Source organism: Mesorhizobium sp. 113-3-3 (assembly GCF_016756495.1).
Taxonomy (GTDB): domain Bacteria; phylum Pseudomonadota; class Alphaproteobacteria; order Rhizobiales; family Rhizobiaceae; genus Mesorhizobium.
Genome location: NZ_AP023243.1, coordinates 801,239 through 1,026,967 on the forward strand (window position 1 = coordinate 801,239; position 225,729 = coordinate 1,026,967).

Annotated in this window: 208 protein-coding genes, 2 tRNA genes and 4 pseudogenes (2 of these 214 only partly in view); 112 read left to right on the forward strand and 102 right to left on the reverse strand. The window is 64.5% G+C overall.

From position 1 onward, the window contains the following. A protein-coding gene (locus tag JG746_RS03700) for a hypothetical protein (RefSeq protein ID WP_202356942.1) crosses the window boundary here: on the reverse strand, positions 1 to 1,325 show its 5' portion. 913 nt of this gene lie to the left of the window's left edge; 1,325 of the gene's 2,238 nt are visible here — the first part of the coding sequence; it begins with the start codon at positions 1,323 to 1,325; the stop codon falls past the left edge of the window. Between the two features lie 212 nt (positions 1,326 to 1,537). Here JG746_RS03700 and dnaK point away from each other — a divergent pair, with 212 nt between their 5' ends. From dnaK to JG746_RS03730, 6 genes are all read left to right on the forward strand, one after another. Continuing rightward, a complete protein-coding gene (dnaK, locus tag JG746_RS03705; protein WP_202356943.1) occupies positions 1,538 to 3,454 on the forward strand; it encodes a molecular chaperone DnaK in 1,917 nt (638 codons plus the stop codon). 223 nt (positions 3,455 to 3,677) lie between these two features. Next, positions 3,678 to 4,808 carry a molecular chaperone DnaJ gene (gene dnaJ / locus JG746_RS03710; RefSeq protein WP_202356944.1) on the forward strand — a complete coding sequence of 377 codons (1,131 nt, stop codon included), beginning with the start codon at positions 3,678 to 3,680 and terminating at the stop codon, positions 4,806 to 4,808. Positions 4,809 to 4,957: 149 nt separating this feature from the next. Continuing rightward, complete coding sequence (pmtA, locus tag JG746_RS03715; RefSeq protein ID WP_202356945.1) at positions 4,958 to 5,560, forward strand: phospholipid N-methyltransferase PmtA; 603 nt, start codon at positions 4,958 to 4,960, stop codon at positions 5,558 to 5,560. A 111-nt stretch (positions 5,561 to 5,671) separates the two neighbouring features. Further along, positions 5,672 to 6,268 (forward strand): NADPH-dependent FMN reductase, encoded by a 597-nt coding sequence (locus JG746_RS03720; RefSeq protein ID WP_202356946.1) that lies wholly within the window; start codon positions 5,672 to 5,674, stop codon positions 6,266 to 6,268. An 11-nt stretch (positions 6,269 to 6,279) separates the two neighbouring features. Beyond that, the gene (gene pyrF / locus JG746_RS03725; RefSeq protein ID WP_202359252.1) at positions 6,280 to 6,993 is read left to right on the forward strand and encodes an orotidine-5'-phosphate decarboxylase; all 714 of its coding nucleotides are present in this window, start codon (positions 6,280 to 6,282) and stop codon (positions 6,991 to 6,993) included. A gap of 17 nt (positions 6,994 to 7,010) precedes the next feature. Further along, complete coding sequence (locus JG746_RS03730; RefSeq protein ID WP_019862362.1) at positions 7,011 to 7,298, forward strand: DUF1330 domain-containing protein; 288 nt, start codon at positions 7,011 to 7,013, stop codon at positions 7,296 to 7,298. 85 nt (positions 7,299 to 7,383) lie between these two features. Here JG746_RS03730 and JG746_RS03735 read toward each other — a convergent pair whose 3' ends face one another. Next, positions 7,384 to 8,130, reverse strand: a complete 747-nt coding sequence (locus JG746_RS03735; RefSeq protein ID WP_202356947.1) for a GntR family transcriptional regulator — start codon at positions 8,128 to 8,130, stop codon at positions 7,384 to 7,386. Between the two features lie 78 nt (positions 8,131 to 8,208). Here JG746_RS03735 and JG746_RS03740 point away from each other — a divergent pair, with 78 nt between their 5' ends. Further along, positions 8,209 to 8,745 (forward strand): autotransporter, encoded by a 537-nt coding sequence (locus JG746_RS03740; protein ID WP_202356948.1) that lies wholly within the window; start codon positions 8,209 to 8,211, stop codon positions 8,743 to 8,745. Between the two features lie 7 nt (positions 8,746 to 8,752). On the opposite strand, the gene JG746_RS03745 is transcribed toward JG746_RS03740, so the two are convergent. The 7 genes from JG746_RS03745 to JG746_RS03775 all read right to left on the reverse strand — a co-directional run bounded on the left by JG746_RS03745 (position 8,753) and on the right by JG746_RS03775 (position 16,747). After that, the gene (locus JG746_RS03745; RefSeq protein WP_202356949.1) at positions 8,753 to 9,826 is read right to left on the reverse strand and encodes a D-alanine:D-lactate ligase-like protein; all 1,074 of its coding nucleotides are present in this window, start codon (positions 9,824 to 9,826) and stop codon (positions 8,753 to 8,755) included. Between the two features lie 160 nt (positions 9,827 to 9,986). Beyond that, positions 9,987 to 10,859: an SMP-30/gluconolactonase/LRE family protein gene (locus JG746_RS03750; protein ID WP_446721160.1), complete on the reverse strand. Its 873-nt coding sequence runs from the start codon at positions 10,857 to 10,859 to the stop codon at positions 9,987 to 9,989. Next, entirely contained in the window at positions 10,859 to 11,497 is a 639-nt protein-coding gene (locus tag JG746_RS03755; RefSeq protein ID WP_202356951.1) for a 2-dehydro-3-deoxy-6-phosphogalactonate aldolase, read from the reverse strand. The genes JG746_RS03750 and JG746_RS03755 overlap by 1 nt, the downstream gene beginning before the upstream one ends. Further along, positions 11,494 to 12,453, reverse strand: a complete 960-nt coding sequence (locus JG746_RS03760; RefSeq protein WP_202356952.1) for a 2-dehydro-3-deoxygalactonokinase — start codon at positions 12,451 to 12,453, stop codon at positions 11,494 to 11,496. The genes JG746_RS03755 and JG746_RS03760 overlap by 4 nt, the downstream gene beginning before the upstream one ends. Then, complete coding sequence (locus tag JG746_RS03765; RefSeq protein WP_202356953.1) at positions 12,450 to 13,217, reverse strand: SDR family NAD(P)-dependent oxidoreductase; 768 nt, start codon at positions 13,215 to 13,217, stop codon at positions 12,450 to 12,452. The genes JG746_RS03760 and JG746_RS03765 overlap by 4 nt, the downstream gene beginning before the upstream one ends. Before the next feature lie 155 nt (positions 13,218 to 13,372). Next, complete coding sequence (locus JG746_RS03770; RefSeq protein WP_095202923.1) at positions 13,373 to 14,722, reverse strand: putative bifunctional diguanylate cyclase/phosphodiesterase; 1,350 nt, start codon at positions 14,720 to 14,722, stop codon at positions 13,373 to 13,375. A gap of 207 nt (positions 14,723 to 14,929) precedes the next feature. Then, on the reverse strand, positions 14,930 to 16,747 hold the full coding sequence (locus tag JG746_RS03775; protein ID WP_202356954.1) for a GtrA family protein: 1,818 nt from the start codon (positions 16,745 to 16,747) through the stop codon (positions 14,930 to 14,932). 170 nt (positions 16,748 to 16,917) lie between these two features. Between JG746_RS03775 and JG746_RS03780 the strand changes: the two genes are divergently transcribed. Next, positions 16,918 to 17,535, forward strand: a complete 618-nt coding sequence (locus JG746_RS03780) for a class I SAM-dependent methyltransferase (protein WP_202356955.1) — start codon at positions 16,918 to 16,920, stop codon at positions 17,533 to 17,535. A gap of 25 nt (positions 17,536 to 17,560) precedes the next feature. Here JG746_RS03780 and JG746_RS03785 read toward each other — a convergent pair whose 3' ends face one another. Together JG746_RS03785 and JG746_RS03790 are read right to left on the reverse strand one after the other, a co-directional pair. Further along, entirely contained in the window at positions 17,561 to 17,968 is a 408-nt protein-coding gene (locus tag JG746_RS03785; protein ID WP_202356956.1) for a GtrA family protein, read from the reverse strand. Beyond that, positions 17,965 to 19,209, reverse strand: coding sequence for a glycosyltransferase family 2 protein (locus JG746_RS03790; RefSeq protein ID WP_202356957.1), 1,245 nt, complete (start codon positions 19,207 to 19,209; stop codon positions 17,965 to 17,967). The genes JG746_RS03785 and JG746_RS03790 overlap by 4 nt, the downstream gene beginning before the upstream one ends. A gap of 223 nt (positions 19,210 to 19,432) precedes the next feature. On the opposite strand from JG746_RS03790, the gene gshB reads away from it, so the two are divergent. From gshB to JG746_RS03820, 6 genes are all read left to right on the forward strand, one after another. Then, on the forward strand, positions 19,433 to 20,374 hold the full coding sequence (gene gshB / locus JG746_RS03795) for a glutathione synthase (protein ID WP_202356958.1): 942 nt from the start codon (positions 19,433 to 19,435) through the stop codon (positions 20,372 to 20,374). A 397-nt stretch (positions 20,375 to 20,771) separates the two neighbouring features. Beyond that, a complete protein-coding gene (locus JG746_RS03800; protein ID WP_202356959.1) occupies positions 20,772 to 21,038 on the forward strand; it encodes a hypothetical protein in 267 nt (88 codons plus the stop codon). Between the two features lie 72 nt (positions 21,039 to 21,110). Next, positions 21,111 to 22,583 (forward strand): DUF6895 family protein, encoded by a 1,473-nt coding sequence (locus JG746_RS03805; protein WP_202356960.1) that lies wholly within the window; start codon positions 21,111 to 21,113, stop codon positions 22,581 to 22,583. A 31-nt stretch (positions 22,584 to 22,614) separates the two neighbouring features. After that, positions 22,615 to 24,636, forward strand: coding sequence for a RiPP maturation radical SAM C-methyltransferase (locus JG746_RS03810; RefSeq protein WP_202356961.1), 2,022 nt, complete (start codon positions 22,615 to 22,617; stop codon positions 24,634 to 24,636). Continuing rightward, the gene (locus tag JG746_RS03815; RefSeq protein ID WP_202356962.1) at positions 24,629 to 25,882 is read left to right on the forward strand and encodes a cupin domain-containing protein; all 1,254 of its coding nucleotides are present in this window, start codon (positions 24,629 to 24,631) and stop codon (positions 25,880 to 25,882) included. The genes JG746_RS03810 and JG746_RS03815 overlap by 8 nt, the downstream gene beginning before the upstream one ends. 222 nt (positions 25,883 to 26,104) lie before the next feature. Then, positions 26,105 to 27,637 (forward strand): YifB family Mg chelatase-like AAA ATPase, encoded by a 1,533-nt coding sequence (locus tag JG746_RS03820; protein WP_202356963.1) that lies wholly within the window; start codon positions 26,105 to 26,107, stop codon positions 27,635 to 27,637. Positions 27,638 to 27,699: 62 nt separating this feature from the next. On the opposite strand, the gene JG746_RS03825 is transcribed toward JG746_RS03820, so the two are convergent. From JG746_RS03825 to JG746_RS03860, 8 genes and pseudogenes are all read right to left on the reverse strand, one after another. After that, positions 27,700 to 28,287, reverse strand: a complete 588-nt coding sequence (locus tag JG746_RS03825; protein ID WP_202356964.1) for a TetR/AcrR family transcriptional regulator — start codon at positions 28,285 to 28,287, stop codon at positions 27,700 to 27,702. 138 nt (positions 28,288 to 28,425) lie between these two features. After that, a complete protein-coding gene (locus tag JG746_RS03830) occupies positions 28,426 to 29,016 on the reverse strand; it encodes a DUF308 domain-containing protein (RefSeq protein ID WP_202356965.1) in 591 nt (196 codons plus the stop codon). A gap of 441 nt (positions 29,017 to 29,457) precedes the next feature. After that, positions 29,458 to 31,626: a malate synthase G gene (locus JG746_RS03835; protein ID WP_202356966.1), complete on the reverse strand. Its 2,169-nt coding sequence runs from the start codon at positions 31,624 to 31,626 to the stop codon at positions 29,458 to 29,460. Positions 31,627 to 31,894: 268 nt separating this feature from the next. Then, on the reverse strand, positions 31,895 to 33,931 hold the full coding sequence (locus tag JG746_RS03840) for a hydantoinase/oxoprolinase family protein (protein ID WP_202356967.1): 2,037 nt from the start codon (positions 33,929 to 33,931) through the stop codon (positions 31,895 to 31,897). Between the two features lie 163 nt (positions 33,932 to 34,094). Continuing rightward, positions 34,095 to 34,229 (reverse strand): annotated as a pseudogene (locus JG746_RS03845) (DUF559 domain-containing protein); the annotation flags it as partial. Between the two features lie 93 nt (positions 34,230 to 34,322). Next, on the reverse strand, positions 34,323 to 34,949 hold the full coding sequence (locus JG746_RS03850; protein ID WP_202356968.1) for a CDGSH iron-sulfur domain-containing protein: 627 nt from the start codon (positions 34,947 to 34,949) through the stop codon (positions 34,323 to 34,325). A 109-nt stretch (positions 34,950 to 35,058) separates the two neighbouring features. Further along, on the reverse strand, positions 35,059 to 35,430 hold the full coding sequence (locus JG746_RS03855; RefSeq protein ID WP_202356969.1) for a hypothetical protein: 372 nt from the start codon (positions 35,428 to 35,430) through the stop codon (positions 35,059 to 35,061). Between the two features lie 142 nt (positions 35,431 to 35,572). Further along, positions 35,573 to 35,821, reverse strand: coding sequence for a DUF1127 domain-containing protein (locus JG746_RS03860; RefSeq protein WP_244730660.1), 249 nt, complete (start codon positions 35,819 to 35,821; stop codon positions 35,573 to 35,575). A gap of 235 nt (positions 35,822 to 36,056) precedes the next feature. On the opposite strand from JG746_RS03860, the gene JG746_RS03865 reads away from it, so the two are divergent. Then, entirely contained in the window at positions 36,057 to 37,565 is a 1,509-nt protein-coding gene (locus JG746_RS03865) for a winged helix-turn-helix domain-containing tetratricopeptide repeat protein (protein WP_202356971.1), read from the forward strand. Between the two features lie 28 nt (positions 37,566 to 37,593). On the opposite strand, the gene JG746_RS03870 is transcribed toward JG746_RS03865, so the two are convergent. The 3 genes from JG746_RS03870 to JG746_RS03880 form a co-directional block, all read right to left on the reverse strand. Next, positions 37,594 to 37,950, reverse strand: a complete 357-nt coding sequence (locus JG746_RS03870; RefSeq protein WP_202356972.1) for a hypothetical protein — start codon at positions 37,948 to 37,950, stop codon at positions 37,594 to 37,596. Positions 37,951 to 38,017: 67 nt separating this feature from the next. Beyond that, positions 38,018 to 39,505, reverse strand: a complete 1,488-nt coding sequence (locus tag JG746_RS03875; RefSeq protein WP_202356973.1) for a pyridoxal phosphate-dependent decarboxylase family protein — start codon at positions 39,503 to 39,505, stop codon at positions 38,018 to 38,020. Positions 39,506 to 39,518: 13 nt separating this feature from the next. Beyond that, positions 39,519 to 40,607 (reverse strand): PLP-dependent cysteine synthase family protein, encoded by a 1,089-nt coding sequence (locus JG746_RS03880; protein WP_202356974.1) that lies wholly within the window; start codon positions 40,605 to 40,607, stop codon positions 39,519 to 39,521. Between the two features lie 218 nt (positions 40,608 to 40,825). Between JG746_RS03880 and JG746_RS03885 the strand changes: the two genes are divergently transcribed. From JG746_RS03885 to JG746_RS03905, 5 genes are all read left to right on the forward strand, one after another. Further along, on the forward strand, positions 40,826 to 42,844 hold the full coding sequence (locus JG746_RS03885; protein ID WP_202356975.1) for a transcriptional regulator: 2,019 nt from the start codon (positions 40,826 to 40,828) through the stop codon (positions 42,842 to 42,844). A gap of 98 nt (positions 42,845 to 42,942) precedes the next feature. After that, complete coding sequence (locus tag JG746_RS03890) at positions 42,943 to 43,119, forward strand: hypothetical protein (protein ID WP_167334885.1); 177 nt, start codon at positions 42,943 to 42,945, stop codon at positions 43,117 to 43,119. Positions 43,120 to 43,251: 132 nt separating this feature from the next. Beyond that, positions 43,252 to 43,632 carry a YkvA family protein gene (locus JG746_RS03895; protein WP_202356976.1) on the forward strand — a complete coding sequence of 127 codons (381 nt, stop codon included), beginning with the start codon at positions 43,252 to 43,254 and terminating at the stop codon, positions 43,630 to 43,632. A gap of 223 nt (positions 43,633 to 43,855) precedes the next feature. Then, a complete protein-coding gene (locus JG746_RS03900) occupies positions 43,856 to 44,338 on the forward strand; it encodes a DUF2127 domain-containing protein (protein WP_202356977.1) in 483 nt (160 codons plus the stop codon). A 70-nt stretch (positions 44,339 to 44,408) separates the two neighbouring features. Beyond that, entirely contained in the window at positions 44,409 to 44,582 is a 174-nt protein-coding gene (locus JG746_RS03905; RefSeq protein WP_202356978.1) for a hypothetical protein, read from the forward strand. 6 nt (positions 44,583 to 44,588) lie between these two features. On the opposite strand, the gene JG746_RS03910 is transcribed toward JG746_RS03905, so the two are convergent. The 12 genes from JG746_RS03910 to JG746_RS03965 form a co-directional block, all read right to left on the reverse strand. Continuing rightward, on the reverse strand, positions 44,589 to 45,128 hold the full coding sequence (locus JG746_RS03910; RefSeq protein ID WP_202356979.1) for a cytochrome b: 540 nt from the start codon (positions 45,126 to 45,128) through the stop codon (positions 44,589 to 44,591). A gap of 162 nt (positions 45,129 to 45,290) precedes the next feature. Continuing rightward, on the reverse strand, positions 45,291 to 45,599 hold the full coding sequence (locus JG746_RS03915) for a UBP-type zinc finger domain-containing protein (RefSeq protein WP_015314705.1): 309 nt from the start codon (positions 45,597 to 45,599) through the stop codon (positions 45,291 to 45,293). A gap of 9 nt (positions 45,600 to 45,608) precedes the next feature. Further along, entirely contained in the window at positions 45,609 to 47,351 is a 1,743-nt protein-coding gene (locus tag JG746_RS03920) for an FAD-dependent oxidoreductase (RefSeq protein ID WP_244730661.1), read from the reverse strand. Positions 47,352 to 47,547: 196 nt separating this feature from the next. Further along, positions 47,548 to 47,632, reverse strand: a tRNA-Leu gene (locus tag JG746_RS03925). A 284-nt stretch (positions 47,633 to 47,916) separates the two neighbouring features. Further along, the gene (locus tag JG746_RS03930; RefSeq protein WP_027055589.1) at positions 47,917 to 48,537 is read right to left on the reverse strand and encodes a 2,3-bisphosphoglycerate-dependent phosphoglycerate mutase; all 621 of its coding nucleotides are present in this window, start codon (positions 48,535 to 48,537) and stop codon (positions 47,917 to 47,919) included. Between the two features lie 41 nt (positions 48,538 to 48,578). Further along, a complete protein-coding gene (gene dapB, locus JG746_RS03935; RefSeq protein ID WP_202356980.1) occupies positions 48,579 to 49,424 on the reverse strand; it encodes a 4-hydroxy-tetrahydrodipicolinate reductase in 846 nt (281 codons plus the stop codon). Then, complete coding sequence (locus JG746_RS03940; protein WP_202356981.1) at positions 49,421 to 51,280, reverse strand: ABC transporter ATP-binding protein; 1,860 nt, start codon at positions 51,278 to 51,280, stop codon at positions 49,421 to 49,423. The genes dapB and JG746_RS03940 overlap by 4 nt, the downstream gene beginning before the upstream one ends. Before the next feature lie 135 nt (positions 51,281 to 51,415). After that, a complete protein-coding gene (locus JG746_RS03945) occupies positions 51,416 to 52,435 on the reverse strand; it encodes a glucokinase (protein WP_202356982.1) in 1,020 nt (339 codons plus the stop codon). Positions 52,436 to 52,696: 261 nt separating this feature from the next. Next, a complete protein-coding gene (mepA, locus tag JG746_RS03950) occupies positions 52,697 to 53,776 on the reverse strand; it encodes a penicillin-insensitive murein endopeptidase (RefSeq protein WP_202356983.1) in 1,080 nt (359 codons plus the stop codon). 83 nt (positions 53,777 to 53,859) lie between these two features. Beyond that, a complete protein-coding gene (locus JG746_RS03955; protein WP_202356984.1) occupies positions 53,860 to 54,759 on the reverse strand; it encodes an SDR family oxidoreductase in 900 nt (299 codons plus the stop codon). Then, positions 54,756 to 55,910 carry a tRNA epoxyqueuosine(34) reductase QueG gene (queG, locus tag JG746_RS03960; protein WP_202356985.1) on the reverse strand — a complete coding sequence of 385 codons (1,155 nt, stop codon included), beginning with the start codon at positions 55,908 to 55,910 and terminating at the stop codon, positions 54,756 to 54,758. Before queG ends, JG746_RS03955 begins: the two co-directional genes overlap by 4 nt. Then, the gene (locus tag JG746_RS03965; protein ID WP_202356986.1) at positions 55,891 to 56,583 is read right to left on the reverse strand and encodes a glutathione S-transferase family protein; all 693 of its coding nucleotides are present in this window, start codon (positions 56,581 to 56,583) and stop codon (positions 55,891 to 55,893) included. Before JG746_RS03965 ends, queG begins: the two co-directional genes overlap by 20 nt. 160 nt (positions 56,584 to 56,743) lie before the next feature. Here JG746_RS03965 and JG746_RS03970 point away from each other — a divergent pair, with 160 nt between their 5' ends. Beyond that, a complete protein-coding gene (locus JG746_RS03970) occupies positions 56,744 to 57,550 on the forward strand; it encodes an undecaprenyl-diphosphate phosphatase (protein WP_202356987.1) in 807 nt (268 codons plus the stop codon). A gap of 191 nt (positions 57,551 to 57,741) precedes the next feature. On the opposite strand, the gene JG746_RS03975 is transcribed toward JG746_RS03970, so the two are convergent. Both JG746_RS03975 and rsmI read right to left on the reverse strand, forming a co-directional pair. Continuing rightward, on the reverse strand, positions 57,742 to 58,119 hold the full coding sequence (locus tag JG746_RS03975) for a YraN family protein (RefSeq protein ID WP_202356988.1): 378 nt from the start codon (positions 58,117 to 58,119) through the stop codon (positions 57,742 to 57,744). Continuing rightward, on the reverse strand, positions 58,112 to 59,023 hold the full coding sequence (gene rsmI / locus JG746_RS03980) for a 16S rRNA (cytidine(1402)-2'-O)-methyltransferase (RefSeq protein WP_202356989.1): 912 nt from the start codon (positions 59,021 to 59,023) through the stop codon (positions 58,112 to 58,114). Before rsmI ends, JG746_RS03975 begins: the two co-directional genes overlap by 8 nt. Positions 59,024 to 59,213: 190 nt before the next feature. Here rsmI and JG746_RS03985 point away from each other — a divergent pair, with 190 nt between their 5' ends. Both JG746_RS03985 and JG746_RS03990 read left to right on the forward strand, forming a co-directional pair. Continuing rightward, complete coding sequence (locus JG746_RS03985) at positions 59,214 to 59,399, forward strand: hypothetical protein (RefSeq protein ID WP_202356990.1); 186 nt, start codon at positions 59,214 to 59,216, stop codon at positions 59,397 to 59,399. 7 nt (positions 59,400 to 59,406) lie between these two features. Further along, complete coding sequence (locus JG746_RS03990; protein ID WP_202356991.1) at positions 59,407 to 59,595, forward strand: hypothetical protein; 189 nt, start codon at positions 59,407 to 59,409, stop codon at positions 59,593 to 59,595. A gap of 84 nt (positions 59,596 to 59,679) precedes the next feature. Here the strand turns inward: JG746_RS03990 and JG746_RS03995 are convergent, their stop codons facing one another. The 5 genes from JG746_RS03995 to rph form a co-directional block, all read right to left on the reverse strand. Beyond that, entirely contained in the window at positions 59,680 to 60,003 is a 324-nt protein-coding gene (locus tag JG746_RS03995) for a low molecular weight protein tyrosine phosphatase family protein (protein WP_202356992.1), read from the reverse strand. Positions 60,004 to 60,007: 4 nt separating this feature from the next. Further along, the gene (gene hemW / locus JG746_RS04000; protein ID WP_244730662.1) at positions 60,008 to 61,171 is read right to left on the reverse strand and encodes a radical SAM family heme chaperone HemW; all 1,164 of its coding nucleotides are present in this window, start codon (positions 61,169 to 61,171) and stop codon (positions 60,008 to 60,010) included. Positions 61,172 to 61,182: 11 nt separating this feature from the next. Then, positions 61,183 to 61,845, reverse strand: coding sequence for an RdgB/HAM1 family non-canonical purine NTP pyrophosphatase (gene rdgB / locus JG746_RS04005; RefSeq protein ID WP_202356994.1), 663 nt, complete (start codon positions 61,843 to 61,845; stop codon positions 61,183 to 61,185). Continuing rightward, positions 61,845 to 62,255 (reverse strand): VOC family protein, encoded by a 411-nt coding sequence (locus JG746_RS04010; protein ID WP_202356995.1) that lies wholly within the window; start codon positions 62,253 to 62,255, stop codon positions 61,845 to 61,847. Before JG746_RS04010 ends, rdgB begins: the two co-directional genes overlap by 1 nt. A 183-nt stretch (positions 62,256 to 62,438) precedes the next feature. Next, on the reverse strand, positions 62,439 to 63,155 hold the full coding sequence (gene rph, locus JG746_RS04015) for a ribonuclease PH (protein ID WP_032932415.1): 717 nt from the start codon (positions 63,153 to 63,155) through the stop codon (positions 62,439 to 62,441). A gap of 158 nt (positions 63,156 to 63,313) precedes the next feature. On the opposite strand from rph, the gene hrcA reads away from it, so the two are divergent. The 6 genes from hrcA to JG746_RS04045 all read left to right on the forward strand — a co-directional run bounded on the left by hrcA (position 63,314) and on the right by JG746_RS04045 (position 68,912). Then, on the forward strand, positions 63,314 to 64,396 hold the full coding sequence (gene hrcA, locus JG746_RS04020; RefSeq protein WP_041164512.1) for a heat-inducible transcriptional repressor HrcA: 1,083 nt from the start codon (positions 63,314 to 63,316) through the stop codon (positions 64,394 to 64,396). Positions 64,397 to 64,436: 40 nt separating this feature from the next. Continuing rightward, a complete protein-coding gene (locus JG746_RS04025; RefSeq protein ID WP_095202875.1) occupies positions 64,437 to 64,634 on the forward strand; it encodes a hypothetical protein in 198 nt (65 codons plus the stop codon). Between the two features lie 93 nt (positions 64,635 to 64,727). After that, positions 64,728 to 66,098: a PQQ-dependent sugar dehydrogenase gene (locus tag JG746_RS04030; RefSeq protein ID WP_244730663.1), complete on the forward strand. Its 1,371-nt coding sequence runs from the start codon at positions 64,728 to 64,730 to the stop codon at positions 66,096 to 66,098. Between the two features lie 272 nt (positions 66,099 to 66,370). Beyond that, positions 66,371 to 66,988, forward strand: a complete 618-nt coding sequence (locus tag JG746_RS04035) for a LysE family translocator (protein ID WP_202356997.1) — start codon at positions 66,371 to 66,373, stop codon at positions 66,986 to 66,988. A gap of 180 nt (positions 66,989 to 67,168) precedes the next feature. Continuing rightward, positions 67,169 to 68,149 (forward strand): cysteine synthase A, encoded by a 981-nt coding sequence (gene cysK, locus JG746_RS04040; RefSeq protein ID WP_202356998.1) that lies wholly within the window; start codon positions 67,169 to 67,171, stop codon positions 68,147 to 68,149. A gap of 136 nt (positions 68,150 to 68,285) precedes the next feature. Then, a complete protein-coding gene (locus JG746_RS04045; RefSeq protein ID WP_202356999.1) occupies positions 68,286 to 68,912 on the forward strand; it encodes a glutathione S-transferase family protein in 627 nt (208 codons plus the stop codon). 3 nt (positions 68,913 to 68,915) lie between these two features. Here the strand turns inward: JG746_RS04045 and JG746_RS04050 are convergent, their stop codons facing one another. From JG746_RS04050 to JG746_RS04065, 4 genes are all read right to left on the reverse strand, one after another. After that, positions 68,916 to 70,160, reverse strand: a complete 1,245-nt coding sequence (locus tag JG746_RS04050; protein ID WP_202357000.1) for an RNA polymerase sigma factor — start codon at positions 70,158 to 70,160, stop codon at positions 68,916 to 68,918. Between the two features lie 25 nt (positions 70,161 to 70,185). Beyond that, positions 70,186 to 70,554, reverse strand: a complete 369-nt coding sequence (locus JG746_RS04055; RefSeq protein ID WP_202357001.1) for a YciI family protein — start codon at positions 70,552 to 70,554, stop codon at positions 70,186 to 70,188. A 278-nt stretch (positions 70,555 to 70,832) separates the two neighbouring features. Next, positions 70,833 to 71,288, reverse strand: coding sequence for a DCC1-like thiol-disulfide oxidoreductase family protein (locus tag JG746_RS04060; protein WP_202359254.1), 456 nt, complete (start codon positions 71,286 to 71,288; stop codon positions 70,833 to 70,835). A 215-nt stretch (positions 71,289 to 71,503) separates the two neighbouring features. Continuing rightward, complete coding sequence (locus JG746_RS04065) at positions 71,504 to 71,644, reverse strand: hypothetical protein (protein WP_202357002.1); 141 nt, start codon at positions 71,642 to 71,644, stop codon at positions 71,504 to 71,506. Between the two features lie 378 nt (positions 71,645 to 72,022). Between JG746_RS04065 and ku the strand changes: the two genes are divergently transcribed. Both ku and ligD read left to right on the forward strand, forming a co-directional pair. Continuing rightward, positions 72,023 to 72,904 (forward strand): non-homologous end joining protein Ku, encoded by an 882-nt coding sequence (gene ku / locus JG746_RS04070; protein ID WP_202357003.1) that lies wholly within the window; start codon positions 72,023 to 72,025, stop codon positions 72,902 to 72,904. Between the two features lie 12 nt (positions 72,905 to 72,916). Next, positions 72,917 to 75,418, forward strand: coding sequence for a DNA ligase D (ligD, locus tag JG746_RS04075; RefSeq protein ID WP_202357004.1), 2,502 nt, complete (start codon positions 72,917 to 72,919; stop codon positions 75,416 to 75,418). Between the two features lie 10 nt (positions 75,419 to 75,428). Here ligD and JG746_RS04080 read toward each other — a convergent pair whose 3' ends face one another. Then, positions 75,429 to 76,103 (reverse strand): ArsR/SmtB family transcription factor, encoded by a 675-nt coding sequence (locus JG746_RS04080; RefSeq protein ID WP_202357005.1) that lies wholly within the window; start codon positions 76,101 to 76,103, stop codon positions 75,429 to 75,431. 173 nt (positions 76,104 to 76,276) lie between these two features. On the opposite strand from JG746_RS04080, the gene JG746_RS04085 reads away from it, so the two are divergent. After that, positions 76,277 to 76,609, forward strand: coding sequence for an NIPSNAP family protein (locus JG746_RS04085; RefSeq protein WP_202357006.1), 333 nt, complete (start codon positions 76,277 to 76,279; stop codon positions 76,607 to 76,609). Beyond that, a complete protein-coding gene (locus JG746_RS04090) occupies positions 76,606 to 76,950 on the forward strand; it encodes an antibiotic biosynthesis monooxygenase family protein (protein WP_202357007.1) in 345 nt (114 codons plus the stop codon). Before JG746_RS04085 ends, JG746_RS04090 begins: the two co-directional genes overlap by 4 nt. A 147-nt stretch (positions 76,951 to 77,097) precedes the next feature. On the opposite strand, the gene mbfA is transcribed toward JG746_RS04090, so the two are convergent. Next, entirely contained in the window at positions 77,098 to 78,081 is a 984-nt protein-coding gene (gene mbfA, locus JG746_RS04095; protein WP_202357008.1) for an iron exporter MbfA, read from the reverse strand. Between the two features lie 175 nt (positions 78,082 to 78,256). Here mbfA and JG746_RS04100 point away from each other — a divergent pair, with 175 nt between their 5' ends. Next, positions 78,257 to 78,577: a hypothetical protein gene (locus JG746_RS04100; RefSeq protein WP_202357009.1), complete on the forward strand. Its 321-nt coding sequence runs from the start codon at positions 78,257 to 78,259 to the stop codon at positions 78,575 to 78,577. A gap of 339 nt (positions 78,578 to 78,916) precedes the next feature. Further along, entirely contained in the window at positions 78,917 to 79,900 is a 984-nt protein-coding gene (locus JG746_RS04105; RefSeq protein WP_202357010.1) for a threonine/serine dehydratase, read from the forward strand. Between the two features lie 62 nt (positions 79,901 to 79,962). Here JG746_RS04105 and JG746_RS04110 read toward each other — a convergent pair whose 3' ends face one another. From JG746_RS04110 to JG746_RS04125, 4 genes are read right to left on the reverse strand one after another with little or no spacing between them, the layout of a single operon-like run. Next, positions 79,963 to 81,099 carry an ABC transporter permease gene (locus JG746_RS04110; protein WP_202357011.1) on the reverse strand — a complete coding sequence of 379 codons (1,137 nt, stop codon included), beginning with the start codon at positions 81,097 to 81,099 and terminating at the stop codon, positions 79,963 to 79,965. Next, complete coding sequence (locus JG746_RS04115; protein ID WP_202357012.1) at positions 81,096 to 82,016, reverse strand: ABC transporter ATP-binding protein; 921 nt, start codon at positions 82,014 to 82,016, stop codon at positions 81,096 to 81,098. Before JG746_RS04115 ends, JG746_RS04110 begins: the two co-directional genes overlap by 4 nt. Then, entirely contained in the window at positions 82,013 to 82,966 is a 954-nt protein-coding gene (locus tag JG746_RS04120) for an HlyD family secretion protein (RefSeq protein WP_202357013.1), read from the reverse strand. The genes JG746_RS04115 and JG746_RS04120 overlap by 4 nt, the downstream gene beginning before the upstream one ends. After that, positions 82,963 to 83,688: a DUF1956 domain-containing protein gene (locus tag JG746_RS04125; protein WP_202357014.1), complete on the reverse strand. Its 726-nt coding sequence runs from the start codon at positions 83,686 to 83,688 to the stop codon at positions 82,963 to 82,965. The genes JG746_RS04120 and JG746_RS04125 overlap by 4 nt, the downstream gene beginning before the upstream one ends. A gap of 90 nt (positions 83,689 to 83,778) precedes the next feature. Between JG746_RS04125 and JG746_RS04130 the strand changes: the two genes are divergently transcribed. The 4 genes and pseudogenes from JG746_RS04130 to JG746_RS04145 all read left to right on the forward strand — a co-directional run bounded on the left by JG746_RS04130 (position 83,779) and on the right by JG746_RS04145 (position 86,756). Next, complete coding sequence (locus tag JG746_RS04130) at positions 83,779 to 84,252, forward strand: CYTH domain-containing protein (RefSeq protein ID WP_202357015.1); 474 nt, start codon at positions 83,779 to 83,781, stop codon at positions 84,250 to 84,252. Then, positions 84,249 to 85,186, forward strand: a pseudogene (locus JG746_RS04135) (CHAD domain-containing protein). The gene JG746_RS04130 and the pseudogene JG746_RS04135 overlap by 4 nt, the downstream one beginning before the upstream one ends. Positions 85,187 to 85,298: 112 nt before the next feature. Next, the gene (locus tag JG746_RS04140; RefSeq protein WP_202357016.1) at positions 85,299 to 86,099 is read left to right on the forward strand and encodes a lipo-like protein; all 801 of its coding nucleotides are present in this window, start codon (positions 85,299 to 85,301) and stop codon (positions 86,097 to 86,099) included. Positions 86,100 to 86,360: 261 nt separating this feature from the next. Further along, a complete protein-coding gene (locus JG746_RS04145; RefSeq protein WP_244730664.1) occupies positions 86,361 to 86,756 on the forward strand; it encodes a peptidase inhibitor family I36 protein in 396 nt (131 codons plus the stop codon). Positions 86,757 to 86,763: 7 nt separating this feature from the next. Here JG746_RS04145 and JG746_RS04150 read toward each other — a convergent pair whose 3' ends face one another. Continuing rightward, complete coding sequence (locus JG746_RS04150; RefSeq protein WP_202357017.1) at positions 86,764 to 87,567, reverse strand: helix-turn-helix domain-containing protein; 804 nt, start codon at positions 87,565 to 87,567, stop codon at positions 86,764 to 86,766. Positions 87,568 to 87,681: 114 nt separating this feature from the next. Between JG746_RS04150 and JG746_RS04155 the strand changes: the two genes are divergently transcribed. The 3 genes from JG746_RS04155 to JG746_RS04165 all read left to right on the forward strand — a co-directional run bounded on the left by JG746_RS04155 (position 87,682) and on the right by JG746_RS04165 (position 89,623). After that, the gene (locus JG746_RS04155; RefSeq protein ID WP_202357018.1) at positions 87,682 to 88,542 is read left to right on the forward strand and encodes an SMP-30/gluconolactonase/LRE family protein; all 861 of its coding nucleotides are present in this window, start codon (positions 87,682 to 87,684) and stop codon (positions 88,540 to 88,542) included. A gap of 95 nt (positions 88,543 to 88,637) precedes the next feature. Then, positions 88,638 to 89,018 carry a nuclear transport factor 2 family protein gene (locus tag JG746_RS04160; RefSeq protein ID WP_202357019.1) on the forward strand — a complete coding sequence of 127 codons (381 nt, stop codon included), beginning with the start codon at positions 88,638 to 88,640 and terminating at the stop codon, positions 89,016 to 89,018. Continuing rightward, complete coding sequence (locus tag JG746_RS04165) at positions 88,997 to 89,623, forward strand: DNA-3-methyladenine glycosylase (RefSeq protein ID WP_202357020.1); 627 nt, start codon at positions 88,997 to 88,999, stop codon at positions 89,621 to 89,623. The genes JG746_RS04160 and JG746_RS04165 overlap by 22 nt, the downstream gene beginning before the upstream one ends. Before the next feature lie 30 nt (positions 89,624 to 89,653). Here JG746_RS04165 and JG746_RS04170 read toward each other — a convergent pair whose 3' ends face one another. Continuing rightward, positions 89,654 to 90,544: a LysR family transcriptional regulator gene (locus JG746_RS04170; RefSeq protein ID WP_202357021.1), complete on the reverse strand. Its 891-nt coding sequence runs from the start codon at positions 90,542 to 90,544 to the stop codon at positions 89,654 to 89,656. Positions 90,545 to 90,748: 204 nt separating this feature from the next. Between JG746_RS04170 and JG746_RS04175 the strand changes: the two genes are divergently transcribed. Next, a complete protein-coding gene (locus JG746_RS04175) occupies positions 90,749 to 91,669 on the forward strand; it encodes a DMT family transporter (RefSeq protein WP_202357022.1) in 921 nt (306 codons plus the stop codon). 82 nt (positions 91,670 to 91,751) lie between these two features. Further along, positions 91,752 to 92,477, forward strand: coding sequence for a haloacid dehalogenase type II (locus JG746_RS04180; protein WP_202357023.1), 726 nt, complete (start codon positions 91,752 to 91,754; stop codon positions 92,475 to 92,477). Positions 92,478 to 92,497: 20 nt separating this feature from the next. Here JG746_RS04180 and JG746_RS04185 read toward each other — a convergent pair whose 3' ends face one another. The 4 genes from JG746_RS04185 to JG746_RS04200 all read right to left on the reverse strand — a co-directional run bounded on the left by JG746_RS04185 (position 92,498) and on the right by JG746_RS04200 (position 95,983). After that, on the reverse strand, positions 92,498 to 94,267 hold the full coding sequence (locus JG746_RS04185) for a SulP family inorganic anion transporter (protein WP_202357024.1): 1,770 nt from the start codon (positions 94,265 to 94,267) through the stop codon (positions 92,498 to 92,500). Between the two features lie 66 nt (positions 94,268 to 94,333). After that, positions 94,334 to 94,612: a helix-turn-helix domain-containing protein gene (locus JG746_RS04190; RefSeq protein ID WP_010912541.1), complete on the reverse strand. Its 279-nt coding sequence runs from the start codon at positions 94,610 to 94,612 to the stop codon at positions 94,334 to 94,336. 293 nt (positions 94,613 to 94,905) lie between these two features. Continuing rightward, on the reverse strand, positions 94,906 to 95,616 hold the full coding sequence (locus tag JG746_RS04195) for a phosphatase PAP2 family protein (RefSeq protein ID WP_202357025.1): 711 nt from the start codon (positions 95,614 to 95,616) through the stop codon (positions 94,906 to 94,908). A 28-nt stretch (positions 95,617 to 95,644) separates the two neighbouring features. Beyond that, a complete protein-coding gene (locus JG746_RS04200; protein WP_019862242.1) occupies positions 95,645 to 95,983 on the reverse strand; it encodes a hypothetical protein in 339 nt (112 codons plus the stop codon). Between the two features lie 170 nt (positions 95,984 to 96,153). Here JG746_RS04200 and JG746_RS04205 point away from each other — a divergent pair, with 170 nt between their 5' ends. After that, the gene (locus JG746_RS04205) at positions 96,154 to 97,545 is read left to right on the forward strand and encodes a sensor histidine kinase (protein WP_202357026.1); all 1,392 of its coding nucleotides are present in this window, start codon (positions 96,154 to 96,156) and stop codon (positions 97,543 to 97,545) included. Further along, positions 97,542 to 98,204: a response regulator gene (locus tag JG746_RS04210; protein WP_202357027.1), complete on the forward strand. Its 663-nt coding sequence runs from the start codon at positions 97,542 to 97,544 to the stop codon at positions 98,202 to 98,204. The genes JG746_RS04205 and JG746_RS04210 overlap by 4 nt, the downstream gene beginning before the upstream one ends. A gap of 178 nt (positions 98,205 to 98,382) precedes the next feature. Here JG746_RS04210 and JG746_RS04215 read toward each other — a convergent pair whose 3' ends face one another. Next, positions 98,383 to 99,003 (reverse strand): hypothetical protein, encoded by a 621-nt coding sequence (locus JG746_RS04215; RefSeq protein WP_202357028.1) that lies wholly within the window; start codon positions 99,001 to 99,003, stop codon positions 98,383 to 98,385. Between the two features lie 273 nt (positions 99,004 to 99,276). On the opposite strand from JG746_RS04215, the gene JG746_RS04220 reads away from it, so the two are divergent. Next, entirely contained in the window at positions 99,277 to 101,280 is a 2,004-nt protein-coding gene (locus JG746_RS04220) for a PhoX family protein (protein ID WP_202357029.1), read from the forward strand. A gap of 125 nt (positions 101,281 to 101,405) precedes the next feature. Next, positions 101,406 to 101,630, forward strand: coding sequence for a hypothetical protein (locus JG746_RS04225; protein ID WP_202357030.1), 225 nt, complete (start codon positions 101,406 to 101,408; stop codon positions 101,628 to 101,630). A gap of 44 nt (positions 101,631 to 101,674) precedes the next feature. On the opposite strand, the gene JG746_RS04230 is transcribed toward JG746_RS04225, so the two are convergent. Beyond that, positions 101,675 to 102,865 (reverse strand): flavin-containing monooxygenase, encoded by a 1,191-nt coding sequence (locus JG746_RS04230; protein WP_202357031.1) that lies wholly within the window; start codon positions 102,863 to 102,865, stop codon positions 101,675 to 101,677. Positions 102,866 to 103,031: 166 nt separating this feature from the next. After that, positions 103,032 to 103,304, reverse strand: coding sequence for a hypothetical protein (locus JG746_RS04235; protein WP_202357032.1), 273 nt, complete (start codon positions 103,302 to 103,304; stop codon positions 103,032 to 103,034). Between JG746_RS04235 and JG746_RS04240 the strand changes: the two genes are divergently transcribed. The 5 genes from JG746_RS04240 (at position 103,303) to JG746_RS04260 (ending at position 108,350) form a co-directional block, all read left to right on the forward strand. Further along, positions 103,303 to 104,340, forward strand: coding sequence for a phosphatidylglycerol lysyltransferase domain-containing protein (locus JG746_RS04240; RefSeq protein ID WP_202357033.1), 1,038 nt, complete (start codon positions 103,303 to 103,305; stop codon positions 104,338 to 104,340). The two genes, JG746_RS04235 and JG746_RS04240, sit on opposite strands and share 2 nt — an antisense overlap. 236 nt (positions 104,341 to 104,576) lie before the next feature. Continuing rightward, positions 104,577 to 105,530, forward strand: coding sequence for a sulfonate ABC transporter substrate-binding protein (locus JG746_RS04245; protein WP_202357034.1), 954 nt, complete (start codon positions 104,577 to 104,579; stop codon positions 105,528 to 105,530). A gap of 84 nt (positions 105,531 to 105,614) precedes the next feature. Continuing rightward, positions 105,615 to 106,772 (forward strand): FMNH2-dependent alkanesulfonate monooxygenase, encoded by a 1,158-nt coding sequence (gene ssuD / locus JG746_RS04250; RefSeq protein WP_202359256.1) that lies wholly within the window; start codon positions 105,615 to 105,617, stop codon positions 106,770 to 106,772. After that, the gene (locus tag JG746_RS04255; RefSeq protein ID WP_202357035.1) at positions 106,769 to 107,545 is read left to right on the forward strand and encodes an ABC transporter permease subunit; all 777 of its coding nucleotides are present in this window, start codon (positions 106,769 to 106,771) and stop codon (positions 107,543 to 107,545) included. The genes ssuD and JG746_RS04255 overlap by 4 nt, the downstream gene beginning before the upstream one ends. A gap of 7 nt (positions 107,546 to 107,552) precedes the next feature. Next, the gene (locus JG746_RS04260; protein ID WP_202357036.1) at positions 107,553 to 108,350 is read left to right on the forward strand and encodes an ATP-binding cassette domain-containing protein; all 798 of its coding nucleotides are present in this window, start codon (positions 107,553 to 107,555) and stop codon (positions 108,348 to 108,350) included. 284 nt (positions 108,351 to 108,634) lie between these two features. On the opposite strand, the gene JG746_RS04265 is transcribed toward JG746_RS04260, so the two are convergent. Then, positions 108,635 to 108,811: a hypothetical protein gene (locus JG746_RS04265; protein WP_202357037.1), complete on the reverse strand. Its 177-nt coding sequence runs from the start codon at positions 108,809 to 108,811 to the stop codon at positions 108,635 to 108,637. Positions 108,812 to 109,120: 309 nt separating this feature from the next. Between JG746_RS04265 and JG746_RS04270 the strand changes: the two genes are divergently transcribed. The 4 genes from JG746_RS04270 to JG746_RS04285 all read left to right on the forward strand — a co-directional run bounded on the left by JG746_RS04270 (position 109,121) and on the right by JG746_RS04285 (position 112,470). Further along, entirely contained in the window at positions 109,121 to 109,489 is a 369-nt protein-coding gene (locus JG746_RS04270) for a septal ring lytic transglycosylase RlpA family protein (RefSeq protein WP_202357038.1), read from the forward strand. 306 nt (positions 109,490 to 109,795) lie between these two features. Continuing rightward, positions 109,796 to 111,073: a polyhydroxyalkanoate depolymerase gene (locus JG746_RS04275; RefSeq protein ID WP_202357039.1), complete on the forward strand. Its 1,278-nt coding sequence runs from the start codon at positions 109,796 to 109,798 to the stop codon at positions 111,071 to 111,073. A gap of 167 nt (positions 111,074 to 111,240) precedes the next feature. Beyond that, complete coding sequence (locus tag JG746_RS04280) at positions 111,241 to 111,855, forward strand: transglutaminase-like cysteine peptidase (protein WP_202357040.1); 615 nt, start codon at positions 111,241 to 111,243, stop codon at positions 111,853 to 111,855. 372 nt (positions 111,856 to 112,227) lie between these two features. After that, entirely contained in the window at positions 112,228 to 112,470 is a 243-nt protein-coding gene (locus JG746_RS04285; protein ID WP_202357041.1) for a hypothetical protein, read from the forward strand. An 86-nt stretch (positions 112,471 to 112,556) separates the two neighbouring features. Here the strand turns inward: JG746_RS04285 and JG746_RS04290 are convergent, their stop codons facing one another. From JG746_RS04290 to JG746_RS04305, 4 genes are read right to left on the reverse strand one after another with little or no spacing between them, the layout of a single operon-like run. Beyond that, entirely contained in the window at positions 112,557 to 112,925 is a 369-nt protein-coding gene (locus JG746_RS04290) for a helix-turn-helix domain-containing protein (protein WP_202357042.1), read from the reverse strand. Positions 112,926 to 112,950: 25 nt separating this feature from the next. Further along, complete coding sequence (locus tag JG746_RS04295) at positions 112,951 to 113,481, reverse strand: Smr/MutS family protein (protein WP_202357043.1); 531 nt, start codon at positions 113,479 to 113,481, stop codon at positions 112,951 to 112,953. Continuing rightward, positions 113,478 to 114,578, reverse strand: coding sequence for a murein transglycosylase A (gene mltA / locus JG746_RS04300; protein WP_202357044.1), 1,101 nt, complete (start codon positions 114,576 to 114,578; stop codon positions 113,478 to 113,480). The genes JG746_RS04295 and mltA overlap by 4 nt, the downstream gene beginning before the upstream one ends. Before the next feature lie 25 nt (positions 114,579 to 114,603). Further along, entirely contained in the window at positions 114,604 to 115,311 is a 708-nt protein-coding gene (locus JG746_RS04305; protein ID WP_202359257.1) for a Tim44/TimA family putative adaptor protein, read from the reverse strand. A gap of 211 nt (positions 115,312 to 115,522) precedes the next feature. Between JG746_RS04305 and JG746_RS04310 the strand changes: the two genes are divergently transcribed. From JG746_RS04310 to JG746_RS04320, 3 genes are all read left to right on the forward strand, one after another. Further along, entirely contained in the window at positions 115,523 to 116,020 is a 498-nt protein-coding gene (locus tag JG746_RS04310; RefSeq protein WP_032932371.1) for an FxsA family protein, read from the forward strand. Positions 116,021 to 116,570: 550 nt separating this feature from the next. Beyond that, positions 116,571 to 117,071, forward strand: coding sequence for a protein-export chaperone SecB (secB, locus tag JG746_RS04315; protein ID WP_019862223.1), 501 nt, complete (start codon positions 116,571 to 116,573; stop codon positions 117,069 to 117,071). A gap of 576 nt (positions 117,072 to 117,647) precedes the next feature. Beyond that, the gene (locus JG746_RS04320) at positions 117,648 to 119,288 is read left to right on the forward strand and encodes an ABC transporter substrate-binding protein (RefSeq protein ID WP_202357045.1); all 1,641 of its coding nucleotides are present in this window, start codon (positions 117,648 to 117,650) and stop codon (positions 119,286 to 119,288) included. Between the two features lie 516 nt (positions 119,289 to 119,804). On the opposite strand, the gene JG746_RS04325 is transcribed toward JG746_RS04320, so the two are convergent. After that, on the reverse strand, positions 119,805 to 120,317 hold the full coding sequence (locus tag JG746_RS04325) for a hypothetical protein (protein WP_202357046.1): 513 nt from the start codon (positions 120,315 to 120,317) through the stop codon (positions 119,805 to 119,807). 211 nt (positions 120,318 to 120,528) lie between these two features. Between JG746_RS04325 and JG746_RS04330 the strand changes: the two genes are divergently transcribed. Both JG746_RS04330 and JG746_RS04335 read left to right on the forward strand, forming a co-directional pair. Further along, positions 120,529 to 121,044 carry a phosphotransferase-like protein gene (locus JG746_RS04330; RefSeq protein WP_202357047.1) on the forward strand — a complete coding sequence of 172 codons (516 nt, stop codon included), beginning with the start codon at positions 120,529 to 120,531 and terminating at the stop codon, positions 121,042 to 121,044. A gap of 146 nt (positions 121,045 to 121,190) precedes the next feature. After that, complete coding sequence (locus JG746_RS04335; RefSeq protein WP_202357049.1) at positions 121,191 to 122,804, forward strand: GmrSD restriction endonuclease domain-containing protein; 1,614 nt, start codon at positions 121,191 to 121,193, stop codon at positions 122,802 to 122,804. A gap of 53 nt (positions 122,805 to 122,857) precedes the next feature. Here JG746_RS04335 and lepA read toward each other — a convergent pair whose 3' ends face one another. After that, on the reverse strand, positions 122,858 to 124,663 hold the full coding sequence (gene lepA / locus JG746_RS04340) for a translation elongation factor 4 (RefSeq protein ID WP_202357050.1): 1,806 nt from the start codon (positions 124,661 to 124,663) through the stop codon (positions 122,858 to 122,860). 197 nt (positions 124,664 to 124,860) lie between these two features. Here lepA and JG746_RS04345 point away from each other — a divergent pair, with 197 nt between their 5' ends. The 5 genes from JG746_RS04345 (at position 124,861) to msrA (ending at position 128,604) form a co-directional block, all read left to right on the forward strand. After that, complete coding sequence (locus tag JG746_RS04345) at positions 124,861 to 125,922, forward strand: TadE/TadG family type IV pilus assembly protein (RefSeq protein WP_202357051.1); 1,062 nt, start codon at positions 124,861 to 124,863, stop codon at positions 125,920 to 125,922. Between the two features lie 207 nt (positions 125,923 to 126,129). Next, a complete protein-coding gene (locus JG746_RS04350; protein ID WP_202357052.1) occupies positions 126,130 to 126,456 on the forward strand; it encodes a hypothetical protein in 327 nt (108 codons plus the stop codon). Positions 126,457 to 126,558: 102 nt separating this feature from the next. Then, entirely contained in the window at positions 126,559 to 127,263 is a 705-nt protein-coding gene (locus JG746_RS04355; protein ID WP_202357053.1) for a DUF1223 domain-containing protein, read from the forward strand. Between the two features lie 87 nt (positions 127,264 to 127,350). Continuing rightward, the gene (locus JG746_RS04360; protein ID WP_202357054.1) at positions 127,351 to 127,626 is read left to right on the forward strand and encodes a hypothetical protein; all 276 of its coding nucleotides are present in this window, start codon (positions 127,351 to 127,353) and stop codon (positions 127,624 to 127,626) included. Between the two features lie 249 nt (positions 127,627 to 127,875). Then, positions 127,876 to 128,604 carry a peptide-methionine (S)-S-oxide reductase MsrA gene (gene msrA, locus JG746_RS04365; RefSeq protein WP_202357055.1) on the forward strand — a complete coding sequence of 243 codons (729 nt, stop codon included), beginning with the start codon at positions 127,876 to 127,878 and terminating at the stop codon, positions 128,602 to 128,604. A 176-nt stretch (positions 128,605 to 128,780) separates the two neighbouring features. Here msrA and JG746_RS04370 read toward each other — a convergent pair whose 3' ends face one another. The 3 genes from JG746_RS04370 to JG746_RS04380 all read right to left on the reverse strand — a co-directional run bounded on the left by JG746_RS04370 (position 128,781) and on the right by JG746_RS04380 (position 131,759). Further along, entirely contained in the window at positions 128,781 to 129,785 is a 1,005-nt protein-coding gene (locus JG746_RS04370) for a cytochrome d ubiquinol oxidase subunit II (protein ID WP_202357056.1), read from the reverse strand. A gap of 5 nt (positions 129,786 to 129,790) precedes the next feature. Further along, positions 129,791 to 131,152: a cytochrome ubiquinol oxidase subunit I gene (locus tag JG746_RS04375; RefSeq protein ID WP_202357057.1), complete on the reverse strand. Its 1,362-nt coding sequence runs from the start codon at positions 131,150 to 131,152 to the stop codon at positions 129,791 to 129,793. Between the two features lie 118 nt (positions 131,153 to 131,270). After that, positions 131,271 to 131,759 carry a MarR family winged helix-turn-helix transcriptional regulator gene (locus tag JG746_RS04380; protein ID WP_202357058.1) on the reverse strand — a complete coding sequence of 163 codons (489 nt, stop codon included), beginning with the start codon at positions 131,757 to 131,759 and terminating at the stop codon, positions 131,271 to 131,273. A gap of 60 nt (positions 131,760 to 131,819) precedes the next feature. Between JG746_RS04380 and JG746_RS04385 the strand changes: the two genes are divergently transcribed. The 3 genes from JG746_RS04385 (at position 131,820) to JG746_RS04395 (ending at position 134,580) form a co-directional block, all read left to right on the forward strand. After that, complete coding sequence (locus JG746_RS04385; protein ID WP_202357059.1) at positions 131,820 to 132,776, forward strand: quinone oxidoreductase family protein; 957 nt, start codon at positions 131,820 to 131,822, stop codon at positions 132,774 to 132,776. Positions 132,777 to 132,895: 119 nt separating this feature from the next. Then, a complete protein-coding gene (locus JG746_RS04390) occupies positions 132,896 to 133,822 on the forward strand; it encodes an ABC transporter ATP-binding protein (RefSeq protein ID WP_202357060.1) in 927 nt (308 codons plus the stop codon). Next, a complete protein-coding gene (locus JG746_RS04395; RefSeq protein WP_202357061.1) occupies positions 133,819 to 134,580 on the forward strand; it encodes an ABC transporter permease in 762 nt (253 codons plus the stop codon). Before JG746_RS04390 ends, JG746_RS04395 begins: the two co-directional genes overlap by 4 nt. Positions 134,581 to 134,582: 2 nt before the next feature. Here the strand turns inward: JG746_RS04395 and JG746_RS04400 are convergent, their stop codons facing one another. The 4 genes and pseudogenes from JG746_RS04400 to tauA form a co-directional block, all read right to left on the reverse strand. Then, a complete protein-coding gene (locus JG746_RS04400) occupies positions 134,583 to 134,768 on the reverse strand; it encodes a hypothetical protein (protein WP_446721164.1) in 186 nt (61 codons plus the stop codon). A 27-nt stretch (positions 134,769 to 134,795) separates the two neighbouring features. Continuing rightward, positions 134,796 to 135,655 (reverse strand): annotated as a pseudogene (locus JG746_RS04405) (ABC transporter permease subunit). Beyond that, complete coding sequence (locus JG746_RS04410) at positions 135,652 to 136,425, reverse strand: taurine ABC transporter ATP-binding protein (protein WP_202359258.1); 774 nt, start codon at positions 136,423 to 136,425, stop codon at positions 135,652 to 135,654. The pseudogene JG746_RS04405 and the gene JG746_RS04410 overlap by 4 nt, the downstream one beginning before the upstream one ends. Before the next feature lie 126 nt (positions 136,426 to 136,551). Further along, positions 136,552 to 137,565 (reverse strand): taurine ABC transporter substrate-binding protein, encoded by a 1,014-nt coding sequence (gene tauA, locus JG746_RS04415; RefSeq protein ID WP_202357063.1) that lies wholly within the window; start codon positions 137,563 to 137,565, stop codon positions 136,552 to 136,554. Positions 137,566 to 138,302: 737 nt separating this feature from the next. Between tauA and JG746_RS04420 the strand changes: the two genes are divergently transcribed. The 8 genes from JG746_RS04420 to JG746_RS04455 all read left to right on the forward strand — a co-directional run bounded on the left by JG746_RS04420 (position 138,303) and on the right by JG746_RS04455 (position 147,509). Continuing rightward, entirely contained in the window at positions 138,303 to 138,752 is a 450-nt protein-coding gene (locus JG746_RS04420) for an RrF2 family transcriptional regulator (protein ID WP_096451968.1), read from the forward strand. A 25-nt stretch (positions 138,753 to 138,777) separates the two neighbouring features. Continuing rightward, positions 138,778 to 140,121 carry an FAD/NAD(P)-binding protein gene (locus JG746_RS04425; RefSeq protein ID WP_202357064.1) on the forward strand — a complete coding sequence of 448 codons (1,344 nt, stop codon included), beginning with the start codon at positions 138,778 to 138,780 and terminating at the stop codon, positions 140,119 to 140,121. A gap of 331 nt (positions 140,122 to 140,452) precedes the next feature. After that, positions 140,453 to 141,886 carry a pyridoxal-phosphate dependent enzyme gene (locus JG746_RS04430; RefSeq protein WP_202357065.1) on the forward strand — a complete coding sequence of 478 codons (1,434 nt, stop codon included), beginning with the start codon at positions 140,453 to 140,455 and terminating at the stop codon, positions 141,884 to 141,886. Next, complete coding sequence (locus JG746_RS04435; protein WP_202357066.1) at positions 141,883 to 143,064, forward strand: trans-sulfuration enzyme family protein; 1,182 nt, start codon at positions 141,883 to 141,885, stop codon at positions 143,062 to 143,064. Before JG746_RS04430 ends, JG746_RS04435 begins: the two co-directional genes overlap by 4 nt. Before the next feature lie 272 nt (positions 143,065 to 143,336). Continuing rightward, positions 143,337 to 144,305 carry a GlxA family transcriptional regulator gene (locus tag JG746_RS04440; protein ID WP_202357067.1) on the forward strand — a complete coding sequence of 323 codons (969 nt, stop codon included), beginning with the start codon at positions 143,337 to 143,339 and terminating at the stop codon, positions 144,303 to 144,305. Between the two features lie 265 nt (positions 144,306 to 144,570). Next, complete coding sequence (locus JG746_RS04445; RefSeq protein ID WP_202357068.1) at positions 144,571 to 145,866, forward strand: M24 family metallopeptidase; 1,296 nt, start codon at positions 144,571 to 144,573, stop codon at positions 145,864 to 145,866. Continuing rightward, complete coding sequence (locus JG746_RS04450; RefSeq protein ID WP_202357069.1) at positions 145,863 to 146,543, forward strand: isochorismatase family protein; 681 nt, start codon at positions 145,863 to 145,865, stop codon at positions 146,541 to 146,543. The genes JG746_RS04445 and JG746_RS04450 overlap by 4 nt, the downstream gene beginning before the upstream one ends. Before the next feature lie 12 nt (positions 146,544 to 146,555). Then, positions 146,556 to 147,509, forward strand: a complete 954-nt coding sequence (locus JG746_RS04455) for an alpha/beta hydrolase (RefSeq protein WP_202357070.1) — start codon at positions 146,556 to 146,558, stop codon at positions 147,507 to 147,509. Here JG746_RS04455 and dnaQ read toward each other — a convergent pair. The 5 genes from dnaQ to JG746_RS04480 form a co-directional block, all read right to left on the reverse strand. Beyond that, a complete protein-coding gene (dnaQ, locus tag JG746_RS04460; RefSeq protein WP_202357071.1) occupies positions 147,504 to 148,229 on the reverse strand; it encodes a DNA polymerase III subunit epsilon in 726 nt (241 codons plus the stop codon). The two genes, JG746_RS04455 and dnaQ, sit on opposite strands and share 6 nt — an antisense overlap. A 145-nt stretch (positions 148,230 to 148,374) precedes the next feature. Further along, positions 148,375 to 148,956, reverse strand: coding sequence for a dephospho-CoA kinase (gene coaE, locus JG746_RS04465; protein WP_202357072.1), 582 nt, complete (start codon positions 148,954 to 148,956; stop codon positions 148,375 to 148,377). Next, on the reverse strand, positions 148,953 to 149,795 hold the full coding sequence (locus JG746_RS04470) for a shikimate dehydrogenase (RefSeq protein WP_202357073.1): 843 nt from the start codon (positions 149,793 to 149,795) through the stop codon (positions 148,953 to 148,955). Before JG746_RS04470 ends, coaE begins: the two co-directional genes overlap by 4 nt. Further along, positions 149,788 to 150,387, reverse strand: coding sequence for a Maf-like protein (locus JG746_RS04475; RefSeq protein ID WP_202357074.1), 600 nt, complete (start codon positions 150,385 to 150,387; stop codon positions 149,788 to 149,790). The genes JG746_RS04470 and JG746_RS04475 overlap by 8 nt, the downstream gene beginning before the upstream one ends. Positions 150,388 to 150,666: 279 nt before the next feature. After that, positions 150,667 to 151,488 (reverse strand): pyruvate, water dikinase regulatory protein, encoded by an 822-nt coding sequence (locus tag JG746_RS04480; RefSeq protein WP_202357075.1) that lies wholly within the window; start codon positions 151,486 to 151,488, stop codon positions 150,667 to 150,669. Positions 151,489 to 151,893: 405 nt separating this feature from the next. Here JG746_RS04480 and hemE point away from each other — a divergent pair, with 405 nt between their 5' ends. The 3 genes from hemE to rho all read left to right on the forward strand — a co-directional run bounded on the left by hemE (position 151,894) and on the right by rho (position 154,908). Next, the gene (gene hemE / locus JG746_RS04485) at positions 151,894 to 152,925 is read left to right on the forward strand and encodes a uroporphyrinogen decarboxylase (RefSeq protein WP_202357076.1); all 1,032 of its coding nucleotides are present in this window, start codon (positions 151,894 to 151,896) and stop codon (positions 152,923 to 152,925) included. Then, on the forward strand, positions 152,925 to 153,479 hold the full coding sequence (hemJ, locus tag JG746_RS04490; RefSeq protein ID WP_202357077.1) for a protoporphyrinogen oxidase HemJ: 555 nt from the start codon (positions 152,925 to 152,927) through the stop codon (positions 153,477 to 153,479). Before hemE ends, hemJ begins: the two co-directional genes overlap by 1 nt. A gap of 163 nt (positions 153,480 to 153,642) precedes the next feature. Beyond that, a complete protein-coding gene (gene rho / locus JG746_RS04495) occupies positions 153,643 to 154,908 on the forward strand; it encodes a transcription termination factor Rho (protein WP_019862177.1) in 1,266 nt (421 codons plus the stop codon). A gap of 337 nt (positions 154,909 to 155,245) precedes the next feature. Here the strand turns inward: rho and JG746_RS04500 are convergent, their stop codons facing one another. Then, positions 155,246 to 157,264 (reverse strand): thioredoxin domain-containing protein, encoded by a 2,019-nt coding sequence (locus JG746_RS04500; protein ID WP_202357078.1) that lies wholly within the window; start codon positions 157,262 to 157,264, stop codon positions 155,246 to 155,248. 58 nt (positions 157,265 to 157,322) lie between these two features. Here JG746_RS04500 and mnmE point away from each other — a divergent pair, with 58 nt between their 5' ends. The 6 genes from mnmE to JG746_RS04530 all read left to right on the forward strand — a co-directional run bounded on the left by mnmE (position 157,323) and on the right by JG746_RS04530 (position 164,168). Beyond that, positions 157,323 to 158,654, forward strand: a complete 1,332-nt coding sequence (gene mnmE / locus JG746_RS04505; protein WP_202357079.1) for a tRNA uridine-5-carboxymethylaminomethyl(34) synthesis GTPase MnmE — start codon at positions 157,323 to 157,325, stop codon at positions 158,652 to 158,654. A 307-nt stretch (positions 158,655 to 158,961) separates the two neighbouring features. Beyond that, complete coding sequence (gene mnmG, locus JG746_RS04510) at positions 158,962 to 160,851, forward strand: tRNA uridine-5-carboxymethylaminomethyl(34) synthesis enzyme MnmG (RefSeq protein WP_202357080.1); 1,890 nt, start codon at positions 158,962 to 158,964, stop codon at positions 160,849 to 160,851. Then, positions 160,848 to 161,480 (forward strand): 16S rRNA (guanine(527)-N(7))-methyltransferase RsmG, encoded by a 633-nt coding sequence (gene rsmG, locus JG746_RS04515; protein WP_202357081.1) that lies wholly within the window; start codon positions 160,848 to 160,850, stop codon positions 161,478 to 161,480. The genes mnmG and rsmG overlap by 4 nt, the downstream gene beginning before the upstream one ends. 54 nt (positions 161,481 to 161,534) lie before the next feature. Next, positions 161,535 to 162,335 carry a ParA family protein gene (locus JG746_RS04520; RefSeq protein WP_202357082.1) on the forward strand — a complete coding sequence of 267 codons (801 nt, stop codon included), beginning with the start codon at positions 161,535 to 161,537 and terminating at the stop codon, positions 162,333 to 162,335. A gap of 81 nt (positions 162,336 to 162,416) precedes the next feature. Continuing rightward, complete coding sequence (locus JG746_RS04525) at positions 162,417 to 163,304, forward strand: ParB/RepB/Spo0J family partition protein (RefSeq protein ID WP_069090575.1); 888 nt, start codon at positions 162,417 to 162,419, stop codon at positions 163,302 to 163,304. A gap of 240 nt (positions 163,305 to 163,544) precedes the next feature. Then, a complete protein-coding gene (locus JG746_RS04530) occupies positions 163,545 to 164,168 on the forward strand; it encodes a DUF1326 domain-containing protein (RefSeq protein ID WP_202357083.1) in 624 nt (207 codons plus the stop codon). Between the two features lie 28 nt (positions 164,169 to 164,196). On the opposite strand, the gene holA is transcribed toward JG746_RS04530, so the two are convergent. Continuing rightward, positions 164,197 to 165,240 carry a DNA polymerase III subunit delta gene (gene holA, locus JG746_RS04535; RefSeq protein ID WP_202357084.1) on the reverse strand — a complete coding sequence of 348 codons (1,044 nt, stop codon included), beginning with the start codon at positions 165,238 to 165,240 and terminating at the stop codon, positions 164,197 to 164,199. A 326-nt stretch (positions 165,241 to 165,566) separates the two neighbouring features. Here holA and JG746_RS04540 point away from each other — a divergent pair, with 326 nt between their 5' ends. From JG746_RS04540 to lpdA, 4 genes are all read left to right on the forward strand, one after another. Continuing rightward, a complete protein-coding gene (locus JG746_RS04540) occupies positions 165,567 to 166,799 on the forward strand; it encodes a 3-methyl-2-oxobutanoate dehydrogenase (2-methylpropanoyl-transferring) subunit alpha (protein WP_202357085.1) in 1,233 nt (410 codons plus the stop codon). Between the two features lie 3 nt (positions 166,800 to 166,802). Further along, entirely contained in the window at positions 166,803 to 167,816 is a 1,014-nt protein-coding gene (locus JG746_RS04545) for an alpha-ketoacid dehydrogenase subunit beta (protein ID WP_202357086.1), read from the forward strand. Position 167,817: 1 nt separating this feature from the next. Then, positions 167,818 to 169,128, forward strand: a complete 1,311-nt coding sequence (locus JG746_RS04550; protein ID WP_202357087.1) for a dihydrolipoamide acetyltransferase family protein — start codon at positions 167,818 to 167,820, stop codon at positions 169,126 to 169,128. Positions 169,129 to 169,325: 197 nt separating this feature from the next. Next, positions 169,326 to 170,720 (forward strand): dihydrolipoyl dehydrogenase, encoded by a 1,395-nt coding sequence (lpdA, locus tag JG746_RS04555; RefSeq protein WP_202357088.1) that lies wholly within the window; start codon positions 169,326 to 169,328, stop codon positions 170,718 to 170,720. A gap of 157 nt (positions 170,721 to 170,877) precedes the next feature. On the opposite strand, the gene JG746_RS04560 is transcribed toward lpdA, so the two are convergent. Next, positions 170,878 to 171,981, reverse strand: a complete 1,104-nt coding sequence (locus tag JG746_RS04560) for a saccharopine dehydrogenase family protein (RefSeq protein ID WP_202357089.1) — start codon at positions 171,979 to 171,981, stop codon at positions 170,878 to 170,880. Positions 171,982 to 172,161: 180 nt separating this feature from the next. On the opposite strand from JG746_RS04560, the gene JG746_RS04565 reads away from it, so the two are divergent. Next, complete coding sequence (locus JG746_RS04565; RefSeq protein WP_202357090.1) at positions 172,162 to 172,590, forward strand: Lrp/AsnC family transcriptional regulator; 429 nt, start codon at positions 172,162 to 172,164, stop codon at positions 172,588 to 172,590. A 62-nt stretch (positions 172,591 to 172,652) separates the two neighbouring features. Here JG746_RS04565 and JG746_RS04570 read toward each other — a convergent pair whose 3' ends face one another. The 10 genes and pseudogenes from JG746_RS04570 to JG746_RS37745 form a co-directional block, all read right to left on the reverse strand. Then, the gene (locus tag JG746_RS04570; RefSeq protein ID WP_202357091.1) at positions 172,653 to 172,907 is read right to left on the reverse strand and encodes a DUF1344 domain-containing protein; all 255 of its coding nucleotides are present in this window, start codon (positions 172,905 to 172,907) and stop codon (positions 172,653 to 172,655) included. A 191-nt stretch (positions 172,908 to 173,098) separates the two neighbouring features. Then, a complete protein-coding gene (locus JG746_RS04575; protein ID WP_202357092.1) occupies positions 173,099 to 175,750 on the reverse strand; it encodes an ABC transporter permease in 2,652 nt (883 codons plus the stop codon). Next, positions 175,747 to 175,968, reverse strand: coding sequence for a hypothetical protein (locus tag JG746_RS37075; protein ID WP_244730969.1), 222 nt, complete (start codon positions 175,966 to 175,968; stop codon positions 175,747 to 175,749). The genes JG746_RS04575 and JG746_RS37075 overlap by 4 nt, the downstream gene beginning before the upstream one ends. Before the next feature lie 80 nt (positions 175,969 to 176,048). After that, positions 176,049 to 176,429 (reverse strand): annotated as a pseudogene (locus JG746_RS37080) (ATP-binding cassette domain-containing protein); the annotation flags it as partial. Then, positions 176,422 to 177,084 carry an ABC transporter ATP-binding protein gene (locus tag JG746_RS04585; RefSeq protein ID WP_202357093.1) on the reverse strand — a complete coding sequence of 221 codons (663 nt, stop codon included), beginning with the start codon at positions 177,082 to 177,084 and terminating at the stop codon, positions 176,422 to 176,424. The pseudogene JG746_RS37080 and the gene JG746_RS04585, both read right to left, overlap by 8 nt. A 1-nt stretch (position 177,085) precedes the next feature. Then, positions 177,086 to 177,691 carry a hypothetical protein gene (locus tag JG746_RS04590; protein ID WP_202357094.1) on the reverse strand — a complete coding sequence of 202 codons (606 nt, stop codon included), beginning with the start codon at positions 177,689 to 177,691 and terminating at the stop codon, positions 177,086 to 177,088. Between the two features lie 131 nt (positions 177,692 to 177,822). Continuing rightward, positions 177,823 to 179,202 (reverse strand): sensor histidine kinase, encoded by a 1,380-nt coding sequence (locus tag JG746_RS04595; RefSeq protein WP_202357095.1) that lies wholly within the window; start codon positions 179,200 to 179,202, stop codon positions 177,823 to 177,825. Next, positions 179,199 to 179,882: a winged helix-turn-helix domain-containing protein gene (locus tag JG746_RS04600; RefSeq protein ID WP_202357096.1), complete on the reverse strand. Its 684-nt coding sequence runs from the start codon at positions 179,880 to 179,882 to the stop codon at positions 179,199 to 179,201. The genes JG746_RS04595 and JG746_RS04600 overlap by 4 nt, the downstream gene beginning before the upstream one ends. A 90-nt stretch (positions 179,883 to 179,972) precedes the next feature. Next, the gene (locus tag JG746_RS04605) at positions 179,973 to 180,767 is read right to left on the reverse strand and encodes a COG4705 family protein (protein WP_202357097.1); all 795 of its coding nucleotides are present in this window, start codon (positions 180,765 to 180,767) and stop codon (positions 179,973 to 179,975) included. Positions 180,768 to 180,885: 118 nt separating this feature from the next. Beyond that, the gene (locus JG746_RS37745; protein WP_342216531.1) at positions 180,886 to 181,047 is read right to left on the reverse strand and encodes a hypothetical protein; all 162 of its coding nucleotides are present in this window, start codon (positions 181,045 to 181,047) and stop codon (positions 180,886 to 180,888) included. 357 nt (positions 181,048 to 181,404) lie between these two features. Between JG746_RS37745 and JG746_RS04615 the strand changes: the two genes are divergently transcribed. Both JG746_RS04615 and JG746_RS04620 read left to right on the forward strand, forming a co-directional pair. Then, positions 181,405 to 182,040: a methyltransferase family protein gene (locus JG746_RS04615; protein ID WP_202357099.1), complete on the forward strand. Its 636-nt coding sequence runs from the start codon at positions 181,405 to 181,407 to the stop codon at positions 182,038 to 182,040. A gap of 80 nt (positions 182,041 to 182,120) precedes the next feature. Next, positions 182,121 to 183,131, forward strand: coding sequence for a peptidase C39 family protein (locus JG746_RS04620; RefSeq protein ID WP_244730666.1), 1,011 nt, complete (start codon positions 182,121 to 182,123; stop codon positions 183,129 to 183,131). Between the two features lie 304 nt (positions 183,132 to 183,435). Here JG746_RS04620 and JG746_RS04625 read toward each other — a convergent pair whose 3' ends face one another. After that, positions 183,436 to 183,921, reverse strand: a complete 486-nt coding sequence (locus JG746_RS04625; RefSeq protein ID WP_202357101.1) for a hypothetical protein — start codon at positions 183,919 to 183,921, stop codon at positions 183,436 to 183,438. A gap of 220 nt (positions 183,922 to 184,141) precedes the next feature. Here JG746_RS04625 and JG746_RS04630 point away from each other — a divergent pair, with 220 nt between their 5' ends. Together JG746_RS04630 and JG746_RS04635 are read left to right on the forward strand one after the other, a co-directional pair. Then, the gene (locus tag JG746_RS04630) at positions 184,142 to 184,507 is read left to right on the forward strand and encodes a RidA family protein (RefSeq protein ID WP_202357102.1); all 366 of its coding nucleotides are present in this window, start codon (positions 184,142 to 184,144) and stop codon (positions 184,505 to 184,507) included. Between the two features lie 28 nt (positions 184,508 to 184,535). Then, the gene (locus JG746_RS04635) at positions 184,536 to 185,771 is read left to right on the forward strand and encodes an amidohydrolase/deacetylase family metallohydrolase (RefSeq protein WP_202357103.1); all 1,236 of its coding nucleotides are present in this window, start codon (positions 184,536 to 184,538) and stop codon (positions 185,769 to 185,771) included. Between the two features lie 230 nt (positions 185,772 to 186,001). Here JG746_RS04635 and JG746_RS04640 read toward each other — a convergent pair whose 3' ends face one another. Next, positions 186,002 to 187,789, reverse strand: coding sequence for an NAD(P)/FAD-dependent oxidoreductase (locus JG746_RS04640; protein WP_202357104.1), 1,788 nt, complete (start codon positions 187,787 to 187,789; stop codon positions 186,002 to 186,004). A gap of 24 nt (positions 187,790 to 187,813) precedes the next feature. Continuing rightward, entirely contained in the window at positions 187,814 to 188,755 is a 942-nt protein-coding gene (locus tag JG746_RS04645; protein WP_202357105.1) for a MurR/RpiR family transcriptional regulator, read from the reverse strand. A 307-nt stretch (positions 188,756 to 189,062) separates the two neighbouring features. Between JG746_RS04645 and JG746_RS04650 the strand changes: the two genes are divergently transcribed. The 5 genes from JG746_RS04650 to JG746_RS04670 all read left to right on the forward strand — a co-directional run bounded on the left by JG746_RS04650 (position 189,063) and on the right by JG746_RS04670 (position 194,992). Continuing rightward, complete coding sequence (locus JG746_RS04650) at positions 189,063 to 189,896, forward strand: ABC transporter ATP-binding protein (protein ID WP_202357106.1); 834 nt, start codon at positions 189,063 to 189,065, stop codon at positions 189,894 to 189,896. After that, a complete protein-coding gene (locus JG746_RS04655) occupies positions 189,893 to 190,735 on the forward strand; it encodes an ABC transporter permease (RefSeq protein ID WP_038650727.1) in 843 nt (280 codons plus the stop codon). The genes JG746_RS04650 and JG746_RS04655 overlap by 4 nt, the downstream gene beginning before the upstream one ends. Before the next feature lie 70 nt (positions 190,736 to 190,805). After that, positions 190,806 to 191,969 (forward strand): ABC transporter substrate-binding protein, encoded by a 1,164-nt coding sequence (locus JG746_RS04660; RefSeq protein ID WP_202357107.1) that lies wholly within the window; start codon positions 190,806 to 190,808, stop codon positions 191,967 to 191,969. Positions 191,970 to 192,257: 288 nt separating this feature from the next. Continuing rightward, positions 192,258 to 193,346 carry a Gfo/Idh/MocA family protein gene (locus JG746_RS04665; RefSeq protein ID WP_202357108.1) on the forward strand — a complete coding sequence of 363 codons (1,089 nt, stop codon included), beginning with the start codon at positions 192,258 to 192,260 and terminating at the stop codon, positions 193,344 to 193,346. A gap of 203 nt (positions 193,347 to 193,549) precedes the next feature. Further along, a complete protein-coding gene (locus JG746_RS04670; RefSeq protein ID WP_202357109.1) occupies positions 193,550 to 194,992 on the forward strand; it encodes an amidase in 1,443 nt (480 codons plus the stop codon). A 317-nt stretch (positions 194,993 to 195,309) separates the two neighbouring features. Here JG746_RS04670 and JG746_RS04675 read toward each other — a convergent pair whose 3' ends face one another. Together JG746_RS04675 and JG746_RS04680 are read right to left on the reverse strand one after the other, a co-directional pair. Further along, on the reverse strand, positions 195,310 to 196,551 hold the full coding sequence (locus JG746_RS04675; protein ID WP_202357110.1) for a M24 family metallopeptidase: 1,242 nt from the start codon (positions 196,549 to 196,551) through the stop codon (positions 195,310 to 195,312). A 262-nt stretch (positions 196,552 to 196,813) separates the two neighbouring features. Then, positions 196,814 to 197,500, reverse strand: coding sequence for an invasion associated locus B family protein (locus tag JG746_RS04680; RefSeq protein WP_244730667.1), 687 nt, complete (start codon positions 197,498 to 197,500; stop codon positions 196,814 to 196,816). A gap of 183 nt (positions 197,501 to 197,683) precedes the next feature. On the opposite strand from JG746_RS04680, the gene JG746_RS04685 reads away from it, so the two are divergent. From JG746_RS04685 to JG746_RS04710, 6 genes are all read left to right on the forward strand, one after another. Beyond that, entirely contained in the window at positions 197,684 to 212,278 is a 14,595-nt protein-coding gene (locus tag JG746_RS04685) for a beta strand repeat-containing protein (protein ID WP_244730668.1), read from the forward strand. Between the two features lie 194 nt (positions 212,279 to 212,472). Then, the gene (locus JG746_RS04690; RefSeq protein WP_202357111.1) at positions 212,473 to 212,985 is read left to right on the forward strand and encodes a phage tail protein; all 513 of its coding nucleotides are present in this window, start codon (positions 212,473 to 212,475) and stop codon (positions 212,983 to 212,985) included. Positions 212,986 to 212,997: 12 nt separating this feature from the next. Further along, entirely contained in the window at positions 212,998 to 213,501 is a 504-nt protein-coding gene (locus JG746_RS04695) for a phage tail protein (RefSeq protein ID WP_202357112.1), read from the forward strand. Positions 213,502 to 213,513: 12 nt separating this feature from the next. Next, the gene (locus JG746_RS04700; protein WP_202357113.1) at positions 213,514 to 214,041 is read left to right on the forward strand and encodes a phage tail protein; all 528 of its coding nucleotides are present in this window, start codon (positions 213,514 to 213,516) and stop codon (positions 214,039 to 214,041) included. A gap of 30 nt (positions 214,042 to 214,071) precedes the next feature. Beyond that, positions 214,072 to 215,403, forward strand: coding sequence for a hypothetical protein (locus JG746_RS04705; RefSeq protein ID WP_202357114.1), 1,332 nt, complete (start codon positions 214,072 to 214,074; stop codon positions 215,401 to 215,403). A 12-nt stretch (positions 215,404 to 215,415) separates the two neighbouring features. After that, entirely contained in the window at positions 215,416 to 215,946 is a 531-nt protein-coding gene (locus tag JG746_RS04710; RefSeq protein WP_202357115.1) for a GNAT family N-acetyltransferase, read from the forward strand. Positions 215,947 to 216,166: 220 nt separating this feature from the next. Here the strand turns inward: JG746_RS04710 and JG746_RS04715 are convergent, their stop codons facing one another. Beyond that, complete coding sequence (locus JG746_RS04715) at positions 216,167 to 216,436, reverse strand: DUF6916 family protein (protein WP_202357116.1); 270 nt, start codon at positions 216,434 to 216,436, stop codon at positions 216,167 to 216,169. A 286-nt stretch (positions 216,437 to 216,722) separates the two neighbouring features. On the opposite strand from JG746_RS04715, the gene JG746_RS04720 reads away from it, so the two are divergent. Beyond that, a complete protein-coding gene (locus tag JG746_RS04720; RefSeq protein WP_202357117.1) occupies positions 216,723 to 217,508 on the forward strand; it encodes a SapC family protein in 786 nt (261 codons plus the stop codon). Between the two features lie 83 nt (positions 217,509 to 217,591). Here the strand turns inward: JG746_RS04720 and JG746_RS04725 are convergent, their stop codons facing one another. Further along, entirely contained in the window at positions 217,592 to 218,401 is an 810-nt protein-coding gene (locus JG746_RS04725; protein WP_202357118.1) for an NYN domain-containing protein, read from the reverse strand. A gap of 361 nt (positions 218,402 to 218,762) precedes the next feature. Further along, positions 218,763 to 218,837, reverse strand: a tRNA-Gly gene (locus JG746_RS04730). A 212-nt stretch (positions 218,838 to 219,049) separates the two neighbouring features. On the opposite strand from JG746_RS04730, the gene JG746_RS04735 reads away from it, so the two are divergent. The 4 genes from JG746_RS04735 (at position 219,050) to JG746_RS04750 (ending at position 221,676) form a co-directional block, all read left to right on the forward strand. Continuing rightward, a complete protein-coding gene (locus tag JG746_RS04735) occupies positions 219,050 to 219,547 on the forward strand; it encodes a prolyl-tRNA synthetase associated domain-containing protein (protein ID WP_202357119.1) in 498 nt (165 codons plus the stop codon). Between the two features lie 82 nt (positions 219,548 to 219,629). Further along, the gene (trxA, locus tag JG746_RS04740) at positions 219,630 to 220,634 is read left to right on the forward strand and encodes a thioredoxin (RefSeq protein ID WP_202357120.1); all 1,005 of its coding nucleotides are present in this window, start codon (positions 219,630 to 219,632) and stop codon (positions 220,632 to 220,634) included. A 121-nt stretch (positions 220,635 to 220,755) separates the two neighbouring features. Beyond that, on the forward strand, positions 220,756 to 221,427 hold the full coding sequence (locus tag JG746_RS04745) for an LON peptidase substrate-binding domain-containing protein (RefSeq protein ID WP_027047556.1): 672 nt from the start codon (positions 220,756 to 220,758) through the stop codon (positions 221,425 to 221,427). Positions 221,428 to 221,436: 9 nt separating this feature from the next. After that, on the forward strand, positions 221,437 to 221,676 hold the full coding sequence (locus tag JG746_RS04750; protein WP_202357121.1) for a Trm112 family protein: 240 nt from the start codon (positions 221,437 to 221,439) through the stop codon (positions 221,674 to 221,676). Between the two features lie 201 nt (positions 221,677 to 221,877). Here the strand turns inward: JG746_RS04750 and JG746_RS04755 are convergent, their stop codons facing one another. Both JG746_RS04755 and JG746_RS04760 read right to left on the reverse strand, forming a co-directional pair. Continuing rightward, complete coding sequence (locus JG746_RS04755) at positions 221,878 to 225,234, reverse strand: error-prone DNA polymerase (RefSeq protein ID WP_202357122.1); 3,357 nt, start codon at positions 225,232 to 225,234, stop codon at positions 221,878 to 221,880. After that, positions 225,231 to 225,729, reverse strand: the end of a protein-coding gene (locus JG746_RS04760; RefSeq protein ID WP_244730669.1) for a DUF6504 family protein. Its footprint extends 977 nt past the window's final position; the window shows 499 of its 1,476 coding nt (coding positions 978-1,476); the start codon falls outside the window, past its right edge; it ends in the stop codon at positions 225,231 to 225,233. The genes JG746_RS04755 and JG746_RS04760 overlap by 4 nt, the downstream gene beginning before the upstream one ends.

Consider the following 225,729-nt stretch of genomic DNA (forward strand, 5'->3'; position numbering starts at 1 on the left):
TCGGTGACGGCGTAATCCTTGTCGGCCTTGACGGTCAGTTCCCAGCGCGGGTCGCCGGCAAAGCTGCCGTCACGGGCAATGCCCACCGACCAGATTTCCGACTTTTCGCCGACCGAATAATAGAGCCGGCCGCCATGATAGGAGACGGCCCAGACGCGGCGCTCATCCTGGGTGTAACCCCAGGTCTCGGGGTCTTCCGTGTCGAAGGCGGCGCCCTGTATGTCCATCACCGCGCCATCGTCGGCGACCGGAGCCAGACTGTGCGCCGGGCGCCCGGCGACGCCATGATCGAACGTGTCGATCAGCCCACCGTTGGCGTCGATGCGATGGATCAGGCCGGTGTCGAGGTCCGAGGCGAAGAACTGGCGGTGATTGGGATCGAAGGTGAGGTTGCCGATGCCGGGACCGCTGTTGGTATCGATATCGGCGAATTTGGCGACCTGGCCGGTGATGCCGTCGATCTTCCAGATGGTGCCCGGCCCGCCACCGTTTTCGGTGCCGAACTGGCCATCCATGAAGGTGGCGCCCGCCGTGCCGCGGCGCTGCCGCTCCGGCCTGCCGTCGCTGTCGGTATCGGGCGTGACGATGCGGATGCCGTGCAGCGAGGTGGCGGCGGCGTAGAGGTTGGGAATGCCCGACGGAACGCCGTCGCGCACGCCGTCATCATAGGTGACGCCGAAAACCTGGCCGATCTGGCCCGCCGTCACCTCGAAAGGCGGCGGCGTGAAGACGAGCTGGCCCGAAGCCGGCCCGCCGAGATGCGAAACGTCGAAAACGCGCAAGGTGGCGCGCGTGGTGTCGATGAAGGTTTCGTCGACCGGATCGACACCGGGCGGCAGCCCTTCATCGAAATTCGGGATGACGGTGCCGGAAAATCCGGTGACCGCCATCGAACCGGGGTAGATGATCTGGGTGTCCTGCGCCCTGGCGATGCCGCCAAACCAAAGGCCGGCGGTCAGGGCAAATGCAAGAAGTCCGCCGGTTGCCTTGATCAGGCGGTGTAAACGGCTGGTGTGAGAAGACACGAACAGGCCGTGATCGCAAGACATGGAACTCCCCCCGAAGTCTACGGGAGGAACTTCCGGTTGGGCCGCGCGAACCAGGGCAAGGCGCGGCGGTCCGGCTCGTTCTTCCCTGCTCGAATTGTCTGCTTTCCTCATTGTCACGATACGCCTGCTCTTACGCAGGGTCAACGGAATCAGCGGGAAGCCCAGCGCATCGACCCCGTCCCGAAGGCGGTGGTCGCGCCGAGCTCCTGTTGTTCCCGGAGACCCAGGAGTCTCTGGGTTGCTGGTCATGGGGGCTTCCTTTCCGGGCCGCACCATGCGGCACCTGGACCTCAGTCGCGGCCGGAGGTGGAAAGGTTCACGGAAGCCTTGCGCAGAATGCTTGCGCCCGATGCCGCCTGTTCTTATATACGCGCCAAGCCGTGCGGCGCCGGAACTCCGGTTGCCGGACGGGATTTCTTGTGAACAGGGGCTTTCGTCGGAACGCCTTCACGGGTCCTGAAAGCCTGCTTAGCGGAGAGACTAGAAAAATGGCAAAAGTAATCGGTATCGATCTCGGCACCACGAATTCCTGCATCGCCATCATGGATGGCAAGGAGCCCAAGGTAATCGAGAATGCGGAAGGCGCGCGCACGACGCCTTCCATCGTCGCCATCTCTGGCGACGGCGAACGTCTGGTCGGCCAGCCGGCCAAGCGCCAGGCGGTCACCAATCCAGAAAACACCATCTTCGCGGTCAAGCGCCTGATCGGCCGCCGCTATGACGATCCGGTGACGGAAAAGGACAAGAAGCTTGTCCCCTACAAGATCGTCAAGGGCGACAATGGCGATGCCTGGGTCGAGGCTGGCGGCAAGAAGCAGTCGCCCAGCCAGATCTCGGCCATGATCCTGCAGAAGATGAAGGAAACGGCGGAAGCCTATCTCGGCGAGAAGGTCGAGAAGGCGGTCATCACCGTTCCGGCCTATTTCAACGACGCCCAGCGCCAGGCCACCAAGGACGCCGGCAAGATCGCCGGCCTCGAAGTGCTGCGCATCATCAACGAGCCGACGGCCGCGGCACTTGCCTACGGCCTCGACAAGAAGGATGGCAAGACCATTGCCGTCTATGACCTTGGCGGCGGCACGTTCGACATTTCGGTGCTCGAAATCGGCGACGGCGTGTTCGAGGTGAAGTCGACCAATGGCGACACCTTCCTCGGCGGCGAGGATTTCGACATGCGCCTGGTCGAATATCTGGCGGCCGAGTTCAAGAAGGAACAGGGCATCGACCTGAAGAACGACAAGCTCGCCCTGCAGCGCCTCAAGGAGGCGGCTGAAAAGGCCAAGATCGAGCTGTCGTCGACCACGCAGACCGAAATCAACCTGCCCTTCATCACAGCCGACGCGACCGGCCCGAAGCACCTGACGCTGAAGCTGACGCGCGCCAAGTTCGAAAGCCTGGTCGAAGACCTCGTCCAGCGCACCATCGACCCCTGCAAGGCGGCGCTCAAGGATGCCGGCCTGAAGGCTGGCGAGATCGACGAAGTGGTCCTGGTCGGCGGCATGACCCGCATGCCCAAGATCCAGGAGATCGTGAAGCAGTTCTTCGGCAAGGAGCCGCACAAGGGCGTCAACCCGGATGAGGTCGTCGCTTTGGGCGCCGCTATCCAGGCCGGCGTGCTGCAGGGCGACGTCAAGGACGTGCTGCTGCTCGACGTGACGCCGCTGTCGCTCGGCATCGAGACGCTGGGCGGCGTGTTCACCCGGCTGATCGAGCGCAACACGACGATCCCGACCAAGAAGAGCCAGGTGTTCTCGACCGCCGAGGACAGCCAGTCGGCCGTGACCATCCGTGTCTTCCAGGGCGAGCGTGAAATGGCCGCCGACAACAAGGCGCTCGGTCAGTTCGACCTGGTCGGCATCCCGCCGGCGCCGCGCGGCGTGCCGCAGATCGAGGTCACCTTCGACATCGACGCCAACGGCATCGTCAACGTTTCGGCCAAGGACAAGGGCACCGGCAAGGAGCACCAGATCCGCATCCAGGCTTCGGGTGGTCTTTCGGACGCCGACATCGAGAAGATGGTGAAGGACGCCGAAGCCAATGCCGAGACCGACAAGAAGCGGCGCGCCGTGGTCGAGGCTCGCAACCAGGCCGAGGCGCTGGTGCATTCGTCCGAGAAGTCGCTGAAGGAATATGGCGACAAGGTCTCGGAAGCCGAGCGCACGGCAATTTCCGATGCCATCGCAGCGCTGAAGACCGCCGCCGAGGGCGACGACGCGGCCGACATCGAGGCCAAGAGCCAGGTGCTTGCCGAAGCTTCGATGAAGCTTGGCCAGGCCATGTACGAGGCCTCGCAGAAGGAAGCGGCGGAAGCCGACGCCAAGGCGGATGCCGCCAAGGATTCCGACGTGGTCGATGCCGATTTCGAGGAAATCGACGAGGACGACGACAAGAAGAAGTCGGCCTGATTCGCCTGACGGCAAGATAAAGCGAAAAGCCCGGCGTAAAGCCGGGCTTTTTTGCAACCATCTTTGAAAAAGTGCGCGGCCTCACCAAAAAAATGACAGAAAAACCCGGACAGGCGCTTACCAGCACTGGCATCCGGGCGGCACCGATCCTAAATCGAGGCGACGTGCCGGCAAACGACGCAACAATGCATCAAGACGTTGGGCATCCGGACAGCGGGAAAAAATGAAAGCTGATTTCTACGAAACGCTGGGCGTGCAAAAGGGCGCCGACGAGAAGGAGCTCAAGAGCGCTTTCCGCAAGCTCGCCATGCAGTTCCATCCCGACCGCAATCCCGGCGATCACTCCTGCGAGCACAAGTTCAAGGAAATCAACGAAGCCTATGAGACGCTAAAGGATCCGCAGAAGCGCGCGGCCTATGACCGTTTCGGCCACGCCGCCTTCGAACAGGGCGGCATGAATGGCGGGGCGCAAGGCTTTGGCGCCGGCGGCTTCGCCGACATCTTCGAGGATATTTTCGGCGACATGATGGGCGGGCGCCAGCGCCGCTCGTCTGGCGGCCGCGAACGCGGCGCCGACCTGCGCTACAACATGGAAATCTCGCTGGAAGAGGCGTTTGCCGGAAAGACCGCGCAGATCCGCGTGCCGGCCTCGATCTCCTGCACGGAATGCTCTGGCAGCGGCGCCAAGCCCGGCACCCAGCCGGTGACCTGCTCGATGTGCCATGGCCATGGCAAGGTGCGCGCCACGCAAGGCTTCTTCTCGATCGAGCGCACCTGCCCGCAATGCCAGGGCCGCGGCCAGACGATCAAGGATCCGTGCCCGAAATGCGCCGGGCAGGGCCGCGTCACCGAGGAGCGTTCGCTGTCGGTCAACATTCCGGCCGGCATCGAGGACGGCACCCGCATCCGCCTTGCCAATGAGGGCGAGGCCGGCCTGCGCGGCGGGCCTTCGGGCGACCTCTATATTTTCCTGGCGGTGAAGCCGCATGAATTCTTCCAGCGCGATGGCGCCGACCTCTATTGCAAGGTGCCGATCTCGATGACGACGGCGGCCCTCGGCGGCTCCTTCGAGGTGACGACGCTGGACGGCACCCAGACCAAGGTGAAGGTGCCCGAAGGCACGCAGAACGGTCGCCAGTTCCGCCTCAAGGGCAAGGGCATGCCGGTGCTGCGCCAGCCCAATGTCGGCGACCTCTACATCCAGACCGCTGTCGAGACGCCGCAGAACCTGACGCGCCGCCAGCGCGAGCTGCTGGAGGAGTTCGAACAGCTCTCCTCGCAGGACAATTCGCCCCAATCGAGCGGCTTTTTCGCCCGCATGAAGGATTTCTTCGAGTCCTTCGGCGAACGCTGATAGACGAGAACGGCGCGGGGTCAGGTGAAACGCACCATGTCTTGAGACGCGACGAAATCTATCTTATCCACGACATGCGTCTCGCAACGCCTTGCCTTGCGTCAACCAGGTGTTAAGTAGCTTTGCGGGGAGCCTTGAGGAGAGCTTGCATGACACGTGGTCACGGACTGCGGAAGGCGCTTGCCGAGAAGTTCGACGACGAACTCAAATTCTTCAAGGGCTGGATCGACAAGCCGAAGACGGTCGGTTCGATCGTTCCGACCAGCTCAATCACCGCGCGCAAGATGGCCTCGATCGTCAATCCCAGGTCCGGCCTGCCGGTGCTTGAGGTAGGTCCAGGCACCGGTGTCATCACCCGCGCCATCCTCGCCCAGGGCGTACGGCCCGAAAACCTCTATGCCGTCGAATACAACACGGATTTCGTGCGCCATCTGCGCCAGCTCTATCCCGGCGTCAACGTCATCGAGGGTGACGCCTTCAACCTCAACGCCACGCTTGGCGAGAGAAGCGGGATGATCTTCGATTCCGTCGTGTCCGGCGTGCCGCTGCTCAATTTCCCGGTCGCCCAGCGCATCGCCTACATAGAGAGCCTGCTCGACCGCATCCCGGCGGGCCGCCCGATCGTGCAGCTGACCTATGGCCCGATGTCGCCGATCCCGGCCGGCCGCGGCGACTATACGGTCAAGCATTTCGATTTCATCTTCCGCAACATCCCGCCGACGCAGCTGTGGATCTACCGGCGTGAAACATAGGGGAATAGGGGAGTAAGGCAGTATGGGAGTAGGGAAGCCGTCGGAAACCGAACCGTTCATGCCCTACTGCCGTACTCCCTTACTCCCCTACTCCCTTACCTTTCGTGGCCAATGGCAGTGATCCCGAAAATCCTCGTCTTCGCCGGCTCGGTGCGCAGCGGCGCCTATAGCGGCAGGACCGCCGATGTGGCGCAGAAGGAACTTGCGGTGCAAGGCGCCGAGGTGACCCGCATTTCGCTCGCCGATTATGCCTTGCCGATCCTCGACGAGGACCTGGAGAAGGAAAAAGGTGTCCCCGAAAACGCCGTCAAACTCGGCCGTCTGATCATTGCCCATGACGGGCTGCTGATCGCCACGCCCGAATATAACGGCTCGATCCCGCCGCTGCTCAAGAACACGATCGACTGGGTGAGCCGGGTGCGCCGGGATGGCGGCCGATCGGTCAGGCCGCTCGCCGGCAAGGTTGCCGGGCTCTGCTCGTCCTCCAACGGCCATTTTGCCGGCATACGCTGCATAAATCATCTGCGCGCCGTGCTGGTGCGCTGCCAGATGGAGGTGGTGACGCCGGAATGCTCGGTCCCGGACGGCGGCGACGCCTTCGACGAAGGCGGCAATTTCCGTGACGAAAGACTGTACAAATCGATGGAGCATTTATGCCGCACGCTGATCGAAACCTCGCGCATGCTGTCGACCCGGATCGAGGCGTGATCGCCGCAACCATGCAGACCCAATCCATGCAGGCCAAATCCATGCAGGAAAGACTGATCGTCGGCCTCGACGTGCCGACCGTGCGGGAAGCCGAGCAGGCGGTGCGAGAACTCGACGGCGTCGTCTCCTTCTACAAGATCGGCTACCAGCTGGCCTTTGCGGGCGGGCTCGACTTCGCCAGGGAACTGGCCAGCGGCGGGACCAAGGTCTTCCTCGACATGAAGCTGCTCGACATCGACCACACGGTGGCCAAGGGCGTCGAGAACATCGTCAAGATGGGCATGACCATGCTGACCATCCACGCCTACCCCAAGGCGATGCGGGCGGCGGTGGAGGCGGCCAGGGGCAGCGAACTTTGCCTGCTCGCCGTCAGCGTGCTGACCTCGATGGACGAGCAGGACATGATCGATGTCGGCTATGAATACGATCCGCACACGCTGGTGCTGAGGCGCTCGGAACAGGCCCTGCATGCCGGCATGGGCGGCATCGTCTGCTCGGCCGCCGAGGCCGAAGCGGTGCGCCGCATCGTCGGACCCGACATGGCCGTGGTGACGCCAGGCATCCGACCGGTGGGCAGCGACCATGGCGACCAGAAGCGCGTGGTGACGCCGGCGCAAGCGATCCGCAACGGCGCCAGCCATCTGGTTGTCGGCCGCCCCATCGTCGCGGCAAGCGACCGCCGTGCGGCTGCGCAAGCGATCCTCGACGAAATGCGCTCTGCATAGAATTAAGGGAGAGAAGAATGCCCAAGGGATATTGGATCGCCCGCGTCGATGTGCGCGATGCCGAAGGCTACAAAGAGTATATCGCCGCTTCGAAACTCGCCTTCGACCGTTTTGGCGCGAAATTCCTGGCACGCGGCGGGGCGCATGAGCTGGCCGAGGGGCCTGGCCGCGCCCGCAACGTGATCATCGAATTCGAATCGCTGGCGATCGCGCATGACTGCTACCACTCGCCGGAATATCAGCGCGCCGTCGCCATCCGCCAGAAAGTCGCCGACGGCGAGATCGTGCTGGTCGAAGGAGCGTGAAGCCTATCCCGGTCCAGCAGGGTTAGCTTCCTTGTTTTTGAAGCAATTCCCGAGGAAAGCGCCACACAGTTTTCCTGGAATTGCTTCAGACCAAGTCCTGCAGGTTCACGTCGCGCAGCTTGGCCCCGCCAAGCAGCGCGCCGACCAGCTGATGCTTGAGGGCAAGGCACTGCGCGCGGGCAAGTTTCACGATGCCGGGAACGTCGCTCTTCTCGCATGCCTGAAGCAGCTGCTTCTGCTGTTCGACGATCAGCGGCATGAAATCACGCGACTTGAAGCCGAGATGGAGCGCCCGTTCCGACTGGTCGAGGATCTGGCTGAGAAGCTGTGCCAGCCGCAAATTCTCGGAAAGCTCGGCAATCGCCAGGCGAAAGGCACGGTCTGCCGCAAGGAACGCGACAGGGCTGCGCAGCGTCTCAGGCTTCAGCACCTTTCTCGCCGCCAGCCTGATCTCCTCCAGTCCACGCTCGGTGATGCCTGACGTGGCGACCCGGAACACTTCCGGCTCGATCAGGCCGCGCACGTCGAAGATCTCGTTGACGTCGCGCAAGGTCAACGTCGTGATGACATAGCCGCGGCGCGGCTCGCTCCTGACCAGGCCTTCCTGCATGAGGCGGGCAAGAGCGGAACGGATGGTCGCCTTCTTGATGCCGTAGCGCGCCTCGATCTGCTTTTCGGTCAAGGCTTCACCGGGCGACAGGACGCAAGCGACGATATCGCTCTTCAGCTGTTCGTAGGCCTGTTCGCTGCGCAGCAGATCCGCCGTCGACAGCGCCGGCGTCCCGCCTTCGGACGCGGCCGATTTCGATGGCGTGGCTTTTGTCGGCTTCATGCTTCTCTCGCTTTGCATCGGCCTTGACATTGGCCATCTTAGCCATGCTAACTGAGCATCTCAGTCAGGAGCTGTGGCATGCCTCTACCCGCCGACTCCCCTCTCTACCGCGCGATCAAGGATATCGTCAACGCGGCGGCAGGCGCCAATCCCTTCGATCAGGTCAAGGCCGTCTTGAGCGACTATACCAACCGCTTCCATGCGCTCGGCGGGCTTGTCCATGAGGAGGATGAGGATGAGCTGTTGCTGCATGCCAGCCCGCAGCTGACGATCTACCACATCACGCTTTCGCCAGGGGTGCAGTACCCGCCGCACAATCATCTGATGGACGCGCTGATCGGCATCTATTGCGGCGGCGAGACCAATTTCATCTACCCGCTCGCCGGCGAAAAGGTCGACGAGCCGGAGCGGCAGGATTTTTCGGCGCCCGCGCTGGTGCACATGTCTGCCAGCACCATCCACTCGGTCGCCAATACCGGCAGCGCCCGCTCCGGCGCCCTGCATGTCTATCTCGGCGACTTGCCAGGCACCGACCGCCAGCTGTGGAGCCTGACCGACAACCAGCCGGAACCCTTCGACAACAACAGGTACATGGCCGGCGCGCGGCCGATATAGGCTGAGCCTAGCCGTAGCGCCGCTGGCTGGTCAGCCGGCTCGCCGCCGTCGCGGCCATGGCGTCCGCCAGCTCGAGGCCCCATTGCTTTCGGCAATAGTCGCGGAAGTCGAAGCAGGGCAGGCCTGGGCAGACCTCGAACTCGATCATGTGGACGGTGTCGTCGGCCTCGACGCGCAGGTCCACGGAAAACACGTCACGCAGGCCGAGCCCGCCGATCAGCCGCCCGGCGATCGCCCTGATCCTGGCGTCGGCGAGGGGCTGGACATCGGCGACGGCAACGAGCTGCGGTTCGGCATAAAGTCCCGCCGCCTTCGCCTCCTCGCCGGTTTCGCCGTAGAGCGCCATGCTGTCCGCCATGGTCTGGAAATCCGCGCCTGAATCGACAAAGGCGACGCCGAGCGCTTCGGTGCCGGTTTGCGGCGTCAGCCCGAGGAAGCTGGCGCGCACGTTGCGGCCGGCGACATAGGGCTGGACGACGACATCGTCGCGATAGGCGGCGAAGACCCGCCGGCTAAGCTGCAGCGCGTGGCCGAGATCACCCACACGCGAATCCGGCCAGATGCCGATCTTGGCGCCAAGCCGGTTGGGCTTGACGAACCAGCCGGCGGCGGAGGCCGGCGGCTCGACCAGCCATTTGCCGTCGCGGGCGAGACCGGCCTGCGGTACCGGCAAGCCGAGCGCGCCGAGCACGGCGCCGGAGCGGAACTTGTCCTGGCAGAGCGCGAACAGCGAATCATCGGCGCCGATCGTCCGCAATCCTTTGAGCCGGGCGAGCGCCGGCGCGGCGCCGCCACGGAAATAGGCAATGCCGTCGGAGAGCGTCCAGACCAGCGTGTTCTCAGCATCCGCGCGTTCCAGCGCCTCGCCGGCATCGTCGAGTGCTACCGGCGCAAAGGCGAGACCGCGCGCCGAGCAGGCGGCGGCAAGTGCCGCGAAGTCGGCGGCGATATCCGTCGACTGCGCCAGATAGGACGAGATCTCGGTGGCGCGCTGCGGCGGGAAGCCGTCAGCGAGCAGCCGGTCGAAGCAGGCCTTTTCCGGCTCGTAGACAAGGATCAGCTTCGGCTTGTGCTTTGACATGATGGAGCGGGATTCCAGCAGGGGCGATGACTTGGAGCGCGTCGCGTCGAAACGACATGCATTACCATCGCACGGCGGCTGCCATCGGCTTTCGCGAAACCGACCGTGCCGGGCGGTTGCGTGACAACGCCCGGCGAAAACAATCAGCCGCCGCTCCTGCTCAGGCGATCAGCACGCGCGGTTCGAACCGGCCGTTGACGGGGATGTCGATGAGGAAGGTCATGCCCGCCTGCGGGTCGAGCTTGCGCTGCTTGTCGTCCTTGCCCTTCCAGGCCGAGGTCACCGCCAGCCGGTCGGCCTTGGCGCCGACAAAGGCCGGGCAGGACGCCTGCGTCGCCGGCATGGCAATTTCGCGCAACAATGTGCCATCGGGCGAATAGGCCTTCACCGCCTTGCCGCCCCAGACGGCGTTCCACAGCACGCCGTCGCGGTCGACGACGGAACCGTCGATGTAGCCCTTCGACGAGCGGTGGTCGACGAACACTCTGGATTCGCCAACCGGCAGGCCAGTCAACGGATCGCAGGCGATGCGCATCAACAGGCCGGTCGACGTGTCGGTGTAGTAGGCGATCGTCCCGTCCTGCGAAAAACAGATCGAGTTCGACACGGTGATGTCCGAAAACAGGCGGCGCAGTTCGCCCCTGAAGAACCAGTAGATCGAGCCCGCGCCCTTGCTCTCGTCCTTGGCCATCGTGCCGACCCAGAAGGCGCCGCAGGGATGGACGCGGGAATCGTTGGATCGCGTGAGCGGATTGTCGGCCTCGATGGGCGTGTGCAGCGTCATCGCGCCGGTCGCGACGTCGCGGACAAAAAGCCCGGTCTCGGTGGCGATCAGCTGGCGCTGCTCGTCGATGATGGCGATGGCGCTGGCCATCTGGCCAAGCTCATGGATTTTCAGCGCGCCGGTGAGCGGCTTTTCCAGAAGCTTGCCGTTGACGATGTCGAACCAGAACAGCGCATCGGTGGCCGGATCGTAGCTCGGGCCTTCGCCGAGCTGGCAGATGTAATCGGAAAAAACCGAAACCGCGTTCATCATGCGTCTCCGAACACCGCATCCCAGGCCGCAACGGCGGCGTGCGCACGGGCGGCGACGTCGTCGACGCTCATGCCAGGCTTGAACAGGCTGGAGCCCAGCCCGAAGACCGTGACGCCCACCGCCTTGTAGCCGGCAAAGTCCTTCTCCGAAACGCCGCCGACAGCACCGACAAGGGTCTGCGCCGGCAGCACCGCCCGGATCGCGGAAATGCCCGATGCGCCGAGTGCGCTGGCCGGAAAGAATTTCAAGGCCGAGGCGCCCAGCCGGATCGCCTGAAAAGCTTCGGTCGGCGTGAACACGCCGGGCATGGTCACCATGCCATAGTGCATGGCGCGCGCCATCACTTCGGCGTCGATATTAGGGCTGACCAGGAGCCGTCCGCCGGCCTGGTGCAGGCCATCGACATCGGCCGCCGTCAGCACCGTGCCGGCGCCGATCAGGGCCGACTTCGGCAGCACCTGGACAATCCTGGCGATCGACGAGAAGGGCTGGGGCGAGTTGAGCGGCACTTCGATCGCCTCGATGCCGGCGTCGAACAACGCCTGGCCCATGGCAATCGCCTCGGTGGGTTTAAGGCCGCGCAGGATGGCGACCAGCCCGCGCTTGAGTTTCGGGAAGGCTGCGGTCTCGGTCATGCCAAGGCTCCGGTTCTGGCGATCATGCCGTTTTCGCGCGCGGCTTCGATGAGGCCGGCGCGCACCGCTTCATCCGCGTCGACGGTGCGGACGGCAAGCCCTGCAAGGTCGAGCGCAGCCTGGTAGAGCACGGCGAGCGCACCCGAGGCAATCAGCACGACCGGCGCATCGCCGGCGCCATAGCGGCGCTTCGCCGAGGCGATCTCGCCGCCGATCAGAAGCCCGGACAGGCAGGCCGCCGCATCCTCCGATTTCAGGTCCTGCAGCAGCCCGGCGGCGCGGATGGCAAACAGTTTCGAGGTGACGTCGCCGCCCTCGCCAAGCGCCCGTTCGCACCATTGCCGGAAGAACGGGCTGTCCGCCGTGACGGGTGCCGGATGCTCGCCCAGCGAATGTTTGAGGATGGAATGCGCGGCCAGTACCGAAAACAACTCGCCGGTCGGCCACGTGCCGAAGCCGGCAACAGCGCCGTCCTCGACCACCACCCATTTCGAATGGGTGCCGGGCATGCAGGCGAGATGCCGCCCCTTTGCCGGCAAACCGGCGCCGGCCAATTGCGTTTCCTCGCCACGCATGACATCGGGCGCATCAGCCAGGCGCTGGGCGAGGCCGGGAACGATGCGGATGTCGCGGCGCTCGCCCTCGATACGGGCCGCGCCGCGCAGGATGGCGCCGATCGGCGCCGGCACGGTCACATAGGGCGCCTCGATCCAGCCCTGGCGAGAGCCGGCCATGCCGCAGATGATGACAGGCAATGTATCCAGTGCGCCCAGGGCGGCCAGATGGCCTTCCAGAACGTTCGAAAAGCCTTTTTCGCGTGCGGTGATTAGGCCGTCATCGCCACGGCGCTCGGCAAGCACCTTGCCGCCGCCGTCGATGAGCCATGCGCGAAGCCGGGTCGTGCCCCAATCGAGCGCGGCGACCGCCGGAGTGTTGCTGGCGATCCCCTGGCTCACAGAAAACCTCCGTCGACGATCAGCATCTGCGCGGTCAGCATGCGCGAGGCATCCGAGGCCAGGAACAGCACCGTGCCGACCATGTCGTCCGGGCGCATGACCTCCTTGATGCACTGCTTGGCGACATGGGCGGCAAGCGCCCCTTCGGTCACCCAGCGTTCCTGCTGCCGTTCGGTGATCACCCAGCCGGGCGCGACGGCGTTGACGCGGATGCGGTCCGGCCCGAGCTTGCCGGCCAGCCCCTTGGTGAGGCCGAGAATGCCCGCCTTGGCGGCGGTGTAGGCCGGCATGTCGGGATGGTTGATGAGATAGGATGTCGAGGTGAAGTTGATGATCGAGCCGCCGCCGGCCCGCTTCATGCCCGGCGCCACCGCTTGCGCGGTGAAGAAATGTGGCCTGAGGTTAATCGCCTGGTTGTTGTCCCAGAACTCCACCGTCACGTCCTCGACGGCGTGTCGTTCGTCCCAGGCGGCGTTGTTGATCAGCACGGTGACATCGCCATGCGCCTCCGCCGCCCTGGCCATCGAGGCGCGTAGCGCCTCGATGTCGCGCAGGTCGGTCTTGAGGTAGAGCGGCCGGCGGCCGAATTCCTTCTCGATGCGGTCGGCAAGCAGCGTGCTCGGACCCTCGGCGATGTCGATGAAGGCGACATTGGCGCCCTGGCGCACAAACCCCTCGGTCAGCGCCGCGCCGATCCCGGAACCGCCGCCGGTGATCAGCACCGAGGCGCCCTTGAGGTCGGCAAAATCCGCCGATGGCATCATGTCTTTTCTCTCCGAGCATGGACGGCGCGCATCCTAGCCACGCAAGTCGCGCGGGCAAGGGCGAAAAGCCGGATTTGCTGGCTTATGTCAGACAAAACGACAATGCGCCGCACTCGCCGCAAGGCCGCGATGGCCGACAGCGAGAAAATCGCCGATCAGATCGCCTTGGCGCGTAGCGCGCCGCGGAAGGAATCGCGGAGATAGCCGAGCGTGGCGTCGGCATCGACCGGCTTGCCGAAGAGATAGCCCTGCCCGCCGGCGCAGCCGAACTGGACCAGGCGATCGGCCTGCGCTTCCTCTTCGATGCCTTCGGCGACCACATCCATGCCCAACCCTTCGCACATGGCGAGAATGGCGCGGATGATGTGTTCCGACGGGCGGTCGTCGAGAATGGAGGAGACGAAGGCCCGGTCGATCTTGAGCTTGTCGAAATGGAATTCGCGCAGGCGGCCGAGAGAGGACTGGCCGGTGCCGAAATCGTCGAGCGAGACGCGGATGCCGACGCGCCGCAGGTCCTCGACGATCTGCGCGGCCGAGGCCGGATCGTTCATCAGGCCGGTTTCGGTGATCTCGATCTCCAGGCGGCGCGGATCGAAGCCGGTGCGGTCGAGAATCGCCAATATGTGCAGGCCGGTGTTCTGGTCGACGAGCTGCGAGGGCGACAGGTTGAAGGACAGGAACAGGTCGCTCGGCCAGCTTCGGGCCGCCTCGGTCGCCTTGCGCAGCACGAGCTGCGACAGCGGGCCGATGATGCCGCGTTCCTCGGCGATGGGGATGAAGACCGTCGGCGGCACCGCGCCGAGATCACGATCGGTCCAGCGCGCCAGCGTCTCGAAGCCGATGGTGCGGCGCGTGGTGAGGTCGACGATCGGCTGGAAATGCGGCTCCACTTCGCCGGCGGAAACGGCGCGGCGCAGCGCCTGCTCGATGCGGGTGACGCGCTTGGCCGCCTCTTCCATCTCGCGTGTGTAGACGACGACCCGGCCACGGCCGGAGCGCTTGGCGTGGTAGAGCGCCGTCTCGGCCTTGTTGATGAGGATCTCGGTGGTCTCGTCGCCGGAATAGAACAGCGAGCAGCCGACCGAGGCCGACAGCCTGGCGGTGCGCTCGCCGACATCGTAGGGCGCCGACAGGATTTCGATCAGCATGCGGGACTTTTCCGCCGCCGCTTCCTCGGAGAACACCAGCGGATAGAGAAAGGCGAATTCGTCGGCGCCGATGCGGCAGACCGTGGAATGGCCGTCCATCGAGGCGCGCAGCCGCATGGCGACCTGGATCAGGATGTCGTCGCCGGCCTTGTGGCCGAACAGATCGTTGATCGGCTTGAAGCCGTCGAGGTCGAGAATGCCGACGGTGAAGGGCGCGGGATCGTCGGCACGGTCGCTGATCAGGCGATCGACCTTGTCGAAGAAGCGGCGATGGTTGCCAAGCCCGGTCAACGGATCTGTGAAGGCCAGATCCGTGCTCTCCCTGTTTGCCTGACCGGTGCCAAACGAAGTTTGCATCGGTGTCCCTGTTTTTGACATCGGAATTTATGCGCGAGACTGGCAGCAAACCCTTTAGGAAACGTATCTCGAAAATCGATTTTTCGCGGCCGGGGCATGATCGGGAAGACGGAGCCCGGTTTTCACCGGCGATCTTGCCGCGGCAGAGAGCCGGACCTTCGGGAAGCCGGCTAAACCACGCGTCAAGCCTCTGTTTTCGTGCTGATTTCAGCCACTGACCTTGACGCGATAGAGCTCGAGCGGCGCGCCACGGGTCTCGGCCACCGGCTCCAGCCAGTCCGGCACGTCGCCGCGCATCAGCCCGCCCAGAAAGCCGTCCGGCGCCCTGGCCGCGAAGAGCCGGCTTTCGGGATTGCCGCGGCAGAGCGCGACAAGGCCGACATGGTGGCTTTCGAGGATCGTTTTCGCGTCCGTGGCGGAACCCAGCAGCGCGTCCAACGCGAGCAGGTTCCCGGCGACGTTGCGATGGTAGAGCCCGGCCAGCGCGCGATGGCTGGTAAAGGCAAGGATTGGCGAGCCAAGATTGGAGATGCTGAGAACCGTGGTCGCCGGCAAATGGCCGAGCGCGGCGAAGGACGGCTTGGCGTGGCAGAGCGCATCGGTGTCGGGCTCCTTGCCCGCCGCGCCGGTTTCGAAGGCGCCTGACGCCGCGCCGGCCGCGCCCGCCCAGATCGCGTTGACCGAGATCAGCCACGCCGCCGCCATCCGGAGCACGGCGCTCCGCGATGGGCTGGCCTCCGCCCGCTGCCGCCACTTGGCGATCCAGGCGCAAAGCGGGATCACCGCCAGGGCAATCGAGAAGGTCGAGCCGCGCACTTCCCAGGCGCTGACCAGGAATGCCACAACCAGCAGCGCGCCGACGAGGCTGTCCTGCCGCCGCCAGCCGCCACGGCCGAGGCGAAGCGCCATCAGCATAATCGCCACCGCCGGCGTGGCGAAACGCGCCACCACCATGCCCGGATCGCTCGAGGCAAGCTGGATGATCGACTGCGCCTCCTGGATATGGCCGAGCCATATCTGCCCGAGGCGCGGATCGAGCTCGGCATAGGGCGCGGCCAGGCATTGCGGGAACAGCAGCACCATGACGGCCGCAAGCGCGAGCGCAAGCAGGCCGAGCGCCGTCAGGCGCCGGCCCATCGTGGCGTTGGCCACGCCGAGCGAAGCCACGGCGGCGAGGCCGCATCCGGCGAACGCGGCCACCACGAACTGCACTGTCGAGAAGGCATCGCATTGCGGCTGGCCCCAGGCCGACGGGGCGACGGTGGTGACAAAGACCAGCCCTGAAACGCCGGCAAAGCCAAGGCCGAAATCCCTGGCGATCCGTCGCTCACCGCCGGGGTCGGCGACAAACAGCAAGGCGACGCAGGCGCCGATGGTGGCGACATAGGGCGCCGTTTCCATGCCGACGGCCAGCGTCAGCGCCGCGCACAGGCCGGCAAGCAGCGCTGCCCATCGCCGCACGGTTGCTTCGAGCAGCAGGCTCAGGCAGGCCACGGTCAGCGTCAGCTGGACATTGTGATGATCGAGCGAGCCAGGCGAAAAGATGCCGATGAAATGCAACGCAGCGGCGCCGATGACGACGGACGGCAGCACGGCGGCGGCGCCGGCGAAACTGCGCGCCGCGCGGATGATGAAGAGCAAGGCGAGACAGAAGAGCAACGCCGGCCAGAGCACCTCGGCGATGGTCTCGGCCATGGCCACGCTGCCGGTCAGCGCCGAGGCCATGAAAACGATGGCGGCGAGCGGCGCATCGACCAGCCGCGACCAGTGCATGACGAAGCCGCCTTCAACGCCCATCCGGTACTGATGCAGGTCGAACCAGCCCTGGCCGGCCAGCATGTCGCGAACCTCGACCAGACGCAGCAGACTGTCATTGTCGCCGCCGGCGTCGGTCAAGTCGCGGAATCCGCCGAGAGCGCTGACGGCAACCATCACCAGCGTGGCGACGAACGCGAACGCAAGGTCGTTGCCCCGTGACGCAGGTGGCGTGGCCTCGACGGAGATCATGGTATCGGCAGGAGTCACGGCACGGCCTCTGGGCGCTTTCTTGATGAGGAAAGCTATCGCGAACTCACTGCGCAAACCTTAAATCGGCCTTGCGCCAAGCAATCCCATGCCGCGAAACGCTTTGTTTGCCATTCACCGATATGGTCCGGATCAGACGATGAACAGCCGTTCGATCGGGGGGCCTTGGCATGAGCGTTGTGGCGATCGAAAAAAAGTTACTGAATGCGGCCCATGGCCGGGCCGTGTTCCAACGCCGCATCCGTGTCCTCTCCGAACATGTCGGCGCCATGCTGGGCGCCGAAGGCACCGTTCTTGACCTCGGCTGCGGCGATGGTTCGCTCGCCAAGGCGGTGATGGACAGGAAACCGGGGCTGTCGTTTCGCGGCATCGATGTCTTCGTGCGGCCGCGTACGGCCATTCCCGTAGAGGTTTTCGACGGCGTCACGATCCCGGCGGCTTCCGGATCGTTCGACTGGGTGACCATCGTCGACGTTCTCCACCACACGGACAATCCCGGCCATCTTGTCGCCGAGGCCGCAAGGGTCGCCCGCAAGGGCGTTGTCATCAAGGATCACTTGCGCGACGGGCTCTTCGCCTACAGCACGCTTCGGTTCATGGACTGGGTGGGAAACAAGGGTCACGATGTCAGGCTGCCCTACAACTATCTGTCCAGGCAGGAATGGGACACGATTTTCGGCCAGATTGGTCTTAAAGCCCAAAGCTGGCGCGAAGACCTGGCGCTCTATCCCTTTCCGGCGAACCTGCTGTTCGACAGAGGCCTGCACTTCGTCGCATTGCTTCGGTAGCCGCCGGCCGCGATCGAACCGCTCTTCACGCGGCTCTTTGATCGTCGCGAAACACCCAGGCCGATGACAGCGCATAACTCGCCGCGCCCGCGGCGAGCGTGATGATGGCCGACATGACCAGCGGCGAGGCGGAAAATACCGACACCGCGACATGGGCGGACAGGCCTGCAAACACCGCGCAGACCAGTTGCGTGACGAGATAGCGCGGCAGCGTACGGCGATGGTCGTGCTGTCCCTCGAACGTCCAGCCACGCTGTGCCGAATACGCCACGACAAAGGCCAGCATGTAGGCGATCACGCTTCCGGCAAATGGCGGCAGGCCGGCCGACACCAGGGCCCATGACAGCACGAAGAACAGCAGCGCCGCGCCGATGCCGACGACCGCGAAGCGGACGAGCCGTACCGCGGTGAACTTTTCCAGAAGCCGGCTCATTTTTCGGCGGCCGCGGCGGGTTCGGCTGACCCGCTGGCCTGGCCGGCTTTCAGCCGCTTGACCGGGATCTCCAGGACGCCGAGCAGGAATGCCGAAAAGAAGGCCTGGAACGAAATGACGACCAGGCTCAGGCCGAGCACCACGATGCGCGGGATTTCCGAATCGTTCAGCGGGCCGAAGCCAAGACGCGCCCAGCGCATTACCGCATAGCCGCAGAACAAGATGCCGCCGGCAAAGCAGATGCCGGCATTGGCGGCAAGACGGTCGGTGCTGATGGTCCTGGTCAGCCAGTCGGACCCGCGGCTGCGCGGCAGGATGCCGGTGATCTCGGCATAGTATCGCGATATGGCGCCGAAGGTGATGAGCTGGATGCCGGTGATGATCATGAAGCAGGCGGCGACGAACGTGTTGAGGTCGAGCGAAAGATTGTCGATCACCCGCAGCGGCCCAAACACCAGCAGGGCCGCGAACAGCGTGCCCAGGCCGCACAGCACCGCGCCCGGAATGAAGAACATCCAGCGCGGATTGTAGACGAGCAGGAATTTCAGATGCCGCCAGCCGTCACGCCAGGTCCTGAGATGCGGCGGCCGGCTGCGGCCGTCGGGCTTGAGCGTGGTCGGCACTTCCTCGATGCGCAGGCCGGCAAGCGCGCTGCGCACCACCATTTCGCTGGCGAATTCCATGCCGGTCGTCTGCAAGTCGAGCTTGCGGATGCTTTCGGCGTTGAAGCCGCGCAGGCCGCAGTGGAAGTCCCCGGTCTTGATGCGGAAAAACAGGCGACCGACGAAGCTCAGCACCGGATTGCCGAGATAGCGATGCAGCGGCGGCATGGCGCCGCTCTCGATGCCGCCCTGGAAGCGATTGCCCATGACCAGGTCGGCGCCGTCGCGCAGGCGCGCCATGAAAGCATCCAGCGCGCCGAAATCGTAGCTGTCGTCGGCATCGCCCATGATGATGAAACGCCCCCTGGCGGCGGCGATGCCGCCCAGAAGTGCCGCGCCATAGCCCTTCTGCGCCACCGGCACGACACGGGCGCCGCCCTCTGCCGCGATCTCCTGCGAGCCATCGGTGCTGCCATTGTCTGCGATCAGCACCTCACCCAGGATTCCGGCCTTGTCGAGGAAGGCCCTGGCCTTGCCGATGCAGACGGCCAGCGTCTCGGCCTCGTTGAGGCACGGCATCAGGATGGTGAGTTCAAGCTGTTTGGTCGCGGCGGCGCGAATGGCGGTGAGCGCGTTCATGGTCGTTGTTCCATCGAGGATCCCCATCCGGCGCCTGCCGTTGGGGCATTCGAGGCCCATTCTTGTACGGCAAGGCTTAAGAAAACGATGACGCGGCCCCTTGCCTTGTCACGATCAGGCCGGCGGGGGTTGCGTCCTGCTGCTGCCGATCTTCAGATGTCGCGATTGGCAGAAGGCCCGGCGACCCTTATATCGCTCTCGTCGACTGCGCTGGGGACCCGCCATGAAGCTGAAAATCGCCGTCCAGATGGACCATATCTCCACCGTGTCGATCGCCGGTGACACCTCGTTCGCGCTGTCGCTGGAAGCGCAGCGGCGCGGCCATCAATTGTTCCACTACACGCCCGACCGGCTGTCGCTGCGCGACGGCAAGGTGTTTGCCCGCATCGAGGCGATGCAGGTGCGCGACGAGAAGGGCAGCCATTATTCGCTGGGCGAGAAGGTGCGCACGGACCTGTCGGAGATGGACGTGGTGCTGCTGCGCCAGGATCCGCCCTTCGACATGAACTACATCACCACCACGCACATCCTCGAGCGCATCCATCCGAAGACACTGGTGGTCAACGACCCGGCCTGGGTGCGCAACAGCCCGGAAAAGATCTTCGTCACCGAGTTTGCCGATTTGATGCCGGACACGCTGATCACCAAGGATCCGCTGGAAGTCGCCGCCTTCCGCAAGGAGTTCGGCGACATCATCGTCAAGCCGCTCTACGGCAATGGCGGCGCTGGCATCTTCCATCTGCTGGAAGCCGACCGCAACCTCGCCTCCCTGCTCGAAATGTTCGGCCAGCTGTTCCGCGAACCCTATATCGTGCAGCGCTACCTCAAGGACGTGCGCAAGGGCGACAAGCGCATCATCCTGATCGACGGCGAGCCGGTCGGCGCCATCAACCGCGTGCCGGCCGAGCATGATTCCCGCTCCAACATGCATGTCGGTGGCCGCGCCGAAAAAACCGAACTGACCGAGCGCGAGCGTGAGATCTGCGCCCGCATCGGGCCGGCGCTGAAGGCACGCGGCTTCATCCTGGTCGGCATCGACGTCATCGGCGACTACATGACCGAGATCAATGTGACGTCACCGACCGGCGTGCGCGAGGTGCAGCGTTTCGGCGGCGCCGACATCGCCAGCCTGTTCTGGGACGCGGTCGAGAGCAAGCGGCGGTAATCCTTCGGCTTCAAAACCGTATCGGCCGATGCCCAACAATAGATGAGCTCTGACGCCTATCGCGTCGTGCAGCGCGCTTTCCGCTGATTGTCCGAGACCAGAGACGATCTCCCGTTCGCCAGATCGCGATTTCCGCTCTCGCCAGGGAAGCATAAAAATATAGCTAAATTTTCCGTGCATACAAACAAATATCACGTGAATTTGTCTCTATCTTGGTAGTTTTTGTGCAACCTTCATTAGAGATTACTCAAATATCTATAGTGCTCCTAATAAATATGGATAATGATTTAATGACCGTGCGCCGATAGATGGCATTCGACTCCACTCGACTGAAGAATTGTGAATACCCTTGCCACCTCGGAGCGCGGGTAAACAGCCAGTCACCAGGAGGAAAGTCATGCCAAAAGCGAGAGACGTTGCAAACCTTCTGAATGAACTTCACGACCGAAAGATCGTGAATCTCGACACCTCTCTGAAGTCCGTCCTCCAGCCCTCCGCGCTGGACGAGCTCGACCCAGGCGGCAAGGTCGCGACCTCGGTCGTTGCCTGGGACGGATATGGCCTCGTGATCAAGGGCAATGTCGCATCCATCGGCGAAGTGTCGGCTCTTGGCCAAGGCATCCGCCAGCAGCTCGGCTCGAGTGCCCAGAAGACGAGTGAGTAGCCCTGCCGCCGGCTTGCGCCGCAGAAGCGACGCCTGGTCGAGCGAATGGGACGACTACGGGGTTTCGGCGAGATGGTTCCGACAATTGATCCAGAGCTGCTTGGCAACCGTCTCGCCGACGTCCTCGAGTTTTCGCTCAGGCATCTGCCGAGTCTCGACCGATATTCGAGGCTGTGGCCGGATGATCCCAATGAGGACGCCGTTCAGATGCGGGACAAGGTCCTGGCCGAAACGGCGATCCTTGTCCTCTTGGCATCACGCGTCGAGCAAACGGGGCGAATTGCTGGTCTGATCGAGCAGTTGGTCGACGTCCTGGAAGGATGCAGCACCGACAACCGGACCAAGGAATTGCTGCTGCGTTGTCCACACATGGCCGCGCCCCTCGGCCTGACACAGATCGTGCTCGCGCAACGCGGACGCGGCGACGCCGAGACGCAAACCATTCTGCGAAACATTTTCAGGGACGGACTGGCCGACACGCTCGAGCGCATACCCTATCGCGCCATGGAGGTCGAATGGGTGGAATCCCTGCTCAATCTCGGGTTCCGGCCGGATTTCGAGGCTGCCTTCCCAAGCAACGTTCTGATGAAGGACGTCCACCCGATCAGCATGAGCCGTTCGACAGGCTACGGCGTGACCCACGGTCTTATGTATGCGACCGATTTCGGGTCCCGTCCGCCGCCATGCTGCGTCGACGTCTCCCTGGCGCGCGGACGCATCGACGCCGCGGTCGCCTGGGTCCTCGTCAATGACGATCTCGATCTGCTGATAGAGTTCATCATTGCGACGACGCTGTTGCGGCAGCCGTGGTCTCCGTATGTCTGGCTGGCTTGGCATCTTTATAACGGGGTCGTTGAAGAACTCGGATTCCTGCCAAGCCCGAGTTTCGATCCGGCCCAGTTCGCCGCTCTGCAAGGTGACGAGGCGGCCGCTTACGCCTTCCGCCATGTCTACCACACCGTCTATGTGGCGGGACTGCTCAGTGCGATCCTGTTGACCCCGGAGGCAACGGGCGTCTCCGGCGATTGGACGGCACCACGAGCGTCGATGAACGGGGCCGCCGCGGCGTGCGCCGATGCCGCGCAGCGGGGACGGACGTTCGCCCGCGTGCCGGTCGAGGGCCAGGACGCCGAGGCGATAGCCGGGCGCACGATAGACCCCGCGACGGCGCTCACGCGTGTCTCGGACCTGCTTGACAATATGCTGCAGGAGCATCGCCAGTGGCGCAAAGTTCTTGAGGCGCATTCGTTCGAACCCGCCCTCCTGGCGCAGGTCCTGGGCGATGCCGCGATTATCCATGCCGCCCGCCGCTATGACCTGCCGAAGCTGATCATCGCGATCGAAACCATGCTGGCGATGCCGCTGCCGCCATCCCCGACCCTGATCGAGGGCGCGTTGTTCCTCGCACGCCAGCAACTTCAGGACGGCTGTATCGGCGTCCAGTTCCTCAGCCCGGAGCTGCGTGAACTGGCCGTCGCCGCACAGACCACGGAGGTGGCTTCGAGTTGTCTTGAAGCATGCGCCCGACGTTTTGCCATGGCGTGACAAGCCTTCGGCTTACCCGAAAGGAAGGTCCATGTTCCGCGTCCTGCTTGTTCAAATGCCGTTTGCCGACATCAACCGTCCGTCAATCGGCATCAGCCTTCTGAAGGCGGGGCTGGCTCGTGTCGGCATCGCCTGCGACATCGCCTATCTCAACCTGGATTTCGCCAGGCATATCGGCGTCGAAAACTACGGCCACATCGACCGGTTCAATGGCGCCCCGCAACTTGGCGAATGGCTTTTCGCCGAGGCTCTGTGCGGTCCCGGCTTGCCCGACGTCGCGACCTACTACAATGAGGTTTTGCGACCGGCGATGGCCGAGCCCTTCGGCCGGAGCGCAGCGTTCATGGCCGATCAGGCCGAGGACCTGGAAATGGTCGCCGGCCTGACACGCCTTCGCCGACAGGCCGCCGATTTCCTGGACGAATGCCTGAACGCCTTCGATTGGGGGCGGTACGACATCGTCGGCTTCACATCGACCTTCCAACAGAACACGCCGTCGCTCAGCCTCGCCCGGCTGGTCAAGAGCCGACACCCCGGCGTGCTCATCGCGCTCGGCGGCGCGAACTGCGAAGGCAAGATGGGTGTGGCCATGCACCGTCTGTTTCCCTTCATCGACATCGTCTGCTCGGGCGAAGGCGACAAGAGCTTCGTAACGTTCGCGGCCAGCCTTGCGGCCGGCGAAGTACCCCCCACCATCAACGGCATCATCCGCCGCGTGGACGGTGAAACGCTGGTTCCGCCGGCGCTTGCCAATCCGGTTCAGGACATGGACTGGCTGCCCGTCCCAGACTACCGCGATTTCTTCGACACGCGTCTCAAGCTGGCCGGCGCGGCAGATGATTTGACCGTTCCAATCGAGTCCTCCCGCGGATGCTGGTGGGGCGAGACCGCGCACTGCACTTTCTGTGGCCTCAACGGCGGCACCATGGCCTTCAGGACGAAGTCCGCGGATCGGTTTCTCGGGGAACTGACGGATCTGGTTGGCCACTACGGGATTCGCAATTTCGCATCCGTCGATAACATCATCGACATGCGATATTTCCAGTCCGTGCTGCCGAGGCTGGCGAAAAGCGATCTCGGCGTGACGCTGTTCTACGAGACCAAGGCCAACCTCAACCGGTCGCACGTTCGCTTGCTGAGGCAATCCGGCGTGACACAGATCCAGCCCGGCATCGAGAGCCTGAGCACCGCCACCCTCAATCTCATGCGCAAGGGCGTGCACGCCTACCAGAACATCCGGCTCCTGCGCCTGTGCGCGGAGTATCTCGTGCATCCCAGCTGGAACATCCTTGGCGGGTTTCCCGGCGAAGATCCGGACGAATACCGTCGTCAGGCCGACCTGACGGAACTCATCGTCCATCTGACGCCGCCGATCTATGTGGGCTGCGTTCGGCTCGACCGCTTCAGCCCGCTCTTCGAGCACGCGACGGAAATGGGCGTCGGCAGTGTCCGCCCGATGGCGGCCTACCGCTACATCTATCCGTTCGCACAGAACGAGCTCACCAATCTGGTCTACTTTTTCGACTTCGACTATCGCGATGGCGAGATGCCCGAAATCTACCTAAGCGATTTGCGAGACGCGGTCGGTCGCTGGAAGGCGTTGAATGCCCATGAAGCGCTGGTCTATCTCGACGACGGCGAGAAGATCATCATCGCCGACCGTCGGCCCGTGTCGGTCGAGAAGCGGATCGTGCTGGCCGGCCTCGATCGCGAGGTCTATCATCTTTGCGAGGATGGTGCGTCGCTCGCCGCGATCGTCCGCTCGCTGACCGCGGCCGGTCGAGCTGCATCCGAAGCTTCCCTGCACCGTATTGTCGAGAGGCTCGTCGGCCTGCGCCTCGTGATCTATCTCGATGATCGATATCTGGCGCTCGCTGTCGACGGAAGCCCGCGCATCGAAATGCTGGCGGATTGCCTCGCCGCGGGTGACGAACCGCCTTCCGATGTCGCAAAGTCGGTGCGCAAGCTGTTCGATGAACTCCCCGATGTGTTCGGACGCCGCCTGATTCACCATCTGGAGCGGAACGCCTCGAAGGAACCTGTCCATGCGTAACGGCTCCTGGGACCTGCCGCGGCTGCTTGCCCCGTTTCGCACGCAATCCTTCTACGACGGTCACTGGGAAACCGATGCGTTGCGCGTCGCGGGCCGGGATGGAAACTATTACGCGTCGCTGTTTGGGATGTCCGACATCGAGGCGCTTCTCGCCTTCACGGCCGGAGGCAATGCGCGTCTCGTCCAGTGGCGCGATGGACGCGTCATTTCGAAGGCACTGCCGCTAACGGGTGATGGCGTGCCGAACATGTACATGATCTATCGGTCCTACCATGGCGAGGGCTATTCGCTGAGCGTCGACCGTCTCGATCTGCGCTGGAAGCAGGTCTCGGCCCTCTGCAAGGAACTGGAGAGCAAGCTGCACTACCCGGTGGCAGCCAATCTCTACATGACGCCACCCGGGGCACAGGCATTTCCGGTGCATTTCGATACGCACGATGTCTTCGTGCTGCAGCTGGCTGGCTCCAAGAGATGGCGGATCTACGGTACGCCGGTTGTTCTTCCCCTCGCCGATACTCCTTCGGCCCTCTCGCCAGGCGAAGCAGGAGAACCACGCGACCCCATCGATCTTGTCGCGGGCGATCTGCTCTACCTGCCCCGCGGCTTGGCGCACGAGGCGCAGACGCTCGGCGAAGCCTCGCTGCACCTGACGATCGGTGTCCATGTCTTTCGTTGGGCGGATGTGCTTTCGGAAGCGCTGACGATGGCGACGCGGAAAGACAGCCGCTTCCGGCAGGCGCTGCCACCGCGATTCCTGGATCGTGATGCGAAGGATTTTCGCGAACCGTTCAAGGCCCTTCTGTCGGTTTTTGCGGACATGGCCGATTGCGAGACCTCGATCTGGCGGGTGGGTCAGCGGCTCCTGACCAATGGTCAGCCTCAACCGGACGGTCATTTCACCACACTGGAGCAACTGCCGCAGCTGAACCCGGGCAGCCTTGTCGCCCAGCGCGCGGGGATGATGTGCAAGGTGACCTCGAGCGGAGGCTCCGCAGCCATCCACTACCCCGGCAACGTGGTCTCGGGGCCTGCAGCCATAGAGCCCGCACTTCGGTTCATCGCCGAGACCCCGAAATTCGCAGTCCGTGACCTGCCGGATTGTCTGGCGGATACCGACAAGGTGGTGCTCGCCGCACGCCTCGTTCGCGAGGGACTGCTGACGATCGTTCGTCTTGGAGCGGCAGAGGCGGCGAACGAAAGGGTGACGCCCTCCCGGCGGAGCCGCCAGGCCGCCAATCGTGCGTGACACGCGCCACTTCGCGGCGCCGACAGAGACGGTGGAGCGAGCCGTTTTCACTTCGTATTAACCATGTTCCGTTTTTGCAACCGGGCTCAATCCCGCCGCAACCCTTGCGTTTGCCTGTTCCTGTAATGTTCTTGATTTGACCGGCAATCTGTGATTGTCTTCCGCGAGGGCCCACGTTCCGGGCCAATCGCAGGGGTTGCGGCCCTTATTTGGGGTGGGGAAATGGTGGCGCGGGTTCGCACGGTCGCTTTCCAGGGCATCGAGGCCGTGCCGGTCGACGTGCAGGTGATGATCGCGCCGGGCAAGGTCGGCATGCAGATCGTCGGCCTGCCCGACAAGGCGGTGGCCGAAAGCCGCGAGCGGGTGCAGGCGGCGCTGCATGCGTCGGGCCTGTCGATGCCGTCGAAGAAGGTGACGGTCAATCTGGCGCCAGCCGACCTGCCCAAGGAAGGCAGCCATTACGATCTGCCGATCGCGCTTGGCCTGATGGCAGCGCTTGGCGCCATTCCGGGCGACATGCTGGCCGGCTATGTCGTGCTGGGCGAGCTCTCGCTCGACGGCACGATTGCCGCCGTCGCCGGCGCCCTGCCGGCGGCGATCGGCGCCAATGCCGAGGGCAAGGGCCTGATCTGTCCGTTCGCCTGCGGGCCTGAGGCCGCCTGGGCCGGCAAGGACTTCGACATTCTGGCGCCGCGCAGCCTGATCGCCATCGCCAATCATTTCCGTGGCACGCAGGTGTTGTCGCGCCCCGAAGCCGGCATCCATGCCGCGGCGCGCGACCTGCCCGACCTCGCCGACATCAAGGGCCAGGAGACCGCCAAGCGGGCGCTGGAGGTGGCGGCGGCCGGCGGCCACAATCTCTTGATGGTCGGCCCGCCCGGCTCGGGAAAATCGATGCTGGCGCAGCGGCTGCCGTCGATCCTGCCGCCGCTGGCGCCGAAGGAATTGCTCGAGGTCTCGATGATCGCCTCGGTGGCGGGCGAACTCGGCGAAGGCAAGCTGACCGACCGGCGGCCGTTCCGCGCCCCGCACCATTCGGCCTCGATGGCGGCGATGGTCGGCGGCGGGTTGCGCGCGCGGCCGGGCGAGGTGTCGCTGGCGCATCACGGCGTGCTGTTCCTCGACGAATTCCCCGAATTCACGCCGCAGACGCTCGATGCGCTGCGCCAGCCGCTGGAGACCGGCGACTGCATGATCGCGCGCGCCAACCACCGCGTCACCTATCCGGCGCGCATCCAGCTGGTGGCGGCGATGAACCCGTGCCGCTGCGGCATGGCCGGCGAACCGGGCTATCGCTGCCTGCGCGGCGAACGCTGCCGCACCGATTATCAAGCGCGTATTTCCGGTCCGCTGCTCGACCGCATTGACCTGCGGATCGAAGTGCCGGCGGTCTCGGCCAGCGACCTGATAAGGCCGGACCGGGCGGAGAAGAGTGCTGATGTGGCGCTGCGCGTGGCACGTGCCCGCACCTTGCAGCGCGAGCGTTTCGAGCGGCTCGGCGTGACCAGCGCCACCACCAACGCCCATTGCGCGCCTTCCGTGATCGAAGACATCGCCATGCCCGATACCGCTGGCCTGTCGCTGCTCAAGGATGCCAGCGAGAAGCTCGCCTTCTCGGCGCGGGCCTACCACCGCGTGCTGAAAGTGGCGCGCACGCTGGCCGACCTCGACGCCAGCGAAACCGTCGGCCGCATCCATCTGGCCGAGGCGATTTCCTATCGCATGAGTTCGGAGCGCGTTGCGCAGGCGGCGTAGTCGAAGGCATTTGCCAGCTTCGCCAGGTCCGTTTTCTCCGGACCGATCCGCTTTTGCCCGGATCAAACGGTCGCCGGAATCAACTTCTGAAGCGTCGGCGTCAGGATCATGCCGAAGGTCAAGACATCGCCATAAGCGCGCGCGGAAAGCATTGCGCCATGCACGGTTGCCATGAAGGCCTCGGCCTCGACGCGAGGCGAAGCGGAAATTGTCAGCGTGCCTTTTTCGGCGCCGCGTTCGATGACGCCGGTCAGCCATCCCGAGAGGAACTGAAAATACGCCCGCACTTCCACGGCAACCTCCGGCGGAAGGGCCGGCAGTTCGCTGGCAAGCAGCGCGCAGACGCAGAACGGCACGCTCGCATCCTCGATGCATCGGGCCCAAATGCCGGCATAGGCCCGAAGCAACGCCGGCGGCACGGGGACATCGCGCTCTAGCCCTCCCATGCCCGTGACGGCCTCCTCGAGGTAACGCTTGAGCAAGGTCTGCACGAGGTCGACCTTGCTGGGGAAATGGTGATGAATGCTGGCTTTGCGGATGCCGATCACTTCGGCGATATCGGCGTAGCTGAAGCCATTGTATCCGCCGGCGATGATGAAGGTTCGCGCGGCGGCCAGGATCTCGTCGGCAGTGTTCGAAGGCTTGCTCATAATCTGCTCCGCGGAGGCTCCTCCATACTTAGCGGGTCGCCGTTTTCACGCAAACGATGACCCGCTCTTTACGTCTTTGGTTTTGAATCCCGGACCGAGGCTACGGTGAAAGTTGCCGAGCCACGTCCTGGAATTGCCCTAGCTTGCGACGCGCGGCGACTTGCGAAGCACGTCGCTGACCGACAGCCACAAGGCGGACACGAGGAAATAGAAGGCGCCGAATGCCGCATAGGGCGCAACATTGGCGATGCCAATGATCTCCGTGCCGCCGGCCATCTTGACGAAGAAGACACCCGCCAGCGCCGATTGGGCGCCGCTCAGGATCATCGGCCATTGCGCACCGTTGGTTTTCCAGCGCCGCGCCGCCGTGAGGAGCTGAAGCACGCCGGAGACAGCGGCCCAGACGCCGTAGACCGAAAGCACCGCGTTCATGCTGTGGCCGAGCGCGATGGCGACCGCAATCGCAGTGACGATGCTGACGGCGAAGTTCAACAATTGCGACTTGTTGCGGCCGAGCCCGCCGGTACGCCGGGCGTCGATGTAATTCGCGAGCGCGTCCCATGCGGGATAGGCAACCAGCATGACGGCGGCGAGCGCCGGGCTGCTTTTCGCGACGGTGAATGCCGCCGCAACCCAGGCCGCCGATACGGCAAACCGCAGATAATAATAGCTTTTGAGCCAGCCGTTTGATGACGCGGCGCGGCTCTGGTCATTCATTTGTCCAGGCATGATGGGATCTCTCGTTTCGATTGTCTACCAACTAGTAGGTAGACATCTGATCGTCAAGGCGCCAAGAACCGGTTCGCCAGTCAATCGACATCGCATTTATGTGATCGGTGGCTTGATCTCGTGACGCCGGTTCGCTGTCCAACCAATCGCAGCGCCGCCCCTCATCCGCCTGCCGGCACCTTCTCCCTGTATAGTGACGGGGAGAAGGGAGCTACTGCGCCCTCGGCGCTCTTCCTGCGACGTGGGTGATTGGCGAAATCGGCGATAGCAGCGTCTTTCTCCCCGTCACTATACGGGGAGTTGAGAGGCGGTCCGCGAAGCGGACGAAAGTCAATTGCTTGGCTTTTCGAGCGACGAACGCCCGGCGGGGTAATGAGGGGCAGCGCGGATCGACGATACCCAATCGACCCGCTGCATCAGGTCATTTCAACGCAAATCCGCTTAGCCCTGCTGCGCCTTCAGCTCCAACCTCCGCGCGTGCAGCACCGGCTCCGTATAGCCGTTGGGCTGGCTGGTTCCCTTGAACACCAGGTCACAGGCGGCCTGGAAGGCGATTGAAGTGTCGAAGTCCGGCGCCATCGGCCGGTAGAGCGGATCGCCGACATTCTGGCGGTCGACGATGGCCGCCATGCGCTGCAGCGAATCGCGCACCTGAATCTCAGAGCACACTTTGTGGCGCAGCCAGTTGGCGATGTGCTGCGAGGAGATGCGCAGCGTGGCGCGGTCTTCCATCAGGCCGACATCGTTGATGTCGGGCACTTTGGAACAGCCGACGCCCTGGTCGATCCAGCGCACGACATAGCCGAGTATCCCTTGCGCATTGTTGTCGAGTTCGCGCTGGATCTCGTCCGGCGTCCAGTTCGGCCGCACGGCCACCGGTACCGACAAGATGTCGTCCAGCTTGGCCTTCGGCCGGCTCTTCAGCGCCGCCTGCACGGCATGCACGTCGACCTTGTGATAGTGCGTCGCATGCAGCGTCGCCGCCGTCGGCGACGGCACCCAGGCGGTGTTGGCGCCGGCCTTGGGGTGGGCGATCTTCTGTTCCAGCATAGCCGCCATCAAATCCGGCATCGCCCACATGCCCTTGCCGATCTGGGCGTGGCCGGCCAGCCCGCATTCGAGCCCGGTGTCGACATTCCACGCCTCGTAGGCGGAAATCCAGGCGGCCTGCTTCATGTCGCCCTTGCGGATCATCGGGCCGGCTTCCATCGAGGTGTGGATCTCGTCGCCGGTGCGGTCGAGGAAGCCGGTGTTGATGAACACCACGCGCTCCCGCGCGGCGCGGATCGCTTCCTTGAGGTTGACGGTGGTGCGCCGCTCCTCGTCCATGATGCCCATCTTGATGGTGTTTTTGGCCATGCCGAGCAGGGCCTCGACGCGGTCGAAAATCTCGACGGCGAAGGCAACTTCCTCCGGCCCGTGCATCTTGGGCTTCACCACATACATCGAGCCGGCGCGGGAATTGGCGCGACGGCCCTTCGCTCCGACATCGTGCAGCGCAATCAGCGCCGTCAGCGCGGCGTCCATGATGCCTTCCGGCACCTCGTTGCCGTCGCGGTCCAGGATCGCCGGATTGGTCATCAGGTGGCCGACATTCCTGACCAGCATCAGCGAGCGGCCGGGCAAGGTGAGCGTGCCGCCGGCGGGCGCGGTGTAGACGCGGTCGGGATTGAGCTTGCGGACGAAGCTCTTGCCGCCCTTGACGATCTCTTCGGCCAGATCGCCCTTCATCAGGCCGAGCCAGTTGCGGTAGATGACGACCTTGTCCTCGGCATCCACCGCCGCGACCGAATCCTCGCAGTCCTGGATGGTGGTCAGCGCCGATTCCATGATGACATCGGCAATCCCCGCCGGATCGGTGCGGCCGATCTGGTTGGCGCGGTCGATGACGATCTCGATGTGCAGGCCGTTCTTCACCAGAAGCACGGCATCGGGGTTGGCGGCATCGCCGCGATAGCCGACGAACTGCCTGGGGTCGGCCAGCGTGGTGCCGCCGGCGCCGGCGCCAAGCTTCAGCGCGCCATGCGCCACCGACAGGCCGTTGACCCCAGCCCATTTGCCGGAGGTGAGCGGCACCGACTGGTCGAGGAAATCCTTGGCCCAGGCGATGACCTTGGCGCCGCGCGCCGGATTGAAACCCTTGCCCTTTTCGGCGCCGCCGGACTCGGGAATGGCATCGGTGCCGTAGAGCGCGTCGTAGAGCGAACCCCAGCGCGCATTGGCGGCGTTGAGCGCATAGCGTGCATTCATCACCGGGACGACCAGCTGCGGCCCGGCGACGACGGCGATTTCCGGATCGACGTTGTCGGTCGACACGCTGAAGGCCGGCCCTTCAGGGATGAGATAGCCGATCTCCCTGAGGAAGTCCTTGTAGGCCTCCATGTCGACGGGCGCGCCATTGTCGCGATACCAGCCGTCGAGCTTCTCCTGCATGGCGTCGCGTTTTGCGAGCAGCGCGCGGTTCTTCGGAGCGAGGTCGTGGACGATGGCGGAGAAGCCGGCCCAGAACGCATCGGCGGCGATGCCGGTACCGGGCAAGGCCTCTCCAGCCACGAACTCATGCAGCGCGCGGGCAATCCGCAATCCGGCGATCTCGATGCGATCGGTCATCAGGCTACTCCAGATGAAAGGCTTTGCCGGGCGTTTGGCATGTTGAGGTTGCAGGGTCAATTCAGCTTAGGGTGAAGGTGGGGCATTTTGGCAAGTTGGCGACGCTGCCAATCTCCCCCCTCGAGGGGGAGATGGCCGGCAGGCCAGAGGGGGTCGCCGGACATAAGGCGCCAGCCTCTTCTGTTCCAAGGGAAGGTCGCGTCCCGTCGAACCAACCCCCCTCTGTCGCCTTCGGCGACATCTCCCCCTCAAGGGGGGAGATCAGCCGCTACACCGCGATTCGCGGCCGTCCCGAGGCCACCGCCACGACATGCGCCTCGATGAACATGCGCTGGGCTTCGACCGTGGAGACCTTGAACTCGGTCGCGACGTCGATCTCGGCGCTGTCGGTGCCGGCGTCGCGGGCACGCTCGGCGACGATCGCCCGCACGTCGGCCTCGGCGGCCGCGATCGCCGCCGCCTCGTCGAGGAAATCGCGCACTGTTTCTCCGGATGCGAGACGGAACAGCCCTTCCTTGGGCTGGCTGACCCGCGCCTCGGCCGAGACCCTGACCTGGCCGACGACGGCGCCGAGCGCATTCGCGACATCGGTGTCTTCGGGCACCACGCAGTCATTGCCGACCAGGGGCGCCAGGCCGGCATAGTGCAGCGGCGCGGAGGCGCCGAGGCCGATGACGGGGCGGTCGAGCGCGACGCTGAGGCGGGCGATGCCTGGATGGGCGTCGACGGCGCGCTGCACCAGCGCATGCGCCACGGTCGCCGCGCCATCGAGGCCGTCCTCGGCGAAGGCGGTTTCGAGAATGTATTCGGCCGACCAGCGCGTCAGCGTCACCAGCACGCGCTCCGAGATCACTTCCGGCGATGCGGCAATGGGCTGGCCACGGCCATCGCGCTTGCGGGCGAACAGTTCGGCGCCCAGGCGCGCGGTGGCGGCATCCCAGTTGGCCTGCTTGCCCAGCACGTGTGCGGCGTCCGACGGGGTGAAGCCGCAGATATGCACCAGGCCGCGCGAGACCAGCCGGTTCAAGGTGGCGTTCTGGGCGTTCGACGACAGCAGCCTGTCGAGGGCAAGCGGGGTCGCGCCGATTGCCTCGTAGAGCCGCGCTTCCGGAGCGGTGAGACCCGCGGCGAGCCTGTCCGGCACGCCGGTGCGCACCGCGAAACGGCCATCCATGCGGCCGGGATTGGGCGAACGCAGCTGGCGTTCGAGTTCCGATCGGACGGCGTCGCCATGCGCCATGCCGGCCAGCGCCAGCGGCACCAGGCGGCGCGGCCCAAGCAGGATCTTCGGATTGAGCGCGCCGTCCTCCAGCGCCACTTCGGAATCGCCGCCAAGGCCGAAAGTGCGCATGGCGACCGCCTCGACCATGGTGCGGAAACCGCCGACGGTGGCGCCCTCGGGATCAAGCCGCGGCCGGCCCTGGTCGAGCACCGCGACGTCGGTGGTGGTGCCGCCAATGTCGGAGACCACGGCGTTGTCGAGCCCGGTCATGTGGCGGGCGCCGACGAGGCTGGCGGCCGGGCCGGACAAAATGGTCTCGATCGGCCGCTGGCGGGCGAACGCCGCCGAGACCAAAGCGCCGTCGCCGCGCACCACCATCAGCGGGGCGGCGATGTTGCGGGCTTCCAAAAACCCTTCGGTCGCGGCCACCAGCCGGTCGATCATCGAGATCAGCCTGGCATTGAGCAGCGTGGTCAGCGCCCGGCGCGGGCCGCCGAGCTTGGCCGACAGTTCGTGGCTCGCGGTCACCGGCAGGCCGGTCTTCTCGCGGATCAGCTCGCGGGTGGCGACCTCATGCGCCGGATTGCGGGTGGCGAAATAGGCGCAGACGGCAAAGCCGGACACCGAAGCGCCGAGTTCCGGCAGGATTTCCTCCAGCCCGGACAGATCGAGCTTGGCGGCATTGCCGTGGACATCATGGCCGCCCGGGCAAAACACCACCGGATCGGTGCCGAGTGCGGTCTTCAGCCCGTCGCGGGCGAGATCCGCTTCGGAAAAGCCGATCATGACGAGCGCGACGCGGCCGCCCTGGCCCTCGACCAGCGCATTGGTGGCAAGCGTCGTCGACATGGAGACCAGCTTGATCGCGGCCGGATCGGTGCCGGACTTTTCGAGCACCGCGTCGACCGCGCCGGAAATGCCGACGGCAAGATCATGCCTCGTGGTCAGCGCCTTGGCCTTGGCCAGCACCTTGCCCTTGTTCGGCCCTTGCTGCGGGCCCTCGGTTTCCGACCACAGCACGGCGTCAGTATAGGTGCCGCCGGTGTCGATGCCGAGGAAGAGGGGTTTTGGCTTGGCGGTCATGGCTGATGGGGGTCCGATTTATCTGCCCCAGCCCATTAGCCGATACGGGCGGGCCGATAAAGCCGCGAGCGCTGGGCCAAGGGAGGAGATCGATCTCCCCCCTCGTGGGGGAGATGGCCGGCAGGCCAGAGAGGGGGGCGCTGCCCCGCCGACCTCACCACGACTACAGCTCGTCCAACCGATTCATTGAAGGCGCGTCTCCGAGCCCGACCGCAATCACAATATGCTGGCAGACATTGTCGATGTCGCGGATAAGGTCATCGTTCCAGAAGCGCAGGACGGTCCAGCCGTCTTGTTTTGTCGATGCTCGCTGGGTGTTGAAGGTAGCGCTCTACGGCGCCCCCCTCTGCCCTGCCGGGCATCTCCCCCACGAGGGGGGAGATTGGCAGCTTCAACCCACAAACCCCACCCGCTTATGCGATCCGTCACAAAACGGCTTGTTGGCAGAGTGGCCGCAGCGGCAGAGGAAGGTGCGTTGGGTGCGGTCGATCGTGTGGCCGGTGCCGGTGACGATCTCGACATTGCCTTCAAGCTTGAGCGGGCCGTTGGTGGTCGGCGTCACTTTCAGCGGGCCATTCCTCGCGTCGAGCGCCGGCGCATCCTTCAGCGCCGGTTCGCCGGTGGCGGTGAAGCCTGATTTGCCGTGGCTGCCGTCGCAGAACGGCTTGTTTTCCGACGCGCCGCAGCGGCAGAGCGTGGCGCGATAGAAGGTTTCGCCGTCGAGCACGATCTCGGCGTGCACGGCGAGCGGGCCGTTTTCGCGCAACCGCACGGTGTTGACCACCGGCGGCTGTTCCTGCGGCCCGCCATCCTTCCTGACATAGGTGATGGCGCCGGATGGGCAGCTTTCAGCGATGGCGACGATCTTTTCGACGCTGGCCGCGTCGGGATGGATCCATTGTCCTGGCGCGTTGGGCACGAAGACATGCGGGTCGCCGAGCACGCAATTGCGCGAATGGATGCAGCGCTTGCCGGCAAAGCCGACGTCGATCTTCTCACCCTCGACCGGGCCTGCCATTGCCGTGCTCCTCTTGCCTGGAGCGCGTCGCGGCTACAGACGCGGCGCGCTTTGGGTATCGGCACAGGCTATCGCTCCCATGGGGGAGACCGTCAAGCTGGCAAACCGGTCAGGGGACGAGATTGATCTCCTCGGTCTCGCCGCCGCTGCAGGTGTAGCAGCAATCCTCGCATTTTTCCTTGTTGCCGGGGCCGACGCCCCAATAAGTGCCCTCGTCGCCATCGACCCAGGCGCCGTAGCAGATCGATTCGCCTTCGTTGCAGGAGATCGGCAGCGACTTGGTTTCGCCATCGTCGAGGTAGAAGTCCTTGCCGTTGCCCGGCCAGACATAGTCGCGGTCCTGGCTGTAGAGCTCAAGGCGCATGGCGTTGGGATGGCTGTTCTTGACGGAAAAGGTGACATCGCCGGCATGGGCTGATGATGCAAACAGGACGGCGAACGAAAACGCGGCGGCAAGCCGGCGCGCTGGTATGAAAGACATGGAAACCCCCGATGAAGAATCGGCCCCCACGGCCGATCGGGGGATCATGCCATGACGGGGGCCGGCGCTAAAGGGGGATGACGACAATCCCAGATATAATCGCACGCGCAGACCGGCCAACCGGTGTCATTGCAATCGTCGTCTATCGTTGCCAGAAGGGCAGCTTGGCGATCTCTTCATCGACCTCACGTCTGGTCAGGCCGATATCGTCGATCAGATGCGGATTGACTTCCAACATCCGCTTGAGATCCCAGCGAAAGCGTCTCTGCCGACGCCATGTGGCGATGGTGTTTTGCAGGCTCGCGAGGCTATAGTGCCGACGCGATGCCTGCCCCGCGCACGTTCCCAGCCGCACTGTCTGATGCGGGGCCGATGCAAGAATATTGGTCATGGCAACCTCCATGTGGTTTGGCGCCCATGGGTTTGAGAATGGGCAGCCCTTGATCTGAAAGTGGTTGAATTCTGCAGGATATGGAGGGCGCCGTAATTAAGCCCTCCCAAATAGTTCCCAAAAGTTCCAAATGGACCTTAACTCTTTGTTTTGGCTCCATTCCCGAGAAGTGCCGTGCGCTTTTTCCCGGCAAACCGCCTCACACATTTCCCGGAATTGCTCTATAGATGCGCGTATGCAGGGATCACGCTTTGCCTTTGGTCCGTTCGTGCTTGATCCGGGTGCGGGAACGCTGCTTCGGAACGACGATCCCGTTGCCGTCGGCTATCGCGGGCTGAAGCTGCTTGCCGCACTCGTCGAACGACCCGGCGAAATCCTCGAAAAAGCCGAGCTGATGGACGCGGCGTGGCCGGGGACAGCGGTCGAGGAAGGCAACCTCACCGTCCAGATCGCGCAGCTGCGCAAGCTGCTTGGGCCGCCCGCCGATGGCGGCGAATGGATATCGACGGTGCCGCGCGTCGGCTACCGCTTCACCGGCGCCATCGAACAGCTCGATCGGACGAAGCGCAAACCCTTGCCGCTGCCCGACAAACCATCGATCGCGGTGCTGCCCTTCGTCAATCTCAGCAACGACCCCGAGCAGGAGGCCTTCGCCGACGGGTTGACCGAGGATTTGATCACCGACCTGTCCAGAGCCCCGGGCCTGTTCGTCATCGCGCGCAACTCGACCTTTGCCTACAAGGGCAAGGCGATGGACGTGCGCGCGATCGCCGAGGAGCTTGGCGTGCGCTATCTCCTGGAAGGCAGCGCCAGGCGCGCCGCCGGGCGCGTGCGCATCAACGCACAGCTGGTCGACGCCAAGAGCGGCGAGCATCTGTGGGCCGAACGCTTCGATCGCGGCCTGGACGATATCTTCGCCGTTCAGGACGAGGCCACGGCCAAGATCGTCGAGGCGCTGCTCGGCCGGCTGCGCGCGGCGCCGCCACGCAACCGGCCGACCAATCTCGAGGCCTACGATCTTTGCGTGCGGGCGCGCAAGCTGATCGACGAATCCCCGCAGACGGCGCGGGAAGCGCATCTGTTGCTGACGCGCGCGGTGTCCCTCGATCCGGACTATGCTGAGGCTCATCGCTGGCTTGCCATGAACCATTGGATGGGATGGGTGCATTGGGGCGAGCCCGTCGAACCCAACCGCCGCATCGCGCTGGAACTGGCGCGCAAGGCCGTGGCGATCGATCCCAACGATGCCGGCTGCCGCTGGGTGCTCGGCAATCTGCTGGCCTACGAGCACAGCTTCGAAGAGTCGGATGCCGAATTCGCCAAGGCGTTCGAACTCGACCCGAACGAGGCCGACGCCTGGGCGACATTGTCCGACATCGCGGTGCTGGCCGGAAAGGTCGAGGAAGGCCTCGAGCACATCCGCAAGGCGTTCCGGCTCAATCCCTATCCGGCAAGCTGGTACTATCTGACGCTCGGCGAGGCGCAATATGCGGCGCGCGATTACGAAGCAGCCGTCGAGACCCTGCGCCGGGAGGAAACCTACCGGACGAGCTCACGCCGTTTCCTGGCGGCAAGCCTGGCGCAACTCGGCCGGCTCGACGAGGCGCGCGCCGAAGTCGAAATGTTCCTCATCGGCAACCCGCATTTCACCACCAGCCACTGGGTCTGGACGGAACCTTTCCGCGACGACGCGATGCGCGATCATTTCGTCGATGGTTTTCGCAAGGCCGGTCTTCCGGATTAACGTGACCTCCTGCGCGGAGGCGCGCCAATCACGGCACCAGATCGATGGTCTCGGTCGTGTGTTCGACGCAGATGAAGCAGCAGGTGTCGCAAGGCTGGTCGTTGTCAGGCCCGACGCCGGCGGATATCCGGTCATTGCCGTCGACCCAGGCGCCATAGCAGATGCGCTCTCCGGAATTGCAGGACAGCGGCACCGATTTCTGCGAATTCGGGTCGATCAGGAACACCTTGCCGTTGCCCGGCCAGACCGTCTCGCGGTCGCGGCTGAACAGCTCGACCGCAACTGCTTCCTTGCGCAGGTTCTTGACGAAGAAGGCCATGTCGGCAGCCTGGGCCGCACTGGAGCAGACGAGCGCCGCGAGCACGGCCATACGAAACAGCGTCACGGTCGGGTCCCCCGAATCACCGCCGCAGAATCGCATGACCGCCCATGCCTGTCGCCCGCTTTTGGACCTATTTCGCGTAAGGACCTTCCGCCGCGATCTCGCGTCCCAGCCGCACCGTTTCACTGATCAGAAGGTCGAGGTCCTCGCGCCTTGTGCGGTGGTTGGCGATCGCCACGCGCAGCCAGTGTTCGCCATGCACGGTGGTATCGGAAAGGACGGCAATGCCCAGTTCCTGCAACCGCAGCATGATCTCGGTGTTGAGCGTCTTCAGCGCCTCGCCGGCAACGCCGGGCTGATAGCGGAAGCAGACGATGTTGATGGTCGGTGACATGGCCAGCTGCAGTGACGGCTCGGCCTCGATCCTCCCGGCGAGATAGGAGGCCTGCGCAATGTTCTGGTCGATCAGGCGGCCGAATTTGTCGACGCCATGCTCTTTCAGCGCCATCCAGACCTTGAGCGCGCGAAAGCCGCGCGAGGTCTGCAGGCCGTAATCGTGCAGCCACTCGCCGGAAGCAAGACCGCGCGGCGTCGATTCCAGGTATTCCGGCGTCACCGCGAAGGTCCGACGATGCGCCACCGCATCCCTGACCAACGCACAGCCGACCTCGAACGGCGCGTGCAGCCATTTGTGCGGATCGAGCGCTACCGAATCCGCCCATTCGATGCCGGCAACGCGGTGCGCATTGTCCGGCGCAATTGCGATCAGCGCGCCGATGCAGCCATCGACATGGAACCACAGGCCTTCCTCATGCGCGAGCTTGGCGAGCGCCCGCAGATCGTCGATCGCGCCGGTGTTGACCGTGCCGGCATTGCCGATGACGCAGGCCGGCTTGAAGCCGGCTGCGCGGTCTTCAACGATCGCCGCCCGCAGGGCCGGTATGTCGATGCGCAGGCCGGCGTCGGTTGGGATGCGGCGCAGCGCCCTGTTGCCGAGGCCCAGCGCTTCCATCGCCTTGCGGTGGCAGGAGTGAATCTGGTCCGAGCCATAGAAGCGCAGCGGCTTTTCGATCGCCGCGACGCCGTGCTCGCGCACGTCGATGCCGGCCCTGGTGTTGCGCGCCACGGTCAGGCCGATGATGTTGGCCACCGAGCCGCCGCTGACCAGCGTGCCGGAGGCGGAAGCGGGAAAGCCCAGCATCTCTTTGCACCAGTTGACCACCTGGCTGTCCATCAGCCCGGCGGCGTGGTTGCCGCCGGCGAGATTGGAGCCCTGGATTGCCGCCAGGAAATCGCCGAGCGCGCCGGTGAAGTTGCTCGACCCCATATACCACGCCCAGAAGCGCGGATGGATGTTGCCCATAGGGTAGGACATCACGGTGCGCGAGACCTCGCCGTAGACGGCGGCCAGCGGCGCGGGGAAGCGAGGCAAGGGTGCCGCGAAGGCTTCTCGCACCTCGGCCGGCATCTCCCGCCAGGCCGGGCGGTCCCTGACATTGCCGAGGTAATCGACGGCATCGTCGATGACCTGGTGCGACAGGGCCTGGACGGCGGCCCAGTCGGCGGGGTCGAGCGTTTCCTCGGCCAGCAGCCCAAGGGATTCCTGCGCGATGTCCATGGCCGGGCTCCCGTCAAGCCGCCGGAAACTGGCAGCCGGGCGTCGAGCGCGACAGCGCCATCTCGTCGGCGTCCATCTCGGCCTCGATGCCGTCGAACAGCGGCGTCGACATATAGCGCTCGCCGGTGTCGGGCAGCATGCACAGGATCACCGATCCGGCTGGCGCCTTCTCCGCGACCTGCCGCGCCACGGCGAAGGTGGCGCCGCCGGAAATGCCGGTGAAGATGCCTTCCTTCTGCGCCAGGGCCTTGGCCCATTTGATGCCTTCGGGCCCGGCGATCGGCATCACCTCGTCATAGAGGCTGGTGTCGATCGCTTCCTGCAGGACATTGGGGATGAAATCCGGCGTCCAGCCCTGGATGGGATGCGGCTCGAAGGCCGGATGGCTGGCCGCAGGCGCGCCATGGGCACCGCGCTGCTGCGCCTTGCCGCTGCCGATAAGCTGGGCATTGGCCGGCTCGGAGAGCACGATGCGGGTGTCCGGCCGTTCGCGGCGCAACACGCGCGCCACGCCGACGACGGTGCCGCCGGTGCCATAGCCGGTGACGAAGCAGTCGAGCCGCGAGCCGGCGAAATCATTGACGATTTCGCGTGCCGTGGTGGCTTCGTGGATGGCGGCGTTGGCGGCGGTCTCGAACTGGCGGGCGAGGAACCAGCCATTGGCCTCGGCCAGCTCGACCGCCTTCTTGTACATGCCAAAACCCTTTTCGGCGCGCGGCGTCAGCACCACCTTGGCGCCGAGCATGCGCATCAGCTTGCGGCGCTCGACCGAAAAACTGTCGGCCATGGTGACGACCAGCGGATAACCCTTCTGCGCACAGACCATGGCAAGCCCGATGCCGGTGTTGCCGCTGGTCGCCTCGACCACCGTCTGGCCGGGCTTCAACGCGCCGCTGCGCTCGCCCTCCTCGATGATGTTGAGCGCCAGCCGGTCCTTCACCGAGGCGGCGGGGTTGAAGAACTCGGCCTTGACATAGATCGTCGCATGGGCCGGTCCGAGATTGTTGATGCGGATCACCGGCGTGTCGCCGACCGTGTCCAGAATGCTGTCGAACAGGCGCCCGCGCCCGGCGGTGGTTCTGATTTTCCGTTGCTGCAACATGGAAGAACTCCTTGTCTGTGCTCGTTGTCATCACAGGCCGGTTACAAACCGGCGGGTTGGGCGGCGAGATTTCGAGACCTTGCCGCGCTAGGACTGACGTGCCGGCGATGCGGCAACAGCCGCATGCGGCGTGCGATTTGCCGCCGGATGCGTCGTGTCGAGTTTGGTGATAGGGCATCGGCCGACGGGCCAGCGTGGGAGCAGGCGTGGAAACGGACGTGGAATCCGCACCATCGAGGCTGGACGGCGACAGGCCGGTGCTTTCCGTGCGCCTGCTCGGAGCGCTGGAGATCCTGCGTGATGGCGCGCCGGTGGCGCTGCCGGCCTCGCGCAAGCTGCGCGCGCTGTTGGCCTATCTGGCGCTGGCGCCGCACGCCGTGGGTCGCGGCCGCCTGTGCGAGCTGCTGTGGGACGTGCCCAACGATCCCCGCGGCGAACTGCGCTGGTGCCTGAGCAAGCTGCGCGCCGCCCTCGACACGCCGGACCGGCGCCGGGTCACCACCCAGGGCGATACGGTCGCGCTCGATCTCGACGGCTGCCTTGTCGACGCGCTGGAGGTCAGCCACGCCGCCGCGCAAGGAATCGCCACGCTGGATGCGGAGCGGCTGCGCGCGCTGGCAGAGTTCTTCGCCGGCGATCTGCTCGACGGACTGGTGCTCGAGCGAAGCCCGCTCTTCGACAGCTGGCTGATCGCCCAGCGCCGGCGTTTTCACGCATTCCACGCCGCCATATTGGAACAGCTTGCTGCAACCGATCCGGCCGGCTCGCCTGAAATGTCCACGCATCTCGACAAATGGGTCGAGCTGGCGCCCTTCGACACCCGCGCGCATCTGGCCTTGCTGTCCAATCTGGCGAAGCGCGGCGAGATTGGCGCGGCCGAGCAGCATCTGGCTTCGGCGGAACGGTTGTTTCGGTCCGAGGACCTGGAGTTCGCCCCGCTTCGCGCGGCCTGGCAGACAATCCGCGACCAACAGTCCGGCACCTCGCTCAAGGCGCAGCCGGCCGGCCCGTCCACATCACCGCAATTGGCCCCAACGGGTGATGCCGGTCCGGTCGAACCCAGCCACGCTTCGCTGGCGGTGATGCCGTTTGTCGACGAAAGCGGCGCGCGCGGCGGGCTGGCCGACGGTTTCACCCACGACATCATCACCCGGCTTGCCAAGCTCAGGGATTTCTTCGTCATCGCGCGCGGGTCGGTGTTCGCGCTGGCCGAGAAAGCCATCGCACCGGAGGAGGCCGGCAGAAAGCTTGGCGTCGACTATGTCGCCACCGGCACGGTGGGCAGCACGGCCAGCCGGCTGATCGTCAGCGTCGAGCTGGTCCAGGTGCGCACCGCCAGGATCGTCTGGGCGGAGACCTTCGAGCGCAGGCCCGACGACCTTTTCGCCGTGCTCGACGATATCGGCGACAGTATCGTGTCGTCGATCTCGGCCGAGATCGAAACGGTCGAGCGCAACCGCGCCATGCTGAAGGCGCCCAATTCGCTCAACGCCTGGGAGGCCTATCATCGTGGCCTCTGGCACATGTACCGCTTCACCCAGGCCGAGAACGAGCAGGCGCGGCATTTCTTCGACAAGGCCTTGCAGCTCGACCCGACCTTTGCCCGCGCCTATGCCGGTCTGTCCTTCACCCACTGGCAAAATGCCTTCCAGCGCTGGGGCGACCGCGACCGCGAAAGCGCGCTGGCCTATGAGAGCGCCGGCCACAGCCTGCTGATCGACGATCACAATCCGGCCGCACACTGGGCGATGGGCCGGGCGCTGTGGCTGCGCGGCGAGCGGGACGGGTCGCTCGCCGAACTGGGGCGGGCGGTGGACCTCAGCCCCAATTTTGCGCTCGGCCATTACGCGCTGTCCTTCGTCCATTCGCAGTCGGGCGACCCGCAGGCGGCGATAAGCTCGTCGGACCATTCGCGGCATCTCAGCCCCTTCGACCCGCTGCTGTTCGGCATGCTGGGGTCGCGCGCCATGTCGCATGTACGGCTCGGCCAGTTCGAGGAGGCGGCCGAGTGGGCACTGAAGGCAGCGGCGCGGCCCAATGCGCACACCATCATCCTGGCGATCGCCGCGCACTGCCTGGCGCTGGCCGGCCGCCTCGACGAGGCGCGCGGCTTTGCCGCCGCCATACGCAAGACATTGCCTGATTATCGCGCCGACGATTTCATCGGCACCTTCCGCTTCGACCCCGATGCCGAGGCGCTGTTCCGGCAAGGCGCCAGAAGGATCGGGCTCAGCTGATTTCGCGCCTGAAGTCCGCCGTTAACGAAGTCGGAAGGAGTTGCTTAACCGTTCACCTCTATGTGACCCCTCGGGGGGTCCATGGCAAAGTGAGTATGATGAGCGACAGCCCCGACAAGCGCAGCGAATGGCGCGCCATTCTTCATGTACAGGCCCGCGTCGCCGTGCTGTTCGTTCCCGTCGTCGCCAGCCTGCTGATCATAGCCGCCCTTGCCGGCAACGACCGCAAATCCGTTCCCGACGTCGACCGCACGGTCACCGGGTCCGTGCGATAGGCGGAGCGGCTCCGAGCCGCCTGTCGGGAAGCCCCGAACTTGTGTCATGCCTTGACAGGCGGACGCCATGAAGGAGTGTCGGGCGGTTGGCGTGCGCTATCGGCGCCTCATCATTTGGCGCTAAGGTCGCCAATGGCCGCGACACTGAGTGAATGGGCACGAACGATCAAGCGCGACGTACATGCGCTCTACCTCGCCGCGCGCGATCCCCGAACGCCGTGGTACGCCAAGGCGCTTGCCGTGTGCGTCGCAGGTTACGCCTTGTCGCCGATCGACCTGATTCCCGATTTCATCCCTCTGGTTGGCTATCTCGACGACGCGATCCTGGTCCCCTTGGGCATCCTTGCCGTGGTCAAGATGATACCGCCCGAGGTCATGGCGGAACACCGGGAGGCCGCCGCCCTTGCCGTCGACAGGCCGGTGAGCCGTGGCGCGGCGGTGATCATCGCCTGTATCTGGGTCGCTTCGGTCGCGCTGGCGGGATGGCTGGGCTATCGCTACTTCGTGGGCTGATCGAAGCCGCGTCCCGCGCCTGGCTGGGGGATTTTGGTCACCAGATTGTCCAGACGGGAGTTCTCGCAGTAAGCCAGCCGCACCATGAGAGGAACCCCGATCTGGGAGACGCCCATCATCGTTTCATCGAGAAACGGGCTGATGCCGGCCGCGGCATTTATCCAGTGTGTTAAAGCTACATCGATTTGGCGTGGGTTTCCGTGGCTGGTTGTGAGGTGGATTCTTGAAACCCGTCGATGAACACCGCATCCATCAGATCTTCGAAGTCAGCGTATGGCTGAAGGGTGTGCACGCCCTGATCGAATCCATCGGCGGGATCCTGCTCTATGTCGTCACGACCGGTACCATCGCCTCCTGGGTCAACGCCCTCACCGCGGATGAACTGATCGAGGATCCGAATGATTTCATAGCTGGCCATCTGTCGCAGATGGCCAGCCATTTCTCGATCGCCAGCAAGGAGTTTTATGCCTTTTACCTGCTCAGCCACGGCCTGATAAAGCTTGCCCTGGTTATCGGGCTTTTGCGAGGCAAGCTCTGGTCTTATCCGGCATCGCTCGCGGCGTTGGGCTTGTTCATGATCTACCAGGTCTACCGCTACTCATACACCCAGTCATTCGGCCTGCTGGTGCTGACCGTCTTCGATGCTGCCGTCATGGTGTTGATCTGGCACGAATGGCGGATCGTGCGACAGCACAAGCCGGCATGACGTTTCCCTGACGCGAGGAACCCCACGCGCTGCCGGACATTGTGTTCCAGGACAGAACCTGGAGGACGTGATGACCCGAGCCCTCGACGTCAACGACAACACCGAAGAAAACCCGGAGCACCCGCCGCAGCCGCGGACCGGCGACCGTCTGAAGAAAAAGCCGGTCGAAGGCAAAGCCTTCCAGGTGAACGAGAACAGCGTCGACAATCCGGCGCCCGCGCCGGCGACGCCAAAGCGGGACTGATCGCTGTCAGGGCGTGCTTTGCGGCAGCATGCGCTTGAGCACGTCGTCCTTGCGGATGAAATGATGCCACAGCGCCGCCGCCGCATGCACGCCGGCAAGGATGAGGATCGAATTGGCGCAGAGGCTGTGCAGCTCCCTGATGAACCGGGCCGTGTCGCGATCCGGCGAAACCGGAGCCGGGATGGTGAAAAGACCGAAGAAGCTCAAGGCATCGCCCCTGTACCAGGTCAGCAGGATGCCGAGCACAGGAATGGCCACCAGCAGCGCGTAAAGCAGAAGATGCGCGACCTTGGCCGCCCATCGTTCGAGCGGTGACATTTCCTGAGGCAGTCCGGGCGTCCCAAGCGCCAGGCGCAGGCCGACACGGATGACGACCAGCGCGAAAAGCAGCAGCCCGAACGAAATGTGCAGCCACCAGACGAACGCGCGGCCGGGATCGCCGCGCGGAAAGAGCTCCTCCAGATAGGTCAGGCCATAAAGGCCGATGACCAGCAGAAACACCGCCCAGTGAATGGCCTTCTGCGCGCTTGTGTAGGTGGGTTGCATGCGAGGCTTCCAGTTTTGAATGTTTCTAAACTAGCCGCGATCATGTCAAAGCTTTGTCCGGCGACGATCCCGTTGGCCGCGCCCGAAAACGACAAAAAGCCCGGACGAACCGGGCTTTTCGGATTCTTGATCGTCGAGCGGTTCAACTCCTTTCCGGCCGGCTCAATAAAACCTTGGGATCGGGCCGTTCTGCGGCGTCGTGCGGTCGCCGAGGTCGAGAAAGACCTCGTCGACATAGCACCAGCCCCAGCCTTCCGGCGGATCGTAGCCCTCGATGACGGGATGGCTGGTGGCGTGGAAATGCTTAGTCGCGTGGCGGTTGGGCGAGTCGTCGCAGCAGCCTACATGGCCGCAGGTGCGGCAAAGCCGCAGATGCACCCACCACGAGCCGCTTTTCAGGCATTCCTCGCAGCCGAGCGCGCTCGGCGTCACGTCCTTGATCCCGGCCGCATGCTTGCATTCGTCCGCCATCACACTCTCCTAGCTATCTTTTCGTTGAAGCATGATCTTTTCCGAAAACCGGTTCCCACTTTTCGGGATCATGCTTTGCGTCGCGCCGGCTTGGCTGCCGTCTCGCGCGAGATAGGCATGCAAGGCCGCGACCACCTGGGCGCCCTCGCCGACGGCCGCCGCGACGCGCTTGACCGAACCGCAACGCACGTCGCCGATGGCAAACACGCCGCTGCGGCTGGTCTCCATCAGGCCATGTTCCGGTCCGAGCTCCGATCCGGTGCGGATGAAGCCCTTGGCATCCAGCGCCACATTGCATTGCGACAGCCAGTCCGTATTCGGGTCGGCGCCGATGAACAGGAAGAGATGGCGGATCGGGCGCGTCGTCTCCTCGCCGCTGACGCGGTTGCGCCAGCGGACAGTGGCAAGGTTGCCGTCCTCGCCGTCCAGCGCCTCGATTTCGGTCTCGGTCAGCACCTCGATGTTCGGCTGCGCCTTGATACGCTCGACCAGATAGCGCGACATCGAGGCATCGAGGCTGCCGCCGCGCGCCAGCAGCGCCACCTTGCGCGCATGGCTGGCGAGGTAGACCGCCGCCTGGCCGGCCGAATTGCCGGCGCCGACCAGCGCCACTTCCTGGCTGGCGCAAAGCCGGCCTTCGATGGGCGAGGCCCAATAGTGCACGGAGGTGCCCTCGAACTGCGACAGGTTGGCGACGTCGAGGCGGCGGTAGCGCGCGCCGCTGGCGATCACCACGCTGCGCGTGCGCACCGTCTCGCCATCGCCGACATCGAGCAGGTAACGGGCGCCTGAATTGTCGGTCGCCGCGCTCAAGAGCTTCGCCTCGTCGGGGATCACCATTTCGACGCCGAATTTCTGCGCCTGGTTGTAGGCGCGCGCCATCAGCGCCATGCCGGTGATGCCGGTGGGGAAGCCGAGATAATTCTCGATGCGCGAGGAGGCGCCGGCCTGCCCACCAAAGGCCCGGCAATCGAGCACGATGGTCGACAGCCCTTCCGACGCCGCATAGACGGCCGCGGCCAGCCCCGCGGGCCCGGCGCCGACAATGGCGACATCATAAAGCGTGTCCGCGTCGATCGGCCTGAGCAGGCCGATGCAGCGGGCGAGGTCCTTCTCGCTCGGATTCATCAGCAGCCTGCCGTTCGGGCACAGCACCACCGGCCGATGGTGCGGATCGACCTCGAAGCGCTCGACCAGGGTTTTGGCGCAGGGGTCGCTGCCGGAATCGAGCACGCGGTGCGGCTGGCCGCTGCGGGCCAGGAAACCCTGCAGCCGCAGCACGTCGGCATTGCCTGATGGTCCGATGATGATCGGACCGCTGGTGGCGCTTTCCAGCAGTCCGACGCGGCGCAGGATCAGCGCCCGCATGATGCGCTCGCCGAGATTGGCCTCCTGCACCATCAGGTCGCGCACGCGCCGCGAGGGGATGACGAAGGCCTCGACCGGCTCGGCGGCCTCGGCATTGACCAGCGAGGGCCGGGCCGAAAGCTGCGCCAGCTCGCCGACGAAGCTGCCCGGGCCGTGGCTGACGATCGTCTCGCGCCGGCCGAGCCCATCCTGCGTGATATCGACCTTGCCCGACAGCACGACGATCAGGCCGGGCGCGACATCGCCGGCCTTGATGATGTGCTCGCCGGCGGCATAGGCGCTGGCCTCGCCGAAGCGGCGCATATGGTCGATGTCGGCCTCGCTCAGCGTGGGAAAGGCCTGATCGCGACGGGCGCCGAAGATTGCGGTGGAGGATTGAGACATGAGCGGGAGCGTAGCGAAGAGGCCGCGCGGTTTGAAGCGGTTTGTTCGGGGACTGGCCAGGAGGGGAGGTTTGGCCTCTGCGCTTCGTCATCCTCAGCCCGGGGATCCGCGACGATGATCCGCCCGGAAATGACGAAGTCCGTGGTCAAGATTTATGAGAAGGAATTCGCTCGTCCCGTTGGTAGTCGGGAAAAAATGGTGCCCAGAAGAGGACTCGAACCTCCACTCCTTGCGGAACACGGACCTGAACCGTGCGCGTCTACCAATTCCGCCATCTGGGCTGGTGCGGGCTCATGTAAGCGGGCAAGCGATGGCTGTCAACGCGCTTTTTTGAGGGCCGATGCTCGCCGGCTCAGTTTCGGGCGTTGGCGCCGCCCCTCACCTGCCTGCCGGCATCCTCTCCCCGTATAGAGACGGGAGAGGGACGCTATCATCACCGATTTCGCCAATCGCCGGTGTTTCGGCCAGCAGCCCCTTCTCCCCGTCACTATACGGGGAGAAGGTCCCGGCAGGGGGATGAGGGGCAGCGCCGACTTTTACAATTGATGACCGAGGCTTATCGCCGTCAGCCCTCCAGCACTTCCTTCGACGCCACGGTCGAATCGGCGTTGAGCTGGTAGATGACCGGTACGCCAGTGCCGAGTTCCAGCTTGACGATCTCCTCGCCCGACTTGCCGTCCAGCGCCATGATCAGTGCGCGCAGCGAATTGCCGTGGGCGGCGACAAGCACCGTGCCGCCGCGCAGCACGTGCGGCTGCAGGTCGTGGAGGTAGTAGGGCCAGACGCGGGCGCCGGTGTCCTTCAGGCTCTCGCCGCCGGGCGGCGGCACGTCGTAGGAGCGGCGCCAGACATGCACCTGCTCCTCGCCCCATTTCTTGCGGGCATCGTCCTTGTTGAGGCCGGAGAGGTCGCCATAGTCGCGTTCGTTGAGCGCCTGGTCGCGGATGGTCTTCAGATCGCTCTGGCCCACCGCGTCGAGAATGTGCTGGCAGGTCTTCTGCGCCCGGGTCAGCGCCGAGGTGAAGGCGATGTCGAACTTCAGGCCGCGCGCCTTGAGTTTTTGCCCGGCGGCCTTGGCCTCGGCGTGGCCCTGCTCGGTCAGGTCGACGTCGCGCCAGCCGGTGAACAGGTTTTTCAAATTCCATTCGCTCTGGCCATGGCGCACGAGCACGAGGGTTCTCGACATGTTTGCTCCCTTCAGATTGGCAATTTGGCAGATTGGCCGTTTCAGCTCAGGCCGAGCACGTCCCGCATCGAATAGAGTCCCGGCTTCTTGCCGCGTGCCCAGAGCGCCGCCTTGACGGCGCCGCGGGCGAAGATGGCGCGGTCCTCGGCGTGATGGGACAGCGTGATGCGCTCGCCTGTGCCGGCCAGGATGACGCTGTGGTCGCCAACCACAGAGCCGCCGCGCAGCGTGGCGAAGCCGATCGTGCCCTGCTTTCGCACGCCGGTATGGCCGTCGCGTGAACGCACATCGTTGCCGGCGAGCGCAATGCCGCGCCCGGCGGCAGCGGCCTCGCCGAGCAGCAGTGCCGTGCCTGATGGCGCGTCGACCTTGTGCTTGTGGTGCATTTCCAAAATCTCGATGTCGAAATCGTCGGCGTCGAGCGCACGCGCCGCCTGCTCGACCAGCACCGCCAGCAGGTTGACGCCGAGGCTCATATTGCCCGATTTGACGATCGTCGCGTGGCGCGCGGCCGCCGCGATTTTCGCATTGTCGTCGACCGAACAGCCGGTCGTGCCGATGACATGGACGATGCGCGCCTGCGCCGCGTAGCCGGCGAATTCCACGGTCGAGGCCGGCGTGGTGAAGTCGAGCACGCCGTCGGCCTTGGCAAAGACCGGCAGCGGATCGTCTGATATCGGCACGTTGATGATGCCGATGCCCGCCAGCTCACCGGCATCCTTGCCGAGATGCGGCGAATCCGCGCGTTCGACCGCGCCGATGACGCGGGCGCCCGGAATGGTGTGGATGGCGCGGATCAGCGTCTGGCCCATGCGGCCGGCCGCGCCCACCACCACAAGGCCCATGTCGCCTGCCGGCTTGCCGGCTGTTGCCGATGTCTCGCTCATGCCTTGCTCCCGGCGCTGGCCTCGGTCTCAAAGTCCTGGGACGAAGTCTGGATCGGTGCGCTGTCGTCGACAAGCCCCAGCCCCTTCTTGCCCTGCACCCGGTGGAACCGTGCATAGACACTGTGCGGGTCGGCCATCAGCGCGGCATGGGAGCCTTCCTCGACCACCCTGCCCTGTTCCATGACGATGATGTGGTCGGCATTGACCACCGTCGACAGGCGGTGGGCAATGACGATCGTCGTGCGGCCTTCCATGACATGGGTCAGCGCTTCCTGGACGCGCGCTTCCGCCTCGTTGTCGAGCGCCGAGGTCGCCTCGTCGAGCAGCAGGATCGGCGCCTGGCGCACGATGGCGCGGGCGATCGAAACGCGCTGGCGCTGGCCGCCGGAAAGGGTCGAGCCGCCTTCGCCGACCGGCGTGTCGTAGCCTTGCGGCTGCTGGCGGATGAACTCGTCGGCCGCCGCCTGTTTCGCCGCGCGCTCGATCTCGGCGTCGGTGGCAGACATGCGGCCATAGCGGATGTTGTCGCGGATCGTGCCTTCGAACAGATAGGGCGACTGCGAGACATAAGCGATCGAGCCGCGCAGCGACTGCTTCGTCACCTTGGAAATGTCCTGCCCGTCGACCTCGATGGAGCCGGACTCGACATCGTAGAAGCGCTGCAGCAGCGCCACCAGCGTCGTCTTGCCGGCGCCCGACGCGCCGACGATGGCGGTCATCTTGCCGGCGGCGGCGACGAAGCTCAGCTCCTGCAGCACCGGCATCTCCTCGACATAGCGGAAGGAGACATTGTTGAAGCGCACTTCGCCTGACGTGAAGTGTGCCTCGACGGCATCCGGCGCGTCGCCCTGCTGCGGCTCGAGGTCGAGCAGTTCGTAGATCATGCGGGCGTTGACCAGCGCGCGCTCCATGCCGACCTGCATGCGCGCCAGGCGCCTCGCGGGGTCGTAGGCCAGGATCAGCGCGGTGATGAAGGAAAACACCGCGCCCGGCGGCTGGCCGAGAACCAGCGCCCGGTAGCCGGAATAGGCGATGACGGAGGTGACGGCGAGGCCGGCCAGCATGTCTGAAATCGGCGCCAGCCGCTCCGAGACGCGGGCGATCTTGTTCGAGCGCTGCTCGGCCGTGTCGGCCAAGGCGCCGATGCGGCTTGCCAGCTGGTCCTCCATGGTGAAGGCCTTGACGATGGCGATGCCTTGCGTGGCTTCCTGCACGGCGCCGATCAGCCTGGAATTGATCAGCACGGATTCCCGCGTGATGCGCCGGACGCGCCGCGTCAGGTAGACAACCGCCCAGATCAGCGGCGGTCCGATCAGCAGCGAACTCAGCGATAGGATCGGATCCTGGTAGATCATGATGCCGACAAGGCCGACCAGGGTCACCGCGTCGCGGGTGATGGATGTCAGCGTGATCGACAGGAGGTCGCGGATGCCGCCGACATTCTCGTTGACCTGCGCCGCCAGCCGGCCGGAGCGGGTGTCGTTGAAGAAGCCCACGCCGAGCTTCATCAGATGGTCGAAGATGCGCTTCTGGTAGCGCGCCACCAGATTGTTGCCGATCGTGGCCAGCGCCACCGCCTGGCCGTAGCCGGCGAAACCACGCACCAGGAAGGCGCCCATGATGCCGGCGCAAATCCACACCACCAGATCGCCGCGCCGTTCGTAGAAGATCTGGTTGACGATCGGGCTCATGATCCACGCCGTGAAGGCGGTCGTGCCCGACACCAGCAGCATGCAGGAGACGGCGACGACATAGGACCAGCGATGATCGCGGCCGTTTTCAGCGAGAATGCGGCGCAGCACGGCGTTGACCTCGCCAACGCTGGCTTTCTGCTTGTTTGGAGCTTGAAGTGTCAAATCGGGAGCTTCGTGGGTTTTCCGCCAGGGACCGGGCTGTAATTCGGCACTCCTCTTAGCGCCATGCGGCCGGCTTGCCTATGCCCGCGGCTGATTAACTTCGTCGCGGGCGGCCCGGGCGCTTCGAGCCGGGTTTCAGGCCTGCCAGCGCCGGCCCGCCGTCTGGACGCCGAACAGCGACGGGTTCCTTGCATAGGCGGCAAGGCCGAGAAGTGCGGCCAGCGGGTGGGTGATGACATAGACGGGCATGGTGCGCATCAGCGCGCTGTGCGGCGCCTTGTCCTCGAAGGCGGCGCGGAAATTGCCCTCCTTCAGCGCCGGCACGATCTTCTGCGCGATTCCGCCGGTCAAGAACACGCCGCCACGGCTCATGAACACCAGGGCAAGATCGCCGGCGGTGCGCCCGAGGCACGTAACGAAGGTCTCCAGCGCTTCCTCAGCCACCGGATCGGTCTTGGCCAGGGCCGCGCCGGTGATCTCTGCCGGCGTGGTGAAGGGCGAGGGCTTGCCGTCCGCCTTGGCCACCGCCCGGTAGACGTTGACGAGGCCGCGCCCGCACAGGATCTGCTCGCCCGAAATGCGGCCCTCGAGCTTCTCTATATGCGGGAAAACCTCGAAATCGCGCGGCGTGCGCGGGCCGATATCCATATGGCCGCCCTCGCCGGGCACCGGAATCCAGTGGCGCAGCGCATGGACCAGCCCGGCGACGCCGAGACCGGTTCCGGGGCCGAGCACGACGCGGCCGGCATTGGGCTCCGGCGTGCCGCCGCCGATCTTTTCCATATGTTCTTCGCCGAGCGCCACGACGGCCAGCGCCTGCGCCTCGAAATCGTTGAGCACGACGATGTCGCTCAGGCCGAGATTGGCGAACATCTGCCTGGGCTTGACGACCCAGGGGCAGTTGGTGAGCTCGATCTCGTCGCCATCGACCGGACCGGCCACCGCCAGCACCGCCGAATTGGGGCGGACCGACGAGCGGTCGAGCACCGCCGCCTGGATCGCCTCGTCGATCGTGTTGAAATTGGCGGTCTGGACGATCTGCGGCTCGGTCGGTTCGGAATTGGCGTCGAGCACGATCGAAAAGCGCGCATTGGTGCCGCCAATGTCGCCGATCAGGATCGGAAACCGCAAAGCTGTTTCGTCGTCGCCTGCCATGCTCTTCGTCCGCCTCGTTCTCGGCAGCCTCTCACCGCCTCGTCGTTGACTAGCGCATGGCCCCGCAAAGGGAAAGCCGCTTGAGTGTCAGTTTTCGAGCGCTGGCGCCGCCCCGCATTGACGCGGCAAGAAGGGCGCCCGCGTCCAGGCAGGCTTCTTTCGCCCTGTTTACGGGGAGAAATGCCCGGCAGGGCAATGAAGGGCTGCGCCGACTTCGGAGGTTTGCCCATTCCCCAGCTCAAACCGGACGCTAGAGCGCCGTCATTTCGCTGGCGGCCGTGGCCGTGGCACCGGCGCGCCCATTCTGGGGGTCGCCGCGAAAGCATTTGCCGCGCCTGGCAAATCGGCCCCGCCACTGGCCGTGGCGGCAGGCTGAGGCGGCGTTTCCGGTTCGGGTGCGGCGACCGCGACCGGCACGGCGCTGCCATGATAGGTCGCCGCCTCGGCTGACTCTGGCCCCGGCGCTTCGAGCACGGCGCGGCATTCCTTGGGCAGGTTGGCCATGGTCATCACGTCGCGTGCCTTCGGCGCATCCGGGTTCTTGTTGGGCCGCCACGGTTCTTCGGTGAACCACCAGGCCAGCGGCTTGCCGCAGCCGTCATCATCCGGCGTCGCCTCCTGCGCCTTGCAGTTGGGCGAGCCCGGCTGGCAGCCGATGCGCATGTGGAAATGATAGTCGTGGCCCCAGAACGGCCGGATCTTGCGCAACCAGCCGCGGTCGCCCTTGACGGTGTCGCAGAGCTTTTTCTTGATCCCGGGATTGACCAGGATGCGCTCGACTTGCGCGTAGCTCGCCGCCCGCTTCAAGAGCGCGGTGTGCTGCGGCGTCCACAGCGCGTCCTTTACCAGATGGGTCTTCTCGTCGACCATCAAGGTGGCGCTCATCGATTCGCGCTGCGCCCTGGTCATGGTGCGGTCCGGCATCGGCGTCAGCCAGACGTCGGCGTCGAGCCCGATCTGGTGCGAGGCATGGCCTGTCATCATCGGGCCGCCGCGCGGCTGCGAAATGTCGCCGATCAAAAGGCCCGGCCAGCCATCGGCAGCAGCGTCGCGCGACAGTTTCTCGATCAGCGCGATCATCGCCGGATGGCCCCAGCGCCGGTTGCGCGAGGGCCGCATGACCTGCCAGGTCGGGCCGTCCATGGGGATGGCGACACCGCCGGCGAAGCAACCCTTGGAATAGAAGCCGAAGGATTGCGGAGCGGTCGCGGTCGGCAGTTTCTCGGCGCCGAACAGGTCCTTGGCCCGTTCCTCGGACAGTGCCGGCTGCGCGGCAAGACCAAGCAGACAGAACACCGCTGCCAGCAGTGATTTCTTGCCGAGCCGCATCGCTGTCTTCATGAAACCGGATCCCCACTGCAATCCCAGGCCCAAATCATAGCACGCAACGCAACGTGCTTCGATCGCCCTACCCCTTGGCGCAATCAGCACTTTATCGGGCTGCGCGCCTCGCCGTCGCGCCAGTCGCCGCTTGCCCACATATGGTCGAAGGCGGCGCGGTAGTCCGAAAAGCGAAAGCCATAGCCCGCCGCCTTGATCGCCGCATTGGCGACACGCTTGTTCTCGCCATAGAAGGACCGTGCCATGGGCGAAAGTTGGGCGGTCTCGAAAGGAATTTCCGGCGGCGGCTCGACGCCCATCAGCGACGCGGCATAGGCGACGACATCCTGCGGCGGCGCCGGCTCATCATCGGTGACGTTGAAGATGCCGCCTGTGTTGCCTGCGATAAGCTGCCAGAGCGCGCCGGCGATATCGTCGCAATGGATGCGGTTGAACACCTGGCCGGGCTTGACCAGCCGCCTTGCGGTGCCGCTCTCCAGATTGACCAGCGCATTGCGGCCCGGGCCGTAAATGCCGGACAGACGCAGGATCGCCACCGGCCGGCCGATTTCCTCGCCGAGTTTCAGCCACGCCTGCTCGGCCTCGACCCGCATGACAGAGCGCTTCGACACCGGCCGGCAGGTGGTCTTTTCGTTGACCCAGGCGCCGCCGTAGTCGCCATAGACGCCGACGGTCGAGAGATATGCGATCCATTCCAGTGCCGGCATCCCTGCGATTGCCGCCCGGGCGGCATTCAAGACGGGGTCGCCGGCCTCTTCCGGGGCAACCGAAATCACCAGATGCGTCGTTTCCTCCAGCGCCGCGCCGATTTCGTCCGTAAGCGTGCCGTCAAACTGCAGCGGGGCGATGCCGGCCTGGCGCAGCGACGCGAATTTTTCCTCGGACCGCGTCGTGCCAAGGATGGCAACGGCATCCTTGTTGGCGCGGGCAAAGGCCTTGCCGGAATAGCCGGCGCCGAAGATGAAGATCTGCTTTTGGCTCATGCATGCGCCCTGTCTGGCCGCGCCAGGCGCCATTCCTCGCGCACCGCCGCATCGTTCTCGGTTTCCAGACCGGTCACGGCCCGCTCCGCATATTCGGCATCGGGCACCAGCCGCGCCAGCGCCCATATTGCCGCGCCCCGCACCAGCGGCGAGGGATCGGCGAGCAACGCACGCACCGGGACGGCCAGAGCGGCATCGCCGGAATTGCCGGCGGCGATCAGCACGTTGCGCACGAAACGGTCGCGGCCGATGCGCTTGATCGGCGAGCCGGAGAAGAAGGCGCGGAAGGCCGTGTCGTCCAGTTCGAGCAGGTCGGCGAGCGCCGGCTCGCGCAAATCGTCGCGCGCGGCGAGTTTGGCTTCCGACGCTGTCCGCGCGAACTTGTTCCATGGGCAGGCGGCCAGACAATCGTCGCAGCCATAGATGCGGTTGCCGATTTTTTCGCGGAATTCATGCGGGATCGGCCCCTTGTTCTCGATGGTGAGGTAGGAAATGCAGCGCCGCGCATCGAGCCGGTAGGGCGCCGGGAAAGCATCGGTCGGGCAGGCGTCGAGGCAGGCGCGGCATGAGCCGCAATGGTCGATCTCGGCGTGGTCGGGTGTGAGTTCGGCCGTGGTGAAGATGGTGCCGAGGAACAGCCAGGAGCCGTGTTCGCGACTGACCAGATTGGTGTGTTTTCCCTGCCAGCCGAGGCCAGCGGCTTGCGCCAGCGGCTTTTCCATCACCGGAGCGGTATCGACGAACACCTTCACGTCGCCGCCGGCGCGCGCCACGATCTTGCCGGCGATTTCCTTCAGCCGGCCTTTGATCACATCGTGATAATCGCGGTTCTTCGCGTAGACGGAGATGGCGCCCAGGTTGTGCCTGGCCTGCAGGTCGCGCGGATCATGATCCGGCCCGTAATTCATCGCCAGCACGACGATCGAGCGCACGTCGGGCCAAAGCGTGGAAGGCTCGCTGCGCCGCGCAATCGTCTCGGCGATCCACTCCATCGAGCCGTGAAAACCGTCGGCGACGAATTCGGCCAGGCGCGCCGGCGCCAGCGGGATGGCATCGGGAGAGGTGACGGCAATGGCATCGAAGCCGGCGCGCTGCGCCTCCGCGTCGATCAGCGCGCGCAGTTTTGCGGCGTCAGAAATCGAGGTCCGCATAATGCGACACCGGCGACAGGCCGCGCACGCGGTCGGTCAAGAGCGGCCGGAAGGAGGGCCGCGACTTCACCCTAGTGTACCATTCGCGCGCAGCAGGGTGTTCGCGCCAGTCGATCTCGCCGAGATAATCGAGCACCGACAACGTCGCGGCGGCGGCCAGATCAGCATAGGTGACCCGGCCGCCGGCCAGCCAATGGCGGGTGCCGGCCAGCCAGTTGGTGTACTTCATGTGCTGGCGGATGTTGGCGCGCGCGGCGCGGATGGCGCCCGAATCGGGCGAGCCGCCGCCCGCCGTTTCCGGCATGACGGGCTTCAGCACGCGTTCACGCACCAGATGGCGGGTGACTTCGCTTTCGGCCTTGTTGAGGTACCAGTCGATCAGCCGGCGGATTTCGGCGCGCTGCATCGGATCCTCGGCGAACAGCCGCTTGTCGCGCTTCAAGACGCCGCGCGTCTCGTCGAGATACTCCGAGATCACCGTCGCACCGACGATCGGCACATCGCCTTCGGCGAGCAGGATCGGCAGCGTGCCGGCCGGGTTCAGCGCCAGAAACTCCTTGCGCCGCGTCCACGGCTTTTCCTCGATCAGCGCCAGTTCCTCGCCATACTCGCCAAAGGCGAGGCGGACGAAGCGGCAGGTTGCGAACATCGGATGGTGGAAAAGCGTCAGCATGGTTCCGCGATGATAAAGCGCACTGGCGAATCGCCGGGCGCACCGGTAAGTCTTGGCCGCCCGGTTAGCGGGCCGTCAGGGGTGTTGCGACCTATAGGGGGAGTTCAACGCCATGACAAGCAAGCCGTTCTGTTAGCCGTCGCGCAAAGCCGAGGTAGCCATGGAAAGCCAGACCATCGTCGAAGCCCTGCTGCTCGGCCTGCTGGAGGGGCTGACCGAGTTCATTCCGGTGTCCTCGACCGGCCATATCCTGCTCGCCGGCCATTTCCTCGGCTTCAACTCCACCGGCAAGGCTTTCGAGATCCTGATCCAGCTCGGCGCCATCCTGGCGATTTTGAGCGTCTATTTCCGCCGCCTGTGGCAGATGCTGCTCGATTTGCCGCATGACCGGCTGACGCGGCATTTCGTCATCGGCATCCTGATCGCCTTCCTGCCGGCGGCGATCATCGGCGCGCTGGCGCATGATTTCATCAAGACGGTGCTGTTCGAATCGCCACGGCTGATCTGCATCATGCTGATCATCGGTGGCGTCGTCCTGCTGGCGGTCGACCGCATGAACCTGAAGCCGGTCTATCGCGACGTCGAGCGCTTCCCCACCCGGCTTTACCTGCAGATCGGGCTGTTCCAGTGCCTGTCGCTGATCCCCGGCACGTCGCGCTCCGGCTCGACCATTGTCGGCGCGCTGCTTTTGGGTGTCGACAAGCGCGCGGCGGCGGAGTTTTCCTTCTTCCTGGCCATCCCGACCATGGTCGGCGCCTTTGCCTTCGACCTGTTCAAGAACCGCAACGTGCTGACATCGGCCGACCTGCCGATCATCGCCATCGGCTTCGTCGCCGCCTTCGTTACCGCGCTCATCGTGGTGCGCTACCTGCTCGATTACGTCTCGCGCAACGGCTACTCGCTGTTCGGCTGGTGGCGGCTGGTGGTGGGTGGTGTCGGGTTGGTGGCGTTGATGATCTGGGGGTGAGCGAACGCGCATCGTTGTAGGCTCCCCCTCACCCGGATTGCCAACCGAATTGCGAAGGGCCATTCGGGACAATCCGACCTCTCCCCGAGGGGAGAGGAGCCTGTCAGCGCCGGCGTAGTCTCTTCTCCCCAACGGGGAGAAGGTGGCCGCGCAGCGGCCGGATGAGGGGGCGGCCTCGCACAAGCTTTTGGTCAATTCCGCCCATAAAACGCATTCTCGACATGCACCGGCCAGCGCCAGGGCAGCACCGCGACCATGTCGAAGCGCATCGACAGCCTGCCATAGTCGGGCTGGCGTGACAGCCAAATGTCGGCGGCGGCCTCGATGCGGCGTTCCGATTCGTGGCCGATCGCTTCCATGGCTTCCATCAGCGAACGCCGCGCCTTGACCTCGACGAACAGAACCAGGTCGCCGCGCCGCGCGATCAGGTCGATCTCGCCGAAGCGGGTGCGATGGCGGCGCGCGAGAATGCGGTAGCCCTTGAGCATCAGCGCGGCGGCGGCCAGCCATTCGCCGCGATGGCCGCGCCGATAGGCCTTTTGGCGGCTGGCGCTCGGGCGCTCAGCCACTGCCCTCTCCGGAGGCATCCTTGAGTTCCAGCAGCCGCCGGTAGAGTGCCTGTTTCTGGCCGCCGGTCATCTTTGCCGCTTCCGCCGCCGCCTTGGAGGCCGGCATTTCGGCGGCGAGCGACAGCAACAGGCGATCGATATCGGCGGGCTCGTCCGCCTTGGCCTCGGCCGGGCCGACGCAGACTACGATCTCGCCCTTCGGCGTATCGGCGGCTGCGTAGTGGTCGGCCAGTGCCTGCAATGTGCCGGTGCGCATTTCCTCGAAGGTCTTGGTCAATTCGCGGCCGATGGCGGCCTTGCGTTCGCCGCCGAGTGCCTCGACCATGGCGCCAAGCGATTCGGCCAGCCGGCGCGGCGATTCAAAGAAGATCAGTGTTGCCGGTACTGCCTTCAGCGCCTCCAGCCGCGTCAGCCGCTGCCCTGATTTCACAGGCAGAAACCCGGCAAACAGGAAGGCGTCGGACGGCAGGCCGGACGCGGTGAGCGCGGCCAGCGGCGCCGACGGGCCGGGGATCGGCACGACGCGAATGCCGTGCTCGATCGCCTCGCCGACCAGCCGGTAGCCGGGATCGGAGACCAGCGGCGTGCCGGCATCGGAAATCAGCGCCACGCTCTGTCCGGCCTGAAGTGCTGCGATCAGTTTCGGCCCGGCCTCGCCGGCATTGTGCTCATGATAGGCCGTGGTGCGGCGGCGGATGCCGTAGCGGTCGAGCAGCACGCGCGACACCCTGGTGTCCTCGCAAGCGACGATGTCGGCGGCGGCCAGCGTCTCCAGCGCGCGCAGCGTGATGTCGGCGAGATTGCCGATCGGGGTCGCCACCAGATAGAGCGCCGGCTCGAGCGGACGGGCGGGAATTTCGGTCTGCCCGACCACATAGCTGCGTCTGCCCGTCTCGTCGGTCACTGATCAAGTCTCCATTCGGCCCTGTTTGGCCTGCCAGATCTTGTTTGGCCTGCCAAACCCTTGTTTGGCATGGCTGATGCCGGCTTGCAAAAGCTCACGCCGATGTAAGGCAATCGCCATGCCTTCGCCACAGTGGGGAACCAAACCGGAATTGGCAGATTTAGCCCCTGATTCCTAAAGGGAGGACAGGATGGACAGCCTGAAGATACAGGACGCTTTCGAACCCTATTATGCCGGCCGCAAGCGCGTTGCCGCACCCAGGGACAAGCGCCTGCCTGCCAAGACCGACACCAGCCTGACCAAGCAGGCGGCAACCGCCTTGCCTACGAATGTCAGGATTTCCGACAACGAACCAGACAGCACGACGGAGCACTGACCGTACGATGCCCAATCGCTTCGATATCTTCATCACCCGCCTTGAAACGAAAACCGCCAGGCAAGGCGTGCCGCCGCATCCGATGAACGACCAGCACAGCGTTCGCCGCGAAAAGGCCGACGCCAAACCGGCGCGGAGCGGACAAACGCATGCCGAGAAAGATCGCGGCAAGCGCCGTTTCAAGCACGACGCCTGACCAGCGCGACCTCCGTGACTGCTCGCGCTTCGTCATCTTGGGCGGGGTGATGCGGCGCGGATCAGAGGATGGCGAGGATCTGGTTCACTGGAGATACCGTGCGACTCGCGCCTTCAGAAGGTCAATCAGCTCCAGATCCATGAATTCGTAGTTGTCAGGTATATCGAGGCAGATGACCCGGGCCTTCCTCAGGCTCGCCTTGAATTTCTTCTGCAGTTTGGTGCGGTGCACCTTTTCCATGACGAAGATGATGTCGGCCCAGGCGACCAGCTCATGCGTCAGCGGCGTGTCGGCATCGTGGTTTGTGCCCGCCGACGCCACCTCGATATCCCTGCGCGTTGAAAACACCTGCTCGGCGGTCGGGCTTCGCAAGCGGTTCTGGCTGCAGACAAAGAGAACGTTTTTCAAAGGATTAGCGCGCCAGATCCGCCACCACGGCGTCGAGCACGATCATGCCGGCCGGCGTGGCGCGGAGCCGCGCATTGCCGATCGGCGCCACCAGCCCCTCGCCCTGCAGAACCGACAGCCGCGCGCTCGACAGGCCGCGGCCGGAAAACGCCTCGTAGCGCGAGAGGTCGATGCCTTCGGCCAGCCTCAGCCCCATCAGCAGGAACTCGTCGGCCTCTTCCGAGCGGGTCAGGATCTCGCCCCCGGTGACGCCATGACCCTTGGCCTCGACCAGATTGGCCCAGGTCTCCGGCATCCGCTCGGCGATCGTCACCGTGCGATGGCCGTTCTCGACGAAGCGGCCATGCGCGCCGGGGCCGACGCCGACATATTCGCCATAGCGCCAATAGGTCAGGTTGTGCCGGCTCTCGGCGCCCGGCCGGGCGTGGTTGGAAATCTCGTAAGCCGGCAGGCCGTGCGCGGACGTAATCTCCTGCGTCAGCGCATAGAGGTCGGCGGCGTGGTCATTGTCGGGAATGGCGAACTTCTTCGCCGCATGCAGGGCGTGGAAGGGCGTGCCTTCCTCGATGGTCAGCTGGTAGAGCGACAGATGGTCGGCGGCGTGGCCGATCGCCTGTTCGAGCTCGGCGGCCCAGGCTTCCGGCGTCTGGCCGGGCCGGGCGTAGATCAGGTCGAAGGACAGGCGCGGGAAGATTTCGCGCGCGAGCCCGATGGCGTGGAGCGCCTCATCGACATTGTGCAGACGGCCGAGGAAGCGCAAATCCTTGTCGTTCAGCGCCTGCACGCCGAGCGAGACGCGGTTGACGCCGGCCGTGCGATAGCCGCGAAAGCGTTCGGCTTCGACCGAGGACGGGTTGGCCTCCAGCGTCACTTCGATGCCGTCAGGCACGGTCCAGTTCTTGGCCACGGCGTCCAGGACCCTGGCAACGGTTTCCGGCTTCATCAGCGACGGCGTGCCGCCACCGAGGAAGATGCTGGTGACCTCGCGCGGTCCGGTGCGCTGGCGCATCGTCGCCAGTTCCGCCTCAAAGGCGGCGGCAAAGCGCTCCTGGTCGACCGGCTGGTGGCGGACATGGCTGTTGAAATCGCAATAGGGGCATTTGGCCGCGCAGAACGGCCAGTGGATGTAGACGCCGAAGCCGGGCGTCCGGTCGAGCGGCATGGTCATGCCGTGTCCAATCATGCCGAACCCGATCCGAGCGTATTCAACCGTGCCTGGGCGAATTTCTGGAAGGCGCGGGCGCGATGCGACAGCGCCGTCGGCTGGCCGGGTTTCCAGCCGTGTTTTTCCTCGGCGCTCATCTCGCCGAACGTCTTGTCGAAGCCATTGGGCAAGAACACCGGATCATAGCCGAAGCCAAGCTCGCCGCGCGGCGGCCAGACCAGCGTGCCCTCGGCCTCGCCGCGATAATATTCGGCCGCGCCGTCGGGAAACGCGAGACAAATGACGGCGACGAAGCGGCCCTTGCGCTGCTCGGCCGAGGCGGCGCCGACCTCCTGCAGCGCCACTTCGGTGCGCTGCATGGCCATGGCGAAATCCCTGCTGCCGTCAGCGGTTTCGGCCCAGTTGGCGGTGTAGACGCCGGGCGCGCCGTCGAGCGCGTCGACGCAGAGCCCAGAATCGTCCGACAGCGCCGGCAGGCCGGTCGCCTTCGCGGCGGCCAGCGCCTTGATGTAGGCGTTTTCCTCGAAAGTCGTGCCGGTCTCGTCAGGCTCCGGCAGGCCATAGTCCTTGGCCGACTTCGCCTCGAAACCGAACGGCCCCATCAAATCGGCGAATTCGCGCAGCTTGCCGGCATTGTGGCTGGCGACGACGATCTTCTTGCCATCAAGTGTATGCATCAAAGGCCCCAGATTCTCGGCTCGGCGAACTCGATCGAATTGCCCGAGGGGTCGCGTATATAGAGCGAACGGCCACCTTGCGGCCATTCGAATTCGCTTTCGATGGCGATTCTTTTTGCCTCCAGATGCGCTTTCCAGGCCATGATTTCGGCGGCGGTTGCGGCAAAGCAGAGGTGACCCTCGCCGACCGCGCCGTGCGGCGGCACCGGCAGCCGGGCATCCGGCGCCGGAGGTATTTTCGTCGCTTCGGCATTGAATACCAGCAGCACGCCTGGTCCACAGCGGAAGAAGAGATGGCGGCCGTCGACCTTGCCGAGCAGGGTGAGGCCGAGGATGTCGGTGTAGAACGTTTCGGCGGCCGGAAGGTCGGTGACGTAGAGCGCGGATTCCAGGATTGCAGAGGGTATCACGAGGCGCCCCCCTCTGCCCTGCCGGGCATCTCCCCCTCGAGGGGGGAGAGTGGCTGTGGCTGCGCCGGCATCCCTTGTGCGACGTTGGCGATTGGCGAAGGCCAAGGCAACATCTGATCTCCCCCCTTGAGGGGGAGATGGCCGGCAGGCCAGAGGGGGGCACTCACGCTCGGCATCTAAATCCTAAGCCACCGCCATCTGCTGCAAACTCACCAGGCGCTGGATGCCTTTCTTGGCCAGGCCCATCAATTCGGCAAACTGGTCCTCCGAGAAAGGCTCGCCCTCGGCGGTGCCCTGGATCTCGACGATGCCCCCCTTGCCGGTCATGACGAAATTGGCGTCGGTGCCGGCCGCGGAATCCTCGAGATAATCGAGATCGATGACCGGCTGGCCGTCATGGATGCCGCAGGAAATCGCCGCGACGTGGTCTTTCAGCACCTTGGCGACGCTGGCCATCTGGCGCGCTTCCATCCAGCGCAGGCAGTCGTACAGCGCCACCCAGCCGCCGGTGATCGAGGCGGTGCGGGTGCCGCCATCGGCCTGGATGACGTCGCAGTCGACGGTGATCTGCTGTTCGCCCAGCGCCTGCAGATCGACCACCGCGCGCAAGGAGCGGCCGATGAGGCGCTGGATTTCGAGCGTGCGGCCGCCCTGCTTGCCGGCCGAGGCCTCGCGGCGCATTCGCTCGCCAGTCGAGCGCGGCAGCATGCCATATTCGGCCGTCACCCAGCCCTTGCCGGAATTGCGCATCCAGCCCGGCACCTTTTCCTCGAGGCTGGCGGTGCACAAGACATGGGTGTCGCCGAACTTCACCAGGCACGAACCTTCGGCGTGCTTGGAGACGCCGCGCTCGAAGGAGATGGCGCGCATTTCGTCGAATTGGCGTTTGGAGGGGCGCATTCAGGCTTCTTTCCAGTCATTTTTCGGAATCGTGGCCGGCTTTTAGACGCATGGGGGGCGGCGCGCAAAGGAAAACGGACCCGGTGAGCCGACACGAGAGACCGGGTTGCGTCCACCGCGCCGAAGTCTATATCCTGAACAAGGAGGTTTTTGGCCGAATGACCAAGGCAATCGATCCCGGTTCGCAGTCGCTTGCACTTCAATCACTCGACATGCGCTCTCGTGACATCTTCCGGCGCATCGTCGATTCCTATCTCAGGGATGGCGAGCCCGTGGGCTCGCGCAGCCTGTCGCGCATCCTGCCTTCCTCGCTGTCGCCGGCCACCATCCGCAATGTGATGAGCGACCTCGAGCATCTCGGGCTGATCTACGCACCGCACATCTCCGCCGGCCGGCTGCCGACGCAGGCGGGCCTGCGCTTCTTCGTCGATGCCTTCATGGAACTTGGCGACCTCTCAGACGAGGAGCGCCGCACCATCGAGGCGCAGGTGCGCGCCTCCGGTTCCGGCGCGACACTGGAGCACATGCTGACCGAGGCCAGCCAGATGCTGTCGGGCATGTCGCGCGGCGCCGGCCTGGTGCTGGCCGCCAAGAACGAGGTGGCGCTGAAGCATATCGAGTTCATCCAGCTGGAGCCGACCAAGGCGCTTGCCGTGCTGGTGTCGCAGAATGGCGACGTCGAGAACCGCGTCGTCGAGCTGCCCGCCGGCATCACCGTCTCGCAACTGCATGAAGCCTCGAATTTCCTCAACGCGCATATCCGCGGCCGCACGCTGGCCGAAGCGCGCACCGAAATCGCCCGCATCAAGGAAGAGACGAGAGCGGCGCTGGATACACTGTCGCAGGACCTCGTCGAGAAAGGGCTGGCGGTGTGGGCGGGCGCCGAAAGCGGCCTGCCGGCACGGCTCATCGTGCGCGGCCGCGCCAACCTGCTCGAAAACGTCACCGCCCAGGCCGATATCGAACTCCTGCGGCACTTGTTCGAGGACATGGAGACGCAGGACGGTCTGATCCAGCTGCTTGACCTCGCCGAGCAGGGATCGGGCGTGCGCATCTTCATCGGTTCGGAAAACAAGCTGTTTTCGCTGTCGGGCTCGTCGCTGGTGGTCGCGCCCTATCGCGACAAGGATGCCCGCGTCGTCGGCGCGCTCGGCGTCATCGGCCCGACCCGGTTGAACTACGCCCGCATCGTGCCGATGGTCGATTATACCGCGCAGCTGATTTCGCGCATGCTAAGGTAGCGCCCCGGACGGCAAGAGACGGGCAGCAAGGAGAAAAACAATGGCGCTCGAAGAACTCAAGGCCCGGATCAGCCTGCTGCTCGAGGAGATGGTCAACCAGCCGGAAGACCAGCACGAAATCCAGGAACAATTGCGCGAGAAGCTGCAGGAAATGCGCGCCATGGGCTTGCCGCTGCCGGCCGATCTCGTCGCGCTGGAAAAACGCCTCGACGACGATTTCCTGGCTGCCGGGACATAGGCAGGGAACCTGCTTCCCCTCAACTCGTCGTGTGAGGCGGAACCCGGGGACAGATCGGCCGTTGGTTTCCTTCGCGACCAGATGGAGGACAAAATGATCCGATTGGCCGGACTGGTGCTTCCAGCACTCTTTCTCATGACAAGCGCGGCATTCGCCCAGCAGGCCGATCAGCCCGTCCTGAAGGGTGCGGCCGCCTTCGGCGACTGGCGCGCCGACAGGCCGGGCGTGCGCCGCCTGATCAAACCGGAAGACCTGCCAAAACCCTACGTCACCAAGTCGGCCTCGAACAGCGCCGGGCTTGCCGACATGCCGGCGGGCGCGAAGCCGCAATTGCCGCCGGGTTTTTCGGCCGAGCTGATCGCGTCCGGCATCGACAATCCGCGCGCCGTGCGCGTCGCGCCCAATGGCGACCTGTTCGTCGCCGACAGCGAGGCCAACCAAGTCCGCGTCTATCGCCTGGCCAAGGACAGCGCCAGGCCCGCCGAGGACGGCATTTTCGCCGGCAATCTCAATCAGCCCTATGGCATCGCCTTCTATCCGCCGGGCGATGACCCGCAATGGGTCTATGTCGCCAACAGCGACAGCATCGTGCGCTTCGCCTATCAGAAGGGCGAACTGAAGGCATCCGGCGAACCGGAAATCATCGTCGCCAACATTCCCGCGAACCATCACTGGACCCGCGACATCGCCTTTTCGCCTGACGGCAAGACGCTCTATCTGTCGGTCGGTTCGGGCTCGAATGTCGCCGAGGACATGGGCAAGGCGCCGGAGGGCGGCCTCGACGCCTGGGTGACATCGAAGCCACTCGGCGCGACCTGGGGCTCCGAAGAGGGGCGCGCCGACGTGCAGGCCTTCGATCCGGACGGCAAGAACGGCCGCATCGTCGCCACCGGCTTGCGCAATTGTTCCGGCATGACCATCCAGCCGGCGACGGGCGCGCTGTGGTGCGTTGTCAACGAGCGCGACGCGCTGGGCGACAATGTGCCGTTCGAATACGCCACGTCGGTCAAGGACGGCGCGTACTACGGCTGGCCCTGGTACTATATCGGCAACCACGAGGATCCCCGCCACAAGGGCGCGCGCCCCGACCTCGCCGGCAAGGCGACCATTCCCGACGTGCTGATGCAGGCGCATTCGGCGCCGCTCAACATCGCCTTCTACGACCGCAAGGACCTGCCCGCCGACAGCGGTTTTCCCAAGGAATACCGGGGCGATGCGTTTGTCGCCCTGCACGGTTCGTGGAATCGCGGCAACAGGACCGGCTACAAAATCGTCCGCCTGCTGTTCAAGGACGGCAAGCCGACCGGCGAATACGAGGACTTCATGACCGGCTTCGTCGTTTCCAACGGCGAGGTCTGGGGCCGACCGGTGGGGGTGGCCGTAGCCCATGACGGCGCGCTGATCGTGACCGAGGACGGCAACGGCACGATCTGGCGCGTGACCTATGATGGCGGGCGTTCCTGAGGGACATTACTCGGCAGCGCAGACCCCCTCACCCGGATTGCCGAAACCGAATTGCAGGGGCAATTCGGGGCAATCCGACCTCTCCCCGGTGGGGAGAGGAGCCTGCGAGCGCCGTCGCTTTCCTCTTCTTCCCCACGTGGCCGCGAAGCGGCCGGATGAGGGGGCTTCACAAGGCGAAGACCGGGCTGTCTGGTGCAATCAAATCCAATCCCCAGGAAATTCAATTCTATTTGGATGTATGCGATAAAGCCCGCTGATCTGGGACGCTATCCATGACCCTCACCGGCTTCCTCGCCTACAGTGCCGCCCTCGGCATCGCCGCCGCGATTCCCGGCCCTGGCGTCACCGCGCTTGTCGCGCGGGCGCTGGGCTCGGGCTTTCGCTCGTCGCTGGCCATGTCCTTTGGCCTGATGCTGGGCGACCTCACCTATCTGACCGCCGTGGTGCTCGGCCTCGCCTTCGTCGCGCAGACCTTCGGCATGGTGTTCCTGGCGATCAAATGGGCCGGCGTCGCCTATCTGGCATTTCTGGGCTGGCGCTTCTGGACCGCGGGCATCACGCCCGAAACGGTCGAGGCGAAAAAGGGCAAGGGCGGACTGATTTCGAGCTTCATAGCCGGCCTAACCGTCACGCTCGGGAATCCGAAGACGATGATCTTCTACCTTGCCATCACACCGACTATCGTCGACCTGAAGACCATTGCGCTGGCCGACTACGGCATTCTCGCCGCGCTGACGGTGGTCGTGCTGTTCGTCGTGCTGGTTCCCTACCTGGCGCTCGCCGCCAAGGCGCGCTGGTTCCTGAAATCGCCGCGCGCGCTGAAGCTGCTGAACCGCACCGCCGCCGGCTTCATGGTTGGCGCGGCAGCGGCGATCGCGGCCCGTCAGTAGCCCACTTCCAGCCAAAACATTCCGGGGCGAGGCTTCCCCGCGAAATGCTTTTCCGGGACACGGGCGTTTTAGACAAGAGGCCCACTCGGATATTTCCGGCCGACAGCTTATGTTGCGCGGCTGAAAGCCCTATCTTGCCGGCTGCAATGCCACTTGCCTGAAATCCTGGGAGCGAAACCAATGAACAAGCCCGTCACCTCCGCCCGCGTCCCCGGCCGCGGCCGCATTTACAGTTCCATCACCGACACGATCGGCGACACGCCCCTGGTCCGGCTCGACAAGTTCGCCAAGGAGAAGGGCGTCGTCGCCAATCTGGTCGCCAAGCTCGAATTCTTCAACCCGATCGCCTCGGTCAAGGACCGCATCGGCGTGGCGATGATCGAGGCGCTGGAGGCGGCCGGCAAGATTGCGCCCGGCAAGACCACGCTGATCGAGCCTACCTCGGGCAATACCGGCATAGCCCTTGCCTTCGCCGCAGCCGCCAAGGGCTACAAGCTGATCCTGACCATGCCCGAGACGATGTCGGTCGAGCGCCGCAAAATGCTGGCGCTGCTCGGTGCCGAACTGGTGTTGACCGAGGGTCCGAAAGGCATGAAGGGCGCCATCGCCAAGGCCGACGAACTGGCCGCGACGATCCCCAACGCCATCATCCCGCAGCAGTTCGAAAACCCCGCCAATCCGGAAATCCACCGCACGACGACCGCAGAGGAAATCTGGAACGACACGCAGGGCGAGATCGACATCTTCGTTGCCGGCATCGGCACCGGCGGCACCATCACCGGCGTCGGCCAGGTGCTGAAGAAGCGCAAGCCCTCGGTGCAGATCGTCGCCGTCGAGCCCGAGGCTTCGCCAGTGCTGTCGGGCGGCCAGCCCGGCCCGCACAAGATCCAGGGCATCGGCGCCGGCTTCGCGCCAAAGATCCTCGACACCACGATCTATGACGAGATCGTCAAGGTCTCGAACGAGGATTCCGTCGCCAATGCGCGCCTCGTCGCCCGCCTCGAAGGCGTACCGGTCGGCATTTCGTCGGGTGCCGCCCTGCAGGCGGCGATCGTCGTCGGCTCGCGGCCGGAGAACAAGGGCAAGACGCTGGTGGTGATCATCCCATCCTTCGCCGAGCGCTATTTGTCGACGATTTTGTTTGAGGGGTTGGGAGCTTAGGCCACCGCCTCTTCGACGGACCGCCGCGCTGGCCCGCAGAAAAATCCTTCCGTGGCGCCTGCCTCCGGCTTGAGCCGAACCCTGCTTCCGGTTCATATCGCCTCGGCCCGCTTTGCACGGGCCGGGGGAGGATTTCATGTACAAGCTCTATACCCGTCCGGGCAGCGGCGGCTTTGTCGTCGAGGCGGCGCTGGCACTGGCCAACGCACCGTTCGAGCAGATCGACGTGCCGAAATCCGACAGACCCGGTCCGGCCTTCCTCGACATCAGCCCGCTGAACCAGGTGCCGGTGCTGACCTTGCCGGACGGACGCTCGATGACCGAATCGGCGGCGATCTGCATCCTGATCGCCGAGCGCCATCCGGAGGCCTGCCTGGCGCCGGCGGTCGGCGCACCGGCCCGCGCCGATTTCCTGCGCTGGATGGCGTTCATGTCGTCTGTGCTCTACCCAGCGGTGCTGCGGTTTTACTACGCCCATCGCTACACGGCCGACGCCGAGGGCACGAAAGCCGTCAAGCAGGCGGCCATCGCCGAGATGGACCGCGGTTTCGCCGTGCTCGATGCCGCTCTGAAGGGACGTGACTGGCTGGTTGGTGACCAGATGTCGCTGGCCGACATCTATCTCGTCATGCTCATTGCCTGGCATCCCGACATCGACACCGCGCGGACCGCCTGGCCGAACATCGAACGTTTATGGGCAAAGCTGCGTGAGCATCCCCTGATGAAGACGCTCAACACATCGCATGAGATGTGGCCCGGCTGACGGTCAGTTTCGCAGCGCCGCCCTCTTACCCTGCAGGAACCGGCGCACCGCCGGGTCGCGTTCGAGGCCGATTGCCCTGTCATAGGCCTCGGTTGCCTGCGGCACCTGGCCAAGCCTGGCCAGGAGACCGGCGCGCGCCGCCCAATAGGGCTGATACTCATTGAGCCGCTTGTCGTCGCCCAGCACGTAAAGCGCCGCCAGCCCCGCCACGGCACCCTCCGTCTCGGCAAGCGCCACCGCGCGATTGATCGCCACCACCGGCGATCCGGCGATCGAAAACAGCGCGTCGTAAAGCGCGCGGATCGCCGGCCAGTCGGTGCGGCCGGTCAGCCGCCGCGCCGCGTGGGCGGACTGGACGGCCGCCTCGAGCTGGTAGCGGCCGACGACGCCGCTCGACGCGGCATGGGACAGAAGCGCCTCCGCCTCGTCGATCAGGGCGCGGTCCCACAGGTCGCAGTCCTGTTCGGCCAGAGGCACGAAGTCGCCTTCGGCGCTGCGCCGGGCCGTGCGGCGCGCCTCGGCAAACAGCATCAGCGCAAGCAGACCGAGCGCTTCCGGCTCTTGCGGCATCAGCCTCGCCACGAGGCGGCCGAGCCAGATGCCTTCGGTGGCGAGGTTGCGGCGCTGCGTCTCGGTGCCGGCCGGATCGGACCAGCCTTCGGCGAAGGCGGCGTAGATCGCCTCCAGCACGGCACCCAGCCGCTCGCCAAGTTCGGCCCGCTCCGGCACACGGAACGGAATGCCGGTTTCGCGGATGCGCGTCTTGGCGCGCACCAGGCGCTGGCCCATCGTTGCCGGCGAGACCAGGAAGGCGGAAGCGATCGTCGCGGCATCGAAGCCCAGCACCGTCTGCAGGATCAGCGGCGCCCGCACGCCGGGTTCGATCGCCGGATGCGCGCAAGCGAACATCAGCCGCAGCCGTTCGTCGGGCAGTTCTTCGTCGGTCATGCGCGCCTCCATCTCCTCGGCAATCAGCTTGAGATGATCGCGGGCAGCTTCCCGGGTGAGCCGCCGGCGCACCGCATCGACCCGCCGGCGCCGCGCCACGGCCAGCAGCCAGGCTTCCGGCTTCTCAGGCACGCCCGATTTCGGCCAGCGTTCAAGCGCCGCGGCAAAGGCGTCCGCCAGCGCGTCCTCGGCCGCGGTCACGTCGCGCGTGCGCGCCGCGAGCCAGGCGACCAGCTTGCCATAGCTTTGCCGGGCGGCGGCCTCGGCGGCCGCCCGGGCGATCTCCGGGCGACTGTCCATCACATGGTCATTTCTTGGCAGGTCGTCATTTCTTGGGCATGTAGTCGGCCATTTCCCAGATCGGCCGCAGCTCGACCGTGCCGGTGCTGGCCGCCGGGCAGCGCGCCGCCCATTCGATGGCGGTGTCGATGTCGGCCGCCTCGATCATATAGAAGCCGGCGAGCTGCTCCTTGGTGTCGGCATAGGGGCCGTCGATCACGTTGGTCTTGCCGTCGGCGATCCGCACGGAGGTGGTCGCCTGTGTCGGGCGCAGCCGTTCGCCGGCCAGCCACGCGCCGGACTGTTTCAACGCGTCGGTATAGGCGCTGTAGGCCGCGCTCATCTGCTGGGCCTTCTCGACCGGCATGGCCGCCATTGTGGCTTCGTCATTGTTGATCATCAGCATGTATCGCATGGGTCTTCTCCCGTGATTCGAAGGCCACGTCCTTGCGGGGCCAGACGTATGTCGCGCGGCGTCGACCGATTTCGACAGGGCGCAAGAAAAAACTTTCGGTCCTGATCGGGCGCGGCGCAAGCGCGGAGCCCGCACCCGTGCTGATCAAGGCTTGGGCTCATGCGCTGCCGCCCGAAAGCGCGCCGCATCGAAGCGGATTCATGCGACGCTTCCGGCTCTCTGTTTGTGCATGTCGCCTCCCAAAACCGAGGCCGCTTTTGAGAGACAAGCATTGGCCTTCAGCCGATCAGGAGCCCGCGCAGCTCGACCGACGGGATGTCGCAGCTGTCCTTCCGGCCGAACAGGGCGTAGCGGTTCCCGGCGATACGCCTATAAAGCCAGTCACGCAGCGGGCGCGGCAGCAGCAACAGCGCCTTTGCCGCGCGCCACGGCCAGCCGAGTGCCGACATCACCGCGACAAAGCTCTCGAGCTTCGTGAACGCGACGCCATCGATGAGAACGAGATTGGTTTCGTAGGAGTCCGTGCGCAGCCCATGCTTCCTGAACAGCGCTTCGCCGAAGGGCGATTGCGCGGTGGCGAAGCGGAAGCGGCCTTGACGATCCAGCCTGACGACCATGCGCACGAAGCCGGAGCACAGCACGCAGACGCCGTCGAAGACGATCAGCGGATGGCTTGCATCGAAAGACGGTTCAGCGGGAGGGCCGGGCTTGGCCCGATTTGGCTGGGCCGGAATTGATTGGGACAGACTTGACTGGGAAAGGTCGGTCACGCGGGCCTCGGCTGCTCGTGTCCGCAGACACTAGGCCAGCCGGAGGCGGGATCAAAGACGTGGCGTTGTCGCACGCCGCCCGTCGCTCAGAGCCGGGCGCTCGGAACGATAGGTGGTGGCGCGGCTGTTGGCGCCCGGCCTGCAGATGCGGCTGTTGTGGCGGCTCTCGAAGGTCATGGTCAGTGCACGCCCAGCGAGGTGCCGCGGCGGGCGCAAGCCGGACCGGGGCCGCGCATGTAATAGCGCTCCGGCCGATAGGTCGGCGCGACGAATTCGCGGATGGCGGCGGCGTAGCCGATGAGGTGCGTGAGGAAGTTCATTTACCCTGTCCCTGTCCCGATTTTCGGATGTCCCTTCCGAATTGCGCGAAGGATAGCATCGAGGCGTGAATAGTCGGTGAACACGATGTTAATATCTGGTCGAAAACCCGTTGCTTCGTGGCCGGAATGCGGCTGATTCGGGGTGTTTCCGTGCCTTTTGTCGCCATTCCGGCTTGTGTGACTTTTGCATCACATATGTTTCGTTTGAATGTCGCCCGCGCGCGGTTCTGTTTCAATTTCTGGCCGGCGGGCGAAATTTCCGTTCGTGCCGCCACGATGGCTCGGGCGCGCCTGGCATGCGTAATGTCGCGCGCGGGCGGAACTGGAGCGGGCTCTGGCCGTTCTGACTTTCATCTGATCGCTTAGAGGGAAATTGCCATGGCGCCGCGACCTGCCTGGAAGGGTTATCTGAAGCTGTCGCTGGTCACCTGCGCGGTCGAACTGACCAATGTCGTCACCCACACCGAAAGGGTCTCGTTTCGCATCCTCAACCGCAAGACCGGCAACACGGTGAAGCGCATCTATGTCGATGCCGAAACCGGCAAGCCCCTGGATGAGGGCGACGAGATCAAGGGCTATGAATTGGACGACGGCGATTTCGTCCATATCGAGGAGGACGAGATCGAGGCGGTGCAGATCGAATCCTCGCACACGATGAGCCTCGACGGCTTCGTCGACAAGGCCTCGATCCAGCAGATCTATCTCGACACGCCCTACTATGTGGCGCCGGCCGACAAGGTGTCGGAGGAGGCGTTCGCCGTCATCCGCGATGCCATGGCAGGCAAGAAGATGGCCGGGCTGGCGCGCATCGTGCTGTACAGCCGAGAACGCCCCGTGGTGATTGAGCCGCTGGGCAAGGGCATGGTGCTGACGACGCTGCGCTACGACAATACGGTGCGCCAGCCTGACAGCGTGTTCGACGAGATCAAGGCGGTGAAGACCGACCAGGAGATGACCGATCTGGCCGAACTGATCATCGACAAGAAGAAAGCGAAATTCGATCCGTCGAAATTCGACGACAAGTATGAGGACGCGCTGCTCGAACTGATCCGTGCCAAGAAGGCCGGGCACAAGGCGCCTAAGGCCAAGGCGGCGCCAAAACCCTCCAACGTCGTCAATCTGTTCGACGCGCTGAAGAAGAGCCTGTCGTCGTCGGATTCCGGGGATTCCGGCTCTGCAAACGCATCATCCGCGAAAGCCAGGCCGGCGCCCAAACGCGCCAAGCCGAAAGCTGCCGCGCCCAAGCGCAAATCGGCCTGAGGACAGGGAACGATGGCCGGCCTCGAACAATATCACGCCAAGCGCGATTTCAAGAAGACGTCGGAGCCGGCGGGCAAGGTGGCGCGCACAGGGAAGGGCGAGGCGGGCGGTATCTTCGTCATCCACAAGCACGCGGCGACCAGGCTGCATTACGACCTTCGCCTGGAACATGGCGGCGTGCTTTGGAGCTGGGCGGTGACACGGGGACCCAGCCTCGATCCGCATGAGAAGCGGCTGGCCGTCCATGTCGAGGACCACCCGATCGACTATGCGCCGTTCGAGGGCACGATCCCCAAGGGCGAATATGGCGGCGGTTCCGTCATCGTCTGGGACGAGGGCACATGGCTGCCCGAGACCGACCCGGCCAAGGCGATGAAGAAGGGCCATATCAGCTTCGAGCTCAAGGGCCACAAGCTGCATGGGCTTTGGCATCTGGTGCGGTTGCAGCCGCGGGCGGGTGAAAAGCGCGACAACTGGCTGCTGATCAAGTCGGACGATGCCGCGGCGCGCCCGGGCGAAGACATTTTGAAGGACAAGCCGGAATCGGTGAAGTCGGGCCTGACGATCGAGGAGGTCGGCGAGGGCAAGGCGGCCAAGGGCGAGAAGCCTGAAGTCTGGCACTCCAACAAGCCTGCCGCCGGCAAGGCAAAGACCACGGCCCGGAAACTCGACTTCATCGAACCGCAGCTTGCGACGCTCGAACGGGACGCACCGCCCGGCAAGGACTGGCTGCACGAGGTCAAATTCGACGGCTATCGCATGCAGGCGCAGATCGCCGGTACCGATGTGCGGCTCTTGACCCGCACCGGCCTCGACTGGACGGAGAAATTCGACGGCGAGATCGTTGCCGAACTCGCCGCGTTGAAATGCAACGATGCCATCATCGATGGCGAGATCGTCGTGCTGGCCGACAGCGGCGTCTCGTCCTTTGCGCTGCTGCAGCAGGATTTGTCGGCGAAGCGGACGAACCGCTTCCTCTATTATGTGTTCGATCTGATGCGCCTCGACGGCAAGGATTTGCGCGGCGAGCCGCTGGTCGAGCGCAAGCAGGCCTTGCAGGAACTGCTTGGCAAGCAGCCGGAAAACGCGGCGGTGCGTTTCTCCGACCATTTTTCCGAGCCCGGCAAGATCATGCTGGAGCATGCCTGCCGCATGGGGCTGGAAGGCGTCGTTTCCAAACGCGCCGACGCACCCTATCGCAGCGGGCGCGGCCCGACCTGGGTGAAGTCCAAATGCACGGCGCGGCAGGAATTCGTCATTGGCGGCTATCTGCCCTCGGACAAGACCGGGCGCGGGCTGCGCTCGCTGTTGGTCGGCTATTACGAGGGCGGCAAACTGCAGTATGCCGGGCGCGTCGGCACCGGTTTCTCCGCGAAGGGCGCGACGGAGCTGAAGAAGAAGCTCGATGCGCTGACGGCCAAGGAATCGCCTTTCGACAAGGCCGTGCCGAAGGGCAAGGGCATGGTCTGGGTCAAGCCGGAGCTTGTCGGCGAAGTGGAGTTCCGCAGCTGGACATCGGACCGTATAGTACGCCATGCCTCGTTCCAGGGACTGCGCGAGGACAAGCCGGCGGAGGAAATTGTGCAGGAAAAGCCCAAGGCAGCGACAGGCAAGGCCAAGCCGGCGTCAAGCGGCGCCGGAACATCCGCCGGGACGATGACGACGACGGTTAAGCTTTCCCATCCCGACAAGCTGCTGTGGCCCGAGGAAAAGATCTCCAAGCAGGGGCTGCTCGAGCACTACGCGCAGGTTTGGCCGCGCATGGAGCAGTTCGTGGTCAACCGGCCGCTCAGCCTGGTGCGTGCGCCGGACGGCGTCGGCGGTCCGCGCTTCTTCCAGAAACATGCCTCGGCCGGGATGAGCGACAAGATTGCCCGGATGAAGGACCCGACCGATGGCGAGGAGATCCTGTTCGTGCGGGATTTCGATGGGGTCGCCGCACTCGTCCAGTACGGCGTGGTCGAGATCCACATCTGGGGCTGCACGATCGACAAGCTCGAGCAACCCGACCAGATCATCTTCGATCTCGATCCCGATGAAGGCGTCGATGTGAAAGCGGTGCGCGAGGCGGCGCTCGATATCAGGGGCAAGCTCGATGAGCTGTCCCTGCCGAATTTCGTCAAGACGTCGGGCGGCAAGGGCTATCATGTGCTGGTGCCGCTGAAACCGTCGGCGGATTGGGAAGCGGTGAAGACCTTCGCCCATGATTTCGCCAAGGCGCTGGAACAAGGTGCCCCCGATCGCTACACGGCGACGCTGTCGAAAAAGGCGCGCACCGGCAAGATCTTCGTCGACTATCTGCGCAATGGCAGGGGCTCGACCACGGTCGCGCCCTATTCGTCGCGCGCCAAGAAGGGCGCCACCGTGTCGATGCCGGTGACCTGGGCCGAGATCGAGGCCGGCCTGGCGCCGAACGCCTTTCCGATCGGTGACAAGACGACGCTGGCGAAGCTGGCGCAAGCCGATCCGTGGAAGGATTTTTTCAAGCAGGGGAAGGCGTTGAAGCGCGGGTGAGCTGCCCCGCTCAAGCCAAAAACACTCTCTCAAACGCCTGTTTGCCCGCCGGCGAAAAAATCACCGCGCGGCTGTCCTTCTCGCGGCGCGCCCATTTCTCGGCGAGGATCTTGTCGAGGATGGCGGCGCCCAGCGTGCCGGCGAGGTGCGAGCGGCGCACGCTCCAGTCGAGGCAGGCGCGGCAGACCGGGCGACGCGGCCTGGCGTCGACGTCGATGCCGATGGCGGAAAAATGCGATGCCGCCGACGGGCCGAGCCTGATCTCCCTGTCGTCACGCAGCAATATCTCCTTCTCGACCAGACGGTCGAGCATGGCCACGGCCTGCTCGCCGGCGAGGTGGTCGTAGCAGACGCGGGCCACGCGCATGGCGCCGTCGCGCGGACCCGGCCGCACGCGCTTAGGGCCAACAGCTTCCGCGACACCGGTGATGGCCTCGATCATGCCCGCCACCTGCGGGCCGGCGAGGCCGTAGTAGCGATGGCGACCCTGGCTGGCCAAAGTCAGCAGCCCGCCCTCCATCAATTTCGACAGATGCGAGGAGGCGGTGGGCAGCGACACGCCGGCCTCCAGCGCCAGTTCGCTCGCCGTCAGCGCCGTGCCGCCCATCAGCGCGTTCAGCATGTTGGCGCGCGCCGGGTCGCCGACCAGGCTGGCGATACGGGCAATGTCGGGTCCTTCACGCATAGTTCGATCCTTGTCGAAGCATCCCTGTGAGATAAGCACTAATCTGGTGTCAGCTCAAGGAGCCGGCGACGCAAGCGACGATGGCTCCTGACACGAAACTGCCTAGCACATCGACGCGCATGACGTTTCGACCGCGCTCGAAGCGTCGATGCAGGAACCCAGAGGAGACGACCATGCCCATCACCTGCTTCATCCGCTATGAGATCGACCCGTTCGGCAAGGCCGCCTTCGAGGAATATGCCCGCAACTGGGGCCAGGCCATTCCGCGCTGCGGCGCCGATCTGATCGGCTACTATGCCCCGCACGAAGGCTCGGCGACGACAGCCTACGCCGCCTACAACATCGAGAGCCTGGCGGCCTATGAAGCCTATCGGGCCCGGCTTGCCGCCGATCCCGCCGGCAAGGCAAACTATGAGTTCGCCAAGCGAGAACGATTCATCCTCAAGGAGGACCGCATGTTCCTGAAACACGTCTCCGGGCCGCACGCCAAGCTGGTGCTGCCGTGATCGCCGTCATCTTCGAGGTCGAACCGGCGGAAGGCAAACGCGATGCCTATCTCGGCATCGCCGCCAATCTGCGTCCCTTGCTCGACGGCATTGACGGCTTCATCTCGATCGAGCGCTTCCAGAGCCTGGCCGACCCGAAACGCATCCTGTCGCTGTCGTTCTGGCGCGACGAGGAAGCGGTGAAGGCCTGGCGCAACACCGAAGAGCACCGGCAGGCGCAGCAGGCCGGCCGGGGCGGTATCTTTGCCGGCTACCGACTGCGCATCGCGCATGTGGTGCGCGATTACGGGCTGACGCAACGGGACGAGGCGCCGGCGGACAGCCGGGCGGTGAATGGGTAGGCCGTGCAGGCCCCCTCACCCAGCCTCCGCTTCGCTCGGCTGACCTCTCCCCGAGGGGAGAGGAGATCACCGGCGCTGGAGCCAATCTCTTCTCCCCAGTGGGGAGAAGGTGGCCGCAAAGCGGCCGGATGAGGGGGAGTCCGGCCCTCAGGCATTCCCGATCAGCACGCCCGCGGCGAACACCAGCGCGCCGCCCAGAACCACCTGGAAGGCGGCGCGCAGGAACGGGGTCTGCATGTAGCGGTTCTGGACGAAGGCGATGGCCCACAGTTCGAAGAACACCACGACCGCCGCCACCGCCGTCGCCGTCCAGAAGCTCGGGATGAGATAGGGCAGCGCGTGGCCGAGACCGCCGAGCGTCGTCATGATGCCGACGGTCAGGCCGCGCTTGACCGGTGAGCCGCGGCCCGACAATTTGCCGTCGTCGGACGCGACTTCGGTGAAGCCCATCGAAATGCCGGCACCGATCGAGGCGGCAAGGCCGACCAGCAGCGTCTGCCAGGTGTCGTGTGTGGCAAAGGCGGCGGCGAAGATCGGCGCCAGCGTCGACACCGAACCGTCCATCAATCCGGCAAGGCCCGGCTGGACATAGGTGAGGATGAACTGGCGCTGTTCGGCGGTGGCCTCTTCGTCCTTGACGTCGCCCGGAACATGCTTCTGCTCCAGTTGGTGCGCCGAGTTCTCGTGCCCCTGCTCGGCCGCCGCCAGGTCGCCGAGCAGTTTGCGGGTCGAGGCATCCGTGGTGCGCTTGGCCGCTTCGACATAGAAACGGTAGGCCTGCTGCTCCATCGCCTCGGCCTGGCGGCGGACATGCTCGATGCCGAGCGGCCTCACCAGCCAATCGGGCTTGCGTTCATAATAGCCCCTCACATGTTCGCGCCGGATCAGCGGAATGCGCTCGCCGAAGCGCTTGCGGAAGAGCTCGATGAGGGAGTCGCGATGGCCGTCCTCTTCCTCGGCCATCGCCTCGAACACCTTTGCCGATTGCGGAAAGCTTTCCGCCAGCCCGTCGGCATAGGCGCGGTAGATGCGCCCGTCATCTTCCTCGGATGAAATGGCCAGCGCCAGGATCTCCTGCTCGGAGAGCGATTCGAAGGGGCGGCGGCCGAAGCCGAAAACACGGGAAAGCATGAGGAAATCACCCTAGTTTAGAATTGTTCTAAACTAGGGTTTGGCGTGCTCCGGGTCAATCGCGCTGAGGGTCACGGGTTCAAGAATTGTTGAAGAGTGCAAGCGGCTCCACCTCTTCATTATTGATGAAGATTAACCTATATAGCTGAACCTAACACAAGAGTGAGGATCCCGCATGACGAAACCGCACCCCCAGCATTTCGACCCGAAACCCGTCCTCGATCTCATCGCCAGCATCGAGGCCGATCTGCAGCGGCTGAAGGGCCTGGTCGAGCAGCAGATCGAAAAATTCGACCCCGCCAACCCGCACAACAAGGCCCCGGACGGCAAGCTGACCGAGGAAGGGGTCGAGTGCTGCTACCGCCTGTTCGACGAAGGCAAGTCGCGCTATTCGGTGGCCCAGCAGATGAAGATCTCGTTCGCCGCCGCGACGCACCGCTTCAACAATTGGCGCAAGCTTGGCGGGACGAAGAGGCAGCGGACGCTGCTTGGCTAGGCCTGGGCTAAACGGCCTGGCGGACAGGAGGCGGCCAACTGGCGATCTCAGCGCCGCCTCTCATTGCCCTCCCGGGCATTTCTCCCCCGTAAGCGGGGAGAAAGAAGCTGTTTCAGCGCCGCCACCTCTTCTGCCACGCTCACTCGCTGGCGAAACCGCCGACAACATCGCTCCTCTTCCCGTCGCTATACGGGGCGAGGATGCCGGCAGGCAAGGTGAGGGGCAGCGCTGCCGTTGGCAGTGACTCACCAACATTGTCACGGTCACATTTTTTCAATGGTACGCCGCGTGTCTTTGCGGGCATCATGAGAAGAGAATGCCTCTTCCACTGGACCTCGCATGACCGCCACCACCCCTCCCGGCATCGCCGACATCCACGCCGCCGCGGCCCGCCTCTCCGGCCTGATCGTCGAAACCCCGCTGCTCGAATCGGCGGAGCTGAACAAGCGCTTCGGCGGGCGCATCCTGTTCAAGCCGGAGACGCTGCAGCGCACCGGCTCGTTCAAGTTCCGCGGCGCCTACAACAAGCTGTCGTCGCTGAGCGAGGAAGAGCGCAGCCGTGGCGTCGTCGCCTTCTCCTCGGGCAATCATGCGCAAGGAGTCGCCGCTTCCGCCGCCATGTTCGGCGTCAAGGCGGTCATCGCCATGCCGGCGGATGCGCCGGCGATGAAGATCGGCAATGTCCGCAAGATGGGCGCGGAGGTGGTGCCGTTCGACCGCTTTCGCGATGACCGCATGACCGTGGTTCGCCGCTATACCGACAAGGGCATGGTGCTGGTGCCGCCGTTCGACGATCCGGCCATCATTGCCGGGCAAGGTACGATCGGCCTTGAACTGATGCGGCAGGCCAGGGCGCTTGGCGTCGACCTCGACGCTGTCGTCATACCCTGCGGGGGCGGCGGCCTGTCGAGCGGGATTTCGGTCGCGGTCAAGGATGCCTCGCCAGACACCGCGGTCTGGGCGGTCGAGCCCGAGCATTTCGACGACACGCGCCGCTCGCTCGTCGCCGGCGCCCGGGTTTCGAACGAACCGGGTTACAGCTCGATCTGCGACGCGATCCTGACCGCCGAGCCGGGCGCCATCACCTTCGAGATCAACCGCAAGAACCTCGCCGGCGCCATCGCCGTCTCCGACAAGGCGACGGCGCAGGCGATGCGCGACGCCATGGCCTATCTCAAGCTGGTGGTCGAGCCGGGCGGATGCGTGGCGCTGGCTGCGCTGTCTTCGGGCGAGATCGAGCTGTCCGGCAAATGCATCGCCGTGGTGCTGTCCGGCGGCAATGTCGATTTCGGCACCTATGCCGAAATCATGGCGGCCGCCTGATCGCTGTCCCGCCCAATCCTGTCGGCTGAAGGTCGCATCACCAGCAGCCTCCTTGCGCGTGGTCAGTCCAGCGTGCGCCTGAACCGCAAAAGCGCGGTGCCTGCGAACACCAGCACGAACACGGCCAGCCAGCCGATCTCGGTGGCGATGGCGTGGAAGTCGGCGCCCTTCAGCATGACCGCGCGGGTGATGCGCAGGAAATGCGTCAGCGGGAAGATTTCGCCCAGCGTCTGGGCCCAGCCCGGCATGCCGCGATAGGGGAACATGAAGCCGGACAAGAGCAGCGACGGCAGGAAGAAAAAGAAGGTGAGCTGCATGGCCTGCATCTGCGAGCGGGCCATGGTCGAGATGGTGTAGCCGAGCAGCACCAGCGACAGCACGAAGACAAGCACCGACGACAACAGCAGCGTCAGGCTGCCGACGAACGGGATGTCGAACAACAGCTTGGCCGCCACCAGCACCACCGCCACCTGGACCGCGCCGACGACAAGGAAGGGCAGCACCTTGCCCAGCATGATCTCGGCCGGGCTGGACGGCATGGCGAGCAGGTTCTCCATCGTGCCGCGCTCGGTTTCGCGGGTCAGCGCCATGGCCGTCATCATCACCATGGTCATCTGCAGGATGACGCCGAGCAGGCCGGGCACGATGTTGTATTGCGAAATGCCTTCGGGATTGTAGCGATGGTGCACCACCACCTGCAGCTGCTGCCTGGCATTCTCGGCGGCCGCCGCCTGCATGCCTTGCGCGCGCAGCAGCGCCTGGCTCGCCACCGTGCTCAGCGTGGAAATCGCGCCGCTCGCCGCCGACGGATCGGTCGCGTCGGCCTCGATCAGGATCTGCGGATTGTCGCCGCGCTCGACGCGCCTGGCGAAGTCGGCCGGGATGGTGACTACGAAGGAAACGTCGCCGCGCGCCATCAGGAACTCCGCCTCTTCGGCGCTTTCGGTGACATGGTCGAAATGATAGTAGCCCGTCACCTGCAGCGCCGAGACCATGGCGCGCGTATACTGGTCGTTGCTCATCGCCACCAGCGCCGTCGGCAAGCCCTTGGGATCGTTGTTGATGGCGAAGCCGAACAGGACCAGCTGCAGCAGCGGCACGCCGAGCATCATGGCGAAGGTGATGCGGTCGCGCCGCATCTGGATGAATTCCTTGATCAGCAGCGCGCCAAGCCGGGCAAAGGAGAAGACGCCGTTCATGCCATGTTGTCCTTCGACCCCGACATGAACTGGATGAAGACATCCTCCAGGCTGGTTTCGCCCGGCGCCACCGTCACGCCCTTGTGCTCCTTCTCGACACCGGCAAGGGCCGCTTCGAGCTTCTTCCTGTCGGACCCCACGACATGCAGCGTGGCGCCGAACGGCGCCACCTGGTCGACGCCAGGGCGGCCCTGCAGCTCTTGCGCCACCTTGGCCAGCAGCGGCCCCTGGACCACGAAGGTCGTCAGCCCGGCATTCCTGACCACCTCGTCGACGGTGCCGGTGGCCAGCATCTTGCCGTAGGAGATGTAGCTGATGCGGTGGCAGCGCTCGGCCTCGTCCATGTAGTGGGTCGAGACCAGCACGGTCAGCCCGCCGCTGGCGAGGCGATGGATCTCGTCCCAGAATTCGCGCCGCGCCTTGGGGTCGACGCCGGCCGTCGGCTCGTCGAGCAAAAGCAGCTTCGGCTTGTGCATGATGCAGGCGGCGAGCGCCAGCCGCTGCTTCCAGCCGCCGGACAGCGTACCGGCCAGCTGGTTGCGGCGTGACGTAAGGCCGAGTTCGTCCAGCGTCTTTGCGCAATAGTCTTCGACCGGCTTCAGCTGGTAGAGCCGCGCCACGAATTGAAGATTCTCGCCGATGGTCAGGTCCTCGTAGAACGAGAATTTCTGCGTCATGTAGCCGACTTCACGCTTGATCCTGAGCGATTCCGTGCGGATGTTGAAACCCAGCACCGTGCCCTCGCCCTCGTCCGGCGTCAGCAGCCCGCACATGATGCGGATGGTGGTGGTCTTGCCCGAGCCGTTGGGGCCGAGGAAGCCGACGATCTCGCCCTCGGCGACCGACATCGTCACATGGTCGACGACGGTCTTGTCGCCGAAGCGCTTGACCAGGCCATGAACGTCGATGGCGTTCATTTTGCCGTTTCCGCGAGATCGACGTCGACGATCTGGCCGGGCTGCAGCGGGCCGGCATCGCCTTCCGGCCGTGCCTCGACGAGATAGACCAGCTTCTGCCGGTTCTCGAGCGAATAGATCACCGGAGGGGTGAATTCGGGATCGGGCGAGACATAGCTCACGCGCGCCCTCACGTTCGGGCCGCAGCCGTCGCAATGAACGCTGAGCAGGCTGCCGATCCGGACCGAGGCGAAGGCGGCTTCCGGTATGTAGACGCTGAGCTTCACCGCGCCGTCCGGCAGCATAGAGATGACCGGCGCGGTCGGGCCGGCGGTGTCGCCTGGATTGCGGATGACGTCGTTGACGCGGCCGGGTGAGGGTGCCGCAAGCACCCGTTTTGACAATCGCCACTGCGCCTGCTCGAGCGTCGACTGAGCCTGCTTGACCTGATTGTCGGCGGCCTTGATCGTCTCGGGCCGCGCCGGCAGGCCGCCGACGGCGAGATTGGCCTCGGCCTGGCCGACCTGGGCGTTGGCGGTCTCCAGCGTCGCCGAGGCGGTGTCATAGTCCGCCTGCGTGCCGGCGCCTCGCTTGAACAGATCGGCGGCGCGGTCGTATTTGCGCTTGGCGTCGGCCGCCTGGGCTCTCGCCATGTCGACCTCGGCCTTGAGCACGGCGATCTCTTCCGGCCGCTTGCCGACCTGCAGGTCGGCAAGCTGCGCCTGAGCCTGCGCAAGACCGGCTTCGGCTTGCGCCACCGCGATCCTGGCGTCGGCGCTTTCCAGCGTCACCACGGGCGTGCCCGGCGTGACGCGATCCCCGCGCTTGACGGTGACCGTATCGACCTGTGCCACCTCGATGGGCGCCAGCAGCACATAGTCGCCCTCGACATAGCCGACGGCGAGTGGCGCGGCGGGGGCACAGGCCCCGAAGAGCTGGGCGGCAAGCGGCAAGGAGCAGAGGAAACTCATTTTTTTGATCCCATTTTGGGTTTTGATCCCATTCGGGCGGCCAGGATGGCGCTGAGATTGTCCGTCGTGACCGCCACGACCTTGGCGGCCTCGGCGGCGCCGATGTCGTGCCAGCCCATGCGGCGCTTCACCGCCTCGCGGCCGATGCGGAAATAGACGACTTGGCCGACCAGCGTGAACACGGTGAGCCGGGTCCGCTCGCTTTCGGCCGGCTCGCCGGTCGCCTGCTCCCAGAGATGGCACAGCCGGCGATGCGTCGGCTCGAACACACCGTTATAGATGCGGTCGAGCGCAGCGGTGGGCTGCTGCAGTTCGCGCAGCAAGAACTGCACGATTTCGCCGGCGTGCGGCTGCACCACGACAAAGCCGACGATTCCCTCTATTGCGGCGAAAAGCTGCGCGCGCGCCGCCTCCGCATCCCTGGCCGGCGCGGCCTGGCCACTGCCTGGCGCCTGGCTGCCGGCGCCCAGTGCCTGGCCGGCAACCGCCTGGATGGTCTCGACGATATAGTCGGCGGCGGCGGCGCGGAGGCCTTCCTTGCCGCCGAAATGATAGGCGATCGAGCCGATATTGGCCTGCGCCTCGGCGGCGATCTCACGGGTCGAGGTGCCGTCGAAACCCTGCCGGCCGAACAGTTTCAGCGCCGCCTGCACGAGTGCGGCACGGGTCAGCTCCGGAGAGGTCTCGCGGCGTGGATTTTTCGCGTCGGGCAATCTGGTCATGGCAGGTCTTTAATCAATCGATTGATTAAAGTCAACTTGTGTTCGGAGTCGTCTTGCCATCGCCCGCGCCAGACGCTTTAGTGCGCGGCCATGGGCAAGGAAGTCGAGCGCAAGTTCCTGGTCTCCAGCACCGTATGGCGGGAGCTGGCCGAGTCGAATATCCGCATTCTCCAGTTCTATCTCGCCACGGCGCCGGGGCGAACCGTCCGCATCCGCATCAGCGACGGCGCTTCCGCCAAGCTGACGCTCAAATTCGGCAGCGGCGTGCGCGAGCGCGACGAGTTCGAATATCCGATACCACTGGCGGATGCCCGGGAGATGCTGGACTTCGCCATCGGACGTGTCATCGAGAAGACACGTCACCATGTTAGGCATCGCGGCTATCTCTATGAAGTCGATGTCTTCGGCGGCGCACTCGCGGGACTTGTGGTGGCCGAACTCGAGACTCCGGAAGATGTGCCGGACGAAATGCTGCCTGACTGGCTCGGCCGTGAAGTGACCGGCGAGCAGAAATTCTACAACGCGTCGCTCGCCCTCGGGGGGATACCGGAGATCGCCGCATGAGCTTTCGCATCGACCCGCGCCTGCCGCTGACCGGCGAGGTCCGGCGCATCCTTGCCGAGGAAATCGGCAAGGCGCTGCAGCATCTGGATGCGGCACGCAGCCGGCCGGAACAGGGACTGCACAAATGCCGCAAGCGACTGAAGAGCGTTCGCGCCTTGCTGCGCCTGGTTCATTCCGGTGACGAAACATTCTGTACGACAGAGAACCAATGCTATCGCAACGTGGCGGCGCTGCTTGCCGGACCGCGCGAGGCGACGGCGCTGATCGAGACCGTCGACCGTCTGGCGGCGGCTTTTGCCAAGGAGAGCGCCGATGGCGGGCTGGATGCCGTGCGCGACAGGCTGATCGCGCGTCAGCACGATCTGCATGAGGGCGCCGGCCTCGAAGCGACGATCGGCGCGGCGACCGCCGCCTGCGAAGACGGCATGAAGCGGATCGAAAGCCTTGCCTTGCCCGACCAGCCGGAACAGGCGGCCGACGTGCTTGCCGCGCCCGTGTCACCTTGCGGCGCGCCAAAAAGGCGCTCGACAGGGCCGGCGCGCGCGGTGAAGCCAATGATTTCCACGATCTGCGCAAGGCGGCCAAGACGCATGGCATGCACCTGTCGCTGCTGGGCAGGCTGTGGCCGACGCCGATCAAGGCGCGGCGCAAGGCCGTCGATGAGTTGGGCGAGCGGCTTGGCGAACTGCACGACCTGTTCGTCATGCGCGCGCTGCTCGAGGCCGACGGCGAGCCTCTGGGGCCGCGTGAGGACACGAAGCTTCTCGGCAAGCTCTTGAAACGCTCGGAGAAGAGCCTGAGGAAATCCTGTCTTGCCGAAGCAGCCGAGCTGTTCGGCGACAGCCCCAAGCGCTCGACACGCAAACTGGCCCGCAAGGCGCGCGACGACCTGGCCAGCCCGCCGCATGACGAGACGAGTGCTTCCGCCGGCTGACCAGGCGCCGGCGCGCTGGCCCTTCCCCGCTGGCCCGTGCTTTATCTCAACGCAATTCCGGACGGAAAAACCGCTCACACTTTTCGTGGAATTGCTTTAGTCACACTCCACCATGACCGAGCCCGGCGACACGCTTCTGGACCGACTTGGCCGCTGGCTCGCCGGCCGGCTGCAGGAAGAATCCTCCGGCTATGAGCCCTACACGCCGTCGGACGCCGAGACGCTGCGCCGCACGCTGGAGCCCGGCGACATCCTGCTGGTCGAGGGCAACCAGAAGATTTCGGCGGCGATCAAGTACCTCACCCAGTCGACCTGGTCGCATGCGGCCTTCTATGTCGGCGACGCGCTGGCCGAACCGGAGGACGGAACCGAGCGGCGGCGGCTGGTCGAGGTGACGCTCGGCGAAGGCTGCGTGGCGGTGCCCCTGTCGCGCTATCGCACCTACAACACCCGCATCTGCCGGGCGAGCGGGCTGACCCCGGAGGACCGCGATCATGTCGTCGCCTTCATGATCGGCAAGCTTGGCCTGAAGTACGACCTCAAGAACATTTTCGACATGCTGCGCTATTTCCTGCCGACACCGCCGGTGCCGGTGCGCTGGCGCCGCCGCATGCTGGCCTTCGGCTCCGGCGACCCGACGCGCGCCATCTGCTCCTCGCTCATCGCCGAGGCCTATGGCCAGATCCACTACCCGATCCTGCCCGAGATCACCCATGCGCCGGGCCGCGCTTCGGCGCAGTCGAGCTATATGCGCAAGGAAATCCTGCACATCCGCCACCACTCGCTCTACACGCCGCGCGACTTCGACCTGTCGCCGTTCTTCCGCATCGTCAAGCCGACGCTGGAATATGGTTTCGACTACCGGCAGATGGTCTGGGACGACAAGGCCGCCGAGACGAAGGCCGCCGAGTAGCGGCCGCCTGCCTCGAAACCCGCCCATCAGCCGATTCCAGGCGCCAGGCGGCCGGAAGATGAAATTCCCGTTTGTTGCTTAAGCAGAGCTGCTGTAATCTTGTCACCGTCCAGTCGCATGGACGGATCGTTCGACAGCATCACTTACACTGCAACGTCATATACTGATCTGAATTGCCGATCGACCTGGGCTTGTTACCGATGGCGGCTTTTTCGTGCGGCAATTCTCGCATCTTCCTAAATCGCCAAGCAGGAGAGGGATATGAAACAGGCGAAATTGCGAATCCTCATTGCGGGTATTACGGTCGGCCTCATGGTGAGCGCGGCCAATGCCGCGAACCGGACATGCACGATCTACTCGGATCGCGACTACGGCGGCTCTCATTGGACGCTGGGGCATCGCGATGACATGAAGATGGTGAACCCGCCCGAATTCGGCATCTCGGACGGCATTCATCGCTTCATCTACGAACCCTCCTGGAACGACAAGGTGTCGTCGTTCAAGGTCGGACGCGGCTGCACCATCACGCTGTGGGAACATGTCGAGCGCGGCGGACATCACTTTCGATCCGGAAGGAGCTATTCCTATGTCGGTAGCGGCTGGAACGACAGGGCAAGCGAGGCGGAATGCGATTGCGGCGGCGGCGCGAACTATTGACCAATTGCTAAGCCGGCAATGGTCGTAGCTTTTTCGCCTGGGGCGGCTGATCCTTCATCGGCGCCCCGGCATCGCGCGGGTGCGGGCCGATCGGCATGATCGCGGGGAACGGCGTCGCGCCGAAGGCAAACGTGAATTTGTAGCCGGTGAGCCCGTCCTCGGGCGTCGTGTGCTGGTCGTGATGGGCGAGCAGCTTGGCGCGCTCGGCCAGTTCCTCGGCCTCGCGCCGCACCATCTCCGCCGTCTGCGGCCGCATCCGCCTGGAGAAGCTGACGAAGGTCGCCTCCTTGTCGATATGGGTGATGGCCCAGCCGATGAAATTCTTGTTGGTCATCTCGAACAGCGGCCGTAGCGGCCCTTCGAAATTCCACTGGATCGGCGTCTCGACCAGCAATCTTGCCGAAAGACCCCGGCCGAGCGCGATCAGGCCGAGTTCCTCGAGGTCGCGCAGATAGAGGAACATCGAGGCCTCGCTCAGCCCTTGCGAGCGCATGATGCCTTCCGGCGTGAATTTTTCCGACAGCATGACGAAGATGAACAGCAGCGCCGGCCGGCCGGCGAGCCGGCGCTCGATCTCGGGCGCGATGTGGTTGGCCGGCCCCGGCCCGCGGTTCATCGAGCCCAGCACGTTTTCCAGTTCGACGCCGGCGGCCGCGCAGATCTCCACCAGCCGGTCGAGCTTGCAGTTCTTCTCGTGAAAGATGCGCTTCACCGTCGGCTCGGAAACGCCCATGCGTTCGGCAAGCTCGCGATAGGTGACGCCCTTGGCCTTCAGCGTCCGCTTCAGCGCCTCGAAGATCAGACCGTTCATGGCATGCACCCTCTTGCCGGCAATTTCGTATCGATATTTGATACTAGCGGCAATCAGACTTCCGGAAAAGTATCGAAAATCCTAGCTCTCGCCTGTCATCACAGGAGAACAGCCATGAACCACCTCATCCTCTCAGCCTTCGCCGCTACCATCAGCATGGCGGCCGCGCCCGCCGCCCAGGCCGGCGAGCTCTGGCGCGCCACGGGCCTCGAACAGCCGGAATCGGCGCTGTTCGACGCCGCCAACAATCGCATCATCGTCTCCAACATCGTAGGCGATCCCGGCGCCGCCGACGGCAACGGTTATCTCTCGGTGCTGTCGCTGGACGGCAAGACCGTGACCCAGCACTGGACCGACGGCATGGACGCGCCCAAGGGCATGGCGATATCGGGCGGCAAGCTCTATGTGGCCGACATCACCAAGGTCCGCGTCGTCGATCTGGCCAGCGGCAGGCTGATCGCCAGCATCGCGGTGCCGAATGCCGTCTTCCTCAACGACATGACCTCGGACCACACCGGCAAGGTCTATGTCAGCGACATGCTGGCCGACACGATCTACCGCATCGACGGCGACCGGCCGGAGCTGTTCGTCAAGGACGCACTGCTTGCCTCGCCCAACGGCGTCTTCGCCGATGGCGACAGGCTGATCGTCGGCTCCTGGGGCAAGGGCATCAAGCCCGACTTCAGCACGGCGGAGCCAGGCGGGCTACTGGCCGTCGATCTCGCTAGCAAGGCGATTTCGCCGCTGCCCGGCGCTCAGACATTCGCCGATCTCGACGGCGTCATCGTCATCGGCGACACCATCTACGCCACCGCCTACATGACCGGCACGCTCTATCGCTACAAAACCGGCGGCGCGCCGGAAGCGATAACGCATTTCAAGCCGGGCAGCGCCGACATCGGCACCGACGGCAAGTCGATCCTTTACGTGCCGCTGATGAACGAAGGCGAGGTCGCGGCGCTGAAGCTCGATTGAGAGCGCTCCTGGGGCCGATCCGCACTCCTCGCTAACAGCCGTGGATGGACCGTGCTACGACGATCCATCCACGGCGATAGCCAAGGAGGTTTGACATGGACGATGGGGAAATCCCTGCGGCTCTGGATCGCCACTGGGCGGCTTCCGATGCCGGCGACTTCGAGGCCGAGCATGAGATCTACCGGGACGATGCGGTGCTCGACTATCCGCAGTCGGGCGAGCGCATCCGCGGGCGGCGCAACATCCAGTCGTCCCGCGCCGCGCAGCCGAACCGCAAGCGTTTTGCGGTGCGGCGGATCACCGGCGCCGAGAATCTGTGGGTCACCGAATATGTCCTGACCTATGACGGGCGGCCCTCCTTCACCGTCAGCATCATGGAGTTCGTCGGCGGCAAGGTGGCCCGCGAGACGCAGTATTTCAGCGAGCCGTTCGACCCCGGACCGTCGCGGGCGCAATGGGTCGAACGGATACCGTGAGCCACAGCAACGATCATATGCCGCTCAGTCGCTCGGAGCTGCCCGACGATACAGTCGCCCTCGCCCGCTTCCTGATCGGCAAGCTGGTGGTGCGGGCGTTGCCCGAGGGCATGGTCAGCGGCCGCATCGTCGAGACCGAGGCCTATGTCGTCGGCGACGCCGCCGGGCATGGTTTCAGGGGGATGACCCCGCGCAACCGTTCGCTGTTCCTCGAGCGCGGCCACGCCTATGTCTATCTCGCCTATGGTACCTCCATGATGCTCAACGTCTCGAGCGAGGCGGAAGGCGTTGGAACCGGGGTGCTGATCCGGGCGCTGGAGCCGCTTGAAGGCATCGAAATCATGCGGCGCAATCGCGGCGTCGAGCGCTTGCGCGACCTGGCGCGCGGGCCGGGACGGCTGGCTACGGCGCTGCGCATCGATCGTTCGCTCGATGGGCTCGATCTCTGCCGGAGAGGGCCTTTGTGGCTCGCAAGGGATGACCTTGAACCAGGCAAGATCGGGCAGAGCATCAGGATCGGCATCACCAAGGACGCCGACCGGATGCTGCGGTTCTATGTCAGGGGCAGCCCGTTCGTCAGCGGTCCGAGATCGCTTCGGGAATAAAAGACCCGCCACAGTCGCAGCGCGACGCGCTCAGACCGCGATTTGCAGCGTCCCGTAACGCCTTACCTCGACCTCGATCTCCCTGACCAACGTCTCGAGCGCGGGGTTCCTGGGCGCGCGTGCGCGCCGGATGACATAGGCCAAGTCCGGAGGTTTGGGGAATTTGCCGTCGACGATCTCCATGTCGGGCTGCAGGTGGCGCTGGCTCAAGAGGGCGACGCCGAGCCCGGCGGTCACGCCGGCAATGATTCCTGCCGCGCTGGAGCATTCGAACACGGTTTCCAACACCGTATCCTCATCCTGCCCGACATCGATGCCCCAGCGCCGGTAAAAGCAATTTTCGTCGAAGGACAGAAACGGGACCGGCTTGCCGGTCGCCAGAACCAGATCGCGCGATTTCACCCAATGCAGCGTCTCGCGAAACAGCAGGACGTCGGCCGGGCGGACCTCGTGCTGGAAAACCTGGATGATGGCGGCATCGAGGGCTCCCTGGCTGACCAGATCCTGCAAGACGAGGCTCATGCGCACCTGCGTGCGCACGCTCACGTCTGGGTAGAGCCGGCGGAAACGGCCAAGAATGCGCGACAGGTCCGTACAGGTCGTATCCTCGGTCATTCCCAGCGCGATCTTGCCTTGCAAAGTGCTTTTCGACAGGCTGAGCACCGCCTCGTCATGGATGCCCAGAATGCGCCTGGCATAGCCCAGCAGATCCTGCCCGGCCGTGGTGAACATCGGCGCGTTGGCCTTCCGGGTAAGGATTTCGCAGTCGAGGCTCGTTTCCAGTCGCTTGATCTTATGGCTGACGGCCGACTGCGACAGGCCGAGTACTTCGGCCGCGCGCGTCACACCGCCATGCTTCTCGATCGCGACCAGTGCGCGCAAGGCGTCGACATCCAGGCGGCGGCTGATCACTCCGGCCATGACAATCCTCGCTCGAAACCAACCAGATGCGCCAATTTCTGATCCCCTCATGCCTCTTAGGCAAGTTGGTATGCTGGTTTTCGGGTAATTTCATGATCATATCGAAATTTGTCATGTGCAAAGGCGTGTGCGTGCCGTCAATAGTCCGCGCCAAAATCGGCCGTGATCCGCTTGCGGTCACAGGCGGCTGACCAAAGAGATGACATGACGCACACCACAGCCCATCGCCTCGTGTGGCCAATGATGGCGACGGCGCTGGTCGTCAGCTGGAGTTCCGGCTTCGTCGGCATCCGCTACGCCAGCGAGAATGCCGATGTCATGCTCGTGCTGTTCTGGCGGACACTGATGTCCGGATTGACACTCCTGCCGTTTGCTCTCCTGATCGGACCGCACATAAGCGCCCGTGCCCTGGTCCAGCAGATGGTCTTCGGCGTGGCGATGATGTTCCTCTATCTCGGCGGATTCGCGCTTGCCATCGGCCAGCGCGTGCCGACCGGCCTTGTCGCGCTGATTTCAGATCTTGTGCCTCTCGCCATCGCGGCCTTGTCGCAGCCGGTTCTGGGACACCGGCTGACTGGGAGACAATGGATCGGAACGGCACTGGGCGTGACCGGCGTTCTCATCGTCTCGGTGGACAGCCTGAGCCTCGGGACGGCCCCGGCCTGGGCATATCTGTTGACGGTCGCTTCCATGATGGTTCTGGCGCTGGCCACCCTGATGCAGAAGCGGATGGGGACGATCCATATGCCCATCCATCAGAGCCTGTGCATTCAATGCCTGACGGCAGCAATCCTTTTCGCCGCCTGCGCAAAATGGAATGGCGGGCTGATGCCGCCGCTCGATGCCCGGTTCGGATTCGGCATCGCCTGGCTGGTGCTGTTTTCGACTTTCTTCTGCTACAGCGCCTACTATGCAAGCCTGCGCCTCTACACCGCCTCGCAGGTCAGCAGCGTCATCTATCTCAGCCCACCGGTGACGATGCTGTGGGGCTGGTCGGTGTTCGGCGAGCCGCTTTCAAAGGCGATGTTGGTTGGCCTTGCGGTGACATTGTTCGGCGTCTGGTTCACCTCGTCGGGCAGCGCGGCGTCGAAGAACTTTCAGCTCAGCCGGCAGCAGAGCGGCTGATCCCCGAGGCGAAATCGACCTGATGATTGATGGCGATCCACGCCGGCGCCGCTTCGCTCACGGACATCAAGGAGGCAAACCCATGAAGCTCACAGATTTCAAAGCCCTGACCTTTGACTGCTACGGCACCTTGATCGATTGGGAATCCGGCATGATCGACGGGCTGAAGCCGCTGACCGAACGGGCCCCCCGCGGCTTGAGCCGGAACGACATTCTGGAGGCGCACGCCCGGCACGAAGCCAGCCAGCAGAAATGGACGCCGGGGAAACGCTACCGCGACCTTCTGGCGATCGTTTACAAGCGACTTGCGGAGGAGTGGGGTGTCATCGTCACGCCCGGGGAATGTGTGGCGTATGGCGAAAGCGTGAAGGACTGGCCGGCTTTTGCCGACTCCGCGGATGCCTTGCAGTACCTCAAAAAGCACTACAAGCTGATCATCCTTTCCAACGTCGACAACAAAAGCTTCTCGTTCAGCAACAGGAAGCTCGGCGTGGATTTCGACGCGATCTATACGGCGGAAGATATCGGCTCCTACAAGCCGTCCCTGGGGAATTTCGACTATATGCTCGAAAAGCTCGGTACAATCGGCATAGAGAAGCGAGAGATCCTGCACACCGCGGCAAGCATGTTCCACGATCACGCTACGGCCAACCGCAGCGGCCTGACATCGTGCTGGATCCATCGGCGGCATGCGGATCGGGGCTTCGGCGCCACGATGAACCCCGGCGACGTGCCGACCGTGGATTTCCGCTTCGACAGCATGGCGGACCTCGTGAAGGCGCACGCTGAGGAAATTGCGGGGGGCTGATATCAGAGCCGCAACACAGCCTAGTGCGTGACAGGACGCGCCGGCGTCCCCGCCAGTTGCGCCCGCGCATCGCTGATCGAGGCGGCATAGGTCACCAGCGGGCGCTTGACGCCGTGGTTGATCAGCATGCGTCGTATCTGCGGCGCCGCACCCGCTATGACGAAGCGGATCCCGGCGCGCCTGGCCTTGTGGGCCGCGCTTTCGATGACATTGGCGGCGGTCGAATCGAAGAGCGGCACGGCGGAACAATCGAGGATAAAGTTCTTGCGCTGGTCGGCGATGCGGTCGAGCACGCTGCCGACAGTGGAGGCGGCGCCGAAGAAGAAGGCGCCGGAGATGCGGTAGACGATGGTGTCGGCGTCGCTCGCCTCACTGGCATCGTAGGCGCCGGCGGCGTTGACGGTGTCGGCGACGTCGTCCTGCACCAGGTCCGCCTCGACCGCGACGGACTTGGCCATGCGGTCGATGAACAGGATCGAGCCCAGCGCGAAGCCGACGACGATGCCTTCGGTCAGGTCGCGGAAGACGACGATCAGGAAGGTCGCCATCAGCACCAGCGCATCGCCGCGCGATGCGCGCAGCAGCGTCGCGAAGGCCTGCTTCTCGAACATGTTCCAGCAGACCACCGCCAGCACGCCGGCAAGGGCGGCAAGCGGGATGTAGCTGGCCAGCGGGGCCGCCACCAGCATGAAGACCAGCAGGAACAGCGAATGCAGCATGCCTGAGACCGGCCCATGCGCGCCGGCCCGCACATTGGTGGCGGTGCGGGCTATGGTGCCGGTGGTGCAAATGCCGCCGAACAGCGCCGAAGCGATGTTGGCGAAACCTTGCGCCACCAGTTCGCAATTGGAACGATGGCGCCGTCCAGTCATGCCGTCGGCGACGACGGCAGACAGCAAGGATTCGATGGCGCCGAGCAAGGCAAAGGCAATGGCGTCCGGCAGCACCGCGACCGCCTTGCCCAGGCTGAGCGCCGGCAGCGCCGGCCATTGCAGGCTGCGCGGAATGCCGCCATAGCGCGTGCCGATGGTTTCCGCCGGCAGTGCCAGCAGCGCCACCACCAGCGAGGCGAGCCCTACGGCGATCAGCATGCCCGGCCAGCCCGGCCGCCAGCGCTTGACCGCGACAATGGTGGCAATGGTCAGCACCGCCACCAGCGTCGCCGAGATGTTGACCGTGCCGGCCGCCTGCCCGATCGCCATCAGTTTCGGCAGCAGCGGCCCGGGCTCCGGACCGCTAAGCTTCAGCCCGAACAGCTCGACGATCTGGCCGGAGAAGATGATGACGGCAATGCCGGCGGTGAAGCCGACCGTCACTGGGTAGGGAATGAATTTGATGTAGGTGCCAAGCCTGAGATAGCCGATGGCAAGCAGGAACACGCCGGCCATAATCGTCGCCAGGAGCAGGCCGTCGACACCTTCGCGCTGCACCGTTGCCGCCACCAGCACGATGAAGGCGCCGGCCGGGCCGCCGATCTGGAAGCGGCTGCCGCCGAGCGCCGAGACGATGAAACCGCCGACGATCGCGGTGAACAGGCCGCGCTCCGGCGTCACGCCCGAAGCGATCGCAATCGCCATCGACAGCGGCAGCGCGACGATGGCGACGGTCAGCCCGGCCATGAAGTCGGCCTTGAACTGCGGCAGGTGGTAGCCCTCGCGCCAGACAGTCACCAGCTTCGGCGTGAACAGTTCGGCAAATGTCGGCTTTGCCGACTTTTGGGCCGACCGATGGGTGGATTTGTTGACCGACTTGTGGGTCGGTTGATGCGCTGCCTGCCGTGTCTGATCCATGGACTGCCTTCCGCACATGAAGGCGGCGGGATCGTCGGCAGGAGTGTCGGCGGTCGCCGTCGCGACTTATGCCGGCTCAGCCCTGGGATCTGGCGGCACGGCGGGTTTGAGGCGCACGCCCCTGCCGCCACGCTCGCTGGCCTGGTTCTCGCCGATCAACTCCACCCCGGCCTCGTCGAGCGCCTGGATGACCTTCATCAGCGTATCGACCACGCCCCGAACCACGCCGTCGCTCGCTTCCATGCGCTGGATGGTTGGAAGCGAAACGCCTGCGCGCTCAGCGAGCGTCTTCTGGTCGATGCCGGCCAAGGCCCTTGCGGCACGCATCTGTGCGGCAGTGATCATTGGTCGGAACCCATGTCTGAGTCTGCAGTAGTAAGGTATAATACCATTGTCATGATGTTTCAAGCATCAATATGAATGTCTGAGGCGTAACCCTCATGCCCGGTTGTCCATTTTCCGATACTTTCCGGGGATTGCGAGCTAGGGTGTCGTCCATCTGGGGCAGGGGGTAATGCGGTTGACTGTTTTCAAGACCTTGATGACATCGGCGTGCTTGCTGTCGATGGTTCTGGCCCTGGCAGGCTGTGGTGGACACCTCATCAACAGATTGATCTGAGCACAAGGCTGGAGTGCAGTCAGGCGCCATCGGCATCGTCGCCCACCACCTTGCGGCGCTGCAACGCGCGCGCCACCAGCCAGCACAGCATCGCCCAGGCGAAGCCGGCGCACCAGCCGGCCAGCACATCCGACGGCCAGTGGACGCCGAGATAGACGCGGCTGACGCCGACCAGCACCGTGGTCAGCACGGCCAGCGACAAGACGTAGATCTTCGTCGCCCTTCCATGCAGGAAGCGCGCGGCGAGAGAACCGAGCGTGAGGTAGGTCACCGCCGAAAGCATGGCGTGGCCGCTCGGGAAGGAAAGCGACGTCTCGCTGACCAGATGCGAAACGAGCTCGGGCCGCGGCCGGTCGACCCCTACCTTGAGCAGGCTCGACAGCACCTGGCCGCCGGCCACGGCGACGAAGATGAGAAGCGCGGTCCCCGGCCTGCGGATCAACAGAAGATAGATGATCATCGCCGCCGTGATCAGCACCAGCACGCTGGCGCTGCCGAGGCTGGTGATGTCGCGCACCGCCCCTTCCAGCCATGGCGGGCCTAAGGGAATGCCGGGCTGGCCCGCCTGGCGGAAGGCAAGCAGGATTTCGGTGTCGAAGGCGTGCGGCGCGGTTGCCCGCGCCACCTCCATCAGCTCCTCGAAGCCCCACAGGCCGCCGGCGATGACCAGGCCGGCCAGCAGGACCGGGAATTCGATGCGGTTGAACAGGGTGTTTGCGGTGTCTTTCATCACAACGGTATCGCAGTCCTCATCTGGATCAGCGCCCTTGCAGATAGGGTCCGAGCGTGATCAGCGCCACGGCGGCGATCGCCAGCACGATGCCGGTGGCCTGCAGCGCGTTGACGCGCTCGCCGAAGAACACCAGTGCAACGACGTTGACCGAGACCAGCTGGATGACTGCCGAAAGGCTGAACGACACCGACATGCCGAACTCGCGGATCAGCCGCAGCATGATCAGATTGCCCAGCGAATAGAGCGCCAGCGTCAACAGGATCTTGCCCAGGCTCGGCGCCAGTCCCCATTGCTTGGCGGCGGTTGCCGCCAGAAGGAAGATCACCGTCGAAAAGCCAAGCTGCAGCAGTCCCGAAAAACTCAACGTCCCATCCCCCTCGAAGCGGCTGCCGCCGCATGTGCCGCGGACCTTGTTTCGCAAGCGCTTCGAGACGTCAAGCGACCTCGTTCTAACGAAGGTCTTGGCAACGGCAAGACTGAGGCTCAATGTGCCGATATCGCCTAGCTGATCGATGGAGGGGCGGTCAGGGGCTCATGATTCGTATTCTGCATAACTTGACGCGGCGCTGGAGCGAGCTTTCCCTTGCCCTGCAATTCCTCGTTGCCGGAGGCTTTGGCCTTCTGGCCGTCATGCTGGTGGTGGGCGCCTGGGTGACGTCGCAGATCCGGGACGGCGTCATCCGCAATTCGGCCGCCACGACGGCGCTCTATGTCGACAGCGTGATCGCGCCGCTGCTGCCGGACCTGCGCAAGAGGGAGGAGCTCAGCGATTCCGCCAAGCAGGCGCTCGACGAGACGCTCGGCCAGGGCGCGCTCGGCAAGCGCCTGGTCTCGTTCAGGCTCTGGCGCCCCGACGGCACCGTGCTCTATGCCAAGGACGCGACCTTGATCGGCCGCCGCTTCGATCTGACAGACAGTCTCCGGTCCGCCTTCCAGGGCAACGTCACCGCGCAATTCGATGTTTTCGATGGAGACGAAGTCAAGGAGCGGACCGTCGGCGTGCCGTTGCTGGAGATCTACAACCCCGTGCGCGAACCCTGGTCCGGCGAGGTGGTGGCCGTCACCGAATTCTTCGAGGTCGCCACCGATTTCAAAGCCACGCTGGCCTCCGCCCTGCTGTCGAGCTGGCTGATCGTGGCCGGCACCACCTTGACGGCCTTTCTGCTGTTGTCGAGCATCGTGCTGCGCGCGAGCCGCACCATCGACGATCAGCGCGGAGCGCTGCGCCGCCAGGTGTCCGAGTTGCAGGGGCTGGTGACGCAAAACAGCGCCTTGCGGCAGCGTGTGCAACGGGCGTCCCGCCGGGCCACCGCCCTCAACGAACGATACCTGCGCCGGATCGGCGCCGACCTGCATGACGGACCGGCGCAACTCGTGGCCCTGGCGGCGCTGCGCATGGACAGCCCGGTATTCTCCGGCGACGGCAATTGGGGCGAAAACCGCGCGACCGAGGTCGCGATGATCCGCAAGACGCTGGAGGATGCGATGCGCGAAATACGCGGTATCTGCACCGGTCTCGTCTTGCCGCAGATAGAAACGGCCGCGGCAACGGACATATTGCGGCTGGCCGTCGATGAACATGAGCGCCGGACGGGAACGTCGGTGACGCTCACACTGCCCAGGCATTTGCCTGAACTCGGCGCTTCCGAGAAGATCAGCATCTATCGTTTCGTGCAGGAAGGGCTGAACAATGCCTATCGCCACGGGCGGGCCAAGGATCAGACGGTGCGGGCCGGGATGAAGAATGGCAGGCTTTTTGTCGAAGTGTCGGACGGCGGGCCGGGTTTCGACCCGGCGCGGGTCGACGGGTTGGGGCTCGCCGGTCTCAGGGAGCGGGTCGAAAGCATTGGCGGCCAGTTCGAGACCTTGACGGGAGCGCAAGGCACACGATTGGTGATCAGTCTTTCGGTCGAGGAGCAAGCATGATTGGGGCTATCCGTATCGCTATTGTCGACGATCATCCGCTGTTTCGCGAAGGCGTGACGCGCAGCCTGTCGGAGATCGGAGGTTTCGAGATCGTCGGCGAAGGCGCGACAGCGCAAGATGCCGAACGCATCGCCTCAACGGTGCGCCCTGACATATTGCTGCTCGATATCTCGATGCCGGGCGGCGGCCTGTCCGCGGTTGCAAGCATCCTTGCCGACCATCCCGCCCAGAGGATCGTCATGCTGACTGTCTCGGAGACCAATGCCGATGTAACCACGGCGCTGAACGCAGGCGTGCAGGGCTATATCCTCAAGGGTGTCGGATCGCGCGCGCTCGCCGACATCCTGCGCAATGTGGCGGCCGGCGAGAGCTATCTTTCGCCGGCGCTGTCGGCGCGGCTGCTTTCCGATCTCCAGTCCCCGCAAGCCACCAACGGCGTGACGGACCGGTTGCGGCAACTCACCGAACGGCAAACGGAAATCCTGCGGCTGGTGGCGGAAGGGCTCTCCAACAAGGAGGTCGCCTTGCGCCTGGAGTTGCAGGAGAAGACGGTCAAGCACCACATGACCGGGGTGCTGTCGAAACTCAATGTGCGAAACCGCACTGAAGCGGCGCTCATGATGCGCGAGTTGCGCGACCGGGACAGAAGCCGCTCTTAGAGCAACTCCAGGAAAGCGGTTTTTCCGGGAAAAGCGCGTAGCGCTTTCCCTGGGGAATTGCGTCAAAACAAAGAGCCAGGCCATTGCGGGACCGCGCGAGGCCCGGACAAGGAAATGTCACCTCCGCCGGGGGCGGCGGAGGTGACATGTGAAACCGGCCGTTGCCTGTTGGCCGGTTTCACAAGGCCTTTAGCCGGCTGACGTCGGCCGGCGTGGCTCGGCGGTCGATGATCGTGCGACCCAGCGCATCCTTCATCTTGAAACGGCCGTTCTCGATCTTTTCGGTGATGCCGTCGGGATGCGTGACGGTGATCTTGTTGCCGCTCACCTCGACCTTGTCGCCGGTCGAGACGTTGACATGGCTGACGCCATTGTCGCTCTGACCCTTGCCGGATGCCGAGTTGTCACCTTTGCCATCCGTTCCGGAATTGCCGCTGTTTCCATTCCCGTTGCCGCTGTTACCACCATTGCCGCCGCTGCTGTTACCGCCGCTACCACCGCCGCTGCTGCTGTTACCGCCGCTACCGCCACTGCTGCTGCTGTTACCGCCGCCGCTGTTACCGCCGTTGCCACCGCCATTACCGCCGCCGTTGCCACCGCCGTTACCGCCGCCGTTGCCACCGCCATTGCCGCCACCGTTACCACCGCCATTGCCGCCACTGGCGGCCTGTGCCGACGCGGCGTCGATTCCGGGGTTGGAGTGGTGCAGGGCAATTCGATAGGGAATGATGGTCAACGCCAGGGCAGCCGCCGAAACGAGCGTCAGCCGGCCACACCGGGCCGTGATCGATCCGTGCATCATGATCTCCGTCGATTGAGCCGGCGCGCCCACCCCAACGTTGCAACCCGCAACATCGCCGAAAGATGTATTGGCCGGAAGCGACCTCCGACCGTTGCGTTTGTCCTCCAGGACCTTTGCAAGCGCAAGGTTGGACTAAAGTCCGACATCACGGGTGACATCCGCCTCGCCCGGAGCGTCGGGGCAGGTATGATGTCACGAAAATGTGATCAGCCGGCTGTAGGGGTCGAAGGGCGACAAAAGCTCCAGCCACTCCAAAGCCAGAGGCCCCTCATGACCGAACATCGCTCCTCCGACACCCGATTCCGCACCAGCCTGCTCGAGGAAAACGACGGTCCGGCCATCAACCCCACCGAAAACCGCACCATGGGCGAGATCATCGCCGCGCGATTCTCACGCCGGGGGTTCCTGAAGGGATCGCTCGCCGTCTCGGCGATCGCCGCGACCGTCGGCCCGCTGGCCTTGACCGCCGCCGACGATGCCCGCGCCGCGGAAGGCTCGGCCTTCAAATTCGACGAGCTCCAGGCCGGCATCGACGACAGGCATCATGTCGCGCCGGGCTACGACGCCGACGTGCTGTTGCGCTGGGGCGATCCGCTGTTTGCCGATTCGCCGGAGTTCGACCCGACGAAACAGTCGGCTGAGGCACAGGCCAGGCAGTTCGGCTACAACAATGACTATGTCGGCTACATCGCGATCGACGGCTCGGCCGAGCACGGCCTGCTCGTGGTCAACCACGAATACACCAACCCGCATTTGATGTTCCCGGGCATCGTTTCGATCGTCGAGAAGGACGGGAAGACGAAGGCCGAGGTCGCCCCGCTCTCGAAGGAGCAGGTCGATGTCGAGATGGCGGCGCATGGCGGCACCATCGTCGAGATCCGCAAGCAAGGTGGCAAATGGCAAGTGGTGCGCGACGGCAAGCACAACCGCCGCATCACCTCGACCACCGAAATGGCGCTATCTGGTCCGGTCGCCGGCCATGATCGCGTCAAGACCAATGCCGACCCGTCCGGCACAAAAGTGTTCGGCACTTGCAACAATTGCGCCGGCGGCGTCACGCCGTGGGGCACCTATGTGATGGCCGAGGAGAACATCCACGGCTATTTCTCCGGCGAACTGCCGGAAGGCCACAAGGAAGCCGCCAACTACAAGCGGCTCGGCATTCCGGAAGGCGCCTATGAATGGGGCGCGCATTACGACCGGTTCAATCTCGCCAAGGAGCCGAACGAACCCAACCGCTTCGGCTGGATCGTCGAGGTCGACGTCAACGATCCGAATTCGACGCCGAGGAAGCGCACCGCCATGGGCCGCTTCAAGCATGAAGGCGCCGAATCGATCGTCGCCAAGGACGGCCGCGTCGTCTTCTATCTCGGCGACGACGAGCGCTTCGACTATGTCTACAAATTCGTCACCAAGGGCACGTTCAACGCCAACGACCATGCCGCCAACAAGGACCTGCTCGACGACGGCACGCTGCATGTCGCCAAATTCGCCGAGGACGGCACGGTGGACTGGCTGCCGATCGTCTTCGGCCAGGGGCCGCTGACGGCGGAAAACGGCTTTGGCAGCCAGGCCGACGTGCTGATCGAGACGCGGCGCGCCGCCGATCTGCTCGCCGCCACCAAGATGGACCGGCCCGAGGACATCCAGCCCAACGGGGTCAACGGCAAGGTCTATGTCATGCTGACCAACAATTCGAAGCGCAAGGCCGACCAGGTCGACGCCGCCAACCCGCGCGCCGAAAATGCCTTCGGTCACATCATCGAGATCACCGAGACCGACGGTGATTTCACCGCCGCAAAGGGCAAATGGGAGGTGCTTTTGAAATGCGGCGATCCCTCGGTTGCCGATGTCGGCGCCACCTTCTCGACGGCGACGACGGCCAATGGCTGGTTCGGCATGCCCGACAATTGCGCGGTCGATTCGGCCGGGCGCCTGTGGGTCGCCACAGACGGCCAGGGTCCGAAGGCCACGGGCCGCACCGATGGCCTGTGGGCGGTCGACACGGAGGGGGCCGCGCGAGCGACCTCAAAGCTGTTCTTCCGCGTGCCGATCGGCGCGGAAATGTGCGGCCCACTGTTTGCGCCCGACGACCAAACCGCTTTCGTCGCGGTCCAGCATCCGGGCGATGGCGGCGAGGATTGGGAAGGTTTCGGCCGCCCGTCCTACTATGAGGATCCGTCGACCCGTTGGCCCGACTTCAAACCCGACATGCCGGTGCGGCCCTCGGTCGTCGCCATCACCAGGCAAGGCGGCGGCAAGATCGCGGTTTGATATCCCGCGAGGCTATGCGTGGACGGGCTTCGGTGATCCCGAAGCCCTTCTTCTTGCATTCAAGCCTCGGGAAAGATTGGCAATTTACTGGTGGCGCCCTAGGTCGTTCTCAGGAGACCATCGCCATGTCGAAGTCAGTCTATGACCGCGGCCTGCTCAAGCCCGCCGACATCGCCAGGCTGCAGCGCGTCTTTGACGAAGCCTGCCTGCGGCGCGAGGCACGGCCCGATTCGCCGGAAGCACGCGAAATCGCCCTGAACCTGCTCGCGCTCCACAATGCCGGCATGGTCGACGAGGAGATGCTGACGGACGCCGTCGGTTTCCGCCGGCTGGAGCCGAAATCGGCGTGATGTCAAAAGCGGTCATATGCTTTTCGCGCGGATCTGCGATCAAATCAGCGTGAGGCGCCAGCTTGCTGGCGGCCGGCACCGGCGATCCGCCTGGCGATCGCCTTGCCCAATATGGCGGCATTGGCGAAGCAGCCGCGAATACTCGGCCGCATGCCGGTGAACCACAGGCCCGGCAGTTTCGGATCGGCCTCGCCGCCGTTGAAGAGCGGGACGCCCTTGCCGTCGAGCACGCCGAGATTGCCGACCATGCGCTCCAGCCCGGTGCGGTAGCCCGTCGCGGCAATGACGATATCGGGATCGATCAGGCTGCCATTGGCAAGGACCACGCCGTCGCGGCTGAATTCCCGTATCGCCGGCACCACGGTGATCTTGCCCGATTTGATGGCGTCGACCGCGCCGTCATCGGCGGCGATCGCAGTGTAGTCCGAGGTCAGGCGGCTGGCGCCGCCCGACGGCGCGGGCGGCATGCCGAATTTGGTGAGATCGCCGAAAACCAGGCGCTGCGTCGCGGCGATCGCCGCATCGGCGACGCGCAGCGGCAGCCGCGCCATGAGCGGCGAAAGCCGGTGCACGGCGATCTGGCCGATGCGCTTGGGCAGAAGGGCGGGGCCATTGCGGGCCGACAGCCAGAGAGAAGCCACATCCACACCGGCCAGATGATTGAGGGCGTCGAAGCCCGAATTGCCGGCGCCGACGACCAGCACCTTCTTGCCGGCATAGGAGTTCGCGTCGCCGAAATCCGCGGAATGGATGATCCGGCCCGCGAAGGCCTGCATACCCTTCCACTGCGGCGTGAAGGGCTCCTTGTCGCGGCCAGTGGCGACGACGACGTGACGCGCCAGGCGCGAGCCGGCGCTGGTGCGCACCGCCCAATGGTCGCCCCGGAACACGAGGGTCTCGACGGCGACGCCGAACTCCACCGGCAGCTGGTTCGCCTCGCGGAAATCGTTCATGTGGCGGATGACGACGCTCTTTGGTGGAAAGGCCGGCGTACCTCCGGGATAGGCAAGGCCGGGCAGCGCCGAGAGGTCGCGATGGGTGTTGAGATGCAGCTGCTGGTGTCGCCGATGCCAGGGCTCGGCAAGCCGGCTCTCCTTTTCCAGAATCGCCACCGGCACGCCGGCCTTGATAAGGGCCTGCGCGACCGCCAGTCCGGCGGCGCCGGCGCCAATGACGATCGCCGGCTCGACCGCCGTCATCTGCTCCGCCCTCTGTCTGGTTGTCGTATCAGCCATTCACTCTCAAAACCCATTCAACCGCCGCTGCATCCCGACAAGGTCGCAGGACGCTGTAACCGTTTGATCGCGCGCAGACCCATTCAGCGGATCGGTGCCGATCGCCTGGGCCTTGCGCCGGGCCGCGGTTGCGCACCAGAGCATCGCACCCACCTGACAACGCCCATCACGCAAATGCGGCCAAAACAACGACATGGCGCGCAATGCCCGCTTCTGTCCGAAACCATGCAGCCCTATATGGCATATCGGCGGCATCGGCGATAATCAGGTCGCGGCAATGTGATTGATTCGAGTTCCGGGCGCTGGCGGATCTCATTACCGACGCAGGAATTCGAAAGCGCAGCGATTTCGGCTTCCCGCGAAAAATCAAGGCGCCGTGGCGCGTCTTGCGTGCCGAAAGGCACGTCGCGTCACAGACGGCACGCGGAATCTCGACCATGCCCTCCTTGCGGATCTATTTCGACAAAATCCTCGAGCGTGCCTCGCCCAGGGTCGAGCGCCTGGCGCTGACGCATGTCGAACGCCTGGCGATGGTTCGCCGCCATGGCGACTTCTCGCTCGCCTATTCGACTGCCGTGCAGCACAAGCTTTCCTATTTTGGCGACGCCGACGGCTACATCGCCTTCGGCACCAAGATGAAACATCATTTCGCGCTTGGAGACCCGGTGGCGGCGCCCGCGCGGCGGCCTGACTATATCAGACGCTTCGTCGAGGCCGCCGGCGACCCGTGGTTCGTGCAGATCAGCGCGCAGACCGCGCGCGTGCTGGCCGGGCTCGGCTACAAGGTCAACCGGCTGGGCATCGACACCCGCCTTGTCCTGCCCGAGCATGACTTTTCCGGCAAGCGCAACGAGACCGTGCGCTATTCCGAGCGCTGGCTCTTGAAGAAGGGCTTTTCGTTCGAGGAAGACAGGCGGACGGTCTTCCTCGATGAGATCGCCCGGCTGTCGGAGAACTGGCGCGGCGACCGCATCGTCAAGCGCTGGGAAATGGGCTTTCTCAACCGGCCGTTCTACGATCAGCTCGGCACCGACATGCGCCGCTTCGTCCTGCACAGTCCCGATGGCGAGCTGATCGCGCTGCTCGATTTCGATCCGTTGTTTGCCGACGGCAAGGTCATCGGCTACACCACCGCCTTCAAGCGCAAGCACATCGATGCCTCGCCGCATGCCGAGATCGGCCTGACCAAATTCGCCGTCGACCGGTTTCGCGAAGAAGGCATCTCGGTGGTCACGCTCGGCCTGTCGCCGCTGGTCGACATCACCCCGAGCGGATTTGCCGAAAGCGATTTCTGGCGCGACACTTTCCAGCGCGCCTACTCTTCGCCATGGGTTAACCGCCGCAGGTTCAACCTGCAGGGCCAGGCGGCCTTCAAGCGCCGCTTCCATGGCATGGAAGAGCCGGTCTACATCGCTTTCCGCAAGGGGACCTATGTCGAGATGCTGGGCCTGCTGCGGCTGGTGAAAGCGATATAATCCCCGGCGCACGGTCCTGGCCAAAGCCTTTATTCGTCACCTTTTACACTGCACCGCTTCGCTCCTTGCCTCGCGCGGATGACGAATGCCGGGTTGCCATGGAAGATATTTCCGCACCACGGCGCCAACTCGCAAAATCATTCCTCTACTAAATTTATAGAACTACCTAGCCTTGTCCCTCATCCAACCGGCGAGGACGTTTTCCCGGCGCCGATCCGCAGCGAAGGAGAGGGACCATGTTCAATCTGACGAGACGCGTGTTCGGCATCGGCCTGCTCGCCGCTACCGTCGCCCTGTCGTTCGGCGCCGCCGCGCAGGAGCTGACGCAGCTCAACATCGGCTATCAGAAGACCGGCCTGCCGGTGATCGCCCGGCAGCAGCAGGTGATCGAGAAGGCGCTCGCCGACAAGGGCGTCGCCGTCAAATGGGTGGAATTCACCGCCGGCCCACCCCTGGTCGAGGCGCTCAATGTCGGCGCCATCGACGTCGGCTGGACTGGCGACGCGCCGCCGATCTTCGGCCAGTCGGCCGGCGCCAACATCGTCTATGCGGCGGCATTGCCGTCCAATGGCGACGGCGAGGCGATCTTCGTCAAGCCGGCCTCGCCGGTCCAGTCAGTCGCCGACCTCAAGGGCAAGCGCATCGGCGTCGGCAAGGGCACGTCCGCGCATAATCTGCTCGTCGCCGCGCTGGAAAAGGCCGGCATTGCCTTCGATCAGATCACGCCTGTCTATCTCAGCCCCGCCGATGCCGCCGCCGCCTTCGCCAGCGACCAGATCGACGCCTGGGCGGTCTGGGATCCGTTCTTCGCCATTGCCGAAACGCGCTACCAGCCGCGCGTGCTGGCCCGCTCCAGCGAGGTGCTCAAGGTCAACACCTATTTCCTCGCCAACAAGGATTTCGCCAAGGCGTGTCCCGAGATCATCACCACCGCCATATCAGCGCTCGGCGAAGCGGCGAAATGGGCGGACCAGAACCGTGACAATGTGGCCGAGGCGCTGCACGAGGTGACCGGTGTACCGCTCGACGCCCAGACCATCGCCGCCAACCGCACCAAGTTCGGCATCTTTCCGATCACCGACGAAATCGTCGCCAGTCAGCAGGCGACCGCCGACCGTTTCTACAAGCTCGGCCTGATCCCGAAGGCGGTCCGCATCTCCGACGCCGTGTGGACCGCGCCGGGAAACTGATTTCTTTCATGCGGCGCCGGGCGGAAACGTTCGGCGCCGTTGCCGTTTGTGCCTGTATCTCCGGGAGTTCCGCTCGTGCCAGACATCACCCCGCCCGCCAGCCCGCTCGATTTCTTCTGGTTCATCCCGACGCATGGCGACGGCTCCTATCTCGGTTCGGAGCAACAGCAGCGGCCGCCGGAATTCGGCTACTTCAAGGAGATCGCCCAGGCCGTCGACCGGCTAGGCTTTCCCGGCGTGCTTTTGCCGACCGGGCAGAATTGCGAGGATTCCTGGATCACCGCGACGGGCCTCGCCACGCTCACCGAAAAACTCAAATTCCTGGTGGCGCTGCGGCCGGGCGTGACCCTGCCGACCTTCGCCGCGCGCCAGACGGCGGCACTCGACCGGCTGAGCAATGGCCGCCTGCTGCTCAACGTCGTGGTCGGCGGCAACCCGACAGAACTCGCCGGCGATGGCGTCTTCCTGCCGCATGACGAGCGCTATGCCCAGGCGCATGAATTCCTGACCATCTGGCGCGGCCTGGTGTCGGGCGAGCGCGTCAATTTCGACGGCAAATATTATCGCGTCGAGAATGGCCGCCTCGACCTTTTGCCCAGCCAGGAACGGCCGCCGCTCTATTTCGGCGGCTCGTCCGATGCCGGGCAGGAACTCGCCGCCGATCTCGTAGACATGTATCTTACATGGGGCGAGCCGCCGGCGCAAGTGGCTGAAAAGCTTGCTTCTGCACGTGCGAAGGCAGCGCGGCGCGGCCGGAAACTGCGTTTCGGCATCCGGCTGCATTTCATCGTCCGCGAGACCGAGGACGAAGCCTGGCGCGCCGCCGACCGGCTGATCAGCCATGTCACCGACGCCCAGATCGAAAACGCCCAGGCGCGTTTCCTCACCCAGATGGACTCGGTCGGCCAGCGCCGCATGGCCGAACTGCATGGCGGCCGCCGCGACAGGCTTGTCGTCTCACCCAATCTATGGGCCGGCGTCGGCCTGGTGCGCGGCGGCGCCGGTACCGCGCTGGTCGGCACGCCGGAGCAGATCGTGGAGCGCATCCGCGAATACCAGGCGATCGGCATCGACACCATCATCGGCTCCGGCTATCCGCATCTCGAGGAAGCCTACCGCGTCGCCGAGCTTTTGTTCCCGCGCCTCGGGCTCGGCACCAGCCGGCAGGGGGCGCATCGCGACATCGCCAACGAATTCTCGGTCGGCTTCCATGGTGCCGCCCGCCTGCAGGCCTCCTCATGAGCTTTTCAGCGCGCCTCCACGCAAACGCCATCGGCTGGGTGTTGCCGGTGCTGGTCATCGCCGGCTGGGAGATTGCCAGCCGCGCGGGCGTCATGCCGGCCAATGTCCTGCCGGCGCCGAGTGCCGTCGCCGAGGCCTTCTGGCGGCTGACGCTGTCGGGCGAGCTGATCCGCAACATCGGCGTTTCCACGGCGCGCGCCCTTGCCGGCTTTGCGGTGGGCGGTTCGATCGGCTTCGCGCTCGGCCTCGCCAACGGGCTGTCGCGGCTCAGCCGCGGCCTGACCGACACCACGCTGCAGATGATCCGCAACATCCCGCATCTGGCGCTGATCCCGCTCGTCATCCTGTGGTTCGGCATCGACGAGGAAGCAAAACTGTTCCTGGTGGCGCTCGGCGTGTTCTTTCCGATCTACATCAACACGCTGCTCGGCATACAGAGCGTCGATCCGCAACTGGTCGAGATGGGCCGCGTCTACGGCATGGACCGGCGCGCCCTGTTCTTCCGCGTCATCCTGCCCGGCGCGCTGCCGGCGATCTTCGTCGGCCTGCGCTATGCGCTCGGCATCATGTGGCTGACGCTGATCGTCGCCGAAACCATCTCGGCCAGTTCCGGCCTCGGCTACATGGCCATGCAGGCGCGCGAATTCCTGCTGATCGATGTCGTCGTGCTGTCGATCCTGATCTATGCGCTGCTCGGCAAGCTCGCCGACAGCCTCGCCCGCCTGCTCGAGCGGCTGTCGCTCGGCTGGCATCCCGCCTTCCAGAACGGATGAGGTTCCGATGCCAGCCGCCAGCCTGACCTCCGTCCGTTCCTTCGTCGCCGCACCGGTGCCCACGCGTCCGGCGATAGCGGTCGAGGGACGCCGCGCCTTCGCCTTCAAGGGCGTGGAAAAACGCTTCGGCGACAAGATCGTGCTCGACGGCATCGACCTCGACGTGCCGGCCGGCCAGTTCGTCGCCGTCATCGGCAAGAGCGGCTGCGGCAAGAGCACGCTGCTCCGGCTGCTGGCTGGGCTCGACCGGCCGACATCGGGATCGCTGACGCTGGGCGCCGAGGAAGAAGGCCACAGCCGCACCCGCTTCATGTTCCAGGAGCCGCGCCTGCTGCCATGGGCGAGTGTCGTGAAAAATGTCGAGGTCGGGCTGACCGGCATCGCTGCCGGCGCCGATGCAAGGCAACGCGCGCTCGGCATTCTGGGCGAGGTCGGCCTTGCCGATCGCGCCGGCGAATGGCCCTCGGTGCTGTCAGGCGGCCAGAAGCAGCGCGTGGCGCTCGCCCGCGCTTTGGTCGGCCACCCGCAGATCCTGGCGCTCGACGAGCCGCTCGGCGCACTTGACGCGCTGACCCGCATCGAGATGCAGCAATTGCTGGAACGCATCTGGCTCGCCCAGAAATTCACCGCCGTGCTGGTCACCCATGATGTCGCCGAAGCGGTCGCGCTCGCCGACCGTGTGGTGGTGATCAGCGAAGGCCGGATCGCGCTCGACCTGGAGGTGCCGGTCGCCCGCCCGCGCCGGCGCGGCTCCACCGAGCTCGCCCGGCTTGAGGGGATGATATTGGACCGGCTGTTCGGTTAGGGTTGTCGGGGGCGCATTCTGTCCGAACCGGATCGATAGGTAACAGAATGGACCGACTGTTCTCTTGCACGTCGGGCTGTGCCCATCTTGCGGCGACGGTGCGATTGACGAGCGCCTTCCCCCACTCCGTCGCTGCTTCGCAGCGCCACCTCTCCCCCCTCCGGAGGGAGAGGAAGGGAGCCCAGGTAGGCCAGCTCGCGCCTTTCCTCTCCCCCGTCGATCGGGGGAGAGGTGGCTCGGCGAAGCCGAGACGGAGTGGGGGGTCGACCTCTCCTGTCGAAGCCCTACCGGTTCGCCCATACCAGCCCGGCCAGGCCGACAAGCATGGCAACGAGGCCGATATAGAGCCATTGCGACTGGCCGGTCATGAAGCTGCCACCGACCACGCCGATGCCTTGCAGCGACCACACCGCGCCGACAGCCAGCACAATCAAGGCCAGCAGATTTTTGCTCATTCTCATTGACGGATCTCGCTTTTCAAGTCGATCGTTTCGCATGCGATGAGCGTGATGAAAGAGCCAAAGGAAGGGGCTCAATCACGTCGGATTCTACTTGGATATTAATCCGATATCTTGTCAAAGCGACTCTCGAAATCGGCCCGAAGATCATCGAAAGTGGATCAAATCGTGCCGGAAAATCCCTGACAGACTGTTACCCGCCGACTCCAAACGTGTGATCTTGCCACGGAACTGACAGATCATCGCCGCATTTCCTGCCTTATTCAGCACCTAACGGCTGGGGTCTGTCAAAAACGGAGCCATCCCTCAAATATGAAGACGCTAAATCAGACCGCGCTTGTCGCGGTAACGATCGCTGCTGGCCTGATGGTCGGCGCTTCCGCCACTTCAGCAACCGCCGCCGCCGGCCAGTGCGGCCGTGCTTCCTGGTACGCGCTGCATTCGCGCACCGCATCGGGCGAGCGCATGAACCCGTCGGCGATGACCGCCGCCCACCGCACCCTGCCGTTCGGCACCAAATTGCGCGTCACCAACAAGAACAATGGCAAAAGCGTCATCGTGCGCATCAACGATCGCGGCCCGTTCATCAAGGGGCGCGTGCTCGACCTGTCGAAGGGCGCCGCCGGCCAGCTCGGCTTCATCGGTTCCGGCCATACCTCGGTCTGCATGGCGCGTGTCTGATTGCATTTCCCTGGACCATGATCTCTTCCGAACCGCAGGTCAGCGAAGCAAAAACCGGCAACCACTTTTCGGGATCATGTCTGGTGTCCGGCAGCAGGGCCGGACACATTTCCTACACATTTCGGCACTGCACATTGAGCCGGCTCGGCCGTTCAAGCCCGATTTCCGGCGCTTTGGACGAAAGAACCATTGGTCACGCCACGTGACGTATTGCATCGCAGCAATTAGTTGTTAACTTCGCCACGAGACATTTGAGGCTCGGCGCTGCTCGTCGTCCCTTCGGTCGCAGCAGCAGCGGGGTTGTCGATGTTCTACCAGCTCTACGAATGGAACCATGCGGCGCTGCAGCCGGCCCGGCTCTATGCCGACGCGGTGCGGATGTTCTATTCCAATCCGCTCAATCCGATTGCGCACACGCCCTGGGGCCGTTCGGTCGCGGCGGGCGCCGAACTGTTCGAACGCACCACGCGCCGCTACGGCAAGCCTGTCTTCGGCCTCGACAAGACCGTCGTCGACTGGAAGAGCGTCGAGGTCACCGAAAAAACCGTCTGGTCGAAGCCGTTCTGCAATCTCGTGCGCTTCGAGCGCGCCGTTCCCGCCGGACGCAAGGCGGATCCGAAGCTTTTGATCGTGGCGCCGATGTCGGGCCACTATGCGACGCTGCTGCGCGGTACGGTGGAAGCCATGCTGCCCTATGCCGATGTCCACATCACCGACTGGCTCGACGCCCGCATGGTGCCGCTGGCCGACGGCAGCTTCGATCTCGACGACTATATCGACTACATCATCGAGATGTTCCATGCGCTCGGTCCCGACACCCATGTGATGGCGGTGTGCCAGCCTTCCGTGCCGGTTCTGGCGGCGGTGGCGCTGATGGAGGCGAAGGGCGACCCCTTCGTGCCGTCGACCATGACCCTGATGGGCGGGCCGATCGACACACGCCGGAACCCGACCGCGGTGAATCTGCTGGCCGAGGAAAAGGGCATCGACTGGTTCCGCGACAATGTCGTCATGCGCGCGCCCTGGCCGGTGCCGGGCTTCGGCCGCGAGGTCTATCCGGGCTTCCTGCAGCTGTCGGGCTTCATGAGCATGAATCTCGACCGCCACATCATCGCCCACAAGGACTTCTTCATGCACCTTGTGAAGCATGACGGCGACAATGCCGAAAAACACCGCGACTTCTACGACGAATATCTGGCGGTCATGGACCTGACGGCGGAATTCTACCTGCAGACCGTCGACACCGTGTTCGTGCGCCATGCCTTGCCCAAGGGCGAGATGACGCATCGCGGCACCCGCATCGATACATCGGCCATCCGCAACGTCGCCCTGTTCACGGTCGAGGGCGAGAACGACGACATATCGGGCCTCGGCCAGACCAAGGCGGCGCAGGATCTGTGCGTCAACATCCCGGCCGACAAGAAGGCGCATTACATGCAGCCGGCGGTCGGCCATTACGGCGTCTTCAACGGCTCGCGCTTCCGCTCCGAGATCGTGCCTCGCATCGTCGACTTCATCACCAGCTATGGCCGCCAGACCCGCGTCGCGGTGAAGCCGAAGCTGGTCCGCACCGCCAAGCGGTAGGCCATTCCGGAACAAAGTCCGAGAAATCGGCCGCCGGCCGGTTCTGTTGCACAATAGACGCTGTGCCTCCCCGCGGGTAACCATGCCGCAAATCAGTCCGTCGTCGTAATTGACACGGACTGTCAATCGCCCTTAACGTTTCGTTAACAACAGGGTGAGCGGGGACAATGAATTCCTCAACAATGGCGAGAAGGCTGCGTTTGTGCGTGGCTGCGGCCGGTCTGGCAGCCACGGGAAGCTGGCCGGCAATGGCTGCCGGAGCGATGGCGACCGGCGGCATCACCTCGCAGCCGATCGGCCACTACGATTTCTGCAAGCAGCACCCCGGCGAATGCTCGATCCGTCCGAGCAATCTGGCACCGGCCAGGATGACCAACGGCCTGATGAGCAAGCTCGCCGGCGTCACCGCCCGGGTCAACGCCGCCGTCAAGCCGATGAGCGACATGGACATTTACGGCAAGGACGAGGTCTGGGCCTATCCCGACAAGGGCGTCGGCGATTGCGAGGACTACGTGCTGGAGAAGCGCCGCCGGCTGTCCCGCATGGGCATATCGCTTTCCGACCTGCTGATCACCGTGGTGCGCAAGCCCGATGGCGAAGGCCATTCCGTGCTGACCGTGCGCACCGACAAGGGCGACTACGTGCTCGACAATCTGAACGACAAGGTCAAGGCCTGGGACCAGACCGGTTACCGCTTCCTCAAGCGGCAGGCGATCGACAACACCGGCCGCTGGGTCTCCATCCGCGGCGGCCAGCAGGTGCTGGTCGGGTCGGTGGAGTAGGGGCGGGCCGCCTTCGCGGTCCCTCTGACGTTCTCTTCAGCAAACTGCCGAGGCTGGCGCCGCCCCTCATTGCCCAGCCGGGCATTTCTCCCCGTATAGTGACGGGGAGAAAGATGCTGTCATCGCCGCTTTCGCCAATCATCAACGCCGCAAGACAATCGCCGACGGCGCGGCTGTTCCCTTCTCCCCGTCTCTATACGGGGAGAAGGTGCCGGCAGGCGGATGAGGGGCGGCGCCGACGTTGCCGGCTAGTCCCCTTTCGTAGGCCTCCACGCATCCCTCCCAAAAAAATCTCCACCTCTCCGTGAACCATTTCCGTCCACCCGGCGACACACAGCCGTGAACGACGAAACCCAACCATGGAGACTTCAAATGACTGCTCTTCTGCGCAACACCCTTCTCGCCTTCGCCGCCGTGTCGGCCCTGGGCGGATCCGCGATGGCCGACCAGACGGTCAGCTGCGTGCACACCAACCTCAATGACCTTTGGGCCGGCCGTTGTTGCGGCACCGCCGGCGCGTCGGACTGCCTGGGCGGCGGCAACAATGGCCACGACCATGACCGCCCGGGCACCAAGGGCGGCAACCCCAATGGCAGCACGGCCGGCAAGCCTTGATCCAGCCACAGCTGCCCGCTGGCGGTTCGCCGGCGGGCACTGTTCTGTGCTCCGGCAGACCCTCCGCGAAATCCGGGTAAAACCTGTTACTTCAGCCGGCCGAGTGCAGCGCGGATCGAGGCGGTGATGCGGCGCAGTTCCGCTTCGTCAAGCTTCTCGATGTTCTCGGCCAGGAGGTTGGCGAGCTCGGTGGCGGCGGGATTGAGGCCCGACGTATCGAGTTTTACACGCGGGTGCGAAGCTTCGGCCAGCCGCGCCAGCTCCTCGGCGTCGTCCCAGATGACGTTGAAATAGCCGATGATCTTCTGGATCAGCGTCCAGGTCGGCGCGCCGCGCCTGCCATGCTCGAGCGCCGAGAGATAGGCGGCGCTGACGCCGATCGCCGCCGCCATGTCCTTCTGGCTGACGCCGCGCTCGAGCCTGAGCGCCCGCAGCCTCTCGCCGAACGGCGTCATATGCACGAACTCACGGCGTCCGGCCTCATGCGCGTGCCCGCCGCAGCCGGATATAGAGCGCGCCCGCGCCGCCATGGTTGCGGGCGGCATGGTCGTGGCTGGAGACCAGCGGCCGGAAGGCCGGCGTCGACAGCCAGGTCGGAACCGCGCGCCGCAACACACCGTCGCCGCCGGAGGATGACCCCTTGCCGGTGATGACCAGCACATAGCGGACGCCGCCGGCATGCGCCCGGTGCAGGAACGAGAACAGCAGCGAATAGGCCTCGTCCTGCGTCATGCCATGCAGGTCGACGCGGCCTTCGATCGGCAGCCGGCCCTTCGACAGTTTGTCCAGCGTCGGTTCGTCGAGCCGGTGCGTGACATGCTGCGCCTTCGGCTTTGCCGCGCCCGGCGCATTGGCGGCGGGCTGGGCCGTCTGCGGCGCGGACGGCTTGGCCTCGATGGCCATGTCGGGAATCTCGACGGAGGTTTTGCCCTTCAGCGGCTTGGCCGTGCGCGCCACCAGGTTCCACAGCACCCGGTCGTCCTCGCTCAGCCTGTCCGGACGCTTGCTCATCTTGCGCCCCCGGCCAGCGCGCGCGGCACCAGCGCGTAGAAATCAGCGGTATTGCGCACCACGCCGGCGATCTCGCCGGCCGCGTCGCCCGAACCGGCGAACAGGTCGCCGCGCGCCGGTCCGGTGATGGCCGAGCCGGTATCCTGCGCGATCATCAGCCGGCGGAACGGTTTTGCCTCGAAAGCGGTCAGCGTCGGCGCGTCGATATAAAACGGCGTGCCGAATGTGTGCAGCAGGCGGTCGACCGCCACCGAGCGGCCCGGCGTCAGCGGCACCTTGGCGGCGGCGATCGGGCCAAGTGCTGCATCCTCCACGTCAGCCTCGCGGAAGAAGATGTAGGAGCGGTTCTGCCACAGGATCTCGTCGATGCGCCCGGGGTGCGCCTTGAACCAGGCGCGGATCGACTGCATCGTCACCTCAGCCAGCGGGATCTCGCCGAGCTCGCTCAGGATTTTGCCGGGTCCGGTGAAACGCTGGCCCGACTTGGCGGCGTAGGTGACGCGGCGCAACCGGCCATCTGTCATGGCGAGCCGCGCCGCCCCTTGCACATGGATGAAGAATGCGTCGACCTTTTCGGCCAGCCAGGCGATCTCCAGCCCCTGGCCGGCCAGCGCGCCGCGCTCGATCGCGCCACGGTCGAAATACTCGGCCAGTCCATCCGCCGTCCGGCGCGCGAAGGCGAGATAGGAATCCATGCCCTGCGGCCGGTTGGCGTCGTCGACATCGACGAGATCGGCCGGCCGCGACATGAGCGGCACGGTGAAGCGCCCGGTCCGCACCGGCGAGGCCTCGACCTGTGGCTCGTAAAAGCCGGTGACGAGGCCGGCGCCACTCTCGGGCCGCACCAGCATCGGCACAAAATGGCGCTCGAAGAAAGTTCGCGCCTCCGCCCGGCTGGCGGGTGCTGCGGTGCGCGCCTCGGCATAGGCTGCGGCGAAGGCGCCGAAATCGACGCCGAGCGCGCCGCTGCGATAGGGCTTTGTCAGCACATGGAAAGCGGAGCGGCGGAACGCCTCGAAGGCTAGCAGGGGGTCGTCATCGCCCCAGCCGGGGAGATCCTCGAAGGACTTTTCGACAAAGAGAGGCGATAGCGACACCGGAGCCTCGCCGCGTTTGCCGGGCTCAGTCTTCTTCTTCGGTGGCGACGAGCTTCCAGTTCGGATCGCGCGAGCGCGTGTCGCGGGCGAAGGTCCAGACATCCTTGACCTCGGCCACGGTTTCCGGATCGCCGTCGATCACCGCGCCGGCCTTGTCGCGCGTCGCCGAAATCAGCTCGCTGATGATGCGCAGCGTCACATGCGCCTCGCCGCCCTTCATCTCGGCCGAGACGATGTCGGCCTTGTCGATGCCGACGAAGGAGGACTGGATCTTTTCGGACTTCGCCTCGCGCTCGCCGATCGCCGCGACGAAACCGTCGAACACCTCGCGCGACAACAGGTTCTTCAGCGTTTTGCGGTCGCCGTCGGCATAGGCCATGACGATCATCTCATAGGCCATCTTGGCGCCGTCGATGAAACCCTTCGGGTCGAAGGACGGGTCATTGTCCTTGATCGCGCGCAGGCCCTTGTTGAGGTCGGTGTCGGGCTTGGCAAAGGCGTCGATGGCCGTGTAGGCGTCGGCAGGCGCCGGCTCGCCCGGCTGCCGCTTGCGCGGCAGCGAAACGACATTTTCCGGCTTCTGCGTGGCGTCCTTTTCGGTGCGCGCCGCCGTGTAGGGGTCGAAGGGCGGCCGCTCGCTACCGGTCCGACGGCCCAGCACGTTGCGCAGCTGGAAGAAGATCACCACCGCCGCGATCAGGAAGAAAATCGTGCCGAAGTCGAAGAAGCCCATATCTTCCGCCAATCAATCCCTGCCTCTAGGCCGGACCATCCGGCCAACAGGCCGCGGTCGCATAGCGTTCAACATTCAAAGCATATAGAACGCAAGGTGCAATCATTCAAATTAAAGGCAGGCATACCTATCTAACGGCCTCAGTGCCAGCGGCGATTGCCGCCAAGGCCAAAACAATCGAAACGACCAACGACCGGAAGGTTGGCAAGACTTGCGCATTTCGCTGCTTCCCCTTTTTCTCCTCGCCCTGCCGCTGCTGGAAATCGCCGGTTTCGTCATCGTCGGCCGCGAGGTCGGCGCGCTGGCGACGGTCGGCCTGGTGCTGGCCTCCAGCATCGCCGGCGTGCTCCTGCTCCGGCACCAGGGTTTCGGCGTCATGGCGCGGGTGCGCGCCGAGATGGACGCCGGCCATGATCCGAGCCGCCATCTCGCCCACGGCGCCATGATCGTGGTCGCCGCGATCCTTCTGATCATCCCCGGCTTCATCACCGATATTATCGGCCTGCTGCTGTTCCTGCCGCCGGTGCGCGACCTGGCCTGGCGCCGGTTCAAGGGCCGCATCGTGGTGGCCACGGATTTCTCGGCCGGCGGTTTTCGCCGGTCGCGCGACAAGGTCATCGACCTCGACGACGGCGACTATTCGCGTGAGGACGATTTCAAGCGCGGCCCGGATCATAATTCGCCGTGGCGGCGGCTGAAGGACGATTAGGTCGCGGGTGCGGCCCGGCCAGGCGCCTTTCCTCTCCCTCCGGAGGGGGGAGAGGTGGCTCGGCGAAGCCGAGACGGAGTGGGGGAACCACCTGGCAATCGACGCGAACGGATATTGAAAAGGGACCAAGGCGCAGGCATTGCCTCGCCTTGCGCCCAAGGGTCGACCCCCACTCCGTCGAGCTTCGCTCGACACCTCTCCCCCGATCGACGGGGGAGAGGAAGGGCGCCCTTCATGCAACGCCGGCGATTGGCGAAATCGGCGACAACCGCGTCCCTTGCCCCGTTTACGGGGAGTTGAGGAGTGGTCCGCGCAGCGGACGAAAAGCCAACTGCTTGGCTTTTCGAACGACGAACGCCGGCAGGCAGGTGAGGGGCGGCGCCGACCTCGAATTGATTTCTCCAATGCAAAGTCGCAGCCGACACAGCCCAAAGCGATCGCCCCCGAGCCCCAAGGCGGCAAACCTTGTCTTGTCATGCCGACCATGGTAGCGAACGCCCGATTTCAATTCGGTCAGCAACGCTGCCCAGGGGAAAAGGAAATAAGGCTCATGGCCAGCAATGATGACGCGCCGACCGGCGCAGCCAACGGAAACGGCAATGCGGCGCAGCCGTCGCTCAACGTGCTTGCCCAGTATGTGAAGGACCTGTCCTTCGAAAGCCCCGGCGCGCCGAACTCGCTGCGCGGCCGCGACAAGGCCCCCGGCATCGCCATCAACGTCAACGTCAACGCCAACCCGCTGTCCGACAAGCAGTTCGACGTCAATCTGACGCTGAACGCCAAGGCCTCCTTCGACCAGGAAGTGCTGTTCAACGTCGAGCTGGTCTATGGCGGCGTCTTCGCCATTTCGGGCTTCCCGCAGGAGCACATGCTGCCGATCCTGTTCATCGAATGCCCGCGCCTGTTGTTCCCCTTCGCTCGCCAGATCATCGCCGAGGCGACCCGCAATGGCGGCTTCCCGCCGCTGATGCTCGACCCGATCGACTTCGCGCAGATGTTCCAGCAGAAGATCGCCGAGGACCAGGCAGCGTCGAAGGTCCAGGTGAGCTGAGCTATATCTACGGAATGCCTCGAAAAACCCGGCCTTGAGCCGGGTTTTTTGTTGCCTTGGTGACCCTTGGCAACGCCGGTGGGACAGCACCCATTTGCACCACCTAACGGTTCTGGTCGATCGAAATACAACGGTCGAGCCATGGTCGACCCCCACTCCGTCGAGCTTCGCTCGACACCTCTCCCCGATCGACGGGGGAGAGGAAGGGCGCGAGTTCGCCAATCCTGGCGCCTTTCCTCTCCCTCCGGAGGGGGGAGAGGTGGCTCGGCAAAGCCGAGACGGAGTGGGGGAAGCCGCTGGTGAAACGCGAAGCCGCAGGCCAGGGGGCGGACCTCGGCAGCCACCAGAAATGGATTGCCCCACAGGCCACGTCTCTGCGGAGCGTCGCACAACTCCTGCGGATTCCAGAACACTTCCCAACGTCACCCCGCCCTATCATCGCCGCCTCAGGCAGAAGCGTCCCGGCGGTCGCAGCCGCTCCCGCGTCGGCGATTCGCCGGGACGAGTCTGATTCCGTGCATGTCCCAAACCCCCGCACTTTTGGGCGGCATGCACCAACGACAAGAGGGAACGACGATGAAATTCATGCTGACCGACCGCAAGCTGCATCCGCGGGCCAAGCCCGTCGCCGCGGATTTCAAGACCGGCGGCATCAACCGCCGCGAATATTTTGCCCTGATGGCCGGCCTCGGCGTCAGCGCCGCCGGGGCGTTTGCCTTGGGTGGCCTGACCGCGGCGCCTGCCCGCGCCGCCGAGCCGAAGAAGGGCGGGACCTTGCGCGTCGCCATGAACGTCAAGGGCTTCAAGGACCCGCGCACCTTCGACGGCGTCGAAATGTCCAACGTCGCCCGCCACTGCAACGAATATCTGGTGCGCTGGAACACCGATTTTTCCTTCGAGCCCTGGCTGCTCGAGAAATGGGAGATGAGCGATGACGCCAGGACGCTGACGCTCTATATGCGCAAAGGCGTCACCTGGTCGAATGGCGACGCCTTCAACGCCGACGACGTCGTCCACAACCTCACCCGCTGGTGCGAGGCCGGCGTCGCCGGCAATTCGGTCGCCGCGCGCATGGGCGCGCTGGTCAATGCCGACACCAAGAAGGTGGTCGACGGCGGCATCGAGAAGGTCGACGACTTCACCGTCAAGCTGAACCTGCCAAAGCCCGACATTTCGCTGATCGCCGGCATGGCCGACTATCCCGCCTTGATCATGCACCGCTCCTATGAGGGCGACGGCGACCCCATGAAAGCGCTGGCGATCACCACCGGCCCCTGCGAGCTGGTGAAATGGGACGCCGAGACCGGCGCCGAGGTGAAGCGCAAGGAAAAACCCTGGTGGAAGGGCGAATTCTATCTGGATGGCATCCAGTGGATCGACTACGGCTCCGACCCCAACGCCATGCTGTCGGCCTTCGAATCCGGCGAGATCGACACCGACCACGAAACCGCCTCCGACGCCGTCTCGCAGACCGAGCAGATGGGGCTGAAGAATTTCGAGATCGCCACCGGCTCCACCATCGTCGCCCGCTTCAACATCGGCAACGCGCCCTATGACGACATCAAGGTACGCCGCGCCGCCCAGCTCGCCATCGACAATGCGGCCGTGCTGGCGCTCGGCCTCGGCGGCCGGGGAAAACCGGCCGACAACCACCATGTCGGCCCCATGCACCCCGAATATGCCGATATCGGCCCGGCCAAGCCCGATGTGGAGGAGGCCAAGAAATTGCTCGCCGCCTCCGGCAAACCGGACCATGAATATGAGCTGATCTCGGTCGACGTCGAATGGCAGAAGAGCACCGGCGACGCGATCGCCGCGCAGATGCGCGAGGCCGGCCTCAAGATCAAGCGCACCGTGCTGCCCGCCGCCACCTTCTGGAACGACTGGAGCAAATACCCCTTCTCCTGCACCGAATGGCTCGGCCGCCCGCTCGGCGTCCAGGTGCTGGCGCTGGCGTATAAATCCGGTGCGGCCTGGAACGAAAGCGCCTACGCCAGCAAGGAGTTCGACGAACTGCTGGACAAGGCGCTGGCGATGCCCGACGCCAAGGCCCGCAAGGAGATCATGGCCGGCATCGAGAAGAATTTGCGCGATAGCGGCATCATCATCCAACCCTACTGGCGCTCGGTCTACCGGACCTACCGCAAGGGGGTCGAGGGCTGCGAACAGCACCAGGCGCTGGAACAGCATTTCGAGAAGGTTTGGATTGAGGGGTGAGGCGCCGACGCTGATCTTCCCTTCTCCCCTTGTGGGAGAAGGTGGCCTCGCGAAGCGAGGTCGGATGAGGGGTGCTCCAGCTTGACGCTACTTAGACAACAAATCGAACGAGAGAACACCACCGCCTCACTCCGCTGGAGCACCCCTCATCCGTCTCGGCGCTAGCGCGCCGATCACCTTCCCCCACAAGGGGGTAGGAAGGCAGCGCCGAGCCCTGCGCACTAACCTTCACCGCCGGCGCCACCCCTCACTGTCCTGCCGGACATCTCTCCCCGTAAACGGGGCGAGAGGGGCTGGCGGCAACGCCGGCGCCTTCTTTGCAACGTTGGCGATTGGCGAAAGCGGCGACAACAGCCCCTTCGCCCCGTTTACGGGGGGTTGAGGAGTGGTCCGCGTAGCGGACGAAAAGCCAACTGCTTGGCTTTTCGAACGACGAACGCCGGCAGGCAGATGAGGGACAGCGCTGACGCTCATCTTCCTGTCGCGGACTTCGACGGACGCTGACACGGGCACTAGTTACCGCCCGTCCCTCACCAGCGTCCAGATCCACCCAATAAAAGTCAGGACCAGGAACGGATACCCCGCCGCCGGCAGCGGCGCTGAAATCGGCAGCAAGGGCGCGCCCCACAGGATCATGCCGGCCGAGACGACAAACAGCACGGCGGCCACAAGCGCGGTGAGCCGCATCCAGAGCGCGAAAATCTTCGGCGCGCTGACCATGACCAGCCCCGCCGCCCACAGCGAAATGCCGCCGACATAGGAAGGCACGCTGGCCTGTAAGCCGGCCGCATTGCCGGCCAAAAGCAGGCTCTCGCCGGCCAGGAAGGTCAGGAACCCCGCGGCGACGCAATCATGGCCCAGTCGCTGGTACTTCATAGTGAGCAGCGCGGTGGCGACGACCAGCGCCACGCCGTCGATCGTCCAGAGCGTTTCGCGCAGCGGAGCGCTGGCGACGAAGGTGCCGGCAAGGCCGAAGGCACCGCCGATGGCGAGGCCGAGAGAGGCGATGGAGTCTGAGGTGGTGCGCATGTGGTGTGTCCCCAAGGCGTGGAGAAGGATAACTCAGGAGGCAGGCGTCAAAAAGGGAGAGGTCGATTGCCTAGGAGGCGAAGCCCCCCAATTACCCCGCGCGCCCATCACAGCTGCGACAGATAAGGCTAACTTACAAAACCAACTAGTAATCTGAAGCAAAACTGCGATTGTATTCTGAAGCGTAAATTTTTCTAAATGGGATTTGAGCATGCGAGGGCGCATAATCATCGTTCATGGCCCTTCAAGCGCGGGCAAATCAACGGTCATTCACGCGTTGCGCGAAGCCCTTAGCGAGCCGTTCTGCTACTACAGCGTTGACCTCTTTACGGACAGCAGTTTCCATCCGGTGAGCTTGTATCCACAAGACCGGAACATAGGTGAGCAAACCCGTCAATTCATGCGAGGCTTTCACCGCTCAATTGTGGCATTTGCCGAAGCAGGGAATGATCTTATTGTCGAGCACGTTCTAGAAGCCCAAGAGTTCGCCGATGATTTAGTTGAGGTCGTCAAATCTTTCGACGCTTTCTTGGTTGCCGTTACCGCTAAATTGGACGAGCTTGAAAGGCGAGAGAAGCTCAGAGGAAATCGCTCCATAGGAACTGCCGCTCTATTTATTAAGTCTGTCGGTTTTTGCAAAAATGATATGGTCCTGGATACCACGAGCGGTACAACTGATGCTGCCGCTGAAATTATGATAGCATGGCAAAATAGACTTTTAGCTTGACCTCGAGTTGGCCGGATCCGAAAACCTTTCGCATCCGACAACGCAAAGGCATCGAATCACGACGACGCCAGTGTATCCGTGTCGCATTAAGCATCAGCGGTGAGGCGCGATCGTTTTGTGGCAGATGGTATGAAGGATCGCAACTGATGGCAGGTAAACGCCTAAATTTGGATGCGCTGATTAAGCGCGAGAACGCTGATACTGTAACCCACGGACCCGGAACCATTGGTCAAGGCGGGATCCCGGTTTCAGAGCTTGCGCAAGGGCGGCTGCATTTCAGTCTACTTCGCAAACCTGACTTCCAACGGGTGACCAATGATTGGGATATCGACAACGTCGTTACTCTAATCAAAAGCTTTCGTGACGGTAGTCTCATCCCTGCGCTCATCCTTTGGAAATCTGAGGCGGGATATACGTTTGTCGTCGATGGAGCCCATCGCCTTAGTGCTTTGATCGCATGGGTGAATGACGACTATGGGGCGGGGCCAATTTCTAACAAATTTTTCGATGGCCACATCCCACGTCAACAGCTGGAATACCACCGAGAATGCCGTAAACTAGTAGCCAACATCGGCACCTATGCGGACCTCAGCAAGGCACTCTCGGACGAGAATCCATCTCCGGAGCGTATTCGATGGGCGTCCAATATTGGTCAGCCCCTTTACGCACAATGGGTGGTTGGAGACGCGGAAATCGCTGAAAAATCTTTCCTGGCAATCAACCAGAGAGGTATTCAAATCAGCGATACTGAGAAATACATGATTGTCGCGCGAAGGAAGCCGAATGTTCAGGCCGCTAGGGCGCTAATCCGTGCGGCAACCGGCCATGAGTATGTTTCAGACTTTGACCCCTCAACCAAGCAAGCAATCTCAAAGGTCGCGTCGAACACTTATGGAATAATGTTCGAACCTGAGAGCGCGGAGCTAGGGCAGTCGATCGAGATGCCGGTGGCTGGCAAGCCTTATACCGCCGAAGCGCTTCGTATAACTCTGGAATTGATTAACTTCACAAACGAAATTGGCGCGCTCAGAGCCCAAGAAGAGTTACCTGACGATAGGGATGGAACTCAGACCGTCAGGTTTCTTGAGAGAGCTTATGGTGTCGTCAAGTACGTGGCCGGTAGTGGTAGCGCGAGCCTCGGGCTTCATCCCTCCGTCTATTTCTGGGGAACCGCAGGTAAGCATCACCCATCGGCTTTTTTGGCCGTGGTCAGTTTCATCCAATATCTCAACTTAAACAAACGGCTAATTGAGTTCTGTCAGCATCGGGCTATGTTTGAGGAATTTCTGGTAAGAAACCATTCTATCATCAAACATATTCTTGGTAAGTTTGGTGGATGGACAAAGAGTGTCCCTACCGTTTTGGCGATGTACAAAATAATTCTTGATGATCTTCGTGATGGCAAGGACTTCGACCAAATTCGTTCTGGAATAATAGCAGATCACCGGTTTAGCGGTTTGGCGGAGCTAGTTGAGTTAGAAGGCGCGCCCAACAAAAAAATTACGCGTGAGACCAGCCAGACAGTCCGCCGCCGTGAAATGCTTAAAACTACCTTGCGCTGTGCAATCTGCTATGCCCGATTGCCGACCACGGCCTTTAGTGATGACCACAGGCGACGAGTGCAAGATGGCGGCCGAGCAAATGAAGAAAACCTGCAGCTAACCCATCCCTACTGCAATCATGGCTTTAAGGAATATCTCGTCTCGGCCGGGCTTCCGTTTCCCTCTCGTCCACTGTTTCTGGCTGACGCTGCTGCCTAACAGTAACTGAAAACGATGGCGAACACTCTTACTCCCGGGGATCTGGCATTGCGCTAGTCGCCCATCTTAAGCGCCTGGATAAACGCCTCCTGCGGAATATCCACCTTGCCGAACTGCCGCATCCGCTTCTTGCCTTCTTTCTGCTTGTCCAGCAGCTTGCGTTTGCGCGAGACGTCGCCGCCGTAGCACTTGGCGGTCACGTCCTTGCGGAGCGCCGAGATGGTTTCGCGGGCGATGACCTTGCCGCCGATCGCGGCCTGGATCGGGATCTTGAAGAGGTGGTGCGGGATAAGCTCCTTCAGCTTCTCGCACATCTGCCTGCCGCGCTTTTCCGCCGCCGTGCGGTGCACCAGCATGGAGAGCGCGTCGACCGGCTCCTCATTGACCAGGATCGACATCTTCACCAGATCGCCCTCTCGATAGTCGGTGAGGTGATAGTCGAACGAGGCATAGCCCTTGGAGATCGATTTCAGCCGGTCATAGAAGTCGAAGACGACTTCGTTGAGCGGCAAATCGTAGGTCAGCATGGCGCGCTTGCCGACATAGGAGAGGTCGGCCTGGATGCCGCGCCGGTCCTGGCAGAGTTTCAGGATGCCGCCGAGATAGTCGTCGGGGGTGAGGATGGTGGCGCGGATCCACGGTTCCTCGATGGCCGAGATTTTCACCACGTCGGGCATGTCGGCCGGGTTGTGCAGCTCCTTCACCGAGCCGTCATTGAGCAGCAGCCGGTAGACGACGCTGGGCGCGGTGGCGATCAGGTCGAGGTTGAACTCGCGCTCCAGCCGCTCCTGGATGATTTCCAGATGCAGCAGGCCAAGGAAGCCGCAGCGATAGCCGAAGCCGAGCGCGGCGGAGGTTTCCATTTCATAGGAGAAGGACGCGTCGTTAAGGCGAAGCTTGCCGACGGCGGCGCGCAGATCCTCGAAATCGGCGGCGTCGACCGGGAACAGGCCGCAGAACACCACGGGCTGCGCCGGCTTGAAGCCGGGCAGGGCCTGCGCGGTCGGGCGCTTGTCCTCGGTGATGGTGTCGCCGACGCGCGTGTCGGCCACCTCCTTGATCGAGCCGGTGAAGAAGCCGAACTCGCCGGGGCCGAGCTCGTCGACATTGATGCGGGCGGGCGTGAACACGCCGGTGCGCTCGACCAGGTATTTGGCGCCGGTGCCCATCATGCGGATGGTCTGGCCCTTTTTCAGCACGCCGTCGATGATGCGCACCAGCACGATGACGCCGAGATAGGCGTCGTACCAGCTGTCGACCAGCATGGCCTTCAGCGGCGCGGTGGCGTCGCCTTCGCGCGGCGGCGGCAATTGGTGGACGATGGCTTCCAGCACGTCGGGAATGCCAAGGCCGGTCTTGGCCGAGATCAGCACGGCGCCGGAAGCGTCGATGCCGATCACCTCCTCGACCTGCTCGCGGATGCGCTCGGGCTCGGCGGCCGGCAGGTCGACCTTGTTCAGCACCACGACGATCTCGTGGTTGTTGTCGATGGCCTGGTAGACATTGGCCAGCGTCTGCGCCTCGACGCCCTGGCTGGCGTCGACGACCAGCAGCGAACCCTCGCAGGCGGCCAGCGAGCGCGACACTTCATAGGCGAAGTCGACATGTCCGGGCGTGTCGATGAGGTTGAGGATATAGTCCTCGCCATTGTTGGCGCGGTATTTCAGCCGCACCGTCTGCGCCTTGATGGTGATGCCGCGCTCACGCTCGATGTCCATCGAGTCCAGCACCTGTTCCTTCATGTCGCGCAACTCCAGCCCGCCGGTCAGCTGGATCAGGCGGTCGGCAAGCGTGGATTTGCCATGGTCGATATGGGCGACGATGGAGAAATTTCTGATGTGGTCGAGGGGCGTGCTCATCCGCGCGCTTTAGCAGGGGTGGCCTGCGGCGGCAAGGCTTGCGGCGCAAGGGCGGCGCCATCGATCACAAAGCGGTGAGCCGCGCCAAATACCGGCCCGGCGGCCGTGGATGATTAAACTTTGATCAATCGCATTAGACCTTGATTTGCCGGCCGCATGGTATCTGCGCGATCACTAATATCCCTGGGGGTAGAAAAATGCTGAAAGTTGCAGGCGGGTTCGCCCGTTCGCGCAGCGGCTCGATGATGCCGCTGTTTTTCCTGAGCCTGGTGCCCTTGATCACCGTCGTCGGCTTCTCGGTCGACTACACCGATGCCGTCCAGACCCGCTCCAACATGCAGGAAGCGCTGGATGCCGCGACGCTGGCCATCACCACGCTGCCGCCTGCCACCACGCTGCCCGCCCGCCAGCAGGCGCTGCAGGACAATTTCACCGCCAACAATGGCGAGGGCACCACGACGCTGGTGAACTTCAACGTCGCCGCCGACGGCACCGTCACCGCGCAGACCTCGGCAAGCTATGCCATGCCGACCGATTTCATGACCATCGCCAGGATTGCCACCGTGCCGGTCGCCGTCACGTCGGGCGTCCACAAGGCGCCGGGCCTGGTGCAGGCGACGTTCAAGGTCAGCGGCGTCTCGGGCTGGTGGAGCAAGACGATGACGCTCTACGGGACGCAATTCGGCGCCACGGTGGCCAAGCCGCTGATGACGATCGCCTATACCTACGGCAACACCAAGGATCCCAAGGGCTACGGCACCACCATCGTCAGCACGCTCACCACCAATTCAAGCGGCCAGACCGTCTCCACCATGGTGCAGAAACAGGTCTGCTCCGTCGGCAACAACCCGCCCAACGGGGTGGCGCTCAAGCAGGATTCGTACGGCACGAACTATTACTGCGTCGATACGATGTATCCGGCCAACAGCGCCGGCGCGGCCATCGACGTCAGCCAGATGGGCGGTCTCTATCTGCAGATGAACGTGCCGTCGGGCAACCCGCAGAACCTCTATTCGAACGACCCGAACACGTCCAACCGGCTCTACAGCGGAACAACCGCCAACAGCCTGGTCGAGACCGCCACCGGCCAGACCGTCGACATCTTCTCCATCGTGCCATGCGGGCAGACGGGCTATCAGGCCTGGGAAGACGGCGGAACCACGGTGCCGGCCGCGCCGTCCAATGCCGACTTCTTCTACAACGTCACCGGCAAGTGCGACTTCAACCAGCGGCCCTCGCTGACGGCGCTGACGCAGTAGGGCGCTGCTAATCTCCCCCCTCGAGGGGGAGATGTCGCCGAAGGCGACAGAGGCGGTCGGCACGACCGGACGCCAACCTTCAAATGCCGCAAAAGGCCGCGCCCAGCCGGACCGACGCCCTCTGGCCTCCCGGCCATCTCCCCCTCGAGGGGGGAGATCGGCTATCATGGCGGCCTTCAACGTCATCAGCCCCTGGAGAGAATTCCGATGTCCGATCCCGTGACACGCGTATCCATTCTGCGCTGCGATGCTGCGAAGTTCGCGCTGTTGCGAGAGATGATGCTGGAGGCCGAAGCAGATCTTCGGCCCGGCATCGAGGCCATGCCAGGGCTGCTCAGCTTTTACGCCGGCGCCGACGAGGCGACATCGTCGCTGATCAACACCAGTGTCTGGGACACGCTGGAGCACGCCAGGCAACTCGATACGTTCCAGCCGATGCTGGATGCGGGAAAGCGATTTGTCGCCGAGGGCGCAAGGTTCGAGCGGCCGATCATGCACTACACCTCGCTGTGGCGTTTCGGGCAAAGCGCGTAGGCCACGATCACAAACCGGTGAGCGCTGTAACGAAGCGGCAAATGGCGGCGAAGTGGGGGAATGACCGGCGCGTCCGAGCGCCGTCCCCCACGGAGCCCGCTTATGCCGAGATCCCCCGCAAGAAAGTTCTTTGCCCTGTTCAGCCTGGGGGCGCTGGCGCTCGCCGCCTCGCTCGGGGCCGCGGCGGCGCAGCCGCTCAGCGTGGTCGAGCTGTTCACCAGCCAGGGCTGCTCGTCCTGCCCGCCGGCCAACGCCAATCTCATCAAGGTCAAGGATCAGCCCGGCGTGCTGGCGCTGTCCTTCAACGTCACCTACTGGGATTATCTCGGCTGGAAGGACACTTTTGGCAAGCAGGAGTTCACCCAGCGCCAGGTTTCCTACGAGCCGACGCTCGGCCATGACGGGCCGTTCACGCCGCAAGTCGTGGTCAACGGCCATGCCGACGTGGTCGGCGCCGCACCGGGCGAGATCGAGCATCTGATTTCCGCGACCGGCAGGACCGGCGGCCCCGCGCTGTCGCTCGAAGGCGGCAAGGTCGCGATCGGCGCCGGTGCGGCACCGGGCGGCAAGGCCGATGTCTGGCTGGTGCGCTACACCAAGGGCGTCGTGCAGGTGCCTGTGGCGCGCGGCGAAAACACCGGCCGCACCTTGCCGCATGCCAATGTCGTGCACGCGCTGACAAAACTCGGCAGCTGGACCGGCGGCGCCACCGCCTATGCGCTGCCCGCCGCCCCCGGCGGCTTGAGCACCGCCGTGCTGGTGCAAACGCCGGGCGGCGGACCGATCCTCGCCGCCGCCACCAACTGATTTCTCTTTCCCTTCGCGCGGGGCCGCATTTGAGCGGCAACGCATCACCCGGCCCGCTTCCGCGCGCCAAAACCCAAGGAGACTATCATGACCAAGTACCTGACCCTGCCGGCGCTCGCCTTCGCGCTTTCGGCCGCCGTTTTCGTCGCCGGCGCCCGCGCCGACGACGCGACCAACGCCATGAAGCCCGCCAATGCGATGGCGACCGACGCCATGAAGCCGGCGGATGCGATGAAGGCGGCGGATGCCATGAAGCCCGCGACCGACGCGATGAAGCCGGCCGACCCGATGGCCACCAATGCGATGAAGCCGGCGGCGGACGCCATGAAACCGGCGGTGGATGCGATGAAACCGGCGCAGTAAGCCAGGTAGGCTGCCCCTCATCGCTTCGCTCGGCTGACCGTTCCGGGGCGAGCCGCTTGTCTCGCCCGTCCTTCGGGCCCCCAAAGAGGAGAGGAGACTACGAGCGCCGGCGCCAGCTTTCTCTTCTCCCCTTGGGGAGAAGGTGGCCGCGAAGCGGCCGGATGAGGGGGAGTCCCCGCCGCACGGCAAATTGAGAACCTCTTCCCGGCCTGCGTCGTATATATTGCAACAACAACAGGAGATCAGAACATGACCGGTATCGAAAAGACACGGCCGTTCTTCACCCGCGGCGCGATGGCCGTGCTTGGTTTTGCGGCGGTGGCGGCGGCCGCCTTCTGGCAGACGCCGGCGCGCTCGGCCGAGGACGCGGTGGTGATCCCGCCGCCGGCAATGGACGAAAAGGCCGCCCCAGGCAGCGAGACGGCGATCTTCGCCGGCGGCTGCTTCTGGGGCGTGCAGGGCGTGTTCCAGCACGTCAAGGGCGTCAGAAAGGCCGTGTCCGGCTATACCGGCGGCGCCAAGGATGACGCCGTCTACGAGACGGTCGGCACCGGCCGCACCGGCCATGCCGAATCCGTCGAGATCACCTATGACCCCGCGAAGGTGACCTACGGCCAGCTGCTGCAGGTCTATTTCTCGGTCGCCCACAATCCGACGCAGCTGAACTTCCAGGGCCCGGATTCCGGCACCCAGTACCGCTCGACCATATTCGCCGAGAACGACACGCAGAAGAAGATCGCGCAGAGCTACATCGAGCAGCTCGACAAGGCCAAGCTCTATCCGGCGCCGATCGTCACCACGATCGAGACCGGCAAGACCTTCTATCCGGCCGAGAACTACCACCAGGATTTCCTGACGCTGAACCCGACCTATCCCTACATCGTCTACAACGACCTGCCCAAGGTGGCGAACCTGAAGCAGCTGTTCCCGGCGCTGTACAACGACAAGCCGGTGCTGGTGCTGTCGGCCAGCAATTGAGGTTTGCGGCCTTCTCCCCGTCACTATACGGGGAGAAGGTGCCGGCAGGCGGATGAGGGGCGGCGCCGGCATCGAGAGGTATGGGACCAAACGGTTCCCTGGTTGACAGGGTTGCGCTGCCCCTCATTGCCCTGCCGGGCATTTCTCCCCGTATAGCGACGGGGAGAAGACGCTCCTCAATCGTACGTCAGGTCCGTCGCCTTCCCCCCGAACACACGGTAGGCGTAGAACGAGTAGAAGATGATGATCGGCAGCACCACCACGGTGCCGGCCAGGATGATGGCCAGGCTTTCGGTCGCCGACGCCGCCTGCCAGATGGTCAATTTGTCGGGCACGACGAACGGGTAGAACGACCAGGCAAGACCGGCAAAGCCGAGCGCGAAGATGGCGGCCAGCGTCAGGAACGGCGTCAGCGCATGGCGGTCGTCGGGCTTCGGCAGATGGAAGGTCTGCCGCCACAGCCACAGGAACAGGAGCGCCGACAGGATCGGCAGCGGCGAGAGATACAGCATCTGCGGCCAGACGAACCATTTGTCGAAGATGCGCGGACTGGCGAAAGGTGTCGCCAGCGACACCGCCGCCATGCCGAGCGCGGTCAGCACCAGCGCGGTGCGCAGCCAGCGCACGGCCTTTTTCTGCAATTCGCCCTCGGTCTTGTAGATCACCCAGGCCGCACCCATCGCCGCGTAGGCGGCGGCCAGGCAGAACGCCACCAGCACGCCGAACGCCATGCCGCCCAGGCCGACATCGAGGCCGAGCACATAGACGCCCAGCATATAGCCTTGCGCCAGCGAGGCGATGACGGAGCCGAGGAAGAAGATGCGGTTCCAGCGGTGCTTCTTGCCGCTCGGCACCTTGGCGCGGAAATCGAAGGCGACGCCGCGCAGGATCAGCCCGACCAGGAGCACGAAGACCGGAATGTAGAGCGCGGTGAGGATGACGCCATGCGCCATGGGGAAGGCGACCAGCAGCAGGCCGACGGCCAGCACCAGCCAGGTCTCGTTGGCGTCCCAGAACGGACCGATGGCGGCGATCATCGTGTCCTGCTCCGCGTCCTCGGCGACGGCGAACAATATGCCGATGCCGAGGTCGAAACCGTCGAGAATGACATAGATCAGGATGGCGAGCCCCATCAGTCCGGCGAAGATCAGGGGGAGAGCGGTTGGCCAGTCGAAGGTCATTTTTCTTACTCCCCAGCCGCCGGCTGCGACATGGCTGCTTTCATCACCCCCGGCAGCGGTGATGAATCACCATCCTTGGCCGCCTTCAGCGCCAGATGCACCAGCACGCCGAGATAGGCGATCAGCAGCAGCACGTAGAGGATGAGATAGACGGCCAAGGTCAGCGCGACATGGCTGCCGGCCACCGGGCCGACGGCGTCGGCGGTCTTCAGCACGCCGGTGACCAGCCAGGGCTGGCGGCCGATCTCGGTGGTGTACCAGCCGGCCAGCGTCGCCAGCCAGCCCGACAGCGCCATCGGCACCATCAGCATGGCGAGCGGCTTGGGCAGGCTGTGCCGGCGCTTGAGGAAGAAGGCGGCCGACCAGGAGACGGCGAGCATCAAAAGCCCGGTGCCGACCATGATGCGGAAACCCCAGAACACCGGGAAGACCGGCGGATGGTTGCCGGGGTAGTCGTTCAGGCCGGGCACCACGCCGCTTGTCGAGTGCCGCAGCACCAGGCTGGCGCCGTCGGGAATGGCGATCTCGAATTTGTTCTCCTTGGCCGCCTCGTCGGGCAGGGCGAACAGCACCAGCGGCACGTTGGGGCCGGTGTTCCAGTTGGCCTCCATGGCGGCGATCTTCTGCGGCTGGTGCTCCAGCGTGTTCAGCCCGTGCTGGTCGCCCGCAAAGATCTGGATGGGGATCAGGATCGCCGCGGTGAAGACACCGGTGCGCAGCGCCTTCCACATCGATTCCGAGCGGTCGCCGTTGAGATACCGCAGCGCCGACAGGCCGGCGACGAGGAACGACACCGTGAGACCCGAGGCAAGCAGCATGTGGACGAGACGGTAGGGCATGGACGGGTTGAAGACGATGGCCCACCAGTCGACGGCATGCGCCTTGCCGTCAATCATCTCGAAGCCGGCCGGCGTCTGCATCCAGGAATTCAGCGCGATGATCCAGAAGGCCGACAAGGTCGTGCCGCCGGCGACCAGCACCGTCGCCAGCGTGTGGACGCGGTTGGAGACGCGGCGGAAGCCGAACAGCATGATGCCGAGGAAGGCCGCTTCGAGGAAGAAGGCGGTCAGCACTTCATAGGCCAGCAGCGGCCCGGCGATGTTGCCGACCTTTTCCATGTAGCCCGGCCAGTTGGTGCCGAACTGGAAGCTCATGGTGACGCCGGAGACCACGCCCATGGCGAAGGACAACGCGAACACCTTCACCCAGGTGAAATAGGCGCGCATCCAGGCGGAATCGTTGGTGGCGTTGTAGCGCAGCTTGAAGAACAGCAGCACCCAGCCAAGTGCAATGGTGATCGTCGGAAACAGAATATGAAACGAAATATTCGCGCCGAACTGGATGCGCGACAGTATGAGCGGGTCCATGGCGGGCTCCGGCTGCTATTTGCTGGCGGCAGCGTATGCCCGTAATGCGAGTTGGTCAAAGCGGCGTCCTGCCGCGAGGCTCAACGCCACAGGACAATTTTACCGGTTGCGGCGGCCTTCAGGCGCCAGTCTCCGGCACTGCGCCTAGCGCATCCGCGAATTTGCGCATCAGGCGCACCAGCTCTTCGATGTCATGCGCATCCCAGGTCTCGAATATGGCGCGGCCGATCTTCTCGCGCGCTGCGTCGACGAGATCGGTCATCGCCTTGCCCTTCGGGCTGATCGCCGCCTCGCGCACGCGCCGGTCGGCGGCACTGGCCTGGCGCTGCACCAGGCCCAGGCTCTCGAGCTTGGCGACCTGGCGGCTGACGGTCGTGTAGTCGCGCCCGACACGGTCGGCCATCTCGACGACGCCGATCGGCCCGAAACGCTCTATGCCGACAAGCAGCGGGAACAGCGCCCGGTCGAGCGGAATGCCGGCCGCCTTGATCAGCAGCTCATCGCGCTGCGGCCGGTTCATCAGGCCGACAATATCGAGCACCGCTCCATGGACCTGGCGCAGCTGATCGGAGATATGTGTATTTTGCACGTTTTTTGTTGACGGCATGCCGGGACTCCTCATATGTGCATTATACACATAATTCGGAAAGCAGAAAGGCAGACCATCATGAAAGCCGCGATTGTTTCGAGCGCCGGGCAGACACCGGTCTACGGCGATTTCCCGGACCCCGTGCCGGCACCGGGTGAAAATCTTGTCACGGTGACCGCCACCGCCATCAGCCATGTCGTCAAGAGCCGGGCCTCGGGTTCGCATTACAGTTCTGCCGGCCAGTTTCCCTTCATCGTCGGCATCGATGGCGTCGGCCGGCTCAAGGACGGCAGCAAGGTCTATTTCGCGCTGCCCAGGGCGCCCAACGGCAGCATGGCGGAGCGGACCGTCGTTCCCGAGGCGCATTGCGTGGCTCTGCCGGACGGGCTGGACGACATCACCGCCGCCGCCATCGCCAATCCGGGCATGTCTTCCTGGGCCGCCTTCACCGAGCGGGCGAAGCTCAAGCCGGGCGAAACCGTGCTGGTCAACGGCGCCACCGGCACTGCGGGTCGCCTCGCCGTCCAGATCGCCCGGCATCTCGGCGCCAGGAAAATCATCGCCACTGCCCGCAACGCAGCCGCGCTCGACGCGGTCGCGGCGCTTGGCGCGGATGTGATGATCCCGCTCATCGAGGACGGGGCGGCTCTTGAGGAAAATTTCAAGCGGCAGTTCAAGGAGGGCGTGGATGTCGTCGTCGACTATCTCTGGGGCAGCAGTGCGCAACGCCTGCTGATCGCCGCCGCCAAGGCCGGTGCCGACGCCGTGCCTATCCGCTTCGTCCAGATCGGCGCCGTCAGCGGGTCCGATATCACCTTGCCGAGCGCGGTTCTGCGCTCATCCGCGATTGCCCTTATGGGCAGCGGCATCGGCAGCGTCCCCCTCGACCGCTTCATCGCCTGCACCGGCGATCTGCTGCGCGCCGTGGTGCCGGCCGGCCTTCAAATCGACACCACCCCGGTTCCGCTGGCGGATGTCGAACAGGCATGGGCCAGGGATGACAGCACAAGGCGCACCGTGTTCACGCTGGGCTAAGGCAATGGCCGTCCCGCGCTGGCTGTCCAGAACTGTCAGCAGCGCCATTGACTTGCGGTTGCATGCGACGACATTCGGCCTATATCAGGGGACCTCTTTCAGGCAGCCGTTTTCAGCCCATGCCCTCCATTCTGTCCATTTCCGGGGTCTCCAAGACCTACGCCACCGGCTTCACCGCGCTCAAGGAAGTCAATCTCGACATCCAGCGCGGCGAGATCTTCGCTTTGCTCGGACCGAACGGCGCCGGCAAGACGACGCTGATCTCGATCGTCTGCGGGATCGTCAACCGTTCGACCGGCACCGTCACGGTGGACGGCCACGACATCGGCAAGGATTACCGCGCCGCGCGCAGCCTGATCGGCCTTGTGCCGCAGGAACTGACCATCGATGCTTTCGAGAGCGTCTGGGCGACGGTCAACTACAGCCGCGGCCTGTTCGGCAAGCCGGCCAATCCAGGCTTCGTCGAGAAGGTGCTGCGCGATCTGTCGCTGTGGGACAAGAAGGACGCCAAGGCGATCACGCTGTCGGGCGGCATGAAGCGGCGCCTGATGATCGCCAAGGCGCTGTCGCATGAGCCGCGCATCCTGTTCCTCGACGAGCCGACGGCGGGTGTCGACGTCGAGCTGCGCCAGGACATGTGGGAGATGGTGCGCCGGCTGCGTGAGGATGGCGTCACCATCATCCTCACCACCCACTATATCGAGGAAGCCGAAGCGATGGCCGACCGCGTCGGCGTCATCAACCGCGGCGAAATCATCCTGGTCGAGAACAAGGCCGAGCTGATGCGCAAGCTCGGCCGCAAGCGGCTGGTGATGGAGCTGCGCAATCCGCTGACCGCCATTCCCGAAACCTTCTCGCGCTATGCGCTGGAGCTGTCGCCCGACGGCGGGCAGCTCACCTACACCTATGACAACCAGGCCGAGCGGCCGGGCGTTGCCTCGCTGATCCGCGATCTCGAGGCGTCAGGCATCCAGTTCCGCGACATCGACACGCAAAACAGCTCGCTCGAGGAGATCTTCGTCAATCTGGTGAGGAAAGACGCATGAACCTGCGCGCAGTCTGGGCGATCTACCGGATGGAGATGGCGCGTGCCTTCCGCACCGTGCTGCAGAGCATCGTCTCGCCTGTCATCTCGACATCGCTGTACTTCGTCGTCTTCGGCTCGGCCATCGGCTCGCGCATCACCGAGATCGACGGCATCAGCTACGGCGCCTTCATCGTGCCGGGGCTGATCATGCTGTCGCTGCTGACGCAGTCGATCTCCAACGCCTCCTTCGCCATCTATTTTCCGAAATTCGTCGGCTCGATCTACGAGCTTCTGTCGGCGCCGGTCTCCTATCTCGAGATCGTCATCGCCTATGTCGGCGGCGCGGCCACCAAGTCGATCATCCTCGGCCTGATCATCCTCGCCACCGCCTCTTTGTTCGTGCCGCTCACCATCCTGCATCCGTTCTGGATGGTCGGCTTCCTGGTGCTGACGGCGGTGACCTTCAGCCTGTTCGGCTTCATCATCGGCATCTGGGCGAAAAGCTTCGAGCAGCTGCAGCTGGTGCCGCTCCTGATCGTCACGCCGCTCACCTTCCTCGGCGGCAGCTTCTATTCGATCCACATGCTGCCGGGCATCTGGAAGACGATCACGCTGTTCAACCCGGTCGTGTACCTGATCAGCGGCTTCCGCTGGAGTTTCTACGGCAAGGCCGACGTCTCGGTCGGCGTCAGCCTCGGCATGACGCTGGTCTTCCTGGCCGCCTGCATCGCCATCGTCGCCTGGATCTTCAAGACCGGCTACCGGCTGCGCAACTGACCTCACTGCGACCAGTACTGCCAGGCCCAGTAGAAACTTTCGTCGCGCGGCGGCAGGCGGTCGCGGCCGGCCTGGAATTGCACCGGCGCCGGCGAGCGCTCCTGCCTCGTGGCCTTGTCATCAGAGGCAAGGCCGAGCAGCCAGGCGCCGAAATGGGCGAACAGCACGGCGGTGGAATGGGTCGTCATCGTCATCCTCCCGCGCTTTGCGGTTGATCATTCCCGTCCCGCCCACGGGACGAGCGCGCGCTCGATCCGGCGGATGGTGAATTCGAGCACGAAGGCGATGGCCGCGATCACCAGAATGCCCATGATCACCACGTCGGTGACCAGGAACTGCGCCGCCGACTGGATCATGAAGCCAAGTCCCCGCGTCGCCGCCACCAGCTCGGCCGCGACCAGCGTCGACCATCCGGCGCCGAGCGCGATGCGCAGCCCGGTCAGGATCGAGGGCAGCGCGCTGGGCAGGATGACGTGGCGGACCACCTGGCGCCTGGTCGCGCCGAGCGAACGCGCGGCGTTGATCGTTCCTGCGAGACGCCGCGGACGCCCGACGCGGTCGACAGCGCCACCGGCGCCAGCATGGCAATAGTGATCACCAGGATCTTCGACGGCTCGCCGATGCCGAACCAGATGATGACCAGCGGCAGATAGGCGAGCGGCGGGATCGGCCGCAGGAATTCCAGCAGCGGATCGAAGATGCCGCGGCCGACGGTGCTGATGCCGATGGCGAGACCAACCGGCACGCCGACGAGGAGCGCCGCGACGAGTGCTGCGAATACCCGGCCAAGGCTGGCGACAGCGTGCTGCAGCAGCGTCGCGTCGACGAAGCCGTCGCTGACAACGACGATGAATTTGTGCCACACGGCGGCGGGCGAGGGCAGGAACACCGGTGACACCAGTTGCAGGCGGGCCGACAGCGCCCACGCCGCCAGCACCACCAGTATGGTGACCGCGCTGATCATGCGGGCCGAAACGCCCTTGCGTTTCGGGCTTGGCCGCGACCACGGCACCGACAGGCCGTCGGCCTCTTCAGTCCTTTGGCCCGCGCGCTCCATGTAGGAGGAAATGGTCATGCCGCCTCTCCCTCGAAGATGGCATCGGTCAGTTCGCCGCGCGCCGCGGCGAAGGCCGGGTCGGCCTTGATGGCGCGGATGGCCTCGCCCGCGGCGTAGCGCCTGGAGAAGCCCGGCTCGAAGCTGCGCACCACGCGGCCGGGGCCCGGCGCCAGCACGACGATGCGGGTGGCGAGCACCAGCGCCTCCTCGATGCCGTGGGTGACCATCAGCACGCCGGCATGGCTCGCCGTCCAGAGGTCGAGCAGCGTCGTCTGCATGCGCTCGCGCGTCAGCGCATCGAGCGCGCCGAGCGGCTCGTCGAGCAGCAGGAATTGCGGCTCGGCGGCGAGCGCGCGGGCAAGGCCGACGCGCTGGCGCATGCCGCCGGACAGTTCCCAGATGCGCTTGTCGCCGGCGTCGCCGAGCTTGACCAGGTTCAGCAATTCATCGGCACGGCGCGCGCGCTCGGCCGGCCTGATACCGCGCAGGCGCAGCGCGAAGGCAACGTTTTCGCGCGCGGTCAGCCAGGGAAACAGCGCATCGTTCTGGAACACCACAGCCCGGTCGGAACCGGGTGCCGTGATCGGCCGGCCGTTGATCGTGGCGCTGCCGCGCGCCGGCGTGACCAGGCCGGCGGCGACGTTGAGCAGCGAGGTCTTGCCGCAGCCGGAACGGCCGACAAGCACGACGAAATCATGCCCGGCGACGTCGATCGACACGCGCTCGACGGCGGGGGCCGGCTGGCCGTCGTAGTGGATCGAGATCTTGTCGAGCACGAGATGCGGCATGGGGCCTCTCAGGAAGGTCATTGAACTCGCCCGCCCCGAAACCGCGCCTCGTCAGCGGTTCCGGGGCAGGCGGCACGCGCGGCGTCAGGGAAGGAGATCCCCGCGCGTTCAGGTGACGCCCGGCGCTCAGTTCGAGGCCAGCGCCTCGGTGACGTATTTCGATGTCACATATTTCGAATAGTCTGGCAGCACGGCGTCGACCTTGCCCTGCTCCTTGAGGAAGGCGGAGGCCGCAACGACCGCCTTGACCGTGCCGCCGCCGAGGAATTTGTCGGAGGCCTGCTCTTCAAGCGTCGGGAAGACATAGCCCTTCAAGAGCTCCGGCACCTCTTCCAGCTTGGCGCCGGTAAGCTTGGCGATCTTGCCGGCCTCAGGCGACGACACCGACCAGGCGTCGGGCTTGGCGAGGTACTCGGCATAGGCAGCGCCCGTCACCTTGACGAAGTCGCGCACCGCTTCCGGGTTCTTTTCGGCAAAATCGGTGCGCACGATCCAGGCGTCGAAGGTCGGCGCGCCCCAGGCAGCGACCTGCGCGGAATCCAGCACCACCTTGCCTGATGTCTTGATCTGGCCCAGCGCCGGATCCCAGACGTAAGCCGCATCGATGTCGCCGCGCGCGAAGGCGGCGGCGATTTCCGGCGGCCTGAGATTGAGGATCTGCACCGATTTCGGATCGACATTCTCGTGCTTCAGCGCGGCAAGCAGGCTGTAATGCGTGGTCGAGACGAAGGGCACGGCGACCTTCTTGCCGGCGAGGTCGGCGACCTTCTCGATGCCGGCGCCGTTGCGGGCGACCAGCGCCTCGGACGGACCGATCAGGCCGACGACGAAGATGGTCTGGATCGGCAATTCGCGGCTGGCGGCCGCGGCCAGCGGGCTCGACCCGACATAGCCGATATCGACCGAGCCGGAAGCGACCGCGGCGATGACATCGGCGCCGGAATCGAATTTGCGCCAGTCGATCGTGGCCTTGGTCGCCTTTTCATAGACGCCGTCGGCCTGCGGCACTTTGGACGGCTCGACCACCGTCTGGTAGCCGATGGTGATCTTCAGGTCCTCGGCCAAAGCCGGGCTGAGAAAGGCGGCCCCAGCAAGGGCAGCCGACGACAGAAGGAGAATGCGTCGCGAAATGGTGGACATCAAAAGGCTCCATGAAAACAGAGAAAACCGGATTGCCCTATGATAGTCCGCTAATTCTATCGCTCTTGTAGAGTTAAATCCTTCCAACGAAGGCGGGTTTGTTGAAAAAAACTTGTCGGTGTCGGAGGACCAGAGCGCAAAGGGCGGCTGCAACCGCTGTCATCATCCCCGATGACAACCGAACGGGGAATGGCTGTCCGCGAGCCCCCGATTTCGTCATACTAGGGCGAAGGTGGGAAGGGCTCGGGCAATTCTACAATCGTCCGCGCCCATCCCCTACGAAACGAAAATTTTCGCTTTTGCCAAGCACCACGAAAATCCATGCCTCAAACAGCTGCGGAATTGACAACCCATTCCGCGTGTTCGAGGGTAAGTATAGTATCCTTATCGACATGAGGGATTGGAGACGACGATGAGCGGGCACCCCACCACCATGATCGCTCGCGGCATGCGCCGGCTCCCGGCGCCGCAAGAGTTGGCGCAAGGCAGGGCTGTCCCGAGCGGAACTATTTGTCGCCTTGTCGCCGTCGCGATGCATTTCTGTGCTCTTATTGGCACAAAGGCCTGACAAAATGGCTATTGCGGCTTGAAAACGAAGCAAATTCAACGTTTCTCGGCTTGTACATCATGTCACTAGAATTTATGTGTCATGGAAGCTTGGGCGCGGCGGGGAGGCTCGCCAGGCGTTTCGTAACGGATGGCTTCACGCCATCGCATGACAGAGAAACGTTCGGTCAATGCTCACCAAAAAAGGCAAGTACGGCCTCAAGGCGCTGGTCCACCTCGCGCATATGCCGGCCGGGCAGCTGGCTTTCGTCAACGACATCGCGACCGGCAACAACATCCCGAAGAAATTCCTCGACGCCATACTCGGCGAATTGCGCAATGCCGGTTTCGTCCAGAGCCGCAAGGGCAAGGATGGCGGCTACCGCCTGGCGCGGCCGGCCGACGAGATCAAGGTCGGCCATGTCGTGCGCGTCCTCGACGGGCCGCTGGCGCCAATTCCCTGCGCCAGCCGCACACAATATCAGCGCTGTGAAGACTGCAACGAGGCGACATGCCAAGTCCGTCATCTGATGCTCGAGGTCCGGCAGGCGATCGCCGAGGTGCTCGACCAGCGCAGCCTCGCCGAGATGCGCGACATCGTCATCGACGAACTCCCAGTCACGGTGAAGGTCCAGGCCTGACGCCTGGTACTATGCGGAGGCGCGCATGAGCGGGCGCGCCAGTTCCATCATCATTGTCGGCGGCGGCGCCAGCGGCGTCGTGATGGCCGCGCATCTCCTGAAATCGTCCAATCCGGATCTGCGCGTCACGCTGATCGAAAAGCGCCCGCATTTCGGCCAGGGCATCGCCTATTCGACGCTGCTGTCGGCGCATGTGCTGAATGTCAGCGCCGCCGGCATGAGCGCCTATGCCGACGATCCCGGCAATTTCTGGCGCTGGCTGCAGGGGCGTGGCCTGGTCGACCCGGAGCAGACGCCACAGATACCTTTCTACGCGCCGCGCAGCCTCTATGCCCGCTATCTCGGCGAATTGCTCGACGAGCTCGAAGCGCGCGAACAGCCGAGCGGGCGGCTGCGCCTGATCCACGAAGAGAGCCTGTCGATCACGCCGACCGCCTCCGGCGTCGAGGTGGCGCTTGCCAACGGCACCAGCGTCGTCGCCCATCTGGCCATACTCGCCACCGGCCATGACGAACAGCCGGCGCAAGGCCATGCGATCCGCATGGGCTCGGAGGCCGACACCGCGCTCGATCCGGAAAGCCCCGTCCTGGTGCTGGGCACCGGGCTCAGCATGGTCGACGCGTTCCTGGCGCTGGAACAGCGCGGCCATACGGGACAAATCATCGCCGTGTCCCGGCGCGGCCTGCTGCCGTCGCCGCACCGCAAGGGCAATCCGATCAAGCTCGACGTCGCCGACATTCCACTCGGCACCCAGCTGTCCTATTTCGTCGGCTGGTTCCGCGACCTGATCCGCGAGAACCAGAAGGCCGGCATCGACTGGCGCGACGTGGTCGACGGTCTCAGGCCGTTCAACCAGAAGATCTGGCAGAACTGGCCGGCCTCCGCCAAGCGCCGCTTCGTCGAGCACACCAAGGCCTGGTGGGACATCCACCGCCATCGCATGGCGCCGGAAGTCTACGCCAAGGTGACGCAAGCCGTGCAGTCGGGCCGCATCCGGCTTGTCGCCGGCCGCGTCGTCGGCATCACGCCGGGCGAGGCTTTAAGCGTCGACGTCCAGTCGCGCCACAGCCAGCTCGTCGAGACTTTTGAGGTCGCCCGCATCTATGATTGCTCGGGGATCGTGCGGGACATTTCGACATCGTCGAACAGCGTGGTGCGCTCGCTGGTCGACCGCGGGCTCGCGCGGCCCGATCCGATGCGCATCGGCCTCGACGTCTCGGCCAATTGCGAGATCATCGCCGGCGACGGCACGGTCTCGCGCAAGATCCTCGCCGTCGGCCCGCTGACGCGCGGCACCTTCTTCGAGATCGACGCCATCCCCGACATCCGCGTCCAGTGCGCGCGGCTGAGCAAGCAATTGCTGGGGTGAATTTATGGTCGGGCTGCGCTCTACGGCGCCCCCCTCTGGCCTGCCAGCCATCTCTCCACAGGTGGGGAGATCGGCAGCTTCGGACCCCCGCGCGCCTTCCAACGTCGGTTATTGGCGAAAGCCGCAGGGCAGCCCATCTCCCCCCTCGTGGAGAGATGGCCGGCAGGCCAGAGGGGGCGTGCCCCATCGACCAGGCCGCAACCGGGAATTTCATTCCTCGTCTGGCCGTCTGATTGGCACGTTCTATCTTCTTTCCCGCGACAAACGGCTGGAAAAGAGGCTACGCTGCCGCTCTGCCCCCGAGCCGGTTGCTTGATCAGGGAGCTTCGATATGAGCGAGCACGGAAAAGCTGCGCCAGGCAGCCCGGATGGCCAATCCTCACGCTTGCGGCCGCCTTACAAATCGGTTCTCGACCTGATCGGCCAGACGCCGGTGGTCGAGCTGACCAAGTTCGACACCGGCAAATGCCGGCTGTTCATCAAGCTCGAAAGCCAGAACCCGGGCGGCTCGATCAAGGACCGCATCGCGCTGTCGATGATCGCGGCGGCCGAGAGAGAGGGCAAGCTCAAGCGCGGCGGCACCATCGTCGAGGCGACCGCCGGCAATACCGGCCTCGGCCTTGCCCAGGTCGGCATTCCCAAGGGCTACCGCATCGTGCTGGTGGTGCCCGACAAGATGTCGCGCGAAAAGATCCAGCATCTGCGCGCACTGGGCGCCGAGGTGCGCATGACGCGCTCCGATGTCGGCAAGGGCCACGCGGAATATTACCAGGACATGGCCGAGAAGATCGCGGCCGAAGTGCCGGGCGCCTTCTATGCCAACCAGTTCGCCAACCCGGCCAACCCGCTGGCGCACGAGACGACGACCGGCCCGGAAATCTTTTCGCAGCTTGATGGCAATGTCGACGCGGTGGTGGTCGGCGTCGGCTCCGGCGGCACGCTGACCGGGCTTGGCCGCTACTTCGCCGAGGTGTCGCCGAAGACCGAAATGGTGCTGGCCGATCCGGTCGGCTCGGTGCTGGCGCCGCTGATCAAGACCGGCAAGATGGAAGAGGCGGGCAGTTGGACCGTGGAAGGCATCGGCGAGGATTTCGTGCCGCCCAATGCCGATCTGTCGCTGGTGAAAAAAGCCTACTCCATCACGGACAAGCAAAGCATGCTGGCGGTGCGCGATCTCCTGTCGCGCGAAGGCATCCTGGCCGGCTCGTCCTCGGGAACGCTGTTGTCGGCCGCCTTGCGCTATTGCCGCGAGCAGACGACGGCCAAACGCGTCGTCACCTTCGTCTGCGACAGCGGCAACAAGTACCTGTCGAAGGTGTTCGACGATTTCTGGCTGGCCGAGCAGGGCCTGGCCGAACATGAGCAGCATGGCGACCTGCGCGACCTGGTCATGCGCTCGCACCGCACCGGCGACACAGTCTATGTCGGCCCGGATGAAAGCCTGCTCAACGCCTATGGCCGCATGCGCCGCTCGGATGTCTCGCAGCTGCCGGTGCTCGACAATGGCAAACTCATCGGCATCGTCGACGAGAGCGATATCCTCGCCAAGGTCGACGGTCCCTATGACGGGCGCTGGGAGCGGTTCAACGGCCCGGTGCGCACCGCGATGACCTCCAATCTGCACACGCTGCAGGCCAGCCAGACGCTGGACGCACTGCTGCCGGTGTTCGACCGCAACGAGGTCGCCATCATCTTCGACGGCGACGAGTTCGTCGGCCTGATCACCCGCATCGACCTGATCAACCATCTGAGGCGCGCACGATGACCAAACACACCCCGCCGGCCGGCAAAAACCGCCTGGCCTTCTCGACGCGCACCATCCATGGCGGCCAGAGCCATGACCCGCTGACCGGCGCGGTGATGGTGCCGATCTATGCCACCTCGACCTACGGCCAGCAGTCGCCCGGCGTGCACAAAGGGTTCGAATATGCCCGCAGCCAGAACCCGACGCGCTTCGCCTTCGAGCGCGCGGTCGCCGATCTGGAAAGCGGCACAGCCGCCTTTGCCTTTGCGTCGGGCCTGGCGGCGATCTCGACGGTGCTGGAACTGCTTGATTCCGGCGCGCATATCGTCGCCACCGACGACATCTATGGCGGCTCCTTCCGGCTGATGGAGCGGGTGCGCAAGCGCTCGGCGGGTCTCCAGGTCTCCTTCGTCGACTTCACCGACCTTGCCGCGGTGGAAGCGGCGATCCGGCCGGACACGAAGCTGCTCTGGGTCGAGACGCCGACCAACCCGCTGCTGCGCATCGTCGACCTCGAAGGCGTCGCCGCGCTGGCCAAGCGCAAGGGCATATTGTCGGTCGCCGACAACACGTTCTGCAGTCCGTATATCCAGCGGCCGCTGGAGCTCGGCATCGACATCGTCGTGCACTCGACGACCAAATATCTCAACGGCCATTCCGACATGGTCGGCGGCGTGGCCGTGGTCGGCGACAACAAGGAGCTGGCCGCCCAGCTGAAATTCCTGCAGAACGCCATCGGCGCCATATCGGGCCCGTTCGACAGTTTCCTGGCGCTGCGCGGCCTGAAGACGCTGGCGCTCCGGATGGAGCGTCATTCCGACAACGGGCTGAAGATCGCGCAGTGGTTGGAAGCGCGCAGGGATGTGCGCCGCGTGATCTATCCCGGCCTCGCCAGCCATCCGCAGCACGCCATCGCCGTCCAGCAGATGCACGCCTTTGGCGGCATGATCACGGTTGTGCTCGACCGCGATCTCGCCGGGACAAAACGCTTCCTTGAACGCACGCAATTGTTCACGCTGGCCGAAAGCCTCGGCGGGGTTGAGAGCCTGATCGAACATCCGGCCCTGATGACGCATGGGTCGATCCCGGCGGAGAAGCGGGAAGAAATCGGGATATCGGATTCGCTGGTGCGACTGTCGGCGGGGATCGAGGATGGCGATGATCTGATCGCGGATCTGGAGCAGGCGCTGGGGGGCTAGACCCTCAAATCGTAAAGGTCAGCGCCGCCCCTCATTGCCCTGCCGGGCATTTCTCCCCGTATAGAGACGGGGAGAAAGATGCTGGCATCGATGATTTCGCCAATTGCCAACGTTGGAGGAAAGGCGCCGAGGTTGCGCCATATCCCTTCTCCCCGTCTCTATACGGGGAGAAGGTGCCGGCAGGCGGATGAGGGGCGGCGCTGGCGTCTCATGATTATCGATCGGCATCACCCCGGTTGACCTCGCGCGCCATTCGCCCGAAATCTACCGCCATGGCCACGCGCGAACCCGAAAAACCCATCGAGCCCCTGACCTTCGCGGTGCTGGTGTTTCCCGGCTTTCCGATGATGGCGTTCAGCTCGGTGATCGAGCCGCTGCGGGCCGCCAACATCCTGGCGAAGCGGCAGTGCTATCGCTGGATCATCGTCGGCGGCACGAAAGGCGCGGTCGAGGCCTCGAACGGCGTCGTCATCCAGCCGGGGTTCTACGCGGAGGATGCGCCGAAGGTCGACCGCATCGTCGTCTGCTCGGGCGGCGACGCCGACCACCTCGTCGCCGAGGACGCGGCGAGCTGGATCCGCCGCAGCCTGCGCAATGGCGCGCATATCGGCGCGGTGGCGGACGCGGCGTTCTTCCTGGCGCGGGCCGGCCTGCTCGACGGCCATGCCTGCACCTTGCACTGGACCAGCCAGGCCGCCTTCACCGAGGCCTTTCCTGCAATCGAGCTGCGGCGCGATCTCTATGTCATCGACCGCAAGCGCTTCACCTCGGCCGGCGGCGTCGGCAGCCTCGACATGATGCTGGAGATCATCACCCGCGATTACGGCGCCGAGCTTGCCGCCGGCGTCGCCGAATGGTTCGTGCACAGCCAGTTGCGCTCCAGCGTCGACCGCAAGCTGATGCCGCTGCGCCTGCGCACCGGCGTGCAGAATGAGCTGGTGCTGTCGGCCATCGCCATCATGGAGGACGCGGTCGAGGAGCGGCTCGGCATGGCGGAGCTGACCGCGCGGCTCGGCGTGTCCTCCGACAAGCTCGAACGCTCCTTCCGCTCCGAACTCGCCATCTCGCCCAATGGCTATTACCGGCGCCTTCGGCTGAAGCGCGCCGCCGACCTCCTCGCACATTCGACGCTCGCCGTGCGCGACGTGGCGCTGGCCTGCGGCTTTGCTTCGATGTCGAGCTTTGCCCGGGCGTTTCGCGAGGAACATGGCCATCCGCCGAAGCTGGCGAGACGGCATTAGGCGCGGCGCTCTATGAAGGCCCCCTCATCCGGCCGCTTCGCGGCCACCTTCTCCCCGAGGGGAGAAGAGGGAAACGGTCGGCGCTGCAAGTCTCCTCTCCCCTCGGGGAGAGGTCAGCCGAGCGAAGCGGAGGCTGGGTGAGGGGGCGGCGCCATGCGTTGCAGCACTAGCGGCATTTCGCACAACAAACGCGGTTTTCCGCACAATCCTTCGATGCCTCCTGCGCCATGGTCTGACCTTGCAACAGACCCAAGGCCAGGCCCACATGAGCATCGTCGTATTCGACCCCGACAGCACCGAAGACGTCGACTTCAAGGACCGCATGCGCCACCCCGCAGCGGCCGATCCGGCCGGCGGCATGTGGCTGTCGGACACCGAGCCGTCCTTCATCGATGCCGACGCGCTGCGCAAAGGCCGGCTGGCCAAGCTGCGGGCCTGGATGCGTGACGCCGGCTATGGCGGCGTCGTGCTGTTCGATCCCTACAACCAGCGCTACGCCACCGGCTCGCGCAACATGTTCGGCTACTTCCTGCGCAATTCGACCCGTTATTTCTTCATCCCGACCGATGGGCCGATCGTGCTGTTCGAATATCCGCAGAGTTATCATGTCTCCATGGTGCTCGACACGATCGACGAGGCGCGTCCTTCCAAGCTCGTCTGGTCTTCGGTCTCCGGCCGCGACGACGAAACCGCCGGCCCCTTCGCCGACGAGATCGCCGAGCTCCTGAAGAAGCATGGCGGCGGCTCGATGAAGCTCGGGCTCGACCGCTGCAGCCATTTGCAGGCACTCGCCCTGGAAAAGCGCGGCTGCGAGGTCCGCGACTGCCAAGGCGAAATCCTGGCCGTGCGCGCGGTGAAGACGCCGGAGGAGGTGAAATGCCTGCAGGTGTCGATGGCCGGCGCCGAGGCCGCCGTTTATGCGGTGCGCGAGGCGATCAAGCCCGGTGTTTCCGAAAACGACCTGTTCGCCATCATGTATGGCGAGGTCATCCGCCAGGGGGGCGAGTTCATCGAGACGCGGCTCTTGACGTCAGGCCAGCGCACCAATCCGTGGTTCAACGAGGCCAGCGGCCGCAAGATCCGGCCCGGCGAGCTGCTCGCGCTCGATACCGACACGATCGGCTGCTACGGCTATTACTCCGATTTTTCGCGCACCTTCCGCTGCGGGCCGGGCAAGCCGACCCCCTACCAGAAATCGCTCTACCGCATGGCGCATGACCAGGTTCAGCACAATATTTCGATCGTCAAACCTGGCATGGCGTTTCGCGAGATTGCCGAGAAGGCCTGGACAATTCCGGACCGCTTCGTCGACCAGCGCTACACTTCGGTCATGCACGGCGTCGGCATGCATGGCGAGACGCCTTTCATCGCCCATGCCATGGATTACGAGACCTATGGCCGCGACGGCCATATCGTGCCAGGCATGGTGGTGAGCGTGGAAAGCTATATCGGCGAAAAGGGCGGCCGCGAGGGCGTCAAGCTGGAGGACGAGATCCTGATCACCGAGACCGGCACGGAGCTTCTGTCGCGCTTCCCCTATGAGGACGAGTTTTTGGCGTGAAGGCTCCCATCTCCATCAAGCGCGGCACCGTGGCCGCAATCTTCATCGACCTGCAGGAAGAGCACCGGCAGGACCCGCGCTACCTGGTCGAGGGTTTTGCCGGCATCCTGGCCAATGTCCAGCGCCTGCAAGAAGCGGCGCGCGCGGAAAAAGTGCCGCTCCAGCACTGGGCCTATATCGTCGATCTCGACAAGCAGGATCGGCCCTTTCATCCCGTCGGTGCCGATGGCAAGTCGGCCTTTTCCGACAAGAGCGATCCGCTGACCGAGGTCTGCCATGAAGTGTCGCCGGCCAAGGGCGAGGCGCTGCTGATCAAGGCCGAGGCCAGCGCCTTTCGCAGCGGTCCTGCCGCCGATCGGCTGAAGGCCTCCGGCATTGAATGGCTCGTCGTCGCCGGCGTCTGGACCGAGGCCTGCATCGACGCCACGGTCAAGGACGCCGTGGCAAAGGGATTTCGCGTGCTTCTGGTCAAGGATGCCTGCGGCAGCGGCAGTGCGGCGATGCACCAGACCGGCATCCTCAACCTCGCCAACCGGCTCTATGGCGGCGCCGTCACCGATACGGACGGCGCTTGTCGGCTGCTGGCCGGCGAGACGGTCACTGTATGGCGGGTCGAAGGTTCGGTGCCGCTGCGCTTCACCTTCGACAACGCAGCGGCGCTCTACGCCGATCTATGACAGCAGACCGACATGACCAGCCGCGGCAAATATGAAACACGGCTCGACCCGGCGCTGTGGGCCTATATAGAAAGTGTCAACGCCTGGTACCCGCCCGAAATCATCGGCCTGCCGATCGACAAGCAGCGCGCGGTCTATGACCGCATGTGCCGTGCCTTGCACCGCGGCCGCCCGCCGGGGGTCAGGGCCAGCGACGGCCTGGTCGCGGCGTCTGGTCATGGCATTCCGATCCGCCACTATCAGCTAACCGGCAAGGCCCCGGGCGCCATGGTGGTCTATTTCCACGGCGGCGGTTTCATCCTGGGTAACCTCGACAGCCATGACGACATCTGCGCCGAGATCTCCGCCGGCACCGGCTTCGACGTGGTGTCGGTCGACTACCGGCTGGCGCCCGAGCATGTCCATCCCGCCGCTTTCGACGATGCGATGGCCGCTTTCGCGTGGGCGGCGGTGACATCGGGCCTGCCGCTGGTGCTGTGCGGCGAGAGCGCCGGCGGCAATCTTGCCGCGGCCGTGGCGCAAGCGACGCGCCGGCATGCCCGCACGGCGGTCGGCCAGGTGCTGATCTATCCCGGTCTCGGCGGCGACGAGGGCGCCGGCTCCTATGTCGAACATGCCGAGGCGCCCCTGCTGTCCGTCGCCGACATCGCCTTCTACCGCGACGTCCGCTCGGCCAAGCGGCAATCGCCCGATGACCCGACGTTCTCACCGCTGCGCGACCGCGACTTTTCCGGCCTGCCGCCGACGGTCATCATCACGGCCGAGTGCGACCCGCTGTCGTCGGATGGCCAAACCTACCGCGACCGCATCGTTGCGGCCGGCGGCAAGGCGTGGTGGCATGAGGAGCCCCGTCTCGTGCACAGTTTTTTGCGCGCCCGCACCACAGTGCCCGCTGCCGCCCAGGCGTTCGCGCGGATCATTGCTGCGGTGGCAGTGCTGGGAAAGGGCGAGTGGCCGTATTTATAAGGATGCCGCAGCGCTTGCTTCGGATGAATTGGCCTTCAGCCACAGCGCCTTTTCACCAAGCGTGGCGACCATGGCGGCGTGCGCCGCGCGCTCGGCTTCGGTCAGGCGCGGCAGCAGCGGCCTCGGGCGCTCGGCAACGATGATCTCGATGTGCCTGATATTCTCGCCCTGTGCCGGCGCGGTGGCGCTGTCGAGGATGAGCGCGGCCTGCTTGCCGCCGATCAGCTCGATATAGACCTCGGCCAGCAATTCGGAATCGAGCAGCGCGCCGTGCTTGGTGCGCTTGGTGTTGTCGATGCCGTAGCGCCGGCAGAGTGCATCGAGGGAATTCGGGCCCATCGGATGCTTGCGGCGCGCCAGCGCCAGCGTGTCGACGACGCGGCCGGGATCGACGACGGGATGACCGAGCCGGCCGAATTCGACATTGAGGAAGCCGATGTCGAACGTGGCATTGTGCGCGACCAGCTTGGCGCCATCGGTGAAGTCCAGCCACTCCTGCGCAATCTCGGCGAAGGTCGGCTTGCCCGCGAGGTCGGCCGCGCTGATGCCGTGCACCGCCTGCGCCTCCTCATGGATCGCCCGGCCCTGCGGGTTGATGTAGTGGTGGAACGTCCTGCCGGTCGGGAACCGGTTGACCAGCTCGACGCCGCCCAGCTCGATCACGCGGTCGTCGCGCGAATCAAGGCCGGTGGTTTCCGTGTCGAAGATGATCTCGCGCATCGAATCAGTCGCTCCTAAGGGGGGCAGAATCGGGACAGCGGAACAAAATGGCAATGGGGAACGGCGTTACCTAGCACAATCGCCACAGGTTTGAGCTGCCGAGATCGGTCAGTCGAGCGCCAAAGCGATGTCGGGCCAAGCTTGTCTACCCGACCAATTCCGCAACGATGGCCTTCACCTGGGCACGCGCCGCGTCCAGCCCCTGGCTGGTATCGACAACGAAATCCGCCAGCCGGCGCTTCTCCTCATCCGGCACCTGCTTGGCCAGGATCGCCGCCAGTTTTTCTTCGCTCATGCCCGGCCGCGCCAGCACGCGCTGGCGCTGCACTTCGGCGGGCGCGGTGACGACGACGACCTTGTCGACGCGGCCACGGCCGCCGGTTTCGAACAGCAGCGGAATGTCGAGCACGGCGATCGATTCGCCAGCGTTACGATGCATGGCCAGAAACGCGTCGGCGTCGGCGCGAACCAGCGGGTGGATGATGGCCTCCAGCCGCTTCAGCGCGACGGCATCGCCAAGCACGCGAGCGCCGAGCTTTGCGCGGTCGACCACACCGCCAACCGTGGTGCCGGGAAAGGCGGCCTCGACCAAAGGCGCCGCGGCGCCCGCGTAGAGGCGATGCACCGCCTCGTCGGAATCATGGACCGGCACGCCCGCCTCGGCGAACATTTTTGCCGTCGTCGACTTGCCCATGCCGATCGAGCCGGTGAGGCCGAGCACGATCATGGTTTCGGCACCAGATCGGCGACGATGATCGCGCGGAGCTCCGCCGTGACCTCCGGCCTGATGCCGAACCAGTGTTCGAAGCCGGGCACGGCCTGGTTGAGCAGCATGCCGAGCCCGTCGACCGTCTTCAGCCCCCTGGCGCGCGCGGCGGCGAGCAGCGGCGTTTCGAGCGGCACATAGACGATGTCGGTGACGATGGCGTGGTCCGGCAACAAGGCCGGATCGGCGGCCAGGCCTTCATTGCCGACCATGCCGAGCGCGGTGGTGTTGACCAGCAGGCCGGCGTCGGCCAGCAATTCGTCGGTCGCCGCCGTGCCGTGCGCGGAGACGCCGGCGCCGAAACGATCGCGCAATTCCTGCGCCCGGGCGAGCGTTCGGTTGACGATTCTGATATCGCCGACGCCGCGTTGCTTCAGCGCCTGGATGACCGCGCGGGATGCGCCGCCGGCGCCGAGCACGACGGCGGGTCCCGTGTTCGCCCAGCCCGGCGCGCAATCATCGAGATTGGCGGCAAAGCCGTGGCCGTCGGTGTTGCCGCCCCACAAAGTGGCGTCCTCGAACCACAGCGTGTTGACGGCGCCGATCTCTTCGGCCGCCTGGTCGCGGCGGTGGGCAAGCGCGAAGGCAGCTTCCTTGTGCGGAATGGTGACATTGCCGCCGCGATAACCAGCCGCCTGCAATGTCGCGATGAATTCGGCGAAATCCTGTGGCGCCACGTCGATCGCCTCGTAGCTGCCGTCGATGCCATGTTTTGCCAGCCAGTGGCCATGGATCTTCGGCGAGCGCGAATGCTTGATCGGATGGCCGGTGACGAAGGCCTTTTTCGTTGCCTCAGCCATCGATGGCCCCCAGCGTGCGCAGTTCGGCCAGCAGCGGCAAAAGCGGCAGGCCGACAATGGTGAAATGGTCGCCCTCGATCTTCTCGAACAGCTGGATGCCTTCGCCCTCGATCTGGTAGGCGCCGACGCTGGTCAGCGCCTTGGCGCCGACGCGGGCGAGATGCCGGCCGATGAAGCCGGGGTCGAGCTTGCGCATGGTCATCCCGGCGATGCCGATATGGCGCCACAGCACCTTGCCGTCGCGCACAAGCACCGCGGCGCTGTTGAGCTGATGGGTCTTGCCCGACAGCGCCAGCAGATGACGGCGCGCACCTTCCATGTCGGCCGGCTTGTGGAACACCTCGTCGCCGAGCGAGAGCGTCTGGTCGCAGCCGAGCACCAGCGCACCCGGCCGGCGTTCGCTGACCTCGGTGGCCTTGGCCTCGGCCAGCACCAAGGCGACATCCTCGGGCGAAACGCCGCTATCCTGCAACGGCGCCTCGAGCGCCCGTTCGTCGACATCGGCCGGCACCGCCTCGACGTCGAGCCCGGCATTGAGAAGCATCGCCTTGCGGAACGGACTGCCTGAAGCGAGGATGATTTTTTCGGTCATTTTAGCACTCGGCGCAGACACAGGCGCGGTATGGGTTTCAATCTGCAACGTTGGCGCCGCCCCTCATTGTCCTGCCGGACATTTCTCCCCGTATAGAGACGGGGAGAAAGGGGCAGCATCGGTGCGGGCGCTTTTTTTCGGCTACGCTGGTGATTGGCGAAACCTTCTATGACAGCGCCCCTCTCCCCGTCACTATACGGGGAGAGGATGCCGGCAGGCAGGTGAGGGGCGGCGCCGAGTTTCCGCAAAGAAGTCTCGGAAAACGCACTCCTCGTTCAATTATCTGTTCTTCCCCCGCAGGGCAACGATGGCCGCCGCCGTTTCCTCGATCGAGCGGCGGCTGACGTCGATCATCGGCCAGCCGTGGCGCGTGCAGATCTGGCGGGCGTAGGCGAGCTCCTCGTTGATGGCGGCGCGGTCGACATAGTCGGTCGGCACGTAGGAGCTGCTGTTGCCGAGGATACGGTTCTGACGGACATGCGAGATGCGCTCGGCGGTGGCGATCAGCCCAACGATCAACGGCTTCGAGGCGCTGACCAGACTTTCCGGCACCGGCACGCCGAGCACGATCGGGATGTTGGCGGTCTTGATGCCTCTGTTAGCCAGATAGATGCTGGTCGGCGTCTTCGACGTCCTGGAAATGCCGATCAGCACGACATCGGCATCGTCCATATTGGCCGGCAGCTGGCCGTCATCATGGTCCATGGTGAAGTTGAGCGCATCGATGCGGCGGAAATATTCGGCATCGAGAACGTGCTGGGCGCCGACGCGCCGGCCGGCCGGCGTGCCGAGATACGACTGGAAGACGGTGAGCACCGGCTCCAGCACCGATACGCAAGGCAGGCCCATGGCCGCGCAGCGCTCGTCGATGCCGCGCGCCAGCTTCTGGTCGACGACCGTATAGAGAATGATGCCCGGCTCCTCCTCTATGTCCTCGAACACCTTGGCCACCTGCTTTTCGGTGCGGATGAGCGGGTAGATGTGCTCGATCGCCCGCGCGTCCTTGTATTGCGCCGAAGCCGCCCGGCCGGCGGCGAGCAGCGTTTCGCCGGTCGCGTCGGAAATCAGGTGCAGGTGAAAGAAGCTCTGGGGTTTGTTCACAGGGGATCACCTGGGGCTGTGGGCGGATGTGGATAAACCGGGACAGAAAGAGCGGCCGGTCGGAGGCGACTGTATCAGATGGCAGTTTGTCCACAATTCGGTCCTCTGTCAGCTTCGCCGGCCGGCTGGGGACAAGTCTGGGGACGGTCTCTTTTGCCTTTCGGCCATCCACAGGGCGGACTTTTTCCGTAGCTCCTTAAGACGTTGACTCCGATGGTGGATTCCAAACTATCCCCAGAACCCTGCAGCCGGGAGAACGAAGCGCGCGACAATATGCTTGCTGGCTTTTTGACTGGTGAAGCGGGACAGGTGACAACCACCACAACCAACAGACTCTTAGAATCAGAAGAATCTTAGATATAAGAATCTTTGATTATAGGAAGGCTGGGAGAGGGTAAGCGCTCGATGCCCAAAAGCCGGATCATGCTGGACGTCCTGAAGGGCGAGGCTCATTTTCCGCCTCCGCTCTGGATGATGCGCCAGGCTGGACGTTATCTGCCGGAGTATCGTGAAACACGCCGGCGCGCCGGTTCCTTCCTCGACCTCTGCTATGATCCAGACCTTGCGGTGGAAGTGACGCTGCAGCCGATCGAGCGCTTCGGCTTCGACGCATCGATCCTGTTCTCCGACATCCTTGTCGTTCCGCATGCGCTTGGCCGTGACGTGCGCTTCGAAGAGGGAAGAGGACCGCTTTTGACGCCGATCTCGGTTGACGAGATCATGGCTCTGGAAGGCGATGTGTTTCACGTGAATCTCGAACCGGTCTACGAGACGGTTCGCCGGTTGCGGACAAAACTGCCTGACGAGACCACGTTGATCGGCTTCTGCGGCGCGCCGTGGACGGTGGCGACCTACATGATTGCCGGCCATGGAACGCCCGACCAGGCACCGGCACGGCTGTTCGCTTATCGCGAGCCGGCGGCGTTCCAACATCTCTTGAAAGTGCTGGCCGATCATTCGGCGGCCTATCTGATCCGCCAGATAGAAGCCGGCGCGGATGTGGTGCAGATTTTCGATTCCTGGTCCGGCGTGCTCGACGATGCGTCGTTCGACCAGTTCTGCGTCTGGCCGGTGGCCGAGATCGTCAGGCAGGTAAGGGCTGTCCATCCCGATGTTCCCATCATCGGTTTTCCGAAGGGCGCCGGCGCGCGCTACCGGACCTATCGCCAGAAGACCGGCGTGACGGGGCTGGGGATCGACTGGACGGTGCCTCTGGCGGCGGCGAAGGACTTGCAGCGCTCAGGTGCGGTCCAGGGCAATCTCGATCCCTTGCGCCTCGTGGCTGGCGGCAAGGCGCTGTCGGATGGCGTCGAGACGATCCTGCAAGCGCTGGGAGACGGACCGCTGATCTTCAATCTCGGCCATGGCATCACGCCGGAGACGCCGATCGCGCATGTCGAGGCGATGGTGAAGCAGGTGAGGAGCGCGACACGCTGATGGCTCAGTCAAACAACACGAAGGACACTGGTAACACCAACAGCACGGGCCAGGCGATGATGCGCATGGTCGTCAGCATCGTTGTGCTGATCGTGGCGACGGCGCTTCTGTTTTTCGTCGCGCCGGAGAGCTTCTATCCCTGGGCAAAGGCGATCCATATCCTCGCCGTCATCTCGTGGATGGCCGGCATGCTCTATCTGCCGCGGCTGTTCGTCTACCATGTCGATGCCGAGAAGGGCTCGGTGCAGTCGGAGACCTTCAAGGTGATGGAGCGGCGCTTGCTGCGCGGCATCATCAATCCGGCGATGATCGTCACCTGGGTGTTCGGCCTGTGGCTCGCCTGGAAAATCTTCGGATTCCAGGGCGGCTGGCTGCATGCCAAGATCGGCCTGGTGCTGCTGATGTCCGCCGTTCATGGCTATCTGGCCGGCGCGGTACGCAAATTCGCAGAAGATCGCAACGAAAAGCCGGCGAGGCACTGGCGGATCGTCAACGAGATCCCCACATTGCTGATGATCGCCATCGTGATCCTGGTTGTCGTCAAGCCGTTCTGAGGCCGATCAGGCCTTTTAAAACGCGGCTTGCTCTTTCCCCCGACCGACGATAAAAGACGGGTCTTCCTTCCCGTCATGCGCCGCCCCTCATTGTTTTCGGCCGCGCCCGGCATTTGTCGCATCCCGCCGATATTTTTTCCCAAAGCTCACCCAGAGTCCGTCTATGCAAGAAATGAAACTTACCGAATTCAAGAACAAGAAACCGCCAGAGCTGATCGCTTATGCCGAATCGCTCGAGGTCGAGAACGCCAGCGTCATGCGCAAGCAGGAGCTGATGTTCGCGATCCTGAAGAAACTGGCCGCCCAGGACGTCGAGATCATCGGCGACGGCGTGGTCGAAGTGCTTCAAGACGGGTTCGGCTTCCTGCGCTCGGCCAACGCCAACTATCTGCCAGGTCCCGACGACATCTATATTTCGCCTTCGCAGATCCGGCGCTTTTCGCTGAAGACCGGCGATACGGTCGAAGGACCGATCCGCAGCCCGAAAGAGGGCGAGCGCTATTTCGCGCTGCTCAAGGTCAACACCATCAATTTCGACGATCCCGAGAAGATCCGCCACAAGATCCATTTCGACAATCTGACGCCGCTGTATCCGACCTCGCGGCTGAAGATGGAAATGGAGGTTCCGACCTCGAAGGACATCTCGCCGCGCGTCATCGACCTGGTGGCGCCGCTCGGCAAAGGCCAGCGCGCTTTGATCGTCGCGCAGCCGCGCACCGGCAAGACGGTGCTTTTGCAGAACATCGCCCACTCCATCACCACCAACCACCCGGAATGCTATCTGATCGTGCTTCTGATCGACGAGCGGCCGGAAGAAGTGACCGACATGCAGCGCTCGGTGAAGGGCGAGGTCGTCTCCTCGACCTTCGACGAACCGGCGGTGCGGCACGTCCAGGTCGCCGAAATGGTCATCGAAAAGGCCAAGCGCCTGGTCGAACATGGCCGCGACGTCGTCATCCTGCTCGATTCCATCACCCGCCTCGGCCGCGCCTACAACACCGTTGTGCCGTCATCCGGCAAGGTGCTGACCGGCGGTGTCGACGCCAACGCCCTGCAGCGGCCGAAGCGCTTCTTCGGTGCGGCCCGTAACATCGAGGAAGGCGGTTCGCTGACCATCATCGCCACCGCGCTGATCGACACCGGCAGCCGCATGGACGAAGTCATTTTCGAAGAGTTCAAGGGCACCGGCAATTCGGAAATCGTGCTCGACCGCAAGGTCGCCGACAAGCGCATCTATCCGGCCATGGACATCCTCAAATCCGGTACCCGCAAGGAGGACTTGCTGGTGCCGCGTCAGGACCTGCAGAAGATCTTCGTGCTGCGCCGGATTCTCGCGCCGATGGGAACCACCGATGCGATCGAGTTCCTTATCGACAAGCTCAAGCAGACCAAGACCAATGCGGATTTCTTCGATTCGATGAATACGTAAGGGTCGGTCCGAAGCTTCCGGATCTGTATAGAGCCCCATTCCGGGAAACCGGGATGGGGTTTTTCTTTGCCTGGGTTAGGTCGGCGGCCCCCATGCGGCAAATCGCATAAGTCGGCGCCGCCCCTCATTGCCCTGCCGGGCATTTCTCCCCGTATAAAGACGGGGAGAAAGAGGCAGTTTCCGCGCGGGCGTCTTTCTTCGACGACGCCGGCGATTGGCGAAACCCTCGATAACAGCTTCCCTCTCCCCGTCACTATACGGGGAAAGGATGCCGGCAGGCAGGTGAGGGGCAGCGCGAACGTTTGACAGGTGGGGCAGGAACAGTCGGCTTGGTTGCCTACCTACGAAGCAATAGACCTTCAAGTTCCCCAGCATCGGCCACCGCCGGCAAACACAGCTGCCCGGTGCAAAGCCAGGCACCCGGCTTGTCGGCCGGCGGCAGAATCCCGCCGGGGAGCAAGGGTCGATTCGTTTCCGAACCAATTGCGACGACAATGTCGACGCGGCGTGGGTCGGGGCATCGATTCGCAACCGGAACGAGCTTTGGATCCTCCAGGTCATCGACGATGACCAGTTTCAGCGGCTCGATGGCGAGCGCGCAGGCGTTGACGATGCCGGCCTGGCCATAGGCTTGGTGCGCCGCCCGGCCTGCCGCGTGCTCGGCGATCTTCCAGGCTTTCTCCTGCAATTCGAGATCGCCGGTGATGGAGGCAAGCCGCGTTAGCGCCTGGATGATCTGGCTGGTGGCTGAGGAGATGGCCTCGTCGACATCGCCCCTGATGCGGATCGGCACGTCGGTGCTGTCCGAGGCGGTCAGGTAGTAGCCTGTGCCGGCGTCGTCGGCGTGCCAATGGTCGAGCTGCTCGATGAATTGCTTGGCCTGATCGACATAGCTCCAGTCGCCCGACGCCTCGAACAAAGAGATCGCGGCATTGGCCATTGCGGCATAGTCGATCGACAAAGCAGGAAACAGTTTTCTGGCGCCGAGCATGGAATGCGGCAAGCGGCCGTCGCGGCTGGAACCGCTGATATGAGCAAAGGCCTTGGCCGCGGCCTCGGTCCAGTCGGGTCGGCTGAGCGAACGGCCGGCCTCGGCGAGTGCGGCGATCATCAGGCCGTTCCAGTCGGTGAGGGTTTTTGCGTCGAGGCCTGGCCTCACCCGCTCTTCACGGGCCGCAAGAAGCCTGGCCTTGAGCGGGATGAGCTTCGCGCGATCTGCCACGCCTTGGGCCTGCTGGGCGCGGGTCTGATGGATGACGGGCTTGCCCTCCCAGCCATGCGGGCTGGAAAGCGTGAAGTATTTGAAAAACAATGGCGAATCGTCACCGAGAGCGGTTTCGATCTCTTGCCTGCTCCAGGTGTAGAACAGCCCCTCCTCGCCATCGCTGTCGGCATCGAGGCTGGCGGCGAAGGCACCGCCGGCGACTCGCATTTCACGCAGCAGCCAGTCGACGGTTTCTTCGATTCGTACCCGGAACAAATCATTGCCGCTTGCCGCAAAAGCCCAATTGCAGAAGCGGATCAGCTCGGCATTGTCGTAGAGCATCTTTTCAAAATGCGGCACCAGCCATTCGGCATCGGTGGAGTAGCGGCTGAGGCCGCCGCCAATATGGTCGTAGATGCCGCCGCTCAGCATGCGTTCGAGGCTGACGAGCACATCGTCGCGGTGGGAAGCGTTGCCGTCGCGCAGCCAGGACAGCCATAGCGTCAGCATGAACGGCGCGTTGGGGAATTTCGGCGCGCCGCTTAAGCCGCCGAGATCGCGGTCGATCATGCCGTCGATGCGGCCGGCGAGGTCGGTGAGCGTGCCGCGGTCGAGGCTCTCCTTGGTATGCTTGCCGGAAAGACGCGCCTCGACATGGCTGGTCAGGCCGTCGGCGCTTTGATGCAGGCTATCGCGCTTCTCGCGCCAGGCCTTGTCGACCGCTTCCATCACCTGAATGAAGCCCGGGCGGCCATAGCGCGCCTCACGCGGAAAATAGGTGCCGCCCCAGAATGGCTTGCCGTCCGGCGTCAGGAACATGGTCAGCGGCCAGCCGCCTTGCTCGCCCATCGAGGAGAGCGCGGCCATATAGATCTGGTCGATGTCGGGACGCTCTTCGCGGTCGACCTTGATATTGACGAACAGACGGTTCATGACGGCGGCGACGCCGTCATTCTCGAAGCTTTCATGCGCCATGACATGGCACCAGTGGCAGGCGGCGTAGCCGACGGAAAGCAGGATCGGGCGATCGAGCGTCCTTGCTTCTTCGAGCGAAGCCGGCGACCAGGCCCGCCAATGGACGGGATTGCCGCTGTGCTGCTGCAGATAGGGGCTGGCTTCGTCGGCAAGCAGGTTTTGCGCGGGCAATGTCACAATGGCAACTCGGTTGTCCTGAAGGCGCGAGGCTAGGGCGGTTCAACAGAGCGGGCAAATGATTTCAGGCGATTCAATCGTTGCGCTGTCGAGCGGCCGCCTTCCGGCCGGTGTCGCCGTGCTGCGTATTTCGGGCCCACAGACTCGATTCGTGGTCGAAACGATCGCCGGTGGCATGGTTAAGGACCGTGTGGCCGCCTTGCGCAAGTTCAGGGCTCCGGATGGAACCGTGCTGGACAGCGGCCTGGTTGTCTTCTTTCCCGGGCCGGCCAGCTTCACCGGTGAGGATGTCGCCGAATTCCATGTCCATGGCGGACGCGCCGTGGTGGCCAGGATGTTGGAGGTCATCGCCGGTTTTGAAGGCGTCAGGCACGCGGAAGCAGGCGAATTCACGCGCCGCGCCTTTCTCAACGGCAAGGTCGACCTGGTCGAGACCGAGGCGCTGGCTGATCTGGTCAATGCCGAGACCGAGGCGCAGCGGCGCTTCGCGATCCGCAATGCCGAGGGCGTCCAGAGCGATCTGTATATGGGTTGGCGTCGCCGGCTGATCCATGCGCGGGCAATGATCGAGGCCGAGATCGACTTCGCCGATGAGGACGACGTGCCGGGATCCGTTTCGGATACGATCTGGTCGGATGTCGGCGCGATGATCGGCGAGATCGATCGTCACATCGCCGGATTTCACGCCGCCGAAATCATCCGCGACGGCTTCGAGGTGGTGATTCTTGGCGCGCCGAATGCCGGCAAGTCGAGTCTGTTCAACGCCTTGGCGCGGCGCGATGCAGCTATTGTAACGGATGAGCCGGGCACCACGCGGGACCTGCTCGAGGTGACGCTGGACCTCGGCGGCCTGCGGGTCAGGCTGACGGATACGGCGGGGCTGCGCGAGGCGCCGGGCAAGGTCGAGGCGATCGGCATCGAGAAGGCGCGTGCCAAGGCTGATCGCGCTGGTCTCTTGCTGCTGCTGGAAGACATGTTGTCTCCCGGAGACATCGGGCCGTTGCCGAGCACGGCACCTCTGCTGCGTGTCGGCACCAAGCTTGACCTGCTGGACGAGCGGGCGGCTCAAGAGAAGGCCGGTCGATACGACCATGTCATTTCAGTTATAAGCGGGGCCGGTGTGGAGGCGCTCTTGGCTGAAATCGGCCGTCGCGCGGCGGAGGCGGCCGGTGATGTCGGCGACGTGCTGCCGTCGCGCCTGCGCCATGTCGAACTGCTCAGCGAGACGAATCGCCATCTGGCTCGCGCCACCGACGATGGCACTGCGGGCCTGGAACTGCGCGCGGAGGAGTTGCGGCTGGCGGCGGATCGCCTGGGCCGGATCGTGGGTGCGATCGATGCCGAGGATATGCTCGATGTGATCTTTTCGCAGTTCTGCATCGGGAAATGATTCACGTGAAACAATGACTTGAGTGGGAGAGGCTTGGGTCCTCGGTTGATGATTGGTGGCGGCGTCAACCCCTGGCCATCCTCGGGAATCCGCCGCGCTACTTCGTGGCTGCTCTGGCCGTGGATGAACGCCTCGGCACTCCCTGGCGTGACTCACGTGAAACAATCGGAGCGGCCATGACTCACGTGAAACATCCGCCGAACGGGCCTCACCGTGTTTCACGTGAAACTTGCTGCGAAGTTTTCTTGACAGCTTGGCCCTGCGGGGACATGTGTCCGTCAATCTTTTGAGTCCAGGAAGTTTTGAAATGACCGATCACTATGATGTGGTTGTGGTGGGCGGCGGCCATGCGGGATGCGAGGCGGCCAGTGCCGCCGCGCGCGCCGGCGCCAAAACCGCGCTGGTGACGCTGCGCTTCGACACGATCGGGGTGATGTCGTGCAATCCGGCGATCGGCGGGCTCGGCAAGGGGCACCTGGTCCGTGAGATCGATGCAATGGACGGGCTGATTGGACGGGTGGCGGATGCCGCTGGCATCCAGTTTCGTTTGCTCAATCGGCGCAAGGGGCCGGCGGTGCGCGGGCCGCGCACGCAGGCCGACAGGAAGCTGTATCGCCTTGCCATGCAGGAAGCGATTCGGCAGCAGAACGATCTCGATGTTGTCGAGGGCGAGGTGCTGGATTTCGAGATCGTCGACGGACGGATCGCTGCTGTTCTTCTGGCCGACGGCCGCAGGCTTGCCTGTGGCGCCGTCGTGCTGACGACAGGCACCTTCCTGCGCGGCCTCATTCATATTGGCGAGAAGAAAATTGTCGCCGGCCGCATGAACGAGCAGGCGAGCCTTGGCCTGTCGGCGACGATGGACCGCGCGGGGTTCAAGCTCGGCCGGCTGAAGACCGGCACGCCGCCGCGGCTGGACGGAAGGACCATCGACTGGGCTTCGCTGGAAAGCCAGGCCGCGGATGAGGATCCGGTGCCGTTCTCCTTGATGACCGACCGTATCGAGACACCGCAGATCGAGTGCGGCATCACCCGCACGACAACGGCGACGCACGAGCTGATCCGCGCCAATCTCGGCCGCTCCGCCATGTATTCCGGCTCGATCGAAGGTGTCGGGCCGCGCTACTGCCCGTCGATCGAGGACAAGATCGTCAAGTTCGGCGACCGTGACGGCCACCAGATCTTTCTGGAGCCGGAAGGCCTGGACGACGACACCGTCTATCCCAACGGGATTTCGACATCGCTGCCGCAGGATGTGCAGCTCGACATACTGAAGACCATTCCGGGGCTGGAGCGGGCAGTGATGCTTCAGCCCGGCTATGCCATTGAATATGATCACGTCGATCCGCGCGAACTGCACCAGACGCTTGAGACGAAGCGGGTCGGCGGCCTCTTTCTCGCCGGGCAGATCAACGGCACGACCGGGTATGAGGAGGCGGCCGGCCAGGGCTTGCTCGCCGGGCTGAATGCCGCGCGGCTGGCGGCTGGCGGTGAGCAGGTCGTGCTCAGCCGCACGGAGGCCTATATCGGCGTGATGGTCGATGACCTGACCAGCCGTGGCATCAGCGAACCCTATCGGATGTTCACCTCGCGCGCCGAATTCCGGCTGTCGCTGCGCGCCGACAATGCCGATGAGCGGCTGACGCCGCTGGCCGGAAGGCTGGGGATTGCTTCTGCGCAGCGGATACAGCGCTATGGCGATGTCATGCGGCGGCTCGACGAGGCGCGCGAACTGGCAATATCGGTGGCGATGACTCCGAACGAGGCGGCACGGCATGGGCTGGAAATCAACCGCGATGGTGTGCGCCGGTCCGGCTACGAACTGCTGGCCTATCCCGATGTCGACATAGCCTGGCTAGCCAGGATCGAGCCGGGATTTGCTGGGATCGACGCCAAAACGGCCGAGCGGCTTGAAACGGAGGCGAAATATTCGGTCTATCTTGACCGGCAGAAGAGCGATGTCGCGCAGATCCGGCACGAAGAGAGCCGATTGATCCCGGAGACGGTCGATTTCGCCCGCGTGCCCGGCCTGTCCAATGAATTGAAGCAGAAGATGCAGGCGCGGCGGCCGCGCTCCATTGCTGACGCCCAGCGGATGGAAGGCATGACGCCGGCGGCGCTGGCGATCATTGTCGCGCATGTCCGGCATCATGAGAGTGCGCAGAGGCCGCAGAGCGTACAAAGGGTTGTTGCGTGAGCTCTTTCACCTGGAAGAGCCTGCAGGACGCCGCCGGCCCGGTTTCACGTGAAACATTCGATCGCCTGGTGGCGTTCGAAGCCATGTTCCAGAAGTGGAATCGCAGCATCAATCTCGTCGCTCAGTCGACCGCGGGCGATGTCTGGCAGCGCCATATTCTCGACAGCGCACAGCTGGCGCGCATAGAGCCAAATGCCACGCATTGGGTCGACATCGGTTCGGGCGGCGGATTTCCGGGCCTGGTCATGGCTTTCCTGCTTGCCGAGCGCGACGGCGCCAGCATCGATCTGGTTGAAAGCAACCGCAAAAAGGCGTCGTTCCTGCAGACGGTGATCGGCCAGTTCAGCCTGCCGGCGCGGGTCGTGGCGCGCCGCATCGAGGACAGCCATGCGCTTGTTTCGCAACCGCAAATCGTCACGGCGCGGGCCCTGGCCTCGCTTTCGGTCCTGTTGGATCTGTCGTCGCCGTGGCTGATATCAGGCGCGCGCGGGCTGTTCCACAAAGGCCGGGATTATCGCGCCGAAGTGCAAGAAAGCGTTAACCGGTGGGCCTTCGATCTGGTAGAACATCCCAGTGTGACGGACCCCTACGGCGTCATCCTGGAACTATCTAACCTGCGACCCGTCTGATCTTCGACCTGTCGGGCTATTTGGCGACCCAAAATGAATTTCTGGCATAGACCCATGATGAAAAACGGCCCTCGAATCATCACCGTAGCCAACCAGAAGGGCGGTGTCGGCAAGACCACCACCGCCATCAACCTGGCCACCGCTTTGGCCGCGATCGGCGAAAAGGTGCTGATCGTCGACCTCGACCCGCAAGGCAATGCCAGCACCGGCCTCGGCATCGACCGCAAGGATCGCACCGTCTCGTCCTACGACGTGCTGACCGGCGAATTGGAGCTGGAAGCCGCGGCCATTCCGACCGCCGTTCCCGGCCTTTCGATCGTGCCGTCGACGCTCGATCTGCTCGGCATCGAGATGGAGATAGCCTCGGCGCCGGACCGCGTGCTCAAGCTGCGCAATGCGCTGCGGGCCGCGACCGAGCGCGGAGCGCCCTTCGGCTATGTGCTGATCGACTGCCCGCCTTCGCTCAATCTTCTGACACTGAATTCTATGGCGGCGGCCGATTCGGTGCTGGTGCCGCTGCAATGCGAGTTCTTCGCGCTGGAAGGTCTCAGCCAGTTGCTGGAAACCGTCGAGCAGGTGCGCCGGTCGATCAATCCGGACCTCACCATTCAGGGCATCGTGCTGACCATGTATGACGGCCGCAACAATCTGGCCAACCAGGTGGTGCAGGATGTGCGCCAGCATATGGGCGACAAGGTCTACGAAACCGTCATTCCGCGCAATGTGCGGGTGTCGGAGGCGCCGTCCTACGGCAAGCCGGCGATCCTTTACGATCTGAAATGCTCGGGCAGCCAGGCCTATCTGCAACTGGCTTCGGAAGTGATCCGCCGCGAGCGTAAATTGCGCGCCGCTTGATTAGATCGGGTGCATGATTAACAGCCGATTCGATACCGAAACGATCAAAAGACGATTATCCAAAATAGACTTGGAACAGACATGAGCGAAGACCTTTCGAGGAAAAGACTCGGGCGTGGCCTGGCGGCACTGATCGGCGAGATCGACCGCCCGGCGGCACCGGAAAAGCCCGGCATGAGCGCCGACGGCAAGGTGCCGATCGAGTTCGTGAGCCCCAACCCGAAGAACCCACGCCGTCACTTTGGCGACGCCGAACTGACCGACCTCGCTCAGTCGATCCGCGAACATGGGGTGGTGCAGCCGGTGGTGGCGCGGCCGTCGCCGACGCAGGCGGGGCGCTACGAGATCATTGCCGGCGAACGGCGCTGGCGGGCGGCGCAGCGCGCCGGGCTGACCGAGATCCCGGTCATCATCCGCGAGGTCAACGACCGCACCGCGCTCGAGCTCGCCATCATCGAGAACGTCCAGCGCACCGATCTCAATGCCGTCGAGGAAGCGCTGGGCTATCAGCAGCTGATCGACGAGCACGGCTACACCCAGGCCGATCTCGGCAATGTCATCGGCAAGAGCCGCAGCCACGTCGCCAATACGCTGCGACTTTTGAAGCTGCCGGACGTGATCCGCGACATGCTGGTCGACGGCGCGCTGTCGGCCGGTCACGCCCGCACGCTGGTGACGGCGGAGGATCCGGCTGGCCTTGCCAAGCGCATCGTCGAGGAAGGACTTTCGGTGCGCCAAGCCGAAGCGCTGGCGCAGATGCCGGCCGGCCCCACGCCGGCCAAGCCGAAGCAGCCGCAAGCCGCGCCGGAAAAGGACACCGACACGCTGGCGCTGGAAAAGCTGATGACCGATACGCTCGGCATGATCGTGGCCATCGATCACAAGGGCAAAGGCGGCGAGCTGCGGGTGTCCTACCGGTCGCTGGAGCAGCTGGACGAGCTGTGCCGGAGATTGAAGCAGGAGCGGTAGTTAGCCGGCGAACTTCGACTTCCTTCTCCCCTTGTGGGAGAAGGAAAGATGCACCGCCGCCAGCGCGGCTTGACACTCCCGGCCAACGGCGTAACCTATATTAGATATGGCTTAAATAATGTGCCCTGGCGTGCCGGTCCATCGCGGCGAGGGCTGCTTGCCATTCCTGCCGTGTCGAGAAATGGCACCGCCTCGCCAAAGCGATATGCCGACGCGCCTGACGCAAAGCGGGAGGTGCAAATGGCAGTCCGTTGGCAATTGTCCGGAAGTTACTTCGAAAACTGCAGCTGCGATGTCGTCTGTCCTTGCCTGCTGTCCACCCAGGCACAGCTGACATCGAAGCCTACGAAAGGCTTTTGCGACGTCGGTCTGGCCTTTCATATCGACAAGGGCACTTACGGCGACGTTCCACTGGATGGGCTCAGTGTCGCCATGGTCGCTCACACGCCGGGTCCGATGGCAAACGGCAATTGGACTGCCGCCGCCTATATCGACGAACGGGCCGATGACAGGCAGACAGAGGCGCTGGGCGCCATCTTCACTGGCGCCGCCGGCGGCCCGATGGCGGTGTTGGCGCCCATGATCGGCACCAACCTCGGCGCCAGGAAGGTGCCGATAGACTACCGGGTAGACGGCAAGAAGCGGTCGGCGGCGATTGCGGGCGTCATGCGGATGGCGGTCGAGCCGCTGCCGACAATGCGCGAGGACGGGCAGATGTGGGCGGCCACCGGTCATCCCATCAATCCCGACTGGCTCGCTTTGGCGATGGGGTCGCAAGGCAGTACATTCAGCGACCATGGCATGAGCTGGGACAATTCAGGCCGGAACGGACATTACGCCCCGATCAACTGGTCTGGCGAGTAGTCGTCGGCCGCGCACAATACGGCACGTACTAACGCTGCCCCAGCCTCGCGCTTTCCACCGCGATGCCGAGCAGCGCCTGCCGTGCCAGCGCGACCGAAAGGTCCGGCCGCCGCCGCGTCTGCAGCACGGCGGTCTGCAGCCGGGTCAGCGCGCGGCTGAGGGCTTCGCTGCTCCAGCGCTCCAGCGCCTTCTCCACCAGCTTGCGCCGCGAGAAGAAAACCGGCGGACGTGCACCGGCGACGACCGATGCGGCATTGCGCCCGGCGGAGTCCATCTGGCCGCGCATGACCTGGATCTGCTGCAACTGCCGCATCGCCGAGGACAGCACCAGGAAAGGCGGGCCGCCGGACTGGCAATGGCGGGTGAAGGCGGTGTCGAAATCGCCGACCTTGCCTTCGAGCAGCGCGTCGACGGCATCGTCGAAGGAGGCGCCGGACACGTCGCCTGACGTCGCCCTGACATCCTCCAGGCCGATCTCCTTCTGGCCGTGGGCGTAGAGGATGAGCTTTTCGATCTCGCCGCGCGAAGCCAGCCGGTCGCCGCCGAGATTGCGGCGCAGCGCTTGCCTCGCCTCCAGCGTCATCGACATGCCGGCCTTGCGCAGTTCGTCGTCGATGACGGTGTCGATGTCGCGGGCCTCGTCGGCATAGCAAGGCAGCGCCATGGCGTTGTCAGCGCCCTCGACCACGGCGCGCAGGCCGACGCCCTTCTTCAGGTCGCCGGCCTCGATCAGGATGATGGCATCGCGCGCGGGTTCCGCCGTCAGCGCCTTGACGTCCTCGGCCAGCGCCTTCTGGCCGGTGGCATTGCGCACCCAGAGCAGGCGCCGGTCGGAAAACATCGGCACGGTGCGGGCCTCGTCGAGCAGCCGGCCCTCGTCGCGATCGACCTCCGAGCCTTCCAATCGGACCACGGAAAAGGGATCGTCGAGCGGCAGGCCGGTCTTTTCGGCAAAGGCCTTCGCACGCTCGGAGACGAGGCCGCGATCGGGACCATAAAGCAGCACGATGGAGAAGCGCGCGTCAGGCCGCGCGAGCCAGGAATCGACCTCGAAAGCTTTCTTCTGTGCCATGGCGGGTGGTTAGCATGGCAAGGCGGCGGCGTGAACAGAGTTCGATCTCCCCCCTCGTGGGGAGATCGGCAGCATCAACCCCAGCGCCCGACAAGTGAATCGCCTTATCTGGCGGAAACCCCAGCGCAAGCTTGCGCCTAATTGCGCGCTTCCCCTCAACATCGACAAGAAATTTCGCGGACATATCTCCATCCTAATGCGCGGGAGGCTGGGTCGGCCGGCGTGGCCGGTCCGATGACCTTCGACGAATTCGCACTGGACGCGCGGATGTGCAAATATCCTTGGCTAGGGATATTGGGGCCAGGCAACATTGGAGGACGAAGGTCATGGCCGATGCTGGGATGTTGCGTTTCCACGTTCCGGAGCCGGAAGTGCGGCCGGGCGGCACGCCTGATTTCTCCAACGTGACCCTCGCGGCGGCCGGCTCGGTGCCGCGCCCCGACATCGATGTCGATCCGCGCACCATCCGCGACATGGCCTTCTCCATTATCCGTGTGTTGAACCGCGATGGCGAGGCCGTCGGGCCGTGGGCGGGGCTGCTCTCCAACGAGGAGCTGCTGGAGGGCCTGCGCCACATGATGACGCTGCGGACCTTCGATGCGCGCATGCAGATGGCGCAGCGCCAGGGCAAGACCTCCTTCTACATGCAGCATCTTGGCGAAGAGGCGGTGAGCTGCGCCTTCCGCAAGGCGCTCGCGCCGGGCGACATGAATTTCCCGACTTATCGCCAGGCAGGGCTGCTCATCGCCGACGGCTATCCGATGGTCACGATGATGAACCAGATCTATTCCAACGAGGCCGATCCGCTGAAGGGCCGGCAGCTGCCGATCATGTATTCGTCGAAGGAGCACGGCTTCTTCTCCATCTCCGGCAATCTGGCGACGCAGTATATCCAGGCGGTCGGCTGGGCGATGGCCTCGGCGATCTCGAACGATTCGAAGATCGCGGCGGCCTGGATCGGTGACGGCTCGACGGCGGAATCCGATTTCCACTCCGCCCTGGTGTTCGCCTCCACCTACAAGGCGCCGGTCGTGCTCAATGTCGTCAACAACCAGTGGGCGATCTCGACCTTCCAGGGCATTGCACGCGGCGGCTCCGGCACCTTCGCGGCGCGGGGCCTCGGTTTCGGCATCCCGTCGCTGCGCGTCGACGGCAACGACTATCTCGCCGTCCATGCTGTCGCCAAATGGGCGGCCGAGCGGGCGCGGAAGAATCTCGGGCCGACGCTGGTCGAATATGTCACCTACCGCGCCGGGGCGCATTCGAGCTCGGACGATCCGTCCGCCTACCGGCCGAAGACCGAATCCGACGCCTGGCCGCTCGGCGATCCGATCGTGCGGCTGAAGAACCATCTGATCGGGCTCGGCGTCTGGTCGGACGAGCGGCACGCACAGGCCGAGGCGGAAATCCTCGACACGGTGATCGCGGCGCAGAAGGAGGCGGAAAGCCACGGCACGCTGCATGCCGGCGGCAAGCCGTCGACACGCGACATGTTCGAGGGCCTCTATGCCGAGATGCCGCCGCATCTCAGGCGCCAGCGCCAGCAGGCGGGAGTCTGAGCCATGCCGAGACGGACCATGATCGAGGCCATTCGCGACGCCATGGACGTGTCGATGGGGCGCGACGAGAAAGTCGTCGTGTTCGGCGAGGATGTCGGTTTCTTCGGCGGCGTCTTCCGCTGCACGCAGGGCCTGCAGGCCAAATACGGCAAGAGCCGCTGCTTCGACGCGCCGATCAATGAATCCGGCATTGTCGGCTCGGCCATCGGCATGGCCGCCTATGGCTTGAAGCCCTGCGTGGAAATTCAGTTTGCCGACTACATGTACCCGGCCTACGACCAGCTGACCCAGGAAGCGGCACGCCTGCGCTACCGTTCGAACGGCGATTTCACCTGCCCGATCGTGGTGCGCATGCCGACCGGCGGCGGCATTTTCGGCGGCCAGACGCACAGCCAGAGCCCGGAAGCCTTGTTCACCCACGTCTCCGGCCTGAAGACCGTGGTGCCGTCCAACCCGCATGACGCCAAGGGGCTGCTGATCGCGGCGATCGAGGATCCCGATCCGGTGATCTTCCTTGAGCCGAAGCGGCTCTACAACGGCCCCTTCGACGGCCATCACGACCGGCCGGTGACGCCGTGGTCGAAGCATGAGCTCGGCGAGGTCGCCGACGGCCACTACACCGTGCCGCTCGGCAAGGCGGCGATCCGCAGGGCGGGCGCGGCGGTTACCGTGCTCGCCTACGGCACCATGGTTTATGTCGCCCAGGCCGCGGCCGAGGAGACCGGCATCGACGCCGAGATCATTGATCTCAGAACGCTGTTGCCGCTCGACCTCGACACAATCGTCGCTTCGGTCAAGAAGACCGGGCGCTGCGTCGTCGTGCATGAGGCGACGCTGACCTCGGGCTTCGGCGCCGAGCTGTCGGCGCTGGTGCAGGAAAACTGTTTTTATCATCTGGAGGCGCCGGTGGCGCGGGTCGCCGGCTGGGACACGCCCTATCCGCACGCGCAGGAATGGGACTATTTCCCGGGGCCTGCCCGCGTCGGCCGCGCGCTGATTGAAACCATGGGAGCTTAAGATGGGCGAACACATCATCAAGCTTCCCGATGTCGGCGAAGGCGTCGCCGAGGCCGAACTCGTCGAATGGCACGTCAAGGTCGGCGACATTGTGCGCGAGGACACGGTGCTTGCCGCCGTGATGACCGACAAGGCGACGGTCGAGATCCCGTCGCCCGTCGATGGCGAGATCCTGTGGCTGGGCGCCGAGATCGGCGACACGGTAGCGATCGGCTCGCCCATCGTGCGGCTCAAAGTGCCGGGCGAGGGCAATGTGAAGCCGCAGGGCGGCGAGGCGGAAGCGGTCGCCGCCGAGCCACCGGCCAAGCTTCCGACACCGAAGCCCGAGGCCGCGCCGGTCGCGAAGACCGCGCCAAAGGCCGCCGCTCCGGAAGCGAAATCTACGCCTACCGTTTCGAAAGACATCGGGAAAACGTTCGTTTCCGGCGCGCCGCGCCCGGAGGGTGAAAAGCCGCTGGCGTCGCCGGCCGTGCGGCTGCGGGCGAAGGAGGCCGGCATCGATCTCAGGCAAGTCGCGGGAAGCGGTCCGGCCGGGCGCATCGGCCATGAGGACATCGAGGCTTTCCTGGCGCGCGGACCGCAGGTGGCCAAGGCTTCGGGTCTTGCCCGCAACGATGCGGTCGAGGACATCAAGGTGGTCGGCTTGCGGCGCAAGATCGCCGAGAAGATGACGCTGTCCAAGTCGCGCATCCCGCACATCACCTATGTCGAGGAGATCGACGTCACGGCACTCGAGGAGTTGCGCGCAGCGCTCAACAAGGAGAAGCGCGCGGACAGGCCGAAGCTGACGCTGCTGCCGTTCCTGATGCGGGCCATGGTCAAGGCGATATCAGACCAGCCGCAGCTCAATTCGCTGTTCGACGACGAGGCCGGCATCATCCACCAGCATGGCGGCATCCATATCGGCATCGCCGCGCAGACGCCGTCCGGGCTGGTGGTGCCTGTCGTCAAGCATGCCGAGGCGCGCGACATCTGGGATTGCGGCGCCGAGGTCAACAGGCTGGCCGAGGCGGCCAAGTCCGGCACGGCGACGCGGGACGAGCTCTCCGGCTCGACCATCACCATCACCTCGCTCGGCGCCATGGGCGGCATCGCGACCACGCCGGTCATCAACCATCCGGAAGTGGCGATCATCGGCGTCAACAAGATGATGGTGCGGCCGGTGTGGGACGGCACCCAGTTCATCCCGCGCAAGATGATGAACCTGTCGTCGAGTTTCGACCATCGGGTGATCGACGGCTGGGACGCGGCGGTGTTCGTGCAGCGCATCAAGGCGCTGCTGGAAACGCCGGCGCTGATCTTTGTGGATTGAGGCGATGAGAACGGTCGCAAGGTCCCCCTCACCCGGATTTCCAAGACCGAATTGCCAAGAGCAATTCGGGGCAATCCGACCTCTCCCCGAGGGGAGAGGAGGTCGTCGACGCCGGCGCCAGTCTCTTCTCCCCGCCGGGGAGAAGGTGGCCGCGAAGCGGTCGGATGAGGGGCCTTCACCAAAATGAGCGTGCCAAGATGAAAGAAATCTCCTGCAAGCTGCTCGTCATCGGCGCTGGTCCGGGTGGTTATGTCTGCGCCATCCGCGCCGGGCAGCTCGGCGTCGATACCGTCATCGTCGAGGCCGGCAAACCCGGCGGCACCTGCCTCAATGTCGGCTGCATCCCGTCCAAGGCGCTGATCCATGCGGCGGAGGAGTTCGAAAAGGTGTCGCATATGGCCGGCGGCAAGAGCCCGCTTGGCATCTCGGTCGCCGCACCCGCGCTCGACCTCGGCAAGACCGTCGCCTGGAAGGACGGCATTGTCAGCCGGCTCAACAGCGGCGTCGCCGGCCTGTTGAAGAAGGCCGGGGTGAAGACCGTGCATGGCTGGGCGACGTTCCGCGACGGCAAGACCGTGGAGGTGGAGACCGAGACCGGAAGCCAGGTGATCCGGGCTGAGACCATCGTCATCGCCACCGGCTCGGCGCCGGTCGAACTGCCGTTCCTGCCCTTTGGCGGGCCTGTGATCTCGTCCACGGACGCGCTGTCGTTGAGCGAAGTGCCGAAGAAGCTTGCGGTTGTCGGTGGCGGCTATATTGGGCTCGAACTCGGCATGGCCTTCGCGAAAATGGGCGCTGACGTGACGGTGGTCGAGGCCTTGCCGCGCGTGCTGGCGCAGTATGACGCCGAGCTGACCCGGCCGGTGGCCAAGCGGCTCGCCGCGCTCGGCATCGAAGTGATGACCGGGGCCAAAGCCAAGGGATTGTCGACCAAGGGCGACGCGCTGCTGGTCGAGACGGCGGACGGCAAGAATGCCAAGGTTACCGCCGACAGGATCCTGGTGACGGTCGGCCGCAAGCCGGTGACGGAAGGCTGGGGTCTCGAGCAGATCGATCTCGACAGGGCGGGCAAATTCATCCGCATCGACGACCAGTGCCGCACCTCGATGCGCGGCATCTTCGCCATCGGCGACGTCACCGGCGAGCCGATGCTGGCGCATCGCGCCATGGCGCAAGGCGAAATGGTCGCGGAAATCGTCGCCGGCCACAAGCGCAGCTGGGACAAGCGCTCAATCCCCGCCGTCTGCTTCACCGACCCGGAACTGGTGACGGCAGGGCTGTCGCCGGACGAAGCCAAGGCTCAGGGCGAGATCAAGATCGGCCTGTTCCCGTTCGCCGCCAATGGGCGGGCGATGACGAAGCTCGGCGAGGACGGGTTCGTGCGCGTCGTGGCGCGCGCGGACAATCATCTGGTGCTCGGCGTCCAGGCGGTCGGGCAGGGCGTATCGGAACTGTCGGCGGCGTTTGGCCTGGCGCTCGAGATGGGCGCGCGGCTGGAGGATATCGCCGGCACCATCCACGCGCACCCGACGCAAGGCGAGGGGTTCCAGGAAGCGGCGCTGAAGGCGCTCGGGCACGCGCTGCATATTTAGAGCGCTTACCCTCCCCCTTGTGGGGAGGGTCGATCCGCGAAGCGGAGCGGGGTGGGGGTCTTGACCGATCGTCGGCGCTCACCCCCACCCCGTCCCGCAATCTCCGCTTCGCTCCGATTGCGAGCCGACCCTCCCCACAAGGGGGAGGGTGAAGAGATCAGCTCGCGAGCCGGCTTACCATCTCGTGCTGCGCATAGGCCCGTCCAAAACGATTGGCCAGGAATGCATCCAGAGCGATGTCTTCCTGCTTGACGAAACCGGTGGCCGGCAGGCTGCCGTCGGCCAGCATGTCGAGCACGGCGCAGATGCCGGACGCCGTGGTGATCTGGATGGCGCTGCGGACCTGGCTGCCGACGCGCTGCGAATAGATCCTGTTGGCGTAGGTTTCCTGCAGCAGGCGGCCGTTGCGGCGGCCGGAGACGGTGACGAAGACGATGACCACGTCCTGCAGCGTCGCCGGCAGAGCGCTCTCAAAGATGTCCTTCAGCACGTCGCGGCGGTGGCGCAAGCCGAGGTCGTTGAGCAGCGCCTTCATGATGGCGGCATGGCCGGGATAGCGGATGGTGCGGTAGTTCAGCGTGCGCACCTTGCCCTTCAGCGTCTCGGCCAGCGTGCCCAGGCCGCCCGAGGTGTTGAACGCCTCGTAGGTCACGCCGTCGAGCGAGAATTCCTCGCGCTCTTCCAGCGGCGGCACTTCGATCAGCTCGCCCTCGACGATCGCCTCGCAAGGCTCGCAATATTCGTTGATGACGCCGTCGGTGCTCCAGGTGAGGTTGTAGTTCAGCGCGTTGGACGGATACTGCGGCAAGGCGCCGACTCGCATGCGCACGCTTTCCAGCGAATCGAAACGGCTGGCGAGGTCGTTGGCGACGATCGAGATGAAGCCCGGCGCCAGCCCGCATTGCGGGATGAAGGCGCTCTTGCCCGAACGCGCCAGTTCCTTGACGCGGCGGGTCGAGACGACGTCCTCGGTGAGATCGAGATAATGCACGCCCGCACTGGCCGCCGCTTCAGCGATGCGCGTGGTGAGATGGAAGGGAGCGGCGCTCAGCACCGCGAACTTGCCGGCGAGGGCTGCTTCCAGGGCGCCGGCGGCCGCGATGTCGAGTTCGAGCGTCTCGACGCCGGCCGGCACTTCGGCCGCGGCAAGCTGCGCCGCCGAGCGGTCGACGAGGGTGACGCGGTAGTCGCCGGTCGCGGCGAGCATTCCGGCGATGGTCGAGCCGATCTTGCCGGCTCCGACGATAACGATGTTGTTCATGGTCACATACCCCTGCCAATTTCGATTTGCTTTAAGCAATTCCCGGACGGAAACCGCTCCGCACTTGCTGGAATCGCTCGTGAATTGGCGGAATCATCGCAGCTTGCCTGTCGAAAAGAAGCGTGAAATCCTGCAGAATGAACCTTATCTTTAGTCGATCTGCCGAAGGGATTCGTCGAAATGCTCAGCGAAGCCGAATACGCCCTGCTTTCCCTGCTGCGCTCCAACGCCCGCGCCTCGACGGCCGAACTGGCGCGCCAGCTCGGCGTGTCGCGCACCACGGTGCAGAGCCGGATCGAGCGGCTGGAGCAGCGCGGCATCATATCGGGCTACGGCGTCAAGCTCTCCGCCGATTATGAGCAGGGGCTGGTCAGGGCGCATGTGCTGCTCACCGTAACGCCCAAACTCGCCGACAAGGTGGTGCGGGCGCTGCAGGCGCTGCCTCCCGTGCGGACGCTGCATTCCGTCAGCGGCAATTTCGACATGATCGTTGTCGTCGACGCGCCGTCGATCCGCGACCTCGACGCGCTGCTCGACCAGATCGGCGCCATGGATGGCGTGGAGCGGACCTCGTCGTCGATCATCCTGTCGACGCGGATCGATCGGTGAGTTCCTTCTCCTTGTCCAAGCCAAGGGAGGACCGAGCCGCTCCCGGCTCGGTCCCATTCGCTCTATTTAGCCGGCTGGATGCTCGATGCCGCCAGCTTGCCGGCCTTGGTCGAATAGGTCACCATCACCTTCTCGCCGACCTTCAGCGTCTCGGCTTCGATGCCTTCCGGCAGGACGAAGGTCTTGCCGTCGGAAAGCGTGATCGAGTCGCCCTTCTTGTCGATGCTGGCAATGGTGCCGGTGGCCGCCTTGGCGAAAGCACCGGTCGAGGATACGACGGCGAGTATCATTGCGGCTGCGATAGCTGATGTCTTCATGGTCTTTCTTTCCCGTTTGACTTGGGTTGTGGAGCCGTTGGCTATTGCCAGGAGCGGCCCCGTTATCCCGGCCGTTTGGCCGCCGGATCTGTCTCTTCGTCTTGCTCTGCCGAGAGACAAAACGAGCTTAGGCCGTGGAGTTGTCGAGGGGCTGGCCGCAGGCTTACAAATGGGTAAGCTCGTGTCCGGCCTCACAAGTCGCGCAGCTGTTCCGCCGCCTGTCCCGCCGATGGCCTGGCGGACCAGACGGCGACGGCCACCGAAGCGGCGACGAGACCGAGCATGACCGCCAGATAGAGCCAGGGGATCGACAGGGCTTCGGGTGGCGGATCGAAAACGCCGGTCAACAGCTTGACCAGCATCCATGCCGTCAGCAGGCCCGAAAGCAGGCCGAACGTCATGCCGCCAATGAGGATCAGCAGACCTTCGCTCCACAGGAAGGCCGCGAGCTGAGGCGGTTTGGCGCCGATCGCGGCCAGGATGGCGAAAGGCCGGCGACGCTCGAAGAACCCCAGCGCCAGCATCAGCCCGGCGGCGGCCGCGGCCATGACGACCGCGAAGCCCAGTTCGATTGTCGTCAATCCGCCGAGATCGACCGCGGTCAGGCTCGAGCCGATGAGATGCGCCGCCTGGCCGATATCGGCCACCTTCATCGACGGATCGGACGTGAGCACAGACGCAGCATGCCGCCCCAGCGCGGCAGGATCCGCCCTGGCTCGCATGAGCACGTATTCGGATGCATCGGAGCCGGTCATCCGGGCCACATAGGCCGAATTGGCGACAAGGAAGGAATCCTTTGGCGCGGTCGGAAATTCGCGGGCGACGCCGATGAACCTGAAGGCCACGGGATGATACTGGTGATCCCTGGCATCGATGAGCCGCAGGTTGATCGTATCGCCCTGCTGGAGCTGGAAATCCTGCACGGTCTCTTCGGACACCAGGACGCCGTCCGGTGTCGCGGCAAGCAGGGCGAGCGTGCCGGCGGCGCCGGCGCCACTGAAATAGGCGTCGGAAAGACCGGTGGCGCGTCCGATGCGGGCGGGATCGATGCCATAAAGGTCCTGCAGATCCGCGCCGACATAGGCAAAGCGATGCTGCATGGGCTCGGCCGCCGCCGCTTCGGGCAGCGAGGCGAGCGCCGCAAGGTGCGCTCCGGCCGGTCTGTCCGCCGTGCCGAAGACAGTGACGTCGGAGCCGTTCGTCAGCTCGGCGTCGATGCGCGCCTGGGCATTGTAGGTGGTGTTGAAGATGGCGGTCGACGTGGCGAAGGAGATGGCCAGCGCGGTCATCGCAATGCCGATCGTCAGCCGCCCCGCTTGCCGCGACAGGGCGGCCGATACAACGGGCGCCAGTGCTCCCGAGGCCGGGGCGACAATCATGCGCAGGAGCGCGCCATTGCGTGCGATGATCGTGGCCGACAGCCTGATCGTCAGCAACGCCATGCCAAGCCAGAACAAGGCCGGCGAGACGAATGCCTTGTAGTCCACCGCTGTCGCCGCCACGCCTTCGGGCGCAAGCACGATCTGGTATCCGGTGCTCGCCGATTGCCAGAAGAACAATCCCGCCGCGGCGAGCAGCAGCATGTCCAGCCACAAGCGCTGCCAGAGCGGCGCGCTCGGCCGGCTCACGGTCCGCCGCGCCGTGGTCACGCTCGCCCAGCGCGCGTCCCGCCAGGCCGGGTAGAGAAAGGCGATGAACCCGACCAGCAGCCCGAAGCAGGCGACAAGCAGCAATGTCGGCACGTTGACGCCAAGCCCTGCCATGAGACCTGGAACGATGATGGCAGCCAGCGATGCCGCGGCCATGCCAATCGCGGTGCCCGCGATGGCGGCGACGGCGGCTTCCGCGGCGGACAGCAACAGGATGGCCTTGGTCGTCGCGCCACGGACGCGAAGCAGCGCCTGCTCCGTGCGCCGGCGTGCCGCGCCGGACGCGGTGACGGCAAAGGTAAGCGCAACCGCCAGCGCGACGCCGGGCAGCCCGAGAAACAGGAACAGGACGGAGGCGTACAGCGCATCTTCGCGGACCGCCCCGAGGCGTGAACCGAGATTGTCGGCCACCAGAGCCTGGCCGGCGACCCGCGCCTCGAGATTGTGCCCGGCGGCGGTGACAAAAGTATAGGCCGTGACGGGATCCGGCGGCAGCGCCTCATGGGCAAGCCGCACATGCAATTGCAGGCGGGTGTCGGGGCGCGCCTTCTGCTGCGGATCGAACAATTGCCGCCAGGCTTCTTGCGGCAGGATGAGGACATTGTCGGGTGGCGCCTGTGGCGTTGCCTGGGGTGGCAGGCCGACAGCCTGGAACAAAGCGTCGGCGTCCGGAAGGTCGACCACGCCGGCAATCCTGACCTCCGCCGGCGGCAGACCGATCCGCTGGACCCAGACCGTGTCGCCGGGACCGACATGGAGGTTGGCGGCTGTCTGCTGGGCAATCAGCGCGCCGTCGAGGGTGCCGGAAAGCGGGCGAATCTCTGCCGGGAAATCGCTGGAATACCGGTTGTCGAAAGCAACCGCCTGGCCAGGCCCCGTGGTCTGGGTCGTGCCGCCGGTCCGTGCCTCGAAGCCGGCGACATCGGCATAGCGGACCCGATGCACGGCCTTGACCGGAGCAGCATCCGCCAGCGCCTTGCCGACGAGGTCGGGATCGGCACCGGAAATCACCTGCACCTGCCAGTCAATTGGAACCGCCGACACGGCTCGGGCGGTCATCGATGCCCCGGCGTTGGCGAGGAAGAGCGTCATCGCCGCGAGCAGGGCGACCGTCAGCGCGATGCCGGCGGCGGCACCGGCCACGCGCAGGAAACGGCGGGCGAGCACTCCACGAATCCACAGCAGGACCATCATGCCGCTGCGGCCCCTGGCCGGCGGCCGGTAACGAGCCGGCCGTGATCCATCGTCCAGCGCGTCGCCATGCGGTTGGCCACGGCTTCGTCGTGCGTGGCAACCACCAGGGCGATGTCGGTGCCGTCCAGGCGGTCGAGCACGACGTCGAAGAAGCGCAGCGCCGTCCGGCTGTCCAGCTGCCCGGTCGGCTCATCGGCCAGTACGAGTTTCGGACCCATGGCCAGGGCGCGCGCCATGGCATGCGCTGGGCCTGGCCGCCGGACAGTTCCTCCGGCAGCTTGTCGCCGAGTGCGCCAAGACCGAACGATTGCAGAAGCGATGCCCCGATGTCGCCGGCGCCGGTATGCTCGCCGGCCAGCAGCATGGGCAGGCCGACATTCTGGACAGCGGTGAGGGCAGGGAACAGGCTGGGCGACTGGAACACGAAGCCGATCTGGCGCGGCCTCAGGGTCTCGAATGGACCCAGTGCGGGCCATTCGACGCTGCCGGCCGTCGGCCGGTCGAGGCCGCCAAGAATATGCAGCAGCGTCGTCTTGCCGCTGCCCGAAGGTCCGACGAGCGCGATCCGCGCGCCCGACGCGATCTCGCAGTCGACATCGCGCAGCACGCTGATCCGGCCGGCGTTACCATCCCGGAAGTCCCGCCCGAGGCCCTTTGCGACGACGAGCGTTTCAGCCACGGACGATCCTCCCGTCCTTCAGCCTGACGATGCGATCGGCCCTCTGCGCCAACGCCTTGCTGTGGGTGGCCAGCAGCGTCGCCAGCCCGGCGTCGCGCCGCGCCTCGAAATGAGCGATCAGCCGGGATTCGGTCTCGCTGTCGACCTCCGCGGTCGGCTCGTCGGCAATCAGGATCGGCGGGTCGGCGGCCAGCGCCACGGCAAGGCCGGCGCGCGCCGTCTCGCCGCCGGACAGCTCGGTCGGAAAAGCGCGGGCGCGATGCGCAAGGCCGACACTTTCCAGCAGGCTGGCCATTCGCCGGCCGTCCGGCTTGTTGGCCAGCAGCATCTGCAATCGAAGGTTCTGCTCGACGTTCAGATGGCCAAACAGGTTTCCCGACTGCAGCAGAATGCCGAAGCTGGCGGCGCGAATGCGCGTGCGATGCGCCTCCGGTCGCCGGGTGAGCCGGATGCCGGCCACCTCGACATAGCCGCCATCCGGTTCGTCGAGGCCGGTCACGCAGGCCAGCAAGGTGGATTTGCCGCTGCCGGAAGGCCCGACCAGGGCGACGATCTCGCCGGCGGCCACGTAGAAACTGACGCCCCGCAAGGCGGCCGTCTCGTCGTCGCCTATATGGAAGAAGCGATAGATCTCATGCGCTTCCAACGCGTGCATCTCATTTCCACCGGAACGAGTTGGACATCAGTTGCCACTGATCGACATTGTCGGCGCCCTTGGGCGCATAAAGGTCGAGCGCGACGAGCTTGCCGTCCTTGAAATAGAGGTAGCGCTCGTTTTCGAGGCGAACCTGCCGGTTGGTTACCGCGTTCGGCTCGGAGTTCGAGGTGTAGACGATGCGGATCGCGGTGCCGGCCGGCAGCTTGACCTGCTTGACCGCGCTGACCCGCACAGCGCGTCCGGCGGCCTCGAGCTTGGCGACATAGTCCGCCTTGGCGCTGTCGACGGTCGGTGCGGCGTCGGCCCTGGAAACCGAGACAACGACCCCATCGAGCTTGTCGACGAAGCTTGCGCCGTCGGCGCGGTCGGACCGTGCCCAGCCCTCCGGCACTTTCAGGGCGAACCCTTGCGGCGAGGTGTAGTCGATGAAGACCTGCGAATCGGGAATGTCGCCCGGCGGGTTCTTCTCCGGCTGGACGGGCTTCTCGGCGGCCGAGGCCGGCAGGATGCCAAGGACCGGAACCAAGGCGGCTGCCGTGCCCAGGCTCGCCATGACGGCGAGAGCGGGCAGGACGCCGGTGGTTTTCCGAAAAAAGGTCTTCATTTTCCGCGGCCTTTCGATGAACGGTCAGGTCCATTCATCATACCGCTGCAAGCTTACGGGCGGGTCGCCGGCCTCATACGCTTTGGTAAACTATTGGCGCTCTGGTACGTTTCCGGCACCAGCTCTCAGCCCTATGACGCCGGCGATCTCACCAGCGGAAAGCTCACCACCACGGCGAGGCCAGGCTGACAATCGTCAAGGGCGATGGATGCGCCATGCAGATCGGCGATGGCCCGCACCAGGCTCAGCCCAAGGCCGTTGCCCGGCGTCGATCGGCTGTGGTCCAGCCGGTAGAGCCGCTGAAACACTTTTTCGCGCTCGTCGGCGGCAATGCCGGGTCCGTTGTCGGCGACAGTGGCAAGGACACGCTCGCCCTGGCGCGTCACCGACAGTTTGATGGTCGTGCCGGGCGGGCAATGGCGCAGCGCATTCTCGACCAGATTGGCATACATCTGCGTCAACAGTTCCCGGTCGCCATGAATCGGGTCTGCCGTTTCACGCAGTTGCGTCGACACCAACGACTTTCCGTCGTCCTCGGCAACGTCGGTGTAGATCTCGGCTATGATTTCCAGCACCTCGCCGAGATCGAGATCGGTGAACCGCGCCTTGCGGGCGCCGGCCTCGATCTGGGCGATGCGCAACAGCGCATCGAAGGTCTCGTTGATCTGGTGACCCTCCGCACGTGCGTCGGCCAGATCATCGGAGACGTCCTGATGCCGCGTTGCCTTGTCGGCGGCGCCCTCCAGGATCATCTGCAGCCGGTTGAGCGGCGTCTTCAGATCGTGCGCGATGTTGGCGCTGACCTGCTTCATGCCGTCCACCAGGCCCGACAGGCGATCGAGCGCCGCGTTGACCTGGCCGGAGACGATGTCGATGTCGTCACCCGTGCCGGTCAACGGAATGCGGGTATCGAGCCGGCCATGCGAGACATCGACCATGGTGGCGGCAATGCCGTCGAGACGGCGCTGGACACGCGAGGCAAGCAGCGCGCCGCCGGCGACCGCCAAGCCGGTGATGATCAGGGTTGCCCAGCCGAAGCTCATCATCGCCACGGTTTCCAGCTCCTCCGTTTCGGAGAGACTGAAGGCGACCGTCAGATTGTTGCCGCCGACCGAACCGGAATAGGCGCGATACTCCGTATCCGGAGGCACGCCTGGCAACACGGCGTCGAACGCCGAGAACCCGTCGGGAAGCCCGGCGGCGGTGAAATTGCCGGCCAGGTGGTTTCCGGCCGGGTCGGTCAGCGAAAACAGCTGTTCTTTCTTCGGGCTGAGCTTCGCATGGCTTTCGATCGTGGCGACAAGGTCCTCCAGATCGTTCGGGGCATAGGTGGCGGCGACGACCGAATAGGTTTCCTTGATGTTCTCGTCGAGCCGTTCGGCAAGATCGGCGCTCATCATCTGGTAGACGATGGCGCCCGACAGCACGAAGGCCAGCATGAACAGGAAGCCGAATGTCAGGGCGAGCCGGAACGGCGTGCTGCGCAGCAGGCGAGACCAGGTCCCGATCATGGCGCAAGCGGCGCGTGCAGGCTGTAGCCGGTGTTGCGGATGGTGTGGATGAGCTGGGCCTCGAACGGCTTGTCGACCTTGGCCCGCAGCCGGCTGATATGGGTCTCGACCACGCTGGTCTTGGGGTCGAAATGAAAGTCCCAGACGCGCTCCAGAAGCATGGTGCGGGTGATGACGCGGCCTTCGCCGCGCATCAGCACCTCGAGCAGGCTGAATTCGCGCGGCTGCAGGTCGATCGGCTGGCCGTGACGCGTGACGCGCCGCATGATGAGGTCCATCTCGAGGTCGGCGACCCGCAGCACCGTCTTCTGCTCCTGCGCCGCCGGCCGGCGGCCGAGCGCATTGATGCGGGCAAGCAGCTCGGAAAAGGCGAAGGGCTTGACCAGATAGTCGTCGCCGCCGGCCTCCAGACCCTCGACGCGATCGTCGATGCCGCCGATCGAGGTGAGGAAGATCGCCGGCGTGCGCACGCCGGCCGCGCGCACCGCCTTGATCATCGACAGACCATCGAGACCCGGGATCATGCGGTCGGCGATGATCACGTCATAGCTGCCGCTGGTGGCGGCGAAAAGCGCGTCATGGCCGTTGCGCAGGAGGTCGCAGACATGGCCGGCCTCGGTCAGTCCCCTGACGATATAGTCCGCTGTCTTGTGGTCGTCTTCGACAAGAAGAAGTCGCATGGCTGTTCCGGTTGATCGCCGATATCGGGCACAGGCTATCACCGGCATGGCCTCGTTCCTAGGATGGCACACACCGCCAGACGCCGAGGCCTAATCCGACTCCAGCAGGATCTCGTCGGCATCGTCGGCGGTCTTCTTCAGTGTCATGTAGAGAACAAGTGCCGCGATGCAGGCCAGGAAGATCAGGCTGGTGAAGGTGGTGCCGAAACCGAGGCCGCCATATTCGACCGGCTGCGACAGAAGATCGCCGAAAGAGGCGCCGAGCGGGCGCGTCAGGATGTAGGCCAGCCAGAAGGCCAGGATGGCGTCGAGGTGGATGAGATAATAGGCAAGCGCGATCAGCGCGATGACGCCGCCGAACATGAGGCCCGAGGTGAGATAGCCCATGTCGAAGCTCTCGGCGACGAGATCGCCGGCGGCGGTGCCGAGCGAGAAGGTGAACAGGATCGCCAGCCAGTAGAAGATCTCGCGCCGGGTGGTGAAGATGGTGTGGATCGACAGCGTTCTTTCGCTGGCGTACCAGACCGCGAAGGTGGCCACGAGCGCGACCGAGAAGGCAATCGTCGTCGTCTGCAGGCGCACGCCGAACGTGTCGACGAGGTTGTCGGTGATCAAGGTGCCGACGACGCTGATCAGCACCACCGCCAGCCAGTAGGCCCAGGGCACGTAGCGCTTCTGCGCGAACTGCAGGCCAAGGGCGACGATCAGCACGCCGGTCATGATCAGCGAGGTGACGGTCAGCCCGAGCCCGAGATTGACGGCGAGATAGTCGGCCGCCGTCTCGCCCATGGTGACCGCCATCAGCTTGATCAGCCAGAAGTCGAGCGTAACCTCCGGAACCCTGTTCAGGCTCTGTACGGCAGGCTGCTTGTTGGTTGGGAGCATGGCTGAGGTCCTGAGGTTGATGGTTGCGGCGGGAGGAAAGCGCATCGCGAGGGGGGTCGTGCGATCCGTCCCCTGCACACCCTCGGATGAGGCCCGAGGGTGCTTTGGACGGCATGAATTACTTGCCCATGACTTTCATCGCCTGGGCGAAGAAGTCGTCGGCACGCTTGTCGTCGTCGGCATTGCAGCGTTCGATCCCCTTGGTCTCCAGCTCCGAGACCTTGTTCTTGTCGGCGTCATTGAGCTTGGCTGCCGCTTCAGCGGCACGAAGGGCCTTCAAGCTTTCCTCACAAGGCGCGGGGGCCGCGTAAGCGGTGGAAATCGCTGTCGAGACAGCGAGGGTCCCCGCTGCGATGGCAAGTGAAAATCGTCTCATGAAACCATTCCCTATCCATGCCGGTGGTCCGGCTGCCGTAATTGAAGCCGACCCCTAATTGGCGGGCCGGCATTCGGACATTAGGGACGCGACTTCACTGCAGCCTGTCGCGGGGCATACAAATTCGTAAGGAAGACCGTGATTGGCGCAAAAGGCCTTTACGAACGCCGCGCGCTGCGCTGATAGAAGTGACCGCCTTGTATCCGCCATCAATGGCGCGCCCCAGTTCCGAACCTGCAATCCGTGCCCCAGGAAACACGAATGACCTACGCGTCCCTCAAGCCGGTTTCACAGGCCTTCGTGCAGCGCAAGCGGCTGATCTTCGTGCGGGCTGCGGCAGTGCTGGCGGTGCTGCTTTTGTTTCTCACCAAGCCGGCGCTCAGCGAAGGCTCGAACGGGCACGAAACGCTCGAATTCCTGGGCTTCTGCCTGGTGCTTGCCTGCGTTGCCGGCCGGCTGTGGAGCATCCTCTATGTCGGCGGCAAGAAGAACGAGGAGCTGGTTTCGACGGGACCGTTCTCGATGAGCCAGAACCCGCTCTATTTCTTCTCGACGGTCGGCGCGGTCGGCATCGGTCTGCTCTACGGCTCACTGGTGGCGGCGGCCGTGCTTGGCGTCGCCAGCTTTCTCATCTTCCGTGTCACGGCGCGCAAGGAGGCCGAGTATCTGCTTGGCAAGTTCGGCCCGGCCTACACCGCCTATATCAAGGCGACGCCCCGCTTCTGGCCGAACCCGCTGCTCTACCGCGACGACGACCAGCTGCAGTTTTCGACGCGCGCGCTCAAGCGCACCTTCTTTGACGGGCTCTATTTCCTCGCCATCTTCCCGGCCATCGAGCTGATCGAGTATTTCCGGGAGACGGGCCTGCTGTTCCCGGCGTTCGTCACGCTGTACTGATCGGCCATTGTCGGGCTAATTTGCGGGTCATGCCGCACTTCCAGGAGCCTGCAGTCTCGGCGCAAAGCGAAGGGGTCCGTGTGTTCACCACCGAACACGCGGCCGCCTGGGCCGAGCTGATTGCGGCGGCGCCGGCCGAGATCGGCGATCGCCTGGCGGCGTTGCGGAAGATCGCCGGGGTTACCGGCGTGGCGCATTGCGGCGAGGGCCGCCCGGAGGCGATCGTGGTCGGGCAGCGCCGGCCGGCTGCGGCGATGATGCGCATCGCCCTGTTCTGGACTGCCGCGAACATCAGCGCCGGCGCGCGCCTGCTCGAGGCGCTGGAGAAGGAAGCGCTCGCGCAAGACGTGCTCTGCCTGCGCGCCGACGAAGACACGGTGCGGCACATTGGCGGCCAGTGGGAGCGCCGCGATGGCTTCCTGCAGCGCTGGATCGGCATCGAACCAGTCCGCCGGCGCAGTCAGGTTCCGCCGTCCTGGCCGCAGACGGCCGGTTTTACCTGTGGGCCGTCAGCGCTGGCCATGGCAATGGCCGGGCTCGATCCGGCCTTGCTGCCGGACCGGGCGCTGGAGGTCGAGCTCTGGCGCGAGGCGACCACCATCATCGGCCCAAGCGGGCCGGGCGGCTGCGACCCCTACGGCCTGGCGCTGGCGGCGCACCGGCGCGGGCTGCGGGTCGAAATCTTCATGAGCAGCGCCGAACCGATCTTCCTCGACCGCGCCAGTTCGGAGGAAAGGCGCGGGCTGATGAGCTTCGTCCAGGCCGGCTTCAGGCGCGAGGCCGAAGCCGCGTCATTGCCGATCGAGGCACGCGCCTTTGCCGTCGAAGAGATCGGCCAGGCGCTCGACCGCGGCTTCTCGGCGCTGGTGCTGATCGACCATGCGCCGATGATGGGCGACACGTGCCCGCACTGGGTGCTCGTCCACGGCCATGGCGACGGGGTCTATTTCGTCAATGACCCCTGGATCGAGCCTGACCGGCTTGAACAGCCTATGGACGTCGTCGACCTCCCGGTCAGGGCGGCGGAGCTCGACCGAATGGCCTGGTACGGCAACCCGGCGTATCGGGCGGCGGTGCTGATCGGGCGATAATTTCTGGATTGGCTGAGACGCCCGTCACTTCGTCATCCACGGGCGGAGCAGCCGCGTAGCGGCGTCGCGGAGACCCGAGGATCCATGCCGGGACCTATGCCACGGAATGCAGCGGAGCAGAATTCTGCACGGTGGCAGCGCGTTGGGGTCCCGGCATGGATCCTATGGTCTGCGCCGCGTCGCTTCGCTCCTTGCTTCGCCATAGGATGACGAAGTCGGGAGGGGCTCCGCCAATCCCGAAGGTCTATGATAAGCCGACGAACGAACGGCGAAATCCCCCCAACCCGTCCCCGCTACGGCGCTCCTAAACCCCCAGCGGGTACGGCATGTAGCCGACGAAGCCGGCGATCTTCCAGCTGCCTTCGACCTTCCGGCAGAAATACAGCGTCTGCCATTTCAAGCGGTCGACGCTGCCGTCGGCCTTGGCGATGGAGCCGTCGAATTTCTTGTGCAACACGGCGCGGTCGCCGTCGACGTCGATATCGCGCAGGTTGGTGACGCGAAACAGCGCCTCGCGCAGCGGCTCGGCGAATTTGGTCGCCGCCGTCTCCTTGGCCTGGCGCAGCCACTCGTCGCGATAAATCTCCAGCCTCGGGAATTGCAACCGCCAGGCGTCGGCATTGGCGAGGAAATGCGCATGCATGCCGAAGAAGCTCTCGGCGATGAAATCGTTCTCGACCATGGACCAGTCCTGGCCGATGAAGGCATCGATGTCGCGCCGCACCAGCATCTCCCAAAGCGCGTGGCGGTCGGCGTCGCCTGACGGAAACGGGTTCTTGTCGAAGGTCATTCTCGGTCTCTCCAGTCTCGCACAGGCATCGGTCCGTCGCGGCTTGAAAGCCGTCCGGCAGGCGCGCACGATGCAAGCGCTCCTGTAATAAAGCAACATGAATTTCGAAGAATGTTGCTTTCCAACAAGGGCCCTATCGGGACCGGCCCGATCGCGCTAAATCTGCGGCGAAGCGGATGCCGCCCTGGTGTCCTCTCGCAAAATCAGAGGAGGCGATCCCGTGCCCAAGCAGACTTTTGGAGCATCCCACGTGCCGCTGTCGCCCGCCGTGCGGGCCGGCGACTTCGTCTATGTCTCGGGCCAGGTTCCGGTCGGCAGCGACGGCATCGTGGTCAAGGGCGGCATCACGGAACAGACCGAGCAGGTGCTCGCCAATGTGAAAGCGGCGCTGGCCTTGGCCGGGTGCACCCTGGACGATGTGGTGAAAACCACCGTCTGGCTGGAAGACGCGCGCGATTTCGGCGCCTTCAACGCGGTTTACGCCAGGCATTTCCCAAAAAATCCGCCGGCGCGCACCACGGTCGAATCGCGGCTGATGATCGACATCAAGATCGAGGTCGAGGCCGTCGCCTATCGGCCGGTCTGACAGGCGCAACGAAGCGGAGGTTCCCCTCATGCAATTCGACCTCCTGCTGAAGGGCGGACGGCTGATCGATCCGGCGTCCGGCATCGATGCGCCGCGCGATGTCGCCATCGCCAATGGCCGGGTCGCCGCGATCGATGCCGACATCCCGGCGGATCGCGCCGCGCAGGTCGTCGACGCGACCGGCTGCATCGTCGCGCCCGGGCTGGTCGACCTGCACAGCCACGTCTATTGGGGCGGCACCTCGCTCGGCGTCGATGCCGACAGGCTCGCGGCCAAAAGCGGCACCACCACCTTCATCGATGCGGGCAGTGCGGGCGCCGGCAATTTCCTCGGCTTCCGCCGCCACGTCATGGAGCGGTCCAGGGTGCGCATCCTGGCCTATGTCAACATTTCCTTTGCCGGCATCTTCGGCTTCTCGCAGTCGGTGTCGGTCGGCGAGTGCAGCGATCTCAGGCTTTGCGAGCCGCGTGAGGTGGTCGCCGCCGCGCGCGAACATGCCGATGTCGTGGTCGGCGTGAAGGTCCGCTCCGGCAAGCATGCCGGCGGCACCAGCGGCATCGCGCCGGTGGACCTGGCGCTGGAGGCCGCCGACAAAGCCGGCCTGCCGCTGATGGCGCATATTGACGAGCCGCCGCCCGGCCGCTCGGAAGTGCTGCCGCGGCTGCGACGCGGCGACATCCTCACCCATTGCTTCCGGCCGTTTCCCAACGCGCCGGTCTTCGCCTCGGGCGCGGTGCGGCCGGACATGCGGCTGGCGCGCGAACGCGGCGTCATCTTCGACCTCGGCCATGGCATGGGTTCGTTCGACTTCGACGTGGCGCGCGCCATGCTGGCCGAGGGGCTGGCGCCGGATGTCATCTCGAGCGACGTGCATCTCTACTGCGTCGACGGGCCTGCCTTCGACATACTGGTCTGCATGTCGAAGCTGATGGCGCTCGGCATGCCGCTGGTCGAGGTGCTGCGCGCGGCGACGCAAGCACCGGCGCGGGCGATCGCCAGGCCGGACCTCGGCACGCTGGCGGTCGGCACCGTCGGCGATGTCACTGTCCTTCGCCAGCGGCCGGGCCGTTTCACCTTCGTCGACGCGGTGGGTGCTGCGCTGGTCGCCGACCAGCGGCTGGTGTCGGAAGGCATCGTCATCGGCGGCACCTGGTGGCCGAACGAGGCGGTCAACGATGTCGGCGAGACCGAGCGTTTCGAGGCGCATGCCGCCCATACGCATGTCGAGGTGGCGGCCCGGCACTTCGGGCACCGGCATGAGTGATTAGGCGTCTATCGGGCGAGGCGGAGATGCCCGGTAGGCAGGGGTTGTAGCTGTCTTGCGGCGGCACATTTTGGAACCGCCTTCCCCACTCCGTCGCTGCTTCGCATCGCCACCTCTCCCCCCTCCGGAGGGAGAGGAAGGGAGCCTAGCTCGGTTAGGCTCGCACCTTTCCTCTCCCCGTCGATCGGGGGAGAGGTGTCGAGCGAAGCTCGACGGAGTGGGGGTCGACCTCAGCCAGCGTTGCTCGGCTTCCCGTAAACCGGCGTCGCGATCCCTTCCATCCGCGCCTTGATCTGCAGCGCGACATATTTCGAATAAAACCGCGACAGCGCCAGATTGCCGCCGTGGAACCACAGCGCTTCCTGCGCGGTCGGCTTCCACATGTTGCGCAGCTCGCCTTGCCAGGGGCCGGGGTCGCCCTTGACGCCGGAGCCGAGGCCCCAGCAGGGGCCGACCTTGTCGGCCACTTCGCGCGAGACGAGTGCCGCGACGTTCTCGTTCATCGACTGGTAGCCGGTGCAGGCGATGATGGCGTCGGCTTCGAGCTCGCTGCCGTCCTCGAACAGGATGCCGTTTTTCGTCAACGCCTTGATGGCAACGCCGCTGCGGATGCCGATCTTGCCGTCGATGATCAGGTCCGAGGCGCCGACATCGATGTAGTAGCCGGAGCCGGTGCGGTAGGCCTTCATCAAGAGGCCGGTCTCGTCGTCGCCGAAATCGATGGCGAAGCCCGAGGCCCGTAAGCGTTCATAGAAGGCCGCGTCGCGCGCCTTGATCACCTCGTAGAGTGCGCGCTGGCCCTTGGGCACCAGCGCGAAAGGGGTCGAGGCGACGATCATGTCGGCCTTCTCGGTGGTGATGCCGCGCGCCAGCGCGCTCTCCGAAAAGATCTCGAAGCCGACCTCCATCAGCGTGTCCGATTTGACCACCGTGGTCGGCGAGCGCTGGATCATGGTGACGTCGGCGCCGCTTTCCCACAGGTCGACGCAGACATCATGCCCCGAGCTGGCCGCGCCGATGACGGCGACCTTCCTGCCGCGGAACTTGTCGCCGCTCGCATACTGGCTGGAATGCAGCAGTTCGCCCTTGAATTCGCCGGCGCCGGCGAGGTCGATCTTTCGCGGCGGGCCGTAGGCGCCGGTGGCGAAGACGACGTGCTTCGGCTTCAGCGTGACCTGCCGGCCGACGCGGTCGACCACGACAGTCCATTCCTTCCGCGCCTCGTCATAGGAAGCGCTGAGGCATTTGGTGGCGACCCAGTAGTTGAGCTCCATGACGCGCGTGTACATTTCCAGCCAGTCGCCCATCTTGTCCTTGGGCGTGAAAACAGGCCAGTTCTCCGGGAACGGAATGTAGGGCAGATGGTCGTACCAGACCGGGTCGTGCAGCACGAGCGTGCGGTAGCGGTTGCGCCAGGAATCGCCGGGCCTTGCATTCTTCTCGATGACGATGGTCGGCACGCCGAGCTGCCGCAGCCGCGCGCCCAGCATGATGCCGCCCTGGCCGCCGCCGATGACCAGGCAATAGGGCTGCTCGGTGACGCCGAGATCGCGTGTCTCGCGCGCCCGCGCTTCCGACCAGGTCTCGCGCTCCGGGTCGGCCTTGTGGCGCACGCCGAGCGGCCGCGCCAAACCCTTGCGCTCTTCGAATCCTTTGAGATCGGTCATCGCGGTGAACAAGGTCCGGCAGCGGCCGTCGCGCAGGCGCATGATGCCCTGGCCTGACGCCACCGCCGTCTCGAAGGTGAACCAGGCTTCGATCGTGCCCTCGTCGGAGGTTGCGTCGCCGGTGATCTGCCATGCGGTTGGCCTGGTCGCCGCCAGCGTTGCCTCGAGCATCTCGGCGATGGCCTCGCGGCCTTCCATGGTCGTGACGTTCCAGGTGAAGGTCAAAAGATCGCGCCAGTAGCAGTCGTCGACGAACAAATTGCTTGCCGCGTTCGCATCGCCGGCGGCGAGCGCCTGCGCCAGGGAGTCGAGCCACGCGGTTGCCTGTTTCGTCGGTGCCATTTCGAGCATTCTTTTCCCTCTTCCTGCAGTGAACTAATCCCCGAGCGGCTCCATCTCCTTGCCGGTGCGGTGGATCTGGGCGTTGTATTTGATGCGGCGCACCGTTTCGCGGGCCGAGCCGTCGAGCTTGTAGGCCGAGGCCACGGCCAGAAGGTCGATCGCCGCCAGGAAGGCATAGCGCGAGGCGGTCGGCTTCAGCGTGTCGGGGTATTCGGGCACCGCCACGGTCAGCCTGACGTCGCAGGCCCGCGCCAGATCGGTGTCGGGCGCGGTCACGGCGATGGCGTTGGCGCGGTAGTGCTTGGCGAGTTCGACTGCCTCGATGACCTCGCGCGTGCGCCCGGTCGCCGAGATGGCGATCACCAGGTCGCCAGGCTTCAGCGTCGAGGCGGTCATGCGCATCAGATAGGGATCGCACTGGGCGCTGACGGTGATGCCGTAGCGAAACAGCCGGTACTGCGTCTCCTGCGCCAGTGCCGAGGAACTGCCGCCGAGGCCGAAGACGGTGACTTGCCGCGCCTTGGCGATCAGCTCGGCGGCCTTCTGCAGCTCACCCGGATCGAACTGGCGTTCGGCCTCCTGCAGCGCCCGGCGCGCCTCGCCAAAGACGGCGTTCCAGAACGGCATGCCATTGTCGTTGCTGACCGCCGGCGGCTTGGCCAGATAGAGCGCGCCGACGACGAGGCTCTGCGCCAGCTTCAGCTTGAAATCGCGCACGCCCTCGCAGCCGATGGCGCGGCAGAAGCGGGTCACGGTCGGCTCGCTGACGCCGGCGCGCTCGGCAATCGCCGCGTTGGAGGCGTCGACGGCATATTTGACATCGTCGAGCACGACATCGGCGACGCGGCGCTCCGCCGGGCTCAACTCCGCGTAGGAATCCTTGACCAGCGAGATGATGTCCGGGATGCGCCTGACATCGCGTCCCTCCGTGTCGTGGGTTGCAACAGGCTCGTGCTGGCTGTCAGCGTCGGTCATGAAGTCGGTCTTCCCTGCCTTTTCGACCTGACCTCTTATCATGTTTGCACGCTGTCGTTCCATGCGCCCGGCCGTGCTGCAACCCTTGCGTGCCACGGCGACAAGCTCGCGTTTCTTTTCGGAGTATGTAGGAAAGCAACAAGCATTTCAAGGTCGATATAACTCTGTAAAAACAGTGTATTAAGCGAAAGGTGGAATTTTCGTGATACGGTTACCACGTCGAGCGCTTGACAGCAAAGTAGGATAGTTACAGACTGATTTTGGCAGGGATGACCTACCGGATCATCACGCAATCTCCGAGGGGCGGATGAACGCGGGCGAGACAACAACGCCGAAGCTTGGCGTGCAGGCAGCGACCAAGATCTATCACACGGCGTCCGGTGACCTCCTGGCGCTGGACCGCTGCAGCCTCGATGTCCGGGCCAATGAAATCGTCTCGATCGTCGGCCCGTCCGGCTGCGGCAAGACCACGCTTCTGTGGTCGATGTCGGGCCTGCACAGCCTGACCAGCGGCGAAATCCGGCTCGACGGCCTAGGGATCACCGGTCCGCATCCCGATATCGGCATCGTCTTCCAGGAAGCCAACCTTTTGCCCTGGCGCAATCTCGACGCCAACATCCGCTTTCCCTTCGAGATCAAGGGCGAGAAACCGGACCGCGCCTGGATCGCGCATCTTCTGAACCGCGTCGGCCTCGACGGCTTCGGCGGCAAGTTCCCGCGCGAGCTTTCAGGCGGCATGCAGCAGCGCGCCGCGATCGTGCGGGCGCTGGCGCTGAAACCCTCGGTGCTGTTGATGGACGAGCCGTTCGGTGCGCTCGACTCCTTCACCCGCGAGGAGATGAACCGGCTGGTCGAGGAGATCTGGCTCGACACCAAGACCACCATCGTCTTCATCACCCACTCGATCGAGGAAGCGATCTTTCTGTCGGACCGCGTGGTGGTGCTGAGCGCCCGGCCGGGCCGCGTTGCCAAGGAATATCGCGTGCCGTTCGCGCGGCCGCGCTCGCTGGAGATCATGGCGACCAAGGAAGTCTTCGACCTCACCAACCGGATCAAGATGGACATTGTCGGCGAGCGCGCCAGGCCGAAGGCGCCGGGACAGGAGCGCGCCAGCGCCGAGATCGTGAGGATCAGGCCGTGAGCGACGCCATTCCGGAATTCTCCAAATCCAAATCGGGCGACGGCCAGGAGGTCAGCCTGACCAATCTGTCGGCCTTCGCCAGTGGCCCCGGCATCAAGTCGGGCAAGGAGGTGGCGGCGATCATCGCCGTGGCCGTGGTCATCATCGGCGGCATCGAACTGGCCTTGCGGCTGTTCCATGTGCCGCTCTACATCATGCCGCCGCCGAGCTCGATCGCCTATGCGTTGTTCGACGAGTTCCCGCTGATCGCGCCGCATCTCGGCTACACGCTGGTCGAGCTGGTATCCGGCTTTGCCATCGGCGCAGTCGTCGGGCTGGTGCTGGCCGCCGTCATCACCCAGTTCCCCTTCGCCGAGAAGATCGTCGCGCCCTACATCCTGCTGCTGGTCACCACGCCGATGCTGGCGCTGGTGCCGTTGCTCATCCTGCGCTTCGGCTTCGGCTACACGCCGCGCATCATCGCGGTGGCGCTGGCCGCCGGGCCGATGGTGATGATCAACGCCGCCACCGGCTTTCGCCGCGTCGACAGCGCCAAGATCGCGCTGGCGCGGTCCTACGGCGCCAGCACCTTGCAGATCTTCTGGAAGATCCGCGCGCCGATGGCGCTGCCGATGATCCTGGTCGGGCTGATGATCGGCGCCATCTTCGGCCTGCTCACCGCCGTCGGCGCCGAGATGGTCGGCGGCGGCTTCGGTCTCGGCAACCGGCTGACCACCTATTCGTCGATGATCCAGATGCCGCAATTCTTCGCCGTGGTGCTGATCCTGTCGACGCTCGGCATCCTGATCTACGTGCTGTTCTTCCTCATCGGCAAGAAATGGGCGAGCTGGGAGGCTTGAAAACAAGGATTTGAAGCAAGACGCCCGGCAGGCGGGCGGCAGACTGACGTCAAACAAAAAGGGGAAAGCGATGACCAAAGACAATTCGATCCGCCAGGCGGGCATCTCCCGCCGCTATTTCCTGCAGGTCACCGGCGCCGGCCTGGTGACGGCAACCGCGCTCGGCGCCAGCGGCCTCAAAGCCAGGGCGGCGGCCTATGAGAAATTCACCTGGATCTCGCCGCGCGGCACGCTCGAAGTGCTCGACGATTATCCCTATTGGGCGGCGAAGAAAGCCGGCTATTTCGACGGGCTCGACACCGACATGCAGCCGGGACCGTCGGACGGCACGGCGACGGTGAAGTTCGTCGATGTCGGCCAGGCGGACATGGGCTTCCCCTCGCCCGGGGTGTTCTCCTTCGCCATCCAGAACGGCATGAAGCTGAAGTCGGTGTTCCACATGGGCGCCCGCGACACGTTCAGCATCGCCTTCCGCAAGGGCGAGGGCTCGAACGATCTGAAGAAGCTCGAAGGCAAGACCATTCTGCTCGGCTCCGCCGCCTGGCAGTCGATCACCGATCCGCTGCTCGCCGCGCAAGGCGTCGACATCAAGAAGGTGAAATATGTCGAGGCCGGCTGGCCGACCTGGGGCACCGCGCTCGCCGGCGGCCAAGGCGATGCCGCCCTGTCATGGGAAGGGTTGCGCGCCGAATGGATCGCCAAGGGCCTCGACTTCGAATACTGGCTCGGCGTGAAGAACTCGAAGCTGCCGGCCAACACCTTTGTCGTGCGCGCCGCCGATCTCGAGGATGCCGACAAAAAGGCGTTCCTGGAAAAATACCTGCGCGGCTGGGCGATGGGCCTTGAATTCGGCTACCAGAACCCGCGCGCGGCGGTCGAAGCGGTGTTCGAGCAGTTCCCGACGCTGGCCAAGAATCTCGGGCCGGAGCTCGGCACCACCTCGATCCTGCAGCAGATCAACGTCTTCCGTGGCGACATGGACAAGCGCGGCGGCTGGGGCTCGCACGACATGGCGAGCTGGCAGGGCTTCTTCGACGAGATCCACAAGATCGGCCAGATCACCAATCCGGTGAAGGCCGAGGACGTCTGCACCAACGATTTGATCCCGGCGGCCAATGATTTCGACAAGGCCAAGGTCAAGGCCGATGCCGACGGCGTCAAACTGTCGGAAGGCTTTGCCGCGCTCGATGTCGAGAAGATCAAGGCGCATCTGTTCGATTCGGCGGTGAAGTAGGGACTGCGATCGTCGGGGTTGGCGCTGCCCCTCATCCGCCTGCCGGCACCTTCTCCCCGTATAGTGACGGGGAGAAGGGAGATGACCGCAACCTCGGCGCATCTTCTGCGGCGTTGGCAATTGGCGAAATCATCGATGTCGGCGTCTTTCTCCCCGTCTCCATACGGGGAGAAATGCCCGGCAGGGCAATGAGGGGCAGCGCCGAGCTGACGTGATTGCCCGAATAAACATACAGGCAGCGTCAACCGATCGCCGCCCAAGATCCAATCAAGAATGTGGGAGGCTGATGTGGCCGACAAGGTAAAAGTGCTGGTGGTGGGTCTCGGCAATATGGGTGCGTCGCACGCCAGCGCCTATCACCGCTCCGAGGGGTTTGAGATCGTCGGCATCATGAGCCGCTCGATCAAGAGCAACACCAAGATCCCGGCGGAGTTGGCCGGCTATCCGCTCTATGAGGATTTCGACCAGGCGCTGGAGGAGACGAAGCCGGACGCCGTGTCGATCAACAGCTGGCCGAACACCCATGCCGAATATGCTCTGAAGGCGATCGCGGCCAATTGCCATGTGTTCATGGAAAAGCCGCTCGCCACCAACATCGAGGACGCCGAGAAAGTCGTGGCGGCGGCACGCGCCAAGAACCGCAAGCTGGTGCTCGGCTACATCCTGCGCGTCCACCCCTCCTGGATCAAGTTCATCGAGGTCGGCAAGACGCTCGGCAAGCCGCTGGTGATGCGCCTCAACCTCAACCAGCAGAGCAGTGGCAGCGCCTGGCACTGGCACAAGAACCTGATCGATTCGCTGATCCCGATCGTCGATTGCGGCGTGCACTATGTCGATGTCATGTGCCAGCTGACCGGCGCCAGGCCGGTTCGGGTGCACGGCATCGGCGCCAAGCTCTGGGCGGAAGCCGACAAGCAGAATTACGGCCATCTGCATGTCACCTTCGATGACGGCTCGGTCGGCTGGTACGAGGCCGGCTGGGGTCCGATGATGAGCGAGACGGCCTATTTCGTGAAGGACGTGGTCGGCCCCAAGGGCGCGGTGTCGATCGTCGCCGGCCAGGCGCCAAGCACGGCCTCGGACGCCGAGGTTTCCAACTCGGCCGACATCGACCGCCACACCAAGACCGATGCGCTGAAGATCCACTATGCCGCGGTCGACGGTGACAAGAACTTTTCCAAGCCCGACGAGATCGTCAGCATGGAGGACGAGCCCGGCCATCAGGAGCTGTGCGACCGCGAGCAAGCCTTCTTCCTGCGCGCCATCCGCGAGGATCTCGATTTGACCGAACAGATGGACGCCGCTGTCAACAGCCTGCGCATCGTGCTGGCGGCGGAGCAGAGCATCGAACTCGGGCGGACGGTCGAGCTGGCCTGAGGTCGGCGCCGGCCCCCCTCATCCGGCCGCTACGCGGCCACCTGTGCCGGGGCGAGTCACGGGCCTCGCCCGTCCTCCGGACCCCCAGGGGAGAAGAGATAAGCGCTAGCGCTCGTAGTCTCCTCTCCCCCTCGGGGAGAGGTCAGCCGAGCGAAGCGGAGGCTGGGTGAGGGTGAGTCTCTCAGACATAGAAGGAGCAATACATGACCGCCGTCACCGACAGTCTGTTGAAAACCTATGCCGAGTCCGATGCGCTTGACCTCGCAGCTCTGGTGCGCGGCGGCCAGGTTTCGCCGGCCGAACTGGTCGAGGCGGCGATCACGCTGGTGGAGCGGCTCAATCCGGCGCTGAACGCGGTGATCCACCGCCTCTATGACATGGCGCGTGCGCAGGCCGCGACGGTCGACAAATCGGCGCCCTTCGCCGGCGTGCCGTTCCTGCTCAAGGAGCTGGCCTCGTCCTGGACGGGCGCGCCGAACACCAATTCTTCGTTCTATCTGAAGGACGTCGTCGCCGACTTCGACACCGAAGTGGTTCGCCGCATGAAGGCGGCGGGGCTGGTGCTGGTCGGCAAGTCGAACGCGCCTGAAAATGGCTGGTCGATCACGACCGAGCCGAAGCTTTACGGCACGACCAAGAATCCATGGAAGGAAGGCATCACGCCGGGCGGCTCCAGCGGCGGCGCGGCGGCGGCCGTCGCTTCACGCATGGTGCCGATCGCCGAAGCCAGCGACGGCGCCGGTTCGATCCGCATTCCCGCCTCCTGCTGCGGCATTGTCGGGCTGAAACCGTCGCGCGGCCGCGTCAGCCTCGCGCCGTTCGGCGACTATTGGTATGGCGGCGCCTATTTTCTCTGCTGCTCGCGCACGGTGCGCGACACGGCGGCCTATCTCGATGCCGTCGCCGGCGCGCTACCGGGCGATCCTTACACGCCGCCGGTTCCCGATGCCTCCTGGCTCAGCCTGTCGGCGCGGGCGCCGAAAAGGTTGCGCATCAGCTTCACCGTTGCGCCGCCCAACGGCACGGCCATCGATCCGGAGGTGAAGGCGGCGGTGCTGGCGACGGTGGCCGCGCTCGAGCGGCTGGGGCACGATGTCGAGGAGCATGACATGCCGCTCGACGCCAATGGCGTGTGGACGACCTACACCAACATGACCTGTGTGCAGACGGCGGCGACCTTCGACTATCTCGAAACGGTGATCGGCCGGCCGGTGACGCCAGCCGACGTCGAGGCGGTGACCTGGGCGATCATCGCGCGCGGCCGCGCGACCAGCGGCGTCAGGCACATCTCCGATGTCGAGCAGCTCCGGCAGACCGGCCGCGACATTGCCGGCGACCTCAACGCGTACGACCTCTTCATCACGCCGACGCTGACGCAGCTGCCGCGTCCATTCGGCTATTATGACATGTCGGAAACCGACATCGATCGCTACAACGCCAAATGGACGGATGCGGTCTTCGCCTTCCCCTTCAACATATCAGGCCAGCCGGCGATCTCGCTGCCGCTCGGATGGTCGAAGGGCGGCGTGCCGATCGGCGTTCAGCTGGTCGGCCGCTATGGCGACGAGGCGACCGTGCTGGCGGCGTCGGCGCAGCTGGAGCAGGAGATGCCGTGGCGGGATCGGCGACCGGCGGTGAGCGGCTAGGATGTGTTGATGTTAGGTGATGCGGCATCAATACAAAGCGACAATCTCTACCGTCGGCGCCGCCCCTCACTGTCCTGCCGGACATCTCTCCCCGTAAACGGGGCGAGAGGAGCTGGCCGCAGCGCCTGCGCCTTTCTTGCGACGTTGGTGATTGGCGAAATCGGCGATTAAGGCGTCCCTCTCCCCGTCACTATACGGGGAGAGGATGCCGGCAGGCAGGTGAGGGGCAGCGCCAACGGTTGGCCATTGTGAATAGCTGATGTGACAAAACAGGATGCTTAAAAATGTGCGGCCAGCCACACATCAAGAAGGCTTGGCTACCCAATCCCCTCCAGCCGCCTCGGCAGCCGGTTCATCGGCCTCGGCCCGTCCGCCGTGATCAGGAACTGGTCTTCCAGATTGAAGCTGGCAAGGCCATCGATATAGAGCGGGATTTCGAAGGCCAGCACCATACCGGCCTCGATCACCACATCGCTGTCGGCGGCGATGAACGGCCATTGCTCTGAGAATACCGATTGCCCCACGCTGTGGCCGAAATGGCCGCGGCGGTAGGAGGGCAGGCCTTGCCGCGCCAGGCTCCCGGTGGTGACGCGATGGACATGAGCGAGCGTGTTTCCGGGCATCAACGCCGCCAGCCCGTCCTCGAAGGCGCGCTCGGCGATCGCATGCAGCTCGGCCTGGTCGGCGGAAGGCGGTCCGAAGGTGAAGTTGCGCGACATGTCGGAGGCATACCCACCGACCGTGCAGACCATGTCGCATTTCAGGGGATCGCCGGCCTCGGCTCTGGCATCGGCGCCCTTGGCGCGGGCGCCCAGCGTCACATATTCGGCTGTCAGGACCGGATGCGACAGGCCGGCGGCCGCGTCGGTGACGCCCTTGCGGTAGAGCGCGACGAGATCGGCCTGGCGCATGCCGGCCATCGCGTCCACCTGCAGTCGCTCCAGCCCGGCTTCCGAGAGGAAAATGCCTTGCTGCAAGAGGTCGATCTCACGCTGTGATTTGATGGCCCGCAGCCTGTCCAGCACGGGCGAGCCGTCGACGACAGGGCAATCCGGCAGCAGCGCCTGGATGGAAGCGAAATCGGCGGCCGGGACAAAGTCGAGGTCGATGCCGAGCGTTGCGCGCGCCAGTCCGAAGTCGTCCAGCAGCACCCGCAGCTGGCGCAGCGAACCGGCGAGATCGAAGGTGGCGGGCCGCGAGAAATCAGGCGTGCGGCCAAGCAAGGCAAGGCCGGCCTCGATGCGTTCGGCCAGGGGCAGCCCGTGCGCTGTCTCGACTGGCGCGGATTCGATCCAGATCGGGTGCGAACGCACGACCGCCTCGGGCATGGCGAGCCGCAGCTGCGCCGCGTTGAAGTCGGCGACGACGACGCCGATCGGCAGGTCCTGTCTGGCCGGGATGACGACAAAGCCGCCGCCGGCGCGCCGGAACAGTCCCGCCGGGCCGATCCATGCGCCGGTGGCATAGTGGAAGGCTTCCGGCGCGCAAAGCACCAGCGCGGCAATGCCGGCGCGTTCCATCAATTGCGCGGCGTGCTGGCGGTCGACAAAGCCTGTCATGGGTTTCTCCGGATGGCCTGGCGGCAACGGAGCATTGCGGGCGCGGACAATCAAGCGCCGAATGGGAGATCCGGCGGCCGGCAGATCGCGCATTGGCTGGTGCTGCAGGCGACTGGCACGAAGACCCCGTGGGACTTGATACCCACCCCATCTCTTTCCAGGGGCGGCGCAAGCTTCGCCAATCGGCCGCCTCCGCCACGGGTTAGGATTGTTGGGCGCGTGTGCCCTACGGCTGTCGCAAGACAGCGAACGGCATTACCCGCTACTTGATCGATTCCAGCTTGGCCACCGCGGCGCCGAAGCCTTTGAGGGAAACCGGGATGGTCACCGGCTTGCGCGTCACCGATTCCATGCCGATGTTCATCGTCGTCCCCGACTTCATCGCCTTGGCCAGTTCCGGCGCCACCGGCACCGCGGCATAGGCGCCGTTCTGGTCGCTGGTCTGGATGGCGATGGTGACTTTCTTGCCGCTGTCGACCTGATAGCTGACGCCCGACGGCAGGAACAGGCCGTGCGGCAAGGCGAGCAGCATGGCCAGGCTGCCATTGCCGCTGTCGCGGCGCACGGTCACGGTCAACACGCGCTGGCCTGTCTTGGCCTCGGTGAGGTTCTGCGACACCTGGCACTGAAGGTCGCCGGCAGCAGAGTCGCTGGAACAGTTAACCGCCCATGCATTGGCGTCGGCCGGCTTGGATCCGGCGTCCTTTGATTGAGACTGTTTGGCTTGGGCCTCTTTGGTGGTGTCCTCCGCAAGCGCCGGGCCAGAAGAAGCCGACAACAGCCACAGAGCAGCCGATGCCGCGACCATGCGAAGTAGATTAGACTTCGCTAAAATAATTGCCATGTTCTTCATGCCCCGCAGTTTTCCTTGCCCCGGCAGGTATTCTCCTGGAAAAGGCTTGATACAACAAGGGCGACGGTTCCGAAAGCCGAGTCCCTGGCCAAGCAAGCCGGCAAATCTACTGTGGCAATATGGCCACAGGACAGAACTTTGAGGTCGGACAACAACACTCACAACATTCCGGGCTCGCTATACAATAGAATTCACGTAAGAATTAACACGCGGGACGTGTAGTCCCAGAAGGACTCGCCAGGGATGGGAACTACCGAGACGTCTCGGCAGGTTGGTGGGATGGTTGCGCGTGGGGAGGCTTTCCACGTGCGCGCCGGCTATGGCCGTTTGCGAATTGCAAGACAGCTGTGGAAGACGACGGCGCTGACGACGCTGGCGCTCGGCCTTTCAGGCGTGGTTGCCGATGCCGACCCCGACGGGCTCTGGCAGCCGCAGATCCGCGCCATTGTCGGCGCCGACAACAATGGCGGCAACGCCGCGCTCGAAGGCTTCATACCGATCAAGCAGACGGCGGAATCGGTGCTGTTCCTCGATGTCCGGGCCAAGCACGATTTCAAGGATGCGTCGGGCCAGGACATCGGCCTCGGCATTCGCCGCATCGTCAATCCGGACCTGATGCTCGGCGGCTACGCCTATATCAACCTCGAGAACTACAGCGGCACGCAGTTCACCGCCGGCACGCTGGGCGTCGAGGCGATCACGCCGAATTTCGACGCGCATGTGAACGTCTTTGTGCCGATCAAGGGCGACTCGACCGATCGTTCGACCAGCTCGACCCTGTCGATGGTCAGCAACCAGCTGATCGAACAGATATCGGTGCTCGACCACCGCGACTACGCGGCCTGGGGCATCGAAGGCGAGATCGGCGCCCAGGTTCCGGTCAACCTGCCCGACAAGCACTCGCTGCGGCTCGACATTGGCGGCTACCATTTCGAGGATCCGCACGGCGATGACGGCAGCGTGACCGGTGCCAAGGCCGGTTTCGAATACACGATCGGCGATGTCTTCGGCAGCGGCACCGAACTGGTCTTTGCCGGCGAGGTCCGCAACGACAATCGCGACGACACCCAGTTCGCCGGCAGCGTGCGGCTGAACATCCCGTTCAACCCCAGCCGCGGCTCGGACACGACCGCGGCCATCGGAACGGATCCGGTCTATCCGGTCAGCGAAGGCCTGCGCAAGCGCGTCAACGAACGCGTGCGCGGCGATATCGGCGTCAGGATCCAGTCGCAGGAGATCAACGGCGGCACGACGACGCGGGTCGCCATCAACGCCGCCACAAATGCGGCGTTCGGCAAGTTCTATTTCGCCGATGGCGGCCTGGCGGGCGCCGGCACGCAGGCCGACCCGACGACGCTGGACGACGCGGTCACCAAGGCCGGCACCGGCGGTTTTGTCGTCGCGCTCGGCGGCAATGGCAACATCCAGACCCCGGGCCAGACGATTGCCGCCGGCCAGACGCTTATCGGCGGCGGCGAAAGCGTCACCGCGAAACTGGCCAACGGCGGCACCGCCACCTTCAATCTCGGCGGCAGCGACGGCACGATCCAGGGCACCAATGTCGCCAACAATGTCATCACGCTCGGCACCGGCAACACGCTGAACGGCATCACCATCACCGGCGGCGCCAACGGCATCTTCGGCAACAACGCCGCCGGCACGACACTGACCAATGTCACGGTGACGGGCGCCGGCGGCAACGGCGCCGAATTCAAGGGCAATTCGACCAATGTCAGCGCGTCCAATTTCACCGCGACCGGCAATGGCCTCGACGGCCTGCATATAGAAGACAACGGCACCTACAATTTCACCGGCACGACATTGCTGTCGGGCAATCTCGACGACGGTCTGGATATCACTGGCCAGGGCACCTACACCTTCGCCACCGTCAATGCGCTGAACAATACTGATCGCGGCATAACCGTGCAGGGCACGTCGAGCGGCGGCAGCTTCACCACCACCGGCGGCACCGTGTCGGGCAATGGCGGCATGGCCGTCTTCATCGACCCGATCACCGCGCATGTGGTGCTGGATTCGATCAGCCAGACGGGCGGCACGTCGGGCGTGGTGCTCGACCATGTTTCGGGCAGCTTCACCGTCAACGGCGCGACGACGATTTCCAACACGACGGGACCGGCGATCGCCATTTCCGATTCGCCGGCGACGATCCGCTTCGGCGACATCAACATCACCAATCCCGGCGCCGACGGCATGTCGTTTGCCGGCGTCAACGCGGCGGTGGTGGCCGGCAACATCGTCATTTCCGGCCTCGGCGTCGGCACGGGTCTCGACTTCTTCGGCAGCCAGACCAATTTCACCGTGCAGTCGCTCAACATCACCGGGCCTGGTGCCGCCGGCACCATCGGCATCGATCTCGCAGGCACCACGGGCGGCGCTTCGATCATCATCACAAATGGCGGTTCCATTTCGGGCGTCGATACCGGCGTTCGCTTCGGCATATCCGGGTCGCTCGCCAGTTCGGCCAATGCCGAATTCAGCTTTGGCGGCGGCTCGATCGCCGGCAGCACCGCTTCGCTCGACGCGCGCGGCCTCAACCAGACGCTCGGCCATTACGCGTTCGGCTCGACCAGCTTCAGCGGCCCGCAGCTGTTCGACCCGCAGAACGTGATCTTCGTCGGCTCGACGGCGACCGGCCTGATGGACGGCTCCTCGCTGTCGAACCTCGCCTCGTTCACCACGGCCAATGCCAACACCGACAGCAACGCCATCTTCGTGCTGGTCAACGATGGTACGCCCATCGATGCTTCGGGTGGCTTCTCGCTCAGCAGCGGGCAGACGCTGGCGTCTTTCGGCAATGGCCGCTCCTTCTCGCTCGGCGGCGTGCCGATCAATATCACCGGCGACAATGTCCAGCATGGCGTGACCGTCTCGGACCCGGCCGGCGCGGCGACGCTGACCAATTCCGGGGCCGGCGATGTCGTGACGCTGGCCAACAACACCTCACTGCTCGACTTCAACATTTCAGGCGGCGGCGCCAACGGCATCCATGGCAGCGGCGTCAGCGCGGTCACCATCTCCGGCCTGAACGTCACGGGCGCGGCTTTGAACGGCGTGCTGTTCGACGGCACCAACAGCATCACCGCCAACAATCTGAACTCGAGCGGCAACACCGGCAGCGGCCTCGAGATCGACAGTGGCGACGGCACCTACAATTTCACCGGTACGACGACACTCTCGAACAACACCGGCCAAGGCCTGCTCGTCGGCGGCGCCGGAACCTATGGATTCGAGACGCTCGACGCCAAGAACAATGGCGCCCAGGGCGTCTTTGTCACCTCGCTCGGCGCCGCAAAACTGACGATAACGGGCGGCACGATTTCGGGCAACGGCCTCCAGGGCGTGCTGATCCAAAGTCTCGGGCTTGGCAACGGTACCGAACTCGATGTCACGCTGGACTCGGTGAGCCAGACCGGCGGACAGAATGCCATCGGCCTGTCCCACACCAGCGGCAATTTCTCCGTCACCGGCACGACGACGGCCTCCAACACGCTTTTTGACGGCATTTTCATAGGAGACAGCTCCGCCACCGTCGATTTCGGCGGCGCGGTCACCATCACCCAGCCATCCCGCGACGGCATCCGCCTGTTAAACAACACAGGCACGATCAGCTTCCACGGCACGACGACGATCACAAATCCGGGCGCCTTCAACAGCGCAATCAGGGTCGGAAACAGTGGCCCAGTCCACTTCGCCGATGTCGACGTCACCGGGCTGATCGGCGGCAGGAGCGGGCTCAGCGTCTCGGGGACATCGGTCTTCACCGCGACCACGCTCGATGTCACCGGCACCGGGACCTCGACCGGCATCGACCTCTCCGGCACCAATGGCGGCTCGGTGACCATCGGCAGCGGCGTCATTTCCGCCGGCACCGGCGTGCAGATGGGCACCAATGGCCAGGTCGGCACCACCGCCAACACGACATTCTCGTTCGGTGCCGCCGGCGGCGCCGTCATCACCGGCACGACGGCGTCGCTCGACATGCGGGGCCTGTCGCCAGGCAGCGGCACCTATGCCTTCAACACCACGGTGCTGAACGGTCCGCAGCTGTTCGACATCGCCAATGTCATCTTCGTCGGCGCCGCCAGCACCAACGCTGGTGACGGCTCCAGCGTCAACGACCTGATCAACGCCACCGCGGCGGACGCCCTGGCGGCTCCCGCCAACACGATCTTCGTGCTGGTCAACAACGGGACCGGAAACATCAACACGGATGCCGACGGCTTTACGCTTGCCGACGGCCAGTCGATCGTTTCCTTCGCCAATGGCGCCTCGGTGAGCCTTGGCGCGCCGCCCGCCAATGTCACCGGCACGAATGTCATCAGCGGCACGCAATTCCAGGCCGATCCTTTCGGCAATGGCGGTGCGACGCTCAACAATTCGGCCGGCAACACCATCGATCTTGCCAACGGCAACCTCGTCGCCAACCTCACCGTCAGCAGCTCCGCCACCGCAATCGATGGAACGGGCATCGCTGGCGCAACGATCAACGGCGTGACGGTCAGCAGCGCCGCGACAGGCCTCGTCCTCGACGGCGTGACCGGCACGGTGACGGTCGGCGGTCTCAATGTCCAGAATGCGAGCCAGACCGGCATCGCGCTTGTCGGTTCGAGCGCGATGGTCAATTTCACCGGCAACACGAAGATCGCCAACGCCACCAGTGTCGGGCTGTTCGCCAACAATTTCGACGGCACCGCCAGCTTCGACGATCTTGACGTCACCGGCGGCGGCACAGGCGTCGGCATCGTCGCCGGCTCGAGCGGAACCATGACGTTCGGGACCGGGAGTTCCATCGCCGGTACGATCAGCAACGCCTTCTCGATCACCAACTCCACGCCCAACGTCACCTATAACGGCACCATCAGCCAGACCGCTGCTGCAAGCGCGGTGAGAATTTCCAACATGACCGGCGGCACCGCCACCTTCGGCGGAAAGATCACCGCCAGCACCGGTGCGGCCAATGCGATCGACCTGACCGGCAACACCGGCGGCACGGTCAACTTCAATGGCGGTCTCGACCTGACGGCCGATGGCGGCTTCGCCTTCAGCGCCGTCGGTGGCGGCACGCTGACGGTGACCGGCTCCAGCAATACCGTGGCGACCGGTCTCGGGCCGGATGAAAAGGGCATCCAGATCGCCGGCATGACGATCGGCGCGGCCGGGGTGAACTTCTCCAGCGTTGCCGTGGACGGCTCGGGCGGCGGCGTTTCGACCGGCATCGCCATTTCCAACACCAGCGGCGGCAACGTCACCTTTGGCGGCGTCGACCTGTATCGCATCAGCGGCGTCGCCATCAGCCTCAACAATGTCAGCGGCACCTACAGCTTCAACGGCACGACCAAGGTCGACACCGTGGTGGGCGGCGGCGCCGGCTTCCTGGTTCAGAACAGCGCCGCGACCGTCAATGTCGGCAATCTCGTCACCACGAATATTGCCGGCGCCGATGTCAGCCTGGCCAACAACACCGGCACGATCGGCATTGGCGGCACCATCACCAACAGCGGCTCGGGCGACGGCGTCGTCGTCTCCGGCGGCAGCGCGGCGATCACGGTGTCGGCGGCCATATCCAGTTCGGCGACCGCACCGGGCACGGCGGTCAAGGTCGACGGCATCACCGGCGGCTCGGTGGCCTTCAGCGGCGCGGTCAATTCGACCGGGACCGGGACAGGCGTGTCGGTCTCGAACACCGCCGGCGGCAGCAGCGTCGGCTTCGGTTCGGTGACCGTGTCGGGTGCCGCCGGCAACGGCATCGACATATCAGGCAATGCCGGCTCGGTAACGTTCGCCGGCACGACCGGCGTGACGCTGGGATCGGCCGCCAACGCCGCCGGCATCAATTTCAGCGGCACCAATGCCAATGTCACCTTCGGCGCGACCAACGTGACCATGGGCGCCGGCGCCGGCCAGACCGGCATCGACTTCACGGGTTCTTCCACGACGGCCGGTTTCGGCGTGACAACTATCACCGGCACCGGCATTCTCACCTCGCGCGGCATCGACCTGTCGTCGACGACGGGCAACAAGACCATCACCTTCCAGCGCGGCTCCAGCATCACCAATCTCGGCATCGGTGTTGAACTGGCGCACGATCTCACCACCGCGACCTCGGCCAATGCCAACTTCACCTTTGGTGACGGCAATTCGGCCGACGGGCTGCAGTCCACCATCAGCGCCACGGCCGTTGGCGCCTACACCGTCAACACGGTCGGGCTCAATCCGGCATCCGGCAACTACGATTTCGACGACGTGTTCTTCACCGGCAACGCCAATCTGGCGTCGGCGGTCGGCGTGGTCACCTTCGTCTCGCAGTCGGGTGGCGTCATCGCCGCCGGCACGGACGGGCTCAGCATGTCGGTGAACACGATCTCGGTCGCCGCCGCCGATGCCCTGGCCGGCACGCAGACCTTCGCCTTCGTCGGCACCGTCGATCTCAGCGGCACGCCGTTCACGCTCGATTCGGGCCAGTCGATCACCGGCTTCGGCAACAGCAGCTCCATCCTCGTCTCCGGCACCATCCAGCCGGTCAATGTCCAGGGCAATCTCGGCGCCACCGGCGGCAACGTCACCGGCAATGAGGGCGTGGTCACCGGCACGGGCGGCTTGCTGAATCTGCTCGGCAACAATCAGGTGCGCGACACCGCCTTTGATTTCAGCGGCGCCATCGGCTCGGTCTTCACCATCGACCAGAATGCCGGCGGCTTCAACAATGCCGGTGGTATCGTCATCGAAGGCGTCACGGTCAGCAATGTCGCCAGCGGCAGCTTGGCGTTCAATGTCACCAGCCTCGACACCAACCTGTCGATCGCCAACAACAATATCAACGTTGCCGGCACGCTGCTCAAAGTCACTGGCGGCACCGGCAACATAACGCTGACGCGCGGCACCTTGCCGAACAGCGCTACGGCAGGGACGCTGACCGGCGGTGGCGTCAACATCGATAGCCGCACCGGCGGCCTGGTCAATTTCACCGACAAGGTGACCGTCAACGGCAATGGTGTCTCGCTCACCAACAACACCGGCTCCACCGTCACCTTCGCCGATGTCGATATCACCACCAACGGCGCGGCGGCGTTCACTGCAACAGGCGGCGGCGCGGTCAATGTCACGACCGGCACGATCAACGCCACGAATGCGCAAGCGGTGGCGCTTGACGGCATCACGGCCGGCATCAATTTCGCCTCGACCAGCGCGACATTCGCTTCCGGCAACGGCATCGACCTGCAGAAACTCAGCGGCACGGCGAGCTTCGGCACCGGCACGCTGACCAATACCGGGTTGGGCACGTCGTTCAATGTCGGCTCGGCGACCGCGCTCAGCGGCGGCAACGCGACGATTTCCTATGGTGGTACGATCGCCACCAACGGCGCCGGCGCCGCGGTTTCGATCCAGAGCATGACCGGCGGCTCGGTGACGCTGTCGGGCAACCTCGCCGACAGCAACGCGACGGCTGGCGGCAACATCCTCATCGCCGGCAATGACTCGGCCACGATCACCTTCTCGGGCTCGAGCAAGGTGATCAGCTCGGGCGCGACCGACGGCGTCAACATCGGCTTCCCCGGCGGCTTCCCGTTGGGCACCCCAAGCGCGAATACGAACTCCGCGATCAACTTCACCGGCGGCGGCCTCGACATAACGACGACGACGGGCGACGGCTTCGAAGCCATCGGGGATGTCGTCAATTTCCCGCCCGGCCCGCCTTCCACCATCACCGTCTCCGGGACCGGCAACAAGGTCAACTCCGGCGCCGACGGCCTCGTGGTTGTCGGCACGAATGTCGGCGCCAGCGGCATGACCTTCGACAGCATCACGGCGACGTCGACCAACAATGCCGCCGGCGTGTTGCTGCAGGCTGCCGATCTTGCCGGCGACGTCAACATTGGCGGGTTGAAGGACACCGGCTACATCGGTGCCTCGCTGGCCGGCCTGAGCGGCGCGGGCGTGGTCAATTTCACCGGCACGACCGATCTGGACGTCAGCTACGAAGGCTTCGAGATCGGCGGTCAGGTCGGCACCGTAAACATCGCCAATGTCGCCGGATCCACCTTGACCATCGATGGCAGTCAGATCGGCATTGCGCTCGCCGTCCTCCAGACCGGGACCGTCAACGTTGGCGGCAATGGCGGCAGCGCCAGCATCGGCGCGACGACAAGCACCACCGGTTCGGCCATAACCCTGTCCGGTGGCAACAACCTTGTTTCCGGTACGCTGAACTACAACGGCTCGATCAAGGTCGATACGGGCACGGTGCTGCAAGCCGGCGGCGGCGACTGGACCCATCTGAACATGAGCGGTTCGGTCGTTTCGACGACAGCAGTAGCCCTGCCGGGGACAGCGGCTTTCGTCTTCAGCGGCAACGCCGAGGGCGTGTACAATATTTCGAGCACGATCGATCATACCGGCACGGCCGTCGGCGTGCTGTTCGACGGATCGTCCGAGGGAACGGTCACCTTCTCCGGCACGTCGAAGATATTCAACACCAGCAGCGGCACCAACGACGCCATCGTCAAGGCCCCCAGCATCGGCGCGGGCCAGGGCACGGGTACGCTCAACTTCACCAATGGCGGCCTCGTCATCACCACCTCGAGCGGCGCCGGCTTCACCGCCAGCACCCTCAGCCCCGGCACGGTCAGCGTCAGCGGTACAGGCAACTCGATCACCACCGGCACGGGCACGGCGCTCAAGCTCGACGGCGCGACGGTCGGCGCGGGCGGCATCAATTTCGATACGATTTCGAGCAATGGCGCGGCGACCGGCATATCGCTCAACAATGTCAGCGGCGGCACGCTCAATCTCGGCGCGGTCAACCTGCAGAACATCACCTCGCGCGGCGTCGATGTCTCCGGCACGCTCGGCTCGACGCTGAATTTCACCAGCCTCAATATCGGGCTCAATGCCGCGAGCGCCGTCGGGCTCGATCTCAACGGCGCCGCGCTCGGCGCGAGCAACATCACGGCGGGCGATTTCGACGTCGACGGCGGCAGCTTCGCCGGCACGATCGGCATCGACATGGCCGGCACGACCGGCACCGGCACGATCCAGCTCGGCGACACCGTCAACAACAACCCCGGCCCTGCCGGCCAGACCTCGACCATCGCCAATGTCGGCTATGGCGTGCAGTTCTCCAGCGCCACCAACGCCAAGCTGGTGTTCGGCGACGGCCAGGGTCCGGCCGAATCGTCGATCGCGACCACCGGCGGCCAGGTCATCCACGCCACCGACACTTTGCCGACCAACGGCGACTACAATTTCAACGACGTCAATTTCACCGGCGATACCGCGAACCTGGCGTCGATCAGCGTCTACTACGTCACCGCGGGCGGCACCGGCGATGGCAGCCTCGCCAATCCGGGTAGCTATCTGGGAGCACAGGCGTCCACCGCCAATGTCGTGGTGCTGATCGACCAGAACGTCAACGGCGCCCAGGAAACCATCGACCTCAGCGGCACCACGTTCAACCTCGATGACGGGCAGGTGCTGCTCGCGTTCAAGAGCGGCGACGCGGCCGTCGACGTCTCGACGCTTGGCGTCGACACCAGCGGCGGCGCATCCGCGGCGTTCCACTTCACCACGGTGCAGAATTCGCCGATCATCGCGGCGCCGGGCGGCATCGACACGCTGCGCCCGATCCTGCAGAGCAACAACGCCACCTCGGTGATCAACTTTGCCACCAGCGGCACAGGCACCTTCACCGGCGGCATCGAGAACCTGATCGTCCGCAATCTCGGCAGCGGCGCCGGCGTTGCCGTCAATGCGGCGGGCGCCTCCAACTTCATACTCCGCAACAACGACATCGCCGCTGGGGGCAATGCACTCAACTTCGCCACGACCGGCGCGCCGGCCAATACGCTTCTGCTTTCCATCGACGGCAACACGCTCAGGTCGACCGCGTCCGGTCTGGCGGCGTCCTTCTCCGGCCAGAACATCAGCGCGACGGACAATTCGATCGCGATCAGGTCGTTTGCCGGCAATAAAGTGACCGGCGGCGCCGGCAGCGGCGGCATCGTGTTCAACAATGTGCGCTTCGATTCCGACGGCGCCGGCGGCACCGTCAGCGCCGGAACGCTCGCAATGGGTAATCCCGGCGCGCGGATCCAGGGCAATGGCCTGAGCTTCACCAACACCAGCGGCACCCTTGATCTGGGGCAACTCAACCTCGCCAACACCGGCGGCACCGGCGTCCTGGCCAACACCAAGGGCGCCGGCACGATCTTCACGCTGAACAGCAGCGCCGGCGTGGTCGCCACCAACAGCGGCGCGGCGTTCAACCTCGATCCGCTGACCGTCAACATGACGTTCTCCAGCGTGAGTGCCAGCAGCGGCGCCAGCGGCATCATCTTCGACGGCGTGGCCGGCACCTTCACCGTCACCGGCGCGACGAGCATTTCCAGCACGACGGGCTTCGGCATCGACGCCATCAACACCAACACCGGCACCTTTAATTTCAACACGGTGGCGGTGAACAACGCAGCCGCGACCGGTGGCGGCATCCATGTCGCCTCCGGCACGCTCAACGTCACCGGCCTCGCCAACATCGACACGACGAGCGGCATCGGTCTGTCGCAGAACGGTGGCACGACCAGCTTCACCGGTGGCCTGACCATCGACACCACCACCGGCACCGGCATCTTCGGCAATGGTGGCACCATAGGCATCACCGCCACCGCCGGCGCCGAGACCGTGAACTCGACCCTCGGCCAGGCGATCGACCTCGGCAGTATGCAAGCCAACATCGCGCTGGATTCGACCTCGTCGGGCGGCGGCGGCGACAATGTCAGTCTGGTACTAGTCGACGGCGCGCTGAATCTCGGCTCCGGCACGTTGACGGGCGCAACGAGTAGCTCGTTCAACGTGAACGGAGGCACGGCGGCAGTCAGCTATTCCGGCAACATCACCAAATCCTCTGGATCTGGCGCGGCTGTTATTGTGCAGGGTCGGTTGGCCGGTGCCGGTCTCGTCGCGCTGAGCGGCAACTTGACCTCCAACGTAAACGGCATCGTGCTAAGCGCCAATTCCGGCGGCACCGTCACCGTCTCGGGCGCATCCAACAATTTTACGGGTGCGGGATTTGGTATCGCGATCACTGGCAACAGTGGCGGCACTTACAACATCAACGGCGCAAGCTACACGATCGGCATGACCGGCGGCGGCACTGGTGTGAGCATCTCCGGCAACAGCAGCCCGGTGACAATGAATTTCGGCGGCGGCCTGGCGATCACCACCGCGGCGGGAGCGGGCTTCTCCGCCACCGGCGTCGGCACGCTCAACGTCACCGGCTCCAGCAATACGATCTCGACCGGTTCGGGCACCGCGCTCAGCCTCAACGGCCTCACCGTCGGCGCCGGTGGCGTGAACTTCTCCAGCGTCTCGGCCAATGGCGCCGCGACCGGCATTTCGCTGACCAATGTCATTTCGTCGGGCGGCGGCACGATCGCGCTCGGCACGGTCAACCTGCAAAACATCACCTCGCGCGGCGTCGATGTCACGGGCACGCTGGGTGTGGCGCTGTCCTTCAACGATCTCGACATCGGCCTGAACAGCTCGACCGGCGTGGCCTTCGACCTCAACGGCGCGGCGATCAACGCGGCGATAACGGCAAACGATTTCGATGTCACCAACGCGGCCGCCGCCGGCACCTCGATCGGCGTCGACCTGCAGGGCGCAAGCGGCGGCCAGACGGTGCGCCTGGGTGACACCGTGGTCGGTGGCAACAGCTCGAGCATTGCCGGCGTCAACACCGGCGTCTTCCTCAACTCGACGACGAACCTCGCCTTCGTCTATGGCGACGGCGAATCGGCGACCGACCAGCTCTCGACCATCAGCGCCAATGTCGGCATCGACGCTTCCAGCGCGCCGGTGGCCGGCACCTACAATTTCCAGGACGTGAACTTCCAGTCGAGCCCCGGCCTCGGCTTCGGCATCGGCAAGATCTATTTCGTCGGCGCCAGCGCGACCGGCGACGGCACCGGCCGCGACCAGAACAATCTGGCGACGCTTTCGACGGCCGAAGCGGCGTCGGTCGCCAGCGACATCCTCGTCCTCGTCAACGATCAAGGTGTCATCACCGCACAGGGCACCAATGGCAACGACACGCTGGTGCTGCTGGCCAGCGAACAGGTGCGCGGCTTCGACAATGGCAACATCAATCTGGCGCTGACGGTGCCGTCGGCCATCCAGCTTGCCAGCAACACCCTCTCGATCGCCGACCAGACGCCCGGCGGCACCACCACTTTGACGACCGCCGACGGCGCCAACGTCATCACGCTCGGCGCCAGCGGCAACATCATCGACGGCTTTACCATCGACGGCAACGACAGCACCGGCGCCAATGCCGCGATCGGCATTAGCGGCGGCACGGCGAACGCCACGATCCGCAACATGACGATCAGAAACGTCACCGCCACCGATATCGACTTCGGCGCCGGAGCCACCGGCACGACGACGCTGAGCAATCTCTCGCTTTTCTCGACGGGGGCGGCCGGGACGGGCATCAAATTCGGCGCTGCCTCCGGAACGGTCACCGCGACCAATGTCGACTTCTCGGGTGGCGGCGGCCTGTCCGTCGTCGGCGGCAGTGCGGTGTTCAGCTTCGACAGCGCGAGCTCGATCTCCAGCCTCGCCGGCACCGCTGTCAGCATCACCAACCGCACCGGCGGCAGCTTCGGCTTCGCCGGCACCGTCACGACGGGTACCGGGGGCAGCGGCATCGCCATCTCCGGCGCAACCGGCGTAGACACGGTCAGCTTCACCGGCGCCCTCAGTCTCGCCGCCAACGGCGGCACGGCTGTCTCGATCAACAATGGCGGCTTGGCCTCGACCGTCAGCTTCGCCAACCTCGCCATCACGACGGGCGGCGCCAACACGGCCTTCACCGCGACCAATGGCGGCACGGTCACTGTCACCACCGGCTCGATCAGCGCGACGAACGCCCAAGCGGTCAACCTCAACGGCATCGCGGCCGGCATCAATTTCACGTCGACCACCTCGGGCGGCGGCGTCAACAATGTCGCGCTCACCAACGTCACCGGTACGGTGAACCTGGGCAGCGGCGCTCTGAGTGGCGCGACGACGGGTACGGCGTTCCTGGTTTCGGGCGGCTCGGCCAATATCGATTACAACGGCACCATCACCCACACCGCCAACGCCACCGCGATCGACATCCAGAACCACAGCGGCACCGCCGGCGGCGCCAGCACGATCTCGTTCGACGGAACCGTGACGTCGAACGGCTCGAGCGATGGCATCAACCTGGTCAACAATGGCGGCACCAACGGCACGAATATCAATTTCACCAACACGCTGACGATCAATACGAGCACCAGCGGCAGCACCGGCTTCAATGCAACCGGCGGCGGCACGGTCACCGCGACGGGTGGCACCGGCAGCACGATCACGTCCGGCAGCGGCACCGCGCTTAATGTGGTCAACACGACGATCGGCGCCTCGGGGCTGACGTTCCGGAGTATTTCGTCCAACGGCGCCGCCAACGGCATCGTGCTCAACAACACCGGCACCAGTGGCGGGCTGACGGTCACCGGCGATGGCGGCGGCGCGAACAATGGTTCGGGCGGAACGATCCAGAACTCGACCGGCGACGGCATAAGCCTGACGTCGACCCAGGATGCCCACCTCGCCTACATGAACATCACCAACAATCTGGGCGACGGCATCGGCGGCTCGGGCATCAATGGGTTCGTGCTGAACCGGCTCAACATCTCCGGCAATGGCAATGACGCGGCGACGGACGAGTCCGGCATCAACATAACGCAATTGACCGGCACCGCCTCGAACGGCGCGCATGCGACGTCGATCAGCAATTCGGTGATCAGCAACAACAACGAATTCGAGATTCAGATCGCGAACAGCTCTGGTACGTTGACGAATCTCCAATTCATCAACAACACGATCTCCAGCAACGGCCTGCCGATCAACGGCAATGTCAGCTCGCCCCATGGCAACCTCGTCAACTTCCTTGGCACGGGGTCGTCCACGATGGGGATCACGGTCACGGGCGGCAGCTTCACCGGAGATTGGAATGCCGCCTCTCCGCCCGCGACGATCACGGGCACCGGTCTGTTCGCCAATTCCGGTGGTACCAGCATGACGGTGAACGTGTCGGGCGCGACGTTCACAAACAACAATGCCGGCGTCGACGTGTCGACCGACCCGGCCGCGACCTCGCTTACCTTCGACATCGAGAGCAACACGTTCATCGGGCAACGTTCGACGGCCATCAATCATTTCGACAATGGCAACGGGCCTTTCAACAGAACGGTCAACGGAACGATCAAGAACAACATCATCGGCAACAACGCGGTCACCAATTCCGGCTCGAGCGTCGGCACTGGCATCCAGATCCAGAACGAAGGCGCCGTCAACGGCAAGTATCTGATCGACGGCAATCAGATCTATCAAATCGCGACTGGACCCGGCATCAGCGTCAATGTCGGCCTTGCCGGTCAGGCGACAGGCGGTGGTGAAACCGATCTCACCATTACCAACAACATTTTCGACCATATCAACGGCAGCCGCGCGATCACCGTCCAGGACAATCAGGTTACCAATATCGCGTCTCCGCCGGGGGCTGGTCCTTTCCCGACCATCTGGCTCAACCTTCAGGGCAATTCCTTCGCCAACATCGCCGGTCAGGCCGGCAATGGCCAATACGTGCGTCTCAAACAGTCGTACGGCGTCTTCAAGGTCACGCAGTCGGCCGCCACTGCCGGAGCAAACGCCGGCGAACTGGATGACGCAAACGGCATCAACGACCCGACCAAGTTCAGCACCAGCAGCACCAGCGGCAGCATTCAATACGGCCAGGGGGCCGCGCCCTTGCCGACGACCAACCCTCTGCCTTGATCGGCCTGTGCCAAAGATTTTGTTTACCAGAGGGAGCTAAAAAACCAGCTTGCAAAGTAATGAAATCGGTTGTTGAATAGAGCAGAGAAAACTGTTCTAACTAGCAGAAAAATTTAAGTAACTGGGTCGGCCTTTTTGCAAGTGTCTCTTGCGAAATGGAAGGTCTGTGCTTGTTGTTATGCAAAGGGGCGACGATGGCGGAACCGTTTCTTTCCGAAATCCGAATCATGTCTTTTGTCTTCGCACCAAAGGGTTGGGCGCTGTGCAACGGACAGCTTCTCCCAATCAATCAGAACCAGGGGCTTTTTTCGCTGCTCGGCACCACTTTCGGTGGCGATGGCCGGGTGAACTTCGGCCTGCCCGACTTTCGGGGCCGTATTCCGGCCCATGTCGGCAACGGCCATACACTGGGCGAGCGGGGTGGGGAGCAGGCGCATACGCTTTCGATAGGCGAACTGCCTCAGCATACGCACGTCGCAAACGCATCCACCACGCAGGGCGACTCGAACAACCCGAATTTCGCGAATGTCGGCAACGTCCTGGCGAAGGATCCGGGAAACATCTATGGCCCCGCGAGCAATCTGGCGGCATTGAACGCCGGGAGCGTGTCCAGCATCGGCGGCAGCCAGGCGCATCTGAACATGCAGCCCTTCCTGACGCTCAGCTTCTGCATCGCCCTGCAGGGCATCTTCCCCTCGCCGACCTGAGGATTAGCGACCATGGCACAACCCTATGTTGGCGAAGTTCGTATGTTTGCCGGCAATTTCGCGCCGGCAGGCTGGATGTTCTGCGAAGGGCAGCTTTTGCCGATCTCTGAGAACGAGACGCTGTTCAACCTGATCGGCACCACCTATGGCGGCGACGGCGAAAGCACTTTCGCGCTGCCCGACCTGCGTGGCCGGCTTCCTCTTCACCAGGGCAATGGTTTTACCCTTGCGGAGACGGGAGGCGCCGAGGAGATAACGCTGACGATCCAGCAGATTCCGGCGCATTCCCATCCGTTTCTGGGGAACATCGGCAATGGATCGCAGGCGTCGCCACAAAACAATGTGCTTGCAAGTTCGACGCTGGTCCAACTGTACGCCGCGGAAACAGCCGACGCCAACATGGCGACATCAGCCATCTCCTCCGTAGGCGGCAGCCAGCCGCATACGAATTTCCAGCCCTATCTCTGCGTCAATTTCATCATCTCGCTGTTCGGCATTTTCCCGTCGCAGACTTGAAGAGAGACCGTCATGGCCGATCCGTTCGTCGCCGAAATCCGTATCTTCCCGTTCAATTTCGCGCCCAAGGGTTGGGCGTGGTGCGACGGCCAGTTGCTGCCATTGTCGCAGAACACGGCTTTGTTCTCGCTGCTGGGCACCACCTATGGCGGCGACGGCAAGTCCAATTTTGCCTTGCCCGACCTGCAGGGCAGCGTGCCCATGCACCCCGGCCAAGGCCCAGGGCTTTCCCTGCATGATCTCGGCGAAACTGGCGGTTCGGAAACCGTAACTCTGCTGGAGTCCGAGATTCCGATGCACAACCACACGATGCGGGCGACCGTCGAAAATGGAACGCAGGGTACGCTGACCCCCGGCATCACGCTGGCAACATCGGCCAACGGAGCCGTGTTTCAAAAGACCACCAACGCCAATCTGGTGCCTATGAGCCCCAACGCACTTGCCCCCGCCGGCGGCGACCAGCCGCACAACAATATGCAACCCTATCTCACCTGCTATTTCTGCATCGCGCTGCAGGGCGTCTTCCCGCCGAGAACCTGAATTCCGAGCCAACAGGGCACGACTCACGCGATGGCCAAGAAAGCAGAACCGAAATCGAAGTCATCGGCCCCCGCGACAAAGAAGCCGGCGGCACCGAAAGCCGCTTCCAAGGCGAAAGGTAATATCAGTTCGCGGCAGTCCGGACCCGCGCCCGTCTACCAGAGCATGCCGGGGGGCACGTCGTTCTTCGAACTGTCGCGGCTGATGGTGGTGGGCATCGATTCCGCCAAGAGCCAGCTGATTCAGAAGGCGCAGACCTCGCCGAACGGGCCTTGGCCTTCCGCATGGTCACCGATCGCGCCCGGCGCCTGGGTGATCATGACGGCTGGCCTGACGAAGGACGGCCGCGTTGCCGTGGTCGCACAGCCGTCAGGCACCACCAATCTGTCCTTCATCACCGAGGATGCCAACCAGATCGGCCCGATCGACAAATGGAACTCGCCGGTCGGCATCGGTGCACCGCCTGGCGCCACAAGCTACCAGAAGCTGACGATGGCCAATGATGCCGATGGCCGCATCGAAATCTTTCTCACCGACAATCAAGGCCGCATCTGGTGGATCTACCAGAATCCCGACCAGGTCGTGCAGGTGCAGAAAACCATCACGCCGCCCGGCACCACCGCGCCGATCGTCGTCACCGTCGATGTGCTCGCGCCACCGGCCAAGCCGTGGAGCGACTGGCAGCAGCTTACCGGTCAGCTGGTGACGGTCACCGCCATACGCCAGGGCGACGGCCGCATCGCGCTGTTCGGTATCAATTCGAACCTGAATCTCTACCGCTGCCAGCAGGCGAAGCCGCAGCCGCTGAAGGTGGCCGACTGGACGGGATGGGTACAGATTGACACCACGCAAACCGGCGGTTTCATCGAGATGGCGCCGGCGATCGGGCCGCTGGGCGCCACCAATCTGTTTGCCATGAACAGGGGCGGGCAGGTGCTGCACACGCGCCAGATGCCTGCCGGATCGGACAGCTGGACGCAATGGGCGACACCGGGTTACTCCAGGTGGCCCCAAAACGCGCTCGCCGCAGGCATTCAGGGCGATGGCGACATCGTGCTGGTCGCCACCGACCAGCAGCATGTCCTCCAGTTCAACGCGCAGTGGGATGCCAAGACCCAGAACTGGTCGGGATGGCGCGATTTCGGTTTCGCCCTCAACTCAGCGCGCCTGTCGCTCAACTACAATGCCGACGGTCGGCTCGCTTTGTTCATGCTGATGGTCATGCCCGACGGCACAAGTGGGCTTTGGACGATCAACCAGATGGCCATCGACAGCTCCGAATGGGAATATGACTGGATGGCGCTGACCACCAGTAACCTCAAGCAGATCGTCGTGGTGCGCGACCTGACGCCGCCGGTCTGACGCGCAGGCGGCATGGCGGGTCTGGAACAGTTCTCTCGGGTCTGGTCCCGGTCGCGCGAGGCCGGGCTCGCCTTTCGTGCCTCGACCGATGCGGATCTGCCGTTCCTGTCGCGTCTCTATGCCTCGACGCGCCTGGAAGAACTCGCCGTGACGGACTGGAGCGAGGCGCAGAAGGCCGCTTTCCTCGACATGCAGTTCCAGGCGCAGCACGCGCACTACAGAAAACACTATCCCGAGGCCGACTGGCTGGTGGTGGAGCGGGCCGGGCAGGACATTGGCCGCCTCTATATCGAGCGCTGGCCGAGCCAGCACCGCATCATCGACATCGCTTTCCTGCCGGAGCATCGCCGCAAGGGATACGGCTCGGCGCTGCTGCGCGACCTCATCGACGAGGCATGGTTTGCCGGCAAATCAGCATCGATCCATGTCGAGAAGAACAATCCGGCCAGGCTCCTCTATGTCGAGCTCGGCTTCAAGGTGATCGAGGACAAGGGTGTCTATGATCTGATGGTGTGCACGCCGCCTGGCGCCAGCACTCCATGATCGACGGGCGGCGCCGCCCCTCATCTGCCTGTCATCAACGGTTTCGCCAATCACAAGCGTTGCCGAGAATGCGCCGGCGTCGCAGCTAAATCCTCTCGCCCCGTTTACGGGGGGAGATGTCCGGCAGGACAGTGAGGGGCAGCGCCGACGGTAAAGATTGTCACATTCGGCCCAGTCACAATCCGGTAGGGCCTCCATGCATGTCGCCCAGAACCGTGTGCTAATTGAACACCGCCTCGTAAAGCCGCCCGGTCGCGTCGGCGGCGACCGGGACGATGAAGATGTCGTGCACCCCGCTTGTGCCGGTGAAGCGATAGGTCGCCTGCGGCAGCGGCGTTTCGCGCGGGCCCCGGAAGATCAGCGAAAAGCCGCCGCCCGGACGCGGGCTGGCGGGAATAGGTTTGACCGCGCTCAGTTCCAACGAGACCCACTGGCCGCCGGCTTCCACGGTGAATTCCTGCCCCTGTTCGAAATCCGCTAGCGACGCCATGCCATCCGCCTCATTCCACTTGCGTTGCGGGCGCAATCTCGCCGCTTCGCGGCAGGCTGTCCAGAGGCGGGCGGCAGCCCCGAGCGCCGGGCGAGACAATTCGCCGGGGCAAAGCGCAAAATACCGCAAGCGTCGTGCTTTTATGCGCGCCACGGACACTGTAGTACTTTGTTCCCGCGCCGGAGTCTTGGCCCAACCAAGATCAGCGCAACAAGAGCAGATGCCAGTCTTGGGGTCTGATGCGGAACAGCCGGCGCGATCAGCCGGCGGGAGAAAGGGACGGACCATGGCTGATATCGCGGCAAGGACGGAGGCGGCGCAGGCGGATGCCATGCCGCTGTTCTATTCCAGGCCCGAAGCGCTCAACCCGGTGCGGCATGGTTCGCTGGGCCTGACCGCGCGCGGCGACTTTGCCTTCGCGCGAGCCGCGCATGCCATTCCGGTGGTGGCGTCGGAAATGCCGGCGGCGATGCGCTCCTACCCGATCGTCTTCATCGGCCCGGCCAAATCACCTGTCATCATCACCGGCGTGCGCCAGGGCGAGAACCTGTTCGTCGATGCCGACGGAAGGTGGACCGCGCCGCACTACATCCCCGCCTATGTCCGCCGCTATCCCTTCATCCTTGCCGAGGATCCGACCACGGCAGGCCGGCTGACGCTGTGCGTGGACCGGGCCAGCGAACGGGTCATCGACCAACTGATGGCGCCATTCCGCGAAGACAAGATCGCACCGTTCTTCAGCGGCAACGAGCCGACCGAAGCGACCAAGCAGGCGCTCGCCTTCTGCAACCAGTTCCAGATCGACTTCAGGGCCACACGCGAAATGATCGACAAGATCGACGCGCATGGCCTGTTCGCGCCGCGCCAGAGCAAGGTGACGCTGGAAGGCGGCGAAGTGCTCAACCTCACCGATTTCCAGGTGATCGACGAGCCGGCCTTCAACAAACTGAGCGACGAGGCCTTCCTCGACCTGAGAAAATCCGGCGCGCTCGGCCTGCTCTACTGCCACCTCGCCTCGACCAACAGCTGGACATCGCTGGTGCACCAGGCATCGCTGCGCAAGGCGGGGTGAGGGCGAAATGAGGCTGAAACTGGCTTTCCCCATCGACAGTATTCAGGAAACAGCGTGCGATTGATTTGTAAGTGCCCTATCGGTCAACCCTTCTTCAGTCGAACCGTGACAACCTTTGTCTGGTCGCCTGTACGCTCCACTTCGAGTATTCCGGAAGCATCGGCCAGATCGCTCAATCGCTTATAGCCGTAGTTTCTGGCGTCGAAGTCTGGAGACTGCTTTGCCAGGTGATCGCCCACGCGCCCGAGGTGGGCGCGGCCGTCCTCATCCGCTGATGCCTCCACTGCTTTTTGGAGCATGCTCAGCGCGGCCTCGTCCAGTCGACCACTCGCCGCCGCTCCACCCTGCGCTGGATCGGCTTTTTCCGTTTCGATTTTGACGGGTACGGCGACAGCCTCAGCTGACTCCCCAACGGCCTTCTCGGGCGTGATCTGGGTTGTCTGCGGCGGCTCTTCTACCGCGTCGCCGAGCACATCGACATATATGAATTTGTCGCAGGCCGTTATGAACGGACGGAGCGTCTTACGTTCACCGAACCCGTAAACGGTTATGCCCTGTTCGCGGATGCGTGAAGCGAGCCTCGCGAAATCGCTGTCGCTCGAAACGATGCAGAAACCGGAAAACCGCCCCGTGTAGAGCAGGTCCATCGCGTCGATGATCATGGCGCCGTCGGTCGCGTTCTTGCCTTTCGAGTAAGCGAACTGCTGTATGGGCTGAATGGAATGCTCAAGCAAACATTCCTTCCAGCCGTTGAGGTTTGGCTTCGTCCAATCACCGTAGATTCGCTTGACGCTTGCCGTGCCGTAATTGGCGATCTCCGCGAGAAGTCCTGAGATGATCCTCGGTGATACGTTGTCGCCGTCAATCAAAAGCGCAAGTGTATCGCTCGTCATTCAACTTTCCCCCTGCCTGTCTTACACGATAACCCGAATTCCAGGTTTACGACATTTCGAATCGCCTGTTTCGAAACCGGCTCGTGCGAGTCTGGAAGCGGTTTCAACAACCAGAGCGGAGCGATGTGAGGGTGTAGAACGCCGGAAGTGCGGAAAGCACCTGCAGATGACTGCACAAGTGGAGCTCCGGAGGGAGCTCTAAGTGGCACGACGGTTCCTCGATACCTCGGCGGTGCGCTTTGCTCGTAAGAAACAGAATACGTCGTGTCGCCGTTATCGGTCGCGATTCCCGTCCGCCCCAAAACGCGAAAAAGCCGCGGCGGACCGCGGCTTTTCGATGCTTGATTTCCCCTGAGGAAACTGGAGCGGGTGAAGCGATTCGAACGCTCGACCCCAACCTTGGCAAGGTTGTGCTCTACCCCTGAGCTACACCCGCTCACACGGCGTCTTGGCCGCAAGCCGGGCCTATATGGCTTAAGAGCGCGGCGATTGCAACAGGGAAATCGCAGGCTTTTTTCAACATGCCAAACGATGCCGGCAAACCGCCCGCAACGCGCGGATTTCGCCACGCCGTTGCGCGATGGCCTTGTGTCGGCCACCGCATTGGCCGTAAACGGCAAGGCGGGAAAACGACGAAGAAGACGATCGATGCCGAAGACCGAAGCCGAACTTTTTGCCTTTCTCGCCGAACTCGGCATCGCCGTTTCGACGAAACGCCATGCGCCGCTCTATACGGTGGCCGATTCGCAGGCGCTGCGCGGCGAAATCGCCGGCGGGCACACGAAGAACCTGTTCCTGAAGGACAAGAAGGACAATTTCTTCCTGGTCACTGTCGGCGAGGACGCCGTCGTAGACCTCAAGCAGATCCACCAGCTGATCGGCGCCGCCGGCCGTGTTTCCTTCGGCAAGCCGGAGATGCTGATGGAGCTTCTGGGCGTCTCGCCGGGCGCCGTCACCGTCTTCGGCGTCATCAACGACACGGCAAAGCGCGTGAAGCTGGTGCTCGACGAGGATTTGATGGCGCATGCCGTCATCAACGCGCATCCGCTGACCAATGAGGCGACGACATCGATCGCCGCTGCCGATCTCATCAGATTCGTCGAGGCAACCGGGCACGATGCTGCTATCTTGAAAGTCTCGGCTTGATCGCCACATGCATGGCGAAACCGACTTCCAATGACATGGCGCCGACCCCGCGGGCCGGCGGCGCGACCGAAAGGGTGACGAGATGAGCGACAACAAGCCGTTTGGCGGGTCATTCGGCAGCAGCGGCGGCCAGTATGCCACCACCGTTCAGTATGGCGCAGCGCCCCCCGCGCCGGCAAAGGTCTCGCTTGGCGATGCGCCGGCCGCGCCCCCGGCCGATGTCATCAAGGACACCACGACCGCGGCCTTCGCCGCCGACGTCATCCAGGAATCGCGCCGCCAGCCGGTGCTGGTGGATTTCTGGGCGCCGTGGTGCGGCCCCTGCAAGCAGCTGACGCCGCAGCTGGAAAAGGCGGTCCGGGCCGCCGGCGGCAAGGTCAAGCTGGTCAAGATGAACATCGACGATCATCCTTCGATCGCCGGCCAGCTCGGCATCCAGTCCATTCCGGCGGTCATCGCCTTCAAGGACGGCCAGCCGGTCGACGGCTTCATGGGCGCCATCCCGGAGAGCCAGATCAACGAATTCATCACCAAGGTCGGCGGCAAGGGCAATGGTGCTGCGGCCGTGGCCGAGGCGCTGGCAGCGGCAGCGGAAGCGCGCGACGCCGGCGACATGCAGACCGCCGCAGACATTTTCGACGCCATCCTGGCGCAGGCGCCGGAGACGATCGAGGCAATCGCCGGGCTGGGCGATCTGCTGTTCGAGGCCGGCGACACGCAAGGCGCCGAGGCCTTGCTGGCAACAGCACCCGAGGCCAAGAAGGACGCGCCAGTTCTTGCCGCCTTGCGCGCCAAGATGGCGCTGGCCGCGCAAGCGGCGGAGCTGGGCAATCCGGCCGAGTTCGAGCGCCGCCTGGCCGAAAACCCGAAAGACCATCAGGCGCGTTTCGACCTCGCCATGATCCAGAACGCCAGGGGCGAACGCACGGCGGCAGCCGACAATCTGCTGGCCATCATCAAGGCCGATCGCGGCTGGAACGAGGATGGCGCGAGGGCGCAGTTGCTGCAATTCTTCGAGGCCTGGGGCATGACCGACGAGGCGACGCTGGCCGCGCGGCGCAAATTGTCGGCGCTGCTGTTTTCCTGAGCCGGAGGCTGTTTCGTCGCACGGGCTTGTGGTCGGCGGCGGCCGCGCCAGATTAGGAAGCTGACTTCGGCCTAGCCGACGATCCCGGCGGCGGGCGCAAGAAGTCGATCGGAGGAATGTGGTGCAAGCGGGAAACGCGCATTACCGGCTGGCCAAGGATCTGCCGTCGACGATCCCGATCTTTCCGCTCGAGGGGGCGCTTTTGCTGCCGGGCGGCCGCATGCCGCTCAACATCTTCGAGCCGCGCTATCTGCAGATGGTGGATGAAGCGGTCGCCGGCTCGCGGCTGATCGGCGTGATCCAGCCGCGTCTCGACGGCGCGCTGCGCGAGGATGGCGAGCCGGAGCTTTGCAATGTCGGCTGCGCCGGCCGCATCATCGCCTTCTCCGAGACCGGCGACGGCCGTTACCTGATTTCGCTGCAGGGCGTGTTCCGCTTCCGCATCGCCCATGAACTGACGGTCAAGACCCCGTTTCGCCAGGCCAAGCCGGCGCCCTTCCTCGCCGATCTCGACGACGATCCGGCGGCCAACGAGATCGACCGGCCGGCGCTGCTCAAGGCGTTTCGCGCCTATCTTCAGGCCAATGATCTCGAGGCCGACTGGGAAAGCGTCAGCCGCGCCGAAAATGCCATGCTGGTCAACGCGCTGTCGATGATGGCGCCCTACGGGCCGGCCGAGAAACAGGCGCTGCTTGAAGCCGCCGACCTGAAGACGCGGGCCGAGACGCTGATCGCCATCACCGAAATGGCGCTGGCGCGCGAGAATGAGGATTTTGGTTCAAGTCTTCAATGAGAGGGCACGATGGCGGCGGATGGGCGTGACGGAAAGAAGATCGATGTCGACCCCAAGCTGCTGGAGCTTTTGGCCTGCCCGCTGACCAAGGGGCCGCTGGCCTGGGATCCGGAGCGTGGTGAGCTCATCTCGCGGGTCGCCAAGCTCGCCTATCCGGTGCGCGACGGCATCCCGATCATGCTGCCTTCCGAGGCGCGGACACTGTCGGCGGAGGATGTGCTGGCGCCGCCGAGGCTGGGTGGGCCTTAGGGTATGTCGATATTCAGGTGAGGCCGGCCTGCAAACGGGTGATACCTGCGCTTCCCCGTTCTACTGCGTCGCAGTAGAACTGTGCTCACGTACGAAAAGTACGCTCCGCTTCGGTTCTCGGCATTTTCGGCTCGGCCTGACCTGAATCTCGACATACCCTGCCGCGCCGCCAAATGCTGAAGGTCGCCAAGCGCGACAGCCCTACTGAAAATTGCGGCCCTTGGGCATGACGCTTTCCGCCTCTTCCGACAGTGTTGCGAGGTCGTGCCTTGCCGGCGCCTTCCCTATCTCGGGCCGGCTGGGGCGATCCGAGCCTGCCTCTCTGGCGTTCGCCATCGGCTGGGCACCCGGCGCTCCAGCCCCGCTGACCTTCTCCAGAAGCACGGTCAGCCAGGGCGTCAGGTCCTCGATCTTTTCCGCGACGATATGGATGACACCGGATTCCGACTGCAATTTGCCGCTGACCTTGACGAAGCGCGCGCCCATGACGATGGGGCGGAAGCGGGTAAAGGTCCGCTCCCAGAAGATGACGTTGGCGACGGCCTTGTCGTCCTCCAGCGTCAGGAAGATCGCATTGCCCTTGCCTGGACGCTGGCGCACCAGCACCAGGCCGGCGACGGAGACCCGCCTGCCGTCGCGCACCGATGGCAGGTTGGCATTGGGCGTGACGCCGGCGCGGTCGAGCCGTTCGCGCAGGAAGGCGACCGGATGCGCCTTCAGCGACAGGCCGAGCGAGCGGTAGTCGTGGATGACATGCTCGCCGAGCGGCATTTTCGGCAGCTTCGTCTCCGGCTCCAGTTCGCGCAGGCGCAGCGCCGGCTGGTCGAACAGCGGCAGCTTTTCGGCGGCACTCCTGGCGCCCAGCGCCCGCACCTCCCACAGTGCGGCACGGCGGTCGAGGCCGATCGAGCGGAAGGCGTCGGCCTGGGCCAGGCGCTCGATCTCGCCGACATCGAGGCCTGAACGCAGCCAGACATCCCGGACGGTCGAGTAGCCTGAGCCGCGTCGCGCGACGAATTGCTCCATGCGTTCCTCGGACAGGCCCTTGATCTGCCGGAAGCCGAGCCGCACCGCATGGCTCGTCTCGATGACGCCGCGCATCTCAGCATGGCGCGGCAGGATGCGGGCCGGATCGAAAGGCGCTTTTTCCAGGGTGCAGTCCCAGACGGAATAATTGACGTCGACGTCGCGGATGTCGACGCCATGATCGCGCGCGTCGCGCACCAGCTGGGCCGGCTGGTAGAACCCCATCGGCTGCGAATTCAGGATCGCGGCGCAGAACACGTCGGGATAGAAGGTCTTGAACCAGCAGGAGGCATAGACGAGCAAGGCGAAGGAGGCGGCGTGGCTCTCGGGAAAGCCATATTCGCCAAAACCCTCGATCTGCTTGAAGCAGCGCTCGGCGAAGTCCCTGGTGTAGCCCTTGCCGACCATGCCGTTGATCATACGGTCGCGGTAATTGCCGATGGTGCCGGTGCGCTTGAAGGTGGCCATGGCGCGGCGCAGTTCATCGGCCTCGCCCGGTTTGAAACCGCCGGCGACGATAGCGATATTCATAGCCTGTTCCTGAAACAGGGGCACACCAAGTGTCTTGCTCAGGATCGCTTCCAGCTCCGGCTTTTGATATTCGGGCTTTTCCTTGCCTTGCCGGCGGCGCAGATAAGGGTGGACCATGTCGCCCTGGATCGGGCCGGGCCGCACGATCGCCACCTCTATGACGAGGTCATAGAAATCCTTTGGTTTGAGCCTTGGCAGCATCGACATCTGGGCGCGAGACTCGATCTGGAAGACGCCGAGCGTGTCGGCGCGGCCGATCATGTCGTAGACGCGCCTGTCTTCCGGCGGCAAGGTGGCCAGCACATAGGGTTGGCCATAGTCATCCCGTGCCTTCGGATAATGGTCCGTAAGCAAGGTGAAGGCGCGCTGCAGGCAGGTCAGCATGCCGAGCGCCAGCACATCGACTTTCAGGATCTTCACCGCGTCGAGATCGTCCTTGTCCCATTCGACCATCTTGCGCTCGTCCATCGCCGTCTTGACGATGGGCACGATCTCGTCGAGCCGGTCCCTGGTGATGACGAAGCCGCCGACATGCTGGGAGAGATGGCGGGGAAAGCCCATGATCTCATTGGCGCGTTCCATCACATGCTGCGACACCGGGTCGGTGCGGTCGAGACCGCCGGCGCGGGCTTCCTTCTCACCGAGTTCCGAGGTCGACCAGCCCCAGATAGAGCCGGACAGCGATGCCCGGACATCCTCCGACAGGCCCATGGCCTTCGACACTTCGCGCAGCGCCGAGCGGCCGCGATAGCTGATGACGGCGGCGGCGAGTGCGGTTCGCTTGGAGCTGTATTTCTCGTAGATGTACTGGATGACGGTTTCGCGCTTTTCGTGCTCGAAGTCGACGTCGATGTCTGGAGGTTCGTTCCTTTCCTCGGAAATGAAGCGCTCGAAAAGCGAATCGATTTTCTCGGGTCCCACTTCGGTGATGCCGATGCAGAAGCAAACCACCGAATTGGCAGCCGAACCACGACCCTGGCAGAGAATGTCCTGGCTGCGGGCGAATTTGACGATGTCGTAGACGGTCAGGAAGTAACGGGCATAGTTGAGGCGCTCGATCAGAACGAGCTCTTCCTCGATGCGCTTGATCACCGAAGCGGGCACGCCCGAGGGATAGCGCCGCGCCGCCCCCTCCCGCGCCAGCCTCTCCAGCTCGGCCTGCGGCCCTAGACCCGATTCCGTCGGCTCGTCGGGATAATTGTACTGGAGGTCGCTGAGCGAGAAGGTCAGCTCTTCGGCGAACCGCAACGTCTCGGCCAGTGCCTGCGGATGCCTGCGGAACAGCCGGGCCATTTCCAGCGGCGGCTTCAGATGGCGTTCGGCATTGGCGGTCAGTTCCAGCCCGACCTCGGCGACGGGCGTGTTGAGGCGGATCGCGGTCAGCACGTCCTGCAGCGGGCGCCGTTCGGCGGTATGGTAGAGGACATCGTTGGTCGCCATCAGCGGGATGCCGGTCATTTCGGACATTGCCGCCGCCTGCTCGATGCGGAACCGGTCATTGCCGGCATAGCAGGGTGAGACGCCAAGCCGCAGGGCCCTGCCGAAGCGGTCCTTGAGCTGGGCAAGCCCGGCAAGACCGTCTTCAGCGCCCGCCGCCAGGTCGGGCAGGACCGCCAGCGACATCAGATCCCCCCATTCGAACAGGTCGCCGCGCTGGAGCAGCGTCGCGCCCTTTTCGGTCTCCTCGCGCAGATTGGCTTGCGTCAGCATGCGGCACAGATGGCCCCAGCCGGCGCGGTTCCGGGGATAGGCGAGAATGTCAGGCGTGCCGTCGGCAAAAACCAGCCGGCAGCCGGGGTGATAGGCAAGTTTTTCGACCTTGGCCTGCTGCCAGGCGCGCACGACGCCCGCCACCGTGTTGCGGTCGGCAAGACCGATCGCCGAAAAACCCATGAGCTTGGCCGCGACCACCAACTCCTCCGGCTTGGACGCACCGCGCAGGAAGGAGAAATTCGACTGGATGCCGAACTCGGCATAGGGGATGACGGTCAGCGCGTTCATGCGAAGACCCCATGCATGAACCAGCGCGGCGCGGCTTGCGAGCCGCCGTAAAGGCCTTGCCGGTAGAGCCAGTAGCGGCGGCCTTCGGCATCCTCGATGCGGAAATAGTCGCGCGTCGATGCCGCCGCGTCGCTCGGCGCCTCGCGCCACCATTCGGCGGCGATGCGTTCGGGACCCTCGGCACGGGTGACGCGGTAGAGCGCGCGCCGCCAGCGGAAATTGAGCGGCGGTCCCTCCGGCATTTCGGTGGCCGGCACCTCGATGGGCTCGGGGGCGCGAAACAGGCGGATCGGCCGTTCCGGCGGGAAGATGGTTTTGGGCGCCTGCACCCTGTCCGGTCTCTTCGGCGGCGTGGTCCGGCGCGGCGCTTCGCTGAAGGGGACGATGGCGACGGCGCGCTCCGGCAGATGGCTTTCGACCGCGACCGGCTGCAGCACCGCGCCCTCGCCGAGCCGGGCGCGGATGCGGTCGGCGAACAGCGCGATGTCGGCGCCG

Excerpts from the sequence above, each read along its gene's own strand:
- dnaK (WP_202356943.1), top strand. The coding sequence starts at position 1,538 with ATGGCAAAAGTAATCGGTATCGATCTCGGCACCACGAATTCCTGCATC.
- dnaJ (WP_202356944.1), top strand. The coding sequence starts at position 3,678 with ATGAAAGCTGATTTCTACGAAACGCTGGGCGTGCAAAAGGGCGCCGAC.
- pmtA (WP_202356945.1), top strand. The coding sequence starts at position 4,958 with ATGACACGTGGTCACGGACTGCGGAAGGCGCTTGCCGAGAAGTTCGAC.
- JG746_RS03720 (WP_202356946.1), top strand. The coding sequence starts at position 5,672 with ATGGCAGTGATCCCGAAAATCCTCGTCTTCGCCGGCTCGGTGCGCAGC.
- pyrF (WP_202359252.1), top strand. The coding sequence starts at position 6,280 with ATGCAGACCCAATCCATGCAGGCCAAATCCATGCAGGAAAGACTGATC.
- JG746_RS03730 (WP_019862362.1), top strand. The coding sequence starts at position 7,011 with ATGCCCAAGGGATATTGGATCGCCCGCGTCGATGTGCGCGATGCCGAA.
- JG746_RS03735 (WP_202356947.1), bottom strand. The coding sequence starts at position 8,130 with ATGAAGCCGACAAAAGCCACGCCATCGAAATCGGCCGCGTCCGAAGGC.
- JG746_RS03740 (WP_202356948.1), top strand. The coding sequence starts at position 8,209 with ATGCCTCTACCCGCCGACTCCCCTCTCTACCGCGCGATCAAGGATATC.
- JG746_RS03745 (WP_202356949.1), bottom strand. The coding sequence starts at position 9,826 with ATGTCAAAGCACAAGCCGAAGCTGATCCTTGTCTACGAGCCGGAAAAG.
- JG746_RS03750 (WP_446721160.1), bottom strand. The coding sequence starts at position 10,859 with ATGAACGCGGTTTCGGTTTTTTCCGATTACATCTGCCAGCTCGGCGAA.
- JG746_RS03755 (WP_202356951.1), bottom strand. The coding sequence starts at position 11,497 with ATGACCGAGACCGCAGCCTTCCCGAAACTCAAGCGCGGGCTGGTCGCC.
- JG746_RS03765 (WP_202356953.1), bottom strand. The coding sequence starts at position 13,217 with ATGATGCCATCGGCGGATTTTGCCGACCTCAAGGGCGCCTCGGTGCTG.
- JG746_RS03770 (WP_095202923.1), bottom strand. The coding sequence starts at position 14,722 with ATGCAAACTTCGTTTGGCACCGGTCAGGCAAACAGGGAGAGCACGGAT.
- JG746_RS03780 (WP_202356955.1), top strand. The coding sequence starts at position 16,918 with ATGAGCGTTGTGGCGATCGAAAAAAAGTTACTGAATGCGGCCCATGGC.
- JG746_RS03785 (WP_202356956.1), bottom strand. The coding sequence starts at position 17,968 with ATGAGCCGGCTTCTGGAAAAGTTCACCGCGGTACGGCTCGTCCGCTTC.
- JG746_RS03790 (WP_202356957.1), bottom strand. The coding sequence starts at position 19,209 with ATGAACGCGCTCACCGCCATTCGCGCCGCCGCGACCAAACAGCTTGAA.
- gshB (WP_202356958.1), top strand. The coding sequence starts at position 19,433 with ATGAAGCTGAAAATCGCCGTCCAGATGGACCATATCTCCACCGTGTCG.
- JG746_RS03800 (WP_202356959.1), top strand. The coding sequence starts at position 20,772 with ATGCCAAAAGCGAGAGACGTTGCAAACCTTCTGAATGAACTTCACGAC.
- JG746_RS03805 (WP_202356960.1), top strand. The coding sequence starts at position 21,111 with ATGGTTCCGACAATTGATCCAGAGCTGCTTGGCAACCGTCTCGCCGAC.
- JG746_RS03810 (WP_202356961.1), top strand. The coding sequence starts at position 22,615 with ATGTTCCGCGTCCTGCTTGTTCAAATGCCGTTTGCCGACATCAACCGT.
- JG746_RS03815 (WP_202356962.1), top strand. The coding sequence starts at position 24,629 with ATGCGTAACGGCTCCTGGGACCTGCCGCGGCTGCTTGCCCCGTTTCGC.
- JG746_RS03820 (WP_202356963.1), top strand. The coding sequence starts at position 26,105 with ATGGTGGCGCGGGTTCGCACGGTCGCTTTCCAGGGCATCGAGGCCGTG.
- JG746_RS03825 (WP_202356964.1), bottom strand. The coding sequence starts at position 28,287 with ATGAGCAAGCCTTCGAACACTGCCGACGAGATCCTGGCCGCCGCGCGA.
- JG746_RS03830 (WP_202356965.1), bottom strand. The coding sequence starts at position 29,016 with ATGCCTGGACAAATGAATGACCAGAGCCGCGCCGCGTCATCAAACGGC.
- JG746_RS03835 (WP_202356966.1), bottom strand. The coding sequence starts at position 31,626 with ATGACCGATCGCATCGAGATCGCCGGATTGCGGATTGCCCGCGCGCTG.
- JG746_RS03840 (WP_202356967.1), bottom strand. The coding sequence starts at position 33,931 with ATGACCGCCAAGCCAAAACCCCTCTTCCTCGGCATCGACACCGGCGGC.
- JG746_RS03850 (WP_202356968.1), bottom strand. The coding sequence starts at position 34,949 with ATGGCAGGCCCGGTCGAGGGTGAGAAGATCGACGTCGGCTTTGCCGGC.
- JG746_RS03855 (WP_202356969.1), bottom strand. The coding sequence starts at position 35,430 with ATGTCTTTCATACCAGCGCGCCGGCTTGCCGCCGCGTTTTCGTTCGCC.
- JG746_RS03860 (WP_244730660.1), bottom strand. The coding sequence starts at position 35,821 with ATGACCAATATTCTTGCATCGGCCCCGCATCAGACAGTGCGGCTGGGA.
- JG746_RS03865 (WP_202356971.1), top strand. The coding sequence starts at position 36,057 with ATGCAGGGATCACGCTTTGCCTTTGGTCCGTTCGTGCTTGATCCGGGT.
- JG746_RS03875 (WP_202356973.1), bottom strand. The coding sequence starts at position 39,505 with ATGGACATCGCGCAGGAATCCCTTGGGCTGCTGGCCGAGGAAACGCTC.
- JG746_RS03880 (WP_202356974.1), bottom strand. The coding sequence starts at position 40,607 with ATGTTGCAGCAACGGAAAATCAGAACCACCGCCGGGCGCGGGCGCCTG.
- JG746_RS03890 (WP_167334885.1), top strand. The coding sequence starts at position 42,943 with ATGAGCGACAGCCCCGACAAGCGCAGCGAATGGCGCGCCATTCTTCAT.
- JG746_RS03895 (WP_202356976.1), top strand. The coding sequence starts at position 43,252 with ATGGCCGCGACACTGAGTGAATGGGCACGAACGATCAAGCGCGACGTA.
- JG746_RS03905 (WP_202356978.1), top strand. The coding sequence starts at position 44,409 with ATGACCCGAGCCCTCGACGTCAACGACAACACCGAAGAAAACCCGGAG.
- JG746_RS03910 (WP_202356979.1), bottom strand. The coding sequence starts at position 45,128 with ATGCAACCCACCTACACAAGCGCGCAGAAGGCCATTCACTGGGCGGTG.
- JG746_RS03915 (WP_015314705.1), bottom strand. The coding sequence starts at position 45,599 with ATGGCGGACGAATGCAAGCATGCGGCCGGGATCAAGGACGTGACGCCG.
- JG746_RS03920 (WP_244730661.1), bottom strand. The coding sequence starts at position 47,351 with ATGTCTCAATCCTCCACCGCAATCTTCGGCGCCCGTCGCGATCAGGCC.
- JG746_RS03930 (WP_027055589.1), bottom strand. The coding sequence starts at position 48,537 with ATGTCGAGAACCCTCGTGCTCGTGCGCCATGGCCAGAGCGAATGGAAT.
- dapB (WP_202356980.1), bottom strand. The coding sequence starts at position 49,424 with ATGAGCGAGACATCGGCAACAGCCGGCAAGCCGGCAGGCGACATGGGC.
- JG746_RS03945 (WP_202356982.1), bottom strand. The coding sequence starts at position 52,435 with ATGGCAGGCGACGACGAAACAGCTTTGCGGTTTCCGATCCTGATCGGC.
- mepA (WP_202356983.1), bottom strand. The coding sequence starts at position 53,776 with ATGAAGACAGCGATGCGGCTCGGCAAGAAATCACTGCTGGCAGCGGTG.
- JG746_RS03955 (WP_202356984.1), bottom strand. The coding sequence starts at position 54,759 with ATGAGCCAAAAGCAGATCTTCATCTTCGGCGCCGGCTATTCCGGCAAG.
- queG (WP_202356985.1), bottom strand. The coding sequence starts at position 55,910 with ATGCGGACCTCGATTTCTGACGCCGCAAAACTGCGCGCGCTGATCGAC.
- JG746_RS03965 (WP_202356986.1), bottom strand. The coding sequence starts at position 56,583 with ATGCTGACGCTTTTCCACCATCCGATGTTCGCAACCTGCCGCTTCGTC.
- JG746_RS03970 (WP_202356987.1), top strand. The coding sequence starts at position 56,744 with ATGGAAAGCCAGACCATCGTCGAAGCCCTGCTGCTCGGCCTGCTGGAG.
- JG746_RS03985 (WP_202356990.1), top strand. The coding sequence starts at position 59,214 with ATGGACAGCCTGAAGATACAGGACGCTTTCGAACCCTATTATGCCGGC.
- JG746_RS03990 (WP_202356991.1), top strand. The coding sequence starts at position 59,407 with ATGCCCAATCGCTTCGATATCTTCATCACCCGCCTTGAAACGAAAACC.
- hemW (WP_244730662.1), bottom strand. The coding sequence starts at position 61,171 with ATGACCATGCCGCTCGACCGGACGCCCGGCTTCGGCGTCTACATCCAC.
- rdgB (WP_202356994.1), bottom strand. The coding sequence starts at position 61,845 with ATGCATACACTTGATGGCAAGAAGATCGTCGTCGCCAGCCACAATGCC.
- rph (WP_032932415.1), bottom strand. The coding sequence starts at position 63,155 with ATGCGCCCCTCCAAACGCCAATTCGACGAAATGCGCGCCATCTCCTTC.
- hrcA (WP_041164512.1), top strand. The coding sequence starts at position 63,314 with ATGACCAAGGCAATCGATCCCGGTTCGCAGTCGCTTGCACTTCAATCA.
- JG746_RS04025 (WP_095202875.1), top strand. The coding sequence starts at position 64,437 with ATGGCGCTCGAAGAACTCAAGGCCCGGATCAGCCTGCTGCTCGAGGAG.
- JG746_RS04030 (WP_244730663.1), top strand. The coding sequence starts at position 64,728 with ATGATCCGATTGGCCGGACTGGTGCTTCCAGCACTCTTTCTCATGACA.
- JG746_RS04035 (WP_202356997.1), top strand. The coding sequence starts at position 66,371 with ATGACCCTCACCGGCTTCCTCGCCTACAGTGCCGCCCTCGGCATCGCC.
- cysK (WP_202356998.1), top strand. The coding sequence starts at position 67,169 with ATGAACAAGCCCGTCACCTCCGCCCGCGTCCCCGGCCGCGGCCGCATT.
- JG746_RS04045 (WP_202356999.1), top strand. The coding sequence starts at position 68,286 with ATGTACAAGCTCTATACCCGTCCGGGCAGCGGCGGCTTTGTCGTCGAG.
- JG746_RS04050 (WP_202357000.1), bottom strand. The coding sequence starts at position 70,160 with ATGGACAGTCGCCCGGAGATCGCCCGGGCGGCCGCCGAGGCCGCCGCC.
- JG746_RS04055 (WP_202357001.1), bottom strand. The coding sequence starts at position 70,554 with ATGCGATACATGCTGATGATCAACAATGACGAAGCCACAATGGCGGCC.
- JG746_RS04065 (WP_202357002.1), bottom strand. The coding sequence starts at position 71,644 with ATGAACTTCCTCACGCACCTCATCGGCTACGCCGCCGCCATCCGCGAA.
- ku (WP_202357003.1), top strand. The coding sequence starts at position 72,023 with ATGGCGCCGCGACCTGCCTGGAAGGGTTATCTGAAGCTGTCGCTGGTC.
- ligD (WP_202357004.1), top strand. The coding sequence starts at position 72,917 with ATGGCCGGCCTCGAACAATATCACGCCAAGCGCGATTTCAAGAAGACG.
- JG746_RS04080 (WP_202357005.1), bottom strand. The coding sequence starts at position 76,103 with ATGCGTGAAGGACCCGACATTGCCCGTATCGCCAGCCTGGTCGGCGAC.
- JG746_RS04085 (WP_202357006.1), top strand. The coding sequence starts at position 76,277 with ATGCCCATCACCTGCTTCATCCGCTATGAGATCGACCCGTTCGGCAAG.
- mbfA (WP_202357008.1), bottom strand. The coding sequence starts at position 78,081 with ATGCTTTCCCGTGTTTTCGGCTTCGGCCGCCGCCCCTTCGAATCGCTC.
- JG746_RS04100 (WP_202357009.1), top strand. The coding sequence starts at position 78,257 with ATGACGAAACCGCACCCCCAGCATTTCGACCCGAAACCCGTCCTCGAT.
- JG746_RS04105 (WP_202357010.1), top strand. The coding sequence starts at position 78,917 with ATGACCGCCACCACCCCTCCCGGCATCGCCGACATCCACGCCGCCGCG.
- JG746_RS04110 (WP_202357011.1), bottom strand. The coding sequence starts at position 81,099 with ATGAACGGCGTCTTCTCCTTTGCCCGGCTTGGCGCGCTGCTGATCAAG.
- JG746_RS04115 (WP_202357012.1), bottom strand. The coding sequence starts at position 82,016 with ATGAACGCCATCGACGTTCATGGCCTGGTCAAGCGCTTCGGCGACAAG.
- JG746_RS04120 (WP_202357013.1), bottom strand. The coding sequence starts at position 82,966 with ATGAGTTTCCTCTGCTCCTTGCCGCTTGCCGCCCAGCTCTTCGGGGCC.
- JG746_RS04125 (WP_202357014.1), bottom strand. The coding sequence starts at position 83,688 with ATGACCAGATTGCCCGACGCGAAAAATCCACGCCGCGAGACCTCTCCG.
- JG746_RS04130 (WP_202357015.1), top strand. The coding sequence starts at position 83,779 with ATGGGCAAGGAAGTCGAGCGCAAGTTCCTGGTCTCCAGCACCGTATGG.
- JG746_RS04140 (WP_202357016.1), top strand. The coding sequence starts at position 85,299 with ATGACCGAGCCCGGCGACACGCTTCTGGACCGACTTGGCCGCTGGCTC.
- JG746_RS04145 (WP_244730664.1), top strand. The coding sequence starts at position 86,361 with ATGAAACAGGCGAAATTGCGAATCCTCATTGCGGGTATTACGGTCGGC.
- JG746_RS04150 (WP_202357017.1), bottom strand. The coding sequence starts at position 87,567 with ATGAACGGTCTGATCTTCGAGGCGCTGAAGCGGACGCTGAAGGCCAAG.
- JG746_RS04155 (WP_202357018.1), top strand. The coding sequence starts at position 87,682 with ATGAACCACCTCATCCTCTCAGCCTTCGCCGCTACCATCAGCATGGCG.
- JG746_RS04160 (WP_202357019.1), top strand. The coding sequence starts at position 88,638 with ATGGACGATGGGGAAATCCCTGCGGCTCTGGATCGCCACTGGGCGGCT.
- JG746_RS04165 (WP_202357020.1), top strand. The coding sequence starts at position 88,997 with ATGGGTCGAACGGATACCGTGAGCCACAGCAACGATCATATGCCGCTC.
- JG746_RS04170 (WP_202357021.1), bottom strand. The coding sequence starts at position 90,544 with ATGGCCGGAGTGATCAGCCGCCGCCTGGATGTCGACGCCTTGCGCGCA.
- JG746_RS04175 (WP_202357022.1), top strand. The coding sequence starts at position 90,749 with ATGACGCACACCACAGCCCATCGCCTCGTGTGGCCAATGATGGCGACG.
- JG746_RS04180 (WP_202357023.1), top strand. The coding sequence starts at position 91,752 with ATGAAGCTCACAGATTTCAAAGCCCTGACCTTTGACTGCTACGGCACC.
- JG746_RS04185 (WP_202357024.1), bottom strand. The coding sequence starts at position 94,267 with ATGGATCAGACACGGCAGGCAGCGCATCAACCGACCCACAAGTCGGTC.
- JG746_RS04190 (WP_010912541.1), bottom strand. The coding sequence starts at position 94,612 with ATGATCACTGCCGCACAGATGCGTGCCGCAAGGGCCTTGGCCGGCATC.
- JG746_RS04195 (WP_202357025.1), bottom strand. The coding sequence starts at position 95,616 with ATGAAAGACACCGCAAACACCCTGTTCAACCGCATCGAATTCCCGGTC.
- JG746_RS04205 (WP_202357026.1), top strand. The coding sequence starts at position 96,154 with ATGATTCGTATTCTGCATAACTTGACGCGGCGCTGGAGCGAGCTTTCC.
- JG746_RS04210 (WP_202357027.1), top strand. The coding sequence starts at position 97,542 with ATGATTGGGGCTATCCGTATCGCTATTGTCGACGATCATCCGCTGTTT.
- JG746_RS04215 (WP_202357028.1), bottom strand. The coding sequence starts at position 99,003 with ATGCACGGATCGATCACGGCCCGGTGTGGCCGGCTGACGCTCGTTTCG.
- JG746_RS04220 (WP_202357029.1), top strand. The coding sequence starts at position 99,277 with ATGACCGAACATCGCTCCTCCGACACCCGATTCCGCACCAGCCTGCTC.
- JG746_RS04225 (WP_202357030.1), top strand. The coding sequence starts at position 101,406 with ATGTCGAAGTCAGTCTATGACCGCGGCCTGCTCAAGCCCGCCGACATC.
- JG746_RS04230 (WP_202357031.1), bottom strand. The coding sequence starts at position 102,865 with ATGGCTGATACGACAACCAGACAGAGGGCGGAGCAGATGACGGCGGTC.
- JG746_RS04240 (WP_202357033.1), top strand. The coding sequence starts at position 103,303 with ATGCCCTCCTTGCGGATCTATTTCGACAAAATCCTCGAGCGTGCCTCG.
- JG746_RS04235 (WP_202357032.1), bottom strand. The coding sequence starts at position 103,304 with ATGGTCGAGATTCCGCGTGCCGTCTGTGACGCGACGTGCCTTTCGGCA.
- JG746_RS04245 (WP_202357034.1), top strand. The coding sequence starts at position 104,577 with ATGTTCAATCTGACGAGACGCGTGTTCGGCATCGGCCTGCTCGCCGCT.
- JG746_RS04255 (WP_202357035.1), top strand. The coding sequence starts at position 106,769 with ATGAGCTTTTCAGCGCGCCTCCACGCAAACGCCATCGGCTGGGTGTTG.
- JG746_RS04260 (WP_202357036.1), top strand. The coding sequence starts at position 107,553 with ATGCCAGCCGCCAGCCTGACCTCCGTCCGTTCCTTCGTCGCCGCACCG.
- JG746_RS04265 (WP_202357037.1), bottom strand. The coding sequence starts at position 108,811 with ATGAGAATGAGCAAAAATCTGCTGGCCTTGATTGTGCTGGCTGTCGGC.
- JG746_RS04270 (WP_202357038.1), top strand. The coding sequence starts at position 109,121 with ATGAAGACGCTAAATCAGACCGCGCTTGTCGCGGTAACGATCGCTGCT.
- JG746_RS04275 (WP_202357039.1), top strand. The coding sequence starts at position 109,796 with ATGTTCTACCAGCTCTACGAATGGAACCATGCGGCGCTGCAGCCGGCC.
- JG746_RS04280 (WP_202357040.1), top strand. The coding sequence starts at position 111,241 with ATGAATTCCTCAACAATGGCGAGAAGGCTGCGTTTGTGCGTGGCTGCG.
- JG746_RS04285 (WP_202357041.1), top strand. The coding sequence starts at position 112,228 with ATGACTGCTCTTCTGCGCAACACCCTTCTCGCCTTCGCCGCCGTGTCG.
- JG746_RS04290 (WP_202357042.1), bottom strand. The coding sequence starts at position 112,925 with ATGACGCCGTTCGGCGAGAGGCTGCGGGCGCTCAGGCTCGAGCGCGGC.
- JG746_RS04295 (WP_202357043.1), bottom strand. The coding sequence starts at position 113,481 with ATGAGCAAGCGTCCGGACAGGCTGAGCGAGGACGACCGGGTGCTGTGG.
- JG746_RS04305 (WP_202359257.1), bottom strand. The coding sequence starts at position 115,311 with ATGGGCTTCTTCGACTTCGGCACGATTTTCTTCCTGATCGCGGCGGTG.
- secB (WP_019862223.1), top strand. The coding sequence starts at position 116,571 with ATGGCCAGCAATGATGACGCGCCGACCGGCGCAGCCAACGGAAACGGC.
- JG746_RS04320 (WP_202357045.1), top strand. The coding sequence starts at position 117,648 with ATGAAATTCATGCTGACCGACCGCAAGCTGCATCCGCGGGCCAAGCCC.
- JG746_RS04325 (WP_202357046.1), bottom strand. The coding sequence starts at position 120,317 with ATGCGCACCACCTCAGACTCCATCGCCTCTCTCGGCCTCGCCATCGGC.
- JG746_RS04330 (WP_202357047.1), top strand. The coding sequence starts at position 120,529 with ATGCGAGGGCGCATAATCATCGTTCATGGCCCTTCAAGCGCGGGCAAA.
- JG746_RS04335 (WP_202357049.1), top strand. The coding sequence starts at position 121,191 with ATGGCAGGTAAACGCCTAAATTTGGATGCGCTGATTAAGCGCGAGAAC.
- lepA (WP_202357050.1), bottom strand. The coding sequence starts at position 124,663 with ATGAGCACGCCCCTCGACCACATCAGAAATTTCTCCATCGTCGCCCAT.
- JG746_RS04345 (WP_202357051.1), top strand. The coding sequence starts at position 124,861 with ATGCTGAAAGTTGCAGGCGGGTTCGCCCGTTCGCGCAGCGGCTCGATG.
- JG746_RS04350 (WP_202357052.1), top strand. The coding sequence starts at position 126,130 with ATGTCCGATCCCGTGACACGCGTATCCATTCTGCGCTGCGATGCTGCG.
- JG746_RS04355 (WP_202357053.1), top strand. The coding sequence starts at position 126,559 with ATGCCGAGATCCCCCGCAAGAAAGTTCTTTGCCCTGTTCAGCCTGGGG.
- JG746_RS04360 (WP_202357054.1), top strand. The coding sequence starts at position 127,351 with ATGACCAAGTACCTGACCCTGCCGGCGCTCGCCTTCGCGCTTTCGGCC.
- msrA (WP_202357055.1), top strand. The coding sequence starts at position 127,876 with ATGACCGGTATCGAAAAGACACGGCCGTTCTTCACCCGCGGCGCGATG.
- JG746_RS04370 (WP_202357056.1), bottom strand. The coding sequence starts at position 129,785 with ATGACCTTCGACTGGCCAACCGCTCTCCCCCTGATCTTCGCCGGACTG.
- JG746_RS04375 (WP_202357057.1), bottom strand. The coding sequence starts at position 131,152 with ATGGACCCGCTCATACTGTCGCGCATCCAGTTCGGCGCGAATATTTCG.
- JG746_RS04380 (WP_202357058.1), bottom strand. The coding sequence starts at position 131,759 with ATGCCGTCAACAAAAAACGTGCAAAATACACATATCTCCGATCAGCTG.
- JG746_RS04385 (WP_202357059.1), top strand. The coding sequence starts at position 131,820 with ATGAAAGCCGCGATTGTTTCGAGCGCCGGGCAGACACCGGTCTACGGC.
- JG746_RS04390 (WP_202357060.1), top strand. The coding sequence starts at position 132,896 with ATGCCCTCCATTCTGTCCATTTCCGGGGTCTCCAAGACCTACGCCACC.
- JG746_RS04395 (WP_202357061.1), top strand. The coding sequence starts at position 133,819 with ATGAACCTGCGCGCAGTCTGGGCGATCTACCGGATGGAGATGGCGCGT.
- JG746_RS04400 (WP_446721164.1), bottom strand. The coding sequence starts at position 134,768 with ATGACGACCCATTCCACCGCCGTGCTGTTCGCCCATTTCGGCGCCTGG.
- JG746_RS04410 (WP_202359258.1), bottom strand. The coding sequence starts at position 136,425 with ATGCCGCATCTCGTGCTCGACAAGATCTCGATCCACTACGACGGCCAG.
- tauA (WP_202357063.1), bottom strand. The coding sequence starts at position 137,565 with ATGTCCACCATTTCGCGACGCATTCTCCTTCTGTCGTCGGCTGCCCTT.
- JG746_RS04420 (WP_096451968.1), top strand. The coding sequence starts at position 138,303 with ATGCTCACCAAAAAAGGCAAGTACGGCCTCAAGGCGCTGGTCCACCTC.
- JG746_RS04425 (WP_202357064.1), top strand. The coding sequence starts at position 138,778 with ATGAGCGGGCGCGCCAGTTCCATCATCATTGTCGGCGGCGGCGCCAGC.
- JG746_RS04430 (WP_202357065.1), top strand. The coding sequence starts at position 140,453 with ATGAGCGAGCACGGAAAAGCTGCGCCAGGCAGCCCGGATGGCCAATCC.
- JG746_RS04435 (WP_202357066.1), top strand. The coding sequence starts at position 141,883 with ATGACCAAACACACCCCGCCGGCCGGCAAAAACCGCCTGGCCTTCTCG.
- JG746_RS04440 (WP_202357067.1), top strand. The coding sequence starts at position 143,337 with ATGGCCACGCGCGAACCCGAAAAACCCATCGAGCCCCTGACCTTCGCG.
- JG746_RS04445 (WP_202357068.1), top strand. The coding sequence starts at position 144,571 with ATGAGCATCGTCGTATTCGACCCCGACAGCACCGAAGACGTCGACTTC.
- JG746_RS04455 (WP_202357070.1), top strand. The coding sequence starts at position 146,556 with ATGACCAGCCGCGGCAAATATGAAACACGGCTCGACCCGGCGCTGTGG.
- dnaQ (WP_202357071.1), bottom strand. The coding sequence starts at position 148,229 with ATGCGCGAGATCATCTTCGACACGGAAACCACCGGCCTTGATTCGCGC.
- coaE (WP_202357072.1), bottom strand. The coding sequence starts at position 148,956 with ATGATCGTGCTCGGCCTCACCGGCTCGATCGGCATGGGCAAGTCGACG.
- JG746_RS04470 (WP_202357073.1), bottom strand. The coding sequence starts at position 149,795 with ATGGCTGAGGCAACGAAAAAGGCCTTCGTCACCGGCCATCCGATCAAG.
- JG746_RS04475 (WP_202357074.1), bottom strand. The coding sequence starts at position 150,387 with ATGACCGAAAAAATCATCCTCGCTTCAGGCAGTCCGTTCCGCAAGGCG.
- hemE (WP_202357076.1), top strand. The coding sequence starts at position 151,894 with ATGCCCAAAAGCCGGATCATGCTGGACGTCCTGAAGGGCGAGGCTCAT.
- hemJ (WP_202357077.1), top strand. The coding sequence starts at position 152,925 with ATGGCTCAGTCAAACAACACGAAGGACACTGGTAACACCAACAGCACG.
- rho (WP_019862177.1), top strand. The coding sequence starts at position 153,643 with ATGCAAGAAATGAAACTTACCGAATTCAAGAACAAGAAACCGCCAGAG.
- mnmE (WP_202357079.1), top strand. The coding sequence starts at position 157,323 with ATGATTTCAGGCGATTCAATCGTTGCGCTGTCGAGCGGCCGCCTTCCG.
- mnmG (WP_202357080.1), top strand. The coding sequence starts at position 158,962 with ATGACCGATCACTATGATGTGGTTGTGGTGGGCGGCGGCCATGCGGGA.
- JG746_RS04520 (WP_202357082.1), top strand. The coding sequence starts at position 161,535 with ATGATGAAAAACGGCCCTCGAATCATCACCGTAGCCAACCAGAAGGGC.
- JG746_RS04525 (WP_069090575.1), top strand. The coding sequence starts at position 162,417 with ATGAGCGAAGACCTTTCGAGGAAAAGACTCGGGCGTGGCCTGGCGGCA.
- JG746_RS04530 (WP_202357083.1), top strand. The coding sequence starts at position 163,545 with ATGGCAGTCCGTTGGCAATTGTCCGGAAGTTACTTCGAAAACTGCAGC.
- holA (WP_202357084.1), bottom strand. The coding sequence starts at position 165,240 with ATGGCACAGAAGAAAGCTTTCGAGGTCGATTCCTGGCTCGCGCGGCCT.
- JG746_RS04540 (WP_202357085.1), top strand. The coding sequence starts at position 165,567 with ATGGCCGATGCTGGGATGTTGCGTTTCCACGTTCCGGAGCCGGAAGTG.
- JG746_RS04545 (WP_202357086.1), top strand. The coding sequence starts at position 166,803 with ATGCCGAGACGGACCATGATCGAGGCCATTCGCGACGCCATGGACGTG.
- JG746_RS04550 (WP_202357087.1), top strand. The coding sequence starts at position 167,818 with ATGGGCGAACACATCATCAAGCTTCCCGATGTCGGCGAAGGCGTCGCC.
- lpdA (WP_202357088.1), top strand. The coding sequence starts at position 169,326 with ATGAAAGAAATCTCCTGCAAGCTGCTCGTCATCGGCGCTGGTCCGGGT.
- JG746_RS04560 (WP_202357089.1), bottom strand. The coding sequence starts at position 171,981 with ATGAACAACATCGTTATCGTCGGAGCCGGCAAGATCGGCTCGACCATC.
- JG746_RS04565 (WP_202357090.1), top strand. The coding sequence starts at position 172,162 with ATGCTCAGCGAAGCCGAATACGCCCTGCTTTCCCTGCTGCGCTCCAAC.
- JG746_RS04570 (WP_202357091.1), bottom strand. The coding sequence starts at position 172,907 with ATGAAGACATCAGCTATCGCAGCCGCAATGATACTCGCCGTCGTATCC.
- JG746_RS04575 (WP_202357092.1), bottom strand. The coding sequence starts at position 175,750 with ATGATGGTCCTGCTGTGGATTCGTGGAGTGCTCGCCCGCCGTTTCCTG.
- JG746_RS37075 (WP_244730969.1), bottom strand. The coding sequence starts at position 175,968 with ATGGGTCCGAAACTCGTACTGGCCGATGAGCCGACCGGGCAGCTGGAC.
- JG746_RS04585 (WP_202357093.1), bottom strand. The coding sequence starts at position 177,084 with ATGCACGCGTTGGAAGCGCATGAGATCTATCGCTTCTTCCATATAGGC.
- JG746_RS04590 (WP_202357094.1), bottom strand. The coding sequence starts at position 177,691 with ATGAAGACCTTTTTTCGGAAAACCACCGGCGTCCTGCCCGCTCTCGCC.
- JG746_RS04595 (WP_202357095.1), bottom strand. The coding sequence starts at position 179,202 with ATGATCGGGACCTGGTCTCGCCTGCTGCGCAGCACGCCGTTCCGGCTC.
- JG746_RS04600 (WP_202357096.1), bottom strand. The coding sequence starts at position 179,882 with ATGCGACTTCTTCTTGTCGAAGACGACCACAAGACAGCGGACTATATC.
- JG746_RS04605 (WP_202357097.1), bottom strand. The coding sequence starts at position 180,767 with ATGCTCCCAACCAACAAGCAGCCTGCCGTACAGAGCCTGAACAGGGTT.
- JG746_RS04615 (WP_202357099.1), top strand. The coding sequence starts at position 181,405 with ATGACCTACGCGTCCCTCAAGCCGGTTTCACAGGCCTTCGTGCAGCGC.
- JG746_RS04625 (WP_202357101.1), bottom strand. The coding sequence starts at position 183,921 with ATGACCTTCGACAAGAACCCGTTTCCGTCAGGCGACGCCGACCGCCAC.
- JG746_RS04635 (WP_202357103.1), top strand. The coding sequence starts at position 184,536 with ATGCAATTCGACCTCCTGCTGAAGGGCGGACGGCTGATCGATCCGGCG.
- JG746_RS04640 (WP_202357104.1), bottom strand. The coding sequence starts at position 187,789 with ATGCTCGAAATGGCACCGACGAAACAGGCAACCGCGTGGCTCGACTCC.
- JG746_RS04645 (WP_202357105.1), bottom strand. The coding sequence starts at position 188,755 with ATGACCGACGCTGACAGCCAGCACGAGCCTGTTGCAACCCACGACACG.
- JG746_RS04650 (WP_202357106.1), top strand. The coding sequence starts at position 189,063 with ATGAACGCGGGCGAGACAACAACGCCGAAGCTTGGCGTGCAGGCAGCG.
- JG746_RS04660 (WP_202357107.1), top strand. The coding sequence starts at position 190,806 with ATGACCAAAGACAATTCGATCCGCCAGGCGGGCATCTCCCGCCGCTAT.
- JG746_RS04670 (WP_202357109.1), top strand. The coding sequence starts at position 193,550 with ATGACCGCCGTCACCGACAGTCTGTTGAAAACCTATGCCGAGTCCGAT.
- JG746_RS04675 (WP_202357110.1), bottom strand. The coding sequence starts at position 196,551 with ATGACAGGCTTTGTCGACCGCCAGCACGCCGCGCAATTGATGGAACGC.
- JG746_RS04685 (WP_244730668.1), top strand. The coding sequence starts at position 197,684 with ATGGTTGCGCGTGGGGAGGCTTTCCACGTGCGCGCCGGCTATGGCCGT.
- JG746_RS04690 (WP_202357111.1), top strand. The coding sequence starts at position 212,473 with ATGGCGGAACCGTTTCTTTCCGAAATCCGAATCATGTCTTTTGTCTTC.
- JG746_RS04695 (WP_202357112.1), top strand. The coding sequence starts at position 212,998 with ATGGCACAACCCTATGTTGGCGAAGTTCGTATGTTTGCCGGCAATTTC.
- JG746_RS04700 (WP_202357113.1), top strand. The coding sequence starts at position 213,514 with ATGGCCGATCCGTTCGTCGCCGAAATCCGTATCTTCCCGTTCAATTTC.
- JG746_RS04705 (WP_202357114.1), top strand. The coding sequence starts at position 214,072 with ATGGCCAAGAAAGCAGAACCGAAATCGAAGTCATCGGCCCCCGCGACA.
- JG746_RS04710 (WP_202357115.1), top strand. The coding sequence starts at position 215,416 with ATGGCGGGTCTGGAACAGTTCTCTCGGGTCTGGTCCCGGTCGCGCGAG.
- JG746_RS04715 (WP_202357116.1), bottom strand. The coding sequence starts at position 216,436 with ATGGCGTCGCTAGCGGATTTCGAACAGGGGCAGGAATTCACCGTGGAA.
- JG746_RS04720 (WP_202357117.1), top strand. The coding sequence starts at position 216,723 with ATGGCTGATATCGCGGCAAGGACGGAGGCGGCGCAGGCGGATGCCATG.
- JG746_RS04725 (WP_202357118.1), bottom strand. The coding sequence starts at position 218,401 with ATGACGAGCGATACACTTGCGCTTTTGATTGACGGCGACAACGTATCA.
- JG746_RS04735 (WP_202357119.1), top strand. The coding sequence starts at position 219,050 with ATGCCGAAGACCGAAGCCGAACTTTTTGCCTTTCTCGCCGAACTCGGC.
- trxA (WP_202357120.1), top strand. The coding sequence starts at position 219,630 with ATGAGCGACAACAAGCCGTTTGGCGGGTCATTCGGCAGCAGCGGCGGC.
- JG746_RS04750 (WP_202357121.1), top strand. The coding sequence starts at position 221,437 with ATGGCGGCGGATGGGCGTGACGGAAAGAAGATCGATGTCGACCCCAAG.
- JG746_RS04755 (WP_202357122.1), bottom strand. The coding sequence starts at position 225,234 with ATGAACGCGCTGACCGTCATCCCCTATGCCGAGTTCGGCATCCAGTCG.